The organism is Streptomyces sp. NPDC049813 (assembly GCF_044465085.1).
Classification (GTDB): Bacteria; Actinomycetota; Actinomycetes; order Streptomycetales; family Streptomycetaceae; genus Streptomyces.
In genome coordinates, this window is record NZ_JBITLI010000007.1 from 1 (window position 1) to 167,943 (window position 167,943).

Here is a 167,943-nt window from a genome sequence, read left to right on the forward strand (position 1 = left end):
TTAGGACGCTCCGGCGCCTTGCGATCGCACGCACCGGACGCCGCGGGGCCCGCCCTTCGGGCGGACGACGGGACTTTCAAAACACGCCCTAGGCGGCCGCCCACCGCTCCAGCCAGGTGCACGCCGCCCGCGCCGTGAACTCCTCCTGGCCCCCCTTGAACAGCAGGTCCGCCGTCGTGAACGCCGGGTCCTCGGCCTGCGCCGCGACGTACGGCACCGCGATGCACCGCATGCCCGCCGCGTGCGCCGCCGCCGCGCCCGGCGGCGCGTCCTCCAGGACCACGCAGCGCGACGCGGGAACCCCGAGCCGGCGCGCCGCCTCCAGGAACACGTCCGGGGCGGGCTTGCCGTGCGCGACCTCGTCCGCCGACACGTACCGGGGCAGCAGCGCCCGCAGACCGGTGCCGTCCAGGATCGCCTCGATGGCCTGCGGCGAGGACCCCGACGCCACGACCATCGGGGTGCCCGCCGCGTGCAGCCGCTCCACGAACAGCCGCATCTGCGCGAACACGTGCGTGTCGGCGCGGGCGAACTCCAGATAGCGGGCGTTCAGATCGTCGAGGAGCACGTCGGCCGGGTCGGTGATGCCGTACCTGCGCCGCCACGCCGTGAGGGTCTCCAGCGTCGAGATGCCGACGTACGTCTCGTGGTCGGCCCAGGTGAAGTCGGTGACACCGTAGCGGGCGAGGGTGCCGAGCGACGCCTTGAAGTAGTTGGGCTCGCTGTCGACGAGCGTGCCGTCGAGGTCGAAGACGACCGCCGTGTCGCCGAACGGGGACGGGGGAGCGGTGTGCGGGGCGTTCATGTCCCCAGCATGCCGGAACGGCGGCCCCCGCTCCGTGCCCGCCGCTCAGCCGCGCCCGGCGCCCGCCGCCCGGCCGACCGCCTCGACCAGCGGCAGCAGCCGGTGCGGGACCCGCTCGCGCAGCGCCACCTCGGTGCGGGTGCGCACCACGCCGGGCAACCGGTTGAGCTGCTGGATCACGTCCTCCAGATGTCCGGCGTCGCGTGCGGCGACCCGGGCGAGCAGGTCGCCGCCGCCGGTGGTGGAGTGCGCCTCGATGATCTCCGGCACCTGGGCCAGTGCGTCCCCGACCTCGCCGAGATGGCCCTGGGTCACCTCGATGTGCACGAAGGCGAGGACCGGGTGGCCGAGCGCCGCGGGGGAGAGGGAGGGCGCCACGCCCGTGATCACACCGTCCCGTTCGAGCCGGTCGAGCCGGGCCTGCAGCGTGCCGCGGGCGACCCCGAGGATGCGCGCGTACTCGCGGACGCTGGTGCGGGGCTGTTCCAGGAGCAGGCGCAGGATGCGGGTGTCGAGCTGGTCCACGGCCATGGGCGTACGGGCTCCTTCGTTCCACCGGCGATCCGGGCCGACTGTACCAATGGCTCAGCCGTCGGCCCTCGACCTGGCCGGTGGTCCGGCCGGCCGCCGCCCCGGGCGGTGGCGCCCGTGGTTCAGCGGCGGCCGGTGACGGCCGGGCCGGACGCCGTCGAGCCGCGCACCACCAGCTCGGGCATGAAGACGAACTCCGTGTGCGGCGCGGGCGTGCCGCCGATCTCCTCCAGGACCGCGCGGACCGCCGCCTGGCCCATGGCCTGCACGGGCTTGCGCACCGTCGTCAGCGGCGGATCGGTGAAGGCGATCAGCGGGGAGTCGTCGAACCCGACCACCGAGATGTCGTCGGGCACCTCGAGACCGCGCTGGCGCGCCGCCCGGATCGCGCCGAGCGCCATCATGTCGCTGGCGCACACGACGGCCGTGCAGCCGCGGTCCAGCAGAGCGGAGGCGGCGGCCTGGCCACCCTCCAGGGTGTACAGGGAGTGCTGGACGAGGTCGCGTTCGATCTCCTCGGGGGAGAGGCCGAGCCGCTCGTGCACCGTGCGCACGAACCCCTCGATCTTCCGCTGCACCGGCACGAACCGCTTCGGTCCGAGGGCGAGGCCGATACGGCTGTGGCCCAGCGCGACGAGGTGGGTGACGGCCAGCTGCATCGCGGCCCGGTCGTCCGGCGAGATGAACGGCGCCTGCACGTCGGGCGAGAACCCGTCGACCAGGACGAACGGCACGCCCTGCGCCCGCAGCTGCTCGTAGCGGCCGGGGTCGGCGGTGGTGTCGGCGTGCAGCCCGGACACGTAGATGATGCCGGTGACGCCCCGGTCGACGAGCATCTCGGTCAGCTCGTCCTCGGTGGAGCCGCCGGGCGTCTGGGTGGCCAGGACCGGCGTGTAGCCCTGGCGGGTCAGCGCCTGCCCGATGGTCTGGGCGAGCGCGGGGAAGATCGGGTTCTCCAGCTCGGGAGTGATCAGGCCGACCAGGCCCTCGCTGCGCCGGCGCAGCCGCACCGGGCGCTCGTAGCCGAGGACGTCGAGCGCGGCGAGCACCGACTGCCGGGTGGCCGACGCGACGCCCGGCTTGCCGTTGAGCACCCGGCTGACCGTCGCCTCGCTCACGCCCGCCTGCGCCGCGATGTCGGCGAGCCGCGCGGTCACGGGTGGGGCGGTGGCCGGTCGCCTGGCCGCCTGAACGGGCAGCTGCGTCATCGCACTCCTTGAGGGGACATCCTGCTGGCAAGAGTCCCGATGATCCCCGCGCGGTGACCCGCTGGCAAGAGCTTGCAGCTCCTTGCACGGTGGCGTAACCGGTTAAAACCGGGCATAAGTCTCCACATTTGTCCGGACCTTGGGGATCACGAAGCGATAACTCGCCACGCTGGCTGCAATTTTTTGCTGCAAGGTCTTTCGTCCGGCTTCCCGCGCTGTTACGTTCACGTCGCCCGGCGGCGGCGACGGCGCGGTCGGCAAGTAGGCCAGAGGAGCGGACGGGACCGCTCCTCGCCCACTCACGGGCATTCACCCTCTAGGAGATCTCATGCGGCGTGGCATAGCGGCCACCGCGGTGGTGGCGTCCCTCGCTCTGGCGGCGACGGCGTGCGGCGGAAGCGACGACGACGGCGACAAGGCGTCGGGCCCGACCACCATCACGTGGTGGGACACGTCGAACGCCACGAACGAGGCGCCGACGTACAAGGCCCTGGTCAAGGACTTCGAGAAGGCCCACCCCGACATCAAGGTCACGTACACCAACGTCCCCTTCGACCAGGCGCAGAACAAGTTCGACACCGCGGCCGGGGCCAGCGGCGCCCCGGACGTGCTGCGCGCCGAGGTCGGCTGGACCCCCGCCTTCGCCAAGAAGAGCTACCTGCTCCCCCTCGACGGCACCGAGGCCCTCGCCGAGCAGGACAAGTTCCAGGCGAGCCTGATCGAGCAGGCGCGGTTCGAGGGCAAGACCTACGGCGTGCCGCTGGTCACCGACACCCTCGCCCTCGTCTACAACAAGGCCCTCTTCAAGAAGGCCGGCATCACGAAGGCGCCCGCCACCTGGGACGAGCTGAAGGCCGACGCCGCCAAGGTCAAGGACAAGACCGGCGCCGACGGCTACTGGGCCTCCACCGCCGGCTACTACGCCGAGCCGTTCCTCTTCGGCGAGGGCACCGACACCGTCGACGCCGCGGGCAAGAAGATCACCATCGGTTCCGCCGCGGCCAAGAAGGGCCTCACCGCCTGGCAGGGCCTGTTCGACGGCAAGGGCCTGCACAAGGCCGACGCCACCGCCGACGCCTACGCCCACATCCAGGACGCGTTCGTCAACGGCAAGGTCGCCTCGGTCATCCAAGGCCCCTGGGAGATCACGAACTTCTACAAGGGCTCGGCCTTCAAGGACAAGTCCAACCTCGGCATCGCCACCGTCCCGGCCGGTTCGACCGGCAAGGCGGGCGCCCCGACCGGCGGCCACAACCTCTCCGTCTACGCGGGCTCGGACAAGGCGCACCAGGAGGCGTCCCTGAAGTTCGTCAAGTGGATGACCTCGGCGAAGACGCAGGAACAGATCGCCCTGAAGAACTCCACGCTGCCCACCCGCGCGGACGCCTACACCGCGAAGGTCACCGCCGACCCGGGCATCGCCGGCTACCAGAAGGTGCTCGCCGCCGCCCGGCCGCGCCCCGAACTGCCCGAGTACAGCTCGCTGTGGACGCCGATGGACCAGGAGCTGCCGAAGATCGCCACCGGCAAGCAGTCCCTGGACGCGGGGCTCAAGACCCTGGAGACCTCGTTCGCCAAGCTGGTGCCCGACTTCGGCAAGTGACGTCCGGCACGTGACGCGAGGGACGCACGCGTCCCGGTGACGCGAGGGACGTACGCGTCCCGGTGACGCGAGGGACGTACGCGTCCTTGTAGTTCGGCCGGTCCGCGCCCCCGAGGGGGAGGGCGCGGACCGGCGTCGACCTGACCAGAAGGTGCTCCGCCATGACCATCGCCGTCGACCGACCGACGCAACCCGTACGCAAGACACCGCGCCCGGGACCGATCCAGCGCCTGAAGAACTCGTACCGCAGGTACTGGTACGCGTACGTCATGATCGCCCCGGTGGTGATCGTCCTCGGCGTCCTCGTCGGCTACCCCCTGGTGCGGGGCTTCTACCTGACGCTCACCGACGCCGACAGCCTCAACTCCGCCCGCACCATCGGCGTCAACCACATCGACGCCACCTACAAGTTCGTCGGTCTCGACAACTACGCCGACATCCTGTGGGGCCCGTCCTCCTACGACCGTTTCTGGTCGCACTTCCTCTGGACGATCGTGTGGACGGCGCTCTGCGTCGCCCTGCACTACGGCATCGGGCTCGGCCTCGCGCTGCTGCTCAACCAGAAGATGCGCGGACGCACCTTCTACCGCCTCATGCTCATCCTGCCGTGGGCGGTGCCCACCTTCGTCACCGTCTTCGCCTGGCGGATCATGCTCGCCGACTCCGGCATCGTCAACGCCACGCTCGGCTCGCTCCACCTGCCCCAGCCCGAGTGGCTGGAGGACCCCTTCTTCCAGAAGGCCGCCGCGATCCTCGTCAACACCTGGTGCGGCGTCCCCTTCATGATGATCTCCCTGCTCGGCGGGTTGCAGTCCATCGACGCCTCCCTCTACGAGGCCGCCGAGATGGACGGCGCCGGCGCCTGGCAGCAGTTCCGCCACATCACCCTGCCGGGCCTGCGCTCGGTCTCCTCGACGGTCGTCCTGCTCGGGGTGATCTGGACGTTCAACCAGTTCGCGATCATCTTCCTGCTCTTCGGCAACACCGCCCCCGACGCGCAGATCCTGGTGACCTGGGCCTACCGCCTGGGCTTCGGACAGCAGCCGCGCGACTTCGCCCAGTCCGCCGCGTACGGCGTGCTGCTCCTGTCGATCCTCACCGTCTTCACGTCCTTCTACTACCGCTGGTTGAGGCGCAATGAGCAGCTCGCCGTCTGACGCCGCAGGAGCCCCCACCATGAGCACCACGACCGCCACCTCGAAGGTCCCCGCGCAGCGCTCCACGCCGCCCGCCGCCACGAACCCGCGCCGGGTGCGCCGGCGCGGCGAGCGCGGCCCGCTGGCGAGCGTCCTGTCGCACGGCGTCCTCACCGTCGCGAGCCTCATCGCCCTGTTCCCCATCGCGTGGCTGGTCTACCTGTCGGTGGGGCCCGACAAGGACGACTACCTGCACCCGGGCGGCATCGCCGGCAAGGCGACCCTCGACAACTACACCTACGTGCTCCAGCACACCGGCTTCTTCGACTGGATGAAGTCGACGCTGGTCGTCGCGGTCGGCACCACCCTCGTCGGCGTGCTCTTCGCGGCCACCACCGGCTACGCCGTCTCCCGGATGCGCTTCCCCGGCTACCGGCCGCTGATGTGGGTGCTGCTGCTCACGCAGGCGTTCCCCATCGCCGTCCTCATCGTGCCGATGTACGAGATCTTCTCCGAACTCGGCCTCATCGACAGCTACCTCGGCCTCGTCCTGGTCAACTGCACGACGATCGTGCCGTATTGCACCTGGCTGATGAAGGGGTACTTCGACACCGTCCCCGTCGACATCGACGAGGCGGGCCGCATCGACGGACTCTCGCCGTTCGGCACCTTCTGGCGACTGATCCTGCCGCTGGCCAAGCCCGGCATCGCGGTCGCCGCGTTCTACGCCTTCATCACCGCGTTCGCCGAGGTCGCCTTCGCCTCCACCTTCCTGCTCGACGACTCCAAATACACCTTCGCGGTCGGCCTGCAGAGCTTCGTCAGCGAGCACGACGCGCAGTGGAACCTCATGGCCGCCACCGCGGTGTTGATCGCCGTCCCCGTCACCGCCTTCTTCTACCTTGTCCAGAAGCACCTGGTCACCGGCCTCACCGCGGGCGGGACCAAGGGCTGAGACCTCCCTCACGCACACCGATCAGTAGCCGGCTCCTTTACGCAGCAAGGACACCATGACTCAGCACTCCACCGACGAGTCCCCGGCGTTCGCCACCACGACCCGAGCGAGCGCCGACTGGTGGCGCGACGCGGTCATCTACCAGGTCTACCCGCGCAGCTTCGCCGACAGCGACGGCGACGGCACCGGCGACCTCGAAGGCGTCCGCCGCCGCCTGCCCTACCTGCGCGACCTCGGCGTCGACGCCGTGTGGCTCTCCCCCTTCTACGCGTCCCCGCAGGCCGACGGCGGCTACGACGTCGCCGACTACCGGGCCGTCGACCCCATGTACGGCACGCTCCTCGACGCCGACGCGGTCATCCGCGACGCCCACGGACTCGGTCTGCGCATCATCGTCGACCTCGTGCCCAACCACTCCTCCGACCAGCACGAGTGGTTCAAGCGGGCCGTCGCGGAGGGCCCCGGATCCGCGCTGCGCGACCGCTACCACTTCCGCCCCGGCAAGGGCCCGGACGGCGAACTCCCGCCCAACGACTGGGAGTCCATCTTCGGCGGCCCCGCCTGGACGCGGCTGCCGGACGGCGAGTGGTACCTCCACCTCTTCGCGCCCGAGCAGCCCGACTTCAACTGGGAGCACCCGGCCGTCGCCGACGAGTTCCGCTCGATCCTGCGGTTCTGGCTCGACGTCGGCGTCGACGGCTTCCGCATCGACGTCGCCCACGGACTGGTCAAGGCCGAAGGGCTGCCGGACCTCGGCGCCCACGACCAGCTCAAGCTGCTCGGCAACGACGTGATGCCCTTCTTCGACCAGGACGGCGTCCACGAGATCTACCGCTCGTGGCGCACCATCCTCGACGAGTACGACGGCGAGCGCGTCTTCGTCGCCGAGGCGTGGACCCCGACCGTCGCGCGCACCGCCCACTACGTGCGCCCCGACGAACTGCACCAGGCCTTCAACTTCCAGTATCTGTCCGCCCCTTGGGAGGCGGCCGAGCTGCGGGCCATCATCGACGACACCCTCGACGCGATGCGGCCGGTCGGCGCCCCGGCCACCTGGGTGCTTTCCAACCACGACGTCACCCGGCACGCCACCCGCTACGCCAACCCGCCCGGCGGCACCCAGATCCGTACCGCGGGCGATCGCCCGCTGGGCCTGCGCCGCGCCCGCGCCGCGACTCTGCTCATGCTGGCGCTGCCCGGCTCCGCCTACGTCTACCAGGGCGAGGAGCTGGGCCTGCCCGACGTCACGGACCTGCCCGACGAGGCACGCCAGGACCCCTCCTTCTTCCGCGCCCAGGGCCAGGACGGCTTCCGCGACGGCTGCCGGGTGCCGATCCCCTGGACCACCGGGGGTCCCTCGTACGGATTCGGCGACGGCGGCAGCTGGCTCCCGCAGCCCGCGGGCTGGGGCGCGCTCAGCGTCGAGGCGCAGACCGGCGACCCGGACTCCACCCTGGAGCTGTACCGCTCGGCCTTCGCCGTGCGCCGCGCGCAGCCGGGCCTCGGCGCGGGCACGGACGTGACCTGGCGCGACGACGTGCCGGCGGGCGTGCTCTTCTTCGAGCGCCCGGGGTTCGCGTGCACGGTCAACACGACCGGTGCCCCTGTCCGCGTCCCCGCGCCCGGCCGGCGCCTGCTCGCCTCGGGCCCGGTGCCGGCCGCCGAGGACGGCACGGTGGCCCTGCCCGCGGACACCACGGTGTGGTGGCAGACGGTCTGATCCGCGGACGCACAGGTGAGGGGGGCCGGTGGTGTACCGGCCCCCCTCCTACGTGTGCCTCACTTCCAGGTGCCGCTGACCGTGTAGCCGCTGCCCGAGCCGGTCGCGTAGGACCGGTCGGCGCCGGACTCCCAGGTCACGTTCCCCGACGCGTCCTTCTTCAGGTACTTGTACGTGAAGGACGTGTTCTTCGGGGCGATCACCCTGCTGCCCCAGGAGGGGTACGCGGCCGGCGACAGCGGGATCGCGTCGGCCGGGTTCCAGGAGCCGAGCGAGGGGATCGAACCGACGACGTAGACGTTCGTGCCGGTGGTGGTCGTGGCGCTGACCGTGAACCGCACGTCGGTGGCGTCGGCGTCCGCGACGTTCCAGGTGTTGTCGACGCTGGCGGACGCCGTGCCCGTGGTGAGCTTGCGGTTGGCGTTGGACTCCCAGGTGATGTTCCCCGAGGCGTCCTTCTTCAGGTACTTGTACTCGATCGCGGACGAGGCCGGGACGGCGACGTCCTTCTTCCAGACCGGATAGCCGGTGGCGGACAGCTTGACGGCGTTCGCCGTGTTCCAGGAGCCGAGGGCGGGGGTGGACCCGACCACGTAGACGTCGCTGCCGGAGGTCGTGGGCGCGTACTCGTTGAAGGAGGCGGTGACGGTGGTGCCGCCGCCATTGTCCCCACCGCCGCAGTTGACCGGGCAGCTGTACGACCCGTCGTAGAACGCGACCGCGCCCTTCGCCGGGACGGTGAGCGCCGCCTTGCCGCCCGAGACGGTGACGGAGGTGGCGCCGCCGTCGATGACGTTCTTGTACGTGCCGTCCTTGAGGCCGGTCGTGTACGTGTGGGCGTGCGCGGCGGAGGAGTTGTTGAGGGCGACGAAGCCGCCGGTGCCGCGCGCGAAGCCGATGACGTTCGCGGCGGGGGACTGCCAGTTGGCGACGGAGGCGCCCGCGACCGCGTTGTGCCAGGCGATCATCCCGGAGACGGCGGTGTCCCGGTCGAGACAGGACCAGCCGGAGGAGCAGGTGGTGTCGGTGACGAACCCGCCGTTGTTCGGCGGTGCCTCGTCGCTCTGGGAGAAGTTCCAGGCCGCGTAGACCGACGGGCGGCCGTAGCCGCGGGCCAGCTGGAAGACGTTGGCGAGGACGGCCGTCGCGCCGTCCTTGTAGCTGAGCGTGTAGCCGTTGCGCTCGGTGTCGTGGTTGGTGACGAAGGTGTTGGCGTTCGCCTCGTTCGCCAGGCCCCAACTGCTGCCGAACGAGGCGAGGTTCGCGATGTCGCCGCCGCCGAACTGGGACTTCATGGCGGCCGCGTACGTGAAGTCCAGGACGTCGCCGTTGGCGTAGTAGTCGCCGAGCGCGGGCGGGGTGCCCGGGTAGACCTCCTGCGTGATGTACGGGGCGTCGCCCGCCTTCGTGGTGTGCAGGGCGCCCACGACGGCCTTCATGTCGGCGGTCTCGATGTGCTTGGCGGCGTCCACGCGGAAACCGTCCACGCCGAGGTCGATCTGCTTGTTGAGGAAGCCGACGATCTTCGCGCGGACCCCGGCCTCGGAGGTGTCGAGGTCGGGCAGGCCGAGCAGTTCGCAGTGCTGCACCTCGTGCTGGTCGGACCAGTTGGCGATGGTCTTGGTGCAGTCGTCGCTGTCGGCGGGGTCATAGTCCGGGGTGTCGTACTTGTTGCCGATCGTGGTGCCCGCGTAGCCGGTGCCGGTCTGCGCGGCCGTGTGGTTGATGACGGCGTCGGTGTAGACCTCGATCCCGGCCGCGTGGCAGGTGTCGATCATGCTTTTGAAGTCGCTCGCGCTGCCGAACCGGCTGTCCAGCTTGTACGAGTACGGCTGGTAGACGTCCCACCAGAAGTAACTGGCCTGCTTGAGGGACTCCTCGGGCGGGGCGACCTGTACGGCCCCGTAACCGGCCGGGTCCAGGACGTCGGTGCACTCCTTGGCGACCGACGCCCAGTTCCACGACCAGAGGTTGGCGATGACGTCGCCGTTCTTGACGCCCGCGTCGGCCGCGGACGCGGACGGCGCGGGCAGGGTGACGACACCGCCGAGGGCGAGCGCGGCGACGGCGGCGCCGGTGGCGGCGCGGCGCCCGAATCTGGCGCGCGTGATGGGGGATGGGCGCATGTGCGGCTCCTGTCGGTGGGGATTCCGGCCCGTCCGCGGAGGAGGGGAGACGGGCAGCGCACCGCGAGCGTGGGGGAGCCCAGGAGGCCGCGTCAAGAACTCGGTTGAAAGTTCTTGCTATGTATTGCAGAACTCTTGCAGCAAAGTTCCTGCAAGCGATACGGTCGCGCGGCGGACCGGTGCCGGCCCCTCGCCCCCGGATTCACGCACCCGCAAGAGCCCTGATCCTGCGAGGAGTTCGCCTTGAGCCGCACGCTTCCCACGCCGCGCCGGCACAGACGGGCCGCCGCGTGCACCGCGGCCGCCGCGCTGGCCCTGACCCTGGTCCAGCCGCTCGCGGCCCGTGCCGCGGCGCCGCCCGCGCCGCCGTCCGACGCGCGGCTGGCCGCCGCGCCCGCGCGCCACGACCTGACGCGCGAGCAGTACTACTTCGTCCTGCCCGACCGCTTCGCCGACGGCGACGCCTCCAACGACAAGGGCGGCCTGACCGGCACCCGCCTCGACACCGGTTACGACCCGACCGACAAGGGTTTCTACCAGGGCGGCGACCTCAAGGGCCTGACGAAGCGGCTCGACTACATCAAGGACCTCGGCACCACCGCGATATGGCTGGCGCCGATCTTCAAGAACAAGCCCGTGCAAGGCACCGGGGAGAACGCGTCCGCGGGCTACCACGGCTACTGGATCACCGACTTCACCCAGGTCGATCCGCACTTCGGTACCAACGCCGACCTGAAGACCCTCATCTCGAAGGCCCACCGCAAGGGCATGAAGGTCTTCTTCGACGTCATCACCAACCACACCGCCGACACGGTCGACTACACGGAGAAGACGTACAACTACCGTCCCAAGGGCGCCTATCCGTACCTGGACACCGAGGGCCGCCCCTTCGACGACGCGGCCGACGCGGCCGACGCGGCCGGCAGCAAGGGCGTGACCGCCGAGGTCGACGCGGACTCCTTCCCGTACACGCCGAAGAACACCGGCGAGATGGTCCCGTCGTGGCTCAACGACCCGACCATGTACCACAACCGCGGCGACTCCACCTGGGAGGGTGAGTCGACCACGTACGGCGACTTCTCCGGCCTCGACGACCTGTGGACCGAGCGGCCCGAGGTCGTCACGGGCATGGAGTCCATCTACAAGACGTGGGTGCGCGACTTCGACATCGACGGTTTCCGCATCGACACGGTCAAACATGTCGACCTGGACTTCTGGACCCAGTGGGCCACGGCGCTCGACACGTATGCGGCCCGCCACGGCCGCGACGACTTCTTCATGTTCGGTGAGGTGTACTCCGCCGACACCGACGTCACGTCCCCGTACGTCACGCGGGGCCGCCTGGACGCGACGCTCGACTTCCCCTTCCAGGACGCGGCCCGCGCCTACGCCTCGCAGGGCGCACCCGCCGGGAAGCTCGCCGCGGTGTTCGCCGACGACTACAAGTACGCGACCGACAAGGCCAACGCCTACGAACAGGTCACCTTCCTCGGCAACCACGACATGGGCCGCATCGGCGGCTTCCTGAAGGCCGACAACCCGGGCGCCTCCGAAGCCGAACTGCTGCGACGCGACAAGCTGGCCAACGAGGTCATGTTCCTCTCCCGCGGCAACCCCGTCGTCTACTACGGCGACGAGCAGGGCTTCACCGGACCCGGCGGCGACAAGGACGCCCGGCAGACCATGTTCGCCTCGAAGGTCGCCGACTACCTCGACGACGACGAGCTGGGCACCGCGCGCACCCACGCCGCCGACGCCTACGACACCCGGCACCCGCTCTACAAGGCGATCGCCGCGCTCTCGAAGCTCCGTAAGGACAACCCGGCGCTGGCCGACGGCGCCCAGCGCGAGCTGTACGCCAAGGACTCGGTGTACGCCTTCTCCCGTACGGGCGCGGACCGCGAGTACGTCGTGGCGGTCAACAACGCGACGACCCCGAAGACGGTCACGCTGCCCGTGGAGTCCGCCACATACCGCACGGTGTACGGCGGTTCGGGTGCGGTGCGCGCCTCCGGCGGCACCGTCGAAGTGACGGTCCCGGCGCTGTCGTCGCTCGTCCTGCGGGCCGACGGCAAGCTGCCCGCGCCCGCCACCGCGCCGACGCTGACCCTGAAGGCCCCGGCCGCCGGTGCCACGGGCACCGTCACCCTCGCCGCCGACCCGGGCGCCACCGCCTCCGCCCGCGTGGTCTTCGCCGCGCAGACCGGCGACGGCGCCTGGAGGACACTCGGCTCCGTCGACCACGCCCCGTACCGCGTCACCCAGTACCTGCCGCCGACGGTGGCGGCCGGGACGCCGCTGCGGTACAAGGCGGTCGTGGTGGACCGGGCCGGCCGCACCGCGAGCGCGCTCGCCTCCTCGACGGCGGGCCGGCCGCCCGCGCCCGAGAAGCCGACCGCCGTGGACCGCGACCACGCCGTCGTCCACTACCGGCGCACGGACGGCGACTACGACGGCTGGACGCTCAAGTCCGGTGAGGCGAGTGGGCAGTTCACCGGCCGGGACGCCTTCGGTGCCTTCGCCTGGGTGAAGGTCCCGGACGGGGCAGGCTCACTGACGTACACCGTCGAGAAGGGAGGCTCCGCGGACGGCCCGCAGCGCACCGTCGACCTCGCCAGGACCGGTGAGGTCTGGGTCGAGCAGGGCAAGGACGACCAGGCGACGGCCAGGCCCGACGGCGTCTATCCGCCGCAGGACGAGAAGAAGGCCGTCATCCACGTCCACCGCGCCGACGGCGACTACGACGGCTGGGGGCTGCACACCTGGACCGGCGCCGCGGACCCCACCGACTGGGCGGAGCCGCTGCGGCCGACGGGCGAGGACGCGTACGGCCTGACCTTCGAGGTGCCGCTCGCCGACGGGGCGAGCACCCTCAACTACATCGTCCACAAGGGCGACGAGAAGGACATCCCCACCGACCGCGTCCTGGACTTCGCCACGTACGGCAAGGAGGTGTGGCTCAACGCGGGGGAGGCCTCGTACCTGCTCCCGTCGGTCGGCTCGGGCGGTGACCTCGACCTGTCGAAGGCGCAGGCGCAGTGGATCGACGCCGACACCGTCGTCTGGAAGGTGGCCGCCACCGCCGCCGGCAGCCAGCAGCTCGTCTACGCGCCCGAGGGCGGCATCACCGTCCAGGACGGTGCGCTGAGCAGCGAGGGGCACTGGCTGCGGCTCAGGACCGGGGCCCTGACCGACGCGCAGAAGGCGAAGTACCCGCACCTTAAGGACTACCCGGCGTTCACCGTCGACCCGCGCGACCGCGACCGGGTACGGGACGCCCTGCGCGGTCAGCTGATCGCGACGCAGCGCGCGGCGAACGGCGCCCTGCTGGCCGCCACCGGAGTCCAGATCCCTGGCGCCCTCGACGACGTGTACGCGGGCAGCGCGGAGAAGGCGGCCCTCGGCCCTGTCTTCAAGGGCGACAAGGTGACCCTGTCCGTGTGGGCGCCGACCGCCCGGGACGTCCGGCTCGAACTCGGCGGCCGGGAACGGGCGATGCGGCGCGACGCCGCGAGCGGCATCTGGTCCGTCACCGGATCCGCGAAGGCCTGGCGCGGCAAGGAGTACCGGTTCGCCGTGACCGTGTGGGCGCCCAGTGCGCACAAGCTCGTCACCGACAAGGTCACCGACCCGTACTCGGTGGCCCTCACCGCGGACTCGGAGCGGAGTCTGGTCGTCGACCTCGCCGACCGGGCCCTCGCTCCCAAGGGCTGGTCGGGCCTGGCCAAGCCCAAGGCCGTCGCCATGAAGGACGCGCAGATCCAGGAGTTGCACATCCGCGACTTCTCGGTGGCGGACGGCACGACCCCGGCGAAGGACCGCGGCACCTACCGCGCCTTCACCGACAAGAAGAGCGACGGCTCCAGACACCTGCGCGAGCTGGCGAGGTCGGGCACCTCGTACGTGCACCTGCTGCCCGCCTTCGACCTCGCGACCGTCCCCGAGCGGAAGTCCGGGCAGGCCACGCCCGCCTGCGACCTGGCGTCGTACCCCGCCGACAGCGACCAGCAGCAGGAATGCGTCGGCAGGTCGGCCGCGAAGGACGCCTTCAACTGGGGCTACGACCCGTACCACTACACGGTCCCCGAAGGCTCGTACGCCAGTGACCCCGACGGCACCCGGCGCACGGTCGAGTTCCGGCAGATGGTGCAGTCCCTGAACGAGGACGGCCTGCGCGTCGTCATGGACGTCGTCTACAACCACACGGCGGCGGCCGGGCAGGACAAGGCCTCCGTCCTCGACCGGATCGTGCCGGGCTACTACCAGCGGCTCATGGCGGACGGCTCCGTCGCCACCTCCACCTGCTGCGCGAACACCGCGCCCGAGCACGCCATGATGGGCAAGCTCGTCGTCGACTCCCTCGTCACCTGGGCCAAGGAGTACAAGGTCGACGGCTTCCGCTTCGACCTGATGGGCCACCACCCCAAGGCCAACATCCTCGCGGTCCGCAAGGCGCTCGACGCGCTCACCGTCGCGAGGGACGGTGTCGACGGCAAGAAGATCATTCTGTACGGCGAGGGCTGGAACTTCGGCGAGGTCGCCGACGACGCCCGCTTCGAGCAGGCCACGCAGCGGAACATGGCGGGCACCGGCATCGCCACCTTCTCCGACCGGGCCCGCGACGCGGTGCGCGGCGGCAGCCCCTTCGACGAGGACCCGGGCGTACAGGGCTTCGCGACCGGCCTCTACACCGACCCCAACTCCTCGGCGGCGAACGGCACTCCGGCCGAGCAGAAGGCCCGCCTGCTGCACTACCAGGACCTCCTCAAGGTCGGCCTGTCGGGCAACCTCGCCGGCTACGAGTTCACCGACAGCGCGGGGAAGAAGGTGAAGGGGGCCGACGTGGACTACAACGGCGCCCCCGCCGGGTACGCCGCCGCCCCCGGCGACGCCCTCGCCTACGCGGACGCGCACGACAACGAATCGCTGTACGACGCGATGACGTACAAGCTGCCCGCGACGACGAGCACCGCGGACCGCTCGCGCATGCAGGTCCTCGCGATGGCCACCGCGGCCCTGTCGCAGGGCCCCGCGCTCTCCCAGGCCGGCACGGACCTGCTGCGCTCCAAGTCCCTGGACCGCAACTCCTTCGACAGCGGCGACTGGTTCAACGCGATCCACTGGGACTGCCGCACCGGCAACGGATTCGGCCGCGGCCTGCCCCCGGCCGCCGACAACCGGCCGAAGTGGCCGTACGCGCAACCGCTGTTGGCCTCCGTCCCGGTACCCGGCTGTGCCGCGATCGGCGGTACCTCCGCCGCGTACCAGGACCTCCTCAGGATCCGCACGGCCGAGCCGGCCTTCCATCTGGCCACGGCCGGGCAGGTGCAGCGGGACCTCTCCTTCCCGCTCTCCGGCCCGGGCGAGACGCCCGGCGTCCTCACCCTGCGCCTCGGTGACCTCGTGGTCGTCCTGAACGCGACACCGCAGCGGCAGGACCAGACGGTGGCCTCGCTCGCCGGAAGCGGCTACCGGCTGCACCCGATGCAAGCGGCCGGCGCGGACGAGGTGGTGAAGGGTTCGACGTACAAGGCGGGATCGGGAACCTTCTCGGTGCCCGCGCGCACGGTGGCGGTGTTCCGCCGCGCGTGAGGCAAGAGGTGCCCCCGCACGTTTGGCGCGGGGGCACCTCGCTGTCCCGGGTGCGGCACCGCGCTGTCCCGGGTGCGGTACCACGTTGTCCCAGGTGTGGCACCTCGCTGTCCCCGGTCCGAGATAAAGACAGCCTGAGTTGCACAGTTCAGGCTGTCGATCTACGGTAGGGGCATGACCGAGAACGCAGACCCCCTCTCCCCGGCCGCGATCCAGGCGGCCGGGGAGATCTGGGTGGTGGTCGGCCGGCTGCGCCGCAAACTGCGGTCGCTGGAGCACATCGACGGGGTCACCGGCCAGGAGGGTGAGATCGACCTCACCCCGGGCCAGGCCTCCGTCCTCGCCCGGCTCGACAAGATCGGCGCCGCCACCGCGAGCGAGCTGGCGGTCGTCGAGAACGTCCGGCCGCAGTCCATGGCCAAGACCGTCATCTCCCTGGAGCGGGACGGGTTCGTCGAGCGCCGCCAGGACCCCGACGACGGGCGCCGCCAGCTCGTCTCGCTCACCCGGCGCGGCCGCGAGCGCGGCCAGGGAGTGCGCCGCGCCCGCCAGGAGTGGCTCGCCCGCGCCCTCCAGGAGCGCGGTACCGACGCGGAGCTCCAGGCCGTGATCACCGCCATGCGACTGATCGACGAGGTGACCCAGGCATGACCCGGCTCGCCGAGCGGCTGCGCGGGGCGCGCACCACCGGAGCGGCCGGGTTCGACCGCCGCCTCGTCGTCCCCATGGTCCTGGGTTCGGTCCTGAACCCCATCAACTCCTCGATGCTCGCCGTCGCCCTGATCCCCATCGGCCGCGCCTTCGGGGCGCCTCCGGACCGGACCGCCTGGCTGGTGACGGGCCTCTACCTGGCCACCGCGGTCGGCCAGCCCGTCGTCGGCCGCCTGGTCGACGCCTTCGGGCCGCGCCGCCTGTACCTCGCGGGCACCGCGCTGGTCGGCGTCGGCGGCCTGCTGGGCATGCTCGCCCCGAACCTGTGGGTCCTCGTCGCCTCCCGGGTACTGCTCGGCTTCGGCACGTCCGCCGCCTACCCCGCCTCCATGGCGCTGCTGCGCGCCGAGTCCGACCGCACCGGGCTGAAGAGCCCGAGCGGCATCCTGGCCGTCCTGTCGGCCTCCGGGCAGGTCGTCGCCGTCATCGGGCCGACCCTCGGCGGCCTGCTGATCGGGGCCGGCGGCTGGCACCTGATCTTCGGGGTGAACGTGCCGCTGGCGCTCGCCTGCCTGGTCCTGGGCGCCCTGTGGCTGCCACGGACGCGCCCGCGGGCCGCCGCGCGCACCGGCCCCCGCACCGACGTGCCCGGCATGGTCCTCTTCGCGGCCTCCCTCACCGCGTTCATGCTCTTCCTGACCGACCCGGGCACCGCGCACTGGTACCTGCCGGTGATCGCGGCGGCGGGCGGCCTGTGGTTCGCCCGCCGCGAGCTGACCGTCGAGGGCCCCTTCATCGACCTCCGCGTCCTCGGCGGCAACACCCCGCTGCTGGCCACGTACGCCCGCCAACTCCTCGCCTACACCACCTCGTACGCCTTCCTGTACGGCTACACCCAGTGGCTCCAGGAAGGGCGCGGGCTGAGCGCCGCCCACGCCGGGCTGCTCCTGCTGCCGATGTCGCTGGCGGCCGTCGCCGCCACCGCGCTGACCGGACGCCGCCCGGGCGTGCGCGGCAAGCTCCTGGCCGGCGCCCTCGTCCAGCTCATCGGCTGCGCGGCCCTGTTGGCCGTCGGCGCGGACACCCCGGTCTGGCTCCTGGTCGTCCTCGGCGTGCTCTTCGGCATCCCACAGGGCCTGAACGGCCTCGCCAACCAGAACGCCCTCTACGCCCAGGCCGACCCGGCCCGCATGGGCTCCTCCGCCGGGCTGCTGCGCACCTTCACCTACCTCGGCGCCCTGCTCGCCTCCGCGGCGAACGCCGTCTTCTTCCGCTCCGGCGCCACCAGTGCCGGGCTGCACGACATGGCCCGGCTGCTGCTCGCCGTGGCCGCGGTGTTCCTCGTCGCGTGCGTCGCCGACCGCTCGCTCGGCCGGGTCGGCCGGGACCGCTGAGCGGCGCGCGGTGAGCGGTGCGCGGTCAGTGGCGCGCGCTGAGTGGCGCGCGCTGAGTGGCGCGGCCTCCCCAGCCCCCTGATTCCCCCCTCCTGAAAGGCACTTTTTCATGCCCGTCACCACCCTGGACCCCAGGTCCGCCCTCGTCGTCGTCGACCTGCAGAACGGCATCATGGGCATACCCGGCGCCCCGTACCGCACCGCCGACGTGGTGGAGCGCACCGCCCGGCTCGCCACCGCATTCCGCGCCCACGGGCTGCCTGTCGTCCCGGTCCGCGTCAGCCACCACGCCGACGGCTCCGACACCGTGCCCGGCCGCACCGAGACGCCGCGCGGCGCGGCGGCCAGGCCCGCCGGCTGGGACGAGATCGTCGACGCCCTCGCCGGACACCCCGAGGACATCGTCGTCACCAAGCGGAACTGGTCCGCGTTCTACGGCACCGACCTCGATCTTCAGCTGCGCAGGCGCGGCGTCACCCAGACCGTCCTGACCGGCGTCGCCACCAGCATCGGGGTCGAGTCGACCGCCCGCGCGGCCCACGAGCACGGCTACCACGTCACCCTGGCCACGGACGCCATGACCGACCTGGACGCCGAGGGCCACCGCGGCAGCGTCGAGCGGATCTTCCCCCGCCTGGGCGAGACCGGCACCACCGAGGATGTGCTGGCCCTGCTGGCCGGGCGCGACTGACGCGGCGCCCCTCGCCCCCGGCCGCCGCTCTCCCGTACCACCTCGGCCCGTGCCGGGATCGGGCGGCGGCGCGCCAATGTGGTGTACATGTCGCATGTGTTCGCTAACCTGACGCCACTGCACGAAGATCCGCGCCAGGGACGGCTGCACGCCGGGGGCTGAGGGGCCTGTGGGGGACGATCTCGGATTCGACACGCTGCTCGGGCACGACGGCCTGGTCGCCAGGCTCGTCGGCCGGACCCGGACCGGGCGCAACAGGGAGCCGCTGTTCGGCCCCGACCTGCCCGTCGTGCTGCTCGTGGGCGGACCCGGCATGGGCAAGGGGCGGCTGCTGCGCTCCGTCCAGCGCGACTTCAAGCCGCGGGTCCCCGTCGCCCATGTCGACTGCGCCGCACCCGAGTTGCGTGTCCTGCCCGACGAACCCCCGCGCACCCGCTCGGAGATGACCGAACTCCTGCGCAAGGCGGCCCTGGACTACCACGACTGGGACGGCGACGGCGGCCCCGTCGCGGTCCCGCGTCTGTACGCGGGCCTCGCGGCCGTGACCGCGAGCGACGGCCTCGCCGCCGCCAACGTCCTCGTGGACGAGGTGCGCCGGCTCGACGAGCTGCTGCCCCCGGCCTCGTTCTGGCGCGGAGTGCTGCGCGGCACCGTGAAGAACTACGCCGGCTTCCTCGCCGGCCTGGTCACCGCGCCCGTGCTCGGCCCGTTCGTCAACGCCCTGATCGACGGGCTGCTGGCCCGCGCCTCCGCCGACGGCAGAAAGACCCTCACCGAGTTCTACGGGACGTACCCCGGCGCCGGCGGTCAGCCCAGGTCCGGGCTGCGCGGGCTGGCCGCCGACTTCCAGCAGGGCGGGGAGTCCCGGCGGGTCGCCGAGGCCTTCTTGTTCCGCGCCCTGCGCGAGGACATCGAGGCGGCGCACCGCTCGGTGCGGGGCCGGGTGGCCCGCTCCGGCCGCCCCGTCCTGCTGGTCGACCACGCCGACACGGAACTCGGCCGCCGCCTGCTCGGGCCGGTCCTGGAGGACCGGGAGCGGCGCCGCCACGACCGCCTCGTCATCCTGGCGACGGCCCGGCGGGAGGACGGCGGCCGGTTCCTCTACCACGCGGGCCGCGAACCGGCGGCCCCCGCCGTGTGGGACGCCGCCACCGGCGCTCTCCCGCGGTGGGAGCGGCCCGCGGGCACCGTCCCCGACGGCGCACCGCTGTGGCGCGGCGTGCTGCTGGTGCGGATGCCCCGGCTGACCCGCGACGAGCAGCGCGAGGCCAACGAGAGCCTGCACGCCGGTCTCACCGGCCTCGGCCACGCGGCGCGGCTGCGCATCAACACCGGCATCCACCGGCTCAGCGCCGGCCGGCCGCTGGTCGTGACCCGGCTCGGCGAGGCCACCGCGGCCCTGCCCCCGCGGGAGTGGGAGGCGTGCACCGACTGGTCGCTCCTGGACGGCCGGCTGCCCGCCACCGAACACACCCCGGACCGCGAGGTGGCCGACGTGCTCCTCGACGAACTCGTCGCCCGGCAGCTCCCCGAGGAACTGCCGCCCGTCCACCGCGGACACTGGCTCGACCTCCTCAGCCACCTCTCCGTCGCCCACGACGCCGAATGCGCGCAGGCCGTGCTGCGGGCAGCGCAGGAAGGCCGCACCCACCCGCTGACCGCGTACCGCGCCGCCGAACTCCTGGAGGACAGCGGCTGGCCGCCCTGCCCCCGGCACTTCATCGGCGACCTCGGCCTGCGCCGGCTGCTGATGCGCCGCCTGTACCGGATGCGGCCGGACGGCGGTGCCTGGCACACCGCCCACGCCGTCCTCCAGGGCCATTACCGGGATCTCGGCGACGCCCACCCGGACGCCCGGTTCGGCACCGCGGCCGCCCACCGCATGCACCACCTGCTCGCCTCCGACGGCACCGAGCACGTTACGCGCTACCTCGCGCAGGCCTTCCTGACCCGGTCGGCGCGCGCCTGGTCCGCGGAGCTGCTCGCCATCGCCGACGCGCCGCTGCTCGGCAGGCCCGACCGGCGCCTGGACCACGCGCACGGCGAGATCCACGTGCCCGGCGACGCCCAGCGCCGGCGCATCGACCGGCTGCTGAACGCGGCCTGGCTCAGCGGCGAGCGGACCTGGCCGCTCGCCGACACCGTCCCGGGCGTCCTCAGGGACGAACTGGGCGGCCTCAGCGAGTGGTCGGCGCACCTCGCGGACGAGGCCGTCGCGGGCCGGGCCCCGGCCGGGGTGGACGCGGACCGGGCCGCCGAGGGCGCCGAACAGCTCGCCCGGGTGGCCCGCGAATGGGGCGACAGGGCCGACGCGCGCCAGCCGCTCGAACGCTGCGCGTGCACCCAGCACATCGGCTTCGGCTGACCGAAGCCGGCCCGGGCCGGCTTCGGTCCTGACCGGCACACGACGAGGAGGGGTGGGCGAAGGTGTGGGACTCGGTGTACGTCGTCTTCTGGGCGACGCTGTTGCGGCGGAGCCTGACGGTCTGCGGGATCGCCCTGGTGGTCGTCGCCGCCGTCCTCCTGTGGCCCGGACCGCGGGGACCGGAGAGCTGCGCCGCGGGGGTCGACAAGAGCGACGGTGAGTGCATCGGAGCCAACGGCTCCGGCTACGACTTCGGCACCTCCGAGATCACCGCGGTGGCCCGCGCGATCGCCAAGGAGAACGAGAGGTTCGTCGGGGACCGGCCGCACGTGACCGTCGCCATGGTGCTGCCCCTGCACCCCGGACTGGCCGCCGAGCGCCAGCAGTTGCGCAGCGAGATCCAGGGCGCCTACCTCGCCCAGTACCGCGCCAACCGCAGCGAGCAGGCCCCGCTGATGCGCCTGGTCCTCGCCAACCCCGGCAGCGACTACGGGCAACAGGCCAAGATCGTCGACCAGTTGGCGGAGATGGCGCGGGACAAGCGGCACAACCTGCGGGCCGTCACCGGCTTCAACCTGAGCCTGAAGGAGACCAAGGACGCCATCACCCGCCTCACGAAGGACCTCGGCATCCCGGTCCTCGCCAGCCGCATCAGCGGCGACGACCCGGCCAACCCCGAGCCCGGCGAGGACCGGCAGCCCTACCCCGGCCTCGCCCGCATCATCCCGACCAACACCGACCAGGCCGCGGCGCTCGCCGACTTCCACGGCGGACTCAAGGACGCGCAGACGGTCCTCGTCAAGGACACCCGGCCGGGCGACATCTACAACGCGTCCCTGGCCCGCGCGTTCAGCCACAAGGAAGCCGGCCCGCCGGGCCCCAAGGACCAGCCCTTCCGCTCACCCGCGATCACCGAACTCGGCGACACCGGCAACGACTTCAAGGAGATCAGCCTCAACCTCTGCGACTCCGACGCCCGCTACGTGTACTTCGCGGGCCGCCCGGTGCACCTGCGCCTGTTCGCCCTGAAGCTCGCCGAGACCTCCTGCCACGCGAAGAAGTACACCATCGTCAGCGGCTCCGGCTCCGCCACCCTCAACCGCTACATGGACGCCGACGACTGGGAGACGCTGCGCGGCGGCAGCGGCGCCACCGAACCCACCGTGACCGTCCAGTACACGGCCCCCGGCCACCCCGACGCCTGGGACGAGACCCTGCGCGCCTGGGACCGCGGCCACCCCGATCCGCGGTCGCGCCCGGAGTACCTCACGCAACCCCAGCACGAGCTGGCCGAGCTGCGCCGGCTGGTCCGGGGGGGGGTCCGCGGGCGAGATCGGCCCGGTGCGCCTCGACGACTCACGCACCATGCTGGTTCACGACGGCGTCAGCACCATCGCCGCCGCCGTCTTCCTCGCCAACGCGCAGAACGAGCAGACCATCCCGCCGCTGCGCCGGATCGTGGCGGAGTGGCCGCGCCTGGAAGCCCGCCACCGTGTCGTGGGAACCAGCGGCTGGATCTGCCTCACCAACGCGGGCAACGCCTACGACAAGCCCGTCGCGGTCGTGGAGCTCGACCCGCGCACCCGCGAGGTCGACTTCGTCGGCATCGGCTGGCCCCGGGGCCACGCGCAGCCCAAGAACTGCGTCGTGCCCAGCGGCGAGGGCTGAACGCGCCGGGGCGGCCGGGGGCCCGTCCGCGCCAAGTGGCAGGATCGGGGGGTTCGCGATCAAGGGGGGCCCAGGTGGACCGAGGACAACGACGACCGAGAGCCGGCCGCGCCGGGAGAGTGCGAAGACGCCTGACACAGCTCCTGCTGCCCTGTGCGGTGGCCGCGGCCGTGGTCGCCGCGAGCGGTGCCGCGTACGCGTACTGGCGGCACACCAAGGAACTCGCCGTCACCCGCTGCGTCCGGACCGCCGCCGGTACGGCCGGACCCGTGGCGGGCGCCGCGCCGGGGGTGCTGCCCGTGGTCGGGCCCGGCACCTTCGCGGTGGCCCACGGCGCGGGCAGCGCCGTCGGCACCGGGCACCGGCTGCGCCGCTACAAGGTGCTGGTCGAGGACGGCATCGGCATCCGCGCCGACGACGCGGCGCGGCAGATAGCGGCCATCCTGGGCGACCCGCGCGGCTGGAGCCACGACGGCACCGACTCCTTCCAGCTCGTCGGCTCGGGCCCCCGCGACTTCGTCGTCAAGATCGCCACCCCGCACACGGTGGACTGCCTCTGCGGCTCCGCGGGCCTCGACACCGGCGGCGAGGTCAACTGCAGCGTCGGGGAGTCCGTCGTGGTCAACCTGCGCCGCTGGGTGGCGGGCTCACCGGAGTTCGACGGGCCGATCGGGGAGTACCGGGCCCTGATCGTCAACCACGAGGTCGGCCACCGGATCGGCCACGGACACGAGACGTGCCCCGGGGCCGGCCGGCCCGCTCCCGCGATGATGCAGCAGATCAAGGGCCTGCACGGCTGCACCGCCAACGCCTGGCCCTACGACCGTGCGGGCCGCTACCTCGGCGGGCCGCACGTGGCCTGACCGGCGCCTCGTCCGGGCCGGCGGCGCCCCCGGTCTGGTCCGTTGGCCCGCCACCGGCCGACCCCTGCCCCTGCCGGCTGGACCAATGGCCCAGCCGTTCCGGCCCCGCTTGAACCACCAGCCCCATCAGTGCTGAGATGAAGAGGTCGATGGCGCCTCGGATCCCCTGGGATCTCCGTGGCGCCTTACTCATGTCGGGACTCATACCGCGACGCCGGTCGCGGTGCACCTGAGGTGCGGGAGGGGCGGGACACCGTGCTGAAGAGGGCCTTCGTGGCGCCGGACCCGGGCCGGGCGCGGCTGCGGTTCGCGAGCCGGGCGGTACTCGGGATCGCGGGTGCCGTGGCGGTGTGTGGCGCGGCCGGACACACCCTGGCGGCGGCGGTCACGGGCGGCCTGGCCGCGCTGCTCGCCCTGTTCACGGTGACCGACCCGACGGTCCGCGGCCAAGCCGTGACGACGGCGCTGCTGCCCGTCGTCGGCCTGCCGGTGCTGGCGCTCGCGGCCCTGCTGCACACCGCGCCCCTCGCCCGCGACCTGGTCTTCCTCGCCGTCGTCGGCGCGGGCGTGTATGCGCGGCGCTGGGGCCCCCGGGGCCACTCGCTGGGCGTGTTCGCCTTCATGACCTACTTCGCGGCGCAGTTCCTGCGCACCACCCCGGGGCAGCTGCCGCAGCTGTACGCGGCGGTGCTGCTCTCCCTCGCCGTCGCCTCCGCCGTGCGCTTCGGCCTGTGGTGCTACGAGCGCGGCGTGCCGGTGCCCGGGGCCGTACCCCAGCCCACCGCGGGCCGGGGACTGGCCCGCATCACGACCCGGCAGGCCGTCCAGGCGACCGCGGGGGCGGGCTTCGCGCTCGCCGTCGGCCAGCTCCTCTCCGACCAGCGCTGGTACTGGGCGGTGGGCGCCACCTGGTGGGTCTTCGTCAACACCACCTCACGCGGGGAGACCCTGGTCCGCGGCTTCAGGCGGTTCCTCGGCACCCTGCTCGGCATCGGGCTCGGCTTCCTGGTCGCCGTACCGCTGCACCAGGAACCCGTCGCGGCCGCCCTCGTGATCGCGGCTGGCGTCTTCGGCATCTTCTACACCGCCGCCGTCTCCTACACCTGGATGATGCTCTCCGTCACCGTCATGGCGAGCATGCTCTACGGGCTCCTCGGCGTCCTCGACCCCGGCCTGCTGGCCCTGCGGGTGGGGGAGACGGCGGTCGGGGCACTCGGCGCCGCGCTCGCCGTGCTCGTCGTCCTGCCCGTCACCACGCACTCCGTCACCGACGCCTGGGTCGAACGCGCCCTGCGGTGCGTGCACGCCTGCACCGCGGAGGCCGCCGCCCGGCTCGCCGGCGACACCGGCGCCGACCCCGCGCCGCGCGTCGCCGAACTGGAGGCACTGCTCGGCCGCGTCCGTCTCTCGCTCGCCCCGCTCGTGCACCCGCTCACCCCGCTGCGGGCCCGCAAGGGCCGGGCCCGGCAGGTGCTCGCGCTGCTCGACGACTGCGCACGCGAGGTGCGCGGGCTCGCCTCCGTCGCCGCGGACCCCGAGGCGTCCCACGACGCCCGGCTCGCCGCCGCCTGCTGGCGCGTGGAGAGCGCCGTCGAAGCCCTGACCGCGCCCGGCCCCTACGCGCGGGTGGACGCCTCGCCCCGGGCGGCCGAGGCCGAACCCGTCCTGGCTCATCTGCACGCCCTGGAAACGGCCCTCGTCGAACTCGCCGTGCCGCTGCGCGGGGGCCGCGCGAGCGTGGGCGCCTAGGTGTATTGACCCGCAGCGTTGTTGACGCGGTCGGACCCTGGCACCCCCTGGTCTAGACCCGCTGCTACCGTCGGCGCACGGGCACCCGGCCCGCATGCCGAAAGGGGAAGCCGTGACCGGCAGACAGCCAGGGCGGGTCTACATCGGATCGTTCACCGCGGCGGGCGGGCCCGGCATCACGACCGCGGCCGTGGACGCCGCGGACGGTTCGCTGACGCTCCTCGGCGCCACGGACGTGACGCCCGACCCCTCGTACCTGACGCTCGCGGACGGGTTGCTCTACGCGGTCAGCGAGACGGCGCAGGGGTCGGTCACCGCGTTCCGCACGGACACCACCCCGGTGACCCCGGTCGGCAGGCCCGCCCCCGTCGACGGCGACGGCCCCACGCACCTGGCCCGGTGGCGCGGGCACGTGGTCACCGCCAACTACGGCTCCGGCAGCGTCACCGCGCTCCCGCTGCGCGCCGACGGCACCCCCGACGCGGCCGGCCGCGACGTGCTCCGCCACACCGGCTCGGGCCCGCACCCGCAGCGGCAGCAGGGCCCGCACGCCCACCAGGTCCTACCGGACCCGAGCGGCGCCTGGCTGGTCAGCGTCGACCTCGGCACCGACTCGGTCCGCGTCTGCACCCTCACCGGCGGCCGCCTCACCGTCCACCACGAGACCGCGCTGCGCCCCGGCTCGGGCCCCCGCCACCTGGCCTTCCACCCGTCCGGCAGCCACGCCTACGTCCTGAACGAGCTCGCCCCCACGCTCACGGTGTGCCAGTGGGACGCCGCGGCCGGGGTGCTCAAGCCGCTGGCCGAGGTCCCGGTCCTCGCCGACGCCCCGCGCGGGGACGCCTTCCCCTCCGAGGTCGTCGTCGCCCCCGACGGCCGTTTCCTGTGGACGGCGACCCGCGGCGAGGACGTCATCTCCCACTTCACCCTGGACGCCACCGGCGCCCGCCCCACGCTCACCTCGACGACCCCCTGCGGCGGCCACTGGCCCCGCGACCTGGCCCTGCACCCCACGGGCCGCCACCTCTACGCGGCGAACGAACGCTCCGGCGACATCACCTGGTTCACCCTGGACCCCCGCACAGGCACCCCCACAAGAACATCCTCCCTCCGCACCCCGTCCCCTTCGTGCCTCACCTTCACCTGACCCTCCCCAGCCACCCTTACTAGCCCGCCCCGGCACACCTCCCAGCCCGCTCCGGCACACCTCCCAGCCCGCTCCGGCACAACTCCCAGCCCGCTCCGGCACAACTCCCAGCCCGTCCGGCGCTTGAGGACATCAGTAACGCGCACGCGCACCAAGCCGGGGCCAACCCGCACTCCCAGCCCGTCCGGCGTCTGAGGACATCAGTGACGCGCACGCCCCCCGGGCAGAAAGCACCCGCCGGAGGCACAACGCAGCGGGCCCGGGCCCAAATGGACCCGGACCCGCCGCGAACCGGCTCAACCGCCGGAGGCAACCGGCTGGGGAGCGATCCCCAACGCAGCCGTGTACTTCCCCAGAGCCAACTTCCCCATCGCCGGATACGCCCCGAGCGGCTCCGCGGCAGCACACCCCGCGTCCTTGGCGGCGGCCTCCCACACGCTCGGGTCCAGCTCGGGCCCGACGAGGTACGGCGCGAGCGCCAGCTGCTGAGAACCGGAACCCCGCAGCTGCTCCGCGGTCGCGGCGATGGCCCCCTCCTCGTCGAGCGCGGCGGCGATCACCGGCACGGCGAGCCGCGCGGCGAGCAGCATCCCGGTGATCCCGGCGGCCTGCACCGCCTCGTCACCGCCCACCGACGCGAGGATGATGCCGTCCGCCGCGGTCGCCACGGTGAAGAGCCGGGCCCGGTCGGCGCGGGCCAGCCCGGCCTCCGACAGCCGCACGTGCAGGGCCTCCGCGAGCAGCGGGTGCGGTCCGAGCACGTCCGTCAGCTCGGCGGCGACCCGGCTGTCGGCGATGCCCTGGCGGATCTGGCGCAGCAGCGCGCTGTCCGGGCCCGCGAGCAGCGGCACGACGACCGCGACGGGGCCCTCGGGCGCCGTGGCCTCGACTCCGGCGGCGAGGGCCTGCTCGAAGCGGGCGGTGCGCTCCTTCGCGGCGTGCGCGAGCACGGACGCGAGAGAGGGGAACTCGGCGGACACCGGGAAATCGGTGCTCTCCCCGTCGACGAAGCCGACGCGCGCGTCCAGGCCGGGGAGCTCGGACCTGGCGATGCTCACGACCTCGTCGGCGAGCATGCGCGTCGCGGCGCTGGGCGTGCCGGGCACGGCCAGCACGAGGGCCGGTGCGCCCTCGGGAGCGGCCACGGGTTCCGGACGGCGGTGGCGTCCGGGCTGGCGAGGTCGCGGCATTCGTACAGGCAGGCCGGAAGCGGGCCCGTTGGGGGAGCTCATGGCGCCGCATGCTACTGGCTCGCCGGCCCCCGTCGCGCGGTCAGGGGGCAGCTGAGCGGTATCCGTCCGCGATTGTCCGTTCAGTTCCGGATGGTTCAAGTGTCCTGGTCCGCGCGGGTGCGGCGGGCTACGCGACGGACAGCAGCCGCCCCTCGCACGGCAGCCGCAGGCCGCCCGACGCGAGCGCCCCGGCGAGGACGAGGGAGCCGTGCAACGGGTCGCCCGCGGCGGTGGCCGCGGTGGCGCCGGGGAGCAGCGCGGCCAGCTCCTCGCGGAGCGGACCGAGCAGCGGTTCGCCGATCTTGAACAGGCCGCCGGTGAGGGCGACGTCCCCGCCGCCCGCCGGGCAGACCGCCGCGGCCGCCTCGGCGATGTGCCGCGCCCCCTGGCGCAGGATCGCCGCGGCGACCGGGTCGTGCGCGGCGCAGCGGGCCACGTCCGGGGCGAACGAGGCCAGCGCGGCGGGCCGGTCGGTGCGCGGGTAGATCCGGCCGGGCAGCTCGCCCGCGGGACCGAACCGCTCCTCGGCGAGCGCGAGCAGCGCCGCGCTGCCCCCGCGCCGCCCGTCGAACGCCCGCATCGCCGCGTCGAGCCCGGCCCGGCCGAGCCACGCGCCGCCGCCGCTGTCGCCCAGCAGGTGCCCCCAGCCGTCCGCCCGGCGCCAGGTCGCGAGGTCGGTGCCGAGCGCGATCAGTCCGGTGCCCGCGGCGACGACCGCGCCGGGCCGCTGGCCCAGCGCGCCCGCGTACGCGGTCACGGCGTCCCCGGCCAACGCGAGCCGCGTCACGCCCAGTTCACGCCGGAGCGCCCCCGGCAGCGCGGCTCGCAGTCCGTCGCCCAGGGTCGCCATCCCGGCGGCGCCGACCGCGACCGCGGCGGGCGCGGCCACCCCTGCCGCGTCCAGCAACTCACGCGCCATCGGCAGCAGTTGCTCCAGCAGATGCGCCGGGTCGATCCCCGCCGCCACCGTGCGCACCGGCTCGCGCGAGACCGTGCTGGTGGCTGTCGCCGGATCGTCGGCGGGCGCGAGGGCGACCCGCAGCCCGGAGCCGCCCGAGTCGACGCCGAGCACCCAGCGCCGCGGGTCCGGGACCGTGCCGGCAGCCGGCCGCTCGTTCGCTGGACGCACCCGACACCCCTACTTCCCGCTCGGTCCCGCCGCTGTCCTCCTGCGGCCAGGGGCGGGTGAGGAGGAAGACTAGCGCCGAGCGGTGCGCGCGCGTACAGCGGGCTTCCCCCGGCGCGTGCGGCGCCACCGCGGGCAGTAGAGTGACGCGTCGTGGCAGCACGACCTCTGAACGAACTTGTCGAAGCGGGCTGGGCGAAGGCCCTGGAGCCCGTGGCCGAACGCATCGCGGGCATGGGGCACTTCCTGCGGTCCGAGATCGCCGCGGGCCGCACCTACCTCCCGGCCGGGGCGAACGTACTGCGGGCCTTCCAGCAGCCGTTCGACGACGTCCGCGTCCTGATCGTCGGTCAGGACCCCTACCCCACACCGGGGATGGCGATCGGACTGAGCTTCGCGGTCGCCCCCGAGGTGCGCTCGCTCCCCGGCAGCCTGGAGAACATCTTCCGCGAGATGCACGCGGACCTGGGCCTGCCCCGCCCGTCCAACGGCGACCTCACGCCCTGGACGCGTCAGGGCGTCCTGCTGCTCAACCGCGCGCTGACGACGGCGCCGCGCTCGCCCGGCGCGCACCGCGGCAAGGGCTGGGAAGAGGTCACCGAGCAGGCGATCCGGGCCCTGGTCGCCCGGGGCCGGCCGCTCGTCTCGGTGCTGTGGGGCCGGGACGCCCGCAATCTGCGCCCCCTGCTCGGAGAGCTGCCCGCGATCGAGTCCGCGCACCCCTCACCGATGTCGGCGGACCGGGGTTTCTTCGGCTCCCGCCCCTTCAGCCGGACCAACGACCTGCTGGCCGGAGTCGGCGCCCAGCCGGTCGACTGGCGCCTGCCCTAGGGGCCGCTGGTCCGTCCGGCGCGCCCCGGCCGCCCCGGCCGCGGCCTCACGCCACGACGGCCGCGCGCACGCACAGCACGTCCGGCAGGTGGGACGCCACCTGCCGCCAGCTGTCGCCGTCGTCGTCGGAGGCGTACACCTCCCCGTTCCGGTTGCCGAAGTAGACGCCCGCCGGGTCCGCGTCGTCCGTGCACAGCGCGTCCCGCAGCACCGTGCCGTAGTGGTCGCCCTCGGGCAGCCCCTTGCCGAGCGGCTCCCAGGTCGCGCCCGCGTCCTGGGTGCGGTAGACCCGGCAGCGGTGGTCGGCCGGGACCCGGTCGGAGTCCGCCGTGATCGGGAAGACGTACGCCGTGTCCCCGCGGTGCGGGTGCGCGGCGACACCGAAACCGAACGTCGAGGGCAGGCCCGCGCCGATGTCGGTCCAGGTGCCGCCCGCGTCGTCGCTGCGGTACACGCCCCAGTGGTTCTGCAGATACAGCCGGTCCGGGTCGGCCGCGTCCCGCGCCACCTTGTGCACGCACTGGCCGAACTCCGGGTCCGGATCCGGCAGGAACACGGCCGACACCCCGGAGTTCGACGGGGCCCAGCTCGCGCCGCCGTCCGCCGAGCGGAAGACCCCGGCCGTCGACACCGCCACGGTCAGGGCGCGCGGGTCCCGCCGGTCGGTGAGGACCGTGTGCAGGCCCTCACCGCCGCCGCCCGGCACCCACCGGGAGCGCGTCCGATGCTCCCACAGCGGCCGGCACAGCTCGAAGCTCTCGCCGCGGTCCGCCGAGCGGTACAGCGCCGCCGGCTCGGTGCCCGCGTAGACCACGTCCGGCTCGGCCGCCGCCGGGTGCAGCTGCCAGACCCGCTCCAGGGAGGCCCCGGTGTCCTTGGGGAACCTGACGGCGGGCGAGGTCGGCTCGGTCCAGGTGCGGCCCAGGTCGTCCGAGTGGAACACGGACGGACCCCAGTGCGCGCTGTCCCCGCCCACGAGGATCCGGGGCGTCGGCGTCCGGGTGTCGAGCGCGACGGAGTACACCGCCTGCGCGTTGAAGTACGGACTCCCGTCGAACTCCCAGGGCCCGTGCGAGCGCCTGCGCCCCAGGAAGAGCCCCTTGCGCGTGCCCACCGCCAGCAGTACGTCCGTCATGTCGCACACCTCCGAAACACCGTTGTCCCCAGGTGTCCGTCAGTCTGCACCCCGGCACTGACAATGGCCCTTTCATCCGGTTGTGTCGCAGGTCAGGCGGCCGCCAGCCACAGGTCCGGGCCGAACACCTCGTAGTGGATGTCCGCCGCCGCCACGCCCCTGCCGAGCAGCTGCTCGCGCACCGCGCGCAGGAAGGGGAGCGGGCCGCACAGATAGGCGCGGGTACCGGGGGCGACCGGGACGTCCGCGAGGTCGACGAGGCCGGTGCGGTGGCCCGTGGCCGGACCGTTCTCGTACCAGAAGTGCGCCGACCCGCCCGCGAGCCCGCCCGTCAGGGCCTCGTGCCCGGCCCGCAGCGCGTGCGCCGCGGGGGAGCGGTCGCCGTGCACCACCGTCACCGGGCCGGGGTGCCCGGCCGCGTGCAGCTGCTCCAGCATCGCGAGCATCGGGGTGCAGCCGATGCCCGCCGAGGCGAGCAGCAGCGGCGCCGCGTCGGCCCGGAGGGTCAGATCGCCGTAGGGGGCGGAGACGCGCAGCCGGTCTCCGGCGAGGACCGCGCCGTGCAGGTGGTTGGAGACCTCGCCCTCCGGGCTCGCCCCGACGCTCGGGACGCGCTTGACCGCGATCGACCGGGTCCGCTCGTCCGGCGCGCCCGTCAGGCTGTACTGGCGTATCTGCCGTGCGCCGTCGGCCAGTTCGACCTGGACGGAGACGTACTGGCCGGCGCGGAACGCGGGCGCGGGGCGGCCGTCGGCGGGGCGCAGCCGGAAGGAGGCGACGTCGGCCGTCTCCTCGGTGCGCCCCACGACCTCCCACTCCCGCCACCCGTCACCGGCGACGGCGCCCTGCTCCGCGTAGAGCCGCTCCTCGATCGCGATGAGCGCGTTGGCCATCAGCCAGTACACCTCGTCCCAGGCGGCGGCGACTCCGGGCGTGACCGCCTCGCCCAGGATCTCGGCGATCGCCGCGAACAGGTGCTGGTGCACGACCTCGTACTGGTCCGGCCGCACCCCCAGCGAGGCGTGCTTGTGCGCGATACGGCGGAGCATCACGTCCGGGCGCTCGTCCGGGTGGTCCACGAGGTACGAGGCGAACGCCGCGACGGAGCCGGCCAGCGCCTGCCGCTGCGAGCCCGCCGCCTGGTTGCCGCGGTTGAACAGGTCGCGCAGCAGCTCCGGGTGGGCGGCGAACAGCTTCTCGTAGAAGAGGGCGGTGATGTCCTCGATGGCGGCGCCGACGGCGGGCAGCGTGGCGCGGACGACGACGGCCGAGGCCTGGGTGAGCATCGACGACTCCTTAATCTGCATCTGAGATTCAGATTTTAGGACGCGGCTCCGCGCGGGCCGCACGGGGGTGGGTCAGTCCCGTGCTGGGGTGGGGGAGAGGCCGATGAGCAGCGGGCCGGTGGGCGCCTCGACCAGCGTGTCCAGCGTCACCGGGTCGAGCGAGGCGAAGAACGCCTCCTGCGCCGCGCGCAGTGCCCCGCGCAGCCGGCAGGCCGAGCGCAGCGGGCAAGGTGTCGTCGCGCCCTCACCGTCGCAGTCCACGACGTCCCCGGTGCCTTCGAGCTCGCGGACCAGCGCGCCGACCGAGGCCACGTGTCCGGCCGGGGTGAGGGCGAGCCCGCCGCCGCGCCCGCGCCGTGCCTCGATGAGGCCCAGGTGCTGGAGTCTCGCGACGACCTTCGCGGCGTGGGTGTACGGCACGTCCATGGCGCCCGCGACCTCGCGCGTGGTCGGGGTCGTGCCCCGCTGCACCGCGAGGCGCATCAGGACGCGCAGGGCAAGGTCCGTGAATCGCGTCAGCCGCATGACCGCACGGTAAGGAAACGTGCAAACGGAAGGCAAGTTACCCGTTTGCCTCGGCCTCCGCCCCTGCCTCCGCCTCCGTCTCCGCCCCTGCCTCCGCCACCTCCTTGGCAGGGCCCGCGCGGAACGCGCCCGGCGTCTCGCCCGCCCGCAGCCGGAAGAACTTGGTGAAGTCGCTCGCGTCGGCGAACCCGAGCCGCGCCGCCACCTCCCGCGCCGGGAGCCCGCTGTGCCACAGCAGCCGCTTCGCCTCCAGCAGTACCCGGTCGTCGACGTACTGCTTCGCGGTGCGGCCGGTCGCGGCGAGCGCGGCCCGCGTCAGCGTGCGCGGGCTGTAGCCGAGCGCCGCCGCGTACTCCGCCACCCGCCGGGTCACCGCGTGGTCCCGCTCGACGGCCGCGTGGAAGCGGCGGAACGTGCCGGACGCGGTCGCCGCGTCCGGCGCCGGCTCCCGCACGGCCGCCAGCCGCACGAGCAGGACGGAGAGCAGGGCCCGCAGCACCTCGGTGTGCGCGTCCAGCGGGAGGGAGGCCATCGCCCCGTACTCGTGCCGCAGATGGTCGAGGGCTCGCGCCACGGCCTGCGCGTCCGCACCGCGCGGGGTCAGCGGGCGCTGCTCGTACGGCGGGTCCATGTGCGCGGCCGCGACGGTCGCGGGCGGCACGAAACCGGGCTGGAAGAGCACGATCACCCCGTCCGCCGAGGCCAGCCCCGGTCCGAACCGCTGCACCTGCCCCGGCCGGATCCACAGCCACGAGCCGGGCCGCAGCTCCTGCTCGACGAAGTCCACCCCCAACCGCACCGGCCGGTCCCGGGCGCCGATCAGCTGGTGGAAGGCGGGGCGCGCGGGGACGTAGGGGTCGTTCCCGTGCCGCCGGGCCCGCTCGTACAGATCGGCGAGCTCCATCACCTCGACCCCGGCGGGCGCGCCGACGGCCGGCGTGTACGCGAGGTCCCGGACGCCCGCGCCGGACGCGTCCGCTGCTTTCTGTCCGTTTCTCCCCATACCGAGTCCCGAGCGTACCGTTGTCGGCCCCGGCCCGCGCCCTAGCGTGAAAGCACAGGTCAGCGACGGGCGAGGAGAGTGCCGTGCGATTGGTCGTCGGGATGACGGGCGCGACGGGCGCGCCGTTCGGTGTCCGGCTCCTGGAGAATCTGCGTGAGCTGCCGGGGGTGGAGACGCACCTCGTCCTCTCCCGCTGGGCGCGCACCACGATCGAGCTGGAGACCGGACTGTCCGGCGCCGAGGTCTCCGCGCTCGCGGACGTCACGCACCACCCGGACGACCAGGGCGCGACGATCTCCTCCGGTTCGTTCCACACCGACGGCATGGTCATCGTGCCGTGCTCGATGAAGACCCTCGCGGGTATCAGGACGGGGTACGCCGAAGGGCTCGTGGCGCGCGCCGCCGACGTCACCCTCAAGGAGCGCCGCACGCTCGTGCTCGTCCCGCGCGAGACGCCGCTCAGCGAGATCCATCTGCGGAACATGCTCGAACTCGCGCGCATGGGAGTGCAGTTGGTGCCGCCCATGCCCGCCTTCTACAACCGTCCGCGGACCGTCGACGACATCGTCGACCACATCACGGCCCGCATCCTCGACCAGTTCGAGCTGCCCGCCCCCGCCGCCCGCCGCTGGGCAGGCCTGCGCGCGGCCCGCGCCGCCTCCCGCGACGCCGCCGCCTGAACGCCCCCGCGTACCGCCGTACCACCCTACCGCCGTACCGCACAAAGGAACTTCCCATGGCCCATGACGATCTGCGCAGCTTCCTCGCCACCCTGGACGAGGAGGGCCAGTTGCTGCGCATCACCGACGAGGTCCTGCCCGAACCCGATCTCGCGGCCGCAGCCAACGCGACGGGCCGCATCGGCGAGAACGCCCCCGCCCTCTACTTCGACAACGTCACGGGCTTCACCGACGCCCGCATCGCACTGAACGTGCACGGCTCCTGGGCCAACCACGCGCTCGCCCTCGGACTGCCGCGCACCACCCCGGTCAAGGAACAGGTCGAGGAGTTCGCCCGCCGCTGGGACGCGTTCCCCGTCGCCCCCGAACGCCGCGAGGACGCACCCTGGCGCGAGAACAGCCAAGCGGGCCGGGACGTCGACCTCTTCTCGGTCCTGCCGCTCTTCCGCCTCAACGACGGCGACGGCGGCTTCTACCTCGACAAGGCCGCCGTCGTCTCCCGCGACCCCGAGGACCCGGAGGACTTCGGCAAGCAGAACGTCGGCACCTACCGCATCCAGGTCATCGGCAAGGACCGCCTCGCCTTCCAGCCCGTGCCCATGCACGACGTCGCCCAGCACCTGCGCAAGGCCGAGGAGGCCGGCGAGGACCTGCCCATCGCCATCACCCTCGGCAACGACCCGGTGATGGCGATCGTCGCCGGGATGCCGATGGCGTACGACCGGAGCGAGTACGAGATGGCCGGCGCGCTGCGCGGGGCGCCCGCGCCGATCGCCACCGCGCCGCTCACCGGCTTCGACGTGCCGTGGGGCAGCGAGGTCGTCATCGAGGGGTACATCGAGTCCCGTACGCGGCAGATCGAGGGCCCCTTCGGCGAGTTCACCGGGCACTACTCGGGCGGCCGCCGGATGCCGGTGATCCGCGTCGAGCGCGTCTCGTACCGCACGGACTCCCTCTTCGAGTCGCTCTACCTCGGCATGCCGTGGACCGAGGTCGACTACCTCGTCGGCCCCAACACCTGCGTGCCGCTGCTCAAGCAACTGCGCGCCGAGTTCCCCGAGGTGCAGGCCGTCAACGCCATGTACACCCACGGCCTGATGGTGGTGATCTCCACCGCCAAGCGCTACGGAGGCTTCGCCAAGGCCGTCGGCATGCGCGCGATGACGACACCGCACGGACTCGGCTACGTCTCCCAGGTCATCGTCGTCGACGAGGACGTGGACCCCTTCAACCTGCCGCAGGTCATGTGGGCGATGTCCGCGAAGGTCAACCCGAAGGACGACGTCGTGGTCATCCCGAACCTGTCGGTCCTCGAACTCGCGCCCGCCGCCCAGCCGGCCGGCATCACCAGCAAGATGATCATCGACGCCACGACGCCGGTCGCCCCCGACGTGCGCGGCAACTTCTCCACCCCGGCCAAGGACCTGCCGGAGACCGCCGAGTGGACGGCCCGTCTCCAGCGTCTCCTCGCGGCCCGCCGCTGACCGCTCCCCACACCGAGAAAGGCCGACTCCCGTGACCGACCAGCCTCTTGAGTGCCCCCGCTGCGCCTTCGCGACCGTCTCGCACCTCGCCGCCTCACCCGTGCCCGGAGTCTGGGACGTGCTCCAGTGCGCGCGCTGCCTGTACACGTGGCGCACCAGCGAGCCCGCCCGTCGCACCCGGCGCGACGCCTACCCGGACCTCTTCAAGCTGACCCAGGCCGACATCGACGCCGCGATCGAGGTCCCCGCCGTACCGCCCCTGCGGACCGGCGCCTGAGAGGGCCGGCGCCCGAGGACCGGCTCTGAAGGAAGGGGGCGCCCGGCCGGGCGCCCCCTTCCCCTTCGATCCGGCCGCGCTCAGACGGACCGGTGGTACTGGTCCGGCACGTGGACCTCGGCGCCCAGTTCGCGCGCCGCGTGCCGCGCGAACGACGGGTCGCGCAGCAGCTCACGGCCGAGCAGCACCGCGTCCGCCTCGCCGTCCACGACGATCTTCTCGGCCTGCTGCGGGTCGGTGATCAGACCGACGGCGGCGGTCGGCACACCGGCCTCGCCGCGCACCCGCGCCGCGAACGGCACCTGGTAGCCAGGGCCGACCGGGATCCGGACGCCCGCGGCGTTGCCGCCCGTGGACACGTCGATCAGGTCCACGCCGTGCGCCTGGAGGTCGGCGGCAAAGCGCACCGTGTCGTCCGCGGTCCAGCCGTTCTCCTCCAGCCAGTCGGTGGCGGAGATGCGGAAGAACAGCGGGAGCCCGTCGGGCCACACCGCGCGCACCGCGTCGACGACCTCCAGCGCGAACCGGGTCCGGTTCTCGTACGAGCCGCCGTACGCGTCGGTGCGGCGGTTGCTGTGCGGAGAGAGGAACTCACTGATCAGGTAGCCGTGCGCGCCGTGGATCTCGACGACCTCGAACCCGGCGTCCAGGGCCCGCCGCGCCGCGTCCGCGAACTGCCCGACGATCTCCGCGATGCCCTCGGCGGTCAGCTCGGTGGGCACCGCGTGCCGCTCGTCGAAGGGGACGGCGCTGGGCGCCACGGCCTGCCAGCCGTGCTCCTCGGGGCCCAGCGGCGCACCTCCCTTCCAGGGGCGGTCGGTCGAGGCCTTGCGTCCGGCGTGGCCGAGCTGGATACCGGCCACCGTGTTCTGCGACCGCAGGAACGCGGTGATCCGGCGGAACGCGTCGACCTGCGTGTCGTTCCAGATGCCGAGGTCGTACGGGGAGATGCGGCCCTCGGGGCTGATCCCGGTCGCCTCGACGATGATCAGGCCGGTGCCGCCGGCCGCCCGGGCGCCGTAGTGCTGGAAGTGCCAGTCCGTGGGGGCGCCGGTCAGCGGACCCTCGGGAGCGGCGCTGTACTGGCACATCGGCGGCATCCAGACGCGGTTCGGGACGGTCAGCGACCGCAGGGTGTAGGGATCGAACAGCGCGCTCACGACGGACTCCATTCGTACGGCTCCAGGTTCCTTCGTACGATAGGCATCGTAGTACGGGGGCTGTCAAACTACGAGAGTCCTCGTACAATGATTCCGGGATGCACGAGCCGGGACGCACGATCCAAGGGGAACCGCCATGACGACCGCCGCACCGCACACCACCGGCAGCCGCGCCCTCGCCCACCCGGAGCGCGCGGAGATCCGGCTCGAAGCGGTGCTGCACGCGCTCTCCGACCCGATGCGGCTCGCCGTCGTCCGCGAGATGGCGGCCGCCCAGGGCGCCGACTCGCCGGGCCTGTCCTGTTCGCACTTCGACCTGCCGGTCACCAAGTCGACCTCCACGCACCACTTCCGGGTGCTGCGCGAGAGCGGCGTGATCGAGCAGGTCTACCGGGGGACCGCGAAGCTGAACGGCCTGCGCCGGACCGATCTGGACGCCCTCTTCCCCGGACTCCTCGACAGCGTCCTCGCGGCGGCGGCCCGCCAGGCGGAGCGCCTGGGCGACGCCTGACGCCTTCCCGGCGCCGCACGGCCCCCGTCCTCACCCCTCCCCGGCGCCCCGCGCCGCGCCCAGCAGCCCCGCCCAGTCCGCGATCTTGACGGAGCCGCGGCCCAGCGAGGCCCCGAGTTCCGTCTCCGCGCGCTCGATCGCCTGCCAGCCGTCCCAGGTCACCGGGCGCACCCCGGCCGCGACGAGCCCGTCCAGCGGGTCGCGGGCGGTCCCGTCGCGGGACGGGCGGGTGCCCAGGTCGGCGACGAGGGACGTCACGGTCTCCTTGGCGCAGGGCCGGTTGGTGCCGATGACCCCGGTCGGGCCGCGCTTGATCCAGCCCGCCACGTACTCGCCGGGCGAGACGCGCCCCCCGCGCAGCACCCGGCCCGCCGCCTGCGGCACCGTGCCGGACGCCGGGTCGAACGGCAGCCCCGCGAGCGGCACCCCGCGGTACCCCACCGACCGCAGCACCAGCTGCGCCCCGATCTCCTCGTACGTGCCCGTGCCGACGACCCCGCCGAGCCCGTCCGGCGCGGTCCGCTCGAAGCGCACTCCGGCGACCCGTCCGCCGCCGGCCACGATCTCCGCGGGCCGCAGGAAGAACCGCAGGTGGATGCGGCGAGCGGCGCCCAGCCGCGGCCGGGCCGCCCAGGCGCGCAGCACCTCCACGTTCCGGCGGACGGCGCCGGGCAGGGCCGCGGGCGCGCGGTAACCGGCGTCGAGGGCCAGCTCCGCCTCCTCCACCACGACCTCCGTGTCCGGGAGGGAGCCGAGTTCCCGTAGCTCCTTGGTGGTGAAGCGGGCCTGGGACGGGCCGCGCCGGCCCACCATGTACACGTCCCGCACCTCGCTCGCCGCCAGGATCCCGAGCGCCGCCTGCGGCATGTCGGTGGGCGTGAGCTCGGCGGCGCCCCGGGCCAGCATGCGCACCACGTCCACCGCCACGTTCCCCACGCCGATCGCGACGGCGGTGCGCACCGCGCGGACGTACCCGTCGTCGCGGGCGTCGGGATGCGCGCTGTACCAGGCCACGAAGTCGGTCGCCGACCAGCTGCCAGGCAGGTCCTCGCCGGGCACGCCGAGCCGCCGGTCGGCCGCGGCCCCCACGCAGTAGACGACCGCGTCGTACAGCTCCAGGAGCCTGGCCGGCGGCAGGGCGGGACCGATCTCGACACCGCCGAGGAAACGGACGCGCTCGTCCTGCAGCACCGCGCGCAGCGTGCCCTGGAGCGACTTGATCTTCTCGTGGTCGGGCGCGACCCCGTAGCGCACCAGACCGTACGGGCACGGCAGCCGGTCGAGCACGTCGACCCGGACGTCCCGGAGGAGGTTCTGCCGGAGGAGGCCCTGCGCGGTGTAGACCCCGCCGGGGCCCGATCCGACGACGGCGATGTGCGGCACAGGCGGCTCCTTCCGCAGGTGCGCTGCTGTTTCCAGCATGGCACCGGCGGGCGCACCCGGGGAGGTCCCGCGCGCCACCGCCTCCCGGACCGGGGAGGCCCCGCGGCCCTCGGGGCCGGGAGCCCGGACCGGGAGCCGCTCAGGACATGTCGCGCATCCGGCTGATCTCCGTCGTCTGCTGGGCGATCACGTCGTCCGCCATCTCCTCCACCTGCACGTCGTTGCCCGCGCTCTTCACCTCGGTCGCCATGGTCACGGCACCCTGGTGGTGGGTGATCATCAGCTTCAGGAACAGCGTGTCGAACGCGTCGCCCCGCGCGGCCCGCAGGCGCGTCAGCTGCGCCGCGCTCGCCATCCCCGGCATCGCCTCGTGCGCGTCGTGCCCCTCGGGGCTCGCGCCGCGGCCGTGCTGTTCCAGCCAGCCGCGCATCACCGCGATCTCGGGCTTCTGCGCGGCGGCGATCCGCTCGGCCAGCCGCTTCAGCTGCCCCGACTCGGCCTGTTCCGGCGCCAGTTCGGTCATCTTCAGGGCCTGCTGGTGGTGCTCGATCATCATCTGGGCGTAGCGGACGTCGGCCGAGTTGGGCTGGTCATCGGCGCCGCGGCGGCGCGCGTCCTGCGCCGACAGGGTCTCCGCGGCCTCGCCCGGCTTGCCGGGAGCGATGACCGAAGGACCACTGGACGCACGGGAGTTGCCCTGATCCGAACTCCCCGCGTCGCACCCGGTCGCCCCCAGCGCGAGCGCCCCCAGCAGTGCGGGAACAGCAACTTTCATGACGAGTCTGTTGCCATCTGTTGATCTGAGCATGATGAAGACGATACTCGGGGGATCCGTGAACCGTTCACGTGTCAACGACGTCATCGTCAGTCAGGGAGACAACAGTGACCCTGTTGCAGGACTCCACCCGAACGCGCCGCAGACGCCTGGGAGTCGGGGCGGCGGCCGCCGGACTGCTCGCGGCACTCCTGGCCGCGGGGCCGGTCTCGGCGACGCCCGACCCGGGCGACCGCTCGGCGGCGCCCAAGGGCGTCTCGAAGAGCGTCGAGACCGAAGCCGGGGCGGCGATCGCCGCCGGTGAGATACCCGGCCAGGACGAGATCGTCCACTCGGCCAACATCGAACACCTCACCAACATCCCCAAGGACGCGCTCCCGAACTACAACACGGACCTCGCCTTCCAGGGCAAGTACGCGTTCGCCGGGAACTACGACGGTTTCCGCATCTACGACATCAGCAACCCGAAGGCGCCCCGGACCGTCTCGCAGGTGCTGTGTCCCGGCTCGCAGAACGACATCTCCGTCTCCGGGAACCTGCTCTTCCTGTCCACGGACAGCTCCCGCAGCGACGACTCCTGCGCCTCCACCACCCAGCCCGCGACGGAGAAGTCGTCCTGGGAGGGCATGAAGGTCTTCGACATCAGCGACAAGCGCAACCCGAAGTACGTCGCCGCCGTCGAGACCGCGTGCGGCTCGCACACGCACACGCTGGTGCCGGAGAAGAAGGACGTGTACATCTACGTCTCCTCGTACTCGCCCAGCGCGACCTTCCCCGACTGCCAGCCGCCGCACGACGGCATCTCGGTCATCAAGGTGCCGCGCAAGGCCCCGCAGAAGGCGGCCGTGGTCAACTTCCCCGTCCTGTTCCCCGGTGAGGGCGCGGACGGCGGCGGCAACCCGGGCGGACCCGTCAACCCCGGCGTCTCCAAGACCACGGGCTGCCACGACATCACCGTGCTGCCCTCCGAGGACCTGGCCGCCGGCGCCTGCATGGGCGACGGCATCCTCTTCTCCATCAAGGACCCGGCCCGTCCCAAGGTCATCGACCAGGTCCAGGACAACGTGAACTTCGCGTTCTGGCACTCGGCGACCTTCAACCAGAAGGCGAACAAGGTCGTCTTCACCGACGAGCTGGGCGGCGGCGGCGCGGCCACCTGCAACGCCGCGACCGGCCCGGACCGCGGCGCCGACGGCATCTACGACATCGTCGGCAAGGGCGACAAGCGCCGGCTCGTCTTCCGCAGCTACTTCAAGATCCCGCGCCACCAGGCCGACACCGAGAACTGCGTCGCCCACAACGGCTCGCTGATCCCCGTCAAGGGCAAGGACCTCATGGTCCAGGCCTGGTACCAGGGCGGCGTCTCGGTCTGGGACTTCACGGACTCCACCCGGCCCAAGGAGATCGGCTACTTCGAGCGCGGCCCGCTGAGCACCGACACGCTGACCCTCGGCGGCTCCTGGTCGGCGTACTACTACAACGGCTACATCTACTCGAACGACATCCAGAAGGGCTTCGACGTCCTGAAGCTCAAGGACCGGCGCACGGACCCCGCTTCCCGGGTCCGCATGGACGAGCTCAACGTCCAGACGCAGCCGGATTACTTCGACTGACGCGTCTGACGCGTCTGATGCGGGTCCGTCGGCCGGCCGTCGTCCTCGGCGGCCGGCCGCGGCCACTCGAAGTAGCGGGAGAAGTCCGCCGCCCTGCCGTGCGTCGCGCTCGCGCCGGGCGGCTCCTCGTCGCCCGGCGGGAACCCCCGCTCCCACTCCAGTGAGTACCGCTCGAACAACTCGGTGCGCAGCGCCACCAGCGGCATCGGAGCGCCCGGCACGAGCATCGCGAAGACCGCACCCATCAGCACGGCGCGCAGCATCGGATAGTCCCGGTCGACATCGAGCGTCCCGTGCCGCACGACGGTGTCGCGCAGCAGCGCCGCGAGCCGCTGCTGCTCGGGACACTGCACGAACCCCTCGGCCTGCAGGATGCCCGCCATGTGCGTGCGCATCAGCACCGGCTGGTCCCGGGCGAGCCCCAGGATCGCGTCGACCGCCCGCGCGAGGCGCTCGTCCCCGTCCTGCGTCCGCGGCTCGCACTCCAGGGCCTCTTCGAGGGTCCGGTGCATCAGCCGGTGCACGGCGGACTGCAACAGCTGCCGCTTGCCGGGGAAGTAGTACGAGACCAGACCGCGTGCCGAACCGGCCCGGTCCGCGATGTCGCCGAGCGTCGTCGCGTCGTAGCCGCGCTCCCCGACGAGTTCCAGCGTCGCCTGCAGGAGCCGCTCCCGGGAACGCCGGCGCAACTCCTCATTGACCGACGCGCTTCGGGGGGACATCCTTGACTCCTGCGTTGACTGGCTCTCAGCCAACTATACTCAACGCGTCCCGGCCGCCGGCCCCCTGGGTGCGGCGTGCGCGGGTGTGGGCCGGCCGTATTCGGGCGACGCGGGGGATCGTCCGAGTACGGCCGCGCCACCGGCCTACCGGCCTCCGGACGGTGTCGGCGCTGCCCGGCGGCCGGTCTACGCGCGAACCTCGGGGGGGCACGGCAGGCCGGCCCCGCCCCGGGCGTCTCACCTGCGCCAGAACAAGTGGTGCGCGACCCCGCTCGGACTGGGCACGACCTCCAGGTGATACCGGTCGAGCAGGTCCTCCGGGGTGTCCCAGAGCCGCAGCCCCGATCCGAGCTTCAGCGGGGAGACCGCCACGTGCAGCGTGTCGACGAGGCCGGCGTCGAGGAACTGCCGGACGGTGCCGACACCGCCGCCGAGCCGGACGTCCTTGCCGTGCGCCGCTTCCCGCGCCCGTTCGAGGATCGCGGCCGGCTCACCGGCCACGAAGTGGAACGTCGTGTCGGAGAGCGTGAACGACGGCCGCTCGTGGTGCGTCATGACGAAGACCGGCGTGTGGAACGGCGGCTCCTCACCCCACCAGCCGCGCCACGCGTGGTCCGCCCAGGGCCCGCGCTGGGGTCCGAACTTGTTGCGGCCCATGATCTCGGCCCCGATGTCGCGGGCGAAGTCCCGCGTGAAGTAGTCGTCGAGGCCCCGGCTGCCACCGCCGTCCGTCCGCATGGGCCAGCTCGCCGTGGCACCCGCCCAGGAGAACAGCCGCTCCGGGCGCTCCAGGCCGAAGGGCAGCTCGCGACTCTGGTGCTCACCTGCCCCGATGCCGTCGCTGGAGACGTTGAAGTTCATGACTCGCAGAAGTTGGTCCATGGTGTCCTCGGCAGATCCGGTCGCGTCATCGTGCGGCGGGCACCGCACACCCTGACGTCGAACGGGCGGGAGCCGGATCGACAAAGACCCCCGCTTTTTCCCGGGGTCTTTTTCGCGAGGCCGTCTCAGAGCAGCCCGAGCACCGGACGCAGCCCGTCCGGCCGCTGGTCCACCGGCAGATGATCCACGAAGTGCACCGCACAGCCCAGCTCCGCCGCCCCGCCGTCGGCCCGGCGGTCGTCGCCGACCATCAGGGCGTCGGCCGGCGCCGCGCCCAGCGCCTCGCACTCGGTCGCGAACAGGCGCGGGTCCGGCTTCGCGACGCCGTACCGGTAGGACAGCACGTACGCGTCGACGTACGGGTCGAGCCCGTGCGCGACGAAGACGGGGCGCGGGTCCCAGCCGATGTTGCTGACGACGGCGACCGGCAGGCCGCGCTCGCGCAGGGCCGTCAGCACGTCGAGCGCGTCGGGGTAGGGGTGCCACGCGGCCGGGAGCATGTGGCGCTCGTACAGCGCGTCGTAGAGCCGGTCGTCGGGGAGCGGCACCTCACGGGCGAGGCCCGTGTACGCGGCACGGTGCCGCGTCGCGTCCACGTCGCGGACCGCCATCGCCTCCGCGAGGTGGCCGGGGACCGTCCCGTGGCCGGTGGTGCCCCCGGGCAGCGCTCCTGCCTCGTGCAAGGCCCGCTCCGCCTGCGTGAACGCGGCACCGGAAAGCGTCACCCCCGTCGCGTCGAGCGCCGCGCGCAGCCAGGACGCGGTCGACTCGATGCGAAAGAGCGTCCCGGAGAAGTCGAAGAGCACCGCTTTGATCGTCATGCGTCCGATCCTGCGTCCCGGCCGCGCCGCCCATCAAGGGCTTCGCCGCGCCCGCGCCACCTCTCGTACGTCGTCGCGGACACCACCACCGTCAGCGCCCCGAGCAGCCAGCCGGCCAGGACGTCCGAGGGCCAGTGCACCCCGAGCCAGAGGCGGGTCAGGCCCACGCCGAGGACCGACAGCGCCGCGAGGGCGAGCGCCGCGGCGAACAGGGCGGGCGGGGCGCCGTAGCGGCGCAGGAGCCACAGGCCGAGGCCGCAGACGACCGTCGCGGTCATCGCGTGGCCCGAGGGGAACGCCGCGAAGTGCGCCGAGTCCACCGGATCGCTCCACACGGGCCGCGCCCGGTCGACGGCCGCCTTGAGCGCCTGCTGGACGAGCGTGCCCAGCGCGCACGTCGCCACCAGCCACGCCCCGAGCAGCCGGTCCCGCAGCCGCACGACCACGAGCACCACCAGCACCGCGCACACGGCCCGCATCGCCCACGGGTCCCACACCCAGTCGGAGAGGACGCGGTTGACGTGGGTGAGCCCGGGGTCGGCGACCGCCCGGCGGTGCAGGGCCCGGACGATGGACGAGTCCAGGTCCAGCAGGGGGCGCCAGCCGGCCGCGACGAGCAGCAGCAGGAGCAGACAGGCGGTGGCGAGCGCCGCGGTGAGCGGGGCGCGCGACCGGGGCGGGGTTGCGGTTCGCGCCGGGTACATACCGGAGATCCTCACCCGAAACGAGCCGCGCACACTATCCCAACGCGCGCAGTCCCGGGACGAACGTCACCAGCAGCGGCGCCAGCGGCACCAGGGCCGCCGCCGCGGTCAGCCGCAGCCGCCGGGCCGGGGTGAGCCGCGAGGGCGGGGTGAGCAGCCGGTGCACGCGCTGCGGGACGTGCGTGTGCGGCGTCGGGCAGGGCCCGAACACGCCCCGGTCCTCGTTGAGTTCGACCAGGGCCAGCGCGATGGTGAGGCGGCCGAAGCGCCGCGAGGCCTCGTCGTCGGCGGCCAGCTCGACCAGCCGGTGCATCTGGTCACGGAACGCGGCGAAGACCGGCACCTGCGGAAAGCCGGTGGCCAGCGCGCCCGAGCAGTGCAGCAGCCAGTCGTGCCGCCACCGCGCGTGGCCCCTCTCGTGCGCGAGCACCGCGTCCAGCTGGCGCCCCTTGAGGCGGCGCAACGCGGCCGTGGTGATGACCAGTTGCGGCGTCTGCCCGGGCAGCCACCACGCGTCCGCCCGCTCGCCCTCCAGGACCACGAGCCGGTCGGGGCCTGGCTCCTCGCCGGGCAACAGGGGTGCCCGCACCAGCAGTTCGCTCCGCCGGTGCCTGCGGCGCGTCCGCGCCCTGCGCACCTCCCGGACCAGCATGGCGGCGGTCCAGACCCCGCCGAGCGCGAGCGCCACGGCGACGGTGGCCGCCCAGGGCCCGGTGGTGCGCAGCGCGTAGGCGTCCACGACCCCGTGCGGCGCGGGGGCGAACAGGTGGCCGCGCACCGCCTGCCACGCGGAGGCCGCGCTCAGGGCCATCGACAGCGCGCAGCAGAGCAGGACGCCCGCCACCACGCACTGCCACACCCACAGCGCGACGACCGGCTCCCGCTCGGGCCAGTCGGCGCGCGCCAGCAGGCGCGGGGCGACCAGGGCGAGAAGGGTGCCGAGCAGCAACAGCGCCACGGGGACCGTCATGGTCGTCAGCCTATGAGGCGGGGCGGCCCGGCGATATGATCTCGCGCGCCAAGTGACCTACGACACGGTTTGGTTCGGGCCCGGACGGGACCGCGGCGCGGCGGCTGCGCACCGGCCTACATCGTCAGCAGCATCGCCAGCGTCCCGATCCCCATCGAGAGGCGGCAGGCGCGCGCCAGCTCGGGGCGGTCGCCCCACCCGGCGAACGAGGCGCCGCCCGCGGAGGCCGCGGGGACCAGGCGTGCCCCCGCCCACAGGACGTACACCGCGAAGTAGCCGAGCAGCACCCCGGTGAGCGCCGGGGCGCCGGTCGTGCCGTGGTGGGCGTGGCCCGCCGGGCGGCCGGCCATCTCCAGCGCCATGTACGCCATGGCCACGGTGCCCATCAGATGGTGCAGGTGGTGCGCGCCGCGCCGGGCCGCCCACAGGGCCCGCAGGGCGGCGGCCCCGAAGACGGCCGCGTAGAGCAGCCAGGCCCAGGCCGGCGGCGTGAGGACGGCGGCCGGGACCGCCATCAGGGCCATCCCGAACCCCATGAGCGCCTCGTCGCCGGCGGTGCGGCGCTGCTCCTCGACCCCGCTGCGCAACCGCAGCAGGCAGTACGCGCCGCTCGCCGCGCACAGGGCGACGAGCAGCCAGGCGGCCGACAGCGGTCCGTGCACCCCGGGTCACCCCTCTCTCAGCGGCTCTGGGGGAGATGCCCGGGCATATGGGGGCTTATGGCGGCGCGCGGAAGCACGAGCGGTCGCGCGGCGGCGCCCAGCCGGGCGGGAGCGTCTACGGGCGAATCTCTTTTACGAGTAAAACACCTGCTAATGTTTTAGGTATGAGCAGTACACCGCCCGTCCCGGCCACCCCGCGCACGCGCCCCACCGTCCGAAAGCTCCCGCTGGCGGGAGTGCTGCGCCCGAACCGGCCGTCGGACATCTGGTTCAAACCCGCGACGAGCGTCGTCGCCTCCGCCGCGCTGCCGAACCTGACGCTGCTCGCCCTGGGCCGGCTCGACCTGATGATGTACACGATGGCCGGCAGCTTCTGCGCCCTGTACGGGCACAACCTGCCCTACGCGGCCCGGGCCCGGGCGCTGGCCGGCGTCGTCGCCGGGATGTTCGCGAGCGTCGCCGTGGCCCTCGTCGCCGCGTCGTTCGTCTCCTGCGCGGCGGCCCTCGTGGCGATCGGCGCCCTGCTCGCCGCGGCGCAGAAGACGCTCTGCGACGCCACCCGGATCGGCCCGCCCGGCCACCTGATCTTCACCTTCATCAGCTCCGCGTCGCTCTTCGCGCCCCAGACCATCGGACAGGTCCCGGGCCGCCTCGCCCTCATGCTCGGCGCGGGCGCCGTCGCCTGGCTCGTCGGCATGGCCCCCGTGCTCGTACGCCCGCACGGCCCGGAGCGGCGCGCCACGGCCCGCGCCCTGAACGCGGCCGCGGCCTGCGCCGAGCGCCCCGGCCACGCGCCCGCCCGCGGCGCCGCCGCCGCTGCCGTGCACGCGGCCTGGCAGTCCCTGCTGGCGACCGGGGGCAGGACCGCCGCGCGGCGCGCCCTGGAGCGGCTCGTGGTGCGGGCGGAGGTGGCCCTCGCCGCGCCCGGCGACGCGGACCCGGCGCAGCTGCGCGCCTGGGCCGCCGGGCTGCGCGGCACCGGCGCCGTGCCGCGGCCCGCCCGGATCGCCGGGATCGACGACGAACTGCTCGGCGTCGAGGCCGAGCGCGCCGAGGGCGCCCCGTCGCTGTGGCGGCGCCTCGGCCCGGGCTCGCCCCTGCTCCCGGTCGCCCTGCGCACCTTCGTCGGCTGCGCCCTCGCCGGGTACGCCTCGCTCGCCCTCGGCGTCGGGCGGCCCTACTGGGCGCTGGTCACCGCCGCCTCGCTCTACCAGGCCAACGTGACGCTGACCTGGAACCGCGGCGTCCAGCGCGTCGTCGGCAACCTCGCCGGGGTGCTCGTCTTCGCCGCCGTCGTCCCGCTCGCCCACCTCAGCACGGTCGCGCTGGTCCTGTGCTGCATGGCCTTCAGCTTCGGCGCCGAGGCGCTCATCACCCGCAACTACTGGCTCGGCAGCCTGTGCGTGACACCGATGGCGCTGCTCGTCACCGAGTTCGCCCGCTTCCAGGAGCCCGCCGAACTGATCACCGACCGGGTGGTGGACACGCTGGTCGGCGCGCTCCTCGGGGTCGTCGCCGCGGTCGCCGTCACCAACCGGCGCGCCGGCGACCGCATCGAGACCGCCCTCACCCGCGTCGCCGCCGCCCGCGAGGCCGCCGAGCGGGCCCTCGCCGAGGCCGCGCCCGCGCCCGCCACCCTGGAATCGGTCCGCCGCACGCTGGCCGCGGCCCTGGTGGAGCTGCGCGCCGCCGCCGACACCGCGGCCGGCGAGTGGTGGCAGCGGGCCCTGCCGGAGGACCGGGTGGTCGCGGCCGAGCGGAGCGGACACCGTACGCTCGCGGCCACGGTCCGGGGGCAGGCGCGGGGAGCTGCCGCCGTCGGGGAGACTGGGCGGGCGACGGGCGAACACAGCGGCGCCCGCGGATAGCGGCATCGGTCGAGGAAGGTCGGGTCAGGCAGGATGAACTCCGGTCAGGCGGCATGAGCAGGGAAGCCCACACGGCGGCGGCGCGACCGCCCGACACCGTCTCCTCGGTCGTCCGGCAGTGGCAGGCCGTCCGCCCCGACGTCGACACCGCGCCGATGGAGATCATCGGCCGGATCAACCGGTGCGCGGCACTCCTCCAGCAGGCCGAGGACGCGCCGCTGCGGTACGCGGGCCTGACCCGCTCCGAGTTCGATCTGCTCGGCACGCTGCGCCGCACCGGCCGGGAGCTGACCCCCGGCGACCTGGCGCGCGAGACGTTCTCCTCGGGCGCGGCCGTGACCAAGCGGCTCAAGCAGTTGCAGGAGCGGGGCCTGGTGGCCCGCCGCGGGGACACCCGCGACCGGCGGGTGTCCCATCTGAGCCTCACCGAGGAGGGACGGGCCCTCGTCGACGAGGTGCTGCCCCGCCAGCTCGCGTACGAGGCGACGGTGCTCGGCGGTCTCGACGGCGGCCGGGACACCGAACTGAGCGCCCTGCTGGGGGAGTTGCTCTCCCAGCTCGAAGGCCGCCTCGGCGGCCCCCGGGGCTGATCCCGCGCCGCGGCGTCAGGTGATCGGCAGCTCGGGCTTCTCGGGGGCCATCGACCGCCCGGCGACCTGCGAGGCCAGGACCTTGCGGATCTCCTCCGGCGACAGGTACGCGTCCGTCATCTCGAAGTCCTTGAGCGTCGCGGGCCGGTTCCGCTGGAAGCCGGTGCGCACGAAGTCGTCGCCCGCGAGCGCGTTCAGCCCCCAGTTCGCCGCCGTACGGAAGCGCGCCGTCAGGGTCCGCAGTGCCCCCAGGTGGTAACCGCGGGCCACGATCTGCGCGGGCAGCCCGGTGAGCTGGACGCCCATCGGCTTCGACACCGCCTGGATGCCGCCGAGGTCGACGACGAGCCCGAGGTCCTTGTGCCGGTACGGCGTCATCGGCGTCCGGCGCACCGCCGCGAGGACGTTGCGCGCCGCCGCCCAGCCCTGGCGCATCGCGTGCTGCGCGGTCGGCGGGCAGACCGCGTCGCCGCCCTTGACGAGGTCGGGCACGGCCGCGGCGTCGCCGAGGGCGAAGACGCCGTCGAGCCCCGGCACGGTCAGTTCGGGGGTGACGACGAGCCGCCCCTTGTTCGTCTCCGCCTCCAGCGTCGAGACCAGCGGGCTCGGCGCGACGCCCGCCGTCCAGATCAGGGTGTGGCAGGGCAGCTCACGCCCGTCGGTGAAGGTCACCCGGTCCTCGGTGACCTTGGCGACCGACACCCCGAGCGAGACGTCGACCCCGCGCCGCTTCATGATCTCCATGGCCTTGTCGCCGAGGCGCGGGCCCAGCTCCGGCATCAGCTTGGGGGCGATGTCGATCAGGTGCCACTTGATGCCGCGCGGGTCGAGCCCGGGATAGCGCTTCACCGCCGACGTGGTCAGCCGCTGGAGGTAGGCGGCCGTCTCGGTCCCGGCGTACCCGCCGCCCACCACGACGAACTGCAGCCGCGCCTCCCGCTCGGCCGGGTCCGAACTGGCCGCGGCGAGGTCCAGCTGCGAGATGACGTGGTCCCGGATCCAGGCGGCCTCGGCGAGCGTCTTCACGCCGACCGCGTGCTCCTCGATCCCGGGGATGTCGAACTGCCGCGTCACACTGCCCGGCGTCAGCACCAGCTGGTCGTAGGGCTCGACGACGGTCTCACCGTTGATCTTGCGCACCACGACGGCCTTGGCCTTCGGGTCCACGCCGATGGCGCCGCCCGGGATGATCGAGGTGCGCCGCAGCATCCGGCGCAGCGGCACCGCGACCGACTGGGGCGTCAGGACGCCGGATGCCACATGGGGCAGCAGCGGCAGATAGAGCTGGTGGTCCATCGGGCTGATCAGCTTCAGCACGGCTTCCCCGGGCTTCAGCTCCTTCTCCAGCTTGTGGGCGCACTCCATGCCGGCGAACCCACCGCCGATGATCAGGATCCGGGGCACGGTCGAGGTACGGGGAGCGGTCATGGTTCGGATCTCTCCTGAGCTGGACGGTGTACGGACAGGCGAGGAGCGCTCCCGGTCATGTATCCGGATCGGCGCCGCCGAATCCCCTGACACCACGCCATCCTGCGCCGCACCGCGTGTCCTCGCACGTCAGATCCCCGGCCGGAACCGGATCGGATGCTCCTCGGGGACCTCCACGACACAGATCCGGGTGCCGTCCGGATCGGTGATCCACATCTCCACCAGTCCCCACGGCTCCGTCCGCGGCTCCCGCAGCACCGGCACGCCCCGCGCCGCCAGCTCCTCGTGCGCGGCGTGTACGTCCGCCACCTGGAGCCACAGCTGCAACCCCGGTCTCACCGGGGGTTCGGCGCGACCCGAGACCTCCAGGAAGCCGCCGCCCAGGAAGTACACCGTCCCCCGCTCGGGCCCGGTCCCGAACTCGCGGTGGACGGCCAGGCCCAGCGCCTCGCCGTAGAACGCCCGCGACCGCTCGGGGTCGCCGGGCCGGATGAGAACCCTGCTGCTCAGTACGTGCACCATGACGATGCACAGTAGTGCGACCGGGTTAACCTCGACGGCGCCGACAGGCCCGTGCCCGTACGAGATCGGAGAGCCGCCCATGACCGCCGCCCCGCACCCCGCCACCGACGGCCTGAGCTTCCGCGAGGCCACCGCCGCCGACGTCGACGCACTCGTCGCGCTCGTCGAGTCGGCCTACCGCGGGGACGACAGCCGGGTCGGCTGGACCACGGAGGCGGACATCCTGGGCGGGCAGCGCACCGATCCGCAAGGGGTGCTCGACGTCATCGAGGCCGAGCAGAGCCGGCTGCTCACGGTCGAGCGGGACGGCGCGCTCGTCGCCTGCTGCCAGCTGGAGCACCGCGGCGACCACGCCTACTTCGGCATGTTCGCCGTCAGCCCCGCCCTCCAGGGCGCGGGCCTCGGCAAGGTGACCCTCGCCGAGGCGGAGCGCACGGCGCGCGAGACGTGGGGCGTGCGCGAGATGCACATGACGGTGATCTCCGTGCGCGAGGAGCTCATCGCCTGGTACGAGCGGCGCGGCTACCGCCGTACGGGAAAGATGAGCCCCTTCCCGTACGGCGACGAGCGCTTCGGCCTTCCGCACCGAGCGGACCTGCAGTTCGAGCTGCTGGTCAAGCCGCTGGTGTGAGAGGTCAGGCGGTGAAGCGGCCGGTCCGCTTGATCTCCGGGTAGTCGGTGGTCGCCCCGTCCAGGCCGAGCGCGCGCACGAGGCGCAGGTCGTCCTGGGTGTTGACCACCCAGCCGATGATCCGCAGGTCGGCCTTGCGGGCGTGCTCCACGATCTCCTGCGTCAGCCGCCGGATGTTCAGGACCAGGGTGGTGGCGCCCACCGCCTGGGCCCGCCGGACGACGTCCGTGCCGTAGCGGCTGGCGACGAGCGCGGTACGCACCCCCGGCACGAGCCGAGCGATCTCCGCGACGGCCTCGTCGTGGAAGGAGATCACCTCGACGCGGTGCACGAGATCGCGGCGCAGCATCACCTCGGCGAGCGCCCGGGCCGCGGCCGTGTCCTTGATCTCCGCCTGGAGCGGGGCGCTCACCGCGCCGAGGACCTCCTCGAAGACGGGCACGCGCTCGCCGCGCCCCGCGTCCAGCGTCCGCAGCTCCGCGAGCGTCTTCTCGGCGATCGGGCCCTTGCCGTCCGTGGTGCGGTCCACGTCGGCGTCGTGCATCACGATGAGCGCGCCGTCCTTGCTCAGGTGCAGGTCGAGCTCGATGAGGTCGAGTCCCGCCCGCTCGGCGGCGACGAAGGAGCGCAGGGTGTTCTCGGGTTCGACACCCATGGCTCCGCGGTGCCCGATGGTGAGGAAGTTCAAGGTGGTCTCGCTTCCGTCGGAGGCGGCTCGGCTGCCCCGCGTGCGCCACGCACGCGAGGTGCCCGAGCCTAACGGCCCCCGTCAGTGGGCGAGGCCCGCAAGGGAGTTGACGCGCCGCAGCCGCGCGGAGAGGTGGTGCTGCAACGGCTGCCCGACCGCGGCGAGGTCGTGCGTGAACTCCAGGGTGTCGGCGTCGGCCAGGGTGTAGCGGCGCCGGGTCCCCGCCACCTCCTTGGCGGTGGGGGTGAGCGCCACGCTGTCGGTCGTGAGGTCGACCGCGCCGTCGGCCGCCCGGCCGACGGCGATCTCCGCGATGCCGGTGGGCTGGGTGATCAGCGCCTCCAGGTGGCCGTCCGGCCGCACCCGCCACCAGCCGCTCTCCCGTGCCGCCGGCCGCAGCGCCGCCCCGTCCTCGCCCAGCAGCCAGGCCCGCGCCTCGTACCGCAGGAAGGGGCGCCCGTCGTGCCGGAAGGAGACCTCCTGCGCGTACGTGAACTGCCCGTCCAGCGTCGGGTATCCGCCGCGCCCGCTGCCGCGCCAGCTCCCGAGCAGCCCGAGCACGGGCGTGAGCAGCGGGTGCGGCGCGGGAGCCTCGTCCGCCCGGTCGCTGTCGCGGTACGGGTACGTGGGTGCGGGGTCGGACACGGTGGCGCTCCTGGGGTCGGGGGACGGCGCGCTCAGCGTAGGCCCCGGCGGTTCCGGGCGGATCTTCACCCACCTCCGGCGAGTCCGGCCGATGTGGCAGACGTCATCGTTTGGGCGCCTGGAAACAGGAAAAACAGCGGTGATACCGGGGGGTGCGCAGGATAATTTCCCGGGCCTCCCCTTGTCGCGGAGAACCCGGAACACATACGGTGTTCTGACGCGAGGTTCTCCCGTGGAGGATGGGTCATGACGGAAATTCTTGTGCAGACGGGTACGGAGGAAATCGTTCCTCCGGCTCGACCGGACGGCGACAGGGTGGTGGACCACCCGGCGTGGCCCGTGCTCAAGGGTGCCGTGGAGGAGATCAGGACCTGGCAGGAGAAGGACGGGTCGATCGACTTCGACGCCGCGGACGCCCCCGCCCGGTCCGCCGCGGACCTCGCCCTGGACCGCGTCATATCGGCGGTCGAGCAGCTCGGACCGCTGCTGCCGCACGACGCCGCCTACCACGAGGCGCTCCTGCGCGACCTGCGCCGCTGGGCCGACGACGGCTACCGGGTCCCGGACTTCCTGGACTCGCTCCTCGCCTTCCAGCCCGCCGCGCAGCGCCGGGACGGCCTCCAGCACCTCGTGCTCTTCCCGATGTACACGCAGAACGGCAACCCGGACCGCAATCTGGAAGCCGTCGTGCTGCGCATGGTCTGGCCCGAGTGGCTCGCCGAGCTGGAGGCCACGCGCTACGACAACCCGCTGTTCTGCGGCATCACCTTCGAGGACTTCACCTCGGGCTACGACACGAACTCGGCGGTGCTCTTCCCCGAGACGATCGCCGTGCGCGAGGCCCCCGAGCGCTTCTCCTGGGGCGGCATCTTCTGCGACCGCGAGGCGGCCCGCTTCCGCCGCGTCACCGAGGCGGCCGTGGACATCCTCGGGGTCGAACTGCCCGCGGACATCGCGGAGATGGTCGGCGACCAGGACCGCTGCCAGCAGGCCTTCGTGCTGTGGGACATGGTCCACGACCGCACGCACAGCCACGGCGACCTGCCCTTCGACCCGTTCATGATCAAGCAGCGCCAGCCGTTCTGGATGTACGGCCTGGAGGAGCTGCGCTGCGACCTCACCGCCTTCAAGGAGGCCGTGAAGCTGGAGGCCGACGGCGTCCCGCAGGGCCGCGACGTCCAGTACGCCGTGCTCTTCGACCGGATGTTCCGCTTCCCCGTCACGGGCGAGCGCGTGCGCAACTACGACGGGCTCGGCGGCCAGCTCCTCTTCGCCTACCTGCACAAGCACGACGTGGTGCGCTGGACCGACAACAAGCTGCACATCGACTGGCAGCGCGCTCCGGAGGTCACCAACCAGCTGTGCGGCGAGATCGAGGCGCTGTACCGCGACGGCATCGACCGCCCGAAGCTCGTGCACTGGTTCGCCGCCTACGACCTGGTGTCGACGTACCTCGCGCCGCACCCCGGCTCCCGCTGGGCCAAGGGCCCCGACGCCCTGGACACCAGCCTGCCGCCGCGCAAGCTGGTGGACGAGGTGCTTCCGGACGAGTTTCCGCTCAGCATGTTCTATGAGGCCCTGTCCAAGAAGCTGAAGAGCGTCATCGCGTCGACCAAGGGGATCCGCGCCACGGACGGCGAGCGGGTCGCCGCATGAGCAAGCCCGCACAGGAGGCGACCGCCATGACCGAGACCCACACCGGCGCCGCCGGGGACCCGCTGGACGGCGCCGTGATCGCGGTCGCCGGAGCGGCCGGGCCCGCCGGCCGCGCCACGCTGAAGCGGCTCGCGGAGGCGGGCGCCACGGTCGTCGGCGCCGACGCGGACCCCGAGCGCCTCGCCGAGGCCGTCGACGCGGCGCGCTACGCGCACGGCGGCGCCACCGTCATCGGCGACACCGTCGACCTGCTGGACCTGCGGGCCACCCGCGAGTGGGCGGACCGCGTCGAGAAGGACTTCGGCCGGATCGACGGCCTGGTCCACCTCGTGGGCGGCTGGCGGGGCGGCGCGAGCTTCGCCGAGACCGACCTCGCCGACTGGGACCTGCTGGAGAAGCTGCTCATCCGCACGGTGCAGCACACCTCCCTCGCCTTCCAGGACGGTCTCGGCCGCTCGGACCGCGGCCGCTACCTGCTGATCAGCGCGGCGGGCGCGACCAGGCCGACCGCGGGCAACGCCGCGTACGCCGCCGCCAAGGCCGCCGCCGAGGCGTGGACGCTCGCCCTCGGCGACGCCTTCCGCAAGGCGGGGGGCGATGCCGGACCCCGCCAGGCGGCTGCGATCCTGGTGGTGAAGGCACTGGTGCACGACGCGATGCGCGCCGAGCGCCCCAACGCGAAGTTCGCGGGCTTCACCGACGTCAAGGAGCTGGCCGAGGCCGTCGCCGACGTCTGGAACCGGCCCGCCGCCGAAGTGAACGGGACCCGTCTGTGGCTGACCGAGTAGACAGTGAAGCCGTGAACCCTCCGAAGACCGACGCCCGCCGGCACCACGACCCCGCGACCCGGGGCTTCGCCAGCGACAACTACGCGGGCGCACACCCGGAGGTGATGGCCGCGCTGGCCCTCGCCAACGGCGGGCACCAGGTCGCGTACGGCGAGGACGACTACACGGACCACCTCCAGACCGTCATCCGCAGCCACTTCGGACCGGGCGCCGAGGCGTTCCCGGTCTTCAACGGCACGGGGGCCAACGTCGTCGCGCTCCAGGCGGTCACCGACCGCTGGGGCGCGGTGATCTGCGCCGAGTCCGCGCACATCCACGTCGATGAGGGCGGCGCCCCCGAGCGCATGGGCGGCCTCAAGCTCCTCACCGTCCCGACCCCCGACGGCAAGCTCACCCCCGAGCTCATCGACCGGCAGGCGTACGGGTGGGACGACGAGCACCGGGCGATGCCGCAGGTCGTCTCGATCACCCAGTCCACCGAGCTGGGCACGCTCTACACGCCCGACGAGATCCGCGCGATCTGCGACCACGCCCACGAGCGCGGCATGAGGGTGCACCTCGACGGCTCGCGCATAGCCAACGCGGCCGCGTCCCTGGACGTGCCGATGCGGACGTTCACGAACGCGGTCGGCGTCGACCTCCTCTCGCTCGGCGGCACGAAGAACGGCGCACTGTTCGGCGAGGCCGTCGTCGTCCTCGACCACGGCGCCGTCCGGCACATGAAGCACCTGCGCAAGCTCTCCATGCAGCTCGCCTCCAAGATGCGCTTCGTCTCCGTGCAGCTGGAGGCGCTGCTCGCCAAGGACCTGTGGCTGCGCAACGCACGCCACGCGAACGCGATGGCCCAACGCCTCGCCGAGGGCGTCCGCGCCGTCGAAGGCGTCGAGATCCTCCACCCCGTGCAGGCCAACGGCGTCTTCGCCCGTCTCCCGCACGACGTCTCCGAGCGCCTGATGAAGCGCTACCGGTTCTACTTCTGGGACGAGAACGCCGGTGACGTCCGGTGGATGTGCGCCTTCGACACCCGCGAGGAGGACGTCGACGGGTTCGTCGCGGCGCTCAAGGAGGAGATGGCCCGGTAACCACCAGGCCTCCCGGGCTGCATAGGTATGCGATCGGCCGTAAATGTATTGACGGTGGCCGGTCGCGTTCCTATGCTCCCGTGCCATGCAGCTGATCCAGCAGAACCCCGACCTGTCGGCCTATCTGGCCGCGGACGAGGCCGTCGACCACCACCACCCGCTGGTGCGGGAGACGGCCGCGCGCCTCGCGAAGGGCGCCGCCGACTCCTACGCGTACGCGCGCGCCGCCTACGAGTTCGTCCGCGACACCGTCGTGCACTCGGCCGACAGCGGTGACCTGCGGGTCACCTGGCGGGCCTCCGACGTCCTGGAGCAGCACACCGGCATCTGCCACGCCAAGGCGCACGCCCTCGCCGCGCTGCTGCGCGCCGAGGACATCCCCACGGCCCTGTGCTACCAGCGGCTCACGCACGACGCGGGGACGGGCTGGTGCCTGCACGGCCTGGTCGCCGTCCGGTTCCGCGGCGCGTGGCACCGGCAGGACCCGCGGGGCAACAAGCCGGGCGTCGACGCCCAGTTCTCCCTGGATGGTGAGCGGCTCGCCTGGGTGCCCGACGTCGAGTCCAATGAGATGGACTATCCGGTACTCTTCGATGCACCCCATCCGGCGGTGCTCGACGTCCTGCGCCGCTCCCCGGACCGCCCGTACCTCTGGGAGCACCTCCCCGACTCGCTCGACCCGTAAGGCAGGCCATGCCCCTCCAGCTCACCGTCTCCGACGACGTCCGGACGATCGCCCCGGACTTCCACCACGTCGCCGTCGAGGCGCACGGACTCACGAACGCGCCCAGCACCCCGCGGACGGCGGCCCTGCTCGACGACGCGGCGCGCCGGCTGGCCGGACGGCTCGACGGCCGCGCCCCGCACGAGGACCCGCACATGGCGGCCTGGCGCGCCGCGTACACCGCGTTCGGCGCCAAGCCCAACCGCACGCGCAACTCCGCGGAGGCGCTCGCCCGGCGGGCCCTCGCCGACGGCGGGCTGCCGCGCGTCAACGCACTGGTGGACGTCTACAACGCCGTCAGCGTCGCCCATCTGATCCCGGTCGGCGGCGAGGACCTCGGCCGCATCCGGGGCGGGATGCGGCTCGTGCGGGCCGCCGGTACCGAGGACTTCGTGACCGCCGCCGCAGGCGAGCAGGTCGTCGAGCACCCGGACACGGGCGAGGTCGTGTGGTGCGACGACGAGGGCGTCACCTGCCGCCGCTGGAACTGGCGGCAGGGCACCCGCACCCGGCTCACCGACACCTCCGTCGACGCCCTGTTCCTGCTGGAGGGCATGGGCGCGCACGCGGGCCTGGACGCGGCCGCCGCCGAGCTGGCCGAGCTCCTGCGGCAGGTCAGCCCCGGCGCCCGGCTCAGCGTCGGCGCGGCGCTCTGAGCCCCGGCGTCAGCCCGCCTCGGCGGCCCGGACCTCTTCGGGGGTCGGGGCCGTCCCGCCGAGGTGCGCGGGCATCCACCACGTGTCGTCCGGGCCCTTGGGGCGTACCGGATAGGCGCGCTGCGCCGCTTCGAGGAGCTCCTGCACCCGCTCGCGCAGCCGGCGGGTGATCGCCCCGGCGTACTGGTCGCGCGGCGCCTCCAGGGCCTCGCCCACCCGGATCGTGACCGGGATGTGCTGCCGCTTGAAGTTGCGCGGACGCCCCTTGGTCCACACGCGCTGGGTGCCCCACAGCGCCATCGGGATCAGCGGGACCCCGGCCTCCTGCGCGAGGCGCACGGCGCCCGTCTTGAAGCTCTTGAGCGTGAACGACTCGGAGATCGTCGCCTCCGGGAAGACGCCGATGACCTCGCCGGAGCGCAGCGACCGCAGGGCGTGCTGGTACGCGTGCTCGCCCTGGGCGCGGTCGACGGGAATGTGCTTCATGCTGCGCATGAGCGGGCCGGAGATCTTGTGCCGGAACACCGACTCCTTCGCCATGAAGCGGACCAGCCGCTTCTGGGGCAGGGCTGCGAGGCCGTCGAAGATGAAGTCCAGGTAGCTGATGTGATTGCTGACCAGGACGGCTCCGCCCGAGCGCGGAATGTTCTCCGAGCCCTTGCAGTCGATCTTCAGGTCGAGCGCCTTGAACATCGTTTTGGCGGCGCCGATGACCGGACGGTAGACGAGCTCTGCCATGGAGGGGGTGGACCCTTCTTATTGCCGTGGGGAGTTTCTTCCGGAGGATTCCGGAGGAGGTGGCTCCCGGCGGTAAGTTACGCAGCCGTAGGTTTTCCGGCTTGCGCAGATCGTGCCCCAAGAACGGCCGACTGACCAGCCCTGGTTCCGTCCGTGCGCGAGATCCTCGTCACGTGGGCGGGAATAGCGCGTGGCGTCGTGACGCTGCTGGGGAAAGGGTGGATTCAGGAGGTGTGGGATGGCGGTCGGTGAAATGACGTTCGACGCCAAGCAGTTGGGCGCGGAACTGGGGGAGCGGGCCACGCTCGTCCAGTTCTCCAGCGCGTTCTGCGCGCCCTGCCGGGCCACCCGGCGTGTCCTCGCCGAGGTCGCCGCACTGGTCCCCGGCGTCCGGCACATCGAGATCGACGCCGAGGACAGACTCGACCTCGTCCGCCGCACCGGCGTCGAGCGCACCCCGACCGTCCTGGTCCTGGCCGCGGACGGCCGCGAAGTACGCCGCGCCGCGGGGCAGCCCCGCAAGGCGGATGTCATCGCAGCGCTGGGGCAAGCGGTCTGAGAGGCGGCTTCCCGGATGACGGAACGCGCTTGACTGCACGCACCACCTATCGTCAGTCTGACCGTATGCTTCATGAACTCCTTCTCTTCCAGCGGGTCCACGTCGACCTGGCCCGCTGTTCGAGCGCGCGCTGTCCTGCTTCCTGACGCAGCCACGGACCCCGCTCGAACCCTCCGGCAGAAGGACAACTCCATGACGGCCACACCCGACCTGCGCGCCGCCCGGCCCGCCACCCCCGACCTCCTGCGCTCGGTCTTCCGCCGGCACGCCGCGGGCGTCGCGGTGATCACGGCGGCGGGCGACGCCCCCGTGGGCTTCACCGCCACCTCCCTCACCTCCGTCTCCGCCGAGCCCCCGGTCGTCTCGTTCGGCATCGGCCTCGCCGCCTCCAGCTGGCCCACCGTCGCCGAGGCCGGCCACGTCGGCGTGCACATACTCGGCGAGCACCAGGCCGACCTCGCCGGCACGTTCGCCCGCAGCGGAGCCGACCGCTTCGCCGCCCCCACCCGCTGGCACGAGGGCCCCGAGGGGGTCCCCGTCCTCGACGGCGTCCTCGCCTGGCTCGTCTGCAAGGTCATCGCGCGGGTACCCGCCGGGGACCACCGGATCGTGCTCGCCGAGGCGGTCTGCGGTGACCCGGCGGGAGACGGGCGCCCGCTCCTGTACCACCAGGGCCGTTTCAACGGGCTGCGGGACTGAGCGACGCGCCGGAAGTGCCTGCTGGCGCACGGCTGCGGGGCGTTGGGAAGGTCACAGTTCAAAGCGCTTGCTCAGCGGGCATGAACTGGGTGTACTGACGAGTAATATTTCGTTCGGAGCGCGGGCCGCCCCGACCGGAGGAGTCCGCTTCAGGCGCCTATGCTGCCTGCAAGAAGGTGCTGTCAGCCGCAGCAGCATAAGTCGCGAAGTACAAGACGATTGCAGTAGGAGAGCCGGCGTGAGCTTGAGGATCGTTGTCACTGTGAAGTACGTGCCCGACGCCACCGGCGACCGGCACTTCGCTGATGACCTGACCGTCGACCGTGATGACGTGGACGGGCTGTTGTCGGAGCTGGACGAGTACGCGGTGGAGCAGGCGCTGCAGATCTCGGAAGTACGACGAGAAGCGGGCGACGACGTGGAGATCACCGTCCTGACGGTGGGTCCCGAGGACGCGAAGGACGCGCTGCGCAAGGCGCTGTCGATGGGCGCGGACAAGGCGATCCACGTCGAGGACGACGACCTGCACGGTACGGACGCGATCGGTACCTCGCTGGTGCTGGCGAAGGCGATCGAGAAGGCCGGCTACGACCTCGTGGTCTCGGGCATGGCCTCGACGGACGGCACGATGGGCATCGTGCCGGCGCTGCTCGCCGAGCGGCTGGGTGTGCCGCAGGTCACGCTGCTGTCCGAGGTGGCCGTCGAGGGCGGCAAGGTGACCGGCCGCCGCGACGGCGACACCGCCTCCGAGCAGCTGGAGGCCGCGCTGCCAGCCGTCGTCTCGGTGACGGACCAGTCCGGCGAGGCCCGCTACCCGTCGTTCAAGGGGATCATGGCGGCGAAGAAGAAGCCGGTGGAGTCCTGGGACCTGTCCGACCTGGACATCGAGGCCGAAGAGGTCGGTCTGGAGGGCGCCTGGACGAAGGTCGAGTCGGCCGCCGAGCGTCCGGCGCGCACCGCGGGCACGATCGTGAAGGACGAGGGTGAGGGCGGCAAGCAGCTCGCCGAGTTCCTCGCTGGCCAGAAGTTCATCTAGCAGCTTCGGCCGTTCCGGCAAGTCCACCCCACCTTCCTTTGTTGCAGGAGATTGAAGTCCCATGGCTGAAGTTCTGGTCTACGTCGACCACGTGGACGGTGCCGTCCGCAAGCCCACCCTCGAACTGCTGACCCTGGCCCGCCGCATCGGTGACCCGGTCGCCGTCGCCCTCGGCGCCGGTGCCGCGGGCACGCAGGCCGCGCTCGCCGAGCACGGCGCGGTCAAGGTCCTCACGGACGAGTCGGCCGAGTACGCCGATTACCTGGCCGTGCCGAAGGTCGAGGCGCTGCAGGCCGCCGTCGAGGCCGTCTCCCCGGTCGCCGTGCTGATCCCGTCCTCCGCGGAGGGCAAGGAGGTCGCGGCGCGGCTGGCGCTGCGCATCAAGTCCGGTGTCATCACCGACGCCGTCGACCTGGAGGCCGGGGACGAGGGCCCGGTCGCGACCCAGTCGGTGTTCGCCGCGTCCTACACCACCAAGTCCCGCATCTCCACGGGCACCCCGGTGATCACGGTCAAGCCCAACTCCACCGCGGTCGAGGCGGCCCCGGCCGCCGGTGCGGTCGAGGCCCTGTCGGTCTCCTTCTCGGACGCCGCGAAGGGGACGAAGGTCACCTCGCGCACGCCGCGCGAGTCGACGGGCCGCCCGGACCTGACCGAGGCCGCGATCGTGGTCTCCGGCGGCCGGGGCGTCAACGGCGCCGAGAACTTCGCGATCATCGAGGCGCTCGCCGACTCGCTGGGCGCGGCCGTGGGCGCCTCGCGCGCCGCGGTGGACGCCGGCTGGTACCCGCACTCCAACCAGGTCGGTCAGACCGGCAAGGCCGTCTCGCCGCAGCTGTACATCGCCAACGGCATCTCCGGCGCGATCCAGCACCGGGCCGGCATGCAGACCTCGAAGACGATCGTCGCCGTCAACAAGGACGCCGAGGCCCCGATCTTCGACCTCGTCGACTACGGCGTCGTCGGCGACCTCTTCGACGTCGTCCCGCAGCTCACTGACGAGGTCAAGACCCGCAAGGGCTGAGCTCACCGGGCAGGCGGACCTGCCGACGGGGCCGTGTGGCGTTCATCGCCGCGCGGCCCCGTCCGCGTACCGGGACCATGCGAGAGGGCCATTGACGCCGAACACCCCGCCGGTTAACTTCGCTATACGGATTGTTGATTCCGTGAAGCGGAAAACGTGAGCGTATGGAGGGTGCAGGAATGGGTCAGCAGGAGAAGGTGTCGACGAGCCTCGCGGGCGCGGTCAGCGAGGGCATCAGCGCCTCACTCGCCCCGGTCGACGCGGAGCTGGGCCGCCGCTACCCCGGAGACCCAGGAACCCGGCAGCCGGTCCACACGGTCTACGTCCCCGGTGACGCCTTCGACGCGGGCACGATCCGCTCCTGGGGCGACCAGGCCCTCGCGCAGCTCGACGAGCACGCCCCGGACGCCGCCTCGTTCGCCGGGGTCCTCGGGCTGAGCGACGCGTTCGCCGAGCCCGTGTACAGCCGCGTACGGGCGAAGCTGGAGCGCGAGCCCGTCGAGGACCTGCGCGTGGACTTCGAGGACGGCTACCGGCCCGCCTCCTCCGCGGACGAGGACGAGACGGCCGCGCGGGCCGCGCGCGTCATCGCGGAGGCGTACGCGCAGGGGACCGCCGCCCCGTACATGGGCATCCGCATGAAGTGCATGGAGGCGCCGGTCCGCGACCGCGGCATCCGCACGCTCGACATCTTCCTCACCGGTCTGATGGAGCACGGCGGTCTGCCCGACGGGCTCGTCCTGACACTGCCCAAGGTCACCTACCCCGAGCAGGTCACGGCGATGGTCCGGCTCCTGGAGGCCTTCGAGAAGAGCCACTCCCTGGACGCCGGGCGGCTCGGCTTCGAGATCCAGATCGAGACCAGCCAGTCCATCCTCGCCGCCGACGGCACCGCCGCGGTGGCCCGCATGATCGACGCCGCCGAGGGGCGCGCGACCGGGCTGCACTACGGCACCTTCGACTACAGCGCCTGCCTCGGCGTCTCCGCCGCGTACCAGGCCAGCGACCACCCGGCCGCCGACCACGCGAAGGCCGTCATGCAGGTCGCCGCCGCCGGCACCGGGGTGCGGGTTTCCGACGGTTCGACGAACGTGCTGCCCGTCGGCCCCACCGCCAAGGTCCACGACGCCTGGCGCCTGCACTACGGCCTCACGCGCCGCGCCCTCGCCCGCGCCTACTACCAGGGCTGGGACATGCACCCGGGCCACATCCCGACGCGGTACGCCGCCGTCTTCGCCTTCTACCGCGAGGGCTTCGAGCAGGCCGCCGCCCGCCTCGCCGCCTACGCGCACCAGACCGCCGGCGACATCGCCGACGAGCCCGCCACCGCCAAGGCGCTCGCCGGGTACCTGCTGCGCGGCCTGGACTGTGGTGCGCTCGACGTCGCCGAGGTGGCCCGCCTCAGCGGCCTGACCCGGGCCGACCTGGAGGGGTACGCCGGGCCGCGCCGCGGCGACCTGACGGCCACGACCGCGTAGCCGGCCGGGACGACGACGCAAAGGCCCTGGCGGCTTCCCCTCGGGGAAGCCGCCAGGGCCTTCTTCCGTCCTCGGCGCCGGTGCGGCAGCGGCCGCGGAGGCGTCATCTGGAGCCGGTCACCGCGCGGGCGGGATCTCCCCGGAGCCGCGCTGGATCAGCCGCGTCGGCAGCTCGATGCGCTCCGGCAGCAGCGCCACCCCGTCCAGCTGGCGGAACAGCCGCTCGGCCGCCGTCCGGCCCAGCTGCGCCGCGTCCTGCGCGACCACGGTGACCCCCGGCCGGAGCAGATCGCCCAGCTCGATGTCGTCGAAGCCCACCAGGGCGACCCGCCGGTCGAGCTCGGCCAGGACCCGCACCACCGTCACCGTCACGCGGTTGTTGCCCGCGAAGATCGCCGTGACCGGCTCCTGCCCCTTCAGCATCTCCTCCGCGGCGCGCCGCACCCGCTCGGGATCGGTGACGCCCAGCGACATCCACCGCTCGTCGACCGGTATCCCCGCGTCCTCCATCGCCGCCCGGTACCCGCGCAGGCGCTCCGCGGCCGTGTGGATGCGCGGCTGGTCGCCGATGAAGCCGATGCGCCGGTGGCCGCCCGCGATGAGGTGCGCGACGCCGTCCCGGGCGCCGCCGAAGCTGTCGGAGAGCACGACGTCCGCGTCGATCCGGCCGGCGGGCCGGTCCACGAACACGGTCGCCACGCCGGCCGCGATCTCCGGTTCCAGATAGCGGTGGTCGTCCCCGGCCGGGATCACGACGAGGCCGTCCACCCGGCGCGCGCACAGCGCGAGCACCAGCTCCTGCTCGCGCTCGGGGTCCTCCGCGCTGGAGCCGTTGATCAGCAGCGCGCCGTGTGCCCGGGCGACCTCCTCGACGGCGCGGCTGAGCGGGCCGTAGAACGGGTCCGCCAGATCCTCCAGGACGAGACCGATGCTGGCCGTACGCCCCTTGCGCAGGACCCGCGCGCTGTCGTTGCGCCGGAACCCCAGCGCGGCGATCGCCTCCTGGACGCGGCGCTCGGTGTCCGGCGTGACGCCCGGCTCGCCGTTGACGACCCGGGAGACCGTCTTCAGGCCCACCCCTGCGCGCGCGGCGACGTCCTTCATGGTCGGGCGATTGCCGTAGCGGTTCTCGGTGCGGCGGGCGGTGCGGTCCACTATGCGCTGTCCTGTCCTGTCGTCGCTGCCGGGGAAGCCGGCCACCCCGCAGAGGTGACGTGACCCGATTCAACAGGGTTCATCATCCTGTACGGGCGTGTGGCGTCGAGCATAGGGCCTGGACAACGTTGTCAGATGCGAGGGAGACTGTCCACCGCTCTTCTTTGCTTCCTAGACTTTCCTTCTCCGACCTGCCTTTTCTCCAGGGGATCTGACACTGATGCACATGGACCTCGTCGCCGCGCTCGACATCGGCGGCACCAAGATCGCCGGCGCCCTCGTGGACGACCAGGGCCGCATCCTGGCGCGGGCGCAGCGGCCGACTCCCGCGCAGGAGGACGGTGAGACGGTGATGGGTGCCGTGGACGCGGTCCTGACCGAGCTGACGGTCGGCGAGCTGTGGCCCCGGGCCCGGGCCGTCGGGATCGGCAGCGCGGGGCCCGTGGACCGCTCGGCCGGCACCGTCAGCCCGGTGAACGTGCCGGGGTGGCGCGGCTTCCCGCTGGTCGAGCGGGTCCGGCAGATCGCGGGCGGGCTGCCCGTCGAGCTCGTCGGGGACGGCGTCGCCATGACGGCGGCCGAGCACTGGCAGGGCGCGGCCCAGGGACATGACAACGCGCTGTGCATGGTGGTCTCCACCGGGGTCGGCGGCGGCCTCATTCTGGGCGGTCAGCTCCACCCCGGCCCCACGGGCAACGCCGGGCACATCGGCCACATCAGCGTCGACCTGGATGGCGACCCGTGCCCGTGCGGCGCGCGCGGCTGCGTCGAGCGCATCGCCAGCGGTCCGAACATCGCCCGCCGGGCGCTCGCCGACGGCTGGCGCCCCGGGCCCGACGGCGACGCGTCCGCCGCGGCGGTGGCCCGCGCGGCGCAGGCCGGCGACCGGGTGGCCGTCGCCTCCTTCGAGCGCGCGGCGCAGGCCCTCGCGGCCGGAATCGCGGCGACCGCGACGCTCGTCGAGATCGACATCGCGGTGATCGGCGGGGGGGTGGCGAAGGCGGGCGACGTCCTGTTCGCCCCACTGCGCCGCGCGCTGCGCGACTACGCCACGCTCTCCTTCGTGCAGCGGCTCACGGTGGCCCCGGCGTCGACGGGCACCGACGCGGGGCTGGTGGGCGCGGCGGCCGCGGCCCTGCGGTCCGGCTCCGCCCTGAACGAGACGCATCCGCAGGCGGTTTGAGGGCGGTTCCGTTCGTCCGCGGGTTCGGTGGGGGTGCGTTCCCGGCTGCGGCGCCGGTGGGGGCTGGTCGCGCAGTTCCCGGCGCCCCTGAGAGGCGCACTGCGTGCGCCCCTGTTTGTCGGCTGCGGGCGGTGGGGCTTCTCGCGCCGTTCCCCGCGCCCCTGAGAGGCGCACTGCGTGCGCTCTCGTCTTCGTCCGCGGCTTCGGTGGGGGCTCTCGCGCAGTTCCCCGCGCCCCTGGAGGCTTGCGGCTTCACCGCTGCCTCAGGGGCCGCTGCCTCAGGGGCGCGGGGAACTGCGCGGCCAGCCCCCACCGGCGTCGGGGCGGAACGGGGCGGCGAGGTACACGCGCTCTCGTCCGCGCCGGGTGCGGGGTCAGCAGGTCAGGTGCGGGTCCCCCCAGTCCGCGTGGTCGGAGTCGATGCCGTCGCCGCCGTCGGTGACCACCAGGCGGATCACCTGAGCGCCCGTCACATCGGCCGAAAGGGCTTGCGGGGCATCGGAGTTGGTGCGTACGCCGGTCGACGCGACCAGGGTGTCGTCGGCCCACACCTCGAACGCGACCGTGCCCTTCGTGCCCTTCTCGTCGTCGACACCGACCTGCGCCGTCACGCGCTCGCACGAACGGGCCGCATAGAAGTCCACGGAACTGGCCGCGTGGACGCCCAGGCCCTTGGCGAACACCACGCCGCCGACCGTGAGCGGGCCGCCGTCGCCCGCGGCGCTCTCACCGTTGCTGGTGTCGCGCTCCACAGGCCCGTAACCGTTGGTGGCCGCGAGCCAGGGCAGGTCGCCCAGGGCCGAGGTGCCGCCGGGCGGCGCCGTCGCCACGGACGCCGTCACCGGGACCGTACTGGTGACCCTGGTGCCCTGCGGCGAGCGGTAGGTGGCCCGCAGCGTCAGGTCGTAGGAGCCGGTGGCCGCGTCCGCGGGTGCGCGCACCGTCCACCGGCTGCGCAGGGCCGCGCCGCCCGGCACCGCGGGTGCCTTCGTCGGCCCGTTCGCCGCGACCTTCCAGTCCTGGCCCGCCGGGCCGCGCAGGGAGACGGTGACGTCGCGGGCGGCGGTGCGGCCGAGGTTCGTGAAGGTGGCGACGGCCTGCGCGGCCGCGCCCGGCTCCACGAACACCGCGTCGCCGAGGCCGAGTTCGGCGGCCGGCGGATGCGCGGCCCACTTCGGGTCCGCCGCGACGCGCAGCAGCACCGTGCCGTGCGCCGGGACCGTCGCCGCGAGGGTGCCCGCGGTGTTGAAGCTCTTGTGCTGCCACAGGTCGCGGGCGACGTACGCGGGCGCGGCGGGCAGCCCGACGGCCCGCGCCGTGGTGGCGACGCGCCGCGAGGAGCCCGTCTCGTTGAACAGGGCGACGGCGCGGCTGCCGTCCTTCATCTCCTTCGACACGACCCAGCCGCCGCCCTCGGACGCGACGACGGAGCCCTGCTTGCCCAGCGGGTCCTGGTCCACGGCGATGACGTCGCGGTTGGCGAGGATGTCGTAGGTCGCGTCGGAGGCGGTGCGCAGATCCGTCCCGATGAGCAGGGGCGACGCCATGATCGACCACATCGAGAAGTGCGTGCGGTACTCGGTCTCCGTCATGCCGCCGTTGCCGACCTCCAGCATGTCCGGGTCGTTCCAGTGGCCGGGACCCGCGTACGGTGCGAGCGGCAGGTTCTGCTTCAGCAGCGAGAGCATCGAGCCCCAGCTGTCGCTGATGTCACCGGTGGTGCGCCACAGGTGTCCGAGGTCGCCGGCCCACTCCCAGGGCTTGTTCTCGCCCCACTCGCAGATGCTGTAGACGATGGGCCGGCCGGTGGCGCGCAGGGCGTCGCGCATCGTCGTGTACCGCTGCCGGGCGTCGACGCCCTGGTTGTTGCAGTTGTCGTACTTGAGGTAGTCGACGCCCCAGTCGGCGAACTGCTGCGCGTCGCTGTACTCGTGCCCCAGCGCGCCGGGGAAGCCCACGTCGCTACAGGTCTTCGTGCCGGCGCTGGTGTAGATGCCGAGCTTGAGCCCCTTGGAGTGGACGTAGTCCGCGACGGCCTTGATGCCGCCCGGGAAGCGCTCCGGGTCGGGCACCAGTTTGCCGTCCGCGTCGCGTGCGGGCAGGGCCCAGCAGTCATCCAGGTTCACGTACTGGTACCCGGCGTCCTTGAGGCCCTTCTCGACGAACAGGTCGGCGATGCCCTCCACCATCGCCTCGTCGAACTCGGCCCGGCAGTGCGTGGAGTTCCAGTTGTTGAAGCCCATGGGCGGGGTGAGGGCCAGGCCGTCGTCGAGGGCGGGCGCCGCCGCGGACGCGGGGGCGGCCTCGGTGGCCCCTTTGGGCTCTGTGGCGGACTCGGCGGAGGCGGCGGACGCGGGGACCGCCACGGCCCCGGCGGCGCAGAGCGCGGCCGCGGCCAGCGCTCCGACGACTCTTCGCCGGACGGTTCCGGTGGTGCGGATGGGAAGACGACGCATGGTGACGTTCCTCCGTACTCCCGAGAACAGGGCTACTGCATGTACGCGTCACGGACGCGCGTTTACGGTAGGCCGTGTTGGAGTCTGTTGGAAGAGGTCGCGTCGCGATCGGTCCGGAGCGCGTCAGCGGGCACTGTGCCGCCGTCTGGGACGGGCGGGGGCCGACTCTTGCGTTCGGTTGTGTTGGGTTGGCGGGCCCGCGGTGGGGATGTCGCGTGGTTCTGCGCCCGGCGGCGGCCGCGCCACGTCCCGCGCCAGGACATCGGAGCTGTCCGGTGGTGGTCCACCGGTCGCCCTGCGCCACCGGGTCCCGAACATGCCGGTGCCCCCTCGTCACCGAGGGGGCACCTGCGGCCGCTCGACTACCGGTTGTCGTCGTCGCGCAGGGAGTCGCGGGCGCCGTCGGCCTTGTCGCGCGTGTTCTTGACCGCGTCGCGCGCCTTGCTCTTGGCCTGGTCGACCTTGCCCTCGGACTTCATGCGCTCGTTGCCGGTGGCCTTGCCGGCCATCTCCTTGGCCTTGCCCTTGGCCTTGTCCATGGCGCTCTCGCCCATCGTCGGCTCCTCGGTTGGTCAGCTGGGGGACGAGTGCCACGCTAGGAGCGTTTCCATGCGCCCGCATCCGGAGCCGGTACTCACGGTGACGGACGCAGCGCCTCCTCCACCGTGGCCACCGGAGCGACCGCCTCGGTCAGGCCGGAGAGCGCGATGACGCGCAGTGTCAGCCGGTGCCGGCAGACCACGGCGACCCGGGCGCCCCGCTCGGTGGCCCCGCGGTGGGCGCGTGCCAGCAGGCTGAGCCCGGAGCAGTCGAAGAACGTGGTGCCGGTCAGGTCGATCGCCACGACGCGGTACGGTCCCGCCGCCACGGCGTCGATCAGCGGCGCCATCCGCTGGAGGGCGAGCAGGTCGATCTCGCCGGAAAGCTCGACGACGGCGCAGTCGCCGGGGGTGCGCACCACCGGCGGGTGCAGGAATTCCCCTGGTGAGTGCGGGAATTGCTCGCCGCCTCGCATTCCGGCGGCGGTGTCGCCGTATGTGTAGCCGAAGCCGCCGAAGTCGCCGCGGTCGCCGCGGTCGTCGGAGACGTGGTCCTGTTGGTTGCCTTGTCGCATCGGTCCCCCCGGGCCGAGGACGCGGACGGCTCCGGGAGCCGCCCGCGCTGCCGCATGAGTCGCGCGAACGCTTTGGGGAGGTCGCCGGGGGCCGGGGCGCCTGGGCGGCCACGGTATCCGCAGGATTCGGGGCGTGGAGGGGTGTCCCGGTTCCCGGTTGTCCCACATCACTTGATGGGGTGAATCGCGGCAGGAATCCTTGACTTCTCAAGCTTGTGCCGGGCTCCGCAGGGTCCCGCGCTCCCAGGGGGTGTGACCGGCGCACACCCCGTGTGCGCGGCATGCCGCGACGGCGTCCGCGCACACGCTTCTGCCCGCCGGGCGGCTGCGCTTGACTGCGCAGTGCGGACCCCGGGAGGCCGGACATGGGCCGGTGAACCGCCGCCGGGCAGCGGCGGACACCCCGGCCTCCCGGCCCGCCCTCCTGTCCTGCGTGCACCGGCCTGATCGCGCTCTTCTATATCGTCGAGGTCGCGGGGGACAGGCTGCGGCTGCCGGCGGCGGCGCTCTGAGCGGGGCCTTGAGCGGCTCTCGGTCGAGCGGCTCCAGGGTGCCCGGCTGTCCACGGGCCGGTGTCAGTACGGTCCGCCGGACTGGCGGCGGCGTTCGCGCCCCTCGCCCGGCTCAGGCCGCCTTCACGATGTCGCCACGGACCGCGGCCGCCCACTCCACGACCAGCACCTCGTACTCCCGGCGCTGCGCCTCGCTCAACCGGCCGCCGGAGCGCGCCAGGAGACCGCGGATCCGCTCGTTCAGCTCGTCGGCGGACCGCACGGGGTCGCGGCTCTCGGTGGGGATCATGTGAAGAGACTAGCGCGTGGCACTGACAATGTGCTTCCGACTTATGAACCGCCGGGGTCGGCGCGGTGATCGGTCCGGGTCGCGCGGGCCGCCCGGGGGCCGCGCCGGAGAGCCCGGGCCCGTTCCCATCTGCGCCTGGTTTCCGTGGCGGGGTGTTGCGGGCAAGCCTCAGGGGGCCGACGGAAGAGGGGGAACCGTGATCGTCTGGGTCAACGGGGCGTCCCGCGCGGGAAAGACCGCCACCGCACGGGAACTGAGCGATCTGATCCCGAACTGCACGCTCTTCGACCCCGAGGAGATCGACGACCGGCTGGAGCGGCTGCTGCCGCCCAAGCGGCTCGCCGAGGTGAGCGACCACCAGGAACTGCCGATCTGGCGGCGGCTGGTGGTGGACACCGCGGCGGCCCTGCTGGCCGAGCTGGGCGGGGTGCTCGTGGTCCCGGAGGGGCTGCTGCGCCAGGAGTACCGGGACGAGATATTCGGCGGTCTCGCGGCGCGGCGCATACCGGTGTGCCATGTGCTCCTCGCTCCAGGGGAAACGATCCTGCGCGCTCGTGACCCCGGTGGCGAACCCCCCGCCGACATCGAGCCCTACCGCGCCGCCCTCGCGGGCTGGCTCACCGCGGACGCCTACCTCGTCGACAACGGGGCGCTCTCGCCCTACGACACGGCCGTCCACATCGCGGCCGCGGTACGCACCGGGGCCGCCCCCGTCTGCGACATCGTGCAGACCCCGGAGCCGAGCGCCGAGACGGTCGCCGCGGGCGTGCTCCTCTTCGACGAACAGGGCCGCGTCCTGCTCGTCGATCCCACCTACAAGCCGGGCTGGGAGTTCCCCGGCGGCGTCGTCGAGCGAGGCGAGGCGCCCGCCCGCGCCGGGATGCGCGAGGTCGCCGAGGAGACCGGCATCCAACTCGCCGACGTGCCACGGCTCCTGGTCATCGACTGGGAGCGGCCCGCGCCGCCCCGATACGGCGGCCTGCGCCTGCTCTTCGACGGCGGGCGGCTCACGGACGACGCCGCGCGGCACGTCCTGCTGCCCGGCCCCGAGCTGCGGGACTGGCGCTTCGTCGACGAGAACGAGGCGGCCGGGCTGCTGCCGCCGGTCCGCTTCGAGCGGCTGCGCTGGGCGCTGCGCGCGCGGGAGCGCGGCGCCGTGCACTACCTGGAGGCCGGAGTCCCCGTCGGCTGAGCCCGTCAGGCGCGGGCGTACCGGGCCGCCGCCGCCCGCAGGACGGCGGCGGCCCCGCCCACCACCGGGTCCCCGTGGCCGAAGCAGGCCAGGTCGCTGTCGAGTGCGGCCAGCCGGTGGAAAGAAGCGACGGCCTGCTCGGAGCGGCGGTTGAACACGCCGAGCATCACCTGCCCGTCCACCGGTGAGGCGGCCACCGCGTCGCCGGTGAACAGCACGCCGTGCAGGCCGAGTTCGATCCCGATCGACCCGTCGGTGTGCCCGGGCACCCCCACGACCCGCGCCCCGCCCGCGAAGTCCAGGACGTCCCCGTCCGCCACCTCCCGTACGGACGGCGGCAGTTCGGGGTGGACAGGACGGGGCGGGAGCCGGGCCAGCGCCTGCGCGTGGATCGGGCGCTCCCACTCCTCCAGGACCGGCTCGGGCCCGGGCGCCTCGCCCCGCACGTAGGGCGCGTCGAGCCGGTGCGCGTACACCTCGGCGCCGCTCAGCCGCGCGAACTCCCCGGCGCCGCCCGCATGGTCCTCGTGGAAGTGCGTGAGCACGATCCGCCGCACGTCCTCGGGGGCGTGCCCCCAGTCACGCACGGCCCGGGCGAGCGGCCGGCCGGCGCCGGCCGCTCCCGCGTCGATCAGCGTCAGCTCGGCGCCCGGCCCGGTGCCGTCCCGCCACAGGTAGGCCTGGCCCACCGGGAAGCGCAGCAGACGGAGCCGGGGCGTGAGGTCGATCGTGTCCGTCAGCTCATAGGTCGTCATGGCCCGACCGTACGGACACCGCCCCCGCGACCGCGTGCTCCTCGGCTCTGAGCAGAGAGACCGCCGGGTCAGTTGGCGGCGGCGTACTTCTGGAGGAAGCGCGCCTCCGCCACCGACAGCCGCTCCAGCTCCTCGGGCGACACGCTCTCGTTCACCGCGTGGATCTGCGCCTCCGGCTCGCTGAGACCGATCAGCAGGATCTCGGCCTGCGGGTAGAGCGAGGCGAGCGTGTTGCAGAGCGGGATCGAGCCGCCCTGACCCGCGTACTGCATCTCCTGGCCGTCGTAGGCCTCCGCCATCGCGTCGGCCAGCGCCGCGTACGCGGGGCTCGCGGTGTCCGCGCGGAACGGCTGGCCCTGGCCGACCTGCTCGACCCGGACGCGCGCACCCCACGGGGTGTGCGACTCGATGTGCGCCATCAGCAGCTTCGTCGCCTCGGCGGCGTCCGCGCCCGGCGGCACCCGCAGGCTGACCAGCGCCCGCGCGCCGGCCTGCACGGACGGCGTCGCGCCGACCACCGGCGGGCAGTCGATGCCGAGGACCGTCACGGCGGGCCGCGCCCAGATGCGGTCCGCGACCGTCCCCGAACCGATCAGCTCGACCCCGTCGAGCACCTTGGCGTCCTTGCGGAACGCGTCCTCCTCGTACTGCAGGCCGTCCCAGGCCGCGCCGGAGCCGAGCCCGTCGACGGTCGTGGAGCCGTCCTCGGCGCGCAGCGAGTCCAGTACGCGGACCAGGGCGCCCAGCGCGTCGGGGGCGGCGCCGCCGAACTGGCCGGAGTGGAGGTTGCCTTCGAGGGTGTCGATCTCGACGCGGACCAGGGTCATGCCGCGCAGCGTCGCCGTCGCGGTGGGCAGCCCGACGCGGAAGTTGCCCGCGTCGCCGATGACGATCGTGTCGGCGCGCAGCAGCTCCGGGTGCTGCTCGGCGTAGCGCTCCAGGCCGCCGGTGCCCTGCTCCTCGGAGCCCTCCGCGATCACCTTGACGCCGACCGGCACCCCGCCGTTCGCCTTCAGGGCGCGGATCGCGAGCAGGTGCAGCAGCACACCGCCCTTGCAGTCTGCGGCGCCGCGCCCGTACCAGCGGCCGTCCTCGCGCTCGGTCAGCTCGAACGGCGGCGTCACCCACGCCTCCTCGTCCAGCGGCGGCTGCACGTCGTAGTGCGCGTACAGCAGCACGGTCGGCGCGCCCGCGGGCCCGGGCAGGAAACCGTAGACCGACTGGGTGCCGTCCGGGGTGTCGAGCAGCGCCACGTCCTCGAAGCCCTCCGCGCGCAGCGCGTCCGCGACCCAGCCGGCCGCGGCCTCGCTCTCGCTCTTCGGATACTGAGCGAAGTCCGCCACCGACTTGAAGGCCACCAGCTCGGCCAGTTCGGCCTTGGCCCGCGGGAGCAGGGCGGCGACGGTCTCGGCGATCGGATGCGGCGACATGGGCACGCTCCTCGTAGGTGCGACGGTGTGCAGAGTGTGCCGATGATCCTCCCACAGCAGGTCACGGGGGCGTCCGCCGTAGGATGCGGGGGAAACGTGCGGCAGGCAGCTGGATCGGGAGCAGTAGACCATCGTGAGCAGCGAGAACTCGACGGGCGGCAACGACATGGACGATGAGCGAGCCATGGAGGTGTGGGACGTCGTCGTGGTGGGCGCCGGCCCCGCGGGAGCGTCCGCCGCGTACGCGGCCGCGGTCGCGGGACGGCGCGTCCTGCTCCTGGAGAAGGCGGAGCTGCCGCGCTACAAGACCTGCGGCGGCGGCATCATCGGCCCCTCGCGCGACTCCCTGCCGCCGGGCTTCGACCTGCCGCTCAAGGACCGGGTGAACGCGGTGACGTTCTCCCTGAACGGCAAGTACGCGCGCACCCGGCGCTCGCGGACCATGCTGTTCGGGCTCATCAACCGGCCCGAGTTCGACGCGCAGCTCGTCGAGCACGCCCAGAAGGCGGGCGCCGAGCTGCGGACCGGCGCCACGGTCTCCCGCGTCGAGCAGCACGGCAGCGAGGTCCCCGACCGGCGCACCGTCGCCGTGGTCCTCCAGGACGGCGAGACGGTCCTGGCCCGCGCCGTGGTCGGCGCGGACGGCAGCGCGAGCCGGATAGGGGCACACGTCGGGGTCAAGCTCGACCAGGTCGACCTGGGCCTGGAGGCGGAGATCCCGGTGCCGCAGTCGGTCGCCGACGACTGGCGCGGCCGCGTCCTCATCGACTGGGGACCCATGCCCGGCAGTTACGGCTGGGTCTTCCCCAAGGACGACACGCTGACCGTCGGCGTGATCTCCGCCCGGGGTGAAGGCGCCGCCACCAAGCGGTACTTGGAGGACTTCATCGCCCGGCTCGGACTCGCCGGGTTCGAGCCCGCGGTCTCCTCCGGGCACCTGACGCGCTGCCGCGCCGACGACTCGCCGCTCTCCCGCGGCCGGGTCCTGGTCTGCGGCGACGCGGCCGGGCTGCTCGAACCCTGGACCCGCGAGGGCATCTCGTTCGCCCTGCGCTCGGGGCGGCTCGCGGGGGAGTGGGCGGTGCGCATCTCCGAGGCGCACGACGCGGTGGACGCCCGCAGGCAGGCGCTGAACTACGCGTTCGCCGTCAAGGCCGGGCTCGGCGTCGAGATGGCGGTCGGCAAGCGCATGCTGACCCTCTTCGAGCGCCGGCCGGCGCTGCTGCACGCGGCGATCACCGGGCTGCGCCCCGCGTGGAACGCGTTCGCGCGGATCACCCGGGGCTCGACCACCCTCGGCGAGCTGGTGCGGACCCATCCGCTGGCGGGACGGGCGCTGTCGCGGATGGAGCGCTGAGGTGACGCTCGGCGCTCGGCGCGGGAGGGCTTTGAGATCGGCGCTCGGCGCGCGGGACTTTTGTGGCTCGGCGCAGGGCACTTGGCGCGTGGCGTAGGCCGCTTCGAGCCTGACGCTCGTCGCTCGTCGCTCGGTGCAAAGGCGCTTGGCGCAGGCAGCTTCGAGCTCGGCGCTCGGTGCAGGGCGCCATGGGCTCGGCGGCTCGGCGGCTCGGCGCTCCGGCGTCCAGGGCAGCAGCTCGTCGGGCCGTGGGCCGTGGGCCGGGAGCTTCGTCGGTCGGTGGGCACAGGCCGGCAGGCTCGTCGGTCGGCTGGCGGCCGTGGGCCGGGAGGCTCGTCAGCCGGCGGCCCATAGGCCCGCCGCCGTCAGCCCCTCAGCCCGTCATGTCGATCCGGAAGACGGGGTGGTCGGGGGCGATACGGCGCAGCTCCGCGTCGGACGAGTCCGGGCCGACCCCGCCGAAGAAGATGCCGACCTCCGCCTTCCAGCGCTTGAGGTAGGCGCGCAGCAGCGCGGGCTTGTCGTCGTCGGCGACCTCGGTGGCGGTGAACGCGTCGGCCCTCTTGCCCAGGCGCAGCTCCCCGCCGCCCGCGGCCCGCATGTTGTGCGTCCACTGCACGTGGCCGCGAGGCGCGACGAGGTAGGACCGCCCGTCGACGGTCAGCAGGTTGACCGGCGTGGTGCGCCAGGCACCACTCTTGCGGCCGCGGACGGCCAGCACCCGGGAGCCCCAGACGCTGAGACCCCGGCGGGTCAGCCACGCCACGGAACGGTTCAGGACGTGGACGGTGAACCAGCCGGGCTTCTGCACGTGCGCGGACGTAGTCATCGGGGACCCCTCGGAGTGACATTTCGAGAGCACTGCTCTCGCTTGAGAGCAGTGTGCACGAGTGCGGTGCTCCAAAGCAAGAGCAGTGCTCTCTTTTTGGTGCGCCGCTCCGAAACGCGTGCGGTGCTTCCCCTGCGTGCGACACTGTCCCCATGAGTACGAGCCGCAGCACGGCGTCAGGCGGACGCGCCACGCAGGGAGCCCGCGCCCGCGCGCGCCAGGAAGTCACCACCGCCATCAAGGACGAGGCGCGCAGACAGCTCGCCGCCGAGGGCGCCGCCAAGCTCTCGCTGCGCGCCGTCGCCCGCGAACTCGGCATGGCCTCCTCGGCCCTGTACCGCTACTTCCCCAGCCGGGACGAGCTGCTGACGGCGCTGATCATCGACGCGTACGACTCCTTGGGCGAGGCCGCCGAGACGGCGGACGCCGCGTTCCGCGAGCTCGGCGAGGCCGCGGAGGCGGGCGAGGGGCCGACGCCGGCCCGCCGCTGGGTGACCGTGTGCCAGGCGGTGCGCGCCTGGGCGCTGGAGCATCCGCACGAGTACGCGCTCATCTACGGCTCGCCGGTACCCGGTTACAGCGCCCCCGAGACCACCGTCCGGGCCGCGTCGCGCGTCGGCCTGCTGCTCCTCGCCATCCTCCGGGAGGCGCACGAGGACAAGGGGGTGGCGCTGACGCCGTTGACGCCCGGGGTGCGGGCCGAGGCGCGGCGGCTGGCCGCCGACCTCGCGCCGGACCTGCCGCCGGAAGTGACGACGGCGCTCGTCGCCGCCTGGGCCCAGCTGTACGGGCTCGTCGGGTTCGAGCTGTTCGGCCAGTTCAACAAGGTCGTCGAGGACCGGGCCGCGTTCTTCACCCATGCCGCGACCGGGCTCGCCCACGGAGTCGGCCTGGTGAAGTAGCGGGCCGGAGCATCCGGCGGCACGGCACGGCACGGCACGGCACAGCGTGGCACCGGGCTTCGGGGCGACGCCGCGGCCCGCGCCCCGGCGTACTCCCCGCGAAGTACGGACGATCACCTCGCCCGGCGGACGCCCCGCGCGGTCCGTGCGCCTTAGCGTGGCGGTATGGACGAGCAGCGAGGGCGCGACGGCGGCCCGGGCCGGGCGTGGGGCGGACCGCCGTGGCTGCGGCCCGGGCCGGGCCCGGCGGGCGCGTGGTGGGGCGGCGGCGCCGGTGGACGGTGGCCGTGGCGCTCCACGGTGCTGGTGACCTTGTTCGTCCTGGCCGGCTCGGACTACGCGGGGCGGCAGCAGGGCGGCCGCGCCGACCTGGACGGGTACGGGCGGCTGCTGTTGCTCGCGGGCTGCGTGCTGTTGCTGTGGCGGCACCGGCGCCCGGTGGCCGTCGCGTTCGGTACGGCGCTCTGCGCGACCCTCTACCTCGGCTGCGGTTATCCGTACGGCCCGGTCTTCCTCATGGTGGTGCTGGGATGCTTCGCCGCGGTCGTCGCGGGGCGCAGGCGGGCGGCGTGGTGCGCCGTCGGACTCTTCTGGCTCGGGCACCTGCTGGTGTCGCACTGGCTGTACGCGTGGCTGCCGCCGGACGGCGACGGGCCCGGGTCCTGGGGGCAGGAGGGCGTGGTCGCCGCGTGGGTGCTCGCCGTCGTGGCCGTCGCCGAACTCGCCCGGACACGGCGTGAGCAGGCGGAGCGGGAGCGGGCCGAGCGGGAGCGGGCCGCGCGGCGGCGGGCCGACGAGGAGCGCCTGCGCATCGCCCGTGAGCTGCACGACGTCCTCGCGCACTCCATCTCGGTGATCAACGTGCAGGCGGGCGTCGGGCTCGCCCTGCTCGACTCGGACCCGGAGCAGGCCAGGACCGCGCTGACCACCATCAAGCACGCGAGCAAGGAGGCCCTGGGGGAGGTGCGGCAGGTCCTCGACACGCTCAGGACGCCCGGGGACGCGCCGCGGGCCCCCGCGCCCGGGCTCGACCGGCTGCCGGAACTCGTCGCCCAGGCGGCGGCGGCCGGACTCACCGTCGACGTGCGCACCGACGGGAAGCGGCCCGCGCTGGCGCCGGGCACCGATCTCGCCGCCTTCCGGATCGTGCAGGAGGCGCTCACCAACGTCGTACGGCACTCCGGTTCGCGCCGGGCCCGGGTGCGACTGCACTACACCACGGGCCTGTTGACGCTCACCGTCGACGACGACGGACCCGCGAGCCGGGCCGAGGCCGGCGGCAGCGGCAACGGTCTCGCCGGGATGCGGGAGCGGGCCGCCGCCCTCGGCGGCACGATCGAGGCGGGACCACGGCCCGACGGCGGGTTCCGCGTCGTGGCCGGACTGCCGCTCACCGCCACGCCCTCCCCGCCGACCCCCTCCTCGCCTCCCTCACGCCCGGCGCCTCCCGCACCCCCCGCATCCCCTGCATCCCCTTCGTCCGAGTCGGAGGCACCCCGATGATCCGCGTACTGCTCGCCGACGACCAGTCGCTCGTCCGCGCAGGATTCAAAGCGCTGCTCGACGCGCAGCCTGACATCGAGGTCGCGGGCGAGGCCGCCGACGGCGAGGAGGCGGTGCGCGCGGTCCGTGCGCTGCGGCCCGACGTCGTCCTCATGGACATCCGGATGCCGCTCCTCGACGGGCTCGCCGCGACCCGGCGGATCGGCCGGGACGCGGACCTGGAAGCGGTCAAGGTGGTCATGCTGACCACCTTCGAACTCGACGAGTACGTCTTCGAGGCGATCCGCTCCGGCGCCTCCGGGTTCCTCGTCAAGGACACCGAGCCGGAGGAGTTGTTGCGTGCCGTGCGGGCCGTCGTGCAGGGGGACGCGCTGCTCTCGCCGGGCGTCACCCGGCGGCTGATCGCCGAGTTCGCGGCCCGGTCCAAGGAACCGGCGTCCATGGCGTCGCTGGCCGGTCTGACCGAGCGGGAACGGGAGGTGATGGCGCTCGTCGGCATCGGCCTCTCCAACGAGGAGATCGCCCGCCGCCTGGTCGTCAGCCCGCTCACCGCCAAAACCCATGTGAGCCGCACCATGGTCAAGCTGGGCGCCCGGGACCGCGCCCAACTGGTCGTCCTGGCCTACGAGTCGGGTCTCGTGCGGCCCGGCTGGCTCGGCTGACCCCGGCCATGTGCGTACGGGTGCACGGCCGGCCCAGACCTCATGCATGCGCATTTAATGTGCCTGCAATAAAAGCCTTCTTCTCTGCTACGGTGCGGGCATGGCGGCACAGGAGTCGGGAGCGGGGGCCGCGGCGGGCCTCGTGGAGCAGTGGCGGGACATCCTCGCGGTGCACGCGCGCACGATGTGTGAGCTCGACCGGGTGCTGCACCGGCACGGCCTGGGCGCCAGCGACTTCGAGGTCCTCGACGTCCTCGCCGAGGGCACCGCGCAGGACGGCACCGCCGGTTTCCGGGTGCAGGAGATCGCCGCGCAGGTCCATCTGAGCCAGAGCGCCCTGTCCCGTCTCGTGGGGCGGCTGGAGAAGGACGGGCTCGTGGAGCGCGGCATGTGCAGCGAGGACCGGCGCGGGGTGCGGGTCTGCCTCACGCCGAAGGGGCGCGCGCTGCACGGTGAGGTACGGCCGGTGCAGCGGGCCGTCCTGCGCCGCATGCTGACACCCGGGGCACCGGTCAGCCCCAGGTGATCGCCGAGCGCTCCCGCCAGAGCGCGGCCACCGTCGCGTCGCCGGTCAGGGACGGGAACGGCAGCCGGTTCCACAGCGAGAGGTAGAGACGCGCGGCCGGGCCGGCCAGCTCGCAGTCCGCCTCTCCCGTCGCGCCCCGCTCGGCCGCCGGCGGGTCCTGCGTGATGCGGACCGTCCACACCGCGTCCGCGTCCGTCGCGTGCACCCGCAGCACCCGGGGCACCTCGGAGCGCACCCCGCTCTTCTTGCGGGCGTGCATCCCGCGCAGCAGCTCGTCGATCCCGTCGACCGCCACGTCCTCGGCGACCGGATCGGGCGCCGCCGCCAGCGCCGACTGCGCGTCCACCCGGTGGACCGTCGTCTCGTGGGCCTGGCGGCGTGCCCAGAAGGCGAGCGGGGTGGGGGCCGGCAGGAACGACCAGCAGGCCACGTCCGGCGGCGCCTGCGTCAGCGTATCGACGAGATAGGTGTGGCCGCGCCGGAACCAGTCGAGCAGGGGCTCCCCGTCGAGGTCGGGCAGGCCGCCGTCCGGGCGGGGGCCCTGATGCTCCTCGGCGACGAACGCCGCCGCCCAGCGGTGCACCATCCCCGTGTGCCGCAACAGGTCCCGTATCTGCCAGTCCGGGCAGGTCGGCACCTTGGCGTCGACGCCCGCCAGTTCGGCCGCGGCGGCGAGCCGCCGGCCCTCCGTGTCGAGGACGTGCAGGTGTTCGGCAATCTCCATGAGGCGAGTGTGCCTGGTGCGGTGGGGCCGGGGGCACGGATTTTCGGGATCAGGGGCGCCCGGGCCCGTCGGACCAGCACGGATCAGGGGCGCCCGGGCCCATCGGGACCGACGCTCATGTGGTCGCCGCGTTGCGCGTCGCCACGCCGATCGTCGCCGCCACCGCCGCGAGGAGCGCGACGCTCGTCAGGGCCGTGGGCAGGGAGAACCAGTCGGCCATGAAGCCGATCGCGGGTGGTCCGAGCAGCATGCCGCCGTAGCCGAGGGTGGACGCCGCGGCGACGCCGGTCGGGCCGGCGAGGGCGCCGGCCCGTTCGACGGCGACGGGGAAGATGTTGGCCAGGCCGAGCCCGGTGACCGCGAAGCCGACGAGGGTGAGCCAGACCGAGGGCGCGAGCGAGCCGAGCAGCATCCCGACCGCGCCGGTGAGCCCGCCGTACACCACCGTGCGGGTCCTGCCGAGCCGTTCGAGCAGCGTGGTGCCGGTGAGCCGGCCGACCGTCATGGCCAGCGCGAAGCAGGAGTAGCTGGCGGCGGCGACGCCCGGGTGGGCGTGCAGGTCCTGTTCCAGGTGGAGCGCGCTCCAGTCGGCCAGGGCCCCTTCCCCGTAGGCCGTGCACAGGGCGATGAGGCCGAAGACGAGGACCAGGCCACGGGTCCGGCCGCCGACGGGGCGCGGCGCACCGTCGGCGGGCAGGGGTTCCGCGGGGCGCGGCGGGGTCAGGCGCAGCAGGGGCGGCGCGGTGAACGCGGTGACCACGAGCCCGATCACGGTGATCCCCAGCAGGTGCCGAGTGGGGGAGAGGTGGGCCGCGACCAGCCCGCCGAGGCCCGAGCCCACCATGCCGCCCAGGCTGAACGCGGCGTGGAAGCTCGGCATGACGGGCCGGCCGAGTGCGGCGACGAGGTCGACGGCGGCGCTGTTCATCGCCACGTTCATCCCGCCGTAGGCCGCTCCGAAGACCAGCAGGACGAGTCCGAGCGCGAGGGGTGAGTGCGTCAGGGGCGGCAGGGCGACCGTGAGGGGGAGCAGGACCGCGCAGGCCGCGGTCACCGCGTGGCTGCCGAACCGGCGGCAGAGTCCGCCCGTCAGCATCATCGTGACGACGGCCCCGGCCGACACTCCGAGGAGCGCGAGCCCGAGGTCGCTCGCCGAGGCCCCGGTCTGTTCCTTGATCGCGGGGATGCGCACCACCCAGCCCGCGAAGACGAAGCCGTCGAGGGCGAAGAAGACGGTGAGGACGGTTCGCAGGCGGGTCAGGGACGCGGCGGCCGGTCCGTCGGCGCTGACGGTCCCGAGTTTGTTCAGTAGCGGCACAAAGTCAGGGTAAGGGCGTGGCTCCGCCGGGGACAAGGGGGTCGGCGGGCCGGGCCCGGGTCCGCTCATCAGGGAGGGGCGCCCAGGGTGAAAACCCCGAACGCCCCTGAGCCCTCCGGGGGCGGGTGACGGCCCGGCGGATCAGACCGCCACGACCTGGACCCCCGCCTCCTCGAAGCGGGCGAGCGTCTCCCCGTCCGCCGCGGTGTCCGTGACCAGGATGTCCACCTGGGACACGGCGCAGATCCGGGCGAACGCCCGGTGGCCCAGCTTGCTGGAGTCCGCCGCGACCACGACCCGCTCCGCCCGGTCGCACAGCAGCCGGTTGATGGCGGCCTCCGCCTCGTCGTGCGCGGAGGCGCCGTGGGTGATGTCGAGGCCGACCACGCCGAGCACCGCCGTGTCCAGCGTGACCTGGCCGAGGACGCCGTCGGCGAGCGGGCCGATCAGCTCGTACGACTGCGGGCGGGCGACGCCGCCGGTCAGCACGATCTTGAACTGGGGCCGTACCGCCAGCTCGTTGGCGATGTTCAGGGCGTTGGTGACGATGGTCAGGGCCGGGGTGCCGGAGGCGAGGTCGGGCCGGACCGCGAGCGCGCGGGCGACCTCCGTCGTCGTCGTGCCACCGGTCAGGCCCACCGCCTCGCCGGGCGTGAGGAGTTCGGCGACCGCCTTCGCGATGCGCTGCTTCTCGGCTGCGCCGAGCGCGGTCTTGTAGCGCAGGGGGAGCTCGTAGCTGACGCCGTGCACGACGGCGCCGCCGCGCGTGCGCACCAGCATCTGCTGCTCCGCGAGCTGGTCGAAGTCGCGCCGGATCGTCGCTGCGGAGACGCCCAGTTCACCCGCCGCCTCCTCCACGTCGAGGCGGCCGCGCTCGACGAGCAGTTCCAGGAGGGACTTCCAGCGGGCGTCGCGGGACATCCGCGGCCTCCAATCGTCGATCGGCTCGGTCGGACGACCTTAACCGTTTGCGCGCGAATGCTTGATACTGATTGAAAGCTAGCTATATCTTGCACGAACACGCATCCCGCGGTCACGCGGGACGCGCCCACACGGGACACGCACACGCATGCCGCCAGGCATGCCACCAACACGCTCGATGCGGCACACCGGTGCCCGCACGGCCGATCGGGGAGTGGGTAGCGCATGAGTCACGTCGAGAACGAGCTGAACAGCCAGCCGGAGTGCTGGGACCGGGCCGCGGAACTGTCCGCCGTCCACCGGGCCGCCCTGCCCGCGGCCGGCGAGCGGGTCGCCGTGGTCGGCTGCGGCACCTCCTGGTTCATGGCGCAGGCCGTCGCGGCGCTGCGCGAACAGGCCGGGCTGGGGGAGACCGACGCGTTCGCCGCGTCGGAGTTCCCCGCCGGCCGCGCGTACGACCGGGTGATCGCGCTGACCCGGTCGGGCACCACCACCGAGGTCCTCGACCTGCTGGCCGCCCTCAAGGGCACGGTCCGCACGACCGCGATCACCGGCGACCCCGACACGCCCATCAAGGCGGCCGCCGACGACCTCGTGGTCCTGGACTTCGCCGACGAGCGGTCCGTGGTGCAGACCCGCTTCGCCACCACCGCCCTCACCCTGCTCCGCGCCCACCTCGGCCACCACACCGAGCAGGCCGTCGCCGACGCGCGCACCGCGCTCGCCGAACCGCTGCCCGCCGGGCTCGTGGAGCGCGACCAGTTCACCTTCCTCGGCCGCGGCTGGACCGTCGGCCTCGCCAACGAGGCCGCGCTCAAGATGCGCGAGGCCTCCCTGTCGTGGACCGAGGCGTACCCCGCGATGGAGTACCGGCACGGTCCGATCAGCGTCACCACCCAGAACACCGCCACCTGGATGTTCGGCGAGGCCCCCGAGGGGCTGGCCGGACAGGTCGCGGCGACCGGCGCCCAGTGGATCGAGGGGCGGCTCGACCCGCTGGCCGAACTGGTCCGCGCCCAGCGCCTGGCCGTCGCGGTCGCCGCACGCCGGGGGCTCGACCCCGACCGGCCCCGCCACCTCACGCGCTCGGTGATCCTGACCGCCAGCTGACCGCACCCACCGGCCATGTGAAAGGAGGGGCCGTGCCCCTCGCAGCAACAGGGACGCTGGTTGGCGAGGCCGCCGCCCGGCGCGGCGCCGTCGCCGCCTTCAACGTCATCACCCTCGAACACGTCGAGGCCGTCGTCGCGGGCGCCGAGGCCGTGGACGCGCCCGTCGTCCTGCAGATCTCCGAGAACGCCGTCCGCTACCGCTACGGCCGCCTGCTGCCGCTGGCCCGCGCCGCGGCCGCCGTCGCCGCCGGGGCCCGCGTCGACGTCGCCCTCCACCTCGACCACGTCCAGAGCGACGACCTGCTGCGCCAGGCCGCCGACGCCGGATTCAGCTCCGTGATGTACGACGCCGCCCGCCTCTCCTACGACGAGAACCTCGCCGCGACCCGCGCGGCGGCCGACTGGGGACACGCCAACGGGCTGTGGGTCGAGGCCGAACTGGGCGAGGTCGGCGGCAAGGACGGGGCGGCGCCGCTCGACGCGCACGCACCCGGCGCCCGCACCGACCCGGGAGAGGCCCGGGCGTTCGTCTCCGACGCGGGGGTGGACGCCCTGGCCGTCGCGGTCGGCTCCTCGCACGCCATGACCACCCGGACCGCCGCCCTCGACCACGACCTGCTCAAGCGGCTCGCGGAGGGCCTGGACGTGCCGCTCGTACTGCACGGCTCCTCCGGGGTGCCCGACGGCGAACTCACGGCGGCCGTGCGGGGCGGCATCGCCAAGGTCAACGTCGGCACCGCCCTGAACATCGCGATGACCGGCGCCATCAGGGAGTTCCTCGCGGAGCACCCCGACGCCGTCGACTCGCGCAAGTACCTGACCGTCGGGCGCGAGGCCATGGCCCGTACCGTCGGCGAACTCATCACGGTGCTGCGCGGCTGAACCGCCGCGTGGCGGGGCGGTTCAGCGAGAACGGCCGGTGCCGCGCGCCGCTTCCCGGCTTCCCGTCCCGCCGGACGGACGGGCGGGCGGGGCGCGGGGCACGCTCCTGTCGGCCAGGCCGCAACTCCGCCTTCCCACGCCCCTGTTGAGCGTGACGGTGATGGCCGCCAGGGAGCGGGAAGAAAGCCGGTGACAGGGCGGCCACCCCGTCACCGGCTCAAGCGCCGCCCCCTCCCCGGCGTGTCACACGCGGCGAAGAAGTGGCGCGATGCCCGAGCTTAGCGAGGACCCCGCTGGTACCGGCACGAGGCCCCGGCCGACCGCGGCACCGGCCGGTCGGGCATCTGCCGCCGCTCGGCGGCACCTTGCCGGTCGACGGCCGGTCGACGGCCGGTCGACGGGTGGCCGACGGGTGACCGACGGCCGGTCGATGGCTGGTCGACGCCGGTCGGCGGCTCCGCGGCCGTCCTGGTCGTTCGGCGCGGGCAGCGCGCCGCGCGTCCCCCGGGGCGGCCTTCCCCTGCACCCGGATCGGCCATGCCCCCTCGTCCCGTGGCGGACACCGCCCTTCACCGGGCGGGCGCCCCGCGTTCACCGGATACCATTCCTGACCGTGATCAGGGCGAGGAGTTGCTGATGGGCGGCAGGGCGGCCTCCGGGGACCGGGGCCACACGGCGGGCGGCGGTGCCGCACGGCCCCCGCGCCTGGAGCGGGGCCGCGGCGCGCTCGGCCCCGCACTCGAACTCGTCCACACCGGGCGGGCGCCGACCCGCGCCGTGCTCACCGCCGAACTCGGCGTGACCCGCGCCACGGCGGGCGCCGTCGCCGCCGAGCTCGAAGCGCTCGGCCTCATCCGCATCGACGCCCGGCCGAGCGCGTCGGCCGGCTCCCAGGGCCGCCCCTCGCACCGGCTCGCGGTCGCCGAGGACGGGCCCGTGGTGCTGGCCGCGCAGGTGCACGCCGACGGCTACCGCGCGGCGCTCGTCGGACTCGGCGGGCGCATCGTCGCCACCACCCCGGGCTGCGAGATCATCGACCCCGACCCGGCGGACGTGCTGCGCTCGGTGGTGGAGGCCGGGCTACGGCTCCTGGAGTCCACCGGGCGGCGCTGCGTCGGCGCGGGCCTCGCCGTGCCGTCCGCCGTCGCGGAGCCCGAGGGCACCGCCCTCAACCCGCTCCACCTGGCCTGGCCCGCCGGGTCCCCGGTGCGGCAGATCTTCGCCGACTGCGTGCGCGCGGCCGGGCTCGGCACACCGGCCTTCGCCGCGAACGACGTGAACCTCGCCGCCCTCGCCGAGCACCGGCACGGCGCCGGGCGCGGCGCCCGCGACCTGCTCTGCGTCGCCACCGGACACCGCGGGGTCGGCGGCGCGCTGGTCCTCGACGGCCGTCTGCACACCGGTAGTTCGGGGCTCGCCCTGGAGGTCGGTCACCTCACGGTCAACCCCGAGGGCCGCCCCTGCCACTGCGGCAGCCGTGGCTGCCTCGACGTGGAGGCCGACCCGCTGGCCTTCCTCACCGCGGCCGGCCGCACCCCGGACCCGGACGGCTCCCTCCTCGAACAGGCGCACGCGCTGCTGCGCGAGGCCCCGGACGACCTCGGGGTGCGGACCGCCGTCGAGACGCTCGTCGACCGGCTCGGACTCGGTCTCGCCGGTCTTGTCAACATCCTCAACCCGGACCGGATCATCCTCGGCGGGCTGCACCGCACCCTCCTGCGCGCCGCCCCGGAACGGCTGCGCGCCGTCGTCGCCGACCGCAGCCTGTGGGGCCGCAGCGGGGGCGTGCCCATCCTGGCCTGCACGCTCGACCACAACAGCCTGGTCGGGGCCGCCGAACTGGCCTGGCAGCCGGTGCTCGACGACCCCCTGGGCGTGCTTCCCGGGGGGTGAACTCCCTGCGTCCCCACCCGGAGGCGGGGTCAGGTCCCCGGTGTCGTCGTTCTCACGCCCAGTCCACGGCGAACGCTACCGCCGGATTGTCCACCAGGACGCGTGCCACCGTCTTCTCACCCAGCGCCTCGACCAGCCGCGGCCGCACCCGGCGCAGCAGGTACGGCATTCCGGGCCCGCCGCTCACCGACCGGGCGCCCGCGGTCGTCGTGTCGCCGCCGAGCAGCAGCCGGTCCGCATACCCGGCCTCGGCGAGCGCGGCCATCGCGTCCGGCATCCGCCAGTCCGTGGCGTGGTTGGCCCGCGAGGGACCGTCGAAGGCGAGGTAGGCGCCCGACCGCGCCGCCTCCCGTTGCGTGACGAGGTCGGGGGAGCGGTTGAGGTGCCCGAGGATCACCCGCCGGGCCGGGACCGCCAACTCCCCGCACAGCAGGTCGAGTACGTCGAGCGCGCCCGTGCCCAGCTCGTGGTGGACGGCGATCGGCGCCCCGGTCGCGTGATGGGCCTCGGCCGCGGCCCGCATCGTCCACCGCGCATGGGCGTCCAGGGCGTGGAACCCGCCGGCGACCTTGATCAGACCGGCCCGCACCCCGCTGCCGGCGATGCCCACGGTCAGCTCGCGCACGAACAGCTCCGCGAGGTCGTCCGCGCGGGAGGCGAGCAACTCGGCGGAGTAGTGCGCCGCTTGGTGCATCCCGGTGGCGGCGACGACCCGCACCCCGGTCGCCGCCGCGAGCGCGGGCAGCTCCTCGGCCCGCCGCCCCAGCCCGTACGGGGTCCACTGCACGACGGTCCCGCCGCCGAGCGCGCCGAACGCGGCCAGCTCCTGCCGGGCGAGGCCGGCGTCGTCCAGCTCCTGGCCGGGCAGCAGCGGACTGCGGAAGAACAGATGGTCGTGGGCGTCGACCACCCCCAACTCCGCGGGGAGCAGGTCCCCTTGCACCGTGCGGACGGACCCTGTCACCACTGCCTCCCGTGTGCCAGCGACGCGCGCCCGGGCTGCGAGAGATGCAGGACCTGACAGAGATCGCCCGGTGCTTCGGGCGCGTCGTGGTCCCAGAGGGAGAAGGTGACCAGCTGCCACCGGTCCGGGTCGACGGCGGTCGCCGCCAGCACAGCGCCGTCCGCCGCCGCCAGCCGGGCCGTATCGTCGACGGACGCGGCCATCAGCGCCGGGAGTTCGGCGTCCTCGGCGATCGGGGTGCGCCGCCGCACCGCCGTACGCACGGGGCCCGAGGCCGCGCGCCCCTCCTCGTAGGCGACTCCGGTCCAGTGCCGGACGGACGGCCGCCCGAAGTCCTGCACGATGCCCTGGAAGCCGGAGCCCCAGAGGAAGGAGTTCATCGCTCGCGGCGAGTTCCACAGGTAGAAGGGCGCGTACTGGTTCACGGGCGAGCCGCCCACACCGCGCTCGCGCATCAGATAGGCCTTGATCCCGAGGCCCGGGAAGTCGTCCAGGAGGTGGCCCCTGGCCGCCACCCGCGCACGGATGAGCCCCATGTCGTGCGCGGCGGGGAGCGTGATCTCGTACTGCATCGCGTACATGGTCGTACCTTCTCCTCACAAGGTCCGGCGGATCGCGGCCGGGCCCCGGCGGGAGCCGGGACCGGGATGCCGGACCACCACGTGGCGTACGTCAGCCGGCCGACGCCGGGGCGGCGGCGGGCGCGGGTGCGAGCAGCGCGAGCAGACCGCGTGCGCCCGCGTCGAAGGCGGCGGTGTCACCGGAGGCGCGCGCCAGCACGTAGCCGCCCTGCACGGTCGCCACGATCGTCGCCGCGATGTCGCCCGGAACCACGTGAGCCCCGAACTCGCCCCCGTCGACGCCCTCTTGGAGCACCGCGGCGAGCCGGTCACGCACGTAGGCGATGGTCTCGTCGACGGGCGCGCGCAGCTCCTCGCTCGCCAGCACGTCCGGGTCCATCGTGAGCCGCCCGACGGGGCAGCCGCGCAGGACGTCACGCTCCCGCAGCAGGTACGCCTCGACCCGCGCGGAGGCGGAGCCCCCGGCGTCGAGCAGCCGGTCGACCGTGGCCCGCATCTCCTCTCCGGTGCGCCGGATCGCCGCGAGGGCGAGATCGGGCTTGCCGGTGAAGTGGTGGTACATGCTGCCCTGGCCGACGCCCGCGCCCTGCAGGATCGCCTTCGGGCTCGTGCCGACGTACCCGCGCTCCCACAGAAGCTCGCGCGTGGTCTCGATCAGACGTTCCGGAGTGCTGCTCATGGCGTGACTGTACATACCAGTAGTTACAGGAGGCAAGGGTGCGGGGGCGCACGGCTCGGGAGCAGACCGGCGCCGGGTCGCGTACTCCGCCAGAAGCAGACGGGGAGCCGCTGGCCGTACGACGCTTTCGTCCCTGATCAGGGGCACGCTCGAACGCATCACGCACAGCACGCGCAACCCTCTGGGAGATGAGTCGGATGCAGACCTTCGCATATGTCGCAGGAGTCGGTCCCGGACCGTGGATCCTGCTCTTCCCGCTGGTCTGGGCGGCGGTCGCGGTCGGCGTCGGCACACTGCTGCGGCGCACGGTCTGGCGCGGCCGGGGCGGCGGGCCGTGGCGCGCCGGGCTCCGCGCCGACCGGCGCGCGGGCCGGGGGATCGAGGAGCACTCGCCGATCGCCGTCCTCGGCCGCCGCTTCGCCGCGGGCGAGATCGACGAGGACGAGTACTGGCGCCGGCTGACCGTCCTGAACGAGGAGTTCGGTCAGTACGCCACCGGGGGCACTCCGGCCGGGCAGGGCACCGCCTGACGGCCGCGGCGCCCCGCGCTCCCGCCCGCAGCGAAAGCCGCCGAAGCGGCGCAGGGGGGTCGTCACCGCCCGGTCAGCCTGCGACGGCCGACCGGGCGGGAGCATGCTCCGACACGCGCACTCCGGGCGCGTCGGCGCGGAAGGCGCCCCGGGCACTGTGTGGCGTAACCGGCGGCAGGGCCGTGGCCGGGGACGGGGCGGGCAGGGCGAACCAGACGACCTTGCCGCCGTCCCGGTGCGGCCGCGCGCCCCAGCTCTCGCTGAGCGCCGCGACCATCGCGAGGCCCCGGCCGCAGGTCGAGACGGCGTCCAGGTCGCGCACGACGGGAAGCCGTGGATCGTGGTCGCGGACCGACAAGGTGAGCCGGTTCCCGCGCAGGGCCAGCTCCACCGTGCATCTCTTGTCCGGCTCGGCGTGCCGGTGGACGTTGCTCAGCAACTCGGTGACACCGAGTGCGGCGAGGTCCGTCAAGGGATCGAGATGCCAGTAGCGCAACTGCGCCGATACGATCCTGCGGACCTGGCTGATCCGCGACGGCAGGGCTTGGAGCTCCACCGTGCAATACCTGCTCGGCTGGCTGATCACGGCTGCGACTCCCCGAATGAGGTCCGGAAGAAGACGAGAACGGATCGAGCGGTACGTTCACGCTGTGGCAGGACCGCCCGCTTCATGTCCGGCGGGGCTGGTTCGCAGCGTCATCGCCGGTGCACCCTGAGTAATGATGTGTGACCAGCGTGACCCAGGGGGTGCGGGGGTGCAACTTCGGCGGCCGCCGCCGGGGGCGGATGACGTCAGGTGGTGCGCGCCCCGGCCCGGCGCACGGCGTCGAGGAACTGCCGCACCGCCGGCGGCCCCGCCTGCGGGCCCTGACCGCCGAGCCGCAGCAGGTACCTGCGGCCGTCGACCTCGGCCGTCGCCCGGTCCTCGGAGCCGAACCAGGGCTTGCCCGCGCGGACTTCGTCCAGGGGGGCGCTGTCGATCTCACTGCCGTAGCTGGTGAGGAGTTCGAGCCTGCCGCCCGTGATCCGGATCTGCCCGGCCCGGGTCAGCGAGCGCAGCCGCCGCCCGATCCGCACACCCGTCGCCGTGAACTCCGGCTCCGCCATGCCGTCTCGCCCCCTCGACTCCTCCTGTGCGGTGCAGTCTGCACGCACCTGCCCGGCAGCACCAGTACGCGGGCGCCGCGCAGCGGGCCGCCGGGTGCATCCAGGATATGCGCCCCCTCGCACGCCCGTTCCCCGTCCCGCCAGCCCAGCCTTTGAGCCGCCCAAAGGCATGTTTATGCAGGTGAGAAGGGTGAGGAAGGTGTCTATGATCGAGGCGTCCGGTCAGGTCCGACCGGGCCCGCACCGGTTCGTTCGGTACGCCGCTCCCGGCGGCCCCGTCCGGCCCGACGCGCGGAACGACGCGAAGGAGCCGCGCGGTGAGCACGACCCAGCAGGGCGCTTTGACGGGCGACGACCCGGCCGGTGAGCCGGTCCCGACGCTCGACGTCGACCACACGGACCCCGCCTACCGGACGTGGCTCAAAGAGGCCGTCCGCAAGGTGCAGGCCGACCACAACCGCTCGGCCGACACCCATCTGCTGCGCTTCCCGCTCCCCGAGCACTGGGGCATCGACCTCTACCTGAAGGACGAGTCGACGCACCCCACGGGCAGCCTCAAGCACCGGCTCGCCCGCTCGCTCTTCCTCTACGGCCTGTGCAACGGCTGGATCCGGCCGGACCGCCCCGTCATCGAGGCGTCCAGCGGCTCCACGGCGGTCTCGGAGGCCTACTTCGCGAAGCTGATCGGGGTGCCCTTCATCGCGGTGATGCCGCGTACGACCAGCGCCGAGAAGTGCCGACTGATCGAGTTCCACGGCGGCCGCTGCCACTTCGTCGACGACCCCAGGACCATGTACGAGGAGTCGGCGGCGCTGGCCGCCCGCACCGGCGGGCACTACATGGACCAGTTCACGTACGCGGAGCGGGCCACGGACTGGCGCGGCAACAACAACATCGCCGAGTCGATCTACCGGCAGATGGAGCTGGAGCGCTACCCCTGCCCGGCCTGGATCGTGGCGACCGCCGGGACGGGCGGCACCTCGGCGACGCTCGCCCGGTACGTGCACTACATGCAGCACGACACCCTGGTCTGCGTCGCCGACCCGGAGAACTCCTGCTTCTTCGAGGGCTGGACGGAGAACAACCCCGACGCCTCCAGCGACTGCGGCTCGCGCATCGAGGGGATCGGCCGCCCGCGCATGGAGCCGAGCTTCGTGCCCGGCGCCATCGACCGCATGATGAAGGTGCCCGACGCGGCGAGCGTCGCCGCCGTCCGCGCGCTCGAAGGGGCCATCGGCCGCAAGGCGGGGGGCTCGACCGGTACGGGGCTGTGGAGCGCGCTCAAGATCGTTGCGGAGATGGTGGCGGAGGGGCGTACGGGGAGTGTGGTGACGCTGCTGTGCGATCCGGGTGACCGGTACCTCGACAAGTACTACTCGGACGACTGGCTCCGGGAGCAGGGGCTGGACATCGGGCCCTACGCCCGGACGATCGAGCAGCTTCTGGTCACGGGGGTGTGGCCGGCGCGCGCAGCGTGAGCGCTGCCGCGCCCGTTCTGTGGCCTCGTCTCCAGGCCCGCCCGTCACCTGACGCCGCGTCGTGCTCACTCGCGCCGTTCCTCGCGCCCCTTGAGGGGCCGTTGTTTGGCTGACGCGTCGTGGTGGTTGCTCGCGCCGTTCCTCGCGCCCCTTGAGGGGCCGTTGTTCGGCTGACGCGTCGTCGTGGCTGGTCGCGCAGTTCCCCGCGCCCCTTGTGGGGCCGTTGTTTGGCTGACGCGTCGTGGTGGTTGCTCGCGCAGTTCCTCGCGCCCCTTGTGGGGCCGTTGTTCGGCTGACGCGTCGTCGTGGCTGGTCGCGCAGTTCCCCGCGCCCCTGAGATGCGCACTGCGTGCGCCATCTCATCGGGCCGCTGGGGCTGCGGCGAAGCCGCATGCTCCAGGGGCGCGGGGAACTGCGCGAGAAGCCCCACCGGGCCCGCGGACGAAGACGGGGGCGCACGTAGTGCGCCTTTCAGGGGCGCGGGGAACGGCGCGAGAAGTCCCACCGGGCCGGGGGTGGAGAGATACCTGGGGGCCGCGGCCGGCCCCAACTGCCGTCCCGTCAGATGTCGGTGCCGGAATCCGGCTCGCCGGCGACAACGAGCCGCACGTGCTCCCCGGCCTCGGCCCGCGCCCCCACCGGCAACCCCGCATCCGTCACCAGCGTGTCCACCTGGTCGAGGGAGGCGAACGAACTCAGCCCCACCGTCCCCCACTTGGTGTGGTCGGCCACCACCACGACCCGCCGCGCGGACTGCACGAGCCGCCGGTTCGTCTCCGCCTCCGCCAGGTTCGGCGTCGACAGTCCCGCCTCGGCGCTGATGCCGTGCACCCCGAGGAAGAGCACGTCGAAGTGGAGCGCCGCGATCGCCTGGTCGGCGACCGGCCCCACCAGGGAGTCGGACGGGGTGCGCACACCGCCGGTCAGCACCACGGTCGCCGCGCCCGGCCGGGTGCCCGCGCTGCGCTGCGCCGCGTGGAACACGTCGGCCACCCGCACCGAGTTGGTGACCACCGTCAGGTCCGGCACGTCCAGCAGCTGCTGGGCCAGCGCGTACGTCGTCGTACCGCCGGACAGGGCGATCGCCGTGCCGGGCGCGGCGAGCGCCGCCGCGGTGCGCGCGATGTCCTCCTTGGCGGTCAGTTCGAGCCCCGACTTCGCCTCGAAGCCGGGTTCGTGCGTGCTCGCCTCGACGACCGGCACGGCTCCGCCGTGCACCTTTTCCAGGACGCCCTGGCGGGCCAGCGCGTCGAGGTCGCGGCGGACCGTCATGTCGGAGACGCCGAGCTTCCTCGTCAGCTCGTTCACCCGGACGCCGCCGCGCCGGCGCACCTCGTCGAGGATCAGGGCGCGGCGCTGCTCCGCGAGGAGGTTCTGGTTCTCGCTCACGTACCGTCTGATCCCTTCACCCGGCCTGCTCTGCCGCGTCATCCTCGCACGCGCCGCCGACAGCGGTGCCACCGCCCGCGCGGACAACCGGTGCGCATCGGTGCCACAACGATCGGGGAGATTCCGTGACGGGGGGTGCGCACGCGCGTCGTGAGCCGGGATTCTGGGACCGGGTCAGGAACGGGGGACGCGCACCATGACGCTCGGGAACCACCAGCACGAGACCGGCGAGACCGACGAGACCGACGAGACCGACGGCACGGACGAGACCGACGGGACGGGCCGGACGGCCGGGACGGGCCGGAGCGCGCCGGGGGCCTCGGGCGGTCCCGGTGAGGGGCGGAACCTCTCCGGCGAAGCGGACCCGCGGGGCCCGAGCCCGGCGGCGGCCGACGAGACCGCCCTGGAACTGCTCGTCCACGGCGTCGGCGGCACCACACCGCAGGAGATGCTCGACGACCCCCGTACGGTCCGTGTCTCCGGCGACGACACCGCGGCGGTCTTCCGCCGGGTCGAGGACGCCGACGCGGAGAGCCGCCCCGACGACTACCGCGGCAAACCCGTCCCCGAGGCGTACGTGTGGTGCAACCTCACCTCGGGCAACGGCTCGCGCGCCCTGTGGCTGTTGCTGCTGCCCTTCATGGTGGTCAACCTCGCCCACTGGATGCGTCCCAACGCCGTGCGCCGCTCGCGCACCGTCCGCCTCTACGGCCTGCTCGTGCGGCTCGTCGGCCTCACCCTCACCGTGCTCTTCGCCGCCGCGGCCTGCGAGGTCGCGCTCGATCTGACGGCGTGGCAGTGCGCGGGGACCGCGGCGTGCGGCGCGCGGCGGGCCTGGCTCGGCTTCCTCGCCGTGGACGCGCACGGCGACGGCGGCTGGTGGAGCCTGCCGGGCCGGCGCCTCGCGCTCGCCGCGCTCGTGCCCACCGCCCTGATGGCGCTGCTCTGGTACCTCTCGCACCGCACGTGGAGCGCCTACGAGTCCCAGCTGCCGCTGCCGCACCAGTCCGAACCCGACGACGGCGAGACGAGCACCGCCCTCGGCAGACCCGGCTTCTGGTACGGGCGCCGGCTCGTGGCCCGGCTGCGTGCCGCGCACAGCGCCGCGGGCCTGCTCACCGTCGCGGCGGCCGTCGGCACGCCCGCGGCCCGCCACGACCGGGCACCCGGCGGCCCCGCCGTCCTCGACGCCCTCGGCTGGGTCCTCGTCGGCGCCCTGCTCGCGGGGGTCGTCGCCGTCGTCGGCGTCGTCGCCCACCGCGGCCGCGACGAGTCCACCCTCGACGTCACCCTGGACCGCGCGCTCGTCCGCCTCCTGCCGTACGCGGCGCTGCTCCTGCTCGCGCTGAGCATGCTGTACGCGGGCTGGTCCCGGCCGGGGTGGCGCTCCGCGGGGCGGCTGCCGGGCGCCTTCGGTATCAGCGCCTTCGGCGGCATCGCCCTCGCCGAAGGCGCCCTCGTCGTGGCCCTCGCCGTCGTCGCCACGCTGATCCACCGCAAGGCCCCGGACCCGAGGGCCGCGCTGCGCGGCCTCGGCGGCCCCGCCACCGCGATGCTCGCCTGCGCCCTCGGCGGCGTCATGACCGGCGGCATCGCGCAGCGCGTCGCCGACTGGCTGGACGGCACCAGCGGCCTCATCGACGGACCGCCGGTGCTGCTCTCCTGGCAGGCGTCCGTGATCCCGCCCCTCCTGGTCGTCCTCGCCGTCCTGTGCGGCGCGCTCACCCTGCGCACCGCGCGCCTCAAGAAGCGCGAGACGGTCAGGGTCGCCCTGGACTACCACCTCTACGACCGGCCGGGCGCCGCCGGGGAGCCCGCGGACCCGACCCGCACCCAGCGCATCGCGGGCACCCGCGCGCGGGCCACCCTCACCGACCGGGCGCCGCTGCTGATCGGTGCCGTCTCCTCGGTGACGCTGCTGCTGGGCGGCCTCGCCGTGGCCGGTGCCTGGGCCACCGGCCAGGTGCCGGGCACCGCGGCCGAAGGCACGTACTCCGTCGTCCAGGGCGCCGCGGACACCGCCCAGGCGCTCGGGTCCTGGCTGATCGGCTTCGGCTTCCTCTTCTTCGTCACCTGGGGGCGGCGTGCCTACAAGGACCCCGCCGCCCGGCGCACCATCGGCATCCTCTGGGACGTGGGCACCTTCTGGCCGCGCGCCGCGCACCCCTTCGCGCCCCCCTGCTACGCCGAGCGCGCCGTCCCCGACCTGACCTGGCGCATGGCCACCTGGACGCGCACCACCGGCGGCCGCCTGATCCTCTCCGGCCACTCCCAGGGCAGCGTCCTCGCCGCGGCGGCCGCCTGGCAGCTGCCGCCCTCCGTACGCAAGCGCGTCGGACTGCTCACCTACGGCTCGCCACTGGAGCGGCTCTACGGCCGGTGGTTCCCCGCGCACTTCGGCCCCGCCGCCCTGGCCGCGCTGCACCGCCAGGTCGACTGCTGGCGCAACCTGTACCGCAGGACCGACCCGATCGGCGGCCCCATCGGCCTGCCCGGCGCCTGCGGCCCGGTGGTCGACCACCCGGCGCTGCCCGACCCGCTCGCCTACGGCCGCACCGCGCAACACCCGCTGCCCGCACCGATCCTGGGCCACGGCGACTACCAGGCCGACCCGGTCTTCGCCGAGGAGCGGGCCCGGCTGCTCGCCCGCCTCAGGCCGGGCGTCCCGCAGCCGCGCCCGGCGGCCGGGGCACCGGACGCGGAGCCGCTCCCGGAGGGCCCTCAGGGCAGCTCGGGCAGATCGTCCGGGTAGAGGAGCGTGAGGTCGTCCGTGTCCGGCTCGTCGACCTGGGCGACCCGCCCCGCGTGCCGCTCCACCATCGACTCGAAGGTCTGCCGCGCCGTCCGGCCGTTGCCGAACGCCGGGCCCTTGGGAAGCGCCGTGAAGTACTTGAGCAGCGCCTCCCGCGTCCCGGCGGCGAGCCGGTACTCGTGCTCCTCGGCCTGCTGCTCCACGATGCGCAGCAGTTCGTCGGGGACGTAGTCGGAGAAGGTGATGGTCCGTGAGAAGCGGGACGCCACCCCGGGGTTGACCGAGAGGAACCGCTCCATCTCCGCGGTGTAGCCCGCGACGATGACGACGACGGAGTCCCGCTGGTCCTCCATGAGCTTCACGAGGGTGTCGATCGCCTCACGGCCGAAGTCGCGCCCGGAGTCCTCGGGCGAGAGGGCGTACGCCTCGTCGATGAACAGCACGCCGCCGTGGGCCCGTTGGAAGGCTTCCTGGGTGCGGATCGCCGTCGACCCGATGTGCTCGCCGACCAGATCGACGCGGGACACCTCGACGAGGTGCCCCTGCTCCAGGACGCCGAGCCCGGCCAGGATCTCGCCGTACAGCCGCGCCACCGTCGTCTTGCCGGTGCCGGGGGAGCCGGTGAAGACCAGGTGCCGGCGGACGGACGCCGCCTTGAGGCCCGCCTGCTGCCGCCTGCGGCCCACCTCGATCATGTCGGTGAGCGCCCGTACCTCCCGCTTGACGCTCTCCAGGCCCACCAGGGCGTCGAGTTCGCCGAGGACGTCCTTGGACGGGCGGGCGGGCCTGTCCGGCGCGTCCTGGGGCGCCACGGGGCGCTGGTCGGGCACGGCGGCGAGCAACCCGACGGTCTGGGTGGCGGTCTGCACGGCCGGCTCGGTGGCCGCGGCCGCCGCCGCGCCGCCGGGACGGACGCCGCCGCTCTCGTCGCTCGCGCACTCCTCCACGACGGGACCGTCCTCGGCGAACTCGTAACCCCCGCGCGCGCACCGCTCGGTACGGCACTTCTTCAGGGTCGTGCGGCAGCCGTCCAGGACGTGGAAGCCGTATCCGCCGCTGCCCGTGACCCGGCAGCCGGTGAAGGTGCCCCGGCCGCCCGCGGACACGTAGAACCCGGCCTCAGCGGGCGAGGTGACCGTGCAGCGCTCGATCGTCGGATCGGCGCCCTTGGTGACGATGACGCCCGTCTGCGTCGCGTCCACCGTGCAGTTGGCGAGCGTGCCGCCGCTGCCGTGGTCGCGGAACCAGGCGCCGGTGGCGGCCTCGCGGATGCGGCAGTCGTCCAGCTGCGCGGTCGCGCCGTCGCTCACCGACACCGCGGTGTTGCGCACCTGCGTCAGATCGCTGTCGACCACGTCGACCCGGGAGCCGCGGTCGAGCACGAACAGGGCGTCCGGCACGTCGTGCACCCGGCACGCGTCGAGCACGGCGGTCGCGCCGTCGCTCACCCACACCGCCGGATAGTCGCCCGTGCTGTCGAAGATCTCGCACTGGTTGGCGTCCACGCGCGTGCCCGGGTCCCACACCGACAGCCCGTTGCGCCCGAACTGCCGTACGGAAGAGCGGGTCAGCGTCAGCACGGACCGGGAACGCAGGTCGATCGCGTTCTCCGGGATGTCGTGGATGCGGCAGTCCGCGAGGGTGAGCACCGCGTCCGTGTCGAGCGTGACCCCGTCCGCCGTCGTGCGGTGCACGTCGCAGTCGGTGAGGTGGGCGGCGGCCCGGCCGGTGATCTGCACCCCCGAGCCCTTGACCTCGTACACCTCGCAGCCGACGGCCTCCAGGCCGCTGCCCTCGCCGGTCGCGGAGAGCCCCGCGCCGCTCGTGTGGTGCACCCGGCAGCGCTCCAGGCGCGGGTGCGCGCCGCCGCGGACGGCGACCCCGGCCTGCCCGGCGGCGACCACCTCGCACTCCTCGAACACCCCGCCGCCGCCGTCCAGGACGGCGATGCCGATGCCCGCGGGATTGTCCACCACGCAGCGCCGCACGGTCGGGCGCGCGCCGCCGCGCACCTCGATCCCCGACGCGGACCGGGTGACCACCCGTATGTCCACCAGTTCGGGGGCGCCCTCCTCGACGAGCAGCGCGGGCGCCGCCGCGTCCTGCCCCTCGACGTGCAGGTCCTGCACGGTCGCGGAGGCGCGCACGGTCAGCGGCACCCCGTCGGCGGGCGCGATGCGCACCGATCCGGGGGAGCCCTCGGGGCCGCGCAGCGTCACCGCGCGCTGGACGACGAGGTTCTCGCGGTAGGTACCCGCGGCGATCGTCAGCACGTCCCCGTCGCCGGCCGCTTCCAGGGCGGCGGCCAGCGACGCGTACTCACCTGTGCGGCGCCGCCACCGCGATGTGCCGGTGTGCGTCACCTGGACCGTGCCCTGTGCCATGGCGCTGATCTGCCCCCACCTCGTCGTACGCGGGTCGTCCACACGCCCTGCCCGGCGTCTGTCCTGCGAAAGGTGGGTCCACCGTAGCGTGCGCGGAGCACGGCGGTTGACCGGAGCAGGACCCCCGTCAGCTGCCCGCGCCGGTCCGGCCCCAGTCGGGACCGGCGATGTCCCACGCGCGGTCCCAACGCGCGTACCGACGACGGACCATGCGCCATACGACGAGGCGGCGCGCGCCCTCGACGAGGCCGATGAGGGCGACGCCCGCGCCGACCCCGGCGAGCACCGCGTGCGTGGCGGCGGTCGCCCGGTCGAGCGGCCGGCCCACGACGTGGCCCTGCCGGTCGGTCCAGAGCGGGAAGGTGTCGCCCGCGCGCGGTGCGGTGAGCCCGGCGACGACCCGGTCGCGGTGGGCCGAGCCGTCCGGCGCCGTCCAGGTCGCCAGGACCCGGCTGTGCGCGTCCCGCGCGGTGGAGGTCTCCGGATCGGGGTCGAGCGGCGGCTGCGCCACCTTCTTCACCACGGTCGCGGTGGTCTCGTGCCGCTGGTCGCGTTGCTCCTGGACCGAGTGGTACAGGGCGTCGCGGGACAAGGACGCCGCGACGGTGCCCACGACCGGCGCGGCGACGACGACGAGGACCAGCGCCACCAGCGCCACCCACGCCTCCGCCAGGTCGGTGCCGCGGCGCAGCGGATTGTGGCGCCAGCGCCAGAGCCCGGTGATCACTCGCACGGACCGCACCCCCTTTCCGCCCCCGTCCTGGACCTGAACAGCGACATGCTGCCATTGTCCCGCAACGAGCATGCCGGGGCACCGGGTTCCCCTGCCGGTCGAGGGTTATTCGAGCACCCTGACCGGATCTCCCACCCGGACGGTGCCGGACGTCAGCGGCACCAGGTTCGTGCCGAAGCAGAGCTGGTCGCCGAAGCGGCGGTGGCGGGCCAGGGTGCGCAGCGGTTCCTTGCCGCGCTCCGCCGTGCGCTGGTCGGTGGTGGTCACGACGCAGCGGCCGCACTTCTTGGTGATGCGGAAGGGGACGGAACCGATCGCGATGCGTGCCCAGTCGTCCTCCGCCCAGGGAGAGGTCCCTGAGACGACCACATTCGGCCGGAAACGGTTCATCGGGAGGGGGCCCTCGTCGGCATGGTCACCCTGCGCGATCAGCGAGTTGAGCGCGTCGAGCGAGGAGAGGGTGGTCACGAGCAGCGGGTATCCGTCGGCGAAGCTGACCGTCTCGCCGGGCTCGGCGTACTCGGGGGCGAGGGGGCGTCTGGTCGCCGGGTCGTCCAGGTGCAGCATCCGGATGTCCGTCTCCAGATAGGCGCTCCACCAGGCGTGCGCCGCCGGGGCGGCGAGCACCGCCTCGACCTTGTCCTTCCAGACGTGGACGGGGGTCGTCCCCACGGGCTCGGGCACCTCGACCGTCAGCGGGTCGAGCCCCGGCGCCGACAGCCGGACGCCGCCGGGCAGCTGCTCGGCGGCGGCCAGCGCGAGGCGCGGATCCTGGCGCTGCGTGACGATCTTGTGCTCGGCGTCGACCAGCACCCAGCGACGGTCACCCGCGAGTCCCCACGGTTCCGCGACCGCCTCACGCGGTGCGTGCCCCCGAACCGCTTTCAGCGGGTAGACGTGTATCGAACTGAGCACTGGTTGCGACATGGGGCCATCCTGCCAGCCGGCACCGACGGCCCCCTGAGCGGGCGAGCGGACCCGGCGAGGTCAGTAACCGCGGTACTGCTGGCGGTTGTACGGATCCTCGTACGGCGCCGGGGCGGGCCGGGGCGCGGCCGGGCGCATCGCCTCGTAGCCGGTGCCCGGGGCCGGACGCTGCGGCTGGGCCTGCTGCTGGTAGCCCCGGGGCGCCGCGGCCTGCTGCGGGATGTACGCCGCCGGGGCGTGCTGCATCGGGGCGTGCTGCTGGGTCCCGTAGCCGTACTGCGGCGACGGGGCGGAGGGGAGGGCCGGCAGGGCCGAGGGCAGGGCGGGCAGATGACTGCCGGTGTCGTACACGGAGGGGACCCGGATCGGGGCGATCTGGGGAGTGCCCCGTTCTGCGACCAGGGAGTCGTAGATCGGAGTGTCCGGGAAGGACGGCGCGGAGTAGTAACCGCCGCCATAGGTGGAGCGGGGGGAGGTCATGGCACATAAGTTAAGCCCACGATGTGGTCGTTGGGGAGACCGATAAGAGGGTTCTTTTGCGTGTCGGCCGTGACCGCGTGTCCCCAATGTGAGCGAACTTGGGAAAAACGGTCGCCACGGGACGCAAGGATCGTGTAAATGCCGCGTTCTCGACGGGTTACCGAGGGTTGACCGACGGGGGGCGAGCGGCGATCTTCACCGTGTCTGCGGGTCCGTCGCGGGTCGGAAAACAGGCCGGGAAACGGGCCGCAGAATAGGTTGTCCGGGAATCCGGAGAGGCATCTTGGGGGCAGACATGACAATGACCAAAGGCGCGAACGTCGCGGTGCCGGCTCCCGCGGTCCGGGTCGAACTGGGATGGCGGTCCGGCCCCGGTGTGCCCGACGCCGACGCCTCGGCGCTGCTGCTGGTGGCCGGGAAGGTCCGCTCCGACGCGGACTTCGTCTTCTACAACCAGCCGGTGCACGCGTCCGGCGCCGTGCGGCACGAAGGCAAGAGCACGGCGGAGGGCAGCGTCACGGACACGCTCCTTGTCGACCTCGCGCGCGTGGAGCCCGCCATCGAGCGCATCGTGCTGGCCGCGTCGGCCGACGGCGGCACGTTCGGCCGGGTGCCCGGCCTTTACATCCGGGTCGTCGACGCGGCGGCCGGGACCGAGCTGGCCCGCTTCGACAGCGCCGACGCGACGGTGGAGACCGCGTTCGTCCTGGGCGAGCTGTACCGGCGCCAGGGCGCCTGGAAGTTCCGTGCCGTCGGCCAGGGCTACGACAGCGGCCTCGCGGGGCTCGCCACCGATTACGGCATCAGCGTGGACGAACCCCAGGCCGCGGCCGCTCCCGTCGCACCGCAGGCTCCCGCCGCTCCCGCCGCTCCCGCCGCGCCGCCGAGCCCGCCGGTGAGCACACAGCCCGCGCCGATCAGCCCGCCGCCGGCGCCTCCGAGCCCGCCGCCCGCCCCCGCCCCCGTACGCCTGACCAAGGTCACCCTGACCAAGTCGGCGCCCACCGTCTCCCTGGCCAAGCAGGGCGGCACGTCCGGCACGCTGCGGGTGAACCTCAACTGGGAGGTGCGCAAGCAGTTCAGCGGCTGGGGCAGCAAGCGCGGCCGGGCGACCGCGCTCCACCGCGATCTCGACCTCGACCTGTGCGCCCTGTTCGAACTCGCCGACGGCCGCAAGGGAGTCGTCCAGGCCCTCGGCAACGCCTTCGGCGCGCTGGACCGCCCCCCGTACATTCACCTCGACGGCGACGACCGCAGCGGCTCGGTCGCCACCGGCGAGAACCTCAGCGTCAACCTCGACCACAAGGACGCCTTCCGGCGCATCCTCGTCTTCGTGACGATCTACGAAGGCGCGCGCAGCTTTGCCGACCTCCACGCGACCGTCACGCTGCAACCGGGCAGCGGGGCGCCCGTCGACTTCTCCCTCGACGAGTGCACGGTGCCCTCCACGGTCTGCGCGCTCGCCCTGATCACGAACGACGGCGGCGATTTGACCGTCCAGCGCGAGGCCCGCTACCTCGTCCCGGAGCGGGGCGTCAGCCCGCAGCGCACCGTGGACCGCGCCTACGGGTGGGGCATGAACTGGAGTCCGGGCCGCAAGTAGCGGCGCGCGGCCCCGGACCGGCTACTGCTCGGGCGCCGGGTCGGGCCGCGCGTACGTACGTCCCTTCCAAGCCGCGCCGCGGCCCCGATAGTGCTGCACCGCGGAGTCCACCGTCATGAGGAGGTACAAGAAAGCGGTGAACGGGAGCAGCGGCGCGAGCCACAAGGGCTGCCGGTAGTAGCGCAGCATCGGCACGTACGTCCCCGTCATCACCGCCCACGCGAGCGCGCCGAACAGCACCGTGGGGACGCTGTGGGCGGCGAGCCCCCCGCCCACGGCGGCCGGCGGCACCAGGTAGATCAGCGTGAGGCCCAGCACCGTGCCGAGGAGGACCAGCGGATTGTGCCGCAGCTGCGCGTAGGCGCTGCGCGACACCATCCGCCACAGATCGGCGAGGCGCGGATAGGGCCGCACACTGTCGACGTGGTCGGCGAGGCCCAGCCAGATGCGGCCGCCCGAGCGCTTCACGGCCCGCGCGAGCGACACGTCGTCGATCACCGCGTGCCGGATGGCCTCCGGGACGCGGGCCCGCTCCGCCGCCCGCGTCCGCAGCAGGACGCAGCCGCCCGCCGCCGCGGCCGTGCGTGCTTCCTTCTCGGCGATCCACCGGAACGGATAGAGCTGCGCGAAGAAGTAGACGAACGCGGGCACCACGAGCCGCTCCCACCCGCTCGCCACCCGCAGCCGCGCCATCTGCGACACCAGGTCGAAGCCGCCGGAGTGCGCCGCCGCCACCAGCGAGCGCAGGCTGTCCGGCCCGTGCGCGATGTCCGCGTCGGTCAGCAGCAGGAACTCCGGGTCGCGCGCGCGGGCCAGGGCGATGCCGTGCCGCACCGCCCACAGCTTCCCCGTCCAGCCCGCGGGCGGCTCGCCGGGGGAGCCGACGGTCAGCGGGAGGCCTCCGTGGCGCGCCGCGAGCGCCCGCGCCACCTCGCCGGTGCCGTCCGTGCTGCCGTCGTCCACCAGGAAGACCTCGGCCCGGCCGGGATAGTCCTGCGCGAGCAGCGACGGCAGACTGGCCGGCAAGACCTCCGCCTCGTCCCGGGCCGGGACGACGACGCACACGTCCGGCCACCGCGCGGGCGCCGCGCCCGGCGGCAGCCGCAGATCCGTACGCCAGAAGAACCCCTGGCACAGCAGCAGCCACAGCCAGGCGGCCAGAGCGGCCGCGGTGATCCACGCTACGACGTCCATCCGCCGCAGTCTGCCCCACGGCCGCGGCTCTGTCGGTCCCATCGTCTATGGTTTCCGGGTGAAGATCGCGCTCATGGACTCGGGAATCGGACTGCTCGCCGCCGCCGTCGCGGTGCGGGCCCTGCGGCCGGACGCCGATCTCGTGCTCTCCTCGGACCCCGACAGCATGCCGTGGGGGCCGCGCACTCCCGAGGACGTCCGGCGGCTTGCGCTGGCCGCCTGCGAGGCCGCCGCCGCGCACCGGCCGGACGCGCTGATCATCGCCTGCAACACGGCGTCCGTGCACGCGCTGCCCGCCGTGCGCGCCCGGCTCGAACCGGAGATCCCCGTCATCGGCACCGTTCCCGCGATCAAGCCGGCCGCGGTGGCCGGCGGGCCCGTCGCGATCTGGGCCACCCCCGCCACCACGGGCAGCCCCTACCAGCGGGGTCTGATCCGCGACTTCGCGCAGGGCGTCGAGGTCACCGAGGTGCCCTGCCCGGGCCTGGCCGACGCGGTGCAGTGGGCCGACGAGGACGGCATCGACCGTGCCGTCGCCGCCGCGGCCGCCCTCACTCCGCGTGACGTACGCACGGTCGTCCTCGGCTGCACCCACTACGAGCTGGTGGCGGAGCGTATCCAGGCCGCCGTGCAGCGCCCCGGCGCCACCCCGCCCGCGCTGCTGGGCAGCGCCGGAGCCGTCGCCGCGCAGGCCCTGCGCCGCATCGGCGAGCGGCCCGACGCCCGGCCGGACGCCCGGGGCGGCCTCACCGTGCTCCTCGGCGGCCGCACCGAGAGCCTGCCGCCCGCCGCGCTCACGTACGCCGAAGGACGCTCCTTGCAGGCCGTCAGCCACGTCGGCTGACTCTCCGGGCCCTGCGGGGGCCGTGACGTCCGCCGCCCCGCGCCGCACGGGGACGGTGACGCTCCGCCGCCCCGCACAGCCCCAGGACGGTGACGCTCCGCGGTCCCGCGCAGCCCGGGACGGTCACGCTCCGCTACCCCGTGCTTTCACCCCGGAACATGAGTACGCTCGTGTGCATGAGGGAACACGCCGCCGACAAGCACCCCGGGCGACGCTCTTCCGCCCACGCGAGCGACATCTGGACCGGCCGGGCACGCAACCGCGTGCAGTGGCTGCTGGCCCTGGGCGGCTTCGCCTGCCTGGCGCTCGGTATCGAGCTGGCCGTGGTCAGCTCCTGGACCGGCGCCGTCGCCGCCCTGGCCATGTCCGTGATCGGCCTGATCGCCGCCGGGCTGCTCATCCTCTTCGGCACGCTCGCCTTCCTGCACGTCTCCGTGAAGGTCGACAAGGAGCACCTGGAAGTGCGCTGCGGCCACGTCGGACTGCCGCGGCGCCGGATCCCGCTCGCCGACGTGGTCGACGCGGACTTCGCGCCGAGCGTCACCCCCCGCCAGTGGGGCGGCTGGGGCTACCGCTGGCGGCCCGAGATCGGTATGGCCGTCGTGGTGCGCCGCGGCGAGGGCCTCGTGCTGAGCCTCGGCGACGGCCGCAAGTTCACGGTGACCGTGGACGACGCGGAGAGCGCGGTGCGGCACATCCGCGACCGCCTCACGCCGAAGAAGGCCAAGCCCCGCATCTGACCCCGCGGGCCGCCGCCCGTCACCGTCCGCCACCGGCCGGCGCCCGTCCGGCCGCCGTGTCCTGGTGACAGGGACGCGCCGTACACTCCCCGGGTGACCGCCACCGCACCTTCCGTCGCCCCGTCGGACGAGCCTCCCGCGCAGCCCGCTCGCCCCTCCTACCTGCGACGGCTCGTGCCCGTCGGTCTGGCGGTCCTCGCCGGGCTGCTGCTCTACGTGAGCTTCCCGCCGCGCGAACTGCCGTGGCTCGCACCGCTGTCGTTCGCCCTCCTCGGCGCCGCCCTGCACGGCCGGCGGCTGCGGGCCGGATTCGGCCTCGGGCTCCTCTTCGGCCTCGCCTACCTCGTGCCACTGCTCTCCTGGACCGGCGTCGACGTCGGGCCGCTGCCGTGGCTGGCGCTCGCCGTCGCCGAGGCGCTGGTGCTGTCCCTGGCCGGCCTGGGCATCGCGTACGTGTCGCGGCTGCCGCTGTGGCCGCTGTGGGCGAGCGGCGTCTGGATCGCCGACGAGGCACTGCGCGCCCGGTTCCCCTTCGGCGGCTTCCCCTGGGGCAAGGTCGCCTTCGGCCAGCCCAGCGGCGTCCTCCTGCCGCTGGCATCGCTGGGCGGCACCCCGCTGCTCGGCTTCGCCGTGGTGCTGTGCGGCTTCGGCCTCGCCGCGCTGGCCCTGCGCGTCGGCGGGCGGTGGCGCTCGGGCGACCGGGGCGCGCGGCTCTGGCGGGACGGCACCGTCACCGCCGCCGCCGTCCTGACCGTCGCGCCGGTGGTCGCGGGCGCCGTGACGCTGCCCTTCATGTCGAACGCGGCGCAGGACGGCACCGCGCGCGTGGCGCTGATCCAGGGCAACGTGCCGCGCATGGGCCTCGACTTCAACGCCCAGCGCCGGGCCGTCCTCGACTACCACGTGCGCGAGACGATGAAGCTCGCGACCAGGATCGACGCCGGCGAGGTGAAGCGGCCCGACCTCGTCCTGTGGCCGGAGAACTCCTCCGACATCGACCCGTACGTCAACCAGGACGCCTACGACGAGATCAGCCGGGCCGCCCGGGCCGTCGGCGCGCCGATCTCGGTCGGCGCCGTCGTCACCGCGAAGGACGGCTCGGCGCGCAACCGGCTGATCCTCTGGGACCCCCAGAAGGGCCCCGGCGCGGTCTACGACAAGCGGCACCTCCAGCCCTTCGGCGAGTACATGCCCTACCGCAGCTTCTTCCGGATCTTCAGCAAGGACGTGGACCGCGCCGGAGACTTCGTGCCCGGCAAGAAGGCCGTCGCCTTCGACATGGCGGGCACCAAGATCGGCAATGTGACGTGTTACGAGGCGGCCTTCGACGACGTCGTGCGCGACCAGGTCCGCGAAGGCGCGCAGATCCTCTCCGTGCCGAGCAACAACGCCACGTTCGAGCGCAGCCAGATGACCTACCAGCAGCTCGCCATGGACCGGGTGCGCGCCGTCGAGCACGGCCGGGCCGTCATGGTCCCGGTCACCAGCGGCATCAGCGCGGTGATCCGGCCGGACGGATCGGTCGCGCAGCACACCGGGATGTTCGAGGCCGACACCCTCCTCGCCGACGTCCCCAAGCGCACGTCGCAGACGCTCGCCACCCGCCTGGGCGCCCTGCCCGAGGCGCTCCTGGTGGCGGTCGGTCTCGGCGGACTCGCCTGGTCCGTCGTGCGCACGCGCTCGGGCCGGCGGTCCCGGGTCTGAGCCGCCGGGCCCCGGGGACGGCCGGTTAGGGTCGACGGCATGGCGACTCCAGAGTTCATCCGCACGATCCGCGCCCACGCCGGTCACCAGCTGCTCTACCTGCCCGGCGTCACCGCCGTGGTCCTCGACGACGCGGGCCGGGTGCTCCTCGGCCGCCGCGCCGACACGGGCCGCTGGGAGCTGCCCGCGGGCATCGCCGAACCCGGCGAGCAGCCCGCGGACGTCGCCACCCGCGAGGTCCAGGAGGAGACGGGCGTCGAGTGCGTCGCCGAACGCGTCGTCCTTGTCCAGGCGATGCCGCCGATCACCTACCCCAACGGTGACGTGTGCCAGTTCATGGACACGACGTTCCGCTGCCGGGCGACCGGCGGCGAGGCGCGCGTCAACGACGAGGAGTCCCTCGAAGTCGCCTGGTACGCCCTCGACGCGCTGCCGCCGCTCGGCGAGGAGGCGCTGCTGCGCATCAAGCAGGCCCGGTCCGGGGGACCGACATGGTTCGAGACCATGAGCGAGCGCTGAAGTATGGGTGCCGGCCACATCGGGCGACGTCAGAGCGGTGCCTAGGGTGCGAGCATGACCCCGCGCACCCCTGACGCCGCCGCCCCCCACGCCGCCCCCCTCGACCTCGGCGGGCGCACCGCACTCGTCACCGGCGCCGCCGGCGGCATCGGCCGGGCCTGCGCCCTGCGGCTCGCCGCCGCGGGCGCCAAGGTGCGGGCGGTCGACCGGGACCCGGCGGGTCTCGCGACGCTGGCCGAGCAGACCGACGGCGTCGAGCCGTACGTCCTGGACCTGACCGACCTCGACGCCGCCGAGGCCGCGGCGGCCGGCGCGGACGTCCTCGTCAACAACGCCGGACTGCAACTGGTGCGCCCCATCGAGGAGTTCCCGCCCGACGTCTTCCACACCGTCCTCACCGTGATGCTGGAGGCGCCGTTCCGGCTGATCCGCGGAGCGCTGCCGCACATGTACGAGCAGGGCTGGGGCCGCATCGTCAACGTGTCGTCCGTGCACGGCCTGCGCGCCTCCGCGTACAAGTCCGCGTACGTCGCCGCGAAGCACGGCCTCGAAGGGCTGTCGAAGACCGCGGCGCTGGAAGGCGCCCCGCACGGCGTCACCTCGAACTGCGTCAACCCCGCCTATGTGCGCACCCCGCTGGTCGAGCGGCAGATCGCCGACCAGGCCGCGCAGCACGCGATCCCCGAGGAGCGCGTGGTGAGCGAGGTGCTGCTGCGCGACAGCGCCCTGAAGCGGCTCATCGAACCGTCCGAGGTCGCCGAGGCGGTGGCCTACCTGTGCACCCCGCAGGCGTCGTTCATGACCGGGGCGTCGTTGACCCTCGACGGCGGCTGGACCGCGCACTGAGACGCGGGTGATCCTGGTGCGCATGGAGCAGCCCCCGCCGCACGCCCCCGCGCCCGCCGGCGACGCGCAGGCCCCGTACCTGGAGCTGCTCGCCCGGGGCGCCTCCGCCGACGCCTACGAACAGCCGGTGCTGCTCGCCCGCGCCGAGGGCGCGCCGCCCGGGCGGATCGCCGCGCTCGAGGACGCCAAGCGGCTCGCGCTGGGGGTGCGCGCGGAGATGGAGGGCAGGCGGCGCCGCGAGGCCGAGCTGTCCGCCCTGTTCGAGACCGCCCACGACCTGGCCGGGCTGCGCGACCTCGACGCCGTCCTCCAGGCCATCGTGCAGCGCGCCCGCTCGCTGCTCGGCACCGACGTGGCGTACCTGACGCTCAACGACCCGGCGCGCGGCGACACCTACATGCGGGTCACCGAAGGCTCCGTCGCGGCCCGCTTCCAGCAGCTGCGCCTCGGGATGGGGGAGGGGCTCGGCGGCCTCGTCGCACAGACCGCCCGGCCCTACGTCACCGACAACTACGGGCAGGACGTGCGCTTCCAGCACACCCGCACCATCGACGCCGGGGTCCACGACGAGGGCCTCGTCGCGATCCTCGGTGTGCCCCTGATGCTGGGGCCCCACGTGATCGGGGTGCTGTTCGCCGCCGACCGGCGCGCACGGGTCTTCGAACGCGAACAGATCGCGCTGCTCGGCTCGTTCGCGGCGCTCGCCGCCGCGGCCATCGACACCGCCAACCTGCTGACCGAGACGCGCGAGGCCCTCGGCGAGCTGGAGCGGGCCAACGAGATCATCCGGGACCGCAGCGGCGTCATCGAGCGCGCCTCCGACGTGCACGACCGCCTCGCCGAGCTGGTGCTGCGCGGCGGCGGCGTGCACGACGTGGCCGCCGCCGTCTCCCAGGTGCTCGACGGCACGGTCGAGTTCAGCGACGCGGACACCGCACCGGGCGAGGCCGTCGAGGTCTCCCGCACCGAGGGGCACGCCGTGCGGCTCGGCGCGGACTGGGTCGCGGCGGTCGCCGCGGGCGGTGAACTCCTGGGCGCCCTGGTGCTGCGCGGGCAGCCCGGCCTCGACCCCGTCGACCAGCGGACCCTGGAGCGCGCCGCCATGGTCACCTCGCTGCTGCTGCTCGCCCGCCGCTCCGCGTCCGAGGCCGAACAGCGCGTGCGGGGCGAGCTCCTCGACGACCTGCTCGACGCCCGCGACCGCGACCCGCGTCTGCTGCGCGAGCGGGCCGCCCGCCTCCACGCCGACCTGGGCACCACCCACGTCGTGCTCGCCGCCCGCCTCGAGACGGCCGCCGCCACCGCCGACGACGACGCGGAGGCCGAGGCCGCCGCGCGCCGCCGCCTGTGGTCGGCGGCGAACCACCTCGCCGCGACCCGGCACGGCCTGGCCGCGGCCCGCGACGGCGGCACGGTGCTGCTGTTGCCCCTGCGCTCCGGCGGCACGGCGTCCGGGGTGGCCGCGCACGTGGCGAAGCGGCTCTCCGCGGCGGTCCACGAACCGGTCACCGTGGGCGCCTCCGCGCCGGTGGCGGACCTGGTGGCCCGGGCCGAGACCGCCGCCGACGCATACGCCGAGGCACAGCGCTGTCTCGACGCGCTGCGGCTGCTCGGCCGGGCCGGCGAGGGCGCCGCCGCGGAGGACTTCGGCTTCCTCGGGCTGCTGCTCGCCGACAGCCGGGACATCGGCGGGTTCGTCACCCGCACCATCGGCGAGGTCGTCGGCTACGACGAACGCCGGGGCACCGACCTCGTGCGCACGCTCGACGCGTACTTCGCGTCCGGGACGAGCCCGGCCCGCACCAAGGACGCGCTCCACGTCCACGTGAACACCGTCGCCCAGCGCCTGGAGCGGATCGGCCGGCTGCTCGGCCCCGACTGGCAGGAGCCCGCACGGTCGCTGGAGATCCAGCTGGCGCTGCGGCTGCACCGGCTGGCGGGCCCGGACCGCCGCTGACCCCGTACGCGCGCGGCGTACGGGGCCGGCGGCGGTCCGCCGCGGGTCAGACCGTGTGCGCGTCGGCGCGGCGGCCGGCAACCGGGGCGCCGGCCGGCGGCTCCTGATCGTCCGCGGTGAGGTCGCGGTGGCGGGTCTCCTTGGCGACGCCCACGGCGACCAGCGTCACCAGCGCGGCGGCGATCACGTACAGGGAGATCGGCGTCGAGCTGTCGAAGTCGGCGAGCAGGGCCGTCGCGATCAGTGGCGCCGGAGCGCCCGCGGCCACCGACGCGAACTGGGCGCCGATCGACGCGCCGGAGTAGCGCATCCGCGTCGCGAACATCTCCGAGAAGAAGGCCGCCTGCGGGGCGTACATGGCGCCGTGCAGCACGAGACCGACGGTGACGGCGAGGATCAGGTTGCCGAAGCTCGCGGTGTCCACCAGGGAGAAGAACGGGAACATCCACAGCCCGACGCCCGCCGCGCCCAGCAGATAGACCGGGCGCCGCCCGATCCGGTCCGACAGGGCGCCCCAGGCCGGAATGGCGGCGAAGTGCACGGCGGAGGCGATCAGCACGGCGTTCAGCGCGGTCTGCTTGGAGACCCCGGCCGACGTGGTGGCGTAGACGAGGATGAAGGCCGTGATGACGTAGTAGCTGATGTTCTCCGCCATCCGGGCGCCGATGGCGACCAGGACGTCGCGCCAGTGGTGCCGCAGGACCGCGACGAGCGGCATCTTCTCGACCGCGCCGCCCTGCGACGTACGGTTCTGCGCCCGGGCCAGCGCCTCCTTGAAGACCGGTGATTCGTCGACAGAGAGACGAATCCACAGACCGACCATCACGAGGACGCCGGAGAGCAGGAACGGCACGCGCCAGCCCCACGAGGTGAACTGGGCGTCCGACAGCAGGGCGGTGAGCGCCGAGAGCACGCCGGTCGCGAGGAGCTGCCCGGCGGGCGCGCCGGTCTGCGGCCACGAGGCCCAGAAGCCGCGGCGCGCGGCGTCCCCGTGCTCGGAGACCAGGAGCACCGCGCCGCCCCACTCGCCGCCGAGGGCGAAGCCCTGGACCAGCCGCAGCACGGTCAGCAGGACCGGCGCGGCCGCGCCGAGCGTGGCGTAGGTGGGCAGCAGGCCGATGGCGAAGGTGGCGCCGCCCATCATCAGCAGGCTGATGACCAGGAGCTTCTTGCGGCCCAGGCGGTCGCCGTAGTGCCCGAAGACCAGGGCGCCCAGCGGCCGGGCGGCGAACCCGACGGCGTAGGTCAGGAAGGACAGCAGCGTGCCGACGAGCGGGTCGGAGCCGGGGAAGAACAGCTTGTTGAAGACGAGCGCGGCGGCGGAGCCGTAGAGGAAGAAGTCGTACCACTCGATGGTCGTGCCGATGAGGGACGCGGCGACGATGCGCTTGAGGTTCGACGGAGCTGGTGGAGCGGTTGCGGGCGACGACATCGGCACCACTTCCTGGCGTTCGACGGGGACGGGCGTGTATGGAGCCACACCGTAGGAACGTGCAGGTCAGAGGCGTATGTGGTGGGACACCATAGTTCCGGGCGGCCAAGTGAGCGCACCCACCATGCGGACGCGCCGACCAGGCGGGCGGGGCCCTTTCGGCATCGGGCCTGGCACGAGATATCTTGATGTCGAGCAATATGAGCACGACTGCAGAGACGACGACGGAAGACGTGGAGCGGAGCCCCCGGTGACTGACTCGACCATTATTTACACGCACACTGACGAGGCCCCGGCCCTCGCGACGTACTCCTTCCTTCCGGTCATCGAGGCCTACGCGTCCACCGCCGGTGTGCGCGTCGAGACCCGTGACATCTCCCTGGCCGGCCGCATCCTCGCCGTGTTCCCGGAGTACCTGGAAGAGGGGCAGCGCATCCCCGACGCCCTCGCCGAGCTCGGTGAGCTCGCGAAGACGCCGCAGGCCAACATCATCAAGCTGCCGAACATCTCGGCGTCCATCCCCCAGCTGAAGGCGGCCATCGCCGAGCTGCAGGAGCAGGGGTACGCGCTGCCCGCGTACCCCGACGAGCCGAAGACCGACGAGGAGCGCGAGATCGGCGCCCGCTACGACAAGGTCAAGGGTTCCGCCGTGAACCCGGTCCTGCGTGAGGGCAACTCCGACCGCCGCGCCCCCGCCTCGGTCAAGAACTACGCCAAGGCCCACCCGCACCGCATGGGCGCCTGGTCCGCCGACTCGAAGACGAACGTCGCCACCATGGGCGTCAACGACTTCCGCTCGACCGAGAAGTCCACGGTCATCGCCGCCGACGACGCCCTGCGCATCGAGCTGGTCGCCGACAACGGCACCACCACGGTGCTGCGCGAGTCCGTCAAGGTCCTCGCCGGGGAGGTCGTCGACGCCTCCGTGCTGCGCGTCGCCGCGCTGCGCGAGTTCCTGACCGCCCAGGTCGCCCGCGCCAAGGAAGAGGGCGTCCTCTTCTCCGCGCACCTGAAGGCCACCATGATGAAGGTCTCGGACCCGATCATCTTCGGCCACGTCGTGCGCGCCTTCTTCCCCGAGACGTTCGCCCGCTTCGGCGCCGACCTCGCCGCCGCCGGGCTCACCCCGAACGACGGCCTCGGCGGCATCTACAAGGGCCTGGAGTCCCTGCCGAACGGCGCTGAGATCAAGGCGTCCTTCGAGGCCGAGCTGGCCGCGGGCCCGGACCTGGCCATGGTCGACTCCGACCGCGGCATCACCAACCTGCACGTGCCGTCCGACGTCATCATCGACGCCTCCATGCCGGCCATGATCCGCACCTCCGGCCACATGTGGGACAAGAACGGCGGCGAGGCCGACACGCTCGCCGTCATCCCGGACTCCTCCTACGCGAGCGTCTACCAGGTCGTCATCGACGACTGCCGCGCCCACGGCGCCTACGACCCGTCGACCATGGGCTCCGTGCCGAACGTCGGCCTCATGGCGCAGAAGGCCGAGGAGTACGGCTCCCACGACAAGACCTTCGAGATCCCGGCCACGGGCACCGTGCGCCTGGTGAACGAGGCCGGTGACGTCGTCCTGGAGCAGACCGTCTCCGAGGGCGACATCTTCCGCGCCTGCCAGACCAAGGACGCCCCGATCAAGGACTGGGTCAAGCTCGCCGTCACGCGCGCCCGCGCCACCGGCGACCCGGCCGTCTTCTGGCTGGACGAGGGCCGCGCCCACGACGCCCAGCTGATCAAGAAGGTCGAGCAGTACCTGCCGGAGTTCGACACCGAGGGCCTGGACATCCGCATCCTGTCCCCGCAGGACGCCACCAAGCTCTCCGTCGAGCGCATCCGCGAGGGCCTGAACACCATCTCGGTCACCGGCAACGTGCTGCGCGACTACCTGACCGACCTCTTCCCCATCCTGGAGCTGGGCACCAGCGCCAAGATGCTCTCGGTCGTCCCGCTGATGAACGGCGGCGGCCTCTTCGAGACCGGCGCCGGCGGCTCCGCCCCCAAGCACGTCCAGCAGCTGGTCAAGGAGAACTACCTGCGCTGGGACTCCCTCGGTGAGTTCCTCGCCCTGGCCGTCTCCTTCGAGCACCTCGCCACCTCCACGGACAACGCCCGGGCCAAGGTGCTCGGCGAGACCCTGGACCGCGCCACCGGCACCTTCCTCAACGAGGACAAGTCGCCGACCCGCCGCGTCGGCGGTATCGACAACCGCGGCAGCCACTTCTACCTGGCCCTGTACTGGGCCCAGGAGCTGGCCGCGCAGACCGACGACGCGGAGCTGGCCCAGGCCTTCACGGCGCTCGCCGGGACGCTCTCCGCGAACGAGCAGAAGATCGTCGACGAGCTGATCGCCGTCCAGGGCAGCCCCGCCGACATCGGCGGCTACTTCCAGCCCGACCCGGCGAAGGCCGCGGCCGTCATGCGCCCGTCGGGGACGCTGAACGAGGCCCTGGCGACCCTCGCCTGATCCCCGCTGCACCCGCACTGCCCCGGACTGCCCCGCGCAGACCGGGGCAGTGCGTCATTTTTGCTGCTGTATCACGCCACTGACCTGGGTAGGCTGCGGCGATGAGCACTCTGGATGACGCACGCCCGGGCATGGACCCGGCGATCCGACCGCAGGACGACCTCTTCGGCCATGTGAACGGCCGGTGGCTGGCCACCGAACCGATCCCCGACGACCGCTCCAGCTGGGGCCCCTTCGTGCAGCTCGTCGACGTCGCGGAGCGGCAGGTCAGGGAGATCATTCAGGAGATCGCGGCGGGCGCGGACACCGGCCTCGACCCGGCGGAGGCCCGTAAGATCGCCGATCTGTACGCGTCGTTCATGGACGAGGAGGCCGTCGAGGCCCGCGGCCTCGACCCGGTGCGCCCGCTGCTCCAGGAGGTCGCCGGGCTCGGCGACGTGCGGCAGCTCGCCGCCTTCCTCGGCCGCTTCGAGCGCATCGGCGGCTCCGGCCTGTTCGGCTCCTACATCGACTCCGACGACCGCGACTCCGACCGGTACCTCTACAACATCCTCCAGGGCGGCCTCGGCCTGCCCGACGAGTCGTACTACCGCGACGAGAAGTTCGCCGAGACGCGCGAGAAGTACGAGGCGTACCTCACCGAGCTGCTGACGCTCGCCGAGCACGCCACGCCGGCCGCCGCCGCGCGCACCGTCCTCGCCCTGGAGACCCGGCTCGCCGAGGGCCACTGGGAGCGGGCCGCGACGCGGGACGTGCAGAAGACCTACAACCTCACCACCTTCGACGAACTCACCACGCTGGCCCCGGCCTTCGACTGGAGCGCGTACGTCGACGGGCTCGGCGGCAACGACGACACCCTCGCGCAGGCCTGCGTCCGGCAGCCGTCGTACCTGGCGCACCTGTCCGAGGTGCTGGCGCAGACCCCGATCGAGCAGTGGCGCGACTGGCTGCTCGTGCGCGTGGTCCGCGGCAGCGCCCCCTACCTGTCGTCGGCCTTCGTCCGCAACAACTTCGAGTTCTACGGGCGCACGCTCAACGGCACCCCGGAGCTGCGGGCCCGCTGGAAGCGCGCCGTGGCGTTCGTCGAGGGCGCCGTCGGCGAGGCCGTCGGCAAGGAGTACGTGGCCCGGCACTTCCCGCCCCGGTCCAAGCAGCTCATGGACGAGCTGGTCGCCAACCTCCTGGAGGCCTACCGGCAGTCCATCGGCGCCCTGGACTGGATGACGGACGAGACCAAGGAGCGGGCGTACGAGAAGCTCGCCACGTTCCGGCCGAAGATCGGCTACCCGGACACCTTCCGCGACTACTCCGCGCTGACCGTCGTCGCCGACGACCTGCTGGCCAACGCGCACGCGGCCGACGCCTTCGAGCACGACCGGCAGCTGGCCAAGATCGGCGCTCCGGTCGACCGCGACGAGTGGTTCATGCTGCCGCAGACGGTGAACGCGTACTACAACCCGGGCACGAACGAGATCTGCTTCCCGGCCGGCATCCTGCAGAAGCCCTTCTTCTCGCCGGACGCGGACGCCGCGGAGAACTACGGCGGCATCGGCGCCGTCATCGGCCACGAGATCGGCCACGGCTTCGACGACCAGGGCGCCCAGTACGACGGCGCGGGCAACCTCAACGACTGGTGGACCGCCGAGGACAAGGCCGCCTTCGAGGCCAAGTCGAAGGCGCTCGTCAAGCAGTACGACGGCTTCTCGCCGCGCAACCTGCCCGGTGAGTTCGTCAACGGCTCGCTCACGGTCGGGGAGAACATCGGGGACCTCGGCGGTCTGACCATCGGGCACACCGCCTACCTGATCTCGCTGAACGGCGCGCCGGTGCCGGTCACCGAGGACGGCGTCAGCGGGTCGCAGCGGCTCTTCCTGAACTGGGCCTACTGCTGGCGCACCAAGCGGCGCAAGGAGCAGGAGCAGCAGTACCTGACGATCGACCCGCACTCGCCGCCGGAGTTCCGGGCCAACATCGTGCGCAACCTCGAGGAGTTCCACACGGCGTTCGCCACGGAGGCGGGGGACGGGCTGTGGCTCGACCCGGCTGACCGCGTGCGGATCTGGTGAGCTGAGCCGGTGCGCGGCGGGGGCGGGGGGGGGGCGCCCCCCCGCCCCCCCCCCCCCGGGCCCCCCCCCCGCCCCCCCGCGCCCCCGCCGGGGGGGGCGGGGGGGGGGGGGGGGGGGGGGGGGGGCCGCCCCGGGGGGGGGGGGGGGGCGGGGCGCGGGGGGGGGGGGGGGGGGGGGGGGGGGGGGGCCCCCCCCCCCCCCCCCCCCCGCCCCGGGGCTCAGCCCCGGACCCGCTGCTCAGCTGATGTGGGTGGTGAGGAACTCCAGCGTCGCCGCCCACGCCTTCGCCGAGGACTCGGGGTCGTACACCTCGGGCCTGCCGTCGTTGAAGAAGGCGTGGTCCGCCGGGTACACACGGAAGTCCGCCTCGATGCCTGACTGCTGCTCGATGGTCCGGCGCAGGCCGTCGAGAGTGGCCACCGGGATCGCCTCGTCCCGCTCCCCGTAGTGGCCGAGGATCTGGGCCTTCAGCCCCGAGAAGTCGGGGACCTCGCCCTGGATGACGCCGTAGAACGGGACGGCCGCGCTCACCCGCGGGTCCGAGGCCGCCAGGTACAGGACGAAGCCGCCGCCCATGCAGAAGCCGACCGCGCCGACGGTCTCCGACGTGACCTCGGGCCGGGCGAGCAGGTGGTCGACGGCGCCGGCGAGCAGCTCGACGCCGCGCGCCACGGGCAGCTCCCGCATCATGCGGAACGCCTCGTCGGAGTCGTGCGCCACGTTCCCGCCGTACAGGTCGGGGGCGAGCGCGACGAAGCCCTGGGCGGCGAGCCGGTCGGCCACGTCGGCGATGTGGTCGGTCAGCCCCCACCACTCCTGGATGACGAGGACGCCGGGGCCGCTGCCGGCGGGCGGCCGGGCCAGGTAGCCGTGGGCGGGGGTGCCGGCGCTGTCGAACGTCACGTTCTGGTGGCTCGGCCGGCCGGTGGAGCGGGGGGTGTCGGGGGTGTCCGCCACGATGTGCCTCCTGAGCTGAGCTCGATGATCGTCCCCCACGATGCCACCGCGCGGGCCGGGGTGTGCACGGGGGTGGTCACATGTGGACGACCGGTGCCGCGTCGGACCCGGCCGCGTTCTGTCCGGCGCCGCGGCGGTAGAGCAGGAAGGCGATGACCGCGCCGGCGGCGAAGAACCCGGCCGACCACCAGAACGCCGTGGTGTAGCTCTCGATCGTGGCCTGTGCCCGGACCAGCTTGTCCGCGGGGTTGCGGCCCGCGAGGTAGCCGGTGGCGGCGCTCGCCGCGAGCGTGTTCAGCAGGGCGGTGCCGATCGAACCGCCCACCTGCTGCATGGTGTTGACCGTCGCGGAGGCCACGCCCGCGTCCTCGGCGGCGATGCCGCTGGTGGCCAGCGCCATGGCGGGCGGCATCACGGCGCCAAGGCCCGCGCCGATGAGCAGCAGCTGCGGCAGCACGTGGCTGGCGAAGCCCGAGTCGACGCCGATCCCGGTGAGCCAGGCCATGCCGGCGGCGGCGACGGCGAAACCGGCGGGGATGACGAGCTTGGGACCGATCCGCGGGACCAGGACCGTCGTGGAGATCTGCGCCATGACCATCAGGGCGGCCATCATCGGCAGGAACGCGACACCGGTCCGCGTCGGGCTGAAGCCCAGGTTGAGCTGCAGGTAGTAGGTGAGGAACAAGAACACGCCGAACATGCCCGCGCCGGTGATCAGGACGGTGACGAAGGAGGCGGCCCGGTCCCGGTCGAGCAGGACGCGCATCGGCAGCAGCGGGTGCTTCGCCCGCGTCTGCCACCAGGTGAAGGCCGTCAGCAGCACCGCGCCCGCGGCCAGGAAGCCCCAGGTCTGCGGGGAGCTCCAGTCGTGCGTCTCGGCGTTCGAGAATCCGTAGACGAGGGAGAACAGGCCGGCCGAGACGAGCAGGGTGCCGGGCAGGTCCAGCTTGGCGCCCGCGGCGTCGCGGTGGCCGCTCAGCAGGACCCAGCCGCCCACGAAGGCCGCGACGGCGAAGACGAGGTTCACGTACAGCGTCCAGCGCCAGTCGAGCGTGTCGGTCAGGACGCCGCCGAGCAGCAGCCCGACCGCGCCGCCGGCCCCGGCGATCGCGCCGTAGACGCTGAAGGCCTTGGCCCGCTCCTTGGCGTCGGTGAACGTGGTGTTGAGCAGGGACAGCGCGGCCGGGGCGAGCAGCGCGCCGAAGACGCCCTGGAGCGCGCGGGCCGTGACCAGCATGCCGAAGCTGGTGGAGGCGCCGCCGAGGACGGAGGCGCCGGCGAAGCCCGCGACACCGATCAGGAAGGCGGGCTTGCGCCCGAAGAGGTCGGCGATGCGGCCGCCGAGCAGCAGCAGCGACGCGAAGGCCAGCGCGTACGCGGTGACGATCCACTGCCGGTTGCCGTCGGTGAAGCCGAGGTCCTGCTGGGCGGAGGGGAGCGCGATGTTCACGATGGTCGCGTCGAGCACGACCATCAGCTGCGCGATGCCGATGATGCCCAGGATCCACCAGCGCCTGCGGGAGGCCGGGGCGCCGGGCGGGGCTGAGGTGCCGGTGGCGCCGGCCAGGGTCGTCTGGGACATGTGAGGCCACTCCAGAGAGGTCACGGGGAGCGAGGACGTCGCCGGCGCCGCGTGGGTGCGGGAGCGCACGCGCGGCCGCGGACCCGTGCGCGACGGCGCCGGATAAAGGAACGAAACGGTTTCGTTCTCGACTCGACGAGCCTACGTCGACGCTAGCGAAACGGCAACGTTTCGCTGGGGTCGGCGGGAGTGATCCGCGCTACATCGCCCTGGGAACGCACCGGTGCCCGGCCTCCCACCAGGGGAGACCGGGCACCGGCCATGCGTGCGCGCGGAGGCGTCAGTCCTTCTGCTGCGCCGCCTGGAGCGCCGTGATGCAGACCGACAGGGCCGCCTGGAGCTCCTCCAGGCGCCGCACCATGTCGTCCTCGTAGATCGCGTCGATCTCCTGGACGTCGTCGAACGTCAGCTCCTCGAAGGCCTTCGTGGCCTTCTGCAGGCTGCTGTAGAACTTCGCGCGCCGCTCCTGCACCCGCAGTTCGGGATCGGACTCGACGGCCTCCGCGACGAGCGTGCGCACCGAGTCGTACGCCTCGCGGGCCCACTCGCCCGCCTCCTCGTCCTCGTCCAGCTCGTCGATCAGGGACAGGTGGCGCTCGGCCTCCTCGCGCAGCTGCGCCGGCGCCTCGATCTTCTGCCCCGCCGCCGTCTTGACCTCGCCCTCCTCGGCGATCCTGCGGACGTACTCGAGCCGGTCGCCGGTCCTGGACTCCTCGGCGACGGCCTTCTTCAGCTCGTCCGCCCGCACGATGTCGCGGGCCAGGCCCGAACGGAGCGCCGGGTCCTCGCCGAGGCGGTCCATCAGCGCCTTGCGGGCGGCCTCCGCCGTGCCCGGGTCGGCGAGGATCGCGGCCCGCAGCGCCGTCGGGTTCTCGGCGACCTCCAGCGCCTTGGTCGGCCGGATGCCCTCGGCCTCCGCGGCCTCGGTGATCGCCTGGCCGCGCACCGAACCGGCGCTGGAGCGCGACACGTAGTAGGACAACCAGAGCTCGGCGTCCGGCAGTTCGATGCCGGCGCCCGGGGTCAGGGCCTCGAACTGGGGCACCACCCCGTCGTCCGCCGCCCGGTCCCACGCCTTGTAGAAGCGCATGACGCGGTCGGCCGAACACTCCGCCAGCTCGGCGAACCTGCGCGCCGAGACCTTGGGTGTCTCGCCGGCGCTCTGGCCGCCGGGCCGGACGCTGCGGGCCACCTTCAGGGCGAAGGTCCAGCCGCCGGTCCGGGCGTAGCCGCCGAACGCCCGGGCGTCGGCGACGACGGCCTCCGCCACGTCGCCTGCGCCCGGCTCGTCATCCTCGTCGGCCGCGCTTTCCGCGCCGTCCTGGGGCTCCTCGTCGCGTCCGGCGGCCGGGGGCTGCCAGAAGTTCTCGTCCGCACCGGAGCCGGCCGGTCGCGCCTGCGGCACCTCGGTCGTGGACCGCGGCTCCGCGGCAGGCGCCTGCCCGGCGTCCGCGCTGGACGGCAGGACGGCCTCGGACGAGTCGGTGGCTACGGTCACGTGCGTACTCCTGCGTGTTCGGGCGGCTGCGGTTCGACGCGACACCCTATCGCTCCCGCCGTCGCCGGAGCGTCCCTGACGTGCCGGGACGGGCGGTCCGCCGGTGCCCGTGACCGGGCCCGCCGGCCGCAGTTCCCCCTTCTGCGGCCGGCGGGCCCGGGCCTCGACCATGCGCCGCGGCGGGAGAGCGAGGGCACGGGAGGCTCTGCACAGCACTATCGCAGCGGACACCGCCGCCGGGAGCGGGCCGAGTGACCCCGGGTGGGGGGCCGAACGGCCCGCGTCGCGTGAACGGCCCGCGCTCAGCCGCTCCCGGCGACCCGGGCCGACCACCGCTGCTCGACCCGGGCGAGGCGCCAGTACGCGAGCGCCGCCGCCCAGACCACCACGAACAGGCCGACGATGACGTAGCCGACGTTGTCGAGGTCGAGCCCGGCTATCCAGCCGGTCACCGCGTCCGAGAGGGAGAGCTTCTCGTGCAGGACGCCGACCAGCTCGATCGTGCCGATGAAGAACGCGACCGCGATCGACAGGCCGGTGATGGTGAGGTTGTAGAACACCTTGCGCACCGGGTTCGAGAACGCCCACTGGTACGCGAAGTTCATGAACGTCCCGTCGAGCGTGTCGAACAGGCTCATGCCCGCCGCGAACAGCAGCGGCAGGCACAGGATCGCGTACCAGGGCAGCCCGGCCGCCGCGCCGCTGCCCGCCATCACCATCAGCGTCACCTCGGTCGCCGTGTCGAAGCCGAGCCCGAAGAGGAAGCCGAGCGGGTACATCTGTCCCGGCCGGGTGATCGACCGGGTGAAGCGGCCCAGCACACGGTTCATGAAACCCCGGGAGTCCAGGTGCGCTTCGAGCTCCCGCTCGTCGTACGAGCCCCCGCGCATCGCCCGGAAGACCTTCAGGATGCCCAGCAGGGCGACGAGGTTCAGGGCGGCGATGAGGTACAGGAACGTACCGGAGACGGTCGTGCCGACGACACCGAGCGCCTGGTGGGTGCGGGACTCGTCGTTCAGCAGGATGCCCGCGAGGGCGGCCCCGCCCGCGACCAGGGCGGCCATCGCGACGACCACGCTGGAGTGGCCGAGCGCGAACCAGAACCCCACGGAGACCGGTCGTCTGCCGTCCGCCATCAGCTTGCGGGTCGTGTTGTCGATCGCCGCGATGTGGTCGGCGTCGAAGGCGTGCCGCATGCCGAGGGTGTACGCGGTGACGCCCAGGCCGATGCCGAAGGCCTTGTTGCCGACCTCGTAGTGCTCGGGGACGACGAGCAGGAACAGCACGCCGAACGCGACGACGTGCAGGGCCGCTATCACCGCCAGGAGCCCCGCGGTGCGCACGGTGTCCTCGCGGCGCCAGCGGAAGGCGGGCGGCCCGGCGGGCCGCGCAGGGGAGTTTCCGGGCAAGGTCATGCCTTGATCACGCTCCAGCACCTCGTGGAATCACTTCGTGAGATGCCGTGGCCGGTCTCCTGGCTTACGGGCGTGCCACGCCGCTCCGGCCTTCCCAGCCGCCGGGCGGCGGCCAGTGGCACGGTGGAGCGGTGCGTCCCGCGCCGTCCCGGGGGCGGAGCGGGGCCCGATCACAGTGGCGAGGGCCGCTCCGGACTTGACCCCTGGGGGCCGTCACCGGTCTTCCCGAGCACCACGGCCCGATCACCCTAGTCGACGCGCTCGCCGGCGCCGACGGGCGGTCAGGCCGGCCGGCGTCCGCGCGCCCGTGCGATCTCCTGGTAGGCCTTGTCCCGGCCCTCCCAGTGCGAGCCGTCCACCGACTTGCCGGGCTCCAGGTCCTTGTAGACCTCGAAGAAGTGGGTGATCTCCAGGCGGTCGAACTCCGGGATGTCCTCGATGTCCTGGATGGCGGCGTGGCGCGGATCGTGGGCGGGGACGCAGAGGATCTTCTCGTCGGGGCCCTTCTCGTCGCTCATCACGAACATGCCGATGGCCCGGCACTCGATGGTGCAGCCGGGGAACGTGGCGTCGGCGGTCAGCACGAGCGCGTCCAGCGGGTCACCGTCGCCGCCGAGCGTGCCGTCGATGTAGCCGTAGTCCGCGGGGTACTGGGTCGAGGTGAACAGCATCCGGTCGAGCCGGATCCGCCCGAGCTCGTGGTCCATCTCGTACTTGTTCCGGGACCCCTGCGGGATCTCCACGATCACGTCGAACGCCTCGCCCCGCGTCTCGCTGCCGCCCAATGTGGCCTCCTTGCCGCATTGCCGCCCGCTCGGATGCCACCGAGTGTGCGCCGTGGGCGGCGAGGGCGGAACCCCTGCGACCGCGGCGGAGTTCACACCGCGGGCGTGAGGGGGAGGACGAGTTCGGGGCGGTCCCAGGCGACGGCGGGCGGACGGGCGGCTGCGGTGCCGGTGCGCACGGCGCCCACGCTGCGGTAGAAGCCCTCGGCCGGTGGGTGCGCGACGACCCGGACGTGGTCCAGGCCCGCGGCGGCGGCCTCCTCGCGCATGTGGGCGACGAGCAGCCGGCCGATGCCCAGGCCCTGGGCGTCGTTCGCGACGAACATCAGGTCCAGCTCCGGCGGGGCGAGGAGCAGCGCGTAGAAGCCGAGAACGCGGGCGGGACGGTCCCGCGCCGTGTCGGTCGCGACGAAGACCCGGTGCGCCTCGATGTAGTCGGGCCCCATCCGGTAGCCCGCGACCATCGACGCGTACTGCCCCTCATAGGCGCGGGAGCCGCGCACGAGCCGGGTCAGCCTCTTGGCGTCGCCCGCGGTGGCCCGCCGCACCGTGACGGCCGGGTCGCGGCCGGGGCGCGTCAGGATCGAAGTCATGAAGCGAGTATTACGCATCCGGCCGGGTGTCAGCGGGTCGGGACCGTCGAGTGGACCTGGCGCAGGAACGCGGCGTTGTCCGGGGTACGGCGCAGCGTGTCGAGCAGCGACTCGTAGGCGCTGTGGGGGTCGCGGCCCTGGAGGGCCCGGCGCAGCCCGCGGACGGCCGCCGACTCCGCGGCGGACAGCAGGAGTTCCTCGCGGCGGGTGCCGGAAGGGGCGAGGTCGACGGCGGGGTGGACGCGGCGGTCGGCGAGGGCACGGTCCAGGCGCAGCTCCATGTTGCCGGTGCCCTTCAGCTCCTCGAAGAAGTAGTCGTCGGCGCGCGAACCGGTGTCGACCAGGGCGGTGGCGAGGACCGTCAGGGAACCCGCCTCCTCCGTGGCGCGGGCCGCGCCGAACAGGCGCTTGGGGCCGAGCAGCGCGGCCGCGTCGACCCCGCCGGAGAGGGTGCGGCCGCCGCCGGACGAGGAGGGGGCCGCGGTGTTGTACGCGCGGCACAGCCGGGTCAGCGAGTCGAGCAGGACCACGACGTCACGGCCCCGCTCGACCAGGCGCTTGGCGCGCTCCACGGCGAGTTCGGCGAGCGCGATGTGGGCCTTGGCCGGCTGGTCGAACGTGGAGGCGTAGACCTCGCCGCGCACGGAGCGCCGCATGTCGGTGACCTCCTCGGGGCGTTCGTCGACGAGCAGCACCATCAGGTGGGCCTCGGGGTGGTTGACGGCGACGGCCGCGGCGAGCTGTTGCAGCAGGACGGTCTTGCCGGTCTTCGGCGGCGCGACGATCAGGCCGCGCTGGCCCTTGCCGACGGGAGCGAACAGGTCGACGACGCGGCCCCCGAGGCCGCTCGCCGGGCTCTCCATGCGCAGGCGGTCGGTGGGGTGCAGGGGGGTGAGGTCGGCGAAGTGAGGGCGAGAGCGGATGCGGGCGGGAGCCGCATCCGTCGGTGCGCCCTCGACGGTCCCGACGTGGTCGAGCGCCTGGGGCCGGGTGCAGGTCCCGGTCACGAAGTCGCCCTTGCGCAGGCCGAGTCGGCGGATCAGGGCGGCGGGCACCTGGACGTCGCCGTCCGTCGGCAGCAGGCCGCTCCCGCGCAGCCGGCCCTGCCCGTTCGCCCCGATGTCGAGGACGCCGGCGGCCGGGGCGGGGGGTCGGGGTGTGGTGGCGGAACGTGCCTGGTCGGCGGGGGTGTTCCGCGGGGGGAGGGTGGTGGTGAGCGTGGTCATGGTCGGTCACGGTCCTTCGGGGTGTGGGTGGGGGTGTGGCTGGGGGGTGATGAGGGTCGGATGGTGGGGCTCGGCCTCCTGCGCTGGGGGCCCTGTGATGGGGGCCCTGCCGTCGGGGGTGGGGTGCCGCGCAGCCGTGGAGCGGGACGGAGATTCCCAGCTCCCCGCGGTGTGGCGGTGGGCACCGCCCATCGGGATGGACCAGGTGTGAGCCCCGTCCCCGGGGGCCGGGGCATCTTGCCCGGAGAACGGGCGGTGGGACGTGCCGCCGGAAAGGAGTGGCGGGCCCGGCCCGTGGAGGGAGCGGATCACGCCCGTGGAGTGGGGCGGCGGGGGCTCACCCCGACAGCCCGTGGCCCGGAAGGGCCTGGTGGCTCAGGGGTGGGGCGAACGGCCCGCCTGACCCTGCTGACCAGGTGCGACGTGTGCCAGGGCCGCGATCCGCAAGGGGAAGTGCGCTCAGGCACGGAGAGGAGAGATCGGCACCGGCGCCTCGAAGGGGGCGTACACATGTGCCGAACAGACCGTACCACTCGATGCGGGATGCGCGCCATGACCGCCCGCCGTCACCCCGCGGACCTATGCTGATCCGCCATGTTCACACCCCAGGGGCCCACCCTCCGCGAGCTGGCCGTGCAGGCGCTGTCGTCGGTCGAGCGCGGCTACGACCTGCTCGCGCCGAAGTTCGACCGGACGCCGTTCCGCACCCCCGACCTCCTGCTCGGCCCGGTCACGCGGGCGCTGCGCGACCTCGGTCCGTACGGCACCGGGCTCGACCTGTGCTGCGGGACCGGGGCGGGGCTCGGCGTGCTCCGCGAGGTGTGCACGGGGCGGAGCGTCGGGGTCGACTTCAGCGCGGGCATGCTGCGGGTCGCGCGCGCCGCCGAACCGGCGGCCTCGTGCGTGCGCGCAGACGCCCTCGCACTGCCCTTCGGGCCGGTCTTCGACCTCGTGGTGAGCTTCGGCGCGTTCGGTCACTTCGTACCGGGCCAGTACCCGGACCTGTTCACCCAGGTGCGCCAAGTGCTGCGCCCCGGAGGTCAGTTCGCGTTCCCGCTGCCGGCGCCGCCGCGCCCCGGTTCGCGCGGGTACTGGGCGATGCTCGGGTTCGACGGCGCGATGCGCCTGCGCAACGCGGTGTGGCGGCCGCCGTTCGTCATGTACTACCGCCCGTTCCGACTCGGCGACGTGCGGCGGGAGTTGGCACGGGCCGGGTTCGACGTCGCGCTGCGGCCCCTGCCCGAGCTGGGCGAGCGACCCGACGGCAGCCCGCGCTGCCGACTGGTCGTGGCTACGCGCCGCTCGTAGCGCGGTCCGTGGGCGCGGGTCAGGGGCCGGCTGCGTGGTGGACGGGAGCGGGAAGGTCACCCCGGTCAGCTCCTGCGAGACGTCCCACAGGCGCTGGGCCACCTCGGTGTCGGTGGCGGCCGGGGCCGCCGTGACCCGGGTCGGCGCCCCGCGCATCTCGCCGCGACCGCCCGGCCCGATGAACTCCCCGCCCCGCACGCCGGGTTCGGTCGCCGCGTACAGCTGGGGCAGCGCGCCCTGCTCCGCCGACTGCGCCAGCGGGCGGGCCAGATGGCCGAAGAGCAGGCGCGGCACCCACACCGTGCCGTTCGTCTGCAGGCCCGTCGCGCTGTACCCGGGGTGCGCGAGGACGCTGCGCAGCGGGGAGCCCGCCGCGGTCAGGCGCCGGTGCAGTTCGAGCCCGAACACCGCGTTGGCCGGCTTCGACTGCCGGTAGAACGCCATCGGCCGGTAGCCGCAGGCGCCGCTCAGATCGGTGAAGTCGATCCGTCCCTTGCGGTGTTCCAGCGAACTCACCGTCACCACCCGCGGATCCGGCGCCTGCGCCAGCAGGTCGAGCAGCAGCGCGGTGAGCGCGAAGTGCCCGAGGTGGTTCGTCGCGAACTGCACCTCGTGCCCCCGCGCGGTGAGGGTGTGCGGCGGCGCCATCACCCCCGCGTTGTTGAGGAGTACGTCGACGCGCGGGTGGTCGGCGCGCAGCCCGTCGGCGAAGGCGTGCACGGAGTCGAGGTCGGCGAGGTCGCGCCGGCGTACGTCGAGCCGGGCGGCGCCGGGCCGGCCCGCGGTCGCGGCGGCGGCCCGCCCCCGCTCCACGTCGCGCACGGCGAGGACGACGTGGGCGCCCCGGCGGCCGGAGTTTCCAAGCGGACCTTCTTCCGCTACTTCGCGTCCAAAGAGGACGTCGTGCAGTTCCTGACCGATATGGGTGCGGACATGGGCGCCGCGCTCGCCGCGCGGCCCGCCGGGGAAGCCCCGGCCGCGGCGCTGCTGCACACCGTGCGGGTGCCCGTCACCACGTGCGCGGCCGATTCCGAACGGGCGCTGCGGGTCGTCCGGTTGATCCTGCGCACCCCCGCCCTGCACGCCCGCTTCCTGGAACGCCAGGCCCAGTGGCGCGACGATCTGGCCGGGGAGCTGGCGCGCCGGTTCGGCCTGGACCCCGCGGCCGACTTCTACCCGCGGCTGGCCACGGGAGCCGCCCTCACCGCCTTCCACGTCGTGCTCCAGCGCTGGAGCACGAGCGACGCGGCGCGGGACCCGGTGGCCCTCCTCGACGAGGCCTTCGCGGTCATCGCCGGTGCGCTGGACGGACCCGCGCCGAGTACGGTGTAGCGGCCGCCCCCCGGTCCCCCTCCCACCGCCGCTGATCTGCCGGAAGGCGGAGCGCCGGGCGGCCGGCGCCGTACTACGCTGCCCCGGTGACGAACCCCGCCGAGCCCTCCGCCCCCCAGCCGGCCGCCCCGGACGCGGCCGCCGCGGGCGGTGGGCGGTCGGCCAACCAGGGACGGCGGGTCGCGGCCCGCAACCGGGCCGCGCTCATCGCGGCCGCGCGCGAGGTCTTCGCCGAACAGGGGCTGAACGCCCCGCTCTCCGCCGTCGCGCGCCGCGCCGGGGTGGGGCAGGGCAGCCTGTACCGGCACTTCGCCGACCGGGTCTCCCTGGCCTCCGCCGTCCTGGACGAGAACGTCCGGCACATCGAGCGGGCCGCCGCCGGCCCGGACGCGGACCTCCCGCGCGTGCTCGGCGTGGTCACCTGGCACCTGACGCGGTCGACCGCCTTCGTCGACCTGCTGCGCGTGCGCGGCGACGGCGCGGAGGCCCAGGCCCTGTCCGGCCGGGTACGCACCGTCCTGGCCCGCTGTCAGCCGGCCGGGACGCGGCTCACCGCCGACGACCTCATGCTCGCCGTCGCGATGGTGTCCGGGGCCGTCGCCGGCCCCACCCTGGCGGAGCGGGAGCGCATCGCGCTGCGGGCCTGGCAGCTGCTCGGGGCCCGGGTGGGCCCGGTGCGGCCCTGGGAAGCAGCCGACGACGCGTAGGCGCGGGCCTCAGCCGCCGTTGGACTGCCGGATGCCCTCGGCCAGGGCCTCGAACCGGTAGACGTAGCCGCCGTCGGGGCCGCTGACGGTCGTGTAGGCCGTCCTGCGGCCGGGCGCGATGGCGACGTTCGTCGCCGACCGCAGGCCTGCCGCCGCCTCGGCCGGAAGTTCGACGGTGGCCAGCCGCGCTCCGTACTTGCTGTAGACGGCGATCGCCGGCCGGCCGTGCAGCCCTTGGTAGAGATTGCCGTCGGCGTCCACGGCGATCGAGTCGGTCTGGGCGAGGCCGCCGTCGACGTGGACGGCCTCGTGCCGCGAGGTCACCGCGGTCTTCCCGGCGTCCAGCAGCAGGTAGGAGAGGGTGTCCTCGGTCAGTTCACTGATCCACAGGCCCGCGAGGTCCGGGTCGAACATGATCCCGTTGGGCTGGGCGAGCCCGTCGGCAAGGACGGTGGCCCGCTCGCCGTCGCGGTCGATGCGTACGATCCGGCCGTCGGTCTCGTCCGGCTCCGTGCCGTGGGCGTCGCTGACGTACAGGTGCCCGTCGGCGTCGAAGGCGAGGTCGTCGGGGGTCATCGCCGAGCCGTCGACCTTCCCCGAGAAGAAGGTCCGGGGGTCCGAGCCGTCCGGTTCGATGCTGACGACGGAACCGGAGGCGAAGTCGGTCAGGTACATCCGGCCGTCGTACGGACTGAGCTGCGCCGAGGTGTACGCGCCGGTCCTGTCGGTGTAGACGCCCCGGTGCCTGCCGGTGGTGACGTCGACGGAGAGGACCTTTGGCTCGCCGGCGGGCGCGGTGACGTCGACGACGGTCAGCCGGCCGCGGCCGTCGAGGACGGGGCCCTCCAGCAGGGTCGTGCCGGTGGCCTCGTGCACGTCCGTGACGTGAGAGACCTGGGTGGCCCGGATGCTCCTGCCCTCGCCGGGCGTGACCGGGCCCGGGGCGGCGGCGCCGGCCGCCTGGGTGCCGCAGCCGGTCAGGGCCGGCAGCGCGAGGACGGCCAGTGCGGCGAGCCCGGCGGCTGCGGCGGCGGTGCGGGGCGCGCGAAGCGTGGTCATACGGGAGTGCTCCTTCCGGCCGTCCTGCGGACCGGACGACGTGGCGAACGGGAGACGTACGGACCGGCGGGGCCGGCGGTCTTGGAGGAGTCGGGGGAGGGCCGGGCCGTGCGGGGCCCCGCGGGACCCCCGTACACCCGTACGAGGCCCGGGCGGGGGCCCGTACAGGACTCTGACGGCGCCCCCCGGCGGGACCCCGCTCAGGCCACGGACCACCCACCGTCCGACGGCAGAATCGCGCCATTGATGTTCACCGCGTCCCTGCTCAGCAGGAACGTGATCGAGGCCGCCAGTTCCTCGGCCATCGCCAGGCCGGGTATCGCGACCCGCATCTTCGCGGTGCGGGCCGAGCCGTAGGGGGCGGGGGCGGGCACCTGGATGCCGGTGGCGACCGCGCCCGGGGCGACGGCGTTGACCGTGACGCCCGTGCCCGCGTACTGGTACGCCGACGACCTGGTCAGCCCCACCAGGGCGTGCTTGGAGGTCGTGTACGCGGCGCCGGCCGCCGAGCCGCGCAGCGCCGCCTCGGAGACGACGTTGACGATCCGGCCGCCGCCCGCGGCGAGCATGCCGGGCACGAGCGCGCGCATCAGCCGCATGGGCCCGTCGACGTTGACGCGCAGGACGCGCTCCCAGACCTTGTCGTCGACCTCGTGCACGGCGGCGTCGTCGTCCATCACGCCCGCCACGTTCGCCAGGCCGTCCACCCGGCCGCCCGCGGCGGCCAGGACGGTCTCCGCCGACGCGGGCGCGGTGATGTCCGCGACGACCGGGACGACGGCCGCGCCGAACTCCGCGGTGAGCGCCGCCACGTTCCCGGACACGTCCACGGCGACCACCCGGCCGCCCTCGCGCACGATCCGGCCGGTGACGGCCCGGCCGATGCCGGAGGCGGCGCCGGTGACGACGACGGTCTGGCCCTCGAAGCGGCCCGGCGTGATCCGCTCGGTCCACGGCTCGGGCGTGCCGCTCACGAGGTCCGTCTCCGGTGCCTGCCGGGTGGCGGGGGCCGCGGGGGCGGTGGGCAGCTCCTCCGGGACCTCCCCAGTGGCGGCGGCCGTGACCAGGGCGTCCACCAGCTCCGCCGGGAACGCCCCGCCCGACATCCGTACCAACTGTTCGAGCGGCAGGCCGAGGGCGGGGGAGAGGGCCTCCTCGCTCTGGCCCTGCGCGGCCAGCACGCCGCGCAGCACCTGTCCGGCGGCGGGGTCGGCCAGCCAGTCGCGCAACGGGGAGGCGGGGGTGAGATCGGACATCGCGGGCCTTTCGGGTTCTGGGTCGACGCCGCCCGGTCGGGACAGCGCTCAGTTCCGGTCAGCGGGGGTCGAGACCCTCGGCGACCCTCTGCAACCGTCGGCAGCCGACGACGGCGGTCCGGCAGCCGACGACGGCGGTCCGGCAGCCGACGACGGCGGTTCGGCAGCCGGCGACGGCGGTCGGCGGCCGACATGGCGCGCCACCCCCGGGGGCCGCCGCGTGGCGCGCTCGCGGGGCCGCAGGGAAGCGATCCCGCCAGGGTCCGGACAACCGGACAACGCTGTCCGGTTGCTGGGTTACGGTACCCGGAGCCGTTCGGGACGCCCAGACCGGGCACCGCCCCACACCCGTGCGGCGCCGCGTGCCCACCCCCCACGAGAGGACGCCGTCCGATGGCCCTGCCCCGCTGCGAGCACCCGCCCACCCCGCAGGAGACCGCCGCGCTCCGCGAGCGCTACCGCGCCGAGCGCGAGCGCCGCGTGCGCCCCGAGGGGCCGGGCCAGTACCGCGCGACGACCGCGGAGTTCGGCTACTTCGCCGCGGACCCGTACACCGAACCGGTGCGGCGCGAGCCGCTGCACGACGTGGTGGACGTGGCGGTCGTCGGCGGCGGCTTCGGCGGCATCCTGGCGGGCGCAAGGCTGCGCCGGCAGGGCGTGGCCCAGGTCCGCGTCGTGGAGAAGGGCGGCGACTTCGGCGGCACCTGGTACTGGAACCGCTACCCGGGCATCCACTGCGACATCGAGTCGCACGTCTACCTGCCGATGCTCGACGAGACCGGCTACGTGCCCGAGTGGAAGTACGCCCCGGGCGAGGAGATCCGGCGGCACGCGGTGCGCATCGCCGAGCAGGCGAAGCTGTACGACGACGCCCTGTTCTCCACCGCCGTCACCTCCCTGACCTGGGACGAGACCGTCGAGCGGTGGCTGGTGCGCACCGACCGCGGCGACGCCTTCCACGCCACCTACGTCCTCACCGCCACCGGCACGCTCTCGGAGCCCAAGCTGCCCGGCATCCCCGGGATCGAGGAGTTCCGGGGCCACACCTTCCACACCTCGCGCTGGGACTACGGGTACACCGGCGGCGGCCCCGACGGCGGCCTGAGCGGCCTCGCGGGCAAGCGCGTCGGCGTCGTCGGCACCGGCGCCACCGGCGTCCAGGTCATCCCGGCACTGGCCGAGGACGCCGAGCGGCTCTACGTCTTCCAGCGCACCCCCTCCGCCGTGGACGTGCGCGGTCAGCGGCGCACGACACCGCAGGAGGTCGGCGCGGAGCGCGCGGGCTGGGCCGCCGAACGCCGCGAGAACTTCCTGCGGATCGTCTCGGGCGAGGACGCCGGGCAGGACCTCGTCGGCGACGGCTGGACGGCGTCGGCCGCACTCCTGGAGAAGCTCCTGCCCAGCTTCCGCCGCTCCGGCGAACCGGAGTTCGAGGCCGCCTACGAGGCCGCGGACCACGCCACCATGAACCGGATACGGGACCGGGTCGCCGCCGAGGTCGCCGACCCCGCCACCGCCGCGGCCCTCCAGCCCTGGTACCGGTACGCGTGCAAGCGCCCCACCTTCTCCGACCGGTACCTGCCCGCCTTCAACCGGGACAACGTCACCCTCGTGGACACCTCCACGACCCACGGCATCGAGCGCATGACCGAGCGCGGCGTCGTCGTGGACGGCGTGGAGTACGAGGTGGACTGCCTGATCTTCGCCACCGGGTTCTCCGTCGGCGTCTCCGGTGTCACCTCGGGCCAGTTGCCGGTCACCGGCCGCGGCGGCGTCCAGCTCCTCGCCGACCGGGCGCGACGGGGCCCGCGCAGCCTGCACGGATTCACCAGCCACGGCTTCCCGAACCTGATCCAGCTGGGCTCGCTGCAGAACGCCAGCAGCGTGAACTACACGCACATCCTGGACGAGCAGGCCGTGCACGCCGCCGCGCTCGTCGCCGCCGCCGAGGAGAAGGGCGCCCTGGTGGAGCCGACCCCGCAGAGCGAGGACGCCTGGGTCGGGGTCTGCGCCCAGGGCGCCCCGGACCACGCGTGGTTCCACGCCGAATGCACCCCCGGCTACTACAACCGCGAGGGCCGCGGCCGGCCGAACGGCCCGACCGCCTACCCGCACGGCGCCGTCGCCTTCCACGACCTGCTGCGCCGCTGGCGCGAGGAGAACATCGGCGAGGTGCTGCGGGCACGGGCCGCCGCCTCCGCCCGGTAGACCCGCGTCCGCCGGTGCGGCGGGGCCGGTACGGTGCCGTCACCGCCTTGCCGCACCAGCGAAAGCGAGCCCCCATGCTGCTCACCGCCGCCCGTGTCCTGGCCGGGGCCGACCGGCGCCCCCTGCCCGACGGGGCCGTCCTGGTCCGCGCCGGCCGTATCGCCAGGGTCGGCCCCCGCGAGGAGGTCCAGCGGCTCGCCCGCCCCGACGAGCCCCGGCTCGCCTTCCCCGCGGGGACGCTCCTGCCCGGCCTGATCGACGCCCACGTCCACCTCTGCTTCGACGGCGGCACCGACCCGGTCGCCACGCTGGCTGAGCAGGACGACACGGCCCTGTTCGCCGCCATGGCCCAGCGGGCCCGCCGCCTTCTCGGCGCCGGCGTCACCACCGTCCGCGACCTCGGCGACCGGGGCGGCCTCGCGCTGCGCCTCGCCGCGGCCGTCGGCGCGGGCGAGGTCCCCGGCCCGCGCGTCGTCTGCGCGGCGACACCGGTGACCGTGCCCGGCGGCCACTGCTGGTTCCTCGGCGGCGAGGCCACCGGCAGCGACGAGATCCGCCGTCTCGTGCGGCGCAACGTCGCGGCCGGGGCCGGGGTCATCAAGGTCATGGCGACCGGCGGCGGCCTCACGAAGGGCGGCGCCCAGAGCTGGGAGTCGCAGTTCACCGACGCCGAACTGGCGGCGCTCGTCGACGAGGCGCACCGCGCGCGAGTGCCGGTCGCCGCCCACGCGCACGGCGCCGACGGCATCGCCGCCGCGGTCGCGGCCGGCGTCGACACGCTCGAACACTGCACCTGGATGACGTCCAGCGGGATCGACGTCCGTGCCGACGTACTCGACCGGATCGTCGAACAGGGCATCCACGTGTGCCCGACGGTCAGCCCGCACTGGCGGCGGCTGCCGGAGATCTTCGGCGCCGAACGCGCCGCCGCCCTGTCCGACGCCGTACGGCGGATGGCGTCGGCCGGGGTCCGGCTCGTCGCGGGCACCGACGCCGGGGTGCAGCGGGCCGGCTTCGACGGCCTGCCGGCCGCCCTCCCCTTCTACGCGCACCTGGGCCTGAGCCACGACCGCGTCCTCGCCATGGCCACCGCCGACGCCGCGCGCGCCCTGGGGATCGGCGACGAGACCGGACAGCTCACCCCCGGCCACAGCGCCGACGTCCTCGCGGTCGACGGGGACCCGCTGGAGGACCTCGGCGCGCTGGCGTCCGTACGGGCCGTGGTCGCCGCGGGACGGCACCTGGCGCCCCCCGCGCGGTGACCGTGACGGCGTGCGTGACCGTTCGTGACGGGTGATCACCCCAGGGTGCCGGCTTTTTCGTGCCGATCCTGTGCATCTTTGCGGGCCGGTCCATGGAACCCGGACGAGGCCCCTCATCTCGCTCCGGGGCGGCGGCGACCCGCGTGATAGCACGGGACGATCAGACCCGAAGGAGACGACGACATCATGGGTATCTTCAGCCGTCGCCCGACCGCGACCCTCGAGCCGCTGCCCGAGGCGGGCCCCGCCACGCCGTTCCCCGCCGCCGCGGCCGCCGGGACGGCGCTCGACCCCGCGCTGCGCGCCCTGACCGGCGAGTGGACCATCGACCGCCCGCACAGCCGGGTCGGCTTCTCCGTGCGCCACGCGATGGTCACGACGGTGCGCGGCGCCTTCGCCGACTACGACAGCACGCTCTACTTCGACGGCGCCCGCCCCGCCGCGTCGCGCGCCGAGATCGTCATCAGGGTCGCCAGCGTCGACACGGGCGTGGAACAGCGGGACGCGCACCTGATCGGCAAGGACTTCTTCGACGCCCAGCGCCACCCGGAGATGGTGTTCCGCAGCACCTCCACGGTCCACGAGGGCGGCGAGTCCTTCCGGATGGCGGGTGATCTGACGATCCGCGGCGTCACCCGCCCCGTCGAACTGCAACTCGACTACCTCGGCTCGGTCCTCGACCCCTTCGGCTTCGAGCGGGCCGGATTCGACGGCACCACCACCATCGACCGCACCGACTGGGGCCTGGTCTACAACCAGCGGCTGGAGGCCGGCGGCACCATGGTGAGCGAGAAGGTCCGGCTCCAGTTCGACATCTCCGCGATCCGGGCCACGCCCCTGTCGTAGGAGGACGACGGACGCAGCGGCGCCCTCCCCGGCCCGAGGCCGGCGGAGGGCGCCGCCATGTGCGCCCCTGCCGCTGATTTCACACGGCCGCAATGATCCTCGGGCCCCGCGCCTGTTAGACATGGACGGGTAGGAGAGCGGCCCCGGCGGCACGGAGGGAGGCGGGACATGCGACACGAGCCCGACTGCCCCCCGCGCGGCCCCCGTTCACCCGCCCCGCGCCGCCGTGCGCGCTGCCCCCGTGCGCTCGCCCCGCGGCGCCGCGTCCGGCTTCACACCCGGCCGTACGTCGATCTGCGGCGCGTGGCCGGCGCGCTCTGTCGACGCTGACGAGGCCATCGCCCGCTCGCGTACGTCCCTGAGGCCGCTCGCCCCCGGCGATGTGCGCCCCGGAACCGGCGAGCGCGGCCCGGCTGGTCCTGCCCCCTCCGGCCGGTCCTGCCCCTCCGGCGGTCCCCGCCCCGGCCGGTCCTGCCCCGACGGCGGACCCGGCCCGGGGCCGCCCCCGTCGCCGCTTGTAGCCCCCGCGTCCCGCGCCACGCGCGCGGAAGACGGCGCGTTCTCGTACGGACTCGAAGGAAGGCACAGCCCTGTGTCCTCGCACCCCGCCCCCGCGCTGCACCTCGCCGTCGCCCTCGAAGGCACCGGCTGGCATCCGGCCTCCTGGCGCGAGCCGGTGGCCCGGCCCCGCGCCCTTTTCACCGCCGCCTACTGGGCGGACCTGGTCGCCGAGGCCGAGCGCGGGCTGCTCGACTTCGTCACCTTCGAGGACGGGCTCGGTCTGCAGTCCTCCCACCCCTTCGCACCCGACGGCCGCACCGACCAGGTCCGCGGCCGCCTCGACGCCGTCCTGCTCGCCGCCCGCGTCGCCCCGCTCACCCGGCACATCGGTCTTGTGCCGACCGCGGTGGTGACGCACACCGAGCCGTTCCACCTCTCCAAGGCCATCGCCACCCTCGACCACGTGAGCGGCGGACGCGCCGGGGTGCGCGTGAAGGTCTCCGCGCGGCCGGACGAGGCCGCCCACTTCGGCCGCCGCACGGTCCCGCTGCTCGACCCCGAACGCCCGGACCTCGACGGGGAGTTCGTGACCGGCCTCTTCGACGAGGCCGCCGACTACGTGGAGGTCCTGCGCCGCCTCTGGGACAGCTGGGAGGACGACGCCGAGATCCGGGACGAGGCGACCGGCCGCTTCATCGACCGCGACAAGCTGCACTACATCGACTTCGAGGGGCGCCACTTCGCGGTGAAGGGGCCCTCGATCACGCCCCGGCCGCCGCAGGGCCAGCCCGTGGTCAGCGCCCTCGCCCACGCCCGCGTCCCGTACCGGCTGGTGGCCCGGCAGGGCGACCTCGGCCATGTCACCCCGCGCGACGCCGACGACGCCCGTGCGATCGTCGCCGAACTGCGCGCCGCCCGGCGCGAAGCGGGCCGCGCCGACGAGCCCCTGCACGTCTTCGGTGACCTCGTCGTCCTCCTCGACGACGACCCGGGCGCTGCGCGGGCGCGCCGCGAGCGGCTCGACGACCTCGCCGGGGCCCCGTACACCAGCGACGCACGGATCTTCGCCGGGACCCCCGCGGACCTCGCCGACCTGTTGCAGGAGTGGGCGCACGCCGGGCTGACCGGCTTCCGGCTGCGACCCGCCGTGCTCGGGCACGACCTGCCGGCGATCACCCGCGGCCTCGTCCCCGAACTCCAGCGCCGGGGCGCCTTCCGCCGCGCCTACGAGGCCCGCACGCTGCGCGGTCTGCTCGGACTCGACCGCCCCGCCAACCGCTACGCCACCACCGCGACCGCCTGAGCCGGACGGAGACCGCCCACCATGAGCAAGCCGCTGAAGCAGATCCATCTGGCCGCACACTTCCCCGGGGTCAACAACACCACCGTGTGGAGCGATCCGCGGGCCGGCAGCCACATCGAGTTCAGCTCGTTCGCCCACTTCGCGCGGACCGCCGAACGCGCCACGTTCGACTTCCTCTTCCTCGCCGAAGGGCTCCGCCTGCGCGAACAGGGCGGAAAGATCTATGACTTGGACGTCGTCGGCCGCCCCGACACCTTCACCGTGCTGGCCGCGCTCGCCGCCGTCACCGAGCACCTCGGCCTGACCGGCACCATCAACTCCACGTTCAACGAGCCCTACGAAGTGGCCCGGCAGTTCGCCACCCTCGACCACCTCTCCGGTGGCCGCTCCGCCTGGAACGTCGTCACCTCATGGGACGCCTTCACCGGCGAGAACTTCCGCCGCGGTGGCTTCCTGCCCCAGGACGAGCGCTATACGCGGGCCGAGGAGTTCCTGGCCACGGCCGGTGAACTCTTCGACTCCTGGCGCGGCGACGAGATCGTCGCCGACCCGGGGACCGGCGTCTTCCTGAACGACGCGAAGGCGGGCTCCTTCGTCCACACCGGCCATCACTTCGACATCCAGGGGCAGTTCGACGTCCCGCGCTCCCCGCAGGGCCGCCCCGTCGTCTTCCAGGCCGGGGACTCCGAGGAGGGCCGGGAGTTCGCCGCGTCGAGCGCCGACGCGATCTTCAGCCGGTACGCCACGCTCAAGGAGGGGCAGGACTTCTACGCGGACGTCAAGCGCCGCCTGGCCGCGTACGGCCGCACCCCCGACCAGCTCAAGATCCTGCCTGCCGCGACCTTCGTCCTCGGCGACACCGACGCCGAGGCCGAGGAGCTCGCCCGCGACGTGCGCCGCCGGCAGGTCAGCGGAGCCACCGCGATCAAGCACCTCGAATTCGTCTGGAACCGCGATCTGAGCGGTTACGACCCCGACGGGCCGCTGCCCGACGTCGATCCGGACGTGCGGGACCGGCACATCGCCGAGGGCCGGGCCCAGGTCCGGATGTACCGCGACCCGCTGGCCACCGCCCGCGAGTGGCGCGAACGCGCCGCGGCCAACGGGTGGTCCATCCGCGACCTCGTCATCAACACCGGCAACCGGCAGTCCTTCGTCGGCTCGCCCGCCACCGTCGCCCGCACCCTGAACGACCTGGTCCAGGCGGACGCGGCCGACGGCTTCATCCTCGTCCCGCACCTCACCCCCGGCGGCCTCGACGCCTTCGCCGACCAGGTCGTCCCGCTGCTCCGCGAGCGCGGCGTCTTCCGCACCGCCTACGAAGGCCCCACCCTGCGCCACCACCTCGGCCTCGCCCACCCCGACGACGTACGGGACGCGCGGGCCGCCTCATGACGACGCGCCCGCCCGCCCGCGCGCCCCGGCGCCGCCCGGCCGGCGCCCAGGAGGACAGCCGATGAGCGCCGAGTACCTCTGGTACCTGCCCAACACCGTCGAGCCCGGGCACCGCGGGGACGACGCGCACGACGGATGGGGCTCGCTCGAGCACGCGACCGAGCTGGCCCTGGCGGCGGAGGCGCACGGCTGGGGCGGCGCCCTCCTCGGCACCGGCTGGGGCCGCCCGGACACCTTCACCCTCGCCACGGCGCTGGCCGCGCGCACCACGACGTTCCAGCCCCTGGTCGCGGTCCGACCGGGCTACTGGCGGCCCGCGCAGTTCGCCGCCGCGGCCGCCACCCTCGACCGGCTCAGCCGCGGCCGTGTCCTGGTCAACGTGGTCAGCGGCCTCGACCAGCCGGCCGCGTACGGTGACGGGCTCGCCGATCCCGCGCGGCGCTACGCCCGGACCCACGAGTTCCTGCGGCTGGTGCGGCGGCTGTGGACCGAGGAGCGGGTCACGTTCCACGGCGAGCACTTCCAGGTCACCGACGCGACGGTGGGTCCGCGCCCCTTCGCCACGGACGGGCGCGCCCACCCGCGGCTCTACTTCGGCGGCGCGTCGCCCGCGGCCGAACGCGTGGCGGCGGCGGAGGCCGACGTGCAGCTGTTCTGGGGCGAGCCGCTGGACGGGATCGCCGAACGCGTCGACCGGCTGCGGGAGTTGAGCGTCCGGGTGGAGCGGCGTCACGCACCGCTGGAGTTCGGTCTGCGGATCACCACGGTGGTGCGCGACACCACCGAGGAGGCATGGCGGGCGGCCGAGGAGAAGGTGGCCAGGATGGCTGTCGCGGACGGCGAGGTGTCCGGCGCGGGGGACCGCAGGTCGGCGGTCGGGCAGCGCCGGCTGCTGGACCTCGCCGGGCGCGGCGAGGTGCTCGACACCTGCCTGTTCACCACACCGGGCCGGTTCGGCGGCGGGGGAGCGGCGACCACCTGGCTCGTCGGCTCGCCCGGGGAGGTGGCGGCGGCGCTGGCGGAGTACCGCAAGCTCGGCGTCACGCACTTCGTGCTCTCCGACACTCCCTACCGGCGGGAGACCGCCCGCGTCGGCGACCTGCTGCTGCCCCTGCTGCGGCAACCCTGACCCGGCACGCGCGCGAGCGGCCCGCGCCGGGGGGGCGCGGGCCGCTCGCGGGGGTGCGGTGCCGATCAGGCGGCGACGGCGTCGCTCGCGTGCTCGTGCAGCCGGGAGAGGATCTCGGTGAGCTGCGCGACGACCTCGGTGTCCTGGGAGGGGTGGGTCTCGGCGAAGCGGGTCAGCGAGCCGGGGATGGAGAGCTTGACGTCCTCCAGCACCGTGCCGCCGGCGATGCCGACGGACTTGCGGACCTCGTCCTGCGCCCACACGCCGCCGTACTGGCCGAAGGCGGTGCCCGCCACGACGACGGGCTTGCCGCCGAAGGCGCCGGCGCCGTACGGGCGCGACAGCCAGTCGATGGCGTTCTTCAGGACGGCCGGGATCGTGCCGTTGTACTCGGGCGAGAAGAAGAGGAACGCGTCGGCGCTCTGCGCGGCGGCGCGCAGAGCGGCCGCGGCGGCCGGGACGCTGCCCTCGACGTCGACGTCCTCGTTGTAGAACGGGACGTCCGCGAGGCCCTCGAACAGCTCGACCTCGGCGCCCTCCGGGGCCAGCTCGACGGCCGCCTCGGCGAGCTGGCGGTTGTGCGAACCGGCACGCAGGCTGCCGACGAGCGCAAGGATACGAACGGACATGGGGGGCTCCAGGGTGCTGAGGCGAAGCGCTGACAGAAGTTTCGGAAACGATCCGGACCGGGGTCCGTTTATTGTTCTACCACCCTAAGCGGACCGCGGTCCAGTTCTGCCCTGAATGCTTTACGCTGAGTTCATGTCCAGCAGTCCGCCCCACCCTCCGGGGCCGCCCGGCGCCGCCCGCGAGCCCGAGCTGCTCGCCATCGGCTCCGCCGCGGACGCCTGCGCCGGCCTGCGGGCCGACGCCGCGCGCAACCGCGCCCGGCTGCTGGAGGCCGCCGCCCGCCTCGTCGCCGCCCACGGTCCCGCGGGCGTCACCATGGAGGCCGTCGCCACCGCCGCGTGCGTGGGCAAGGGCACGGTCTTCCGCCGCTTCGGCGACCGCACCGGCCTGCTCACCGCGCTCCTCGACCACACCACGAAGCAGTTGCAGGCCGACCTGATCGGCGGCCCGCCACCGCTCGGTCCCGGCGCGCCCCCGGCCGAGCGGCTGCGCGCGTTCGGCGTCGCAGTCCTGCGCTGGACGGCCGGGCAGCTGGAGCTGCACCTCGCCGCGCAGCCCGAACCGGAGCGCCGCCTCGCCCACCCCTCGCACCGGGTGCTCGCCACGCACGTCACGTTCCTGCTGCGCGAACTGGTCCCGGAAGCGGACTGCGCCCTCCAGGCCCAGGTGCTGATGGGCTACCTCGACCCGGCCGTGCTGCACTACCTGACCAAGCAGTGCGGGATGCCGCTGGAGCGGCTGGAAGCCGGCTGGAGCGACCTCGTCACCCGGATCACGGGCACTCCCGCCTGAGACAGCGGGCGCCCGCCGCGTCCCGGACCGTACCCGCGGGCCCTACAGCCCCGTGACCTTGCCGCTCGCCGTCACCTCGTAGACCAGCGTCACCGTGCGGCGACCGCCCGGCGGCAGGGGGACGTCCCAGCGGACGATCCCCTCGGCGTCGAGCGCGTCCGGTACCGGGGAACAGGCCTCCTCACGCAGGCGCACCTCCACGTCCGCCACCTCGGAGACGGGGATCCGCTCCCGCAGCGCCACGACCCGCTCGCCGCTCTCGCCGGGCGCCGAGAACCGCGACAGGTGCAGCCGGACCGTGCGGGTGAGCACGGTCCGCTGGGTGAGGCCCGCGGTGGTCCGGCTCTCCTCGGTCTCCCGGCGGACGCGATGGCTGTCCGCGCTGCCGAACGCCAGCTCGGCGGGGGCTCCGGACGCGGTGAAATCCAGCGTGCCGCGCCCCGCGTAGCCACTGGCGCGGACCAGCTCCACCGGGCCCGCGAGCAGCGCGTGCCCGCTCGGGTTGGCGAACCGCACCACCTCGGTGACGAGCGGGGACAGCTCGGGCGCGCAGACGTACGTCCGGTGGGCCGGGCCCGTGCCGGTGGTCAGCGGCACCCGGTGGGCGCGCCCGTCGCCGGGCACCGAGGCCGGCGCGGGCGCGTGCAGGACCCGGACCTCGCCGCCGTCGTCCACGCCGGGCAGCCCGGGGACCGGCGCCGGCGCGGGACCGGTGATCTCCACCTCGCGCATCTCGACCTCCACCGACCGGCGTTCGCCGCCGGACCGGTCCCGCAGCGTCAGCCGGTCCTCGACGAGCCGTGGCGGCTCGGTGGCCAGGCTCGACCGGGCCGTCGAGAGCGTCAGGCGGACACCGGACCAGTCCTCGCCGGTGCGCTGCCACACCACCGCGTCGGTCCGCAGGGTCAGTTCGTCCCCGTCGAGCGTGGCACGGTAGGCGGGACGCCACACCGCACACGGGGTGAGGTGGCTCAGGCGCAGCGTGGCGGTGCCCGCGGCCGTCGCCCGCACCGTCAGCTCGACCTGCGCGGTCAGCTCCGGCGGCTGCGTCTCGGCGTCGTCCAGGGCCCGCTGCGTCTGGCTCAGTTCGGCGGCGAGCGACGTCAACCGCTGTGCCACGTCCTCGAGTTCGTCCGCGCACGTCTCCCGCTCGGCGTCGACACGGTCCAGCTCGGCGCTCCAGCGCACCGGTTCGGCCTCACCGGCCCCGGCGCCCTCGCCGATCTCCCGCAGCAGGTCGGCGGTGAGCGCGCCGAGCAGGTCCAGGCGGGTGCGCAGCCGGTCGCGGCGCTGCGCCAAGGCCCGCTGTTCCGCTTCGAGGGCGTGGGCGTGCCGGCGCAGCGGCGAATCCGCGTCGCCGGGGTCGCCGGGGTCGTCGGCGTTGTCGGCGTTGTCGGTGCCGCCGGGCGGCCGGGGGCCGCGCGGGGTCCAGGCCCGCGTCAGGTGGACGTCGAGGACGGTGGCGTCGGTGCCGTCGCCCACGCACTCGGCGTGCAGGCTGCGGTCGACGGCGAGCGCGCTGACCGGGCCGAGCGTCACCCGCTGGACACCGGGGACCAGGTGCAGGACGGCGGTCCGTTCGACGAGGGCGCGGTCCTCCAGGCAGGTCACCGCGGTGACGGGCAGCGGTACCGGAGCCGGGTCGGGGGCCGCGCCGGAGGCGGCTTCGGGGGGAGTCTCGGCAGGGGGTGTCGGCATGGCGGGTGTCAGCTCCTCCGGTTGCCGCCGGTGAGGGCCTTGGCGGCCGGGATACGGATCTCGAAGCCGCCGTCGAGCGTGACGGTCGCGCCCGGGGGGACGTCGACCCGCCGGCGGCGCGTGCCGGGCACCGGGTGCCCGGCGTCGTCACCGCCCTCCGGCGGCCGCTCCCAGCCGCCCTGTTCCTCGATGCGGATGTCGCCGTCGGAGGTGACGGGCACGCGCTCGCGGACCTCGACGGTCGCCGGGCGGGACAGCCGGTTGGTCAGCTCCACATGGACCCGGTGGTCGAGGACGGTGGTCGTGCCGCGCAGCCCCGCGGACGATTCGCGCAGCTCCGTGCGGCGGCTGACCCGGATCGCCTCGGCGGGGCCCAGCGCCACGCGCCCGGTGCCGCCGGGGGCGAGCGTGGGCACCCGGGTCGTCGGCAGGTGCTCCCCGGCGCAGGTGATGTCCACGGGCCCGGCGAGCAGGGCCTGGTCGGTCGCGTTGCCGAGCACCAGCGTCGCGTACACGACCGGCTCGACCGAGGGCACGCAGAGGTACTCCGTGCGCAGCTGGACCGGGAGTTCCGTGACGGTGACGGTGTGCCAGGTGCCGTCGGAGGGGATGTCGGCGTCGCCCCGCGCGTCGTAGCGGTGGTCGAAGGAACCGGCCGCGTCGCGCGGCCGCACCGCGTACCCGGGCAGCGGCAGCGCGCCCACCGCCTCGGCGCGGCGCCGGTACTCGGCGGCCACCGCGTCGTCCGCGGCCCCGGGCGCGAGGAGGCCCCGCCGCCCGTCGCCCGCGTCGGGCCCGGACAGGACGAGACCGGCGTAGTCCAGTTCGGTCGCGTCCGGGCGGGGCGGCCCGGGCGGCGGAGGGGGCGGCGGCGCGGCACTCCCGGGCGCCGGCGGCGCGACGCCTCCGGCGGTCGGCGGCGGTGCGCCGTAGGCCTGGGGCGCGGGGGGCGGTGCGCCCTGAGCCTGGGGCGCGGGCGGTGGCGCGCCGTAGGCCTGGGGCGCGGGCGGCGCGCCGCCCGGTGACGCACCCGCCGCCCCGGGACTCCGCGGCCCGCCGGCCGCCCTGGCGCGGACCGGTGCCGCCGCAGCGGGCGCGGCCAGGACGAAGTCCGGCGCCGACCCGCCCACCGCGCCGCCCGCGCCGGGGTGCGGCTCGTACGGGCGCGGGACCGCCGCGTCGAACCCCGCGAACAGCGTGTCGAGACCGGCCGGCGGCTCGCGCCAGCCGGACGGGGCGGGCACGGGCTGGCGGCGGCCGATCCGCACCGAGCGCAGGGCCGGGACACCGGCGGGGCGCCGCAGGTCGGCGGTGGACAGGCCGAGGCGCACCCCGCTCCAGTCCTCGCCGGTGCGCTGCGCGACCGAGGCCCGCAGCACCAGCTGCCCGCCGCACTCGTCCTGGCGGTACGTCAGCCGGTAGGACGGCACCCAGACCGCGCCCGGCACGCGGTACTCGATCTCGACGCCGAGCGGCTCGCCGCCGGCCCCCTCCACGGTCAGGGCGGCCGCGGCCGACGTCCGCACGGGGGCCGTCGGCGCCGCCGTCGAGGCCCGCTCCAGCCGGTCGTCGACCAGGGCGAGCTCGTGGTCGAGCCGCTGCAACTCCTCCTCCAGCGCGTCGAGTTCGCTCTGGAGCTCGGCGAGGCGCGTGTCGACGAAGTCCGCGAGGTCGAACCAGGCCTGGACGGGGGCCCGCCGGTGCGGGTCGTCGCGCCTGCGCTGCGGGGGGACGGGACGCACCGCGGCGGTCTCCTCGATCCGCCGCGACTGCCGCTCGTGGCGGGCGGCGGCCACCCGGCGCGCACCGCTCAGCCGCTCCGCCTCCCGGAGCAGGTCCTGCGGTGCGCCGGGCACGGGCGGTTCGGCCTCGATGACCAGCCGCGCCCCGGTGACCCGGGCGCCGGGTGCGTCCACGACGGCGGCCCTGAGCGAGCCGGGATCCAGGGTGCGTGGCAGCCCGGTGACGTGGACCCGCCCGTCGGCGGCCACGGTGCCCCGCGCGCGGCGGCGGCAGACCGCGCCGCTCGCGTACACCACGACCGACGTGAGCTTCGAGTCCCACGACCGTGCCGCATCCGTCATCGCGTCATCCCCCCGCACGCCGCCCGAGCGCGGCATCGACTTCCGCAGGAGACTACGCCGCGACCGGCGGGCCGCGCTCCCCCCGGGGAGGGCCCGCGACGCGCTGCGTAGAGTCACCGGCATGGATCTCAGCACGCTCCTGCGATCGGTCGACGAGGCATTCGCGGTCACCGGGGCCGGGACGCCGCCCTGGCCGGACCCGCATCCCGACGGCGAGGTGCGGGACGAGGAGTACACGCGCTGCTCGCGGCCGGAGAAGTACCGCATCCTCGACGCCCGCGCGCAGGCCTGGACGCACGTGCTGTGCGGGCGCGGCCTCGCCGAGGCGCAGACGCCCGCCGACCCCGCGGCGCTGTGGCGGCCCTCCGCCGACCGGACCCTCGACGGCGCCGTCCGGCTGCGCCCGGTGCGCGCGGGCGCCGTACCGCTGGTGTTCGGGTCCGCGGCCGTCGACGGGGTGCCCCGGACGGTCCTCGTGCTCGGGGTGGGGGAGCCCGCCTCGGTCCTGGAGACGCTGCCGGACTGCGGCTGCGACGCGTGCGACGACGGCTCGGAGCGGCTCGTCGAGGCCGTCGACGACCTGGTGTCCGCCGTCATCAGCGGCGCGTTCGTGCACATCGACGCCGGAGAGGGCCGCGAGATCGTGGCGACCGGGGACACCTGGTCGGCGAGCAACTGGGACGACCGCCGGACGCCGGTCGAGGCGGAGCTCGCGCGGGCCCGCGCCGGACGGTCGCCGTACGCGGTCGTCACCGGGCGGGCCTGGGCGTGACGTGCCGTGAGTGACGCGCCCGCGCCCCGGCGGCCGGGCGGCCCGCGCCCGCGCGGCGACAGCACTCACGAAGCAACAGAATGGCACGTCGATATTGTCTCGGTTGTGTTCTCTTTCTAGGGTGGGCGCGGCTCAAGAGGTGTTCCCCGCCTCATCAGTTGCACTTCCCGCACTTGACGAAGGGCACAGTCATGCCGCACCCGCACCGCGTGTACGTCAGCCGTCGTCGTCTTCTGGAAGCGGGCGCGGCCGTGCTCGGCACGCTCGCGCTGCCCGCGGTGCTCGACGCCGCTCCGGCCTTCGGCGCCCCGCGGGCCGCCACCGCCGGCGGTGACGAGTGGAACGGGCACATCGACCTCTTCCGGCTCGGCACCGAGCCCCCGCACACCACCCTCATGCCGTACGAGAGCCTCGGGCAGGCCCTCGCCGCGGACCGCACCCGCTCCCCGTACCGGCGCAGCCTCGACGGCGACTGGAAGTTCGCCTACGTGGACCGGCCCGCCGACAAGCTCGACGACTTCTACCGCACCGACCTCGACGACTCCGGCTGGCAGACCACCCCGGTCCCGTCGGCCTGGCAGCTGCACGGCCACGACGTCCCCGTCTACGTCAACATCAACTACCCCTGGTGGGGCCCGAACGGACACGGCGAGGAGGCCCAGCCGCCCGCCGCGCCGACCCGCTACAACCCGGTCGGCCAGTACCGGCGCACCTTCACCGTGCCGCGGGACTGGTCGGGGCGGCGCACCTTCCTGCACTTCGAGGGCGTCAAGGCGGCCCACTACGTCTGGATCAACGGGCAGTTGGCGGGTTACCACGAGGACTCCTACACCCCCGCCGAGTACGACATCACCCCCTACCTGACCAGCGGCACCAACCAGATCGCCGTCGAGGTCTACCGGTACTCGGACGGCGACTGGCTCCAGGACCAGGACATGATCCGGCTGAGCGGCATCTTCCGGTCCGTGTACCTGTACTCGACGCCCCCCGTCCACCTGCGGGACTTCAAGATCGACACACCGCTCGGCGACGGCCACACGTCGGCCCGGCTCTCCGTCACGGCCACCGTGCGCGACTACGGGGGCGACGCCGAGGGAGCGGCGTACTCCGTCGAGACGCAGCTCTACGACGCGGGCGGCCACCCCGTCTGGGCCCGCCCGCTGACCCGCTCCGCCGCCCTCACCGCCTCCGAGGTCACCGTGGAGGCCGCCGCGTCCGTCCCCGCGCCCCGCCTCTGGTCGGCCGAGGACCCCTACCTCTACACCGCCGTCCTGCGCCTGCGCGACCCGCGCGGCAAGGTCGTCGAGACGCTGTCGCACCGCGTGGGACTGCGCGAGTTCGCGCTCACCGACGGGCTGATGCGGATCAACGGGAAACCCGTCACGCTGCGCGGCACCAACCGGCACGAGATGCACCCCGAACGCGGCTCGGCCCTCAGCCGCGCCGACATGATCGCCGACATCCGCCTCATCAAGCAGCTGAACATCAACTCCGTGCGCACCTCGCACTATCCCAACAACCCTCTCTGGCTCGAACTCGCCGACGCCTACGGCCTCTACCTCGTCGACGAGACCAACCTGGAGACCCACGGCATCAACGGCTCCTACCCCGGCAGCCGCGCCGACTGGACCACGACCTGCGTGGCCCGGGCCCAGAACATGGTCCACCGCGACAAGAACCACGCCAGCGTCGTCATCTGGTCGCTGGGCAACGAGGCCGGCGGCGGCACCGCCTTCAACGCCATGCACGACTGGATCCACGGCTACGACCCGACGCGCGTCATCCACTACGAGGGCGACGACCGGCCCGGCATCAGCGACATCCGCTCCAAGATGTACGAGTCGCCGAGCCGGGTGGAGGAACGCGCCAAGGACACCGCCGACTCCCGCCCGTACGTGATGGTCGAGTACGCCCACTCGATGGGCAACTCCACCGGCAACCTCAAGGAGTACTGGGACGTCGTGCGCCGGTACGACGTCCTCCAGGGCGGCTGGATCTGGGACTTCGTCGACCAGGCCCTGGACTGGCCGGTCCCCGCGCGCACACTGCTGACCGACACCGGGCCGGTGCGGCTCAAGGGCGAGGTCATCAACCCCTCCGGGTCGTTCAGCCGCCGGACGGGCACGAGCGGCGCGACCGTCTTCGCCCGCGACGACCGGCTCGACCTGCGCGGCTCGCTCACTCTGGAGGCGTGGGTGACGCCGTACGTCCGCGGCTACGACCAGCCGATCCTGGCGAAGGGCGACACGCAGTACGCACTCAAGCAGTCGGGCAGGACGCTGGAGTTCTTCATCCACTCCGACGGCCAGTGGATCACGGCGTCCTGGACCACCCCGGACGAGGGCTGGGCCGGCACCGAACACCACGTCGCGGGCGTCCTCGACGCGGACCAGGGCACCCTCACCCTGTACGTGGACGGCGCCGTGAAGGCCACCAAGGCCACCACCCGCACCCCGTCCGGGAACACGGCGCCGCTCTCGATCGGCGGCGAGGTCGACAACCCCACCCGGGAGTTCAGCGGCACCGTCCGCCGCGCCCGGGTCCACGCCCGCGCCCTGAGCGCCGCCGAACTCGCCGACGACGGGCGGGGCCCGGGCGACGACGGCGTGCGCTTCTGGTTCGACGCGCGCACCGCGGGAGTCGAGACGAAGAAGCCCCGGGCCAGGACCTTCGCCGCGTACGGCGGCGACTGGGGCGACAACCCCAACGACGGTCCCTTCTGCGCCAACGGCATCGTCCTGCCCGACCGCAGCCACACCGGGAAGGCGGCCGAGGTCAAGCGGATCTACCAGCCGATCCGCGCCGCCGTGAAGGAGGGCGGCAGGCCCGGCGAGATCACGCTCGTCAACGACAACCTCTTCACCGACCTCCGTGCCTGGGACGGCAGCTGGGAGCTGGCCCTCGACGGCCGGGTCGTGCGCCGCGGCCGGCTCAGCCGCGCCCAGCTCGACGTGGCGCCGCTGAGCAGCAAGGACATCACGGTGCCGGTGAAGCTGCCGGCCGCTCCCGCGCCCGGCGCCGAGTACTTCCTCCAGCTCTCCTTCACGACCAGGGAGCGCACTCTCTGGGCGGACGCCGGGTTCGAGGTGGCCCGCGTACAACTGCCGCTCGACGCGGGCAGCCCCGACGTGGTCCCCGTCCCGCTCGCGCACGTGCCCGCGCTGGCCTACGAGGACGGGGACGCGGCCGTCACCGTGACCGGCGCGCAGGGGCTCAGGGCCGTCGTCGACAAGGCGACCGGCCTCCTCACCACGTACGAGTCGGCGGGCACCCGGCTCCTCACCTCGGGAGCGGTCCCCAACTTCTGGCGCGCGCCGACCGACAACGACCGCGGCAACGGCCAGCACACCCGCAACCAGACCTGGCGGGACGCGGGCGCGCGGCGCGAGGTCACCGGAGTGACGGTGCGGGCGCTCGGCGACCGGGCGGTGGAGATCACCGTCAAGGGCACCCTGCCGACGACGACCGCCTCGGCCTACAGCACCACCTACACCGTCTTCGGCAACGGCGAGATCAAGGTCGACAACACCCTCCACCCGGGCGCCGCGGACCTGCCCTACCTCCCTGAGGTCGGCACGATCCTGCACCTGCCCGCGGCCTTCGAGCAGCTGCACTACTACGGCCGCGGCCCCGAGGAGAACCACTGGGACCGCAACGACGGTACCGACGTGGGCCGTTGGTCCTCCACCGTCCGCGACCAGTGGACCCCGTACCTGCGCCCGCAGGAGAATGGGAACAAGACCGACGTGCGCTGGGCGGCGCTCACCGACCGGCGCGGGCGGGGCCTGCTCGTCCACGGCGAGGGCCTCCTGGAGATCAACGCCTCGCACGTCACGCCCGAGGACCTCTCCGTCGGCGCCCGCCACGACTACCAGCTGACCCCGCGCGACGAGGTCGTCCTGCGGGTCAACCACCGGCAGATGGGCGTCGGCGGCGACAACAGCTGGGGCGCGCACACGCACGACGCGTACAAGCTCTTCGCCGACCGCGACTACGCGTACACCTACCGGTTGCGGCCGATCACCGACCTCGACCAGGCGCAGGAGGTGGCCCGGAAACCGACGGCGACGAAGTAACCGGGCCGTCGACGCGAGGGGCGCGACGGTGGCAGCCGTCGCGCCCCTCCCCGGTCAGCCGGGCCGCTCCCCGAGCCTCGCGGCCACGCCGTCCAGCACCCACTCCAGGCCGGTCGCGAACGTGGTCGCCGCGTCGATGTCCGTGCCGTCGTGCACCGCCCTGGACAGCGCCGGGAAGCGGCCGGTGGCCAGCAGGCGTGTCACGTGCGGGCCCGAGGCGCGCTGCCATTCGCGCTCGGACAGGCCGCTGGTCCGCTCGGCCCGCAGGTGCGCGACCTCGCGTCTGATCGCCCCGGTGGTGTAGGCGCTGACCGTCTCCACGGCGCGCAGGACGGTGTCGATGCCGGCGAGCCCGTCGAGGGCGGCGAGCGTCGCCTCCGTCACCGCGAGCCGGTTCGGCCCCAGGGCGGGACGGCCGCCGAGCAGATCGGCCAGCCACTCGTGGCGCAGGGCGGCCCGCCGGGTGCGGTGGGCGAGCCCCTCCAGCGCCTCCCGCCAGTCGCCGGCGGGCGCCTCGGGGGCGATCTCCGCGTGGACCGCGTCCACCATGAGGTCGAACAGCTCGTCCTTGGTGGCGATGAAGCCGTACAGCCGCATGGGTCCCGCGCCCAGCCGGGCGGCGACCTTGCGCAGCGACACCGCTTCGAGCCCGCCCTCGTCGGCCAGGGCGACCGCCGCGGTGACGATCCGCCCGCGGTCGAGCGGGACGGGGCGATCCGGCGGCTCCGGCCGGTCCCAGACAGTCATGATCACATCGTACTCTTGCGATGCGCTGTATCGAGGAAATACAGTGTATCGATATGAGGCAACGCATCGCCGCCATCGGGAGCGGCCCGGCCGGACTGACCTTCGCGCGCGTCCTGCACCGCCACGGCCACCCCGTCACCGTCCTGGAACGCGACGCCGGCCCCGCCGCCCGCCCGCCGGGCGGCACCCTCGACCTGCACGAAGGCCTCGGTCAGCGCGCGCTGGCCAAGGCGGGACTGCTCGCCGGGTTCGAGGCGCTGTCCCGCCCCGAGGGGCAGGCGATGCGCATCCTCGACACGGACGGCACCGTCCTGCGCGACTGGCGGCCGCGCCCGCACGAGCGCGCCAACCCGGAGATCGACCGCGGCGACCTCCGTGACCTGCTGCTCGGCCCGCTCGACGTCCGCTGGGGGCAGGAGGTGACCCGAGTGGTGCCCGGGGCCCGGGACGGCGTGCGGGTCCACTTCGCGGACGGGCACCAGGAGACGTTCGATCTCGTGGTCGGCGCGGACGGCGCCCGGTCCAGGACCCGCCCGGCGCTCTCGCCGGTGACACCGCACTACACGGGCGTCACGGCGGTCGAGACCTCCCTGGACGACGTCGACACCCGCCACCCCGCGCTCGCCCGGCTCATCGGCGACGGCTCGCTGGCCGTGTACGGGGCGAACCGGGCCCTGGTCGCCCAGCGCAACAGCGGCGGCCACGTCAAGGTGTACGCCCAGTTCCGCGCCCCGCTGGACTGGCGGGCGGAGCTGGACCCGGCCGACGCCGAGGCCGTGCGGTCCGCGGTGCTGCGCCTCTTCGACGGCTGGGCCGCGCCCGTCCGCGACCTCTTCCGCCTCGGTACCACGTACGTCCGGCGCCCCCTGCACGTCCTGCCCGTCTCCCACACCTGGACCCACGTCCCCGGCATCACGCTGCTGGGTGACGCCGCGCACCTGATGCCGCCGCTCGGAGCGGGCGCCAACCTCGCCATGCTGGAGGGCGCCGAACTCGCCGAGGCCCTCGCCGCCGCCCCCGACGACCCCGACGCGGCCGTCCGCGCCTTCGAGGAACGGATGTGGGCCCGGGCCACCCGGTGGGCGACGATGACCGCGGCGGGCCTGGAACGCCTCGTGAGCCCGGACCCGCGCGCGGCCCTCGCCCTCTTCGACGAGGTCCAGCCGGGCTGAGACCGTGCCGGACTGCCCGTACGGGCCATCCCGGCGTGCCGCGCGCCGCGGGCACCACTGGAATGGACGCGTGCCCCTCGCGACCGCGGTGCCCGCCCTCTCCGCACCGGACGACTGCCTCGCCCGCAACGACTGGATCTGCGGCGCCTACCTGAGCACGCGCCGCCACATCCTCCTCGACGCCGTCGTGCAGCACCTGCAGATCACCCTCGTCGCCGTGGCGATCGCCCTCGTCATCGCCGTGCCGCTGGCCGTCGTCGCCCGCAGATGGGGGTGGGCCGCCGGCCCCGTGCTCGCCCTGACCACGGTGCTCTACACGATCCCGTCCCTGGCCATGTTCTCGCTGCTGCTGCCCGCCTACGGGCTCTCCGCCACCCTCGTCGTCGCCGGGCTCGTGCTGTACTCCCTCACCCTGCTCGTGCGCAACATCCTCGCCGGGCTGCGCGCCGTGCCCGAGGAGACCCGGCAGGCCGCCCGCGGCATGGGCTACGGCCCGATCCGGCTGCTGCTCACCGTCGAACTGCCCCTCGCGCTGCCCGCCGCCCTGGCCGGCCTGCGCATCGCGACCGTCTCGGCCGTCTCCCTCGTCACCGTCGGCGCCATCGTCGGCCACGGCGGACTCGGCAACCTCATCTACGCCGGGATGAACACCTACTTCAAGGCGCAGGTGCTCACCGCCTCCGTGCTCTGCGTCGTCATCGCCGTCGCCGCCGACCTGGTGCTGCTCGGCGTCGGGCACCTCCTGACCCCCTGGACGAGAGCGAGCCGCGCGTGAAGACCCTCACCGACGCCTGGGACTGGCTCGCCGACTCCGCGCACTGGTCCGGCGACGACGGCATCTGGCACCGCCTCACCCAGCACCTCGTGCTCACGCTCGTCTGCCTCGTCATCAGCTGCCTGATCGCCCTGCCCGTCGCCCTCGTCCTCGGCCACCTCGGCAAGGGCGGGGCGCTCGCCGTCAACATCTCCAACGTGGGCCGCGCCGTGCCCACCTTCGCCGTCCTCGTACTGCTGCTCCTCACCCCGCTCGGACAGTACGGCGAAGGACCCACCGTCGTCGCCCTCGTCCTGTTCGCCGTGCCACCGCTGCTCACCAACGCCTACGTGGGCATGCGCGGCGTCGACCGGGAAGTGGTCAGGGCCGCGCGCGGGATGGGCATGACCGGACGGCAGATGCTGCTGCGGGTGGAGGCCCCGCTCGCCCTGCCGATGATCTTCAACGGGGTGCGGATCGCGGCCGTGCAGCTCGTCGCCACCGCCACCATCGCCGCCCTCGCCGGCGGCGGCGGCCTCGGGCGCATCATCACCGCCGGGTTCAACCTCGCGAGCACCCCGCAGGTCGTCGCGGGCGCCGTGCTCGTCGCCGTCTTCGCGCTGATCGTCGAAGGGCTCTTCGAGATCGCCGAACGGCTCGCTCCCGCCTGGGCCCGCGGGAACGCCGGATGAGCGCCCCGCTGCGCCGGCTCGCGGCGGCGCTCGCCCCCCTCCTGCTCGTCGCCGGCTGCGCCACCGGGCCCTCCCTGGAGACACAGGGCAAGGTGACGGCGCCCCCCGGCGACAGCAAGCACCTCGTCATCGGCTCCGCCGGATTCACCGAGAGCGACCTGCTCGCCACCATGTACGCGCTGCTCCTGCGCGACGCCGGCTACACCACCGAGATCCTCTCCGTCGCCAACCGCGAACTGTACGAACCCGCCCTGGAGTCCGGCCAGATCGACGTCGTCCCGGAGTACGCCGCCACCTTCGCCGACTGGCTCGGCGCCAAGACCCACGGGGCCGACGCCGAGCCGGTCGGCTCCCCGGACCTCGGCGCCACCATGAAGGGCCTGCGCGCGCTCGCCCGGCCGCGCGGCCTCGTCGTCCTCGACCCCGGCAGGGCCGTCGACCAGAACGCCTTCGCCGTCGCCCGCTCCTACGCCGCCGAGCACCGGCTCAGGACACTCAGCGACCTCGGCGCCGCCGGCCTCGGCGTGCGGCTCGCCGCCGGCGACGAATGCGTGCAACGCCCCTACTGCGAACCCGGGTTGAAGAAGGTCTACGGGATCGACATCACCGGCGTGGACCCCAAGGGCGTCGGCACCACGCAGTCCAAGAAGGCCGTGCAGAACGGGCAGGCCCAGATGGTGCTGACCACGAGCACCGACGCCACGCTCGCCGACTTCTCCCTCGTGCTGCTCGCCGACGACAAGAAGCTCCAGAACGCCGACTACATCGTGCCCGTCGTGAACCGCGCCCGCGCCGGCAGCCAGAAGGTCGCCGCGGCCCTGGGCGCGCTCAACCCCGTGCTGACCACCAAGGACCTGGCCGCCATGAACCAGCAGGTCGACAGCTGGCGGCGGCTGCCCGAGGACGTCGCCCGCGACTACCTCAAGGACAAGGGGCTCCTCACGTAGGCGCCATGGCCGGGCGGGTGTGCCGGGGCCGGAACGCGGGAACGCGAGCCTCCCCTCCGATGGACCCCCTGAACAGGAACGCCATGGACTCAGCCGTCGTCGTCGGCGCGGGCGTGCTCGGCGCCTGCGTCAGCTACCACCTCGCCCGCGCGGGCGTCCGGGTCGTCGTCGTGGAGGCGGCCCGGCCCGCGGCCGGCACCTCCGGCGCCACGTTCTCCGCCGACGTGACCCACCTGAAGACCCCGTACGCCTACTACCGCCTCAACCGGCAGGGCTCCGAGGAGCACCGGCAGCTCTCCGCCGCGCTCGACGGGCCGGCCTGGCGCCGTCCCGCACCGCTGCTGCAGTGGGCCGACGACGACGCGGCCCACCAGGCGCTGCGGGCCCGCGCCTCGCGGGTCCGCGGCTGGGGCCACGCCTGCCACCTCGCCCCGCCGTCAGTCCTGCGCGACCTGGCCCCGGCCGTCGACCCCGCGGCCTGCGGCGCTGACGAGATCGTGGTGCACACGGACACCTGCTGGTTCGACGCGCCGCGCTTCGTCCACGCCTTGTTGGACGCCGCCGTGCGGCACGGCGCCGAGACCCACCACGGGGTCACCGTCACCGGCCTGACACGGACCGGCGGCCGCATCACCGGCGTCCGGGCGGGCGCCCGCTCCTGGAGCGCCGACACCGTCGTCAACTGCGCGGGCCCCGGGGCCCGCGGGATCGCCGCGCTCGCCGGGGTACGGCTGCCGCTGCGGCAGGTCCCCGGCCTCGTCATCGAGAGCGAACCGCTCGCCGGGGGCCCGCTCACCGCCATCGTCGCCGCGCCCGGCATCGACCTGCGGCCCACGCCAGGCGGCGGGGTACTGGCCCTGTCCTGGGACATCGACGCCCGGCTCGGCGGCACCGCGGAGCCGGTGGCCGACGGGCTCCCGCAGGAGTTGCGGCGCCGCGCCGCCACCGTCCTGCCGGACCTGGCACGGGCCCGGATCCTGGACGCCCGGATCGGCGTGCGGCCCGTCCCGGCCGACGGGCTGCCCCTGGTCGGGGAGGCGCCCCAGGCGCCCGGCCTCTACCACCTGGTGTCGCACAGCGCGGTCACCCTGGCCCCGGTCCTCGGCCGGCTCGCCGCGCACGAGATCACCACCGGGCGGGCCGCCGCCGCACTCGCCCCCTACCGTCCGGACCGGGCCGCCCCCGACGACGTACAGGACGAGAACCTGCGCGCGATGGACGACCGGCGGCCGCACGCCGCACCGTGAGACCCGGCGGACACACCGGCACCGGGCCTCGCCCCGGCCGGCCGCTCAGGCGTCCGCGACCGAGTCGAACTCCACCTCGTCCCGGCCGACCCCCTGGGCGTCCGCGTCGACCGAGCGGCGCAGCGCCTCGTGCAGCTTCGCCGGGGTGAGCACCCCCAGGAAGCGGGAGCCGTCCAGGACCGCGACCCAGCCCGCGTCGTGCTGGAGCATCACGCCGAACGCCTGCTTGAGCGGGGCGCCGACCGGTACCCACGCGTTCATCCGGTGCGCGAGGTCCCCGACCCGCCCCTCGGGCCCGGCGAGCGCGGCCTCGTCGAGACCGATCCAGCCGTGCAGATCGCCCCCCTCGTCCAGGACCACGGCCCAGCGCGCCCCCGCGCCGCGCATCCGGGCCGCCGCCTGCGCCGTGGACTCGCCGAGCCGCGCCACCGCCGGCTGCTCCAGGTCGTCCGGCTCGATCTCGGTGACCGACAGGCGCTTGAGGCCGCGGTCCGCGCCGACGAACTCGGCGACGTACGGCGTCGCGGGCGTGCCGAGGACCGCGCCCGGCGTGTCGTACTGCTCGATGCGGCCCTGTCCGTACACCGCGATCCGGTCGCCGAGCCGGACCGCCTCCTCGATGTCGTGCGTGACCAGCAGCACCGTCTTGCGCACCGCCGCCTGCATCCGCAGGAACTCGTCCTGCAACTGCTCGCGCACCACCGGGTCGACGGCGCCGAACGGTTCGTCCATCAGGAGCACCGGCGGGTCCGCGGCGAGCGCCCGGGCCACGCCGACGCGCTGGCGCTGGCCGCCCGAGAGCTGCGCGGGGTAGCGGCCGCCGAACGTCTTCGGGTCCAGGCCCACCAGATCGAGCAGCTCGGCGGCGCGCGCCCGGGCCTTCGCCTTCTTCCAGCCGATCAGCGCGGGCACGGTCGCCGTGTTGTCGAGGACGGTGCGGTGCGGGAAGAGGCCGACCTGCTGGATGACGTAGCCGATGCGGCGGCGCAGCCGCACCGGATCGAGCGTGGCGATGTCCTCGCCGTCGACGTGGATGTGGCCGGACGTCGGCTCGATGAGCCGGTTGACCATCATCATCGTGGTGGTCTTGCCGCAGCCGGACGGGCCGACGAGCGTGACCAGTTCGCCCTCGGCGACCTCGAAGGAGAGGCCGTCCACCGCCGTCGTGCCGTCCGCGTACCGCTTGGTGACCTGATCGAACCGGATCATGGGCTCAACGTAACCGCGCCCGTCACTCCTCGCTCACCAGGATCACCTCCAGGGTGCGCGGACCGTGCACCCCCTCGACCCGGTCCAGTTCGATGTCGCTGGTCGCGGACGGGCCAGAGATCCAGGTCAGCGGGCGGGCCGGATCGAGCCGTCCGAGGGCCTGCGGGACCGAGGAGACGACCTGCGCGGGCACCCGGACCACGCAGATGTGGTGGTCGGGGACGAGCGTGATGCGACGGCGCCCCTGGTCGGGGGAGCCGTCGAGGACGATCGTGCCGGTCTCGGCGATCGCGAGCGCGCAGCCGGTCACCACGCTCTGCACGCGGTCGAGTTCCGCCGCGGTGCTGAGCGCCCGGTCGTGGACGCGCGGCGGGCCGGCGGCCGGCAGCCACTCCGGCGGCAGCCCCGGCGGGACCAGCACCGTCCCCGGCCCCCGCCGCGCCAGCAGCCGCATGATCAGGTTCGGCAGCTCCTCGGTGTCGCACCGGTGCACCAGCGCCCGGTAGTCCGCCAGGTTCTCGGCGAGCAGCTCGACCGTCTGCCCGGTCGTCCGGGAGCCGTGCTCGCGCAGATAGCCCCGGTCGATGTCGGTGCCGTACGTCGCCGGGGGCCCGGCCGGGCCGCCGAGCGCCCGCCGCACCCGGCCCAGGATCACGTCCCTGCTGCTCACTTCCGCGTGTCCTTCCCTTCGCGTCCGCCGTTCGTCCGCTGCCACCAGTCGCGGAAGGGTTCCGCCGGCACCTCCGGCAGGTCCCGGGTCGCCGTCCACGCCCGGCCTGGCCCCGGCACCGTCCGCGGATGGAAGCGGCGGGTGCGCGAGGCGAGGCGCTGGCCGGTGCCGAGCACCCCCGGGTGGGTGAACGCCCAGCGGGCCGCGCGCATCGCGGCCCGCTCCGCCGCGTGCCCCTTCGCCGGCCGCAGCGTCACCTTCGCGCCGCGCCGGGTCGCCTCGCCGCCCTGGACGACCCGCTCGCGCAGGTGCACCAGCACCTCGGGGATGTCGATGGCGACCGGGCACACCTCGTAACAGGCGCCGCACAGCGAGGACGCGTAGGGGAGCGAGGCGTCGATCTCGCCGGCCGTGCCCCGGAGTTGCGGGCTGAGGATGGCGCCGATCGGGCCCGGGTAGACCGAGCCGTAGGCATGGCCGCCCGCCCGCTCGTACACCGGGCACACGTTCAGGCAGGCCGAGCAGCGGATGCAGCGCAGGGCCTGGCGCCCGACCTCGTCGGCGAGCGTGTCGGTGCGGCCGTTGTCCAGCAGGACCAGGTGGAAGGTGGTCGGGCCGTCGGAGTCGGTGGTGCCGGTCCAGGTGGAGGTGTAGGGGTTCATGCGCTCCGCGGTCGAGGAGCGCGGCAGCGTCTGCAGGAACACCTCCAGGTCCTGCCAGGCCGGCACGAGCTTCTCGATGCCGACGACCGAGATCAGCGTCTCGGGCAGGGTCAGGCACATCCGGCCGTTGCCCTCGGACTCGACGACGACGAGGGTGCCGGTCTCGGCGACCATGAAGTTGGCGCCGGAGATGCCGACCTTGGCGCGCAGGAACTTCTCCCGCAGGTGCAGCCGGGCCGCCTCGGCCAGCTCGGCGGGGGTGTCGGTGAGCCCCTCGGGCGCCGGCCGGCCCCAACGGCCCATCTCCCGCTCGAAGATGGCGCGGATCTCGCCGCGGTTGCGGTGGATCGCCGGGACGAGGATGTGCGAGGGCCGGTCCTCGCCGAGCTGCACGATCAGCTCGGCGAGGTCGGTCTCGTACGCGGCGATCCCGGCCTCCGCGAGGGCTTCGTTGAGCCCGATCTCCTGCGTGGCCATCGACTTGACCTTGACGACCTCCGTCTCGCCCGTCTCCTGGACGAGCCGGGTGACGATCCGGTTGGCCTCGGCGGCGTCGGCGGCCCAGTGCACGGTGCCGCCCGCCGCCGTCACCGACTCCTCCAGCCGGAGGAGGTAGTGGTCGAGATGGCGCAGGGTGTGGTCCTTGATCTGCTTGCCCGCCTCGCGCAGCAGCATCCAGTCGTCGAGCTCGGAGACCGCGCGGGCCCGCTTGTCCCGGATGGTGTGGGTGGCGTGCTTCAGGTTGGCGCGCAGCGTCGTGTTCCGCACGGCGTCGTGCGCGGCCTTCGGGAACGCGGGCATCCCCACGAACGTGCCGCTCATGTCAGGGGGCCCCCTTCGGTGCTCGCCAGGATCTCCGCGATGTGGACCGGCCGCAGCTCCGTGCGGAGCCGGCTCATCGTGCCGCCGAGGTGCATCAGGCACGAGTTGTCGGCGGCGCACAGCACGTCCGCGCCGGTCGACTCGGCGTTGCGGATCTTGTCGGCGCCCATCGCCGCCGAGACGTCGGAGTTCTTCACGGCGAACGTGCCACCGAAGCCGCAGCACTCCTGCGCGCCCGGCAGCTCCACCAGGTCGAGCCCCCTGACCGCCCGCAGGAGTCGGGTGGGCCGGTCGCCGAGGCCCAGCGAGCGCAGACCGTGGCAGGTCGGGTGGTAGGTCACCTTGTGCGGGTAGTACGCGCCGACGTCGGTCACCTTCAGGACGTCGACCAGGAACTCGGTCAGCTCGTACGTCTTCGGGACCACCGGCGCGAGAGCCGTCGCCAGGGTGCCGCCGCGGCCCTCCGCGCGGGCCCGCTCGCCCATCCGCGGGTACAGCTCACGCACCATCGCCGCGCAGGACCCGGACGGCGTGACGACCGCGTCGTACGCGCCGGAGCCGAGGCCCGGAGCGAAGACATCGGAGAAGTGACGGGCGAGCGGCTCGGCCTCGTGCCGGTAGCCGGTGTTGTAGTGGGCCTGCCCGCAACAGGTCTGGGCGGCCGGGAAGTCCACGTCCACGCCGAGTCTGGTCAGCAGTTTCACCACGGCTCTGCCGGTGTCCGGATAGAGCGTGTCGTTGACACAGGTGAGGAAGAGCGCGACACGCATCGTGGCCCCTTCGGTCGGCGGTGCGGACGGGACATCGGACGGGTGCAGGGTACGTCGTGCGCGGGGCCGGGTCACGGGGCGGTGACCCGGGCCTCGGCCGCGGCCCACGGGGCGGCCGGGCCGCGCGGGGTGTAGCGGGTCAGCGCCTGGGTGCCGGCCACCAGGCGGCGGGCCGCCGCCCGGTCGCCGAGGACGCCGTCGGCGCGGGCCTGCACGAGGACGTTGCCCAGTGCGGCGGCCTCCGCGGGGCCCGCCACCACCGGCAGCCCGCAGGCGTCCGCGGTCAGCTGGCACAGCAGGGCGTTGCGGGCGCCGCCGCCGACGACGTGCACGACGTCCACGGGCCGGTCGGCCAGGCGCGCCGCCTGCGCGACGGCCCGGCGGTGGGCGAGCGCCAGCGAGTCGAGGATGCAGCGGGTCGTCTCCGCCCGGGTGCGGGGCTCGGGCTGGCCCGAGGCGCGGCAGGCGGCGGCGATCCGCTCCGGCATGGCGCCGGGCGCGAGGAAGGCGGCGGCGCCCGCGTCGACGACCGAGCGCAGCCCCCGCGCCCGGCCCGCCGCGCGCACGAGCGGCGTCACGTCCGGCTCGCCCCACGCGCGCTGGCACTCCTGGAGCAGCCACAGGCCCATGATGTTGCGCAGGTAGCGGACCGTCCCGTCGACGCCCAGCTCGTTGGTGAAGTTCGCGGCGCGGCTCTCCTCGGTGAGGACGGGCGCGTCGAGTTCGAGTCCGGCCAGGGACCAGGTGCCGGTGGAGATGTAGGCGAAGTGCTCACCCTCGGCGGCCGGGACGGCGGCGACGGCCGATGCGGTGTCGTGCGAGGCGACGGCGGTCACCGGGACGGGGCCGGTGAGACCCGTCTCGTCGAGCACGTGCGCGAGCAGCTCGCCCGCCCGCTCGCCCGGGCGGCGCAGCGGCGCGAAGAGGCCCAGGTCGATGCCGGCGCGGGCCGCGATCCCGTACGCCCAGTCACCCGTGCGCGGGTCGATCAGCTGGGTGGTGGAGGCGTTCGTCAGCTCGGTGCCCTGCTCGCCCGTGAGCCAGTAGGTGAGCAGGTCCGGAATGAGCAACGCGCGGTGCGCTGCGCGGAGTTGTGTCGTGTCGCGGGCCGCGGTCAGCTGGTACAGGGTGTTGAACGGGGCGTACTGAATGCCTGTCGTGGCGTACAGCTCGGCCGGGGGGAGGGTCGCCCGGAGTGTCTGCGCGGTGTGCTCCGTGCGGGTGTCCCGGTAGTGGAACGGGTTGCCGAGGAGGGCGCCGTCCGCGTCGAGCAGACCGTAGTCGACGGCCCAGCTGTCGATGCCGAGGGAGCGGACCTGGCCCGCTCTGCGGAGTCCTTCCAGGACGCCCGCGTAGAGGCCGAGGATGTCCCAGTGGAGGGCGGGGCCGGTGCGGACGGGTCTGTTCGGGAACCGGTGGGCCTCGCTGAGGCGCAGGGTGGCCGGGGTGACCTGGGCCGTGATGACTCGGCCGCTCGACGCGCCCAGGTCTATCGCGGCGTAGGGAGTGGTGGGCATGGGGTCGCCTTCGCGCCGTGGGAGGTGGGTGAAGAGGGCGTGTGCGGGGTGTCGCGGGCTGGTCGCGCAGTTCCCCGCGCCCCTGGCGGGGCGTCGGTTGCCGGAGTGCGGCCCTGCGCGGGCAGGACATGGCTCGCGCCCCGCCACCCCTGTCACCTCAGGAACGCCGCCGCGACCCCCGCGTCCACCGGGACGTGCAGGCCCGTCGTGTGGGTCAGGTCGCCGCCGGTCAGGGCGAACACCGCGTTCGCCACGTGCTCGGGCAGGACCTCCCGCTTGAGCAGCGTGCGCTGCGCGTAGAACTCGCCGAGCTTCTCCTCCTCGATGCCGTACGTGGCCGCGCGCTGCGCGCCCCAGCCGCCCGCGAAGATGCCGGAGCCGCGCACGACACCGTCCGGGTTGACGCCGTTGACCCGGATGCCGTCGCCGCCCAACTCGGCTGCGAGCAGCCGCACCTGATGAGCCTGGTCCGCCTTCGTGGCCGAGTAGGCGACATTGTTCGGGCCCGCGAAGACCGCGTTCTTGGAGGCGATGTAGACGATGTCGCCGCCCATGCCCTGCTGCCGCATGACGCGGGCCGCCTCGCGCGAGACGAGGAACGAGCCACGGGCCATGATGGCGTGCTGGAGGTCCCAGTCCGCGGCGGTGGTCTCCAGGAGCGGCTTGGAGATGGAGATGCCCGCGTTGTTGACGACCAGGTCGACGCCGCCGAACGCGAGCGCCGCCGCCCGGAACGCCTCGGCGATCTGCTCCTCCGAGGTGACGTCGACGGTGACCGCCACGGCCCGGTCGGGGCCGCCCAGTTCCTCCGCGACGGCGGCGGCGCCCTCGGCGTTCAGGTCGGCGACGACGACGCAGGCGCCCTCGGCGGCGAGGCGGTGCGCGATGGCCTTGCCGATGCCGCTGCCCGCGCCCGTGACCAGCGCGACCCGCGTGGCCAGCGCCTTCGGCTCCGGCATCCGCCGCAGTTTGGCCTCTTCGAGGGCCCAGTACTCGATCCGGAACTTCTCCGACTCCTCGATGGGCGCGTACGTGGAGACGGCCTCGGCGCCCCGCATCACGTTGACGGCGTTCAGGTAGAACTCGCCCGCCACCCGCGCCGTCTGCTTGTCCTTGCCGAAGCTGAACATGCCGATGCCGGGCACGAGCACGATCGCCGGGTCAGCGCCGCGCATCGCGGGGGAGTCCGCCGAGGCATGGCGCGTGTAGTACGCCGCGTACTCCTCGCGGTAGGCGGCGTGCAGCTCCGTCAACCGGGCCGCCACAGCGTCGAGTCCGGCGGTCGGGGGCAGATCGAGGACGAGCGGGCGCACCTTCGTGCGCAGGAAGTGGTCCGGGCAGGAGGTGCCGAGGGCGGCGAGGCGCGGGTGCTCGGCGCGGGCCAGGAAGTCGAGCACGGTCTGCGAGTCGTCGAAGTGGCCGACCTGGGGGCGGTCGTGGGAGGCGAGGCCGCGGACGAGCGGTGCCAGTGCGGCCGCCCGCGCCCGGCGCTCGGCCGTGTCCAGGGCCGCGTAGCCCTCGACGACGGGACCGAACGGTTCGGGCCTGCCGCGCTCGGCGAGGAACGTCTCGGCGGTGCGGATGATGAACAGGGAGTTCGCCTCGCACTCCTCGGCGGTGGCGCCCCACGCGGTGATGCCGTGACCGCCCAGGACGCAGCCGACGGCTTGCGGATGGGCGGACTTGATCTCCGCGATGTCCAGGCCCAGCTGGAATCCGGGGCGCCGCCACGGCACCCACACCACCTTGTCGCCGAAGCACGCGGCGGTCAGCTTCTCGCCGTCGGCGGCGCAGGCCAGGGCGATGCCGGAGTCGGGGTGCAGGTGGTCGACGTGGGCGGCGTCCACCAGAGCGTGCATCGCGGTGTCGATGGACGGGGCGGCGCCGCCCTTGCCGTGCAGGCAGTAGTCGAACGCGGCGACCATCTCGTCCTCGCGCTCCACCCCCGGGTACACCGCGGTGAGCGCGCGCAGCCGGTCCAGGCGCAGCGCGGCGAGCCCGGCCCCGGTGAGGGTGCCCAGATCGCCGCCGGAGCCCTTGACCCACATCAGCTCGACGTCGCCGCCGGTCACCGGGTCGGTGGCGGTGCCTTTGGCGGAGGTGTTGCCGCCTGCGTAGTTGGTGTTGCGGGGGTCGGCGCCGAGCCGGTTCGAGCGCGCGAGCAGGGCGCTGACTTCGGGGTGCGTAGACATGCGGTGATCGGTCCCTTTGCGTGTGGGTTCTGGCTGCGGGGCGCCCCGGTGGGGCGCGGGGAACTGCGCGAGCGACCACGGGCGCGGCGCGGCCGCCCGCCCCGGCCCCCGGCAGACGCCTCGGTCAGGCCCCCCACCCCGCCTGTTCGCCGCCCACGCGCTCGGCCACGATCCGCTCCTGCCAGCCACTGGCGTGGTACGCCGCGACGGGGTCCGGGTGCAGGCCCTGCTCCTCGCGCAGTTCCCGCAACAGAGGACGCACGTCGGTGTTGTACGCGTCCATGAGCGCGGCGTTGGCGGCGAGGACGTCGCCCTCGCGCTGGGCCGCGGCGAGCGCGTCGCGGTCGACCAAGAGCGCCTTGGCGGTCGCCTCCTGCACGTTCAGCACCGAGCGGATGACCGCGGGGATCTTCGCCTCGATGTTGTGGCACTGGTCGAGCATGAACGCCACGTCCGTCTCCGCGTCGAAGCCGCCGTTCTGGGCGACCTCGTGCAGGATGCGGAAGAGCTGGAAGGGGTCGGCGGAGCCCACCATCAGGTCGTCGTCCGCGTAGAAGCGGGAGTTGAAGTCGAAGCCGCCGAGCCGCCCCTCGCGCAGCAGCAGCGCCACGATGAACTCGATGTTGGTGCCGGGCGCGTGGTGGCCGGTGTCGACCACGACCCGCGCGCGCTCGCCGAGCTTGAGGCACTGCAGGTACGAGGTGCCCCAGTCCGGCACGTCCGTCGTGTAGAAGGCGGGCTCGAACAGCTTGTACTCCAGAAGCAGGCGCTGGTCGTCGCCGAGCCGCTCGTAGACCGTCGCGAGGGACTCCGCGAGCCGGTCCTGGCGGGCCACGATGTCGTCCTGGCCGGGGTAGTTGGTGCCGTCGGCGAGCCACAGCTTCAGGTCCGTGGAGCCGGTCGCGTCCATGATGTCGACGCACTCCAGCAGGTGCCCCACCGCCTTGCGGCGCACCCTGGGGTCGGGGTGGCAGACGCTGCCGAGCTTGTAGTCGTCGTCCTGGAAGGTGTTGGAGTTGATGGTGCCGAGGGCGACACCGCGCTCCTTGGCGTAGGCGGCGAGCGCCGCGTAGTCGTCGACGGCGTCCCACGGGATGTGCAGCGCCACCTTGGGCGCGATACCGGTGAACTCGTGCACCTTCGCCGCGTCGTCCAGCTTCTCCCGAGCCGTGCGCGGCACGCCGGCCTGGGCGAACACCTTGAACCGGGTGCCGGAGTTGCCGTAGCCCCAGGACGGCGTCTCGATCCGCTGGCCGGCGAGTGCGGCCTTGACGGCAGCAAAGTCAGGCATGTCCACCTCTGAGTGCGTGAATCGATTCACTTCGCTGGGGAAGTTAACCCCGCGGGAACGGGGCGTCAAGGGGTCCGGCAGGCGGCCAAGTGCGTTACGCAATCGTGCTGTTGCCGGGTTCTCCCCGGTCGTCCCCGCTCTCTCCTCGCAGTTCACGGCGGAGCGAGAGCGGCGAAGAGGGCAATTCGCCCCGGCGCGGAACAGCGGCTGCGTTCCCGCCTCTTGACCTCCCCGGAGGACCGGAGCTAGCTTCCGGGCAACTTCACTGAAACATTTCACAGCCGGTGGTGGCCACTTGGCGCCCGGCGCCCGGAACACTGCCGTGCACGCGGCACGGCCGGGCCCACTCCCGCACACTCACGGAGACACGCAATGACGCATCCTGAACCGGGGACCGTCCCGGTGCTCGCGCTGGAGGGGGTGAGCAAGTCCTTCGGCGCGGTGCGCGCCCTGCGCGGCGTCAGCCTGCGGCTGTACGCCGGAGAGGCGCACGCCCTCGCCGGTGAGAACGGCGCGGGCAAGTCGACCCTCATCAAAGCCCTCGCCGGGGTGCACAGGCCCGACACCGGCACGGTCCTGCTCGACGGCGCTCCGGTGGAGTTCCACGGCCCCGCCGACGCCCGGGACGCCGGCGTCGCCGTCATCTACCAGGAGCCCACGCTCTTCCCCGACCTGTCCATCGCCGAGAACATCTTCATGGGCCGCCAGCCGCGCCGCTCCCTTCGCCGCGTCGACCACCGCGCGGTCAAGGAGGCCACGGCCGCACTCTTCAAGCGGCTCGGTGTCGCGCTCGACCCGGACCAGCCCGCGCGCGGCCTGTCCATCGCCGACCAGCAGCTCGTCGAGATCGCCAAGGCGCTCTCCTTCGACGCCCGCGTCCTGATCATGGACGAGCCGACCGCCGCGCTCACCGGCAGCGAGGTCGCCCGCCTCTTCGGCGTCGTGCGCACCCTGCGCGAACAGGGCGCCGCCGTGCTGTTCATCTCGCACCGCCTCGAGGAGATCTTCGGGCTGTGCCAGCGTGTCACGACGCTGCGCGACGGCGCCTTCGTCGCCGGCGAACCGCTCGACGGGCTGACCGAGGACGACCTCGTGCGCCGCATGGTCGGCCGCGACCTCGACGAGCTCTACCCCAAGCAGGAGACCGAGATCGGCGACGTCGCCCTGGACGTGCGCCGGCTGACCCGCGAGGGCGTCTTCACCGACGTCTCCTTCACGGTGCGGCGCGGCGAGATCGTCGGCCTCGCCGGACTCGTCGGCGCGGGCCGCAGCGAGGTGGCTCGCGCCGTCTTCGGCGTCGACCGCTTCGACGGCGGCGAGGTCGAGGTGCTCGGCCGCAGGCTCAAGCCCGGCGCCCCGAGCCTCGCCATGCACGCCGGGCTCGCGCTCGTCCCCGAGGACCGCCGCGCCCAGGGCCTAGTGATGGACATGTCCATCGAGCGCAACATCGGCCTGACCGGCTTCGCCGACACCAGCCGCGCCGGACTCATGAACCGCAGGGCCGAGCGCAGCCGCTCCCTCGACTGGTCCGTCAGGCTCCAGGTCAAGTACGCGCGCCTCGCCGACGTCGTCGGCACCCTGTCCGGCGGCAACCAGCAGAAGGTCGTCCTCGCCAAGTGGCTCGCCACCGGCCCGCAGGTGCTCATTGTCGACGAACCGACCCGGGGCATCGACGTCGGCACCAAGGCCGAGGTGCACCGGCTGCTGTCCTCGCTCGCCGCCGAGGGCGTCGCCGTCCTGATGATCTCCTCCGACCTGCCGGAGATCCTCGGCATGGCCGACCGGGTGCTCGTCATGCACGAGGGGCGCCTCGCCGCGGAGTTCTCGCGGGCCGAGGCGGACGAGGAGTCCGTGATGGCCGCGGCCACGGGGAGGGCCGCCTGATGTGCGCCGACTCGTTGTTCGTTGTCGCTCGTTCGTCCGCGGATGCGGATGCGGATGCGGATGCGGGTGCTTCGTGGTTGCTCGCGCCGTTCCTCGCGCCCCCGAGGCACGTAGAGGTGACTGGATCATGACTATCACCGCCCCACCCGTGCACGAGGACACCGCACCGGAACCCACCGCCGGGCGCCGCCTCATCGACAAGGTGTTCAAGGCCCGCGAGATCGCCGTCGCCGGTGTGCTCGTGCTCATGCTGCTCGCCACGCAGGTCTCCAACAGCGAGTTCCTGTCCGAGCAGGGCGTCAAGGACCTCCTGTTGAACGCCACCATCCTGGTCCTCGTCGCCACCGGCCAGGCCGTCGTCGTCATCACCCGCAACGTCGACCTGTCCGTCGGCTCCGTCCTCGGCATCTCCGCGTTCGCCACGGGCGACTACCTGCAAGGCGGTGGCAGTTCGCTGCTCGCCGTCCTCTACGCCGTCGCCGTCGGCGCCCTCTTCGGCGTCCTGAACGGCGCCCTGGTCAGCCTCGGCAAGGTGCCCGCCCTCGTCGTCACCCTCGGCACCCTGTACGTGGTGCGCGGCATCGACTCCATCTGGGTCGGCTCCCAGCAGATCGTCGCCGCCGACCTGCCCGGCTCCTTCGTCGGCTTCGGCCACGACGGCCTGTGGATCGTGCCCTACCTGGCGCTGCTCGCCGTCGCCGTCCTGCTCTGCGTCGGCTACTACCTGCGCAGCTACCGCAGCGGCCGCGACCTGTACGCGCTCGGCTCCAGCCCCGAGGCCGCCTCCCTGGCCGGTATCTCCGTCCGCAAGCGCATCATGACCGCCTACGTGCTGTGCGGCGCGCTCGCCGGACTCGCCGGCGCCCTCTACCTGGCGCGTTTCGGCAACGTCGACTCCGCCACCGGCAACGGCTACGAACTCACCGTCGTCAGCGCCGTCGTCGTCGGCGGCGTCGCCTTCACCGGGGGCTCCGGCACCGTCTACGGCGCGGCCCTCGGCGCCCTGCTGCTGACCTCCATCAACAGCGTCCTGCCCGCCATCGGCGTCAGCTCCGTGTGGGTCACCGCCATCAACGGGATCCTGCTGCTGCTGGCCATCGCCGTCGACCGGATCGTGGCCCTGCGGGTCGCCGCGGTGCTGCGCAAGCAGGCCGCACAGATGAGGAGTGCCCGCCATGCCTGACCGCCCCGAGGCAACATCCCTGAAGAACGCCGTGCGCTGGGACACCGCCGTGGGCGCCCTGCTCGTCGTGCTGCTGCTCTGCTCGTTCTCGTTCGTCGACAACTTCGGCAACGCGCTCAACCTCTCGTTCCTGATCGGCAACACGCTGCCCATCGCCCTGGTCGCGCTGCCCATGACGCTGCTGGTCGTCTCCGGCGAGGTCGACCTGTCGGTGGGCTCCACGGCCGGCCTGTCCGGCGCCGTGATGGGCGCCCTGTGGAACAACGGCATGGCGATCGAGACGATCATCCCGCTCTGCCTGGTCCTCGGCGTCCTGTGCGGCCTGGTCAACGGGGTGCTCGTGACCCGCCTCGGCCTGCCGTCCCTCGCCGTCACCATCGGCACCATGGCCGCCTACCGCGGCATCGCCCAGATCGTCCTCGGCTCCGACTCCGTCACCGACTTCCCCGCGCAGTACCTGGACTTCGGCGCGGGCCGCTTCGGTGACACGTTCCTGCCGTACGCGGCGCTGCCGTTCCTGGTCCTGCTCGCCATCGCCGTGGTCGTGCTGCACGCCACCCGCGTCGGCCGCTCGCTCTTCGCGATCGGCGCCGGCGAGGAGGCGGCCCGCTTCTCCGGCGTCCGCGTCAAGCGGCTCAAGCTCTCCATGTTCGTGACGACCGGCGTGCTCTCCGCGCTGACCGGCGTCTTCTGGGCCCTGCACTACGCCAGCGCCCGCTACGACAACGCCACCGGACTCGAACTCTCCGTCATCGCCGCCGTCCTGCTCGGCGGCATCGACTTCGACGGCGGCAAGGGCACCCTCGGCGGCGCCGTCGCGGGCGTCTTCCTGCTCGGCACGCTCCAGAACGTGATGAGCCTGCTCAACGTCTCCGCGCAGTCCCAGATCGTCGTCACCGGCGTCCTGCTGGTGGTCTCCGTGCTCGCCCCGCGCGTCGGCCGCCAGATCGCGCAGGCCCGGGCCCGCCGCAGGGCGGCCGCGGCCCCGCCGCCGACGGCACCGGCCACCTCGTGACCAGCCCGCCCGCACCCCGACTCCGTACAGCCCACCACCCGTAAGGAACCGCCATGTCCCGGACCGCCACCGCCAGAACCCGCCGACTCACCGCCGCCCTCGCGGTCTCCTCCGTGCTCGTCCTCGGCGCCACCGCCTGCGGCGGCACCACCAAGGACGACGCCGACAAGGAGGCGGCCAGGTCCGACACGGCCGGCAAGGCCGACCCGAACGCGGCGATCAAGAAGGGCCTCACGGTCGCCTTCCTGCCCAAGCAGGTCAACAACCCGTACTTCACCACCTCCGACACCGGCGGCAAGAAGGCCGTCGAGGAGCTCGGCTCGACGTACAAGGAGGTCGGCACCAGCAGCGGCACCGACACCTCCGGGCAGGTCTCCTACGTCAACACCCTCACCCAGCAGCAGGCCGACGCCATCGCCGTCTCCGCGCAGGACCCGGGCGCCCTGTGCACCGCTCTCAAGCAGGCCATGAAGAACGGCGTCAGCGTCGTCACGTACGACTCCGACACCAAGGCCGACTGCCGCGACGTCTTCGTCTCGCAGGCCTCCGCCGAGGACCTCGGCCGCACCCAGGTGCAGCAGCTGGCGCAGCAGATCGGCAACAAGGGCGAGATCGCGATCCTCTCGGCGGCCCAGACGGCCACCAACCAGAACACGTGGATCGACTACATGAAGGACGAGCTGAAGAAGCCCGAGTACAAGGACATCAAGCTCGTCACGACCGCCTACGGCGACGACGACGCCCAGAAGTCGTTCCAGCAGACGCAGGGGCTCCTCCAGGAGCACCCGAAGCTGAAGGGGATCATCTCCCCGACCACCGTCGGCATCAAGGCCGCCGCCCAGTACCTGTCCGGCTCCAAGTACAAGGGCAAGGTCAAGCTGACCGGCCTCGGCACCCCCAACGACATGCGGGCCTACGTCAAGAACGGCACCGTCGAGGTCTTCGAGCTGTGGGACCCGGCCAAGCTGGGCGCCCTCGCCGCGCACACCGCCGTCGCCCTGGAGTCCGGCCGGATCACCGGCAAGGAGGGCGAGAGCTACAAGGCGGGCGATCTCGGCGAGTTCACCATCGGAAAGGACGGCGTCGTCTCCCTCGGCAAGCCGACCGTCTTCGACAAGAAGAACATCGACCAGTACAAGTTCTGAGCCGCGAGGGGACGGGAGGGGGCTCCATGACGGACACGCAGCGCGTCTGTTTCCTGCTGAAGGTCAGGGCCGACCGCGTCGACGAGTACCGCGCGTGCCACCAGGACGTGTGGCAGGAGATGCGCCAGGCACTGACCGCCGCCGGCTGGCACAACTACTCGCTCTTCCTGCGCGAGGACGGCCTGCTCGTCGGCTACCTGGAGACGGCCGACTTCGACGCGGCGCGCGCCGCCATGGACGCCACCGACGTCAACGCCCGCTGGCAGGCCCGGACAGCCGGCCTCTTCGAGGAGCTGGACGGGCTCGCCCCGGACGCCGCGATGCGGCCGCTCACCGAGGTCTTCCACCTTGCCTGAGCGCGGATCCGTCGGCATCAAGGACGTGGCGCGCGTCGCCGGGGTCTCGGTGGGCACCGTCTCCAACGTCCTCAACCAGCCCCACCGGGTCTCCGAACCGACCCGGCGCCACGTCCAGCACGTCATCGCCCGGCTCGGCTACGTCCGCAGCGAGTACGCCCGCCAGCTGCGCGCCGGGCACAGCCGCATCATGGCGCTGCTCGTGCTCGACATGGGCAACCCGTTCTTCGTGGACGTCGCGCGCGGCGCCGCACCCGCCCCCCCCCCCCCCCGGGGGGGGGGGGGGGGGTGGAACAACCCCCAGAGCGCCCCCCCCGGGGGCGCGGAAAACAAGCACATAGCCCAAAAAAACCGTCGCGGGC

General features: G+C 73.6%; 142 protein-coding genes, 3 pseudogenes and 1 riboswitch. Of the genes and pseudogenes, 77 read left to right on the plus strand and 68 right to left on the minus strand.

The window, feature by feature from the left end; translation table 11 throughout:
* Positions 1 to 88: 88 nt before the first annotated feature.
* The 3 genes from ACIBW6_RS16610 to ACIBW6_RS16620 form a co-directional block, all read right to left on the minus strand.
* On the minus strand, positions 89 to 805 hold the full coding sequence (locus ACIBW6_RS16610; RefSeq protein ID WP_399060040.1) for an HAD family hydrolase: 717 nt from the start codon (positions 803 to 805) through the stop codon (positions 89 to 91).
* Between the two features lie 45 nt (positions 806 to 850).
* Positions 851 to 1,336 (minus strand): Lrp/AsnC family transcriptional regulator, encoded by a 486-nt coding sequence (locus tag ACIBW6_RS16615; protein WP_399060042.1) that lies wholly within the window; start codon positions 1,334 to 1,336, stop codon positions 851 to 853.
* A gap of 122 nt (positions 1,337 to 1,458) precedes the next feature.
* Entirely contained in the window at positions 1,459 to 2,493 is a 1,035-nt protein-coding gene (locus ACIBW6_RS16620) for a LacI family DNA-binding transcriptional regulator (RefSeq protein ID WP_399060545.1), read from the minus strand.
* Between the two features lie 379 nt (positions 2,494 to 2,872).
* On the opposite strand from ACIBW6_RS16620, the gene ACIBW6_RS16625 reads away from it, so the two are divergent.
* The 4 genes from ACIBW6_RS16625 to ACIBW6_RS16640 all read left to right on the plus strand — a co-directional run bounded on the left by ACIBW6_RS16625 (position 2,873) and on the right by ACIBW6_RS16640 (position 7,958).
* A complete protein-coding gene (locus ACIBW6_RS16625; protein ID WP_399060044.1) occupies positions 2,873 to 4,147 on the plus strand; it encodes an extracellular solute-binding protein in 1,275 nt (424 codons plus the stop codon).
* A gap of 161 nt (positions 4,148 to 4,308) precedes the next feature.
* The gene (locus tag ACIBW6_RS16630) at positions 4,309 to 5,304 is read left to right on the plus strand and encodes a carbohydrate ABC transporter permease (protein ID WP_399060046.1); all 996 of its coding nucleotides are present in this window, start codon (positions 4,309 to 4,311) and stop codon (positions 5,302 to 5,304) included.
* 19 nt (positions 5,305 to 5,323) lie between these two features.
* A complete protein-coding gene (locus tag ACIBW6_RS16635) occupies positions 5,324 to 6,238 on the plus strand; it encodes a sugar ABC transporter permease (RefSeq protein ID WP_399060048.1) in 915 nt (304 codons plus the stop codon).
* 55 nt (positions 6,239 to 6,293) lie between these two features.
* Entirely contained in the window at positions 6,294 to 7,958 is a 1,665-nt protein-coding gene (locus ACIBW6_RS16640; protein ID WP_399060050.1) for an alpha-amylase family glycosyl hydrolase, read from the plus strand.
* A 59-nt stretch (positions 7,959 to 8,017) separates the two neighbouring features.
* Here the strand turns inward: ACIBW6_RS16640 and ACIBW6_RS16645 are convergent, their stop codons facing one another.
* On the minus strand, positions 8,018 to 10,084 hold the full coding sequence (locus ACIBW6_RS16645) for a carbohydrate-binding module family 20 domain-containing protein (RefSeq protein WP_399060052.1): 2,067 nt from the start codon (positions 10,082 to 10,084) through the stop codon (positions 8,018 to 8,020).
* A 243-nt stretch (positions 10,085 to 10,327) separates the two neighbouring features.
* Between ACIBW6_RS16645 and pulA the strand changes: the two genes are divergently transcribed.
* From pulA to ACIBW6_RS16685, 8 genes are all read left to right on the plus strand, one after another.
* Positions 10,328 to 15,676 carry a pullulanase-type alpha-1,6-glucosidase gene (pulA, locus tag ACIBW6_RS16650; RefSeq protein ID WP_399060054.1) on the plus strand — a complete coding sequence of 1,783 codons (5,349 nt, stop codon included), beginning with the start codon at positions 10,328 to 10,330 and terminating at the stop codon, positions 15,674 to 15,676.
* Positions 15,677 to 15,850: 174 nt separating this feature from the next.
* Positions 15,851 to 16,327: a MarR family transcriptional regulator gene (locus tag ACIBW6_RS16655; RefSeq protein ID WP_399060056.1), complete on the plus strand. Its 477-nt coding sequence runs from the start codon at positions 15,851 to 15,853 to the stop codon at positions 16,325 to 16,327.
* Positions 16,324 to 17,721, plus strand: coding sequence for an MFS transporter (locus ACIBW6_RS16660; RefSeq protein ID WP_399060058.1), 1,398 nt, complete (start codon positions 16,324 to 16,326; stop codon positions 17,719 to 17,721). The genes ACIBW6_RS16655 and ACIBW6_RS16660 overlap by 4 nt, the downstream gene beginning before the upstream one ends.
* Positions 17,722 to 17,830: 109 nt before the next feature.
* Positions 17,831 to 18,412 (plus strand): hydrolase, encoded by a 582-nt coding sequence (locus ACIBW6_RS16665; RefSeq protein WP_399060060.1) that lies wholly within the window; start codon positions 17,831 to 17,833, stop codon positions 18,410 to 18,412.
* Between the two features lie 169 nt (positions 18,413 to 18,581).
* Positions 18,582 to 20,777 (plus strand): hypothetical protein, encoded by a 2,196-nt coding sequence (locus ACIBW6_RS16670; protein ID WP_399060062.1) that lies wholly within the window; start codon positions 18,582 to 18,584, stop codon positions 20,775 to 20,777.
* Between the two features lie 1,742 nt (positions 20,778 to 22,519).
* Positions 22,520 to 23,308: a DUF3152 domain-containing protein gene (locus tag ACIBW6_RS16675; RefSeq protein WP_399060547.1), complete on the plus strand. Its 789-nt coding sequence runs from the start codon at positions 22,520 to 22,522 to the stop codon at positions 23,306 to 23,308.
* Between the two features lie 255 nt (positions 23,309 to 23,563).
* Positions 23,564 to 25,057, plus strand: a complete 1,494-nt coding sequence (locus ACIBW6_RS16680) for an FUSC family protein (protein ID WP_399060064.1) — start codon at positions 23,564 to 23,566, stop codon at positions 25,055 to 25,057.
* Positions 25,058 to 25,151: 94 nt separating this feature from the next.
* Entirely contained in the window at positions 25,152 to 26,204 is a 1,053-nt protein-coding gene (locus tag ACIBW6_RS16685) for a lactonase family protein (protein ID WP_399060066.1), read from the plus strand.
* Between the two features lie 296 nt (positions 26,205 to 26,500).
* Here the strand turns inward: ACIBW6_RS16685 and ACIBW6_RS16690 are convergent, their stop codons facing one another.
* Together ACIBW6_RS16690 and ACIBW6_RS16695 are read right to left on the minus strand one after the other, a co-directional pair.
* Positions 26,501 to 27,436, minus strand: a complete 936-nt coding sequence (locus ACIBW6_RS16690; RefSeq protein WP_399060068.1) for a sirohydrochlorin chelatase — start codon at positions 27,434 to 27,436, stop codon at positions 26,501 to 26,503.
* A 127-nt stretch (positions 27,437 to 27,563) separates the two neighbouring features.
* On the minus strand, positions 27,564 to 28,565 hold the full coding sequence (locus ACIBW6_RS16695) for an N-acetylglucosamine kinase (RefSeq protein WP_399060069.1): 1,002 nt from the start codon (positions 28,563 to 28,565) through the stop codon (positions 27,564 to 27,566).
* A 150-nt stretch (positions 28,566 to 28,715) separates the two neighbouring features.
* Here ACIBW6_RS16695 and ACIBW6_RS16700 point away from each other — a divergent pair, with 150 nt between their 5' ends.
* Positions 28,716 to 29,393: a uracil-DNA glycosylase gene (locus ACIBW6_RS16700; RefSeq protein WP_399060071.1), complete on the plus strand. Its 678-nt coding sequence runs from the start codon at positions 28,716 to 28,718 to the stop codon at positions 29,391 to 29,393.
* A 46-nt stretch (positions 29,394 to 29,439) separates the two neighbouring features.
* Here the strand turns inward: ACIBW6_RS16700 and ACIBW6_RS16705 are convergent, their stop codons facing one another.
* The 4 genes from ACIBW6_RS16705 to ACIBW6_RS16720 form a co-directional block, all read right to left on the minus strand.
* A complete protein-coding gene (locus ACIBW6_RS16705) occupies positions 29,440 to 30,528 on the minus strand; it encodes a WD40/YVTN/BNR-like repeat-containing protein (protein ID WP_399060073.1) in 1,089 nt (362 codons plus the stop codon).
* Positions 30,529 to 30,620: 92 nt separating this feature from the next.
* Positions 30,621 to 31,814: a globin domain-containing protein gene (locus tag ACIBW6_RS16710; RefSeq protein WP_399060075.1), complete on the minus strand. Its 1,194-nt coding sequence runs from the start codon at positions 31,812 to 31,814 to the stop codon at positions 30,621 to 30,623.
* Positions 31,815 to 31,886: 72 nt separating this feature from the next.
* On the minus strand, positions 31,887 to 32,339 hold the full coding sequence (locus ACIBW6_RS16715) for an RrF2 family transcriptional regulator (RefSeq protein WP_399060077.1): 453 nt from the start codon (positions 32,337 to 32,339) through the stop codon (positions 31,887 to 31,889).
* 37 nt (positions 32,340 to 32,376) lie between these two features.
* Complete coding sequence (locus ACIBW6_RS16720; RefSeq protein WP_399060079.1) at positions 32,377 to 33,342, minus strand: helix-turn-helix domain-containing protein; 966 nt, start codon at positions 33,340 to 33,342, stop codon at positions 32,377 to 32,379.
* Between the two features lie 83 nt (positions 33,343 to 33,425).
* On the opposite strand from ACIBW6_RS16720, the gene ACIBW6_RS16725 reads away from it, so the two are divergent.
* From ACIBW6_RS16725 to ACIBW6_RS16735, 3 genes are read left to right on the plus strand one after another with little or no spacing between them, the layout of a single operon-like run.
* Positions 33,426 to 34,022: a non-oxidative hydroxyarylic acid decarboxylases subunit B gene (locus ACIBW6_RS16725; protein ID WP_399060081.1), complete on the plus strand. Its 597-nt coding sequence runs from the start codon at positions 33,426 to 33,428 to the stop codon at positions 34,020 to 34,022.
* Between the two features lie 56 nt (positions 34,023 to 34,078).
* Positions 34,079 to 35,506, plus strand: a complete 1,428-nt coding sequence (locus ACIBW6_RS16730; protein ID WP_399060083.1) for a non-oxidative hydroxyarylic acid decarboxylases subunit C — start codon at positions 34,079 to 34,081, stop codon at positions 35,504 to 35,506.
* 31 nt (positions 35,507 to 35,537) lie between these two features.
* A complete protein-coding gene (locus ACIBW6_RS16735; protein WP_399060085.1) occupies positions 35,538 to 35,783 on the plus strand; it encodes a non-oxidative hydroxyarylic acid decarboxylases subunit D in 246 nt (81 codons plus the stop codon).
* Positions 35,784 to 35,863: 80 nt separating this feature from the next.
* Here ACIBW6_RS16735 and ACIBW6_RS16740 read toward each other — a convergent pair whose 3' ends face one another.
* Positions 35,864 to 36,943 carry an NADH:flavin oxidoreductase/NADH oxidase gene (locus ACIBW6_RS16740; protein ID WP_399060086.1) on the minus strand — a complete coding sequence of 360 codons (1,080 nt, stop codon included), beginning with the start codon at positions 36,941 to 36,943 and terminating at the stop codon, positions 35,864 to 35,866.
* Positions 36,944 to 37,079: 136 nt separating this feature from the next.
* On the opposite strand from ACIBW6_RS16740, the gene ACIBW6_RS16745 reads away from it, so the two are divergent.
* Positions 37,080 to 37,454, plus strand: coding sequence for an ArsR/SmtB family transcription factor (locus ACIBW6_RS16745; protein ID WP_399060088.1), 375 nt, complete (start codon positions 37,080 to 37,082; stop codon positions 37,452 to 37,454).
* A 30-nt stretch (positions 37,455 to 37,484) separates the two neighbouring features.
* Here the strand turns inward: ACIBW6_RS16745 and ACIBW6_RS16750 are convergent, their stop codons facing one another.
* Positions 37,485 to 38,837, minus strand: a complete 1,353-nt coding sequence (locus tag ACIBW6_RS16750) for an NADP oxidoreductase (RefSeq protein WP_399060089.1) — start codon at positions 38,835 to 38,837, stop codon at positions 37,485 to 37,487.
* 139 nt (positions 38,838 to 38,976) lie between these two features.
* Complete coding sequence (locus tag ACIBW6_RS16755) at positions 38,977 to 39,612, minus strand: DUF305 domain-containing protein (RefSeq protein WP_399060091.1); 636 nt, start codon at positions 39,610 to 39,612, stop codon at positions 38,977 to 38,979.
* 107 nt (positions 39,613 to 39,719) lie between these two features.
* On the opposite strand from ACIBW6_RS16755, the gene ACIBW6_RS16760 reads away from it, so the two are divergent.
* Complete coding sequence (locus ACIBW6_RS16760) at positions 39,720 to 41,225, plus strand: LVIVD repeat-containing protein (RefSeq protein WP_399060093.1); 1,506 nt, start codon at positions 39,720 to 39,722, stop codon at positions 41,223 to 41,225.
* Here the strand turns inward: ACIBW6_RS16760 and ACIBW6_RS16765 are convergent.
* The 6 genes from ACIBW6_RS16765 to ACIBW6_RS16790 all read right to left on the minus strand — a co-directional run bounded on the left by ACIBW6_RS16765 (position 41,213) and on the right by ACIBW6_RS16790 (position 45,986).
* Positions 41,213 to 41,947 (minus strand): TetR/AcrR family transcriptional regulator, encoded by a 735-nt coding sequence (locus tag ACIBW6_RS16765; RefSeq protein WP_399060095.1) that lies wholly within the window; start codon positions 41,945 to 41,947, stop codon positions 41,213 to 41,215. The two genes, ACIBW6_RS16760 and ACIBW6_RS16765, sit on opposite strands and share 13 nt — an antisense overlap.
* 237 nt (positions 41,948 to 42,184) lie before the next feature.
* The gene (locus ACIBW6_RS16770) at positions 42,185 to 42,829 is read right to left on the minus strand and encodes a dihydrofolate reductase family protein (RefSeq protein WP_399060097.1); all 645 of its coding nucleotides are present in this window, start codon (positions 42,827 to 42,829) and stop codon (positions 42,185 to 42,187) included.
* A gap of 125 nt (positions 42,830 to 42,954) precedes the next feature.
* Positions 42,955 to 43,650: an HAD family hydrolase gene (locus ACIBW6_RS16775; RefSeq protein ID WP_399060099.1), complete on the minus strand. Its 696-nt coding sequence runs from the start codon at positions 43,648 to 43,650 to the stop codon at positions 42,955 to 42,957.
* Positions 43,647 to 44,354, minus strand: a complete 708-nt coding sequence (locus ACIBW6_RS16780) for a phosphatase PAP2 family protein (RefSeq protein WP_399060100.1) — start codon at positions 44,352 to 44,354, stop codon at positions 43,647 to 43,649. The genes ACIBW6_RS16775 and ACIBW6_RS16780 overlap by 4 nt, the downstream gene beginning before the upstream one ends.
* Before the next feature lie 34 nt (positions 44,355 to 44,388).
* On the minus strand, positions 44,389 to 45,324 hold the full coding sequence (locus ACIBW6_RS16785) for a M56 family metallopeptidase (protein ID WP_399060102.1): 936 nt from the start codon (positions 45,322 to 45,324) through the stop codon (positions 44,389 to 44,391).
* Between the two features lie 116 nt (positions 45,325 to 45,440).
* Positions 45,441 to 45,986, minus strand: coding sequence for a DUF5134 domain-containing protein (locus tag ACIBW6_RS16790; protein WP_399060104.1), 546 nt, complete (start codon positions 45,984 to 45,986; stop codon positions 45,441 to 45,443).
* Between the two features lie 164 nt (positions 45,987 to 46,150).
* On the opposite strand from ACIBW6_RS16790, the gene ACIBW6_RS16795 reads away from it, so the two are divergent.
* Both ACIBW6_RS16795 and ACIBW6_RS16800 read left to right on the plus strand, forming a co-directional pair.
* On the plus strand, positions 46,151 to 47,854 hold the full coding sequence (locus ACIBW6_RS16795) for an FUSC family protein (protein ID WP_399060106.1): 1,704 nt from the start codon (positions 46,151 to 46,153) through the stop codon (positions 47,852 to 47,854).
* Positions 47,855 to 47,907: 53 nt separating this feature from the next.
* Positions 47,908 to 48,444: a MarR family winged helix-turn-helix transcriptional regulator gene (locus ACIBW6_RS16800; protein WP_399060108.1), complete on the plus strand. Its 537-nt coding sequence runs from the start codon at positions 47,908 to 47,910 to the stop codon at positions 48,442 to 48,444.
* Between the two features lie 15 nt (positions 48,445 to 48,459).
* Here the strand turns inward: ACIBW6_RS16800 and ACIBW6_RS16805 are convergent, their stop codons facing one another.
* The gene (locus ACIBW6_RS16805; protein ID WP_399060110.1) at positions 48,460 to 49,872 is read right to left on the minus strand and encodes an NAD(P)/FAD-dependent oxidoreductase; all 1,413 of its coding nucleotides are present in this window, start codon (positions 49,870 to 49,872) and stop codon (positions 48,460 to 48,462) included.
* Between the two features lie 129 nt (positions 49,873 to 50,001).
* Positions 50,002 to 50,394: a VOC family protein gene (locus tag ACIBW6_RS16810; RefSeq protein WP_399060112.1), complete on the minus strand. Its 393-nt coding sequence runs from the start codon at positions 50,392 to 50,394 to the stop codon at positions 50,002 to 50,004.
* Between the two features lie 79 nt (positions 50,395 to 50,473).
* Here ACIBW6_RS16810 and ACIBW6_RS16815 point away from each other — a divergent pair, with 79 nt between their 5' ends.
* The gene (locus tag ACIBW6_RS16815) at positions 50,474 to 51,025 is read left to right on the plus strand and encodes a GNAT family N-acetyltransferase (protein ID WP_399060114.1); all 552 of its coding nucleotides are present in this window, start codon (positions 50,474 to 50,476) and stop codon (positions 51,023 to 51,025) included.
* Between the two features lie 4 nt (positions 51,026 to 51,029).
* Here ACIBW6_RS16815 and ACIBW6_RS16820 read toward each other — a convergent pair whose 3' ends face one another.
* Complete coding sequence (locus tag ACIBW6_RS16820) at positions 51,030 to 51,713, minus strand: glycerophosphodiester phosphodiesterase (RefSeq protein ID WP_399060116.1); 684 nt, start codon at positions 51,711 to 51,713, stop codon at positions 51,030 to 51,032.
* A gap of 81 nt (positions 51,714 to 51,794) precedes the next feature.
* Positions 51,795 to 52,358 carry an FABP family protein gene (locus ACIBW6_RS16825; protein WP_399060118.1) on the minus strand — a complete coding sequence of 188 codons (564 nt, stop codon included), beginning with the start codon at positions 52,356 to 52,358 and terminating at the stop codon, positions 51,795 to 51,797.
* Between the two features lie 246 nt (positions 52,359 to 52,604).
* Between ACIBW6_RS16825 and ACIBW6_RS16830 the strand changes: the two genes are divergently transcribed.
* The 5 genes from ACIBW6_RS16830 to ACIBW6_RS16850 all read left to right on the plus strand — a co-directional run bounded on the left by ACIBW6_RS16830 (position 52,605) and on the right by ACIBW6_RS16850 (position 57,264).
* Entirely contained in the window at positions 52,605 to 54,014 is a 1,410-nt protein-coding gene (locus ACIBW6_RS16830) for a DUF6421 family protein (RefSeq protein WP_399060120.1), read from the plus strand.
* Positions 54,015 to 54,040: 26 nt separating this feature from the next.
* Positions 54,041 to 54,802, plus strand: a complete 762-nt coding sequence (locus tag ACIBW6_RS16835; RefSeq protein ID WP_399060549.1) for an SDR family NAD(P)-dependent oxidoreductase — start codon at positions 54,041 to 54,043, stop codon at positions 54,800 to 54,802.
* 11 nt (positions 54,803 to 54,813) lie between these two features.
* Complete coding sequence (locus ACIBW6_RS16840; RefSeq protein ID WP_399060122.1) at positions 54,814 to 55,884, plus strand: threonine aldolase family protein; 1,071 nt, start codon at positions 54,814 to 54,816, stop codon at positions 55,882 to 55,884.
* 85 nt (positions 55,885 to 55,969) lie between these two features.
* Positions 55,970 to 56,569, plus strand: coding sequence for a transglutaminase domain-containing protein (locus tag ACIBW6_RS16845; RefSeq protein WP_399060124.1), 600 nt, complete (start codon positions 55,970 to 55,972; stop codon positions 56,567 to 56,569).
* An 8-nt stretch (positions 56,570 to 56,577) separates the two neighbouring features.
* On the plus strand, positions 56,578 to 57,264 hold the full coding sequence (locus ACIBW6_RS16850; protein WP_399060126.1) for a B3/4 domain-containing protein: 687 nt from the start codon (positions 56,578 to 56,580) through the stop codon (positions 57,262 to 57,264).
* Between the two features lie 9 nt (positions 57,265 to 57,273).
* Here the strand turns inward: ACIBW6_RS16850 and ACIBW6_RS16855 are convergent, their stop codons facing one another.
* Entirely contained in the window at positions 57,274 to 58,002 is a 729-nt protein-coding gene (locus ACIBW6_RS16855; protein WP_399060128.1) for a lysophospholipid acyltransferase family protein, read from the minus strand.
* A 238-nt stretch (positions 58,003 to 58,240) separates the two neighbouring features.
* Between ACIBW6_RS16855 and ACIBW6_RS16860 the strand changes: the two genes are divergently transcribed.
* From ACIBW6_RS16860 to ACIBW6_RS16880, 5 genes are all read left to right on the plus strand, one after another.
* Positions 58,241 to 58,561 (plus strand): TlpA family protein disulfide reductase, encoded by a 321-nt coding sequence (locus ACIBW6_RS16860; RefSeq protein ID WP_399060130.1) that lies wholly within the window; start codon positions 58,241 to 58,243, stop codon positions 58,559 to 58,561.
* A gap of 192 nt (positions 58,562 to 58,753) precedes the next feature.
* Complete coding sequence (locus tag ACIBW6_RS16865) at positions 58,754 to 59,260, plus strand: flavin reductase family protein (RefSeq protein WP_399060132.1); 507 nt, start codon at positions 58,754 to 58,756, stop codon at positions 59,258 to 59,260.
* Positions 59,261 to 59,498: 238 nt separating this feature from the next.
* Positions 59,499 to 60,296, plus strand: coding sequence for an electron transfer flavoprotein subunit beta/FixA family protein (locus tag ACIBW6_RS16870; protein WP_399060134.1), 798 nt, complete (start codon positions 59,499 to 59,501; stop codon positions 60,294 to 60,296).
* A 61-nt stretch (positions 60,297 to 60,357) separates the two neighbouring features.
* Positions 60,358 to 61,320: an electron transfer flavoprotein subunit alpha/FixB family protein gene (locus ACIBW6_RS16875; RefSeq protein WP_399060136.1), complete on the plus strand. Its 963-nt coding sequence runs from the start codon at positions 60,358 to 60,360 to the stop codon at positions 61,318 to 61,320.
* 179 nt (positions 61,321 to 61,499) lie between these two features.
* A complete protein-coding gene (locus ACIBW6_RS16880) occupies positions 61,500 to 62,798 on the plus strand; it encodes a DUF6986 family protein (protein ID WP_399060138.1) in 1,299 nt (432 codons plus the stop codon).
* 117 nt (positions 62,799 to 62,915) lie between these two features.
* Here the strand turns inward: ACIBW6_RS16880 and ACIBW6_RS16885 are convergent, their stop codons facing one another.
* Entirely contained in the window at positions 62,916 to 63,953 is a 1,038-nt protein-coding gene (locus tag ACIBW6_RS16885) for a LacI family DNA-binding transcriptional regulator (RefSeq protein WP_399060140.1), read from the minus strand.
* A 220-nt stretch (positions 63,954 to 64,173) separates the two neighbouring features.
* Between ACIBW6_RS16885 and ACIBW6_RS16890 the strand changes: the two genes are divergently transcribed.
* Positions 64,174 to 65,136: an ROK family protein gene (locus ACIBW6_RS16890; protein ID WP_399060142.1), complete on the plus strand. Its 963-nt coding sequence runs from the start codon at positions 64,174 to 64,176 to the stop codon at positions 65,134 to 65,136.
* Between the two features lie 374 nt (positions 65,137 to 65,510).
* Here the strand turns inward: ACIBW6_RS16890 and ACIBW6_RS16895 are convergent, their stop codons facing one another.
* From ACIBW6_RS16895 to ACIBW6_RS16910, 4 genes are all read right to left on the minus strand, one after another.
* Positions 65,511 to 67,592 (minus strand): NPCBM/NEW2 domain-containing protein, encoded by a 2,082-nt coding sequence (locus ACIBW6_RS16895; protein WP_399060144.1) that lies wholly within the window; start codon positions 67,590 to 67,592, stop codon positions 65,511 to 65,513.
* 362 nt (positions 67,593 to 67,954) lie between these two features.
* On the minus strand, positions 67,955 to 68,146 hold the full coding sequence (locus ACIBW6_RS16900; protein ID WP_399060146.1) for a CsbD family protein: 192 nt from the start codon (positions 68,144 to 68,146) through the stop codon (positions 67,955 to 67,957).
* Positions 68,147 to 68,226: 80 nt separating this feature from the next.
* Complete coding sequence (locus ACIBW6_RS16905; protein WP_399060148.1) at positions 68,227 to 68,706, minus strand: STAS domain-containing protein; 480 nt, start codon at positions 68,704 to 68,706, stop codon at positions 68,227 to 68,229.
* A gap of 624 nt (positions 68,707 to 69,330) precedes the next feature.
* Positions 69,331 to 69,507 carry a hypothetical protein gene (locus ACIBW6_RS16910; protein ID WP_356493459.1) on the minus strand — a complete coding sequence of 59 codons (177 nt, stop codon included), beginning with the start codon at positions 69,505 to 69,507 and terminating at the stop codon, positions 69,331 to 69,333.
* Between the two features lie 196 nt (positions 69,508 to 69,703).
* Between ACIBW6_RS16910 and ACIBW6_RS16915 the strand changes: the two genes are divergently transcribed.
* Positions 69,704 to 70,699 carry an NUDIX domain-containing protein gene (locus ACIBW6_RS16915; RefSeq protein WP_399060150.1) on the plus strand — a complete coding sequence of 332 codons (996 nt, stop codon included), beginning with the start codon at positions 69,704 to 69,706 and terminating at the stop codon, positions 70,697 to 70,699.
* Positions 70,700 to 70,704: 5 nt separating this feature from the next.
* On the opposite strand, the gene ACIBW6_RS16920 is transcribed toward ACIBW6_RS16915, so the two are convergent.
* Positions 70,705 to 71,454: an MBL fold metallo-hydrolase gene (locus ACIBW6_RS16920; protein WP_399060152.1), complete on the minus strand. Its 750-nt coding sequence runs from the start codon at positions 71,452 to 71,454 to the stop codon at positions 70,705 to 70,707.
* Between the two features lie 68 nt (positions 71,455 to 71,522).
* A complete protein-coding gene (locus tag ACIBW6_RS16925; RefSeq protein ID WP_399060154.1) occupies positions 71,523 to 72,884 on the minus strand; it encodes a dipeptidase in 1,362 nt (453 codons plus the stop codon).
* 133 nt (positions 72,885 to 73,017) lie between these two features.
* Between ACIBW6_RS16925 and ACIBW6_RS16930 the strand changes: the two genes are divergently transcribed.
* A complete protein-coding gene (locus ACIBW6_RS16930; protein ID WP_399060156.1) occupies positions 73,018 to 74,241 on the plus strand; it encodes a geranylgeranyl reductase family protein in 1,224 nt (407 codons plus the stop codon).
* A 373-nt stretch (positions 74,242 to 74,614) separates the two neighbouring features.
* Here ACIBW6_RS16930 and ACIBW6_RS16935 read toward each other — a convergent pair whose 3' ends face one another.
* Positions 74,615 to 75,070 carry a nitroreductase family deazaflavin-dependent oxidoreductase gene (locus tag ACIBW6_RS16935; protein WP_399060158.1) on the minus strand — a complete coding sequence of 152 codons (456 nt, stop codon included), beginning with the start codon at positions 75,068 to 75,070 and terminating at the stop codon, positions 74,615 to 74,617.
* A gap of 152 nt (positions 75,071 to 75,222) precedes the next feature.
* Between ACIBW6_RS16935 and ACIBW6_RS16940 the strand changes: the two genes are divergently transcribed.
* The 4 genes from ACIBW6_RS16940 to ACIBW6_RS16955 all read left to right on the plus strand — a co-directional run bounded on the left by ACIBW6_RS16940 (position 75,223) and on the right by ACIBW6_RS16955 (position 78,663).
* Positions 75,223 to 75,972 carry a TetR/AcrR family transcriptional regulator gene (locus tag ACIBW6_RS16940; RefSeq protein ID WP_399060160.1) on the plus strand — a complete coding sequence of 250 codons (750 nt, stop codon included), beginning with the start codon at positions 75,223 to 75,225 and terminating at the stop codon, positions 75,970 to 75,972.
* 165 nt (positions 75,973 to 76,137) lie between these two features.
* Positions 76,138 to 77,475: a sensor histidine kinase gene (locus tag ACIBW6_RS16945; protein WP_399060162.1), complete on the plus strand. Its 1,338-nt coding sequence runs from the start codon at positions 76,138 to 76,140 to the stop codon at positions 77,473 to 77,475.
* Complete coding sequence (locus tag ACIBW6_RS16950) at positions 77,472 to 78,137, plus strand: response regulator (RefSeq protein WP_399060164.1); 666 nt, start codon at positions 77,472 to 77,474, stop codon at positions 78,135 to 78,137. Before ACIBW6_RS16945 ends, ACIBW6_RS16950 begins: the two co-directional genes overlap by 4 nt.
* A 100-nt stretch (positions 78,138 to 78,237) precedes the next feature.
* On the plus strand, positions 78,238 to 78,663 hold the full coding sequence (locus tag ACIBW6_RS16955; RefSeq protein WP_399060166.1) for a MarR family winged helix-turn-helix transcriptional regulator: 426 nt from the start codon (positions 78,238 to 78,240) through the stop codon (positions 78,661 to 78,663).
* Here the strand turns inward: ACIBW6_RS16955 and ACIBW6_RS16960 are convergent.
* The 3 genes from ACIBW6_RS16960 to ACIBW6_RS16970 all read right to left on the minus strand — a co-directional run bounded on the left by ACIBW6_RS16960 (position 78,650) and on the right by ACIBW6_RS16970 (position 81,626).
* Complete coding sequence (locus ACIBW6_RS16960) at positions 78,650 to 79,387, minus strand: maleylpyruvate isomerase family mycothiol-dependent enzyme (protein WP_399060168.1); 738 nt, start codon at positions 79,385 to 79,387, stop codon at positions 78,650 to 78,652. The genes ACIBW6_RS16955 and ACIBW6_RS16960 overlap by 14 nt on opposite strands.
* Before the next feature lie 115 nt (positions 79,388 to 79,502).
* Positions 79,503 to 80,705, minus strand: coding sequence for an MFS transporter (locus ACIBW6_RS16965; protein ID WP_399060170.1), 1,203 nt, complete (start codon positions 80,703 to 80,705; stop codon positions 79,503 to 79,505).
* Between the two features lie 141 nt (positions 80,706 to 80,846).
* The gene (locus ACIBW6_RS16970; protein ID WP_399060171.1) at positions 80,847 to 81,626 is read right to left on the minus strand and encodes a DeoR/GlpR family DNA-binding transcription regulator; all 780 of its coding nucleotides are present in this window, start codon (positions 81,624 to 81,626) and stop codon (positions 80,847 to 80,849) included.
* 225 nt (positions 81,627 to 81,851) lie between these two features.
* On the opposite strand from ACIBW6_RS16970, the gene ACIBW6_RS16975 reads away from it, so the two are divergent.
* From ACIBW6_RS16975 to ACIBW6_RS16985, 3 genes are all read left to right on the plus strand, one after another.
* Positions 81,852 to 82,736 (plus strand): SIS domain-containing protein, encoded by an 885-nt coding sequence (locus ACIBW6_RS16975; RefSeq protein ID WP_399060173.1) that lies wholly within the window; start codon positions 81,852 to 81,854, stop codon positions 82,734 to 82,736.
* 32 nt (positions 82,737 to 82,768) lie between these two features.
* Positions 82,769 to 83,620 carry a ketose-bisphosphate aldolase gene (locus ACIBW6_RS16980; RefSeq protein ID WP_399060175.1) on the plus strand — a complete coding sequence of 284 codons (852 nt, stop codon included), beginning with the start codon at positions 82,769 to 82,771 and terminating at the stop codon, positions 83,618 to 83,620.
* 636 nt (positions 83,621 to 84,256) lie between these two features.
* On the plus strand, positions 84,257 to 85,513 hold the full coding sequence (locus ACIBW6_RS16985; RefSeq protein WP_399060177.1) for an ROK family protein: 1,257 nt from the start codon (positions 84,257 to 84,259) through the stop codon (positions 85,511 to 85,513).
* A gap of 52 nt (positions 85,514 to 85,565) precedes the next feature.
* Here ACIBW6_RS16985 and ACIBW6_RS16990 read toward each other — a convergent pair whose 3' ends face one another.
* The 3 genes from ACIBW6_RS16990 to ACIBW6_RS17000 form a co-directional block, all read right to left on the minus strand.
* Positions 85,566 to 86,480, minus strand: coding sequence for a phosphotriesterase (locus ACIBW6_RS16990; protein ID WP_399060179.1), 915 nt, complete (start codon positions 86,478 to 86,480; stop codon positions 85,566 to 85,568).
* On the minus strand, positions 86,474 to 87,058 hold the full coding sequence (locus tag ACIBW6_RS16995; RefSeq protein WP_399060181.1) for a DUF4865 family protein: 585 nt from the start codon (positions 87,056 to 87,058) through the stop codon (positions 86,474 to 86,476). The genes ACIBW6_RS16990 and ACIBW6_RS16995 overlap by 7 nt, the downstream gene beginning before the upstream one ends.
* A 91-nt stretch (positions 87,059 to 87,149) precedes the next feature.
* Positions 87,150 to 87,752 carry a TetR/AcrR family transcriptional regulator gene (locus ACIBW6_RS17000; RefSeq protein WP_399060183.1) on the minus strand — a complete coding sequence of 201 codons (603 nt, stop codon included), beginning with the start codon at positions 87,750 to 87,752 and terminating at the stop codon, positions 87,150 to 87,152.
* A gap of 182 nt (positions 87,753 to 87,934) precedes the next feature.
* On the opposite strand from ACIBW6_RS17000, the gene ACIBW6_RS17005 reads away from it, so the two are divergent.
* Positions 87,935 to 88,267, plus strand: a complete 333-nt coding sequence (locus ACIBW6_RS17005; protein WP_399060185.1) for an SHOCT domain-containing protein — start codon at positions 87,935 to 87,937, stop codon at positions 88,265 to 88,267.
* Between the two features lie 73 nt (positions 88,268 to 88,340).
* Here the strand turns inward: ACIBW6_RS17005 and ACIBW6_RS17010 are convergent, their stop codons facing one another.
* Positions 88,341 to 88,853, minus strand: a complete 513-nt coding sequence (locus ACIBW6_RS17010; RefSeq protein ID WP_399060187.1) for an ATP-binding protein — start codon at positions 88,851 to 88,853, stop codon at positions 88,341 to 88,343.
* Between the two features lie 206 nt (positions 88,854 to 89,059).
* A complete protein-coding gene (locus ACIBW6_RS17015) occupies positions 89,060 to 89,374 on the minus strand; it encodes a hypothetical protein (protein ID WP_399060189.1) in 315 nt (104 codons plus the stop codon).
* A 317-nt stretch (positions 89,375 to 89,691) separates the two neighbouring features.
* Between ACIBW6_RS17015 and ACIBW6_RS17020 the strand changes: the two genes are divergently transcribed.
* A complete protein-coding gene (locus tag ACIBW6_RS17020; protein ID WP_399060191.1) occupies positions 89,692 to 90,852 on the plus strand; it encodes a PLP-dependent cysteine synthase family protein in 1,161 nt (386 codons plus the stop codon).
* 561 nt (positions 90,853 to 91,413) lie between these two features.
* On the opposite strand, the gene ACIBW6_RS17025 is transcribed toward ACIBW6_RS17020, so the two are convergent.
* Positions 91,414 to 92,241, minus strand: a complete 828-nt coding sequence (locus tag ACIBW6_RS17025) for a DeoR/GlpR family DNA-binding transcription regulator (RefSeq protein WP_399060194.1) — start codon at positions 92,239 to 92,241, stop codon at positions 91,414 to 91,416.
* Positions 92,242 to 92,689: 448 nt separating this feature from the next.
* Here ACIBW6_RS17025 and ACIBW6_RS17030 point away from each other — a divergent pair, with 448 nt between their 5' ends.
* A complete protein-coding gene (locus tag ACIBW6_RS17030) occupies positions 92,690 to 94,993 on the plus strand; it encodes a hypothetical protein (RefSeq protein ID WP_399060551.1) in 2,304 nt (767 codons plus the stop codon).
* On the opposite strand, the gene ACIBW6_RS17035 is transcribed toward ACIBW6_RS17030, so the two are convergent.
* The 4 genes from ACIBW6_RS17035 to ACIBW6_RS17050 all read right to left on the minus strand — a co-directional run bounded on the left by ACIBW6_RS17035 (position 94,963) and on the right by ACIBW6_RS17050 (position 99,517).
* Positions 94,963 to 97,377 carry a right-handed parallel beta-helix repeat-containing protein gene (locus tag ACIBW6_RS17035; protein WP_399060196.1) on the minus strand — a complete coding sequence of 805 codons (2,415 nt, stop codon included), beginning with the start codon at positions 97,375 to 97,377 and terminating at the stop codon, positions 94,963 to 94,965. The genes ACIBW6_RS17030 and ACIBW6_RS17035 overlap by 31 nt on opposite strands.
* A gap of 127 nt (positions 97,378 to 97,504) precedes the next feature.
* The gene (locus tag ACIBW6_RS17040) at positions 97,505 to 98,110 is read right to left on the minus strand and encodes a hypothetical protein (RefSeq protein WP_399060198.1); all 606 of its coding nucleotides are present in this window, start codon (positions 98,108 to 98,110) and stop codon (positions 97,505 to 97,507) included.
* A gap of 105 nt (positions 98,111 to 98,215) precedes the next feature.
* A complete protein-coding gene (locus tag ACIBW6_RS17045; RefSeq protein WP_399060200.1) occupies positions 98,216 to 99,037 on the minus strand; it encodes an MOSC domain-containing protein in 822 nt (273 codons plus the stop codon).
* Between the two features lie 60 nt (positions 99,038 to 99,097).
* Positions 99,098 to 99,517, minus strand: coding sequence for a DUF6643 family protein (locus ACIBW6_RS17050; RefSeq protein WP_399060202.1), 420 nt, complete (start codon positions 99,515 to 99,517; stop codon positions 99,098 to 99,100).
* A gap of 295 nt (positions 99,518 to 99,812) precedes the next feature.
* On the opposite strand from ACIBW6_RS17050, the gene ACIBW6_RS17055 reads away from it, so the two are divergent.
* Positions 99,813 to 101,120 (plus strand): TerD family protein, encoded by a 1,308-nt coding sequence (locus tag ACIBW6_RS17055; protein WP_399060204.1) that lies wholly within the window; start codon positions 99,813 to 99,815, stop codon positions 101,118 to 101,120.
* 21 nt (positions 101,121 to 101,141) lie between these two features.
* Here the strand turns inward: ACIBW6_RS17055 and ACIBW6_RS17060 are convergent, their stop codons facing one another.
* Entirely contained in the window at positions 101,142 to 102,314 is a 1,173-nt protein-coding gene (locus ACIBW6_RS17060; protein ID WP_399060205.1) for a glycosyltransferase, read from the minus strand.
* 58 nt (positions 102,315 to 102,372) lie between these two features.
* On the opposite strand from ACIBW6_RS17060, the gene ACIBW6_RS17065 reads away from it, so the two are divergent.
* The 6 genes from ACIBW6_RS17065 to ACIBW6_RS17090 all read left to right on the plus strand — a co-directional run bounded on the left by ACIBW6_RS17065 (position 102,373) and on the right by ACIBW6_RS17090 (position 108,924).
* Positions 102,373 to 103,158, plus strand: a complete 786-nt coding sequence (locus ACIBW6_RS17065; RefSeq protein ID WP_399060207.1) for a glutamate racemase — start codon at positions 102,373 to 102,375, stop codon at positions 103,156 to 103,158.
* A gap of 176 nt (positions 103,159 to 103,334) precedes the next feature.
* Entirely contained in the window at positions 103,335 to 103,898 is a 564-nt protein-coding gene (locus ACIBW6_RS17070; RefSeq protein ID WP_399060209.1) for a hypothetical protein, read from the plus strand.
* Between the two features lie 93 nt (positions 103,899 to 103,991).
* Positions 103,992 to 105,602 (plus strand): apolipoprotein N-acyltransferase, encoded by a 1,611-nt coding sequence (gene lnt, locus ACIBW6_RS17075; protein ID WP_399060211.1) that lies wholly within the window; start codon positions 103,992 to 103,994, stop codon positions 105,600 to 105,602.
* Positions 105,603 to 105,641: 39 nt separating this feature from the next.
* A complete protein-coding gene (locus ACIBW6_RS17080) occupies positions 105,642 to 106,121 on the plus strand; it encodes an NUDIX hydrolase (RefSeq protein ID WP_399060213.1) in 480 nt (159 codons plus the stop codon).
* A gap of 54 nt (positions 106,122 to 106,175) precedes the next feature.
* The gene (locus ACIBW6_RS17085) at positions 106,176 to 106,967 is read left to right on the plus strand and encodes a 3-hydroxybutyrate dehydrogenase (RefSeq protein WP_399060214.1); all 792 of its coding nucleotides are present in this window, start codon (positions 106,176 to 106,178) and stop codon (positions 106,965 to 106,967) included.
* A 22-nt stretch (positions 106,968 to 106,989) separates the two neighbouring features.
* Positions 106,990 to 108,924 (plus strand): helix-turn-helix domain-containing protein, encoded by a 1,935-nt coding sequence (locus ACIBW6_RS17090; protein ID WP_399060216.1) that lies wholly within the window; start codon positions 106,990 to 106,992, stop codon positions 108,922 to 108,924.
* 46 nt (positions 108,925 to 108,970) lie between these two features.
* On the opposite strand, the gene ACIBW6_RS17095 is transcribed toward ACIBW6_RS17090, so the two are convergent.
* Positions 108,971 to 110,356, minus strand: coding sequence for an MFS transporter (locus ACIBW6_RS17095; RefSeq protein ID WP_399060218.1), 1,386 nt, complete (start codon positions 110,354 to 110,356; stop codon positions 108,971 to 108,973).
* A gap of 250 nt (positions 110,357 to 110,606) precedes the next feature.
* Between ACIBW6_RS17095 and ACIBW6_RS17100 the strand changes: the two genes are divergently transcribed.
* Positions 110,607 to 112,826: an NADP-dependent isocitrate dehydrogenase gene (locus ACIBW6_RS17100; protein WP_399060220.1), complete on the plus strand. Its 2,220-nt coding sequence runs from the start codon at positions 110,607 to 110,609 to the stop codon at positions 112,824 to 112,826.
* A gap of 101 nt (positions 112,827 to 112,927) precedes the next feature.
* Positions 112,928 to 114,892 (plus strand): M13 family metallopeptidase, encoded by a 1,965-nt coding sequence (locus tag ACIBW6_RS17105; RefSeq protein ID WP_399060222.1) that lies wholly within the window; start codon positions 112,928 to 112,930, stop codon positions 114,890 to 114,892.
* Positions 114,893 to 115,129: 237 nt separating this feature from the next.
* On the opposite strand, the gene ACIBW6_RS17110 is transcribed toward ACIBW6_RS17105, so the two are convergent.
* The 7 genes from ACIBW6_RS17110 to rho all read right to left on the minus strand — a co-directional run bounded on the left by ACIBW6_RS17110 (position 115,130) and on the right by rho (position 122,948).
* On the minus strand, positions 115,130 to 115,849 hold the full coding sequence (locus ACIBW6_RS17110; protein ID WP_399060224.1) for a dienelactone hydrolase family protein: 720 nt from the start codon (positions 115,847 to 115,849) through the stop codon (positions 115,130 to 115,132).
* A gap of 76 nt (positions 115,850 to 115,925) precedes the next feature.
* On the minus strand, positions 115,926 to 117,431 hold the full coding sequence (locus ACIBW6_RS17115; RefSeq protein WP_399060225.1) for an MFS transporter: 1,506 nt from the start codon (positions 117,429 to 117,431) through the stop codon (positions 115,926 to 115,928).
* 280 nt (positions 117,432 to 117,711) lie between these two features.
* Positions 117,712 to 118,929 carry a hypothetical protein gene (locus tag ACIBW6_RS17120; protein ID WP_399060227.1) on the minus strand — a complete coding sequence of 406 codons (1,218 nt, stop codon included), beginning with the start codon at positions 118,927 to 118,929 and terminating at the stop codon, positions 117,712 to 117,714.
* Positions 118,930 to 119,231: 302 nt separating this feature from the next.
* Entirely contained in the window at positions 119,232 to 120,344 is a 1,113-nt protein-coding gene (locus ACIBW6_RS17125) for a HoxN/HupN/NixA family nickel/cobalt transporter (RefSeq protein WP_399060229.1), read from the minus strand.
* Between the two features lie 31 nt (positions 120,345 to 120,375).
* A riboswitch (cobalamin riboswitch) is annotated at positions 120,376 to 120,596 on the minus strand.
* A gap of 29 nt (positions 120,597 to 120,625) precedes the next feature.
* The gene (locus ACIBW6_RS17130) at positions 120,626 to 121,129 is read right to left on the minus strand and encodes an inorganic diphosphatase (protein ID WP_399060231.1); all 504 of its coding nucleotides are present in this window, start codon (positions 121,127 to 121,129) and stop codon (positions 120,626 to 120,628) included.
* A gap of 92 nt (positions 121,130 to 121,221) precedes the next feature.
* A complete protein-coding gene (locus tag ACIBW6_RS17135) occupies positions 121,222 to 121,722 on the minus strand; it encodes a GNAT family N-acetyltransferase (RefSeq protein WP_399060232.1) in 501 nt (166 codons plus the stop codon).
* Positions 121,723 to 121,751: 29 nt separating this feature from the next.
* Positions 121,752 to 122,948: a transcription termination factor Rho gene (gene rho / locus ACIBW6_RS17140; protein WP_399060234.1), complete on the minus strand. Its 1,197-nt coding sequence runs from the start codon at positions 122,946 to 122,948 to the stop codon at positions 121,752 to 121,754.
* Positions 122,949 to 123,542: 594 nt separating this feature from the next.
* Between rho and ACIBW6_RS17145 the strand changes: the two genes are divergently transcribed.
* Entirely contained in the window at positions 123,543 to 124,256 is a 714-nt protein-coding gene (locus ACIBW6_RS17145) for a class I SAM-dependent methyltransferase (RefSeq protein ID WP_399060236.1), read from the plus strand.
* A gap of 51 nt (positions 124,257 to 124,307) precedes the next feature.
* On the opposite strand, the pseudogene ACIBW6_RS17150 reads toward ACIBW6_RS17145, so the two are convergent.
* Positions 124,308 to 125,105: pseudogene (locus tag ACIBW6_RS17150) on the minus strand (oxidoreductase); the annotation flags it as partial.
* Between ACIBW6_RS17150 and ACIBW6_RS17155 the strand changes: the two are divergent.
* Together ACIBW6_RS17155 and ACIBW6_RS17160 are read left to right on the plus strand one after the other, a co-directional pair.
* Positions 125,103 to 125,588, plus strand: a pseudogene (locus ACIBW6_RS17155) (TetR family transcriptional regulator); the annotation flags it as partial. The pseudogenes ACIBW6_RS17150 and ACIBW6_RS17155 sit on opposite strands and share 3 nt — an antisense overlap.
* 86 nt (positions 125,589 to 125,674) lie before the next feature.
* On the plus strand, positions 125,675 to 126,295 hold the full coding sequence (locus tag ACIBW6_RS17160; RefSeq protein WP_399060238.1) for a helix-turn-helix domain-containing protein: 621 nt from the start codon (positions 125,675 to 125,677) through the stop codon (positions 126,293 to 126,295).
* A gap of 9 nt (positions 126,296 to 126,304) precedes the next feature.
* Here ACIBW6_RS17160 and ACIBW6_RS17165 read toward each other — a convergent pair whose 3' ends face one another.
* A complete protein-coding gene (locus tag ACIBW6_RS17165) occupies positions 126,305 to 127,354 on the minus strand; it encodes an SMP-30/gluconolactonase/LRE family protein (protein ID WP_399060240.1) in 1,050 nt (349 codons plus the stop codon).
* A gap of 200 nt (positions 127,355 to 127,554) precedes the next feature.
* Entirely contained in the window at positions 127,555 to 128,610 is a 1,056-nt protein-coding gene (locus tag ACIBW6_RS17170) for an SDR family NAD(P)-dependent oxidoreductase (protein WP_399060243.1), read from the minus strand.
* A gap of 393 nt (positions 128,611 to 129,003) precedes the next feature.
* Here ACIBW6_RS17170 and ACIBW6_RS17175 point away from each other — a divergent pair, with 393 nt between their 5' ends.
* The 7 genes from ACIBW6_RS17175 (at position 129,004) to ACIBW6_RS17205 (ending at position 137,254) form a co-directional block, all read left to right on the plus strand.
* A complete protein-coding gene (locus ACIBW6_RS17175) occupies positions 129,004 to 130,818 on the plus strand; it encodes a flavin-containing monooxygenase (protein ID WP_399060245.1) in 1,815 nt (604 codons plus the stop codon).
* A 74-nt stretch (positions 130,819 to 130,892) separates the two neighbouring features.
* On the plus strand, positions 130,893 to 132,080 hold the full coding sequence (locus ACIBW6_RS17180; RefSeq protein ID WP_399060247.1) for an amidohydrolase family protein: 1,188 nt from the start codon (positions 130,893 to 130,895) through the stop codon (positions 132,078 to 132,080).
* Positions 132,081 to 132,266: 186 nt separating this feature from the next.
* On the plus strand, positions 132,267 to 132,926 hold the full coding sequence (locus ACIBW6_RS17185; protein WP_399060249.1) for a YceI family protein: 660 nt from the start codon (positions 132,267 to 132,269) through the stop codon (positions 132,924 to 132,926).
* Positions 132,927 to 133,094: 168 nt separating this feature from the next.
* Positions 133,095 to 133,256 carry a putative leader peptide gene (locus ACIBW6_RS17190; RefSeq protein WP_399060251.1) on the plus strand — a complete coding sequence of 54 codons (162 nt, stop codon included), beginning with the start codon at positions 133,095 to 133,097 and terminating at the stop codon, positions 133,254 to 133,256.
* A gap of 262 nt (positions 133,257 to 133,518) precedes the next feature.
* Positions 133,519 to 134,730, plus strand: coding sequence for an LLM class flavin-dependent oxidoreductase (locus ACIBW6_RS17195; protein WP_399060253.1), 1,212 nt, complete (start codon positions 133,519 to 133,521; stop codon positions 134,728 to 134,730).
* A gap of 21 nt (positions 134,731 to 134,751) precedes the next feature.
* A complete protein-coding gene (locus ACIBW6_RS17200; RefSeq protein WP_399060255.1) occupies positions 134,752 to 136,125 on the plus strand; it encodes an NtaA/DmoA family FMN-dependent monooxygenase in 1,374 nt (457 codons plus the stop codon).
* A gap of 61 nt (positions 136,126 to 136,186) precedes the next feature.
* Entirely contained in the window at positions 136,187 to 137,254 is a 1,068-nt protein-coding gene (locus ACIBW6_RS17205; protein ID WP_399060257.1) for an LLM class flavin-dependent oxidoreductase, read from the plus strand.
* A 65-nt stretch (positions 137,255 to 137,319) separates the two neighbouring features.
* Here ACIBW6_RS17205 and ACIBW6_RS17210 read toward each other — a convergent pair whose 3' ends face one another.
* Positions 137,320 to 137,883, minus strand: a complete 564-nt coding sequence (locus tag ACIBW6_RS17210) for an NAD(P)H-dependent oxidoreductase (RefSeq protein ID WP_399060259.1) — start codon at positions 137,881 to 137,883, stop codon at positions 137,320 to 137,322.
* Between the two features lie 115 nt (positions 137,884 to 137,998).
* On the opposite strand from ACIBW6_RS17210, the gene ACIBW6_RS17215 reads away from it, so the two are divergent.
* Positions 137,999 to 138,676 (plus strand): TetR/AcrR family transcriptional regulator, encoded by a 678-nt coding sequence (locus ACIBW6_RS17215; RefSeq protein WP_399060261.1) that lies wholly within the window; start codon positions 137,999 to 138,001, stop codon positions 138,674 to 138,676.
* A gap of 42 nt (positions 138,677 to 138,718) precedes the next feature.
* Here the strand turns inward: ACIBW6_RS17215 and ACIBW6_RS17220 are convergent, their stop codons facing one another.
* Entirely contained in the window at positions 138,719 to 140,374 is a 1,656-nt protein-coding gene (locus ACIBW6_RS17220) for a DUF4139 domain-containing protein (protein WP_399060263.1), read from the minus strand.
* A gap of 8 nt (positions 140,375 to 140,382) precedes the next feature.
* On the minus strand, positions 140,383 to 142,458 hold the full coding sequence (locus tag ACIBW6_RS17225) for a DUF4139 domain-containing protein (RefSeq protein WP_399060265.1): 2,076 nt from the start codon (positions 142,456 to 142,458) through the stop codon (positions 140,383 to 140,385).
* A gap of 121 nt (positions 142,459 to 142,579) precedes the next feature.
* On the opposite strand from ACIBW6_RS17225, the gene ACIBW6_RS17230 reads away from it, so the two are divergent.
* Together ACIBW6_RS17230 and ACIBW6_RS17235 are read left to right on the plus strand one after the other, a co-directional pair.
* On the plus strand, positions 142,580 to 143,230 hold the full coding sequence (locus ACIBW6_RS17230) for a DUF6226 family protein (protein WP_399060267.1): 651 nt from the start codon (positions 142,580 to 142,582) through the stop codon (positions 143,228 to 143,230).
* A gap of 191 nt (positions 143,231 to 143,421) precedes the next feature.
* Positions 143,422 to 147,306 carry a glycoside hydrolase family 2 TIM barrel-domain containing protein gene (locus ACIBW6_RS17235; protein WP_399060270.1) on the plus strand — a complete coding sequence of 1,295 codons (3,885 nt, stop codon included), beginning with the start codon at positions 143,422 to 143,424 and terminating at the stop codon, positions 147,304 to 147,306.
* 54 nt (positions 147,307 to 147,360) lie between these two features.
* Here the strand turns inward: ACIBW6_RS17235 and ACIBW6_RS17240 are convergent, their stop codons facing one another.
* Entirely contained in the window at positions 147,361 to 148,053 is a 693-nt protein-coding gene (locus ACIBW6_RS17240; RefSeq protein WP_399060272.1) for a TetR/AcrR family transcriptional regulator, read from the minus strand.
* A gap of 53 nt (positions 148,054 to 148,106) precedes the next feature.
* On the opposite strand from ACIBW6_RS17240, the gene ACIBW6_RS17245 reads away from it, so the two are divergent.
* From ACIBW6_RS17245 to ACIBW6_RS17265, 5 genes are all read left to right on the plus strand, one after another.
* Positions 148,107 to 149,225 (plus strand): FAD-dependent oxidoreductase, encoded by a 1,119-nt coding sequence (locus tag ACIBW6_RS17245; RefSeq protein ID WP_399060274.1) that lies wholly within the window; start codon positions 148,107 to 148,109, stop codon positions 149,223 to 149,225.
* A gap of 70 nt (positions 149,226 to 149,295) precedes the next feature.
* Positions 149,296 to 150,000, plus strand: coding sequence for an ABC transporter permease (locus tag ACIBW6_RS17250; protein ID WP_399060276.1), 705 nt, complete (start codon positions 149,296 to 149,298; stop codon positions 149,998 to 150,000).
* Entirely contained in the window at positions 149,997 to 150,671 is a 675-nt protein-coding gene (locus ACIBW6_RS17255) for an ABC transporter permease (protein WP_399060278.1), read from the plus strand. Before ACIBW6_RS17250 ends, ACIBW6_RS17255 begins: the two co-directional genes overlap by 4 nt.
* Positions 150,668 to 151,618, plus strand: a complete 951-nt coding sequence (locus tag ACIBW6_RS17260) for an ABC transporter substrate-binding protein (RefSeq protein ID WP_399060280.1) — start codon at positions 150,668 to 150,670, stop codon at positions 151,616 to 151,618. Before ACIBW6_RS17255 ends, ACIBW6_RS17260 begins: the two co-directional genes overlap by 4 nt.
* Positions 151,619 to 151,701: 83 nt before the next feature.
* Entirely contained in the window at positions 151,702 to 152,865 is a 1,164-nt protein-coding gene (locus tag ACIBW6_RS17265) for an NAD(P)/FAD-dependent oxidoreductase (protein WP_399060282.1), read from the plus strand.
* 45 nt (positions 152,866 to 152,910) lie between these two features.
* Here the strand turns inward: ACIBW6_RS17265 and ACIBW6_RS17270 are convergent, their stop codons facing one another.
* The 7 genes from ACIBW6_RS17270 to rhaI form a co-directional block, all read right to left on the minus strand.
* Complete coding sequence (locus tag ACIBW6_RS17270) at positions 152,911 to 154,074, minus strand: ABC transporter ATP-binding protein (protein ID WP_399060284.1); 1,164 nt, start codon at positions 154,072 to 154,074, stop codon at positions 152,911 to 152,913.
* Between the two features lie 22 nt (positions 154,075 to 154,096).
* Entirely contained in the window at positions 154,097 to 154,744 is a 648-nt protein-coding gene (locus ACIBW6_RS17275; protein WP_399060286.1) for a lactate utilization protein C, read from the minus strand.
* On the minus strand, positions 154,741 to 156,228 hold the full coding sequence (locus ACIBW6_RS17280) for a lactate utilization protein B (protein WP_399060288.1): 1,488 nt from the start codon (positions 156,226 to 156,228) through the stop codon (positions 154,741 to 154,743). The genes ACIBW6_RS17275 and ACIBW6_RS17280 overlap by 4 nt, the downstream gene beginning before the upstream one ends.
* Positions 156,225 to 156,998: a (Fe-S)-binding protein gene (locus tag ACIBW6_RS17285; protein WP_399060290.1), complete on the minus strand. Its 774-nt coding sequence runs from the start codon at positions 156,996 to 156,998 to the stop codon at positions 156,225 to 156,227. Before ACIBW6_RS17285 ends, ACIBW6_RS17280 begins: the two co-directional genes overlap by 4 nt.
* A 71-nt stretch (positions 156,999 to 157,069) precedes the next feature.
* Positions 157,070 to 158,515: a rhamnulokinase family protein gene (locus tag ACIBW6_RS17290; RefSeq protein WP_399060292.1), complete on the minus strand. Its 1,446-nt coding sequence runs from the start codon at positions 158,513 to 158,515 to the stop codon at positions 157,070 to 157,072.
* A 152-nt stretch (positions 158,516 to 158,667) separates the two neighbouring features.
* Positions 158,668 to 160,707 carry a bifunctional aldolase/short-chain dehydrogenase gene (locus ACIBW6_RS17295; RefSeq protein WP_399060294.1) on the minus strand — a complete coding sequence of 680 codons (2,040 nt, stop codon included), beginning with the start codon at positions 160,705 to 160,707 and terminating at the stop codon, positions 158,668 to 158,670.
* A gap of 124 nt (positions 160,708 to 160,831) precedes the next feature.
* Positions 160,832 to 161,998 carry an L-rhamnose isomerase gene (rhaI, locus tag ACIBW6_RS17300; RefSeq protein WP_399060296.1) on the minus strand — a complete coding sequence of 389 codons (1,167 nt, stop codon included), beginning with the start codon at positions 161,996 to 161,998 and terminating at the stop codon, positions 160,832 to 160,834.
* Between the two features lie 372 nt (positions 161,999 to 162,370).
* Between rhaI and ACIBW6_RS17305 the strand changes: the two genes are divergently transcribed.
* From ACIBW6_RS17305 to ACIBW6_RS17330, 6 genes and pseudogenes are all read left to right on the plus strand, one after another.
* On the plus strand, positions 162,371 to 163,882 hold the full coding sequence (locus tag ACIBW6_RS17305; RefSeq protein WP_399060298.1) for a sugar ABC transporter ATP-binding protein: 1,512 nt from the start codon (positions 162,371 to 162,373) through the stop codon (positions 163,880 to 163,882).
* Positions 163,883 to 164,009: 127 nt separating this feature from the next.
* A complete protein-coding gene (locus ACIBW6_RS17310; protein ID WP_399060300.1) occupies positions 164,010 to 165,065 on the plus strand; it encodes an ABC transporter permease in 1,056 nt (351 codons plus the stop codon).
* On the plus strand, positions 165,058 to 166,080 hold the full coding sequence (locus ACIBW6_RS17315; RefSeq protein WP_399060302.1) for an ABC transporter permease: 1,023 nt from the start codon (positions 165,058 to 165,060) through the stop codon (positions 166,078 to 166,080). Before ACIBW6_RS17310 ends, ACIBW6_RS17315 begins: the two co-directional genes overlap by 8 nt.
* A 53-nt stretch (positions 166,081 to 166,133) precedes the next feature.
* Positions 166,134 to 167,225 (plus strand): rhamnose ABC transporter substrate-binding protein, encoded by a 1,092-nt coding sequence (rhaS, locus tag ACIBW6_RS17320; protein WP_399060304.1) that lies wholly within the window; start codon positions 166,134 to 166,136, stop codon positions 167,223 to 167,225.
* 26 nt (positions 167,226 to 167,251) lie between these two features.
* A complete protein-coding gene (locus tag ACIBW6_RS17325) occupies positions 167,252 to 167,581 on the plus strand; it encodes an L-rhamnose mutarotase (protein WP_399060306.1) in 330 nt (109 codons plus the stop codon).
* A pseudogene (locus ACIBW6_RS17330) lies at positions 167,574 to 167,840 on the plus strand (LacI family DNA-binding transcriptional regulator); the annotation flags it as partial. The gene ACIBW6_RS17325 and the pseudogene ACIBW6_RS17330, both read left to right, overlap by 8 nt.
* Between the last annotated feature and the right edge of the window lie 103 nt (positions 167,841 to 167,943).

Bases quoted from the DNA above. Each gene is read 5' to 3' on its own strand.
- ACIBW6_RS17315 (WP_399060302.1), top strand. From the start codon at position 165,058: ATGCCTGACCGCCCCGAGGCAACATCCCTGAAGAACGCCGTGCGCTGG.
- ACIBW6_RS16960 (WP_399060168.1), bottom strand. From the start codon at position 79,387: ATGGAGATTGCCGAACACCTGCACGTCCTCGACACGGAGGGCCGGCGG.
- ACIBW6_RS17135 (WP_399060232.1), bottom strand. From the start codon at position 121,722: ATGACTTCGATCCTGACGCGCCCCGGCCGCGACCCGGCCGTCACGGTG.
- ACIBW6_RS16715 (WP_399060077.1), bottom strand. From the start codon at position 32,339: ATGCGGCTGACGCGATTCACGGACCTTGCCCTGCGCGTCCTGATGCGC.
- ACIBW6_RS16665 (WP_399060060.1), top strand. From the start codon at position 17,831: ATGCCCGTCACCACCCTGGACCCCAGGTCCGCCCTCGTCGTCGTCGAC.
- ACIBW6_RS16775 (WP_399060099.1), bottom strand. From the start codon at position 43,650: ATGACGATCAAAGCGGTGCTCTTCGACTTCTCCGGGACGCTCTTTCGC.
- ACIBW6_RS17240 (WP_399060272.1), bottom strand. From the start codon at position 148,053: ATGACTGTCTGGGACCGGCCGGAGCCGCCGGATCGCCCCGTCCCGCTC.
- ACIBW6_RS16815 (WP_399060114.1), top strand. From the start codon at position 50,474: ATGACCGCCGCCCCGCACCCCGCCACCGACGGCCTGAGCTTCCGCGAG.
- ACIBW6_RS17080 (WP_399060213.1), top strand. From the start codon at position 105,642: ATGGCGACTCCAGAGTTCATCCGCACGATCCGCGCCCACGCCGGTCAC.
- ACIBW6_RS16770 (WP_399060097.1), bottom strand. From the start codon at position 42,829: ATGGACCAACTTCTGCGAGTCATGAACTTCAACGTCTCCAGCGACGGC.
- ACIBW6_RS16875 (WP_399060136.1), top strand. From the start codon at position 60,358: ATGGCTGAAGTTCTGGTCTACGTCGACCACGTGGACGGTGCCGTCCGC.
- ACIBW6_RS16640 (WP_399060050.1), top strand. From the start codon at position 6,294: ATGACTCAGCACTCCACCGACGAGTCCCCGGCGTTCGCCACCACGACC.
- ACIBW6_RS17115 (WP_399060225.1), bottom strand. From the start codon at position 117,431: ATGTCCCAGACGACCCTGGCCGGCGCCACCGGCACCTCAGCCCCGCCC.
- ACIBW6_RS17145 (WP_399060236.1), top strand. From the start codon at position 123,543: ATGTTCACACCCCAGGGGCCCACCCTCCGCGAGCTGGCCGTGCAGGCG.
- ACIBW6_RS16625 (WP_399060044.1), top strand. From the start codon at position 2,873: ATGCGGCGTGGCATAGCGGCCACCGCGGTGGTGGCGTCCCTCGCTCTG.
- ACIBW6_RS17225 (WP_399060265.1), bottom strand. From the start codon at position 142,458: ATGACGGATGCGGCACGGTCGTGGGACTCGAAGCTCACGTCGGTCGTG.
- ACIBW6_RS16955 (WP_399060166.1), top strand. From the start codon at position 78,238: ATGGCGGCACAGGAGTCGGGAGCGGGGGCCGCGGCGGGCCTCGTGGAG.
- ACIBW6_RS17005 (WP_399060185.1), top strand. From the start codon at position 87,935: ATGCAGACCTTCGCATATGTCGCAGGAGTCGGTCCCGGACCGTGGATC.
- ACIBW6_RS16940 (WP_399060160.1), top strand. From the start codon at position 75,223: ATGAGTACGAGCCGCAGCACGGCGTCAGGCGGACGCGCCACGCAGGGA.
- ACIBW6_RS17095 (WP_399060218.1), bottom strand. From the start codon at position 110,356: ATGTCGTCGCCCGCAACCGCTCCACCAGCTCCGTCGAACCTCAAGCGC.
- ACIBW6_RS16785 (WP_399060102.1), bottom strand. From the start codon at position 45,324: ATGACGGTCCCCGTGGCGCTGTTGCTGCTCGGCACCCTTCTCGCCCTG.
- ACIBW6_RS16970 (WP_399060171.1), bottom strand. From the start codon at position 81,626: ATGTCCCGCGACGCCCGCTGGAAGTCCCTCCTGGAACTGCTCGTCGAG.
- ACIBW6_RS16660 (WP_399060058.1), top strand. From the start codon at position 16,324: ATGACCCGGCTCGCCGAGCGGCTGCGCGGGGCGCGCACCACCGGAGCG.
- ACIBW6_RS17200 (WP_399060255.1), top strand. From the start codon at position 134,752: ATGAGCAAGCCGCTGAAGCAGATCCATCTGGCCGCACACTTCCCCGGG.
- rhaI (WP_399060296.1), bottom strand. From the start codon at position 161,998: ATGCCTGACTTTGCTGCCGTCAAGGCCGCACTCGCCGGCCAGCGGATC.
- ACIBW6_RS16810 (WP_399060112.1), bottom strand. From the start codon at position 50,394: ATGGTGCACGTACTGAGCAGCAGGGTTCTCATCCGGCCCGGCGACCCC.
- ACIBW6_RS16795 (WP_399060106.1), top strand. From the start codon at position 46,151: ATGAGCAGTACACCGCCCGTCCCGGCCACCCCGCGCACGCGCCCCACC.
- ACIBW6_RS16950 (WP_399060164.1), top strand. From the start codon at position 77,472: ATGATCCGCGTACTGCTCGCCGACGACCAGTCGCTCGTCCGCGCAGGA.
- ACIBW6_RS16685 (WP_399060066.1), top strand. From the start codon at position 25,152: ATGCCGAAAGGGGAAGCCGTGACCGGCAGACAGCCAGGGCGGGTCTAC.
- ACIBW6_RS16615 (WP_399060042.1), bottom strand. From the start codon at position 1,336: ATGGCCGTGGACCAGCTCGACACCCGCATCCTGCGCCTGCTCCTGGAA.
- ACIBW6_RS17295 (WP_399060294.1), bottom strand. From the start codon at position 160,707: ATGTCTACGCACCCCGAAGTCAGCGCCCTGCTCGCGCGCTCGAACCGG.
- ACIBW6_RS17220 (WP_399060263.1), bottom strand. From the start codon at position 140,374: ATGCCGACACCCCCTGCCGAGACTCCCCCCGAAGCCGCCTCCGGCGCG.
- ACIBW6_RS17070 (WP_399060209.1), top strand. From the start codon at position 103,335: ATGAGGGAACACGCCGCCGACAAGCACCCCGGGCGACGCTCTTCCGCC.
- ACIBW6_RS17030 (WP_399060551.1), top strand. From the start codon at position 92,690: ATGCTCGACGACCCCCGTACGGTCCGTGTCTCCGGCGACGACACCGCG.
- ACIBW6_RS17265 (WP_399060282.1), top strand. From the start codon at position 151,702: ATGGACTCAGCCGTCGTCGTCGGCGCGGGCGTGCTCGGCGCCTGCGTC.
- ACIBW6_RS17050 (WP_399060202.1), bottom strand. From the start codon at position 99,517: ATGACCTCCCCCCGCTCCACCTATGGCGGCGGTTACTACTCCGCGCCG.
- ACIBW6_RS17270 (WP_399060284.1), bottom strand. From the start codon at position 154,074: ATGATCCGGTTCGATCAGGTCACCAAGCGGTACGCGGACGGCACGACG.
- ACIBW6_RS16745 (WP_399060088.1), top strand. From the start codon at position 37,080: ATGACGACCGCCGCACCGCACACCACCGGCAGCCGCGCCCTCGCCCAC.
- ACIBW6_RS16895 (WP_399060144.1), bottom strand. From the start codon at position 67,592: ATGCGTCGTCTTCCCATCCGCACCACCGGAACCGTCCGGCGAAGAGTC.
- ACIBW6_RS16705 (WP_399060073.1), bottom strand. From the start codon at position 30,528: ATGACGGACGTACTGCTGGCGGTGGGCACGCGCAAGGGGCTCTTCCTG.
- ACIBW6_RS17190 (WP_399060251.1), top strand. From the start codon at position 133,095: ATGCGACACGAGCCCGACTGCCCCCCGCGCGGCCCCCGTTCACCCGCC.
- ACIBW6_RS16655 (WP_399060056.1), top strand. From the start codon at position 15,851: ATGACCGAGAACGCAGACCCCCTCTCCCCGGCCGCGATCCAGGCGGCC.
- ACIBW6_RS17185 (WP_399060249.1), top strand. From the start codon at position 132,267: ATGGGTATCTTCAGCCGTCGCCCGACCGCGACCCTCGAGCCGCTGCCC.
- ACIBW6_RS16645 (WP_399060052.1), bottom strand. From the start codon at position 10,084: ATGCGCCCATCCCCCATCACGCGCGCCAGATTCGGGCGCCGCGCCGCC.
- ACIBW6_RS17235 (WP_399060270.1), top strand. From the start codon at position 143,422: ATGCCGCACCCGCACCGCGTGTACGTCAGCCGTCGTCGTCTTCTGGAA.
- ACIBW6_RS17245 (WP_399060274.1), top strand. From the start codon at position 148,107: ATGAGGCAACGCATCGCCGCCATCGGGAGCGGCCCGGCCGGACTGACC.
- ACIBW6_RS16800 (WP_399060108.1), top strand. From the start codon at position 47,908: ATGAGCAGGGAAGCCCACACGGCGGCGGCGCGACCGCCCGACACCGTC.
- ACIBW6_RS16860 (WP_399060130.1), top strand. From the start codon at position 58,241: ATGGCGGTCGGTGAAATGACGTTCGACGCCAAGCAGTTGGGCGCGGAA.
- ACIBW6_RS16945 (WP_399060162.1), top strand. From the start codon at position 76,138: ATGGACGAGCAGCGAGGGCGCGACGGCGGCCCGGGCCGGGCGTGGGGC.
- ACIBW6_RS16835 (WP_399060549.1), top strand. From the start codon at position 54,041: ATGACCGAGACCCACACCGGCGCCGCCGGGGACCCGCTGGACGGCGCC.
- ACIBW6_RS16975 (WP_399060173.1), top strand. From the start codon at position 81,852: ATGAGTCACGTCGAGAACGAGCTGAACAGCCAGCCGGAGTGCTGGGAC.
- ACIBW6_RS16905 (WP_399060148.1), bottom strand. From the start codon at position 68,706: ATGCGACAAGGCAACCAACAGGACCACGTCTCCGACGACCGCGGCGAC.
- ACIBW6_RS17280 (WP_399060288.1), bottom strand. From the start codon at position 156,228: ATGAGCGGCACGTTCGTGGGGATGCCCGCGTTCCCGAAGGCCGCGCAC.
- ACIBW6_RS17260 (WP_399060280.1), top strand. From the start codon at position 150,668: ATGAGCGCCCCGCTGCGCCGGCTCGCGGCGGCGCTCGCCCCCCTCCTG.
- ACIBW6_RS16780 (WP_399060100.1), bottom strand. From the start codon at position 44,354: ATGTACCCGGCGCGAACCGCAACCCCGCCCCGGTCGCGCGCCCCGCTC.
- ACIBW6_RS16890 (WP_399060142.1), top strand. From the start codon at position 64,174: ATGCACATGGACCTCGTCGCCGCGCTCGACATCGGCGGCACCAAGATC.
- ACIBW6_RS16635 (WP_399060048.1), top strand. From the start codon at position 5,324: ATGAGCACCACGACCGCCACCTCGAAGGTCCCCGCGCAGCGCTCCACG.
- ACIBW6_RS17090 (WP_399060216.1), top strand. From the start codon at position 106,990: ATGGAGCAGCCCCCGCCGCACGCCCCCGCGCCCGCCGGCGACGCGCAG.
- ACIBW6_RS16920 (WP_399060152.1), bottom strand. From the start codon at position 71,454: ATGACGACCTATGAGCTGACGGACACGATCGACCTCACGCCCCGGCTC.
- ACIBW6_RS17085 (WP_399060214.1), top strand. From the start codon at position 106,176: ATGACCCCGCGCACCCCTGACGCCGCCGCCCCCCACGCCGCCCCCCTC.
- ACIBW6_RS16850 (WP_399060126.1), top strand. From the start codon at position 56,578: ATGCCCCTCCAGCTCACCGTCTCCGACGACGTCCGGACGATCGCCCCG.
- ACIBW6_RS16995 (WP_399060181.1), bottom strand. From the start codon at position 87,058: ATGTACGCGATGCAGTACGAGATCACGCTCCCCGCCGCGCACGACATG.
- ACIBW6_RS16845 (WP_399060124.1), top strand. From the start codon at position 55,970: ATGCAGCTGATCCAGCAGAACCCCGACCTGTCGGCCTATCTGGCCGCG.
- ACIBW6_RS16610 (WP_399060040.1), bottom strand. From the start codon at position 805: ATGAACGCCCCGCACACCGCTCCCCCGTCCCCGTTCGGCGACACGGCG.
- ACIBW6_RS17290 (WP_399060292.1), bottom strand. From the start codon at position 158,515: ATGCCCACCACTCCCTACGCCGCGATAGACCTGGGCGCGTCGAGCGGC.
- ACIBW6_RS16765 (WP_399060095.1), bottom strand. From the start codon at position 41,947: ATGTCCCCCCGAAGCGCGTCGGTCAATGAGGAGTTGCGCCGGCGTTCC.
- ACIBW6_RS17230 (WP_399060267.1), top strand. From the start codon at position 142,580: ATGGATCTCAGCACGCTCCTGCGATCGGTCGACGAGGCATTCGCGGTC.
- ACIBW6_RS17215 (WP_399060261.1), top strand. From the start codon at position 137,999: ATGCTTTACGCTGAGTTCATGTCCAGCAGTCCGCCCCACCCTCCGGGG.
- ACIBW6_RS17000 (WP_399060183.1), bottom strand. From the start codon at position 87,752: ATGTACAGTCACGCCATGAGCAGCACTCCGGAACGTCTGATCGAGACC.
- ACIBW6_RS17055 (WP_399060204.1), top strand. From the start codon at position 99,813: ATGACAATGACCAAAGGCGCGAACGTCGCGGTGCCGGCTCCCGCGGTC.
- ACIBW6_RS16720 (WP_399060079.1), bottom strand. From the start codon at position 33,342: ATGGGGAGAAACGGACAGAAAGCAGCGGACGCGTCCGGCGCGGGCGTC.
- ACIBW6_RS17125 (WP_399060229.1), bottom strand. From the start codon at position 120,344: ATGACCTTGCCCGGAAACTCCCCTGCGCGGCCCGCCGGGCCGCCCGCC.
- ACIBW6_RS16710 (WP_399060075.1), bottom strand. From the start codon at position 31,814: ATGCTCACCCAGGCCTCGGCCGTCGTCGTCCGCGCCACGCTGCCCGCC.
- ACIBW6_RS17165 (WP_399060240.1), bottom strand. From the start codon at position 127,354: ATGACCACGCTTCGCGCGCCCCGCACCGCCGCCGCAGCCGCCGGGCTC.
- ACIBW6_RS16900 (WP_399060146.1), bottom strand. From the start codon at position 68,146: ATGGGCGAGAGCGCCATGGACAAGGCCAAGGGCAAGGCCAAGGAGATG.
- ACIBW6_RS17035 (WP_399060196.1), bottom strand. From the start codon at position 97,377: ATGGCACAGGGCACGGTCCAGGTGACGCACACCGGCACATCGCGGTGG.
- ACIBW6_RS16630 (WP_399060046.1), top strand. From the start codon at position 4,309: ATGACCATCGCCGTCGACCGACCGACGCAACCCGTACGCAAGACACCG.
- ACIBW6_RS17305 (WP_399060298.1), top strand. From the start codon at position 162,371: ATGACGCATCCTGAACCGGGGACCGTCCCGGTGCTCGCGCTGGAGGGG.
- ACIBW6_RS17015 (WP_399060189.1), bottom strand. From the start codon at position 89,374: ATGGCGGAGCCGGAGTTCACGGCGACGGGTGTGCGGATCGGGCGGCGG.
- ACIBW6_RS16690 (WP_399060068.1), bottom strand. From the start codon at position 27,436: ATGAGCTCCCCCAACGGGCCCGCTTCCGGCCTGCCTGTACGAATGCCG.
- ACIBW6_RS16830 (WP_399060120.1), top strand. From the start codon at position 52,605: ATGACGGAAATTCTTGTGCAGACGGGTACGGAGGAAATCGTTCCTCCG.
- ACIBW6_RS17325 (WP_399060306.1), top strand. From the start codon at position 167,252: ATGACGGACACGCAGCGCGTCTGTTTCCTGCTGAAGGTCAGGGCCGAC.
- ACIBW6_RS17210 (WP_399060259.1), bottom strand. From the start codon at position 137,883: ATGTCCGTTCGTATCCTTGCGCTCGTCGGCAGCCTGCGTGCCGGTTCG.
- ACIBW6_RS16865 (WP_399060132.1), top strand. From the start codon at position 58,754: ATGACGGCCACACCCGACCTGCGCGCCGCCCGGCCCGCCACCCCCGAC.
- ACIBW6_RS17205 (WP_399060257.1), top strand. From the start codon at position 136,187: ATGAGCGCCGAGTACCTCTGGTACCTGCCCAACACCGTCGAGCCCGGG.
- ACIBW6_RS16935 (WP_399060158.1), bottom strand. From the start codon at position 75,070: ATGACTACGTCCGCGCACGTGCAGAAGCCCGGCTGGTTCACCGTCCAC.
- ACIBW6_RS16910 (WP_356493459.1), bottom strand. From the start codon at position 69,507: ATGATCCCCACCGAGAGCCGCGACCCCGTGCGGTCCGCCGACGAGCTG.
- ACIBW6_RS17045 (WP_399060200.1), bottom strand. From the start codon at position 99,037: ATGTCGCAACCAGTGCTCAGTTCGATACACGTCTACCCGCTGAAAGCG.
- ACIBW6_RS16855 (WP_399060128.1), bottom strand. From the start codon at position 58,002: ATGGCAGAGCTCGTCTACCGTCCGGTCATCGGCGCCGCCAAAACGATG.
- ACIBW6_RS17180 (WP_399060247.1), top strand. From the start codon at position 130,893: ATGCTGCTCACCGCCGCCCGTGTCCTGGCCGGGGCCGACCGGCGCCCC.
- rhaS (WP_399060304.1), top strand. From the start codon at position 166,134: ATGTCCCGGACCGCCACCGCCAGAACCCGCCGACTCACCGCCGCCCTC.
- ACIBW6_RS16805 (WP_399060110.1), bottom strand. From the start codon at position 49,872: ATGACCGCTCCCCGTACCTCGACCGTGCCCCGGATCCTGATCATCGGC.
- ACIBW6_RS17105 (WP_399060222.1), top strand. From the start codon at position 112,928: ATGAGCACTCTGGATGACGCACGCCCGGGCATGGACCCGGCGATCCGA.
- ACIBW6_RS17310 (WP_399060300.1), top strand. From the start codon at position 164,010: ATGACTATCACCGCCCCACCCGTGCACGAGGACACCGCACCGGAACCC.
- ACIBW6_RS16880 (WP_399060138.1), top strand. From the start codon at position 61,500: ATGGGTCAGCAGGAGAAGGTGTCGACGAGCCTCGCGGGCGCGGTCAGC.
- ACIBW6_RS17285 (WP_399060290.1), bottom strand. From the start codon at position 156,998: ATGCGTGTCGCGCTCTTCCTCACCTGTGTCAACGACACGCTCTATCCG.
- ACIBW6_RS16985 (WP_399060177.1), top strand. From the start codon at position 84,257: ATGGGCGGCAGGGCGGCCTCCGGGGACCGGGGCCACACGGCGGGCGGC.
- rho (WP_399060234.1), bottom strand. From the start codon at position 122,948: ATGACCACGCTCACCACCACCCTCCCCCCGCGGAACACCCCCGCCGAC.
- ACIBW6_RS16730 (WP_399060083.1), top strand. From the start codon at position 34,079: ATGGCCCATGACGATCTGCGCAGCTTCCTCGCCACCCTGGACGAGGAG.
- ACIBW6_RS17170 (WP_399060243.1), bottom strand. From the start codon at position 128,610: ATGTCCGATCTCACCCCCGCCTCCCCGTTGCGCGACTGGCTGGCCGAC.
- ACIBW6_RS17060 (WP_399060205.1), bottom strand. From the start codon at position 102,314: ATGGACGTCGTAGCGTGGATCACCGCGGCCGCTCTGGCCGCCTGGCTG.
- ACIBW6_RS16925 (WP_399060154.1), bottom strand. From the start codon at position 72,884: ATGTCGCCGCATCCGATCGCCGAGACCGTCGCCGCCCTGCTCCCGCGG.
- ACIBW6_RS17175 (WP_399060245.1), top strand. From the start codon at position 129,004: ATGGCCCTGCCCCGCTGCGAGCACCCGCCCACCCCGCAGGAGACCGCC.
- ACIBW6_RS16755 (WP_399060091.1), bottom strand. From the start codon at position 39,612: ATGAAAGTTGCTGTTCCCGCACTGCTGGGGGCGCTCGCGCTGGGGGCG.